Annotated in this window: 190 protein-coding genes, 11 tRNA genes, 3 rRNA genes, 1 other RNA gene, 2 pseudogenes and 1 riboswitch (2 of these 208 running past the window's edge); of the genes and pseudogenes, 148 read left to right on the forward strand and 59 right to left on the reverse strand. The window is 56.2% G+C overall.

Annotated elements, in window-relative coordinates:
• From xylH to BY447_RS10695, 3 genes are all read left to right on the forward strand, one after another.
• Nucleotides 1-546, forward strand: the 3' end of a protein-coding gene (gene xylH / locus BY447_RS10685; protein WP_110331107.1) for a xylose ABC transporter permease XylH. Its footprint begins 639 nt before the window's first position; 546 of the gene's 1,185 nt are visible here — the last part of the coding sequence; the start codon falls outside the window, past its left edge; it ends in the stop codon at nucleotides 544-546.
• A gap of 93 nt (nucleotides 547-639) precedes the next feature.
• Nucleotides 640-1,818, forward strand: a complete 1,179-nt coding sequence (gene xylR, locus BY447_RS10690; RefSeq protein ID WP_033784354.1) for a D-xylose utilization transcriptional activator XylR — start codon at nucleotides 640-642, stop codon at nucleotides 1,816-1,818.
• Between the two features lie 506 nt (nucleotides 1,819-2,324).
• Nucleotides 2,325-3,776, forward strand: coding sequence for a sugar porter family MFS transporter (locus BY447_RS10695; RefSeq protein ID WP_110331108.1), 1,452 nt, complete (start codon nucleotides 2,325-2,327; stop codon nucleotides 3,774-3,776).
• A 27-nt stretch (nucleotides 3,777-3,803) separates the two neighbouring features.
• Here BY447_RS10695 and BY447_RS10700 read toward each other — a convergent pair whose 3' ends face one another.
• The 5 genes from BY447_RS10700 to BY447_RS10720 form a co-directional block, all read right to left on the reverse strand.
• Nucleotides 3,804-4,937 (reverse strand): ROK family transcriptional regulator, encoded by a 1,134-nt coding sequence (locus BY447_RS10700; RefSeq protein WP_013359577.1) that lies wholly within the window; start codon nucleotides 4,935-4,937, stop codon nucleotides 3,804-3,806.
• 202 nt (nucleotides 4,938-5,139) lie between these two features.
• Nucleotides 5,140-5,880, reverse strand: a complete 741-nt coding sequence (gene dnaC / locus BY447_RS10705; protein ID WP_033734618.1) for a DNA replication protein DnaC — start codon at nucleotides 5,878-5,880, stop codon at nucleotides 5,140-5,142.
• Nucleotides 5,880-6,416: a primosomal protein DnaT gene (gene dnaT, locus BY447_RS10710; RefSeq protein ID WP_013359579.1), complete on the reverse strand. Its 537-nt coding sequence runs from the start codon at nucleotides 6,414-6,416 to the stop codon at nucleotides 5,880-5,882. The genes dnaC and dnaT overlap by 1 nt, the downstream gene beginning before the upstream one ends.
• Before the next feature lie 110 nt (nucleotides 6,417-6,526).
• Nucleotides 6,527-7,207: a hypothetical protein gene (locus BY447_RS10715; RefSeq protein ID WP_110331109.1), complete on the reverse strand. Its 681-nt coding sequence runs from the start codon at nucleotides 7,205-7,207 to the stop codon at nucleotides 6,527-6,529.
• 74 nt (nucleotides 7,208-7,281) lie between these two features.
• A complete protein-coding gene (locus tag BY447_RS10720) occupies nucleotides 7,282-7,905 on the reverse strand; it encodes an autotransporter (protein ID WP_323859487.1) in 624 nt (207 codons plus the stop codon).
• Between the two features lie 212 nt (nucleotides 7,906-8,117).
• On the opposite strand from BY447_RS10720, the gene BY447_RS10725 reads away from it, so the two are divergent.
• The 9 genes from BY447_RS10725 (at nucleotide 8,118) to BY447_RS10765 (ending at nucleotide 17,282) form a co-directional block, all read left to right on the forward strand.
• Nucleotides 8,118-8,684, forward strand: a complete 567-nt coding sequence (locus BY447_RS10725; protein WP_033784358.1) for a DNA-3-methyladenine glycosylase I — start codon at nucleotides 8,118-8,120, stop codon at nucleotides 8,682-8,684.
• A 110-nt stretch (nucleotides 8,685-8,794) separates the two neighbouring features.
• Nucleotides 8,795-9,457, forward strand: coding sequence for an OmpA family lipoprotein (locus BY447_RS10730; RefSeq protein WP_013359583.1), 663 nt, complete (start codon nucleotides 8,795-8,797; stop codon nucleotides 9,455-9,457).
• Between the two features lie 134 nt (nucleotides 9,458-9,591).
• Entirely contained in the window at nucleotides 9,592-10,575 is a 984-nt protein-coding gene (locus BY447_RS10735; protein WP_110331111.1) for a LacI family DNA-binding transcriptional regulator, read from the forward strand.
• Between the two features lie 65 nt (nucleotides 10,576-10,640).
• Nucleotides 10,641-11,666, forward strand: a complete 1,026-nt coding sequence (locus BY447_RS10740) for a LacI family DNA-binding transcriptional regulator (protein ID WP_110331112.1) — start codon at nucleotides 10,641-10,643, stop codon at nucleotides 11,664-11,666.
• A 139-nt stretch (nucleotides 11,667-11,805) separates the two neighbouring features.
• Nucleotides 11,806-12,555, forward strand: coding sequence for a sugar phosphate isomerase/epimerase family protein (locus BY447_RS10745; protein WP_110331113.1), 750 nt, complete (start codon nucleotides 11,806-11,808; stop codon nucleotides 12,553-12,555).
• A gap of 9 nt (nucleotides 12,556-12,564) precedes the next feature.
• Nucleotides 12,565-13,530: a sugar kinase gene (locus BY447_RS10750; protein ID WP_013359587.1), complete on the forward strand. Its 966-nt coding sequence runs from the start codon at nucleotides 12,565-12,567 to the stop codon at nucleotides 13,528-13,530.
• A gap of 32 nt (nucleotides 13,531-13,562) precedes the next feature.
• Complete coding sequence (locus BY447_RS10755; RefSeq protein ID WP_013359588.1) at nucleotides 13,563-14,843, forward strand: MFS transporter; 1,281 nt, start codon at nucleotides 13,563-13,565, stop codon at nucleotides 14,841-14,843.
• Nucleotides 14,844-14,975: 132 nt separating this feature from the next.
• Complete coding sequence (gene ghrB, locus BY447_RS10760; RefSeq protein WP_095706443.1) at nucleotides 14,976-15,950, forward strand: glyoxylate/hydroxypyruvate reductase GhrB; 975 nt, start codon at nucleotides 14,976-14,978, stop codon at nucleotides 15,948-15,950.
• An 81-nt stretch (nucleotides 15,951-16,031) separates the two neighbouring features.
• Nucleotides 16,032-17,282, forward strand: coding sequence for a valine--pyruvate transaminase (locus tag BY447_RS10765; RefSeq protein ID WP_110331114.1), 1,251 nt, complete (start codon nucleotides 16,032-16,034; stop codon nucleotides 17,280-17,282).
• On the opposite strand, the gene BY447_RS10770 is transcribed toward BY447_RS10765, so the two are convergent.
• On the reverse strand, nucleotides 17,279-18,739 hold the full coding sequence (locus tag BY447_RS10770) for a PLP-dependent aminotransferase family protein (RefSeq protein ID WP_110331115.1): 1,461 nt from the start codon (nucleotides 18,737-18,739) through the stop codon (nucleotides 17,279-17,281). The genes BY447_RS10765 and BY447_RS10770 overlap by 4 nt on opposite strands.
• Nucleotides 18,740-18,907: 168 nt before the next feature.
• On the opposite strand from BY447_RS10770, the gene BY447_RS10775 reads away from it, so the two are divergent.
• Genes BY447_RS10775 through BY447_RS10800 form a run of 6 tightly spaced genes read left to right on the forward strand, consistent with a single transcriptional unit; the run spans nucleotide 18,908 to nucleotide 24,642 of the window.
• On the forward strand, nucleotides 18,908-20,374 hold the full coding sequence (locus BY447_RS10775) for a hypothetical protein (RefSeq protein ID WP_110331116.1): 1,467 nt from the start codon (nucleotides 18,908-18,910) through the stop codon (nucleotides 20,372-20,374).
• A 17-nt stretch (nucleotides 20,375-20,391) separates the two neighbouring features.
• The gene (locus tag BY447_RS10780) at nucleotides 20,392-21,666 is read left to right on the forward strand and encodes an ATP-grasp domain-containing protein (RefSeq protein ID WP_110331117.1); all 1,275 of its coding nucleotides are present in this window, start codon (nucleotides 20,392-20,394) and stop codon (nucleotides 21,664-21,666) included.
• Nucleotides 21,654-22,361: a class II glutamine amidotransferase gene (locus BY447_RS10785; RefSeq protein WP_110331118.1), complete on the forward strand. Its 708-nt coding sequence runs from the start codon at nucleotides 21,654-21,656 to the stop codon at nucleotides 22,359-22,361. Before BY447_RS10780 ends, BY447_RS10785 begins: the two co-directional genes overlap by 13 nt.
• Nucleotides 22,362-22,366: 5 nt before the next feature.
• Complete coding sequence (locus BY447_RS10790; protein WP_033784369.1) at nucleotides 22,367-23,167, forward strand: hypothetical protein; 801 nt, start codon at nucleotides 22,367-22,369, stop codon at nucleotides 23,165-23,167.
• Between the two features lie 41 nt (nucleotides 23,168-23,208).
• Entirely contained in the window at nucleotides 23,209-23,709 is a 501-nt protein-coding gene (locus BY447_RS10795; protein ID WP_033784370.1) for a YbaK/EbsC family protein, read from the forward strand.
• A 21-nt stretch (nucleotides 23,710-23,730) separates the two neighbouring features.
• Nucleotides 23,731-24,642, forward strand: a complete 912-nt coding sequence (locus tag BY447_RS10800; RefSeq protein ID WP_110331119.1) for an EamA family transporter — start codon at nucleotides 23,731-23,733, stop codon at nucleotides 24,640-24,642.
• Nucleotides 24,643-24,901: 259 nt separating this feature from the next.
• Here the strand turns inward: BY447_RS10800 and ibpA are convergent, their stop codons facing one another.
• The gene (ibpA, locus tag BY447_RS10805; RefSeq protein WP_010258920.1) at nucleotides 24,902-25,318 is read right to left on the reverse strand and encodes a small heat shock chaperone IbpA; all 417 of its coding nucleotides are present in this window, start codon (nucleotides 25,316-25,318) and stop codon (nucleotides 24,902-24,904) included.
• Nucleotides 25,319-25,608: 290 nt separating this feature from the next.
• On the opposite strand from ibpA, the gene BY447_RS10810 reads away from it, so the two are divergent.
• Complete coding sequence (locus BY447_RS10810; protein ID WP_323859503.1) at nucleotides 25,609-25,977, forward strand: YceK/YidQ family lipoprotein; 369 nt, start codon at nucleotides 25,609-25,611, stop codon at nucleotides 25,975-25,977.
• Here BY447_RS10810 and BY447_RS10815 read toward each other — a convergent pair.
• The 7 genes from BY447_RS10815 to dnaA form a co-directional block, all read right to left on the reverse strand.
• On the reverse strand, nucleotides 25,952-27,211 hold the full coding sequence (locus BY447_RS10815; RefSeq protein ID WP_061063644.1) for a DUF3748 domain-containing protein: 1,260 nt from the start codon (nucleotides 27,209-27,211) through the stop codon (nucleotides 25,952-25,954). The genes BY447_RS10810 and BY447_RS10815 overlap by 26 nt on opposite strands.
• 116 nt (nucleotides 27,212-27,327) lie before the next feature.
• Nucleotides 27,328-28,137, reverse strand: coding sequence for a sugar-phosphatase (gene yidA / locus BY447_RS10820; RefSeq protein WP_033784374.1), 810 nt, complete (start codon nucleotides 28,135-28,137; stop codon nucleotides 27,328-27,330).
• A 99-nt stretch (nucleotides 28,138-28,236) separates the two neighbouring features.
• Complete coding sequence (locus BY447_RS10825) at nucleotides 28,237-28,716, reverse strand: YhcH/YjgK/YiaL family protein (protein WP_110331121.1); 480 nt, start codon at nucleotides 28,714-28,716, stop codon at nucleotides 28,237-28,239.
• 191 nt (nucleotides 28,717-28,907) lie between these two features.
• Complete coding sequence (gene gyrB / locus BY447_RS10830) at nucleotides 28,908-31,316, reverse strand: DNA topoisomerase (ATP-hydrolyzing) subunit B (RefSeq protein ID WP_013359602.1); 2,409 nt, start codon at nucleotides 31,314-31,316, stop codon at nucleotides 28,908-28,910.
• An 18-nt stretch (nucleotides 31,317-31,334) separates the two neighbouring features.
• Entirely contained in the window at nucleotides 31,335-32,420 is a 1,086-nt protein-coding gene (gene recF / locus BY447_RS10835; RefSeq protein WP_013359603.1) for a DNA replication/repair protein RecF, read from the reverse strand.
• A 235-nt stretch (nucleotides 32,421-32,655) separates the two neighbouring features.
• On the reverse strand, nucleotides 32,656-33,756 hold the full coding sequence (gene dnaN / locus BY447_RS10840; protein ID WP_033734661.1) for a DNA polymerase III subunit beta: 1,101 nt from the start codon (nucleotides 33,754-33,756) through the stop codon (nucleotides 32,656-32,658).
• Between the two features lie 4 nt (nucleotides 33,757-33,760).
• Entirely contained in the window at nucleotides 33,761-35,176 is a 1,416-nt protein-coding gene (gene dnaA / locus BY447_RS10845) for a chromosomal replication initiator protein DnaA (RefSeq protein WP_013359605.1), read from the reverse strand.
• Between the two features lie 597 nt (nucleotides 35,177-35,773).
• Between dnaA and rpmH the strand changes: the two genes are divergently transcribed.
• The 7 genes from rpmH (at nucleotide 35,774) to BY447_RS10880 (ending at nucleotide 41,399) form a co-directional block, all read left to right on the forward strand.
• Complete coding sequence (gene rpmH / locus BY447_RS10850) at nucleotides 35,774-35,914, forward strand: 50S ribosomal protein L34 (RefSeq protein WP_003849659.1); 141 nt, start codon at nucleotides 35,774-35,776, stop codon at nucleotides 35,912-35,914.
• 14 nt (nucleotides 35,915-35,928) lie between these two features.
• Nucleotides 35,929-36,288 (forward strand): ribonuclease P protein component, encoded by a 360-nt coding sequence (gene rnpA / locus BY447_RS10855; protein WP_008926396.1) that lies wholly within the window; start codon nucleotides 35,929-35,931, stop codon nucleotides 36,286-36,288.
• Entirely contained in the window at nucleotides 36,252-36,509 is a 258-nt protein-coding gene (gene yidD / locus BY447_RS10860; RefSeq protein WP_008926397.1) for a membrane protein insertion efficiency factor YidD, read from the forward strand. The genes rnpA and yidD overlap by 37 nt, the downstream gene beginning before the upstream one ends.
• A gap of 2 nt (nucleotides 36,510-36,511) precedes the next feature.
• Nucleotides 36,512-38,158 carry a membrane protein insertase YidC gene (gene yidC / locus BY447_RS10865; protein WP_013359606.1) on the forward strand — a complete coding sequence of 549 codons (1,647 nt, stop codon included), beginning with the start codon at nucleotides 36,512-36,514 and terminating at the stop codon, nucleotides 38,156-38,158.
• A gap of 92 nt (nucleotides 38,159-38,250) precedes the next feature.
• The gene (mnmE, locus tag BY447_RS10870) at nucleotides 38,251-39,615 is read left to right on the forward strand and encodes a tRNA uridine-5-carboxymethylaminomethyl(34) synthesis GTPase MnmE (RefSeq protein WP_107319193.1); all 1,365 of its coding nucleotides are present in this window, start codon (nucleotides 38,251-38,253) and stop codon (nucleotides 39,613-39,615) included.
• Between the two features lie 264 nt (nucleotides 39,616-39,879).
• On the forward strand, nucleotides 39,880-40,470 hold the full coding sequence (locus BY447_RS10875) for a malonic semialdehyde reductase (protein WP_033784376.1): 591 nt from the start codon (nucleotides 39,880-39,882) through the stop codon (nucleotides 40,468-40,470).
• A 179-nt stretch (nucleotides 40,471-40,649) separates the two neighbouring features.
• Nucleotides 40,650-41,399: a 4'-phosphopantetheinyl transferase family protein gene (locus tag BY447_RS10880; protein WP_013359609.1), complete on the forward strand. Its 750-nt coding sequence runs from the start codon at nucleotides 40,650-40,652 to the stop codon at nucleotides 41,397-41,399.
• A 36-nt stretch (nucleotides 41,400-41,435) separates the two neighbouring features.
• Here the strand turns inward: BY447_RS10880 and BY447_RS10885 are convergent, their stop codons facing one another.
• Nucleotides 41,436-42,749 carry an NCS2 family permease gene (locus BY447_RS10885; protein WP_110331122.1) on the reverse strand — a complete coding sequence of 438 codons (1,314 nt, stop codon included), beginning with the start codon at nucleotides 42,747-42,749 and terminating at the stop codon, nucleotides 41,436-41,438.
• A 152-nt stretch (nucleotides 42,750-42,901) separates the two neighbouring features.
• Between BY447_RS10885 and yieH the strand changes: the two genes are divergently transcribed.
• Both yieH and BY447_RS10895 read left to right on the forward strand, forming a co-directional pair.
• Nucleotides 42,902-43,561: a 6-phosphogluconate phosphatase gene (gene yieH / locus BY447_RS10890; RefSeq protein WP_110331123.1), complete on the forward strand. Its 660-nt coding sequence runs from the start codon at nucleotides 42,902-42,904 to the stop codon at nucleotides 43,559-43,561.
• A gap of 9 nt (nucleotides 43,562-43,570) precedes the next feature.
• Nucleotides 43,571-44,503, forward strand: a complete 933-nt coding sequence (locus BY447_RS10895; protein ID WP_033784377.1) for a GlxA family transcriptional regulator — start codon at nucleotides 43,571-43,573, stop codon at nucleotides 44,501-44,503.
• Here BY447_RS10895 and BY447_RS10900 read toward each other — a convergent pair.
• Nucleotides 44,488-45,483, reverse strand: coding sequence for an acyltransferase (locus BY447_RS10900; RefSeq protein WP_110331124.1), 996 nt, complete (start codon nucleotides 45,481-45,483; stop codon nucleotides 44,488-44,490). The genes BY447_RS10895 and BY447_RS10900 overlap by 16 nt on opposite strands.
• 220 nt (nucleotides 45,484-45,703) lie before the next feature.
• Here BY447_RS10900 and glyQ point away from each other — a divergent pair, with 220 nt between their 5' ends.
• The 5 genes and pseudogenes from glyQ (at nucleotide 45,704) to BY447_RS10925 (ending at nucleotide 50,024) form a co-directional block, all read left to right on the forward strand.
• Complete coding sequence (gene glyQ / locus BY447_RS10905) at nucleotides 45,704-46,615, forward strand: glycine--tRNA ligase subunit alpha (RefSeq protein WP_003849680.1); 912 nt, start codon at nucleotides 45,704-45,706, stop codon at nucleotides 46,613-46,615.
• Nucleotides 46,616-46,624: 9 nt separating this feature from the next.
• Entirely contained in the window at nucleotides 46,625-48,694 is a 2,070-nt protein-coding gene (glyS, locus tag BY447_RS10910; protein WP_033784380.1) for a glycine--tRNA ligase subunit beta, read from the forward strand.
• A 399-nt stretch (nucleotides 48,695-49,093) separates the two neighbouring features.
• Nucleotides 49,094-49,372 carry a type II toxin-antitoxin system ParD family antitoxin gene (locus BY447_RS10915; RefSeq protein ID WP_033784381.1) on the forward strand — a complete coding sequence of 93 codons (279 nt, stop codon included), beginning with the start codon at nucleotides 49,094-49,096 and terminating at the stop codon, nucleotides 49,370-49,372.
• On the forward strand, nucleotides 49,372-49,686 hold the full coding sequence (locus tag BY447_RS10920; protein WP_110331125.1) for a type II toxin-antitoxin system RelE/ParE family toxin: 315 nt from the start codon (nucleotides 49,372-49,374) through the stop codon (nucleotides 49,684-49,686). Before BY447_RS10915 ends, BY447_RS10920 begins: the two co-directional genes overlap by 1 nt.
• 70 nt (nucleotides 49,687-49,756) lie before the next feature.
• Nucleotides 49,757-50,024 (forward strand): annotated as a pseudogene (locus tag BY447_RS10925) (YrhB domain-containing protein).
• A gap of 47 nt (nucleotides 50,025-50,071) precedes the next feature.
• Here the strand turns inward: BY447_RS10925 and BY447_RS10930 are convergent.
• On the reverse strand, nucleotides 50,072-50,284 hold the full coding sequence (locus tag BY447_RS10930; RefSeq protein ID WP_110331126.1) for a SymE family type I addiction module toxin: 213 nt from the start codon (nucleotides 50,282-50,284) through the stop codon (nucleotides 50,072-50,074).
• A gap of 368 nt (nucleotides 50,285-50,652) precedes the next feature.
• On the opposite strand from BY447_RS10930, the gene BY447_RS10935 reads away from it, so the two are divergent.
• Together BY447_RS10935 and BY447_RS10940 are read left to right on the forward strand one after the other, a co-directional pair.
• Entirely contained in the window at nucleotides 50,653-50,937 is a 285-nt protein-coding gene (locus BY447_RS10935; protein WP_033784384.1) for a damage-inducible protein J, read from the forward strand.
• Nucleotides 50,934-51,233 (forward strand): type II toxin-antitoxin system RelE/ParE family toxin, encoded by a 300-nt coding sequence (locus BY447_RS10940; RefSeq protein ID WP_110331127.1) that lies wholly within the window; start codon nucleotides 50,934-50,936, stop codon nucleotides 51,231-51,233. Before BY447_RS10935 ends, BY447_RS10940 begins: the two co-directional genes overlap by 4 nt.
• 105 nt (nucleotides 51,234-51,338) lie before the next feature.
• Here the strand turns inward: BY447_RS10940 and BY447_RS10945 are convergent, their stop codons facing one another.
• Genes BY447_RS10945 through fdnG form a run of 5 tightly spaced genes read right to left on the reverse strand, consistent with a single transcriptional unit; the run spans nucleotide 51,339 to nucleotide 57,498 of the window.
• Nucleotides 51,339-51,950 carry a glutathione S-transferase gene (locus tag BY447_RS10945; protein ID WP_110331128.1) on the reverse strand — a complete coding sequence of 204 codons (612 nt, stop codon included), beginning with the start codon at nucleotides 51,948-51,950 and terminating at the stop codon, nucleotides 51,339-51,341.
• Between the two features lie 21 nt (nucleotides 51,951-51,971).
• Nucleotides 51,972-52,895, reverse strand: coding sequence for a formate dehydrogenase accessory protein FdhE (fdhE, locus tag BY447_RS10950; RefSeq protein WP_110331129.1), 924 nt, complete (start codon nucleotides 52,893-52,895; stop codon nucleotides 51,972-51,974).
• Nucleotides 52,895-53,536: a formate dehydrogenase cytochrome b556 subunit gene (gene fdoI, locus BY447_RS10955; protein ID WP_013359617.1), complete on the reverse strand. Its 642-nt coding sequence runs from the start codon at nucleotides 53,534-53,536 to the stop codon at nucleotides 52,895-52,897. The genes fdhE and fdoI overlap by 1 nt, the downstream gene beginning before the upstream one ends.
• A complete protein-coding gene (fdxH, locus tag BY447_RS10960; protein ID WP_110331130.1) occupies nucleotides 53,536-54,435 on the reverse strand; it encodes a formate dehydrogenase subunit beta in 900 nt (299 codons plus the stop codon). The genes fdoI and fdxH overlap by 1 nt, the downstream gene beginning before the upstream one ends.
• Nucleotides 54,436-54,447: 12 nt before the next feature.
• A complete protein-coding gene (fdnG, locus tag BY447_RS10965; RefSeq protein WP_110331131.1) occupies nucleotides 54,448-57,498 on the reverse strand; it encodes a formate dehydrogenase-N subunit alpha in 3,051 nt (1,016 codons plus the stop codon).
• Between the two features lie 395 nt (nucleotides 57,499-57,893).
• Between fdnG and fdhD the strand changes: the two genes are divergently transcribed.
• Nucleotides 57,894-58,718 (forward strand): formate dehydrogenase accessory sulfurtransferase FdhD, encoded by an 825-nt coding sequence (gene fdhD, locus BY447_RS10970; protein WP_107319201.1) that lies wholly within the window; start codon nucleotides 57,894-57,896, stop codon nucleotides 58,716-58,718.
• Here fdhD and BY447_RS10975 read toward each other — a convergent pair.
• Nucleotides 58,715-59,491 (reverse strand): DeoR/GlpR family DNA-binding transcription regulator, encoded by a 777-nt coding sequence (locus BY447_RS10975; RefSeq protein ID WP_110331132.1) that lies wholly within the window; start codon nucleotides 59,489-59,491, stop codon nucleotides 58,715-58,717. The genes fdhD and BY447_RS10975 overlap by 4 nt on opposite strands.
• Before the next feature lie 206 nt (nucleotides 59,492-59,697).
• On the opposite strand from BY447_RS10975, the gene BY447_RS10980 reads away from it, so the two are divergent.
• The 3 genes from BY447_RS10980 to BY447_RS10990 all read left to right on the forward strand — a co-directional run bounded on the left by BY447_RS10980 (nucleotide 59,698) and on the right by BY447_RS10990 (nucleotide 63,109).
• On the forward strand, nucleotides 59,698-61,038 hold the full coding sequence (locus BY447_RS10980) for an aspartate aminotransferase family protein (protein ID WP_110331133.1): 1,341 nt from the start codon (nucleotides 59,698-59,700) through the stop codon (nucleotides 61,036-61,038).
• 282 nt (nucleotides 61,039-61,320) lie between these two features.
• Nucleotides 61,321-61,938, forward strand: a complete 618-nt coding sequence (gene sodA / locus BY447_RS10985) for a superoxide dismutase [Mn] (protein ID WP_013359624.1) — start codon at nucleotides 61,321-61,323, stop codon at nucleotides 61,936-61,938.
• Between the two features lie 202 nt (nucleotides 61,939-62,140).
• The gene (locus BY447_RS10990; RefSeq protein WP_013359625.1) at nucleotides 62,141-63,109 is read left to right on the forward strand and encodes a VirK/YbjX family protein; all 969 of its coding nucleotides are present in this window, start codon (nucleotides 62,141-62,143) and stop codon (nucleotides 63,107-63,109) included.
• An 8-nt stretch (nucleotides 63,110-63,117) separates the two neighbouring features.
• Here BY447_RS10990 and BY447_RS10995 read toward each other — a convergent pair whose 3' ends face one another.
• The 6 genes from BY447_RS10995 to BY447_RS11020 all read right to left on the reverse strand — a co-directional run bounded on the left by BY447_RS10995 (nucleotide 63,118) and on the right by BY447_RS11020 (nucleotide 70,356).
• Nucleotides 63,118-63,480 carry a YibL family ribosome-associated protein gene (locus BY447_RS10995; protein WP_013359626.1) on the reverse strand — a complete coding sequence of 121 codons (363 nt, stop codon included), beginning with the start codon at nucleotides 63,478-63,480 and terminating at the stop codon, nucleotides 63,118-63,120.
• A 103-nt stretch (nucleotides 63,481-63,583) separates the two neighbouring features.
• The gene (mtlR, locus tag BY447_RS11000; RefSeq protein WP_013359627.1) at nucleotides 63,584-64,177 is read right to left on the reverse strand and encodes a mannitol operon repressor MtlR; all 594 of its coding nucleotides are present in this window, start codon (nucleotides 64,175-64,177) and stop codon (nucleotides 63,584-63,586) included.
• Nucleotides 64,178-64,193: 16 nt separating this feature from the next.
• Entirely contained in the window at nucleotides 64,194-65,342 is a 1,149-nt protein-coding gene (gene mtlD / locus BY447_RS11005; protein WP_095706425.1) for a mannitol-1-phosphate 5-dehydrogenase, read from the reverse strand.
• A 96-nt stretch (nucleotides 65,343-65,438) separates the two neighbouring features.
• Nucleotides 65,439-67,373 carry a PTS mannitol transporter subunit IICBA gene (locus BY447_RS11010; RefSeq protein WP_033734707.1) on the reverse strand — a complete coding sequence of 645 codons (1,935 nt, stop codon included), beginning with the start codon at nucleotides 67,371-67,373 and terminating at the stop codon, nucleotides 65,439-65,441.
• A gap of 433 nt (nucleotides 67,374-67,806) precedes the next feature.
• On the reverse strand, nucleotides 67,807-68,523 hold the full coding sequence (locus BY447_RS11015) for a DUF3053 domain-containing protein (RefSeq protein ID WP_013359631.1): 717 nt from the start codon (nucleotides 68,521-68,523) through the stop codon (nucleotides 67,807-67,809).
• A gap of 234 nt (nucleotides 68,524-68,757) precedes the next feature.
• Entirely contained in the window at nucleotides 68,758-70,356 is a 1,599-nt protein-coding gene (locus tag BY447_RS11020) for a gamma-glutamyltransferase family protein (protein ID WP_110331134.1), read from the reverse strand.
• Between the two features lie 733 nt (nucleotides 70,357-71,089).
• Between BY447_RS11020 and BY447_RS11025 the strand changes: the two genes are divergently transcribed.
• Nucleotides 71,090-71,386: an HTH-type transcriptional regulator gene (locus tag BY447_RS11025; RefSeq protein WP_010257438.1), complete on the forward strand. Its 297-nt coding sequence runs from the start codon at nucleotides 71,090-71,092 to the stop codon at nucleotides 71,384-71,386.
• A 39-nt stretch (nucleotides 71,387-71,425) separates the two neighbouring features.
• Here the strand turns inward: BY447_RS11025 and BY447_RS11030 are convergent, their stop codons facing one another.
• A complete protein-coding gene (locus BY447_RS11030; RefSeq protein WP_110331135.1) occupies nucleotides 71,426-72,022 on the reverse strand; it encodes an HD domain-containing protein in 597 nt (198 codons plus the stop codon).
• Between the two features lie 63 nt (nucleotides 72,023-72,085).
• On the opposite strand from BY447_RS11030, the gene BY447_RS11035 reads away from it, so the two are divergent.
• The 16 genes from BY447_RS11035 to BY447_RS11110 all read left to right on the forward strand — a co-directional run bounded on the left by BY447_RS11035 (nucleotide 72,086) and on the right by BY447_RS11110 (nucleotide 94,527).
• Entirely contained in the window at nucleotides 72,086-72,550 is a 465-nt protein-coding gene (locus tag BY447_RS11035) for a MarR family winged helix-turn-helix transcriptional regulator (RefSeq protein ID WP_110331136.1), read from the forward strand.
• Nucleotides 72,551-72,645: 95 nt separating this feature from the next.
• Nucleotides 72,646-73,074, forward strand: coding sequence for an organic hydroperoxide resistance protein (locus BY447_RS11040; protein WP_013359635.1), 429 nt, complete (start codon nucleotides 72,646-72,648; stop codon nucleotides 73,072-73,074).
• A 316-nt stretch (nucleotides 73,075-73,390) separates the two neighbouring features.
• Nucleotides 73,391-75,082 carry a kdo(2)-lipid A phosphoethanolamine 7''-transferase gene (gene eptB, locus BY447_RS11045; RefSeq protein WP_013359636.1) on the forward strand — a complete coding sequence of 564 codons (1,692 nt, stop codon included), beginning with the start codon at nucleotides 73,391-73,393 and terminating at the stop codon, nucleotides 75,080-75,082.
• Between the two features lie 125 nt (nucleotides 75,083-75,207).
• Nucleotides 75,208-75,284, forward strand: a tRNA-Pro gene (locus tag BY447_RS11050).
• Between the two features lie 926 nt (nucleotides 75,285-76,210).
• Nucleotides 76,211-77,821, forward strand: a complete 1,611-nt coding sequence (gene dppA, locus BY447_RS11055; protein WP_013359637.1) for a dipeptide ABC transporter periplasmic-binding protein DppA — start codon at nucleotides 76,211-76,213, stop codon at nucleotides 77,819-77,821.
• Between the two features lie 171 nt (nucleotides 77,822-77,992).
• A complete protein-coding gene (gene dppB, locus BY447_RS11060; RefSeq protein ID WP_013359638.1) occupies nucleotides 77,993-79,012 on the forward strand; it encodes a dipeptide ABC transporter permease DppB in 1,020 nt (339 codons plus the stop codon).
• A 9-nt stretch (nucleotides 79,013-79,021) separates the two neighbouring features.
• Nucleotides 79,022-79,924 (forward strand): dipeptide ABC transporter permease DppC, encoded by a 903-nt coding sequence (gene dppC, locus BY447_RS11065; protein WP_013359639.1) that lies wholly within the window; start codon nucleotides 79,022-79,024, stop codon nucleotides 79,922-79,924.
• A 12-nt stretch (nucleotides 79,925-79,936) separates the two neighbouring features.
• A complete protein-coding gene (gene dppD / locus BY447_RS11070; protein ID WP_033784396.1) occupies nucleotides 79,937-80,923 on the forward strand; it encodes a dipeptide ABC transporter ATP-binding protein in 987 nt (328 codons plus the stop codon).
• Nucleotides 80,913-81,935 (forward strand): dipeptide ABC transporter ATP-binding subunit DppF, encoded by a 1,023-nt coding sequence (gene dppF, locus BY447_RS11075; protein WP_013359641.1) that lies wholly within the window; start codon nucleotides 80,913-80,915, stop codon nucleotides 81,933-81,935. The genes dppD and dppF overlap by 11 nt, the downstream gene beginning before the upstream one ends.
• Before the next feature lie 690 nt (nucleotides 81,936-82,625).
• Nucleotides 82,626-83,225 carry a cellulose biosynthesis protein BcsO gene (gene bcsO / locus BY447_RS11080; protein ID WP_110331137.1) on the forward strand — a complete coding sequence of 200 codons (600 nt, stop codon included), beginning with the start codon at nucleotides 82,626-82,628 and terminating at the stop codon, nucleotides 83,223-83,225.
• Entirely contained in the window at nucleotides 83,216-84,019 is an 804-nt protein-coding gene (bcsQ, locus tag BY447_RS11085) for a cellulose biosynthesis protein BcsQ (RefSeq protein ID WP_033734778.1), read from the forward strand. The genes bcsO and bcsQ (BY447_RS11085) overlap by 10 nt, the downstream gene beginning before the upstream one ends.
• Nucleotides 84,020-84,067: 48 nt before the next feature.
• Nucleotides 84,068-86,179: a UDP-forming cellulose synthase catalytic subunit gene (bcsA, locus tag BY447_RS11090; RefSeq protein ID WP_013359644.1), complete on the forward strand. Its 2,112-nt coding sequence runs from the start codon at nucleotides 84,068-84,070 to the stop codon at nucleotides 86,177-86,179.
• Entirely contained in the window at nucleotides 86,176-89,241 is a 3,066-nt protein-coding gene (gene bcsB, locus BY447_RS11095) for a cellulose biosynthesis cyclic di-GMP-binding regulatory protein BcsB (protein WP_110331138.1), read from the forward strand. Before bcsA (BY447_RS11090) ends, bcsB (BY447_RS11095) begins: the two co-directional genes overlap by 4 nt.
• Before the next feature lie 11 nt (nucleotides 89,242-89,252).
• A complete protein-coding gene (locus tag BY447_RS11100; RefSeq protein ID WP_110331139.1) occupies nucleotides 89,253-93,068 on the forward strand; it encodes a cellulose biosynthesis protein BcsC in 3,816 nt (1,271 codons plus the stop codon).
• On the forward strand, nucleotides 93,068-93,511 hold the full coding sequence (bcsD, locus tag BY447_RS11105; RefSeq protein WP_013359647.1) for a cellulose biosynthesis protein BcsD: 444 nt from the start codon (nucleotides 93,068-93,070) through the stop codon (nucleotides 93,509-93,511). The genes BY447_RS11100 and bcsD overlap by 1 nt, the downstream gene beginning before the upstream one ends.
• 8 nt (nucleotides 93,512-93,519) lie before the next feature.
• Complete coding sequence (locus BY447_RS11110; RefSeq protein ID WP_013359648.1) at nucleotides 93,520-94,527, forward strand: glycosyl hydrolase family 8; 1,008 nt, start codon at nucleotides 93,520-93,522, stop codon at nucleotides 94,525-94,527.
• Between the two features lie 103 nt (nucleotides 94,528-94,630).
• Here BY447_RS11110 and bcsG read toward each other — a convergent pair whose 3' ends face one another.
• Genes bcsG through bcsE form a run of 3 tightly spaced genes read right to left on the reverse strand, consistent with a single transcriptional unit; the run spans nucleotide 94,631 to nucleotide 98,017 of the window.
• A complete protein-coding gene (bcsG, locus tag BY447_RS11115) occupies nucleotides 94,631-96,295 on the reverse strand; it encodes a cellulose biosynthesis protein BcsG (RefSeq protein WP_110331140.1) in 1,665 nt (554 codons plus the stop codon).
• Nucleotides 96,285-96,482: a cellulose biosynthesis protein BcsF gene (gene bcsF / locus BY447_RS11120; RefSeq protein WP_013359650.1), complete on the reverse strand. Its 198-nt coding sequence runs from the start codon at nucleotides 96,480-96,482 to the stop codon at nucleotides 96,285-96,287. The genes bcsG and bcsF overlap by 11 nt, the downstream gene beginning before the upstream one ends.
• Nucleotides 96,479-98,017 carry a cellulose biosynthesis protein BcsE gene (gene bcsE / locus BY447_RS11125; protein ID WP_110331141.1) on the reverse strand — a complete coding sequence of 513 codons (1,539 nt, stop codon included), beginning with the start codon at nucleotides 98,015-98,017 and terminating at the stop codon, nucleotides 96,479-96,481. The genes bcsF and bcsE overlap by 4 nt, the downstream gene beginning before the upstream one ends.
• Before the next feature lie 203 nt (nucleotides 98,018-98,220).
• Between bcsE and bcsR the strand changes: the two genes are divergently transcribed.
• The 8 genes from bcsR to BY447_RS11170 all read left to right on the forward strand — a co-directional run bounded on the left by bcsR (nucleotide 98,221) and on the right by BY447_RS11170 (nucleotide 112,881).
• Entirely contained in the window at nucleotides 98,221-98,418 is a 198-nt protein-coding gene (gene bcsR, locus BY447_RS11130) for a cellulose biosynthesis protein BcsR (protein WP_033734787.1), read from the forward strand.
• Nucleotides 98,418-99,149, forward strand: a complete 732-nt coding sequence (bcsQ, locus tag BY447_RS11135) for a cellulose biosynthesis protein BcsQ (protein WP_110331142.1) — start codon at nucleotides 98,418-98,420, stop codon at nucleotides 99,147-99,149. The genes bcsR and bcsQ (BY447_RS11135) overlap by 1 nt, the downstream gene beginning before the upstream one ends.
• Nucleotides 99,146-101,746: a UDP-forming cellulose synthase catalytic subunit gene (gene bcsA, locus BY447_RS11140; protein ID WP_110331143.1), complete on the forward strand. Its 2,601-nt coding sequence runs from the start codon at nucleotides 99,146-99,148 to the stop codon at nucleotides 101,744-101,746. The genes bcsQ (BY447_RS11135) and bcsA (BY447_RS11140) overlap by 4 nt, the downstream gene beginning before the upstream one ends.
• A 9-nt stretch (nucleotides 101,747-101,755) precedes the next feature.
• Nucleotides 101,756-104,044, forward strand: a complete 2,289-nt coding sequence (bcsB, locus tag BY447_RS11145; protein ID WP_110331144.1) for a cellulose biosynthesis cyclic di-GMP-binding regulatory protein BcsB — start codon at nucleotides 101,756-101,758, stop codon at nucleotides 104,042-104,044.
• Nucleotides 104,037-107,504 carry a cellulose synthase complex outer membrane protein BcsC gene (gene bcsC, locus BY447_RS11150; RefSeq protein WP_110331145.1) on the forward strand — a complete coding sequence of 1,156 codons (3,468 nt, stop codon included), beginning with the start codon at nucleotides 104,037-104,039 and terminating at the stop codon, nucleotides 107,502-107,504. The genes bcsB (BY447_RS11145) and bcsC overlap by 8 nt, the downstream gene beginning before the upstream one ends.
• A 118-nt stretch (nucleotides 107,505-107,622) precedes the next feature.
• Entirely contained in the window at nucleotides 107,623-109,629 is a 2,007-nt protein-coding gene (gene hmsP, locus BY447_RS11155; RefSeq protein WP_110331146.1) for a biofilm formation regulator HmsP, read from the forward strand.
• 225 nt (nucleotides 109,630-109,854) lie between these two features.
• Nucleotides 109,855-111,144, forward strand: coding sequence for a dicarboxylate/amino acid:cation symporter (locus tag BY447_RS11160; RefSeq protein ID WP_110331147.1), 1,290 nt, complete (start codon nucleotides 109,855-109,857; stop codon nucleotides 111,142-111,144).
• Nucleotides 111,145-111,390: 246 nt separating this feature from the next.
• Nucleotides 111,391-112,881: a M16 family metallopeptidase gene (locus BY447_RS11170; protein ID WP_033734794.1), complete on the forward strand. Its 1,491-nt coding sequence runs from the start codon at nucleotides 111,391-111,393 to the stop codon at nucleotides 112,879-112,881.
• Between the two features lie 2 nt (nucleotides 112,882-112,883).
• On the opposite strand, the gene BY447_RS11175 is transcribed toward BY447_RS11170, so the two are convergent.
• The gene (locus tag BY447_RS11175) at nucleotides 112,884-113,756 is read right to left on the reverse strand and encodes an alpha/beta hydrolase (RefSeq protein ID WP_013359660.1); all 873 of its coding nucleotides are present in this window, start codon (nucleotides 113,754-113,756) and stop codon (nucleotides 112,884-112,886) included.
• A gap of 492 nt (nucleotides 113,757-114,248) precedes the next feature.
• Between BY447_RS11175 and BY447_RS11180 the strand changes: the two are divergent.
• Nucleotides 114,249-115,775: pseudogene (locus BY447_RS11180) on the forward strand (ABC transporter transmembrane domain-containing protein).
• Between the two features lie 97 nt (nucleotides 115,776-115,872).
• Here the strand turns inward: BY447_RS11180 and BY447_RS11185 are convergent.
• Nucleotides 115,873-116,805 (reverse strand): sugar kinase, encoded by a 933-nt coding sequence (locus tag BY447_RS11185; RefSeq protein ID WP_110331148.1) that lies wholly within the window; start codon nucleotides 116,803-116,805, stop codon nucleotides 115,873-115,875.
• Nucleotides 116,806-117,086: 281 nt separating this feature from the next.
• On the opposite strand from BY447_RS11185, the gene pdeH reads away from it, so the two are divergent.
• Both pdeH and BY447_RS11195 read left to right on the forward strand, forming a co-directional pair.
• Nucleotides 117,087-117,860, forward strand: coding sequence for a cyclic-guanylate-specific phosphodiesterase (gene pdeH / locus BY447_RS11190; RefSeq protein ID WP_013359664.1), 774 nt, complete (start codon nucleotides 117,087-117,089; stop codon nucleotides 117,858-117,860).
• A 63-nt stretch (nucleotides 117,861-117,923) separates the two neighbouring features.
• Entirely contained in the window at nucleotides 117,924-119,984 is a 2,061-nt protein-coding gene (locus tag BY447_RS11195; protein ID WP_110331149.1) for an AsmA family protein, read from the forward strand.
• Here BY447_RS11195 and ppiC read toward each other — a convergent pair whose 3' ends face one another.
• Complete coding sequence (gene ppiC / locus BY447_RS11200; protein WP_008926423.1) at nucleotides 119,985-120,266, reverse strand: peptidylprolyl isomerase PpiC; 282 nt, start codon at nucleotides 120,264-120,266, stop codon at nucleotides 119,985-119,987.
• 75 nt (nucleotides 120,267-120,341) lie between these two features.
• Here ppiC and rep point away from each other — a divergent pair, with 75 nt between their 5' ends.
• Entirely contained in the window at nucleotides 120,342-122,363 is a 2,022-nt protein-coding gene (gene rep / locus BY447_RS11205; RefSeq protein ID WP_033784412.1) for a DNA helicase Rep, read from the forward strand.
• Nucleotides 122,364-122,432: 69 nt separating this feature from the next.
• Here the strand turns inward: rep and gppA are convergent, their stop codons facing one another.
• Nucleotides 122,433-123,917, reverse strand: coding sequence for a guanosine-5'-triphosphate,3'-diphosphate diphosphatase (gene gppA, locus BY447_RS11210; protein WP_013359669.1), 1,485 nt, complete (start codon nucleotides 123,915-123,917; stop codon nucleotides 122,433-122,435).
• A 6-nt stretch (nucleotides 123,918-123,923) separates the two neighbouring features.
• Entirely contained in the window at nucleotides 123,924-125,216 is a 1,293-nt protein-coding gene (rhlB, locus tag BY447_RS11215; RefSeq protein WP_013359670.1) for an ATP-dependent RNA helicase RhlB, read from the reverse strand.
• Nucleotides 125,217-125,332: 116 nt separating this feature from the next.
• On the opposite strand from rhlB, the gene trxA reads away from it, so the two are divergent.
• The 19 genes from trxA (at nucleotide 125,333) to BY447_RS11310 (ending at nucleotide 141,073) form a co-directional block, all read left to right on the forward strand.
• Nucleotides 125,333-125,665 carry a thioredoxin TrxA gene (trxA, locus tag BY447_RS11220; RefSeq protein WP_003851963.1) on the forward strand — a complete coding sequence of 111 codons (333 nt, stop codon included), beginning with the start codon at nucleotides 125,333-125,335 and terminating at the stop codon, nucleotides 125,663-125,665.
• A 352-nt stretch (nucleotides 125,666-126,017) separates the two neighbouring features.
• Nucleotides 126,018-127,277 carry a transcription termination factor Rho gene (gene rho / locus BY447_RS11225; protein ID WP_003851960.1) on the forward strand — a complete coding sequence of 420 codons (1,260 nt, stop codon included), beginning with the start codon at nucleotides 126,018-126,020 and terminating at the stop codon, nucleotides 127,275-127,277.
• Between the two features lie 280 nt (nucleotides 127,278-127,557).
• Entirely contained in the window at nucleotides 127,558-128,637 is a 1,080-nt protein-coding gene (gene wecA, locus BY447_RS11230) for a UDP-N-acetylglucosamine--undecaprenyl-phosphate N-acetylglucosaminephosphotransferase (RefSeq protein ID WP_033784413.1), read from the forward strand.
• A 5-nt stretch (nucleotides 128,638-128,642) separates the two neighbouring features.
• Nucleotides 128,643-129,716, forward strand: a complete 1,074-nt coding sequence (wzzE, locus tag BY447_RS11235; RefSeq protein WP_323859504.1) for an ECA polysaccharide chain length modulation protein — start codon at nucleotides 128,643-128,645, stop codon at nucleotides 129,714-129,716.
• A 10-nt stretch (nucleotides 129,717-129,726) separates the two neighbouring features.
• Complete coding sequence (gene wecB / locus BY447_RS11240; protein WP_041457283.1) at nucleotides 129,727-130,857, forward strand: non-hydrolyzing UDP-N-acetylglucosamine 2-epimerase; 1,131 nt, start codon at nucleotides 129,727-129,729, stop codon at nucleotides 130,855-130,857.
• A complete protein-coding gene (gene wecC, locus BY447_RS11245; RefSeq protein ID WP_095706406.1) occupies nucleotides 130,854-132,113 on the forward strand; it encodes a UDP-N-acetyl-D-mannosamine dehydrogenase in 1,260 nt (419 codons plus the stop codon). The genes wecB and wecC overlap by 4 nt, the downstream gene beginning before the upstream one ends.
• The gene (rffG, locus tag BY447_RS11250) at nucleotides 132,110-133,180 is read left to right on the forward strand and encodes a dTDP-glucose 4,6-dehydratase (RefSeq protein WP_110331150.1); all 1,071 of its coding nucleotides are present in this window, start codon (nucleotides 132,110-132,112) and stop codon (nucleotides 133,178-133,180) included. The genes wecC and rffG overlap by 4 nt, the downstream gene beginning before the upstream one ends.
• A gap of 19 nt (nucleotides 133,181-133,199) precedes the next feature.
• Nucleotides 133,200-134,081 carry a glucose-1-phosphate thymidylyltransferase RfbA gene (gene rfbA / locus BY447_RS11255; RefSeq protein ID WP_008926428.1) on the forward strand — a complete coding sequence of 294 codons (882 nt, stop codon included), beginning with the start codon at nucleotides 133,200-133,202 and terminating at the stop codon, nucleotides 134,079-134,081.
• On the forward strand, nucleotides 134,059-134,766 hold the full coding sequence (gene rffC / locus BY447_RS11260; RefSeq protein WP_095706405.1) for a dTDP-4-amino-4,6-dideoxy-D-galactose acyltransferase: 708 nt from the start codon (nucleotides 134,059-134,061) through the stop codon (nucleotides 134,764-134,766). The genes rfbA and rffC overlap by 23 nt, the downstream gene beginning before the upstream one ends.
• The gene (rffA, locus tag BY447_RS11265; RefSeq protein WP_110331151.1) at nucleotides 134,753-135,883 is read left to right on the forward strand and encodes a dTDP-4-amino-4,6-dideoxygalactose transaminase; all 1,131 of its coding nucleotides are present in this window, start codon (nucleotides 134,753-134,755) and stop codon (nucleotides 135,881-135,883) included. The genes rffC and rffA overlap by 14 nt, the downstream gene beginning before the upstream one ends.
• Nucleotides 135,883-137,133 carry a lipid III flippase WzxE gene (gene wzxE / locus BY447_RS11270; RefSeq protein ID WP_033784418.1) on the forward strand — a complete coding sequence of 417 codons (1,251 nt, stop codon included), beginning with the start codon at nucleotides 135,883-135,885 and terminating at the stop codon, nucleotides 137,131-137,133. Before rffA ends, wzxE begins: the two co-directional genes overlap by 1 nt.
• Complete coding sequence (locus BY447_RS11275; protein ID WP_110331152.1) at nucleotides 137,130-138,197, forward strand: TDP-N-acetylfucosamine:lipid II N-acetylfucosaminyltransferase; 1,068 nt, start codon at nucleotides 137,130-137,132, stop codon at nucleotides 138,195-138,197. The genes wzxE and BY447_RS11275 overlap by 4 nt, the downstream gene beginning before the upstream one ends.
• Nucleotides 138,194-139,537 (forward strand): ECA oligosaccharide polymerase, encoded by a 1,344-nt coding sequence (gene wzyE / locus BY447_RS11280; RefSeq protein ID WP_110331153.1) that lies wholly within the window; start codon nucleotides 138,194-138,196, stop codon nucleotides 139,535-139,537. Before BY447_RS11275 ends, wzyE begins: the two co-directional genes overlap by 4 nt.
• A gap of 25 nt (nucleotides 139,538-139,562) precedes the next feature.
• The gene (gene wecG / locus BY447_RS11285) at nucleotides 139,563-140,303 is read left to right on the forward strand and encodes a lipopolysaccharide N-acetylmannosaminouronosyltransferase (RefSeq protein WP_110331154.1); all 741 of its coding nucleotides are present in this window, start codon (nucleotides 139,563-139,565) and stop codon (nucleotides 140,301-140,303) included.
• A 158-nt stretch (nucleotides 140,304-140,461) separates the two neighbouring features.
• Nucleotides 140,462-140,538: transfer RNA gene (locus tag BY447_RS11290), tRNA-Arg, on the forward strand.
• A gap of 98 nt (nucleotides 140,539-140,636) precedes the next feature.
• A tRNA-His gene (locus BY447_RS11295) sits at nucleotides 140,637-140,712 on the forward strand.
• Nucleotides 140,713-140,728: 16 nt separating this feature from the next.
• Nucleotides 140,729-140,815: transfer RNA gene (locus BY447_RS11300), tRNA-Leu, on the forward strand.
• Between the two features lie 20 nt (nucleotides 140,816-140,835).
• A tRNA-Pro gene (locus BY447_RS11305) sits at nucleotides 140,836-140,912 on the forward strand.
• 31 nt (nucleotides 140,913-140,943) lie between these two features.
• Nucleotides 140,944-141,073, forward strand: a non-coding RNA gene (locus BY447_RS11310) — RtT sRNA.
• Nucleotides 141,074-141,936: 863 nt separating this feature from the next.
• Here BY447_RS11310 and hemY read toward each other — a convergent pair.
• Genes hemY through hemC form a run of 4 tightly spaced genes read right to left on the reverse strand, consistent with a single transcriptional unit; the run spans nucleotide 141,937 to nucleotide 145,961 of the window.
• Complete coding sequence (gene hemY / locus BY447_RS11315) at nucleotides 141,937-143,133, reverse strand: protoheme IX biogenesis protein HemY (protein WP_110331155.1); 1,197 nt, start codon at nucleotides 143,131-143,133, stop codon at nucleotides 141,937-141,939.
• A gap of 2 nt (nucleotides 143,134-143,135) precedes the next feature.
• Entirely contained in the window at nucleotides 143,136-144,269 is a 1,134-nt protein-coding gene (hemX, locus tag BY447_RS11320; RefSeq protein WP_013359682.1) for a uroporphyrinogen-III C-methyltransferase, read from the reverse strand.
• 25 nt (nucleotides 144,270-144,294) lie between these two features.
• Nucleotides 144,295-145,023 carry a uroporphyrinogen-III synthase gene (gene hemD / locus BY447_RS11325; protein WP_110331156.1) on the reverse strand — a complete coding sequence of 243 codons (729 nt, stop codon included), beginning with the start codon at nucleotides 145,021-145,023 and terminating at the stop codon, nucleotides 144,295-144,297.
• Nucleotides 145,020-145,961: a hydroxymethylbilane synthase gene (hemC, locus tag BY447_RS11330; protein WP_110331932.1), complete on the reverse strand. Its 942-nt coding sequence runs from the start codon at nucleotides 145,959-145,961 to the stop codon at nucleotides 145,020-145,022. Before hemC ends, hemD begins: the two co-directional genes overlap by 4 nt.
• A gap of 318 nt (nucleotides 145,962-146,279) precedes the next feature.
• On the opposite strand from hemC, the gene BY447_RS11335 reads away from it, so the two are divergent.
• The 9 genes from BY447_RS11335 to BY447_RS11375 all read left to right on the forward strand — a co-directional run bounded on the left by BY447_RS11335 (nucleotide 146,280) and on the right by BY447_RS11375 (nucleotide 157,077).
• Nucleotides 146,280-148,838, forward strand: a complete 2,559-nt coding sequence (locus BY447_RS11335) for a class I adenylate cyclase (RefSeq protein ID WP_041457156.1) — start codon at nucleotides 146,280-146,282, stop codon at nucleotides 148,836-148,838.
• A 147-nt stretch (nucleotides 148,839-148,985) separates the two neighbouring features.
• Nucleotides 148,986-149,186, forward strand: a complete 201-nt coding sequence (lptM, locus tag BY447_RS11340; protein ID WP_013359686.1) for an LPS translocon maturation chaperone LptM — start codon at nucleotides 148,986-148,988, stop codon at nucleotides 149,184-149,186.
• 28 nt (nucleotides 149,187-149,214) lie between these two features.
• A complete protein-coding gene (dapF, locus tag BY447_RS11345; protein WP_033734938.1) occupies nucleotides 149,215-150,039 on the forward strand; it encodes a diaminopimelate epimerase in 825 nt (274 codons plus the stop codon).
• The gene (locus BY447_RS11350) at nucleotides 150,036-150,740 is read left to right on the forward strand and encodes a DUF484 domain-containing protein (protein ID WP_013359688.1); all 705 of its coding nucleotides are present in this window, start codon (nucleotides 150,036-150,038) and stop codon (nucleotides 150,738-150,740) included. Before dapF ends, BY447_RS11350 begins: the two co-directional genes overlap by 4 nt.
• Nucleotides 150,737-151,642 carry a tyrosine recombinase XerC gene (xerC, locus tag BY447_RS11355; RefSeq protein ID WP_033784424.1) on the forward strand — a complete coding sequence of 302 codons (906 nt, stop codon included), beginning with the start codon at nucleotides 150,737-150,739 and terminating at the stop codon, nucleotides 151,640-151,642. The genes BY447_RS11350 and xerC overlap by 4 nt, the downstream gene beginning before the upstream one ends.
• The gene (yigB, locus tag BY447_RS11360; RefSeq protein WP_110331157.1) at nucleotides 151,639-152,355 is read left to right on the forward strand and encodes a 5-amino-6-(5-phospho-D-ribitylamino)uracil phosphatase YigB; all 717 of its coding nucleotides are present in this window, start codon (nucleotides 151,639-151,641) and stop codon (nucleotides 152,353-152,355) included. The genes xerC and yigB overlap by 4 nt, the downstream gene beginning before the upstream one ends.
• Nucleotides 152,356-152,508: 153 nt before the next feature.
• On the forward strand, nucleotides 152,509-154,671 hold the full coding sequence (uvrD, locus tag BY447_RS11365) for a DNA helicase II (RefSeq protein WP_033734817.1): 2,163 nt from the start codon (nucleotides 152,509-152,511) through the stop codon (nucleotides 154,669-154,671).
• A gap of 302 nt (nucleotides 154,672-154,973) precedes the next feature.
• Nucleotides 154,974-155,927 (forward strand): magnesium/cobalt transporter CorA, encoded by a 954-nt coding sequence (gene corA, locus BY447_RS11370; protein ID WP_013359692.1) that lies wholly within the window; start codon nucleotides 154,974-154,976, stop codon nucleotides 155,925-155,927.
• Nucleotides 155,928-156,024: 97 nt separating this feature from the next.
• Nucleotides 156,025-157,077 carry an AbrB family transcriptional regulator gene (locus BY447_RS11375; RefSeq protein WP_110331158.1) on the forward strand — a complete coding sequence of 351 codons (1,053 nt, stop codon included), beginning with the start codon at nucleotides 156,025-156,027 and terminating at the stop codon, nucleotides 157,075-157,077.
• Here the strand turns inward: BY447_RS11375 and rarD are convergent.
• Complete coding sequence (gene rarD, locus BY447_RS11380) at nucleotides 157,048-157,947, reverse strand: EamA family transporter RarD (RefSeq protein WP_110331159.1); 900 nt, start codon at nucleotides 157,945-157,947, stop codon at nucleotides 157,048-157,050. The two genes, BY447_RS11375 and rarD, sit on opposite strands and share 30 nt — an antisense overlap.
• A 23-nt stretch (nucleotides 157,948-157,970) precedes the next feature.
• The gene (locus BY447_RS11385; protein ID WP_033734820.1) at nucleotides 157,971-158,441 is read right to left on the reverse strand and encodes a thioesterase family protein; all 471 of its coding nucleotides are present in this window, start codon (nucleotides 158,439-158,441) and stop codon (nucleotides 157,971-157,973) included.
• 194 nt (nucleotides 158,442-158,635) lie between these two features.
• Here BY447_RS11385 and pldA point away from each other — a divergent pair, with 194 nt between their 5' ends.
• The 4 genes from pldA (at nucleotide 158,636) to BY447_RS11405 (ending at nucleotide 163,025) form a co-directional block, all read left to right on the forward strand.
• Complete coding sequence (pldA, locus tag BY447_RS11390) at nucleotides 158,636-159,514, forward strand: phospholipase A (protein WP_110331160.1); 879 nt, start codon at nucleotides 158,636-158,638, stop codon at nucleotides 159,512-159,514.
• Nucleotides 159,515-159,538: 24 nt separating this feature from the next.
• Nucleotides 159,539-161,368, forward strand: a complete 1,830-nt coding sequence (gene recQ, locus BY447_RS11395) for an ATP-dependent DNA helicase RecQ (RefSeq protein ID WP_013359697.1) — start codon at nucleotides 159,539-159,541, stop codon at nucleotides 161,366-161,368.
• Nucleotides 161,369-161,380: 12 nt separating this feature from the next.
• The gene (gene rhtC / locus BY447_RS11400) at nucleotides 161,381-162,004 is read left to right on the forward strand and encodes a threonine export protein RhtC (protein ID WP_110331161.1); all 624 of its coding nucleotides are present in this window, start codon (nucleotides 161,381-161,383) and stop codon (nucleotides 162,002-162,004) included.
• 211 nt (nucleotides 162,005-162,215) lie between these two features.
• On the forward strand, nucleotides 162,216-163,025 hold the full coding sequence (locus tag BY447_RS11405; protein ID WP_110331162.1) for a DUF1460 domain-containing protein: 810 nt from the start codon (nucleotides 162,216-162,218) through the stop codon (nucleotides 163,023-163,025).
• 45 nt (nucleotides 163,026-163,070) lie between these two features.
• Here BY447_RS11405 and rhtB read toward each other — a convergent pair whose 3' ends face one another.
• Nucleotides 163,071-163,694, reverse strand: a complete 624-nt coding sequence (gene rhtB, locus BY447_RS11410) for a homoserine/homoserine lactone efflux protein (RefSeq protein WP_010257290.1) — start codon at nucleotides 163,692-163,694, stop codon at nucleotides 163,071-163,073.
• Between the two features lie 112 nt (nucleotides 163,695-163,806).
• Here rhtB and pldB point away from each other — a divergent pair, with 112 nt between their 5' ends.
• Entirely contained in the window at nucleotides 163,807-164,799 is a 993-nt protein-coding gene (gene pldB / locus BY447_RS11415; RefSeq protein ID WP_033784430.1) for a lysophospholipase L2, read from the forward strand.
• Nucleotides 164,800-164,851: 52 nt separating this feature from the next.
• Nucleotides 164,852-165,652: a sugar/pyridoxal phosphate phosphatase YigL gene (gene yigL, locus BY447_RS11420; protein ID WP_033784698.1), complete on the forward strand. Its 801-nt coding sequence runs from the start codon at nucleotides 164,852-164,854 to the stop codon at nucleotides 165,650-165,652.
• A 46-nt stretch (nucleotides 165,653-165,698) separates the two neighbouring features.
• Here yigL and glpT read toward each other — a convergent pair whose 3' ends face one another.
• Nucleotides 165,699-167,039, reverse strand: coding sequence for a glycerol-3-phosphate transporter (gene glpT / locus BY447_RS11425; RefSeq protein ID WP_110331163.1), 1,341 nt, complete (start codon nucleotides 167,037-167,039; stop codon nucleotides 165,699-165,701).
• 374 nt (nucleotides 167,040-167,413) lie between these two features.
• On the opposite strand from glpT, the gene BY447_RS11430 reads away from it, so the two are divergent.
• Nucleotides 167,414-168,277 carry a carboxylate/amino acid/amine transporter gene (locus BY447_RS11430; RefSeq protein WP_107320144.1) on the forward strand — a complete coding sequence of 288 codons (864 nt, stop codon included), beginning with the start codon at nucleotides 167,414-167,416 and terminating at the stop codon, nucleotides 168,275-168,277.
• Between the two features lie 219 nt (nucleotides 168,278-168,496).
• Here the strand turns inward: BY447_RS11430 and BY447_RS11435 are convergent, their stop codons facing one another.
• Nucleotides 168,497-168,976, reverse strand: coding sequence for a DUF1456 family protein (locus BY447_RS11435; RefSeq protein ID WP_013359705.1), 480 nt, complete (start codon nucleotides 168,974-168,976; stop codon nucleotides 168,497-168,499).
• 83 nt (nucleotides 168,977-169,059) lie between these two features.
• On the reverse strand, nucleotides 169,060-169,986 hold the full coding sequence (metR, locus tag BY447_RS11440) for an HTH-type transcriptional regulator MetR (protein WP_013359706.1): 927 nt from the start codon (nucleotides 169,984-169,986) through the stop codon (nucleotides 169,060-169,062).
• Nucleotides 169,987-170,130: 144 nt separating this feature from the next.
• Here metR and metE point away from each other — a divergent pair, with 144 nt between their 5' ends.
• Entirely contained in the window at nucleotides 170,131-172,401 is a 2,271-nt protein-coding gene (gene metE / locus BY447_RS11445) for a 5-methyltetrahydropteroyltriglutamate--homocysteine S-methyltransferase (protein ID WP_110331164.1), read from the forward strand.
• Between the two features lie 50 nt (nucleotides 172,402-172,451).
• On the opposite strand, the gene BY447_RS11450 is transcribed toward metE, so the two are convergent.
• Nucleotides 172,452-173,285: a dienelactone hydrolase family protein gene (locus BY447_RS11450; RefSeq protein WP_013359708.1), complete on the reverse strand. Its 834-nt coding sequence runs from the start codon at nucleotides 173,283-173,285 to the stop codon at nucleotides 172,452-172,454.
• A 304-nt stretch (nucleotides 173,286-173,589) separates the two neighbouring features.
• On the opposite strand from BY447_RS11450, the gene udp reads away from it, so the two are divergent.
• The 10 genes from udp to tatD all read left to right on the forward strand — a co-directional run bounded on the left by udp (nucleotide 173,590) and on the right by tatD (nucleotide 183,080).
• Nucleotides 173,590-174,351: a uridine phosphorylase gene (gene udp, locus BY447_RS11455; protein ID WP_033734831.1), complete on the forward strand. Its 762-nt coding sequence runs from the start codon at nucleotides 173,590-173,592 to the stop codon at nucleotides 174,349-174,351.
• Between the two features lie 92 nt (nucleotides 174,352-174,443).
• Entirely contained in the window at nucleotides 174,444-175,712 is a 1,269-nt protein-coding gene (locus tag BY447_RS11460; RefSeq protein WP_110331165.1) for a tetratricopeptide repeat protein, read from the forward strand.
• A gap of 85 nt (nucleotides 175,713-175,797) precedes the next feature.
• Nucleotides 175,798-177,297: a DNA recombination protein RmuC gene (gene rmuC, locus BY447_RS11465; protein WP_110331166.1), complete on the forward strand. Its 1,500-nt coding sequence runs from the start codon at nucleotides 175,798-175,800 to the stop codon at nucleotides 177,295-177,297.
• A 75-nt stretch (nucleotides 177,298-177,372) separates the two neighbouring features.
• Nucleotides 177,373-178,131, forward strand: coding sequence for a bifunctional demethylmenaquinone methyltransferase/2-methoxy-6-polyprenyl-1,4-benzoquinol methylase UbiE (ubiE, locus tag BY447_RS11470; protein WP_008926452.1), 759 nt, complete (start codon nucleotides 177,373-177,375; stop codon nucleotides 178,129-178,131).
• Nucleotides 178,132-178,142: 11 nt separating this feature from the next.
• On the forward strand, nucleotides 178,143-178,748 hold the full coding sequence (gene ubiJ / locus BY447_RS11475) for a ubiquinone biosynthesis protein UbiJ (RefSeq protein WP_013359712.1): 606 nt from the start codon (nucleotides 178,143-178,145) through the stop codon (nucleotides 178,746-178,748).
• Nucleotides 178,745-180,382, forward strand: a complete 1,638-nt coding sequence (gene ubiB / locus BY447_RS11480) for a ubiquinone biosynthesis regulatory protein kinase UbiB (protein ID WP_033734835.1) — start codon at nucleotides 178,745-178,747, stop codon at nucleotides 180,380-180,382. Before ubiJ ends, ubiB begins: the two co-directional genes overlap by 4 nt.
• A 109-nt stretch (nucleotides 180,383-180,491) precedes the next feature.
• On the forward strand, nucleotides 180,492-180,746 hold the full coding sequence (gene tatA, locus BY447_RS11485; protein ID WP_009088506.1) for a Sec-independent protein translocase subunit TatA: 255 nt from the start codon (nucleotides 180,492-180,494) through the stop codon (nucleotides 180,744-180,746).
• A 3-nt stretch (nucleotides 180,747-180,749) separates the two neighbouring features.
• A complete protein-coding gene (gene tatB / locus BY447_RS11490; RefSeq protein WP_110331167.1) occupies nucleotides 180,750-181,451 on the forward strand; it encodes a Sec-independent protein translocase protein TatB in 702 nt (233 codons plus the stop codon).
• Entirely contained in the window at nucleotides 181,451-182,209 is a 759-nt protein-coding gene (tatC, locus tag BY447_RS11495; RefSeq protein WP_013359715.1) for a Sec-independent protein translocase subunit TatC, read from the forward strand. Before tatB ends, tatC begins: the two co-directional genes overlap by 1 nt.
• Before the next feature lie 88 nt (nucleotides 182,210-182,297).
• Nucleotides 182,298-183,080, forward strand: a complete 783-nt coding sequence (gene tatD / locus BY447_RS11500) for a 3'-5' ssDNA/RNA exonuclease TatD (RefSeq protein WP_110331168.1) — start codon at nucleotides 182,298-182,300, stop codon at nucleotides 183,078-183,080.
• Here tatD and rfaH read toward each other — a convergent pair.
• The gene (gene rfaH, locus BY447_RS11505) at nucleotides 183,077-183,565 is read right to left on the reverse strand and encodes a transcription/translation regulatory transformer protein RfaH (protein ID WP_033734838.1); all 489 of its coding nucleotides are present in this window, start codon (nucleotides 183,563-183,565) and stop codon (nucleotides 183,077-183,079) included. The two genes, tatD and rfaH, sit on opposite strands and share 4 nt — an antisense overlap.
• A 206-nt stretch (nucleotides 183,566-183,771) precedes the next feature.
• On the opposite strand from rfaH, the gene pepE reads away from it, so the two are divergent.
• The 3 genes from pepE to fre all read left to right on the forward strand — a co-directional run bounded on the left by pepE (nucleotide 183,772) and on the right by fre (nucleotide 186,805).
• Nucleotides 183,772-184,497, forward strand: a complete 726-nt coding sequence (gene pepE / locus BY447_RS11510; protein WP_110331169.1) for a dipeptidase PepE — start codon at nucleotides 183,772-183,774, stop codon at nucleotides 184,495-184,497.
• Between the two features lie 80 nt (nucleotides 184,498-184,577).
• Nucleotides 184,578-186,062, forward strand: a complete 1,485-nt coding sequence (gene ubiD, locus BY447_RS11515; protein ID WP_110331170.1) for a 4-hydroxy-3-polyprenylbenzoate decarboxylase — start codon at nucleotides 184,578-184,580, stop codon at nucleotides 186,060-186,062.
• A 41-nt stretch (nucleotides 186,063-186,103) separates the two neighbouring features.
• On the forward strand, nucleotides 186,104-186,805 hold the full coding sequence (fre, locus tag BY447_RS11520; RefSeq protein WP_008926461.1) for an NAD(P)H-flavin reductase: 702 nt from the start codon (nucleotides 186,104-186,106) through the stop codon (nucleotides 186,803-186,805).
• A gap of 70 nt (nucleotides 186,806-186,875) precedes the next feature.
• Here the strand turns inward: fre and fadA are convergent, their stop codons facing one another.
• Both fadA and fadB read right to left on the reverse strand, forming a co-directional pair.
• On the reverse strand, nucleotides 186,876-188,039 hold the full coding sequence (gene fadA / locus BY447_RS11525; RefSeq protein ID WP_013359720.1) for an acetyl-CoA C-acyltransferase FadA: 1,164 nt from the start codon (nucleotides 188,037-188,039) through the stop codon (nucleotides 186,876-186,878).
• A 10-nt stretch (nucleotides 188,040-188,049) separates the two neighbouring features.
• On the reverse strand, nucleotides 188,050-190,233 hold the full coding sequence (fadB, locus tag BY447_RS11530; protein ID WP_095706387.1) for a fatty acid oxidation complex subunit alpha FadB: 2,184 nt from the start codon (nucleotides 190,231-190,233) through the stop codon (nucleotides 188,050-188,052).
• Nucleotides 190,234-190,420: 187 nt separating this feature from the next.
• Here fadB and pepQ point away from each other — a divergent pair, with 187 nt between their 5' ends.
• From pepQ to birA, 11 genes are all read left to right on the forward strand, one after another.
• On the forward strand, nucleotides 190,421-191,752 hold the full coding sequence (pepQ, locus tag BY447_RS11535) for a Xaa-Pro dipeptidase (RefSeq protein WP_033784442.1): 1,332 nt from the start codon (nucleotides 190,421-190,423) through the stop codon (nucleotides 191,750-191,752).
• Nucleotides 191,752-192,369, forward strand: coding sequence for an IMPACT family protein (locus BY447_RS11540; RefSeq protein ID WP_110331171.1), 618 nt, complete (start codon nucleotides 191,752-191,754; stop codon nucleotides 192,367-192,369). Before pepQ ends, BY447_RS11540 begins: the two co-directional genes overlap by 1 nt.
• Before the next feature lie 32 nt (nucleotides 192,370-192,401).
• Nucleotides 192,402-193,853 carry a Trk system potassium transporter TrkH gene (trkH, locus tag BY447_RS11545; protein ID WP_013359724.1) on the forward strand — a complete coding sequence of 484 codons (1,452 nt, stop codon included), beginning with the start codon at nucleotides 192,402-192,404 and terminating at the stop codon, nucleotides 193,851-193,853.
• 17 nt (nucleotides 193,854-193,870) lie between these two features.
• Nucleotides 193,871-194,404, forward strand: coding sequence for a menaquinone-dependent protoporphyrinogen IX dehydrogenase (gene hemG, locus BY447_RS11550; RefSeq protein WP_110331172.1), 534 nt, complete (start codon nucleotides 193,871-193,873; stop codon nucleotides 194,402-194,404).
• 410 nt (nucleotides 194,405-194,814) lie between these two features.
• Nucleotides 194,815-196,356 (forward strand): 16S ribosomal RNA (locus BY447_RS11555).
• A 73-nt stretch (nucleotides 196,357-196,429) separates the two neighbouring features.
• Nucleotides 196,430-196,506, forward strand: a tRNA-Ile gene (locus BY447_RS11560).
• A gap of 141 nt (nucleotides 196,507-196,647) precedes the next feature.
• Nucleotides 196,648-196,723: transfer RNA gene (locus tag BY447_RS11565), tRNA-Ala, on the forward strand.
• Between the two features lie 207 nt (nucleotides 196,724-196,930).
• Nucleotides 196,931-199,840 (forward strand): 23S ribosomal RNA (locus BY447_RS11570).
• A gap of 213 nt (nucleotides 199,841-200,053) precedes the next feature.
• Nucleotides 200,054-200,169 (forward strand): 5S ribosomal RNA (rrf, locus tag BY447_RS11575).
• The 16S, 23S and 5S rRNA genes sit together here with 2 tRNA genes alongside, the layout of an rRNA operon.
• A gap of 150 nt (nucleotides 200,170-200,319) precedes the next feature.
• Nucleotides 200,320-201,357, forward strand: a complete 1,038-nt coding sequence (murB, locus tag BY447_RS11580; RefSeq protein WP_110331173.1) for a UDP-N-acetylmuramate dehydrogenase — start codon at nucleotides 200,320-200,322, stop codon at nucleotides 201,355-201,357.
• Complete coding sequence (gene birA / locus BY447_RS11585) at nucleotides 201,354-202,313, forward strand: bifunctional biotin--[acetyl-CoA-carboxylase] ligase/biotin operon repressor BirA (RefSeq protein WP_033784444.1); 960 nt, start codon at nucleotides 201,354-201,356, stop codon at nucleotides 202,311-202,313. Before murB ends, birA begins: the two co-directional genes overlap by 4 nt.
• Before the next feature lie 42 nt (nucleotides 202,314-202,355).
• On the opposite strand, the gene coaA is transcribed toward birA, so the two are convergent.
• Nucleotides 202,356-203,303, reverse strand: coding sequence for a type I pantothenate kinase (gene coaA, locus BY447_RS11590; RefSeq protein ID WP_033784445.1), 948 nt, complete (start codon nucleotides 203,301-203,303; stop codon nucleotides 202,356-202,358).
• A 768-nt stretch (nucleotides 203,304-204,071) separates the two neighbouring features.
• Between coaA and BY447_RS11600 the strand changes: the two genes are divergently transcribed.
• The 13 genes from BY447_RS11600 to rpoC all read left to right on the forward strand — a co-directional run bounded on the left by BY447_RS11600 (nucleotide 204,072) and on the right by rpoC (nucleotide 218,327).
• Nucleotides 204,072-204,147, forward strand: a tRNA-Thr gene (locus BY447_RS11600).
• Nucleotides 204,148-204,155: 8 nt separating this feature from the next.
• A tRNA-Tyr gene (locus BY447_RS11605) sits at nucleotides 204,156-204,240 on the forward strand.
• A gap of 190 nt (nucleotides 204,241-204,430) precedes the next feature.
• Nucleotides 204,431-204,505 (forward strand) — tRNA-Gly (locus tag BY447_RS11610).
• Nucleotides 204,506-204,510: 5 nt separating this feature from the next.
• Nucleotides 204,511-204,586, forward strand: a tRNA-Thr gene (locus BY447_RS11615).
• 108 nt (nucleotides 204,587-204,694) lie between these two features.
• Entirely contained in the window at nucleotides 204,695-205,879 is a 1,185-nt protein-coding gene (gene tuf / locus BY447_RS11620; RefSeq protein ID WP_013359730.1) for an elongation factor Tu, read from the forward strand.
• 231 nt (nucleotides 205,880-206,110) lie between these two features.
• Nucleotides 206,111-206,494 carry a preprotein translocase subunit SecE gene (secE, locus tag BY447_RS11625; protein ID WP_013359731.1) on the forward strand — a complete coding sequence of 128 codons (384 nt, stop codon included), beginning with the start codon at nucleotides 206,111-206,113 and terminating at the stop codon, nucleotides 206,492-206,494.
• Between the two features lies 1 nt (nucleotide 206,495).
• Nucleotides 206,496-207,041 carry a transcription termination/antitermination protein NusG gene (gene nusG, locus BY447_RS11630; protein ID WP_013359732.1) on the forward strand — a complete coding sequence of 182 codons (546 nt, stop codon included), beginning with the start codon at nucleotides 206,496-206,498 and terminating at the stop codon, nucleotides 207,039-207,041.
• A 147-nt stretch (nucleotides 207,042-207,188) separates the two neighbouring features.
• Nucleotides 207,189-207,617, forward strand: coding sequence for a 50S ribosomal protein L11 (gene rplK / locus BY447_RS11635; protein WP_006121495.1), 429 nt, complete (start codon nucleotides 207,189-207,191; stop codon nucleotides 207,615-207,617).
• A gap of 3 nt (nucleotides 207,618-207,620) precedes the next feature.
• Nucleotides 207,621-208,325: a 50S ribosomal protein L1 gene (gene rplA / locus BY447_RS11640; RefSeq protein ID WP_110331174.1), complete on the forward strand. Its 705-nt coding sequence runs from the start codon at nucleotides 207,621-207,623 to the stop codon at nucleotides 208,323-208,325.
• A 365-nt stretch (nucleotides 208,326-208,690) separates the two neighbouring features.
• Nucleotides 208,691-209,188 carry a 50S ribosomal protein L10 gene (gene rplJ, locus BY447_RS11645; protein WP_003848098.1) on the forward strand — a complete coding sequence of 166 codons (498 nt, stop codon included), beginning with the start codon at nucleotides 208,691-208,693 and terminating at the stop codon, nucleotides 209,186-209,188.
• Nucleotides 209,189-209,253: 65 nt separating this feature from the next.
• Complete coding sequence (gene rplL, locus BY447_RS11650; RefSeq protein ID WP_009092660.1) at nucleotides 209,254-209,616, forward strand: 50S ribosomal protein L7/L12; 363 nt, start codon at nucleotides 209,254-209,256, stop codon at nucleotides 209,614-209,616.
• 329 nt (nucleotides 209,617-209,945) lie between these two features.
• On the forward strand, nucleotides 209,946-213,974 hold the full coding sequence (gene rpoB, locus BY447_RS11655) for a DNA-directed RNA polymerase subunit beta (protein WP_013359733.1): 4,029 nt from the start codon (nucleotides 209,946-209,948) through the stop codon (nucleotides 213,972-213,974).
• Between the two features lie 129 nt (nucleotides 213,975-214,103).
• Nucleotides 214,104-218,327 (forward strand): DNA-directed RNA polymerase subunit beta', encoded by a 4,224-nt coding sequence (rpoC, locus tag BY447_RS11660; protein ID WP_013359734.1) that lies wholly within the window; start codon nucleotides 214,104-214,106, stop codon nucleotides 218,325-218,327.
• A 55-nt stretch (nucleotides 218,328-218,382) separates the two neighbouring features.
• Here the strand turns inward: rpoC and BY447_RS11665 are convergent, their stop codons facing one another.
• The gene (locus BY447_RS11665) at nucleotides 218,383-218,565 is read right to left on the reverse strand and encodes a DUF1127 domain-containing protein (RefSeq protein WP_110331175.1); all 183 of its coding nucleotides are present in this window, start codon (nucleotides 218,563-218,565) and stop codon (nucleotides 218,383-218,385) included.
• A gap of 174 nt (nucleotides 218,566-218,739) precedes the next feature.
• On the opposite strand from BY447_RS11665, the gene BY447_RS11670 reads away from it, so the two are divergent.
• Entirely contained in the window at nucleotides 218,740-220,194 is a 1,455-nt protein-coding gene (locus BY447_RS11670) for a PLP-dependent aminotransferase family protein (protein ID WP_110331176.1), read from the forward strand.
• A 193-nt stretch (nucleotides 220,195-220,387) separates the two neighbouring features.
• On the opposite strand, the gene thiE is transcribed toward BY447_RS11670, so the two are convergent.
• From thiE to BY447_RS11685, 3 genes are all read right to left on the reverse strand, one after another.
• The gene (gene thiE / locus BY447_RS11675) at nucleotides 220,388-221,014 is read right to left on the reverse strand and encodes a thiamine phosphate synthase (RefSeq protein WP_110331177.1); all 627 of its coding nucleotides are present in this window, start codon (nucleotides 221,012-221,014) and stop codon (nucleotides 220,388-220,390) included.
• A gap of 2 nt (nucleotides 221,015-221,016) precedes the next feature.
• Nucleotides 221,017-222,939, reverse strand: a complete 1,923-nt coding sequence (gene thiC, locus BY447_RS11680; protein WP_110331178.1) for a phosphomethylpyrimidine synthase ThiC — start codon at nucleotides 222,937-222,939, stop codon at nucleotides 221,017-221,019.
• Nucleotides 222,940-223,026: 87 nt separating this feature from the next.
• Nucleotides 223,027-223,127, reverse strand: a riboswitch (TPP riboswitch).
• A 152-nt stretch (nucleotides 223,128-223,279) separates the two neighbouring features.
• Complete coding sequence (locus BY447_RS11685) at nucleotides 223,280-223,786, reverse strand: Rsd/AlgQ family anti-sigma factor (protein WP_013359740.1); 507 nt, start codon at nucleotides 223,784-223,786, stop codon at nucleotides 223,280-223,282.
• An 89-nt stretch (nucleotides 223,787-223,875) separates the two neighbouring features.
• Between BY447_RS11685 and nudC the strand changes: the two genes are divergently transcribed.
• The 6 genes from nudC to BY447_RS11715 all read left to right on the forward strand — a co-directional run bounded on the left by nudC (nucleotide 223,876) and on the right by BY447_RS11715 (nucleotide 228,274).
• Nucleotides 223,876-224,646, forward strand: a complete 771-nt coding sequence (nudC, locus tag BY447_RS11690; RefSeq protein WP_110331179.1) for an NAD(+) diphosphatase — start codon at nucleotides 223,876-223,878, stop codon at nucleotides 224,644-224,646.
• A 40-nt stretch (nucleotides 224,647-224,686) separates the two neighbouring features.
• Nucleotides 224,687-225,754 carry a uroporphyrinogen decarboxylase gene (hemE, locus tag BY447_RS11695; RefSeq protein ID WP_013359742.1) on the forward strand — a complete coding sequence of 356 codons (1,068 nt, stop codon included), beginning with the start codon at nucleotides 224,687-224,689 and terminating at the stop codon, nucleotides 225,752-225,754.
• A gap of 2 nt (nucleotides 225,755-225,756) precedes the next feature.
• The gene (gene nfi / locus BY447_RS11700) at nucleotides 225,757-226,425 is read left to right on the forward strand and encodes a deoxyribonuclease V (RefSeq protein WP_013359743.1); all 669 of its coding nucleotides are present in this window, start codon (nucleotides 225,757-225,759) and stop codon (nucleotides 226,423-226,425) included.
• A gap of 63 nt (nucleotides 226,426-226,488) precedes the next feature.
• Nucleotides 226,489-227,079: a YjaG family protein gene (locus BY447_RS11705; protein WP_013359744.1), complete on the forward strand. Its 591-nt coding sequence runs from the start codon at nucleotides 226,489-226,491 to the stop codon at nucleotides 227,077-227,079.
• Nucleotides 227,080-227,267: 188 nt separating this feature from the next.
• A complete protein-coding gene (gene hupA / locus BY447_RS11710) occupies nucleotides 227,268-227,540 on the forward strand; it encodes a nucleoid-associated protein HU-alpha (RefSeq protein ID WP_003850136.1) in 273 nt (90 codons plus the stop codon).
• Nucleotides 227,541-227,611: 71 nt separating this feature from the next.
• Complete coding sequence (locus BY447_RS11715; protein ID WP_033784449.1) at nucleotides 227,612-228,274, forward strand: DUF1481 domain-containing protein; 663 nt, start codon at nucleotides 227,612-227,614, stop codon at nucleotides 228,272-228,274.
• Nucleotides 228,275-228,306: 32 nt separating this feature from the next.
• Here BY447_RS11715 and purD read toward each other — a convergent pair whose 3' ends face one another.
• Both purD and purH read right to left on the reverse strand, forming a co-directional pair.
• Nucleotides 228,307-229,587, reverse strand: a complete 1,281-nt coding sequence (purD, locus tag BY447_RS11720; protein WP_110331180.1) for a phosphoribosylamine--glycine ligase — start codon at nucleotides 229,585-229,587, stop codon at nucleotides 228,307-228,309.
• Nucleotides 229,588-229,606: 19 nt separating this feature from the next.
• On the reverse strand, nucleotides 229,607-230,686 hold the 3' portion of the coding sequence (gene purH / locus BY447_RS11725; RefSeq protein WP_110331181.1) for a bifunctional phosphoribosylaminoimidazolecarboxamide formyltransferase/IMP cyclohydrolase. Its footprint extends 510 nt past the window's final position; the window shows 1,080 of its 1,590 coding nt (coding positions 511-1,590); the start codon falls outside the window, past its right edge; its stop codon occupies nucleotides 229,607-229,609.

Genomic DNA, 230,686 nt, shown 5'->3' on the forward strand with positions numbered 1-230,686 from the left:
GCCGCCAGCGGCACGGTGGGGCGTCAGGCTATCACCGCCATCTTAGTGCTCGGTGCCATCTGGTTGCTCAACGATTATCGTGGCGTGCCGACGCCGGTGTTACTGCTGGCAGTACTGCTGCTGGCGGGCATGTTTATGGCCACCCGCACCGCTTTTGGCCGTCGTATCTATGCCATCGGCGGCAACATTGATGCTGCCCGGCTATCTGGCATTAACGTAGCGCGCACCAAACTGGCGGTGTTTGCCATCAACGGTGTGATGGTGGCGATTGCCGGGCTGATCCTGAGTTCAAGGCTGGGCGCAGGTTCGCCGTCGGCAGGTAACATCGCAGAACTCGACGCGATTGCTGCTTGCGTCATCGGTGGCACCAGCCTGGCAGGCGGTGTGGGGTCGGTGGCGGGCGCGGTAATGGGGGCCTTTATCATGGCCTCGCTGGATAACGGCATGAGCATGATGGATGTGCCGACTTTCTGGCAGTACATCGTCAAAGGCGCGATTCTGCTGCTGGCGGTGTGGATGGATACCGCAACGCGGCGTCGGGTGTAATCGCGCGGGCGATCACATTGTGGCGCAAACAATTTTTTTGCCCCTTTCAGCCGTGTTATGCAATGCGCTGAGGATTTAAGGGAACGCGCCACCATGCATGATAAACGCTATCGCATTACGCTGCTGTTTAACGCCAATAAAGTGTATGACCGCCAGGTTGTTGAGGGCGTCGGAGAGTATCTGCAGGCGTCGCAGACTGACTGGGATATCTTCATCGAGGAAGATTTCCGCTGTCGCATCGACAATATCCGGGAGTGGCTGGGCGATGGGGTGATCGCCGATTACGACGATCGCTCCATCGAATCCCTGCTGTCGAATGTCTCTGTGCCGATTGTCGGCGTTGGCGGCTCTTACCATCGTCAGGAAGATTATCCCCCGGTGCATTACATCGCTACGGACAATGCCGCGCTGGTGGAGAAAGCCTTTCTGCATCTGAAAGAGAAGGGCATTAACCGTTTTGCCTTTTATGGTTTACCGGCCTCCAGCGGCAAGCGCTGGGCACAGGAGCGGGAACAGGCGTTCCGCCAGCTGGTGGGGCGTGAGCGCTATCAGGGCGTGGTTTATCAGGGCATGGAAACCGCACCGGAAAACTGGCAGCACGCCCAGAACCGGCTCGCCGACTGGCTGCAGACGCTGCCGCCGCAAACCGGCATTATCGCCGTCACCGACTCACGGGCACGGCACCTGCTGCAGGCGTGCGAACATCTGAAAATACCGGTGCCGGAGAAGCTTACGGTGATCGGGATTGATAATGAGGAGCTGACCCGCTATCTGTCACGCGTGGCACTCTCGTCCGTAGCACAGGGCTCGCGACAGATGGGCTACCAGGCGGCCAAATTGCTGCATCGGCTGCTGGATAAGCAGCCTCTGCCGCTTCAGCGCATTCTGGTGCCGCCGGTGAAAGTGATCGCCCGGCGCTCAACTGATTTCCGCTCGCTGCGCGATCCGGCGGTGATTCAGGCGATGCACTATATCCGCTTCAACGCCTGTAAAGGGATTAAAGTGGAGCAGGTGCTGGATGCGGTAGGACTGTCGCGCTCTAACCTGGAAAAGCGCTTCCGGGATGAGACCGGCGACACTATCCATGCGATGATCCACCGCGAAAAGCTGGAAAAAGCCCGCGAACTGCTGGCTTCCTCGTCGCTCAACATCAACGAAATCTCACAGATGTGCGGCTACCCTTCGCTGCAATACTTTTACTCAGTTTTTCGCAAAAGCTACGACACCACGCCGAAAGAGTATCGCCAGCATTTTGGCGAAAACCTGCTTTAACGACAGACTGGCGTAAAGAACGCCAGTGTTTTCATATAATGACCAGGATGAAAATTATATTTCATCCTGATGCCTCGCTGTCAGTCCAGGGGCTATTTTCGCAGGCTTAATCTGCCAGCCGGAACGGCCCGGCTTCATTGAATTTAAAGCTTAAAAATCAGTGCTTAAGGATGAATGCTGGCGTAGTGTTTTATCAGCCCCAGACAGGCCACTTCAGACGATATTTCGTCTTTCATCAGATGTTTACCCTTGATGGGAAAACATCACTGCCCGGATTTCTCTCTTATGTCATTGATTTATATAAGCTTTATTAAGGATTACCACTCAACAAGTTTATAATTTTTTCCAACCTGCCTCACACTTCCGAAAGAATTAATCCAAATTTCTCCATTTAGAAAATATATTTCACGGGTATCTGATCGCTGCAATTCCTGAACCCCTGACAATCACGCCTCCTCTTTCTGAACCGATACGGTTCAGGCAGTAGAGAAAAGGAGCCTGTAAAAATGGAAACCCGGCAAAAACGTTACAACATGAAATATGTCATGCTCTGTTGCACCGTCGCCGCTTTTGGTGGCCTGCTGATGGGCTATGACTCGTCAATTATCTCTGGCGCTATCGAGCCGCTTAGTGACTATTTCCAGCTCACCCCGGCAGAAACCGGCTGGGCAGTGTCTAACATCCTGCTTGGCAGTCTGGTGGGCTGCTTTATTGCGCCAAAGCTGAGCGATAAATTTGGCCGCAAAAAGTCGCTCGCTATCACGGCGCTACTGTTTACTGCCTCGGTGGTGGGGACTGCCATCGCCCATAACTTCTTCACCTTTGTCGCCTTTCGTATTCTTGGCGGATTAGCCATCGGGCTGGCCTCGGTGATTTCGCCAATCTATCTGGCGGAGCTTTCACCGTCGAAGTATCGTGGCCGCACCAGCGCGCTCTATGCGGTCTGCTGTGTCGGTGGGCAATCGGTGGTACTGCTCACCAACTACTTCATTAATAAATCGATGCTGCCGGAGGTGATGGTCGATACAGGCTGGCGCTATATCCTGGCAACCGCGCTGGTGCCCTGTGCGCTGTTTATCTTTTTCATTGCTTTTATACCGGAATCACCGCGCTGGAACGTTCTGAAAGGCAAAGACAAAGAGGCGCTGGATACGCTGAGCAAAATCTCTGACCCGGTCCATGCCCGCACCGTTTTCAATGAAATTAAACACTCATTCTCTGATGAGGCGGCGACCCGCCATAAATCCCGATTCCGCCTGAACAAAACCACGGTGCCGTTGCTCATCATTGGTATTGGCCTGGCTGTCGGCAACCAGATTAGCGGCATCAATGTGATTCAGTATTTCGGACCAACGTTGCTGAAAAATGTGTCCGGCAGCACGGATTCGGCGCTGCTCCAGACCTTCTGGCTGTCTGTATGTCAGTTTGTGGGAGTGCTGATGGGTATGGCGCTGATTGATAAAGTCGGACGTCGTAAGCTGTTACTGCTGGGGGCGATTACCTCTGCCGTTTTCCTTGCCTACACCTTTATCGCTTTCTATTACCGTTTGCCCGGCTTGCTGGCGGTGGTGGGACTGTTTGCCTATATGGTTTTCTTTGGCATGACCTGGGGACAGATTGTCTGGACCGTACTGGGCGAGCTGTTTCCGACAGAAATCCGCTCAATCTGTGTCGGCATCTCTATTTGCGCCATGTCGATGGCCAATTTTGTCATCAGCACCACATTCCCGATTCTGAACAGTAGTGCTTTTCTGCTTGAGATTTTCCACGGTGGCTTCCCGCTGTTACTGTTTGCGCTTTTTTCACTGGCTATGTATTTCTTCACTTTCCGCTATCTGCCGGAAACGGCTGGGATGCCGCTGGAAAAAATTCACGCGCGCGTGCTGGAGAAGTTTAATATTGACCCGCGTGAGGCGGGCGAACGGACAGATGCTCTGGTCAGCGAGACGCGATCGTAAAGAAGAGGGCAGTCTGTGGGGGCACGCTCACCCCACACGCTGCTCACTCTGTTCCAGCACCGCCAGTGCCAGCCCGTTTGCCGGGTCAATCCGGTTTTCCGGGAAGTGCAGCTGAGTGTGCGCGGCGGTAAAGGCCAGCGCGTTGCCGTGTGCGGTATCGCGCACCGCCTTGCAGAAGCGCTCACTGGCGTTCCACGGACAATCAATGATGATGGTAGCGGGATTGAGCAGCAGCATAATCTGACTCAGCGCCGCACCCAGATAGCCACCCGCCTGCGCCATCACCTCATCCACCACGCGCGGGGCGCTGTCACGGTTCTGCCAACTCAGGCCAGGCTGACGCTGCGCCAGCTGCTGATTCACTGCAGGCTTGCTGACCAGCGCTTCCAGACACCCCCGGCGGCCGCAGCTGCAACGTGGCCCTTCTGGCTGGACAACCAGATGTCCTGCTTCGCCCGCCGTCCAGCTATGCCCGGTAAATACCTGACCCTGTTGTACCAGTGCGCCGCCAATCCCCTCGGAAATACGCAGATAAAAATGACCGCTCTCCGGCGATAATCCACTTTGCTCGACAGCCAGTAGCGCAGCGGCTTTGACATTATTCATAATGCGGATAGGCAGACGCACGTGCTTGCGCAGCGTGGTCAGCAGGTCAACATCCTGCCATTCCAGCGGCAATGAGATATGCATCCAGCCGCGCCGGGGATCGACGATGCCGGGGAAGCCGAGGCCAATACCGAGCAAGTCGGGATAGCGTTCTGTCAGTTCCCGGCACAGCATAGCCAGTTCAGCCAGCAGGCGGGTCGGGTGACTGGTATCGGTGCGCAGCGTCGCTTCAGCCAGCACCTGTGAAAAGTAGTCGCAGACCCGCCAGTGGATCACGTTGCGTTCTACCATGACGCCTGCGCTCTTAAGCTTTTCCGGTCTCAGGGTGATACCGATTTTAGGCCGTCCGGCAGCCGCGACGCTGACCGGCCCCAGTTCCTCTATCAGACCCTGCTCCAGCAGGTCATCAATGATTAATGAGACCGTGTTTTTGCTGAGGGTCAGCGCCTCCGCCAGATCCTGACGCGACGTCACGCGCAGCTTACGCAGCTGAGCCATCACCCGTTTCTGGTTATTCAGTCGCAGTAGTGCGGGGCCTTTGCCGTTCGTTTTCATCACGGATTCACCCAACAAAGGAGTAAGAATTGAGTGTATCAGCCCTGGCGCATTCTTCGCCCTACACTTTGTGGGCTGTTTCACACAACCCGAACGCCTGTGGCTGAGATCGTGACGGCGATCAGATCGCCAGCTTAAGCCTGGCTTTTCTGCTGTACCGGCGGCCTCATTAGCGCAATGACCCGGCGTAGCCGGGTCATTGTTAATACTCGTCGCCGCGCACCCGACTGCGATAACTCTCCCAGTCGAAACGTACCCACAGGCTGTTGCCCAGCCGCATACGGTCCATGACGCGCTCGCCCAGCAGCGCATTCATGCCCGCATGATCGAGGTTGGATAACATGCCGGTCGGGCGTTTCGATGAAGAGCGGCGATCGACAATCTGATTGATAATCACTTTTTCGTAGCGTGACTCACTCTGCATACCGATCTCATCAATCACCAGCAGATCGACACTGCTGAGATCCTGAATCAGTCGCTCTTCGGTAATGCCGCTGCTGCCGCTGAAGGTCCCCTTCATGCTCGACATCAGATCGGCGACCGTCACGATCAGCACGCTTTTACCGCGCAGGATCAGGTCATTGCCAATCGCCGCGGCCAGATGGTTTTTACCGGTGCCAGGACGCCCGGAAAAGACAAAGCTGGCGATGCTGCCATCAAACTCAGCGGCGTACTGACGCGCCAGCTCCAGCGCTTTGCGCTGTCCCTCGTTCTCTACCCGGTAATTATCAAATGAGCAGTTCATGTGCAGCTCGCGAATACCGGAACGGCCCATCACGCGCTGCATTTTCATTGCGCGATTCTCACGCACAATCGCCTCCGATCGCAGACGACCCTGTTCCTGATTCCACGCCAGCAGCTCTTCACCATTGGCAAATTTGGGACGGGTGCCCGCAGGCATCATTCTTTTCAGACGGTTAAAGAGATCATCTGGCGTTTTCATCATTCACCTCGGAAACCATCGGGAATGGTACGGTCAGGATCAGGCAACTGCGTGATATCACGCTTCGGCTGCCCGCCATTTGCTGCGCGGTTCATCTGAATGCTGCGCGCCAGCTTCTGTTGCCACTGCACATGATGGAACATCCGGCTTTCCGCCTGCCAGTAGGCCACAAAGGCCGCCAGCTCGCCGGGCGTCACCGGTTCACTCAGCGCCACGCCCCAGATGGCGGCCTGACGCGTAAAGTCGGCATCCGGCTGCCAGCCCGGATACATGGCGAACTTGCCTGCCGGCGTATGAATCGCGGCGGGCGCATCGTCATAGAGGCTGTCATCCAGCACCACATCATTTGGCTGCCGGGCGGCGGCTTCCAGCGCCAGCAGCTCAGCCAGACGCGCCGGTGTGATGGCATACATCACCGGCGCATAGTTGTCTAACACCGCCAGCGTGCCCTTTTCCGCCTGCTGCAGGGCAGTCAGCGGATCCTGTCGGAAGGCATCCAGGCCAATGAGCGTTGAAGTTAAGATTTTAGCTGACATGAAAAGACCTGAGGTTAACGAACACCTTGCGCCGGGAACCTGTCGTCGACGCAGAAGTGTTTATTGTACCTGTTTTGAGGGTGCGGATCGCTTAAAAAGCAACACCGCAGTCAGTGCGACGTGGCCGGAGAAGAGGCGTGGCGGGCCGATGCAGATTCAGTGGCGCACACGCTGATGGCAGCGGCGGCCGGGCGGGTCTGCCATAAATAGCGAACCGAGGCGAGCCAGCAGAGGCTGTATCCCAGAAGCTCGGTGCCCTCTTCGGCCATGTTTTTCACCACGCGGTTGTAATCACCGAGCATCAGATGCTGCCACAGCGCGTGAATACCAAACAGACGTGAAAAAACCAGCACTACTAAAAAGCCGGACGCCATCACCGGCCAGCTGCGGTGCAGCAGCAGGTTAGCCAGCGCATGCAGGGTTTTCTTTGGCGTGCGCAGTGCAACGGCCAGCGAACCCGCCGTGACCGCCAGGGCAAACCAGACCCAGCTGCCGTGCTGAATGACATCAAACACGAAGTCGAGTTCGCGGATCAGCATGCAGCTGTAAAAGCCGGCGACCAGGGTCAGCGCTCCACGCTGGGCGGGACGGCGGCGGGCCGCAATGAAAAACAGCGCGGCGATCGTCGCCAGCATGATTTCCTGGGTAGTTTCAGTAAAAGAGGTTTCGTGCAGTGCGTCGTTCATCCAGGCCACATCAATGTAGACGGGGACGATAGTCAGGGCGAGAACCAGGGCGGCCATCAGGAAGACCGCGATTTCACGGCCAATAATTGTCAAATCGTTGCGCATTTTGTTACCAGTATAATGATTAGCGGACTCATTATATTTTAAACGCCCGATTCCCTTTCTCTTTTCATGCCCCGCTAGAAGCTGGCGCTGAAGCCAAAGCTATAAAGTTGCTGCTCGTCGTTATTCAGCGCTTCGCTTTGTGAAAATGACGCGAAAGCCGCCAGATTATCGTTCAGTGGCATTTGTGCGCCGATGCTTAAATCGATACCGTCGGACTGGTCCGAGCCATTCGTTGCCTCGCGCCGTGGACTCTGCGGCGTATCCGCCATCAGATAGTGGTAACTCAGCTGCGCCCAGGGCGATATCCATCCCTGCTGTGAATCGATGCGCCAGCCAACGCTGGCGCTTTGTTCACGGCTCTGCTGATCGCTGTAGTCACATTGCAGACAGTTCATCTGCTGGGGATCGACCGCATACTGCGCCACGGGTCCGGTGGTCAATGACGGCGCAATGGGCATATCAACGCCCGCCCGATAGCGTTTACCCAGCGGCGTGGTGCCTACGCTACCGGTTTCACTGTGCAGGGCGATGGGGGAAGCAGTGGGAGAATTAATTGCAGCTTCAAACAGGGCGCGGCTCTCATCGCTGAACGCAAGTGGCGTCAGGGCGATCTTCTCCGCCAGAATTGTGTCGTAGTCGGGCAGAAAGTCAGGATGCTGAGGCGCAGAGAAACCACCGCGGGCAAAAGTCGGTTGCATGAACATTAACAGCCCTACAGCACAGCAGGTCCGCAGACCTTTCCAACCGCTTCTCGGCAACATCGCTTCTCCAGGCAAGGCTGAAGTTATGGCGTCTTAATGAATTTTTCGGCCCGTCTCTGTTATTTAACCGGTGATCGTTTAACTATCAACCGATTAATTCTAAGATCAAGCGGACCGCTAAAATATTCTCGTTATAAAGGAACAAAACGATGCAACGATGTGGCTGGGTAACGCAGGATCCGCTCTATCTGGCGTATCACGACAGGGAATGGGGTGTGGCGCAGAGAGAGACGCGTGCACTGTTCGAGATGCTCTGTCTGGAAGGACAGCAGGCGGGATTATCCTGGATCACCGTGCTGAAAAAACGTGAAAACTATCGGGCGGCGTTTCACCAGTTTGATCCTCAGGCTATTGCGCAGATGGACGCTGCCGACATTGACGATCTTATGCTCAACAGCGGCATTATCCGCCACCCTGGCAAAATCACCGCCATTATCGCTAACGCCCGCGCTTTTCTTGAGATGGAAGCGAAAGGCGAGGATTTCAGCGACTTCGTCTGGCAGTTTGTCGATAACGTGCAAATTGTCCACCATTATCCTGATTACAGCCAGGCACCCACCACGTCAGAGCAGGCTATTGCGCTGTCGAAGGCGCTGAAGCTGCGTGGTTTCAAATTCATCGGCCCTACAATTTGCTACTCCTTTATGCAGGCCTGTGGGCTGATAAACGATCATCAGAGCAACTGTTTTTGCCATCCTGACAATCAAAAGGCGTGATTCCCGGTAAATCAGGATTTTTCCGTACTACATTCCCGGTCACCAGACGGCATAATCGTGCCACTTATGGGAAAGGTTTTCCCCTGTGTGTCGAATGTAAGGGAACAAAAATGCAGAAGAAATTAATCGCCATCACCTTGTTATTAAGCGGCAGTCTGGCCCTGCCAGGTTGTACGACCAATCCCTACACCGGCGAATCTCAGGCGGGTAAGTCAGGCGTGGGCGCGGGCCTTGGCGCATTAGTCGGTGCCGGTGTCGGCGTGCTCTCTTCATCGAAGAAAGATCGTCGTAAAGGTGCGCTGATTGGGGCCGCAGGTGGCGCGGCGCTGGGTGGTGGCGTGGGTTACTATATGGACGTGCAGGAAGCGAAACTGCGTGACAAGATGCGCGGGACCGGCGTCAGCGTAACCCGCAACGGCGATAACATCGTCCTGAATATGCCAAACAATGTCACCTTCGACTCCAGCAGCAGCAATCTGAAACCTGCCGGCGCCAACACCCTGACCGGTGTTTCAATGGTGCTGAAAGAGTATCCGAAAACCGCGGTAAACGTCGTGGGTTACACCGACAGTACCGGCAGCCGTGCGCTGAACATGCGTCTGTCACAGCAGCGTGCTGAAAGTGTTGCCAGTGCGTTGATCGTGCAGGGTGTTGCCAGCGATCGCCTGCGTACGCAGGGTGCAGGCCCGGATAATCCGGTTGCCACCAACAGCACCGAAGCAGGCAAAGCACAAAACCGTCGTGTTGAGATCACGCTCAGCCCGCTGGGATAATCGCGGTCGCCCCCGAACAGGGGCGTACCTTTTCTGTAAAGCATCACGTTAAAAGCACCAGTAATGTTTCTGCGGATAGAGCCAGCAAAGGCCTTATGGTAGTCTGATCAAAAATTGATCAGTGGACTTGCCCCATGTCTCTTAAAGCCATCGCTGCAGTTTTAGGTCTTTCCGTTACGACTGTCAGCCGCGCCCTTAATGGTTATCAGGATGTCGCTCAGGAGACGCGTAAACGCATCGAAGAGGAAGCGCAGCGGCGCGGCTACCGGCCTAATGCGGCGGCCCGACGGCTGAAAACCGGCCGTGCAAACGCGGTGGGATTTGTCTGCCCAATCAGTGCATCCCCTCTATGTGGCAGCGACTTCAGCGACATGCTGCTGGCACTGGATCATCATCTTGCCCGTCATGAAATTAACCTGCTGTTGCTGGCGGATAAACAGCAGCAGAGCCATTCAACCCTGACGCGCCTGCTGCGCAGTGGGGCCGTCGATGCCCTGATCGTCGGCCATACCACGCCAGAAGACAGCCGACTGAATGCGCTGATGCAGACCAGTTTTCGCTTTCTGGCGCTGGGCCGCAGCGATCTGCCAGCCGCATACGCCTGGTTTGATGTTGATCACCTTGCCGGTTCACAACTGGCGGTGGGCTGGTCGCTGGCGCAGGGGCGGCAGCGGATAGCCTGGCTCGGCAGCAATGAAAACAGCACGCGGGTACGTGACCGGCGTCAGGGTTATCTGACGGCGCTGGGTGACGTTGCGCCTTACGCGATGGCGGCGGTCGCACCGTCGCGCCGTGCCGGCTATCACCAGACGCGTGAGTGGCTGGCAGAGGAATCCACGCCGGAAGTGATTATCACCGACTGCGCTGCGCTGGCTGAAGGGGCAGCTCTGGCGCTGCAGCAGGCCGGTCGGGCAGCGGGCGAGGACGCCATTCTGCTCGCAGGCTGGGAAGGATTACCGCGTGATGCGATTCTCGATCATCCCATTGCTGCGATTCGCCAGGCAACGCCGCATCAGGCCGGCGAACAGGTGGCTGATATGGTTATCAGGCTGATCAATGGCGCGCCGCCGGAAACGTTACAGACCCTGTGGCAACCCTGGCTGCAATTACCGGCCTAGCACTTTTTGCGCCGGGCTTCGCTTGTGCTAGTCTCTGCCGGGTTTCTTATTTCGCAGGATATCTCATGAAAATCAGGCCGCCTCGCGCCACCATCAGCGATGTTGCTCACGCGGCACGAACCGGTAAAACCAGCGTTTCACGCTATCTCAATGGCGAGCTGCATCTGCTCTCTGCCGACTTAAAAGCGCGGATTGAACAGGCTATTGCGGATCTCAACTACCGCCCGAGTCAGATGGCGCGCGGCCTGAAGCGCGGACGTACCCGCCTGATTGGGCTGATTATCGCCGACATTACCAATCCCTATTCCGTCGATGTGATGAGCGGCATTGAAGCTGCCTGCCGGGAGCAGGGTTTCACGCTGCTGATGTGTAACACCAACAACGAAGTGGATCTGGAGCAGCACTATCTGCAACTGCTGAGCAGTTATCAGGTTGAGGGCATCGTGGTTAACGCGGTCGGCATGCGTGAAGAGGTACTCAGCCATCTGCAACAATCCCTGCTGCCGATGGTGCTAATCGACCGCAAAATCCCCGACTTTCCCTGCGATGTGGTGGGCCTGAACAATGCCGAAGCGGCCGAGACGGCCACACGCCATCTGGTCGACAATGGCTATGACGCGCTGCTGTTTCTCAGCGAGCCATTGGGCAGCGTGAATACGCGACGCGAGCGTCTGAAGGCTTTCCGCCAGCTGCTGGCGGCGCATCCGCAGGTTGAGCATGAAAATGCGGAAGTGCCGTTGCACCAGCCCGCCGCACTGGACCAGGCGCTGCTGGCCTTCCAGCAGCGTCACACCGGTAAACGCTGCGCGGTGATGGTGGCCAACGGCGCGCTGACGCTGCAGGTGGCGCGATCGCTGCAACGACTTAACCTGCACTGGGGCCGTGATATCGGCCTGCTCGGTTTCGACGAACTGGAGTGGGCGGCGCTGGCGGGTGTCGGCATTACCACGCTGAAACAGCCGACCTGGCAGATTGGCTACAGCGCGCTGGAGCGATTGATTGCGCGCATCGAGGGCAGTGAACTGCCTGTTGCTGAGCAGGTCTTCTCGGGTGAACTGATCGTTCGTGGCTCCAGCCAGCCTCTGGGCTGAATTTCAGATTTAACCTTCCGTTTACATGCTCGCTTCGTGAGCACGATCATAATTTCACAGTTTGCTGCTTTGCTTTGGAACCGGTTCCATTTAGGGTTTTTCTATTCGTTATGGGCAGACCTCTGCCATGGAGTAGAACATGAAACCTGACATTATCGTGGTGACCGCCGCTTATGGCCACGCGCAGATCGCCGCACTCGGCGGTCAGGCTGCGTTGCTGCCAGTAATCCAGCAGGCGGGCGCTGACGGGGTCGAAATCCGCCGCGAACTGCTTGATGATGCGGCGCTGGCCGATCTGCCGACGCTGGCCAGGGCGATAGCGCAGCATCAGCTGCATGCCAGCTATTCCGTGCCGGATACGCTGTTTTGTGACGGCGGCGAAATCAATCCACGCATAACCCACTACGTTGAAGAGGCACGCCAGCTAAACGCGCAGCGGCTGAAAGTGGCGCTGGGAGACTTTACCGGTGCGCTGCCTCGCGAAACGTTGCAGGCGCTGCTGGCGGATCTGGCGTTTCAGCTGACCGTGGAAAATGACCAGACCGAACATGGCAGACTGGCTCCGTCCGTCGCGTTTTTCACGGCGGTGCGCGAAGCCGAACTGCCGATCAGCATGACCTTTGACATGGGTAACTGGTGCTGGACAGGCGAAGATGCCGATCAGGCAGCAGAGCAGCTGGCCGCGCAGGTGGGCTATGTGCATGTCAAAGCCGCCGTACCGCATCAGGATAGCTTCCGGGCGATTGCGCTGGATGAGGCTGATGACCACTGGCGCACGCTGCTGCAAAAGCTGCCCGCCCGCGCACCGCGCGGTATTGAATTTCCGCTGGAAGGCGACGATCTGACTGCGGTGACACGTCACTACGTGTCGCTGCTGCGTAACGTGTAAGGAGTGAAGATGACGACGCATCACACTATGCATCACAACGGTCCGCTTGATGTTGTCACCATCGGTGAAGCGATGGCGATGTTCATCGCCCGTGAAACCGGCGACCTGGCCGCAGCAGAGACCTTTGTTAAACGTGCCGCGGGCGCGGAACTCAATGTAGCGACCGGCCTGGCACGTCTTGGCCTGAAAGTGGGCTGGGTCAGCCGTGTCGGCGATGACGCTTTTGGCCGGTTTATCTGCCAGCAGCTGGAAAAAGAGGGTATCGATCACGCCTGTGTGACGGTCGATAAGCGCTATCCCACCGGTTTTCAGCTGAAATCCAAAGTCGATGATGGCTCTGACCCGCTGGTCGAGTATTTCCGTAAGGGCTCGGCGGCCAGCCATCTCTCGGTCGATGATTTTGACGCGGACTATTTCGGCTCGGCGCGCCATCTGCACCTCAGCGGTGTGGCGGCGGCGCTGTCAGAAAGCTCATTAGAACTGCTGAAGCACACCGCCAAAGAGATGCGCGCACGCGGCAAAACTATCTCGTTTGACCCGAACCTGCGACCGGTGCTGTGGCGCAGCGAAGAGGAGATGCGTAAGCAGCTCAATCTGCTGGCGGAGTATGCCGACTGGGTACTGCCGGGCGAAAAAGAGGGTCTGATTCTGACCGGTTATCGTCAGCCGGAAGCGATCGCGGATTTCTATCTCGACAGAGGTGTGAAAGCCGTCGTGATTAAAACCGGTTGTGACGGTGCATGGTATAAAACCGCGCAGGGCGAACAGGGCCAGGTTGAGGCGATCAAGGTCGATAACGTGGTGGATACCGTGGGTGCTGGTGACGGCTTTGCCGTTGGCGTGATCAGCGCGTTGCTGGAAGGTCAGTCGCTGCCGCAGGCGATTCGGCGCGGTAACAAGATTGGTTCGATGGCAATTCAGGTCATTGGTGACAGCGAAGGTCTGCCGACGCGTCAGCAACTGGGCGACGTGTAGTTCGCGCCCCTCTACAGTCACAGGAGTTCCCGATGAAAAAGCAGACAATCGCGCCAAAACGCTGGTGGTTCATCATGCCCATCGTGTTTATCACCTACAGCCTGGCGTATCTCGATCGTGCAAATTTTAGCTTCGCTTCTGCTGCCGGGATTAATGACGATCTCGGCATCACCAAAGGCATGTCTTCGCTGCTGGGTGCGCTGTTCTTCCTGGGTTACTTCTTCTTTCAGATTCCGGGTGCGATTTACGCCGAACGCCGCAGCGTCAAGAAACTGATTTTCGTCTGTCTGATCCTGTGGGGCGGCTGTGCCTCGCTGACCGGCGTGGTCAGCAACATTCCGATGCTGGCCGCGATTCGCTTTGTTCTGGGCGTCGTGGAAGCCGCCGTGATGCCCGCGATGCTGATCTATATCAGCAACTGGTTCACTAAATCGGAACGTTCGCGCGCCAACACCTTCCTGATTCTGGGTAATCCGGTCACGGTGCTGTGGATGTCTGTGGTGTCGGGCTATCTGATTGAATCCTTTGGCTGGCGTGAGATGTTTATCTTCGAAGGGATTCCGGCGGTGGTGTGGGCGATTGCCTGGTGGTTCCTGGTGCAGGATAAACCGGCACAGGCGCGCTGGATGAGTGATGCCGAGAAAGCGGCATTGCAGGCTGAACTGCAGAAAGAGCAGGAAAACATCAAAGCGGTGCGTAACTACGGCGAAGCGTTCCGTAACCGCAACGTCATCCTTCTCTGCCTGCAGTACTTTGCCTGGAGCATCGGCGTGTATGGCTTTGTGCTGTGGCTGCCGTCGATTCTGCGCAACGGTACGCAGATGGGCATGGTAGAAGCGGGCTGGCTCTCTGCCGTCCCTTATCTGGCAGCGACCATTGCGATGGTGGTGGTCTCCTGGGCGTCGGACAAAACCCAGAATCGTAAGCTGTTCGTCTGGCCGCTGCTGCTGATTGGCGCGCTGGCGTTCCTCGGCTCGTATCTGGTGGGATCGAACAATTTCTGGATGTCCTACACCCTGTTAGTGATTGCCGGAGCCGCGATGTATGCCCCTTACGGACCGTTCTTCGCCATTATTCCTGAGATGCTGCCCCGTAATGTCGCCGGTGGCGCAATGGCGCTGATCAACAGCATGGGCGCGCTGGGGTCGTTCATCGGTTCATGGATTGTCGGCTATCTTAATGGTGCTACCGGCAGCCCGTCGGCGTCTTACATCTTTATGGGATCGGCCCTGCTGGTTTCGGTGTGGCTGACGCTGATTGTGAAACCGGCGCAGAATAAAGCCCCGCCGCTGCAGGGTGCGAAACCGGCCTGAAAGCGTAAACGCTAGAGAGTGCTGATTCATAAGCGCCTAGGCTTAGTCAGCACATTAAAAGCGTAATCGTTAATCTCTGTTTCTCCGGGCGGCCTGCAAGCCGCCCGCTACTTATTGAACGGGAGCCACCGAATGAAACCCGCTGTAATTCTTTATAAAAAACTGCCTGACGATCTCTACGCACGCCTGGCTGAACAGTGTGACGTGACGGAAATCAGCGATCTGTCGCCGGAAAGCCAGCAGCAGCACGCTGCGGTGTTTCAGCAGGCAGAAGGGCTGCTGGGATCGGGCGGTAAAGTGAATGGCGAGCTGCTGGCGAAAATGCCCAATCTGCGCGTCTGCTCCAGCGTCTCTGTGGGCTATGACAATTTCGATGTTGATGCACTCAATCAGCGTCACGTGGTGCTGATGCACACGCCGACCGTGCTGACCGAAACCGTGGCGGACACCATGATGGCGCTGGTGCTGAGCACGGCGCGCCGCGTGCCGGAACTGGATGCCTGGGTGAAAGCGGGCAACTGGCAGAAGAGCATTGGTCCGGCGCAGTTTGGCATCGACGTGCACCATAAAACGCTGGGTATCCTTGGCATGGGACGCATCGGCATGGCGCTGGCGCAGCGCGCCCACTTTGGCTTCGGCATGAAAATCCTCTACAACGCCCGCCGCGAACATGAAGAGGCGCAGTCGCGCTTTAGCGCGCAGCGCTGTGAACTGGAGGCGCTGCTGAAGCAGAGTGATTTCGTCTGCATCAGCCTGCCGCTGACGGAAGAGACGCACCATCTGATCGGTGCTGCCGAACTGGAACTCATGAAGCCGGATGCAGTGCTGATCAACGCCGGTCGCGGGCCGGTGGTGGATGAGCAGGCGCTGATCGCCGCGTTGCAGGCGGGCAAACTGCACGCTGCCGGGCTGGATGTGTTTGAGCAGGAGCCGGTCTCAGCCGACTCTCCGCTGCTGTCGCTGCCTAATGTTGTGACGCTGCCGCACATCGGTTCCGCCACGCATGAAACCCGTTACGGCATGATGCAGGATGCGGTAGAGAATCTCATCGCCGCGCTCGGCGGAAACGTTGAGAAAAACTGCGTGAACCCGCAGGCGCTGAAGTAATCCCCACGCCTTCCCATTGCGCCCGCCGATGGCGGGCGTTATGGTGGACCCCCGATTCGCTATTACAAATATTTAACCGCTATGTCCTTTTCTCAGTTCGGCGACAAATTTACCCAACATTCCGGCATCTCACGTCTGATGGAAGATATGGGCGCAGGCCTGCGTACGCCCGGCACCATCATGCTGGGTGGCGGCAATCCGGCGCAAATTCCGGCCATGAACGACTATTTTCAGCAACTGCTGCAGCAGATGCATGAGGAGGGCAAACTCAGCGAGGCGCTGTGCAATTATGACGGTCCGCGTGGCAAAGCGACGCTGCTGGAATCGCTGGCCGGACTGCTGAGTGAACAGCTTGGCTGGCCGATTACCGCAGAGAACATCGCGCTGACCAACGGCAGCCAGAGCGCCTTCTTCTATCTGTTTAACCTGTACGCCGGTCGCCGGGCCGATGGCAGCAAAAAGCGGGTGCTTTTCCCGCTGGCGCCTGAGTATCTTGGCTATGCGGATGCCGGTCTGGAAGACGATCTGTTTGTGTCGGCGAAGCCGAACATTGAGCTGCTGCCGGAAGGGCAGTTTAAATATCATGTCGATTTCGAGCATCTGCCGATGAACGATGATGTCGGGTTAATCTGTGTTTCGCGCCCGACCAACCCCACCGGCAATGTGATCACCGATGATGAGCTGATGCAGCTCGATGCGCTGGCACAGCAGCATGACATACCACTGCTGATCGACAATGCCTATGGCGTGCCGTTCCCCGGCATCATCTTCAGCGAGGTGCGCCCGCTATGGAATCCCAACATCATTCTCTGCATGAGCCTGTCGAAGCTCGGCCTGCCGGGTGCGCGTTGCGGTATTATTATCGCGGATGAGAAGACCATTACTGCGCTGAGCAATATGAACGGGATTATCAGCCTGGCGCCAGGCAGTATCGGTCCGGCCATCGCCAATGAGATGATTCGTCGTGGCGATCTGTTGCGGCTCTCCGAAGAGGTGATTAAGCCGTTCTATCAGCAGAAGGTGCAGCAGACCATCGCGATCCTGCGGCGCTATCTGCCGGAAGATCGCTGCCTGATCCACAAGCCGGAAGGGGCGATTTTCCTCTGGCTCTGGTTCCGCGATCTGCCGATCACCACCGAACTGCTTTATCAGCGGCTTAAAGCGCGCGGCGTACTGATGGTGCCAGGCCACTTCTTCTTCCCGGGACTGGAACAGGCGTGGCCGCATACTCATCAATGTATGCGGATGAACTACGTGCCGGATGCAGAGAACATCGAGCGGGCGGTGCAGATTCTGGCGGAAGAGGTTGAGATCGCCTGGCGCGACAGTTAATCCTGCTGTCCCTGTGAATCGGTTAACGACAGCTGGCACCACTGTGCCAGCTGCTGAATCGCCTGTTCCACTTCCGCATTCCAGCCGAAACCGGCATTCAGCCGGAAACAGTGATCGTAGCGCTGATCGGTAGCAAAGATGTGGCCGGGCGCAATCCCGATGCCCGCATTGCGCGCTTTCAGAAACAGCTCGCGCACGTTCAGTGCCCCTCGTGGCATTTCCACCCACAGCACATAGCCTCCTTCCGGATCGGACACCCGGGTTCCCGCCGGAAATTCCCGCAGTACCGACTGCCGCATTTCCCGGATTTGCCTAGCCAGCTCGCGCCGTAGCTTACGCAGATGCGCATCATAGCCACCGCTGCGCAGCAGCTCCGCTACCGCCGCCTGCGACAGCACAGAGGTGCCCATGGTGGAGGTATATTTCAGCGAGGCGATTTTGCGCATGTAGTTAACGCTGTGCACCCAGCCAATACGAATGCCCGGTGCCACGGTTTTAGAAAAACCGCTGCAGAGAATGGCGTTGGGGCTGAAGGCACGCATCGGGAAGGGGCGACGCTCACCAAAGGCGGTATCGCCAAAAATATCATCCTCAATGATCACTACATCATTCTCATCCGCCTGCCGCGCGATATAGGCTTTATGCTCGTTGGGAATACTCTTGCCCAGCGGATTATTGACGTTGCACAGGGTGAGAAAGACCCGCACCGCTTTACGCTGAAACAGGCCGGTCAGCTTCGCCACATTCACATACCCTTCCGGTCCGGCTTCCACTTCAATCACCCGCAGATTCAGGTTATGCAGCATCTGCAGCAGCACGAAATAGCAGGGTGACTCTACGGCGACCACATCGCCCGGCTGGGTGGTGGCGCGCAGCGACAGTGAGATCGCCTCGATGCAGCCGTTGGTGATCAGAATATCGTCGGCGCTGATATTGCAGCCATAATCGACCGCACGGCGGGCAATCTCGGTTTTCAGCGGCGCATAGCCAGTGCCCTTGACCGTATTGCCGAGCAGGGCCGGTTTGCTGTAGCCCATCTGGCGCATCAGCAGGCCGATGCGTTTGACCGGATAAAGCGCGCTGTCGCCGTTAGCCAGATCGAGGCGCACCCGGCAGTCTGAACCGAGCATCGCCAGATGCAGTTCGGTCTGTTCATCCAGCGGTGCGATGGCGTGTGGCTGTTCGCTGATGGCGGGCAACTGACGTGAAGAGGGCCGCTGCGGGGCGACAAAAAAGCCCGATTTAGGCCGGGCGACGGCGTAGCGCTCATCTTCCAGCGTGCGCAATGTTTTCAGGGCGGTGGTGAGGCTGACATTGTACTGCGTCGCCAGCGTGCGTACCGACGGCAGACGGCTGTCGGGAGCCAGCGAACCGGCATGAATGGCCTGCTTGATCTGTTCTGCTATCTGGCGGTAACGACTGCTCTGACTCTCCTGTTCCCCGATAACATCGGCCATCTGTTCCACCCCATATCGCGCTGATCTGTGCATATTCAACAGAGTACATTCAAAGTACTTTAGGCTGCATCTCTTAATTATTCATGATGCTGAACGGCACGGCGACCCCGCCAGCCACCGGGCTTCAGGCCATAAAGCGATTCTGTTCACCTGAGGGAAATGCGAGAAATGAATAATCTGCCCGCCATGATGAAGGAGATTGAAGCGTATCTGTCGCCCGCGATCATGGAGTCGGCTCAGCGCTGCTCCGCCCGCCTGCTGGTGGCGTTACCGGATAAGCTGCAACTGGAGAACAACCGTGTGCTGCTCGCCTATGGCGGCGGAAAAGACAGCAGCTACATGGTGGCGTATGTGCGATACATTCAGGGCCTGATCTGGCAGCAGCAGGGCAGCACTTTTTCTCTTCGGGTCAGCACCAACCGCCATGCGGCAATGAATCAGAGCGTGATGGAGAATATCCATCGCGTGTATCAGGCGCTGGCGATGCATGACGATGAACGGGTGGAATGTCTGGTGGTGGATGGCCTGCTGATCCGGCCGTTTGCCCGCGACCTGCCGATGCCGGAGAGCGTGCGGCAGCAGAACCGCCATGATGTGCTGATGAATGGCCACCGCTTTAGCGCCGACGGGCGCTCGACCTTCTGCAATGCCTGTAATCTCAGCATGGTGAACTCCTTTGGCCTGGCGGCAGACTACAACGGCGGCGTGGATTTGATTGTTACCGGCGACTCGCCGCAGGAGCAGGCCGCCTATGTTGCCTGGGCGCGGCACCTTTCACGGCTGTTTGATGCGCCGGTAGCGGACAAAGACCGGGGCTTCAGCGGCTTTCTCCAGACGCTGGACGGCGTGGCTGAACGCTACTTCTCTGACGTTTACGGTGCCGATCAACTGACACCCGCACACCGCATTACCCACCAGCTGGCGCGCGATCCGCTGTTTTTCAACATCTATCAGGACACCGCCTATGAAGCGGGCGCGCACTGGGCACTGCTCAGCGAATTTATGCGTTTCCGTTTTGATGAGCTGATGTTCAGCTTTTCTGAGTCCGACTGCGGTAATCCGACACTGATGGCCCATCTGCGCGGACTGCGGGCAGAAACGCTGCTGCAGCGTAACTATGCCGAAGGGATCCGCGAATATGTGCGCTTTGCGCTGGGGCTGATGGTGAAGAAAGATTTTCCGCCACAGCTGATTGATGAGATGGCGGCACGTTATCAGGATGACGACGCCATCTACCTGCAGCGGCAGCGCGCGGCGGACTTTGCCCTGCAGGCGTTTGACCTTAACGACGACCAGCTGATCTGCATGATCTACTCACCCTTCCTGGCACAGGGAGAACAGCTCGGACAGTGGCTGACGCAGCAGCAGATTGCGCTGGATGAAACAGCCATTCGCGACCTGCTTGAGCAGCGTAGCGAGGATCTCACGCTGGCAGAGCAGCTAACACAGCTCTCTGGCCTGACGCTGACGCAGATGCGGCACTGCTGGCAGAGCAGACCGGTCAGTTCGCTGCTGGAGGGCAAAAGCCGCGATCCGCTGTCGCGCGTCCTGCGTTTTGATCCCCATAAAGCGGTGATTCAGGTCAATAACGGTGTGCTCAACGACATCGTGACAGAAATCATTTCCGGGCGTTAACCCGGTAAGGCAAGGCGATGAAAAAGATTTTTCTGCAAATTGGCGCCACCCGTGATGGCCAGAACCCCTACTGCGAGGTGGCAAAGCGCGATGGCTATTTCACCGTGCTGGCGGAAATGGGCGATTTTGTCGATTACCAGTCGTTAAGTCTGGCGCTGCCGTTTGATCTGATCATCCGCCTCGACCGTCCTGAGAATCCGTGGGAGGTCATGCAGGCCTATCTCCATGCCGGTTTGCTGGCGCATCCGCTGGTAGTGCTGGCGGGTTTTGAAGCCTACAACGCCAGCGCCGGACGGCTGCGCGAGATGCTGGCCGGGCCTGACGCGCCCGCCGCCTTTATTCCGCTGGATAAATATGCGCAGCGCATGGCGCTGAAAAAAGCCTGGCCGCGCTTTCCGCAGCCGGAGTTCCGCTTTTTTGCCTCGCCGCTCAGCATTCTGGATGCGGAACAGGCGCTGATCTATCCCTGTGTCGTGAAGCCGGTGGATGGCGGCGGCGGGCTGGGCATCTGGCTGATTGAGCGCGCCGATCAGCTGCACAGCGTAGTAACACAGCTGGTACAGACCATGAACTACGGCGGGCGCGGCTTCAGCGGCTTTATTGTGGAAAGTGCGCTGATCGGCGAGGAGTTTTCGTTGCAGGGCGTGGTGCATCAGGGGCATCCCCTGGCGCTGACCTGTTGCCAGAAGGTCATTGAGCAGCACCGGGATAGCGAAGGCTGCGTCAGCTTTTATGAGTCGGGGCATGTGGCGATGGCAGCAGCAGCCCTGCCAGCGTCGTTCAGCAGTCTGATGACCTTCTGCTGCGAAACCTTTGGCTATCGTCAGGGCGCGTTTCACATCGATTTCATCGTGGTGAATGGCGTGCCGCATTTCCTGGAGATGGGATTCCGGCTCTCCGGCATGGGCGTGGCGACGCTGGTGCAGGCGACGACGGGCATCAACTGGGCGGAAGTCACCTTCCGGCTGGAAGCGGGCGGTGCACTGCCTGTCTTTACCTTCACCCCACCCGGTGCGGTCGGCCAGCTGCGGTTACGGCAACCGGCGCAGCTTCAGGCGGCTGAACGCTGGATTGATCAGCATCAGCAGGGTGCGCTGTTGCCACCACTCAGATTGCCGGCATTACAGGTTTCACCCCGATCCTCACTCTATGCCGATCTGACCCGACACGCGGGCATTCTGGCAACGTTCAGCCTGACGGCCGCTACGCGCGAACCCATTATGACCACCTTTCAGCAGGTGATTGCCGCGCAATCCGTTACAGCCGGGAGAGACAAAGTATGTGCAGGATGATTCTGGCGCATGGTCAGTTCGACAGCGCACAGATTTTAGAGGCGGCGCGCGCCATGAGCTGCGGTGAAGGCGCTGAACACGATGGCCCGATCAAATCGCATCCCAACGGCTGGGGCTGTCTGTGGCTGGAAGAGGGCGAGATTCGAACCCTGCACGGCACCGGCCCGTTCGCCGACGCCCTGCCGGGCATTGATGTGGATCGCCTGCGCAGCCGCTTTCTGGCGGTGCATGTGCGTCACGCCACGCTGAGTAAAAATCAGGGGATCGAATTTTCGCATCCGCTGTGGCGCAACAGCGCCGGACATCAGTGGTACATGATGCATAACGGCTTTCTGCCGACGATTTACCGCCAGCTTGGCCTGGCGGAATCCCGCTTCGATTCCGAAGAGTATCTGCGCTACCTGGTGGATCAGACCACACCCGCCGATTTCACCCGCGACTATCTGCGCGCAAAGATGGCGCAGGTTGAGCCAGGCGGTAGCGCAGGTAATGCCATTTTTGTCACCCGCGACAAAGCCTGGGCGTGGCAGTGGCATCCGCACGATACGCTTTTCCCTGACTACTTTACGATGCATTTTCGGCAACAGGACGGTTGCACGCTGATCGCCTCTGAACCCGTAACAATACCAGGCAGCGCCGGCAGCTGGCGGCGAATGAACAATCATGAACTCTATGAAATACCGTTTAGGGAGTGATAAACATGGCTATTTTCAATCAGTTCCGCGTGATTAATCCCAACATGTTTGTGGAATCGACCTGGCTGGATGACATCGTCACTGCACGGGTGCCGCTGCTGGTGCTGCGTAATTTCCTGACGCCAGAGGTGCGGGAAACGGTGGTGGCTGACCTGCAGCGCTGCCGGGAAAAGATCCGTGTCTCTCACTATCCCAATGGCGCGCTGACCACGCTTGGTCCCTATCTGGCGCGCCATACGGCGGCACCCGATAACTATTTTACCGAGCTGCGTGATATCCAGCCGGCGTTGCCGCCCTCGCTGAATTCACTGCGCGAACTGATTTACGGCTGGGTGCAGCATGCGCTGCGGCTGGAAAGTTTAAACATCGCCCATGAACCGGGTCGTGGCGACTACGCCGGTTCTATCGTGCGCTTTCATGCCGATGGCGTCGCGAACCCGCTGCATAACGACAATATCGTGCGCGACGCCGCAAAGACCTCGCTGGTGGTGACGCAAATCCTGCATCAGCTCAGCTGCGTGGTCTGCCTGCAGGAGTGCAACGCAGGTGGCGCGCTACGTATCTACAACAAAAAGTGGATGCCGGAGGATGAGCAGTTCAAAACCGCCGGTGAGCTGGGCTATCGCAGTGGTGTGATTGAAAACAGCGAGATCTGCGAATTTTCACCACGCAGTGGTGATATCTATCTGTTTAATCCTGCTTTTTATCACGAGATCGACCGGGTTGAAGGTGATACCCGCATCACCATGGGGTTCTTTTTCGGGCTGACAGATAAAAAGATGAAACACGCTATCGCCTGGAGCTAAGCCGGGTTGTGCAGGAATTTTTGCCAGAAGAGGAGAAGGGAATGACGACGTTTGAAAAAATTACTGCGCTGCTGGATCAGCATCAGGCCAGCTACCGCGTGGTGGAGCATGAGGCAGTCGGGCAGACCGATCAGATCAGCCAGATCCGCGGCAACGCGCTGGGCCAGGCGGCCAAAGCGATGGTACTGGAGGTCACTATGCCGGACGGTGCGCCATCGCGTCAGCTGCTGGCGATTGTGCCGGGTGACTGCCGGATCAATTTCAAAAGCGCGGCGCGCGCCATTGGCGGCAAAAAGTCCTCGTTCGCCGCGCCAGAGCTGGCGCAGGCACTGACCGACTGTGTGATGGGGGCTGTGCCGCCGTTTAGTTTTGATGACCGGCTGGCGCTGAGGGTCGATACCCGGCTGCAGCAGGTCGGCACATTATGGTTTAACGCGGGCGAGCTGGAGAAGTCGATCGCGCTGGCTGCAGATGACTATTTTCGCATCGTGGGTGCAGGCTGTTGTGCTGATATCGCCTCCCCGATTGCGATCACCGCCTGACGGCGGCTCAAGGAGTTTCAGATGTCGGTAAAAGATATGCTGTTAGCGCTGTGCGTGGTGGTAGCGTGGGGCGTGAATTTTGTGGTGATTAAGCTCGGGTTGCAGGGCATGCCGCCTTTTTTGCTGGCCGGACTGCGTTTCGCCCTGGTCGCCTTTCCCGCTATTTTCTTTGTGCGTCGCCCGCCGATCCCGCTGCGCTGGCTGGTGGTTTACGGCATGACCATCAGTTTTGGTCAGTTTGCGTTTCTGTTTCTGGCGATCAAGCTCGGCATGCCAGCCGGTCTGGCGTCGCTGGTGCTGCAGGCGCAGGCGTTCTTTACCCTGTTGCTGGGTGCGCTGCTGCTGGCAGAGAAGCTGCGCTGGAATCATATCGTCGGGATTATCATCGCCACGCTGGGGATGTTTATGCTGGCGACGGCGGGGATGGAAGGGCAGACCAGCGCCGGGATTACGCTGACCACCATGATGCTGACGCTGTCGGCGGCGCTGTCATGGGGGCTGGGAAATATCACCAATAAGATTATTATGCGGAACCGCAGTGTGCCGATTATGTCGCTGGTGGTCTGGAGTGCGCTGGTGCCGGTCATTCCCTTCTTTGCCTGTTCGCTGCTGTTTGAGGGGCAGCCCGCCATCGTTAATAGCCTGCTGCACATCGGCCTGCAGACCGTGCTGGCGCTGTTCTACCTGGCGTTTGTCGCCACCATTGTCGGTTACGCTATCTGGGGGAATTTACTGAGTCGCTATGAAACCTGGCGCGTCGCGCCGCTGTCGCTGCTGGTGCCGGTGGTAGGGATCATTACCGCCGCGCTGGTGCTGGATGAGCACCTCTCTGGTCAGCAGATGCTGGGGGCGGGGGTGATTATTCTGGGGCTGCTGGTGAATGTGTTTGGTGGCGTGCTGGGTCAGCGTCTGGCGATGCGAACGCAGCTTTAAAGATAGCCATAAGAGCAAAAAAAACGCCGCATGCGCGGCGTTGAGATTGTTGAAAAAGTCTGCCCTGGCTCGCTGTAAGATCCAGCCAGCGAAGGGAACAAAGTCAGATTGGAAAGTCGCAAAAACCGCCATCCCTGGCGCGGGACGCTTTTCTCCTCTGACCTTATTCCCTGCGCTTTTAGCGAATGCGTTGCTGCCAGGTTCACCCAGCTTTGGCTTTGTCAGCAGTCTGACGCCGCTAACGCGGCGTTTGTCAGGATTACTTCAGAATCTCAATACGGCGTGGTTTCGCCTCTTCCGGCACCAGACGTTCAAGGTCGATGCTCAGCAGACCATTTTCGAGACGAGCATCGCGCACCACAATGTGGTCGGCGAGCTGGAATTTACGCTCGAAGTTGCGCTCGGCGATACCCTGATACAGGTATTTACGCTCGGTCTGCTCTTCAGGATGGGCACCCCGCACGATCAGCACGTTATCGTGCGCCGTGATATCCAGTTCGCTCTGAGCAAAACCGGCCACCGCAATCGTAATGCGATAGTGATTTTCATCGACCAGTTCAACGTTATAGGGAGGATAGCCGCCATTGCTCTGATTCTGATTCGATTCGAGCAGGTTAAACAGGCGATCAAAACCGATGGCAGAGCGATAAAGCGGGGTGAGATCAAAATTACGCATATTAAGACTCCTGAAATTCAGCAAGTTTTGGCAACCTTCCACTATTGGACAGGCTGGATACGGCACCTCACTGTCCCTTGCGGCAACGGTGCGTGTGTCCGTAAACTAAAAATGGGTGTCACAGGAGAATTTTCAAGAGGGCGAAATGCAATTTTTTTCGCCAAATTGCGGAAATGACATACACTCAGGACTACTTTTGCCAGACCCGGACGGACTTCGCCCCAGAGTGTTGACGTTGTCTGGCAAGCCAACTCAGCCAGGCTTATGCCATGACTGAAGGGATGATGATGATGAAATTGATGAAGACCTTACCTCTGGCTGGAATGGTGTGCTGCGCAATGGCGACAACCGGCTGTTCCAGCGTGATGTCTCACACCGGCGCGAGTCAGGGTTACTATCCCGGCACCCGTGCCAGCGCTGACATGCTGACGGATGGTGATACCAGCTGGGCGCTGAAGCCGCTGGCGTTAATCGATCTTCCTTTCTCTGCCATGCTGGATACGCTGCTGCTGCCGTGGGACTACTACCGTAGCGACAAAGACAAATCTCTCGACTCCCCACGTGAACGTATCCTGCAGAGCGAAAGGCTGGCGCATACCCAGGAAAGCCTTGCGCAGGCGCAGCCTATGCCACCTATGCGGTCACAGCCGCAACCGTAAAGAGCTGCCGCCAGCCATTCACCTCACGCATAAAAGCAATTTGTGACCCGTCCGGTGACCAGACTACCGCGTCACCTGACGGTGCTTCTTCCGTTCTGCGTGTCAGACGCTGACACGTGCCGCTCTCAACCTCACATCGCATCACGCTGTTATCGCAGATAAAGGCAATTGACTGGCCGTCAGGATGCCAGCTAAAAGCGGACTGAATGCTGTGGCTGAGTTCGGTGATCTGACGCGGTTCGCCGCCGTTGGGAGAGACCGTCCAGAGCTGGATCACCGCGCCGGCATCCGCCATCAGAAACGCGATCTGGCTGCCATCGGGCGCAGTACGCAGCCAATGGCGCGGTTGTAGCGCCACGCCACGGCTGTGCGTCAGGCGACGCTGCTGCACACCAGCCGGTGGCGCAGGTAACTGCTGGCTGCTGCCCTCCAGCGGCCTCTCTCCGGCGCGGGCGTAATCCTCCAGCGCGTCCGGCAGATCAACAATAAAAATTTCAGGCCGTTTCTCGCCCTGTGCCGTCAGCGTGTCGCCAATAAAAGCGATGGCCCAGCGCTGCCAGCTGCCGTCCGGTTTCTGATAGCCACGCTCACCGACCCAGCACTCCTCATAAGCACGATTAATCTGGTCACTGCCTGGCTGCGGTTCCGCGCGGGTCTGGCTCACCAGCAGGCAGAAATAGCTGCCGTCATACTCGCGCGGATGCTGTTTAACCGGCGTCACCGCGTGCAGCGGCACCGCGATACCGACGTTGCGCAGATCGAGACGGCTATCCAGCTCATGCATCACGTGATCATTGTAGGTAAAGCTCAGGCGTGAACCGTCGGGGCTGAAGACATGCACATGCGAGCCGCCGCGTAGCGCGCCAGGAGTAAAGGGCGGTGTAATATCGCAGGCATCCAGATTCACTGCCGCGCCGTTCTCAACAATCACACCGCGCCGGTGGTGGAAGTCATACTGCCAGCTGGCATCGGGATGTTCCGGGCCATGAATGCAGACGTAGCGCGGGGGCAGATCGGGGCTGACCGTCACGACGCCGACATGCGCTCCGTCCCGGGCCTGATAGAGCACCTCAACGTCACCGGTCATCACATTGACCCGCTCAATGGTCTGGCTGGTAAAGGACGCACCCGATGGACGGACGTCAAACGCCAGCCACTGGCTGTCGGCTGTCCAGACATTGATATTGGTGAGCTGATGCTGACGGGTAGCAAAGGTGATCTGTTTTTCTGACATGATGAAACCCACGGAGAAAGCGTTGTCCGACAAATTACGCGATTCCGTTTTGCGGTGCAGCTTTTTTGGCGGGGTAAGGGGGCCGGGCCGCTGCGGCCCGGCAGAGAACAGGGCCGTTACAGCACTAACTCTTCAATGGCATGAGCGACGCCATCTTCCATATTGGTTTTAGTGATAAATTGCGCGATTTTCTTAACAGAATCAATGGCATTACCCATGGCGACACCCGTGCCAGCATATTCAATCATCGCCAGGTCATTCTCCTGATCGCCAATCGCCATCACTTCTTCCTGCTTCAGGCCGAGCTTCTCCGCCAGCATTCTGACGCCCTGGCCTTTGTTCACCCGGCGATCGAGGATTTCGAGGTAATACGGCGCACTTTTCAGGATGGTGTAAGTCTGCTGAGCATGCTCGGGCAGGCGGGCAATCGCCGCGTCGAGCAGGGCGGGCCGATCGATCATCATCAGTTTCGGGAAGCGCATAGCGCGATCCATCTCTTCCACCGCGCGATAGCGCACCGGAATGCCGGTCAGGCTCGCTTCATGGATGGTGTATTCACTGATGTCTTTGTTCGGCGTGTAGAGATGAGATTTGTCGAACGCCTGGAAATGGACGCCAAGCTCACGTGCCAGATTCTCAATGTAGAGGTAATCGTCAAAGGTCAGCGTCACTTCTGCCACACACTCACCATCTGCCGCCTGATGAACCAGCGCACCGTTGTTGCTGATCGCGTACTGGCCGGGCGCCTGCATATCCAGCTCCATCAGATAGCGCTGGATACCTACAAACGGCCGACCCGTGGTCAGCACAATCGACACGCCCTGCTTACGGGCACGATCGAGGGCGGATTTCACCCCCGGCGTGATCTCATGTTGCGGATTGAGCAGGGTGCCATCCATGTCGATAGCGATCAATTTAATAGCCATAGAGTCCTCGTAGCGTCTGGGTTTTGTTCAATGCTAGCGCGATTCAGCGCACATTGACTAGTTTCCTGGCAGGCGGGAATGGCCAGGAAACCGCCAGGGTCAGGCGGTAAAGAGATCGCGGTGGATTTTAATCACGGCTTTTCGGATAGTTGCGGGTTCGCCTGGCGCGCAGCAGGGGCGATGAATATCGTGCGGGAAAAACAGCGCGAACATGTCGGGCAGCAGCGTAATCACTGACTCATTTAATATCTTCTGATAAAAAACGACGTCACGCTCCTGGGCGAAATCTTCGGTGATGTGCTGATCGGGATGGGCGCGGGCCACACCAATATTCTCGGTGCCTGCCAGCAGATACTGAATATCGATGTAGTTAAAGTGGGACTCTGCACGACGCGCGCTGGCGGGTTCGGTCATCATCTCCTGCACCAGACAGAACATTTTGTTGTCAGGCAAAATCTCATATTTGCCGGTGTCCAGCTGGCTGAAATCGGTTCCCGCAATCCAGCTTATCGCCTGATCGATGACCGGATGAAAGGCGTGACGTTCTCTGTTCCAGTCGTGACGATCGCAAACAATCATGGTGTAACTCCCTGTAAAAATGAGTGCGCCCGAATAGCGCAAAGAGAGGCAAGAGTAAGGGAGCTGACCGGGTTAAAACGTGATCGGGGTCGCAGCATGCGGGCAGCAGGACCCGCCTCGCCGGGTTTTCGCCCATACGGCACAAAAAAAAGGCCATCACCTGAGTGATGGCCTGTTATGTCCGCTATCTGTTAAATATCGATATTGGCCGCTTTCAGCGCATTCTCTTCGATGAAGGCACGGCGCGGCTCGACCGCATCGCCCATCAGGGTCGTGAACAGCTGGTCAGCACCGATCGCATCTTTAATAGTGACGCGCAGCATACGACGGCTGTCTGGATCCATGGTGGTTTCCCACAGCTGATCCGGGTTCATCTCGCCCAGACCTTTATAGCGCTGGACCGACAGGCCACGACGCGACTCTTTCACCAGCCACTCAATCGCCTGTTCGAAGCTTGCCACCGGCTGACGACGCTCACCACGTTCAATGTAAGCATCTTCTTCCAGCAGACCACGCAGTTTGCCACCCAGAGCACAGATTTTGCGGTACTCAGGTCCCTGAACAAACTCAGCTTCCAGCGGATAGTCGGTATCCACACCGTGGGTACGGACGCGCAGCACCGGCTCGAACAGGTTCAGTTCGCGGTTTTCACGCACCTGTGCCAGATAAGTACTGCCGTGCGCTTCACGCTCCGTCAGATAGCTCACCAGGCCGTTCAGCCAGGTAGTAACCTCTGCTTCGTTGCTCAGGTCGCTCAGCGTGTCGTGATAAATCATCGCACGCAGCATGGCCATCGGATAACGGCGTTCCATACGCTTGATCATCTTCTGGGTGCTGTTGAAGTCAGAGACCAGCGTCTCCAGCGGCTCACCGCCCAGCGCAGGCGCGCTGGCATTGGTGTGCAGCGTTGCACCATCAAGGGCGATAGCGATCTGGTATTGGTCCATCGCCTCGTCATCTTTGATGTACTGCTCCTGCTTGCCTTTCTTCACTTTGTAGAGCGGCGGCTGGGCGATATAGACGTGGCCGCGCTCAATGATTTCAGGCATCTGACGATAGAAGAAGGTCAGCAGCAGGGTTCGGATGTGTGAACCATCGACATCGGCATCGGTCATGATGATGATGCTGTGATAGCGCAGCTTGTCCGGGTTGTACTCATCGCGACCAATACCGCAACCCAGTGCGGTGATCAGCGTGGCCACTTCCTGCGAGGCGAGCATCTTGTCGAAACGCGCTTTCTCAACGTTAAGGATCTTACCTTTCAGTGGCAGAATCGCCTGGTTTTTACGGTTACGGCCCTGTTTGGCCGAGCCGCCTGCGGAGTCACCCTCCACCAGGTAGATTTCAGAGAGCGCCGGGTCACGCTCCTGACAATCCGCCAGCTTACCTGGCAGACCAGCCAGATCCAGCGCGCCTTTACGGCGGGTCATTTCACGGGCGCGGCGTGCTGCTTCACGGGCACGTGCGGCATCGATAATTTTGCCCACGACGATTTTGGCGTCTGACGGGTTTTCCAGCAGGTATTCTGCCAGCAGTTCATTCATCTGCTGCTCAACCGCCGATTTCACCTCTGACGAGACCAGTTTGTCTTTGGTCTGTGAGGAGAATTTTGGATCCGGCACTTTTACCGAAACCACGGCGATCAGGCCTTCACGCGCATCATCACCGGTGGCGCTGACTTTGGCTTTCTTGCTGTAACCCTCTTTATCCATGTAGGCATTCAGGGTACGCGTCATCGCTGCGCGGAAACCGGCAAGGTGCGTACCGCCATCGCGCTGCGGGATGTTGTTGGTAAAGCAGTAAATATTTTCCTGGAAGCCGTCGTTCCACTGCAGCGCCACTTCCACGCCAATGCCATCTTTCTCGGTAGAGAAATAGAACACGGTAGGGTGAATCGGCGTTTTGTTTTTGTTGAGGTACTCAACAAACGCCTTGATACCGCCTTCGTAATGGAAGTGGTCGGTTTTGCCATCACGCTTGTCTTCCAGGCGAATCGACACGCCCGAGTTCAGGAACGACAGTTCGCGCAGGCGTTTTGCCAGAATCTCATACTCGAAATCGCGCACGTTGGTAAAGGTTTCATAGCTTGGCCAGAAACGCACGCGGGTACCGGTGATGTCGGTATCACCAGTGACCGCCAGCGGTGCCTCAGGTACGCCGTGGACGTAAATCTGCTGATGGACTTTGCCTTCGCGACGAATGGTCAGCTCCAGCTTCTGCGACAGGGCATTAACGACAGAGACGCCCACGCCGTGCAGGCCGCCGGAGACTTTATAGGAGTTATCGTCGAACTTACCGCCCGCATGCAGCACGGTCATGATCACTTCAGCGGCGGAAACGCCCTCTTCTTCGTGAATACCGGTTGGAATACCGCGTCCATCATCCTGCACCGAGACGGAGTTATCCGCATGGATAGTGACTACGATGTCACTACAGTGACCAGCGAGCGCTTCGTCGATTGCGTTATCCACGACCTCGAATACCATGTGATGCAGACCGGTACCGTCATCGGTATCGCCGATATACATGCCCGGGCGTTTGCGTACCGCATCAAGTCCTTTCAGGACTTTAATACTTGAGGAGTCATAAGAATTCGACATCAACGTTTCTCGCTCATTTTAATCTTCAGGTTGAACCGCTATTTTACCCTGTTCCACGCGGAACATCTTGCCCTTTTCGTCGGTCATGTCGATTACATGTCCGGCAGAAATGGCGCTGACAAACACCTGAGCCTGAGTGGCTTTTAACCGGTCCGCCAGCAGGCGCCGACGGCTCTCATCCAGCTCAGAAGCAAAGTCATCAATGAGGTAAATACAGCGGCGTCCGCTCTGGCTTGTCAGGAACTCGCCCTGTGCCAGACGCAATGCACACATCAGCAGTTTCAACTGCCCGCGTGAGAGTAAATCTTCGACCGGCGTCCCTTCAGCGCGAATACGAAAATCGGCTTTATGGGGACCGCTGGCGGTATAGGTCAGTGCGCGATCGCGCTCAAAATTACGTTCCAGCAGTTCGGCGTAGTCGCTCTCTTTGTCCCAGCCACGCTGGAAGGAAAAGCGCAGCTCAAACTCCGGCAGAAACTGGGCACAGGTGGCAGTGATCTCCGCCGAAATCGCCGCACTGTATTCCGCCCGCCACTGGCTGATCTGTTCCGCCAGCGGAACCAGCTCCTGATCCCAGGGACGAATCTGGCTGTAACGTGAAACCTGGCGCAGCGCCGCATTTCGCTGCTTAAGCAGGCGGCGCATATTGTTCCAGGCGTTAAAGAAGCCGGGCGTGTTATGGAAACAGCCCCAGTCCACATAGGCTCTGCGGTATTTGGGGCCGCCATTCAACAAACTAAAGCCTTCCGGCGTAATTAACTGCATCGGCAGCAGCTGCGCCAGCTCCGCGACCTTGTGTCCATCGCTGCCATCAATGCGCACTTTGCTGTCACCGGCCCGGTTTTTGGTCAGCCCGACGGAGATTTCCCGCTCTTTGCTTTCCAGTCGTCCGTGCAGTACGAACGCTGCCTCGTCGTGACGGATTACGCGGCCCGCCTGCAGGCTACGAAACGAGCGGCCATGCCCCAGCGTATGGATCGCCTCTAAAACGCTGGTTTTCCCGCTGCCGTTGACGCCCACCAGGAAATTAAAGCCGGGTGCCAGCTGCAGGTCAGCCTGCTCGATATTACGAAAATCTTTGATAAGAAGGCGGGTTAAAGCCATGAATCAATCCAGCGTGAAGGGCAATAGTCGGGATGAATGGGTTTGCCTTATAACACAATTCAGTGCGTTGACGGCGAAGCAGGTTTGCCCGATATCGCCATCACCAGGCCGTCGGCGTCGACGCCAGTCTGCTTCAGGCTAGCGCGCAGACCCTGGGAGCATACTGAAGTATGTGACCAGGGGCGAGCACTGCCCGGAATCAGAATGGCAAGTAAGCCAGGCCGATATGTAACACCTACAAGCGCATGGGCATCACGACGTAGGCCGCTGCGGGACTTGCTACATCTTCAATCTGCACGCTCGACACCGAATCCGTCAGCAGCAGGCGGACGTTTTCGCACTTCAGCGCGTTCAGCACATCCAGCACGTAACTGACGTTGAAGCCAATCTCCAGCTCGGTGCCGTTATAGCTGACATCCAGCATCTCTTCCGCTTCTTCCTGTTCAGGGTTATTAGCGGTGATCTTCAGCTGATTTTCAGTGATATAGAGGCGAACGCCGCGGAACTTCTCATTCGAGAGGATCGCCGCACGGGCAAACGCCTGTTTGAGCAGATCGCAGCCTGCTTCCAGCGCTTTGTCGGGATTCTTCGGCAGTACGCGGCGATAATCGGGGAAACGACCATCAACCAGCTTAGAGGTGAAGATATAGTCACCGACGTGCGCCCGGATGTTGCTGCCGCCAATCTGAACCTGCAGCGGATTCTCGCCGCCATCCAGCAGACGCAGCAGCTCAATCACGCCTTTACGTGGCACAATTACCGAATGACTCGGCAGCGCCTGACCAATCGGCATAGAGCAAACGGCCAGACGGTGACCATCAGTGGCCACGGTGCGCAGCTCTTCCCCTTCGGTTTCAAACATCATGCCGTTGAGGTAGTAACGCACATCCTGATGCGCCATCGAGAACTGAGTTGCTTCGATCAACCGTTTCAGCGTTGCCTGCGGCAGGGTGAATTCAACTTCACTCTGCCAGTCGTCCAGATTCGGGAAGTCACTGGCGGGCAGGGTCGACAGCGAAAAACGGCTGCGGCCAGAGCGAACCAGCATGCGATCGCCTTCCAGCGCCAGCGTAATTTCTGCGCCATCCGGCAATCCGCGACAGATATCGAGGAATTTGCGCGCTGGCACGGTGGTGGAGCCAGGCTCATGTGCCTGCGTCAGCGCCACGCGCGCGACCATCTCCATTTCCAGATCGGTACCGGTCAGTAACAGCGACCCTTCCGTTACCTGCAGCAGCAGGTTTCCAAGGATCGGCAGTGTCGGACGACCGCCCAGCGGGCCACTTACTTGCTGCAGCGGCTTCAGCAGCTGCTCACGTTCAACAATAAATTTCATAGCGTCAGGAAGATAATGTTCTGATGAGATTAGAGAAATCTTCTTTGATATCGTGGCTCTCTTCACGCAGCTGCTCAATCTTGCGGCAGGCATGAAGCACCGTTGTGTGGTCGCGACCCCCAAAAGCATCGCCAATTTCTGGCAGGCTGTGGTTCGTCAACTCTTTTGCCATCGCCATCGCCATCTGGCGCGGACGCGCTACCGAGCGCGAACGACGCTTGGAGAGCAGATCCGCCACCTTAATCTTGTAGTACTCAGCCACGGTCTTCTGAATATTATCGATGGTGACCAGCTTTTCCTGCAGCGCCAGCAGATCGCGCAGCGCTTCGCGCACGAAGTCGATGGTTATCGCCCGGCCGGTAAAGTTGGCATTGGCGATCACGCGATTCAGCGCGCCTTCCAGTTCACGCACGTTAGAGCGTAAACGCTTGGCAATAAAGAAGGCGACTTCACCCGGCAGACGGATGTCGTTCTCATCTGCTTTTTTCATCAGGATTGCCACGCGCGTTTCCAGCTCAGGCGGCTCGATCGCCACCGTTAAACCCCAGCCGAAACGTGACTTAAGACGATCCTCCACCCCATTGATCTCTTTTGGATAGCGATCCGAGGTGAGGATGATCTGCTGATTGCCTTCTAATAAGGCATTAAAAGTGTGGAAGAACTCTTCCTGCGACCGCTCTTTATTCGCAAAGAACTGAATGTCATCGATCAGCAGCGCATCGACAGAACGGTAATAGCGTTTGAACTCTTCAATCGCGTTGTTCTGCAGCGCTTTAACCATATCCTGCACAAAGCGCTCGGAGTGCATGTAAACCACTTTTGCATTGGGTTTACGGGCAATGATGCCGTTGCCTACCGCGTGCAGCAGGTGCGTTTTGCCGAGACCGGTGCCGCCATACAGAAACAGCGGGTTGTAAGCGCCGCCTGGATTATCCGCCACCTGACGTGCCGCCGCGCGCGCCAGCTGGTTGGATTTACCCTCGACAAAGTTATCGAAGTTATGACGGTTATTCACATTCGAGCGATAGGTGACGTCGGCTGGTGCCGGGACATTATCCCAGCTGGGACGCAGGATCTGCGTTGGGGCCGGACGGATGTGACTCTGCACGGGCATGACGGGCGCGCTGACGCTGGCCATCACCGGCTGGCTGACCGCTGCCGCTGGCTGCTGAACCGGGCGCGTACCCACTTCAAAACGCAGCGCAGGCACGTTCGGACCACAGAATTCATTCAGCAGTGCATTGATACTGTTAAGGTATTTGTCCCGGACCCAGTCGAGTACGAAGCGATTTGGAGCATACAAGGCAAGCGTATTGTCGTTTAACTCAGCCTGCAGTGGACGGATCCACATGCTGAATTCGGTGGCAGGAAGCTCATCCTGCAAACGGGCAAGACACTGTTGCCAAAGCGTAAGTGACACGGCGGACTCCACTCGTACAAATTCGAAAAGAATAGTAGGCGTTACTCTAAGAAACGTTCATTTTTGACACAGACGCTAAGAAAGCGCCTGCGACCGCTATCAGCGGTTTCCCGTCCTGCAATCACCGGAGGATCGTCAGCGGAAGGGCGGATCATAGCGCAAAGCGAGACAGAGATCTTCCCTTTCTACACAGTTTTGATCCTTTTTATCCACAGGCCGGAGACGCGCAAAGAAGTTTACGCCAGTTGCAGGAAAAACCAGCAGGGATCTGGCGCAATGCGCTAAATTTTCGGGCGACATCTCATTTTATCCCCAGGATCCGGCAAGCCGATCGCAATAAGATCCCGTACGATCCTTGCGCTTTGGAACGGAGCCCGTATAATCCTTCACCCGACATTATGCTGTAAGGCGCAACGTCGGGTCTCAGCGGGCTGTATGCGGGTTTTCAGGCACGACAACACGCGAAGTAAATTGACTCGGGACTGTACAATTATTACAATCCCGCCTCTTTATTAAAGACACATTGAGGCGTAGGTCGATTTACTGGCCCGAAACGCGTCATCCAGTGAAAATTTTCAAGTTTAGGTAGAAACCGCCATGAAACGCACTTTTCAACCGTCCGTACTGAAGCGCAACCGTTCACACGGTTTCCGTGCTCGTATGGCAACAAAAAATGGTCGTCAGGTTCTGGCACGTCGTCGTGCTAAAGGCCGTTCTCGTCTGACCGTTTCTAAGTAATAAAGCAAGCCCTGATGGGTAAGCTCGCATTTCCCAGGGAGTTACGTTTGTTAACTCCCACTCATTTCACTTTCGTCTTCCAGCAGCCACAACGGGCTGGCACGCCGCAAATTACTATTCTCGGCCGCCTTAACGCGCTGGGGCATCCCCGCATCGGTCTCACCGTCGCTAAAAAACATGTGAAACGCGCTCATGAACGCAACCGGATCAAGCGATTGACCCGCGAAAGCTTTCGTCTGCGTCAACATGAACTGCCGTCGATGGACTTCGTGGTGGTCGCGAAGAAGGGGGTTGCCGATCTGGATAACCGTATGCTGGCGGAAGCGTTGGAGAAACTATGGCGTCGTCACTGTCGCCTGGCGCGCGGCTCCTGATCGTCCTGATACGCGTCTATCAACGCGGTATCAGTCCATTACTGGGACCACACTGTCGGTTTCACCCGACCTGCTCTCATTACGGAATTGAGGCGTTACGCAGGTTCGGCCTGATAAAAGGCAGTTGGTTGACATTAAAACGCGTATTAAAATGCCACCCTTTGAACCCGGGTGGTGACGATCCTGTGCCGCCAAAAACCTTTGATACCAGAGAACATTAACGATGGATTCGCAACGCAATCTCTTTCTCATCGCTTTTCTGTTCGTGACCTTTATGATCTGGCAAGCCTGGCAGACGGACCACGCTCCGCAGCCACAGCAGACGCAGACCACACAGGGCACCAACAGCGTAGCGGGTGATACCGCCAGTCAGGGTGTACCGGCCAGCGGTCAGGGCCAGACGATCACCGTTAAGACTGATGTCCTGTCATTGAATATCAACACCCGCGGCGGTGATGTTGAACAGGCACAGCTGCTGACTTTCCCGGACAAACTGGGTTCAGACCAGCCGTTCCAGCTGCTTGAAACAACGCCAGCGTTCCTTTATCAGGCTCAGAGTGGTTTAACCGGTCGTAATGGTCCGGATAACCCGAACAACGGCGCGCGTCCGCTGTTCACCACTGCGCAGGATCACTTCGAGATGGCTGATGGCCAGTCCGAACTGCGTGTGCCGATGACCTATACCGCTGAAAATGGCGTGGTTTACACCAAAACCTTCATCTTCAAGCGTGGCGAATATGCCGTTAATGTCGATTATCATGTCAACAACACCACTCAGCAGCCGCTGGAAGTGTCACTGTTTGGCCAGCTGAAGCAGACGATTGATCTGCCTAAGCATCGCGATACCGGCAGCAACAACTTTGCTCTGCACACCTTCCGTGGCGCGGCCTACTCCACCAGCGAGTCGAAATATGAGAAGTATAAATTCGACACCATCGCGGACAACGAGAACCTGAACGCAACCACCAGCAATGGCTGGGTGGCGATGCTGCAGCAGTACTTTGCGACTGCATGGGTTCCGCGTACTGAAGGCACCAACACCCTTTACACCAGCAACCTGGGTAACGGCGTGGCAGCGATTGGCTATAAATCTGCACCGGTCACCATCGCTGCAGGCGCTCAGCAGAATCTGGGTGCAACGCTGTGGGTCGGCCCGGAAATTCAGGACAAGATGGCCGCGATTGCGCCGCACCTTGATCTGACCGTGGATTACGGCTGGTTGTGGTTTATCTCTCAGCCGCTGTTCAAGCTGTTGAAATTTATCCACAGCTTCATCGGTAACTGGGGCTTCTCCATTATCGTGATCACCTTCATCGTGCGCGGCATCATGTACCCGCTGACCAAAGCGCAGTACACCTCGATGGCTAAGATGCGCATGCTGCAGCCGAAGATTCAGGCGATGCGTGAGCGTCTGGGTGATGACAAGCAGAAGCAGAGCCAGGAAATGATGGCGCTGTATAAAGCAGAGAAAGTGAATCCGCTGGGTGGCTGTCTGCCGCTGGTGATTCAGATGCCAATCTTCCTGGCGCTCTACTATATGCTGTCAGGCTCAGTTGAACTGCGTCATGCGCCATTCATTCTGTGGATCCATGACCTGTCAGCGCAGGACCCATACTACATCCTGCCGATTCTGATGGGCATCACCATGTTCTTCATTCAGAAGATGTCACCGACCACCGTGACCGATCCGATGCAGCAGAAGATCATGACTTACATGCCGGTGATCTTCACCGTGTTCTTCCTGTGGTTCCCGTCAGGTCTGGTGCTGTACTACATCGTCAGCAACCTGGTAACCATTCTCCAGCAGCAGCTGATTTATCGCGGCCTGGAAAAACGTGGTCTGCATAGCCGCGACAAGAAGAAAGCGTAAGCGATCCAGCGCGGGAGCCATCCCGCTCTAAAATAGTCTATTCTCAGGCGGTCAAAGCGACCGCCTGTGTTTTTTGTAGCGAGAGAAAATTTATGAGCCACAGCGATACCATTGTTGCCCAGGCAACACCGCCCGGACGCGGCGGCGTCGGCATTCTGCGCGTCTCCGGTGCCCAGGCGGCAGAGGTCGCCCGCCAGCTGCTGGGTAAACTGCCTAAGCCGCGATACGCCGATTATCTGCCGTTCACTGACAGCGACGGCAGCGTGCTGGATCAGGGCATTGCGCTGTGGTTTCCTGGCCCCAATTCCTTTACCGGCGAAGATGTGCTGGAGCTGCAGGGCCACGGCGGCCCGGTAATTCTCGATCTGCTGCTGAAGCGCATCGTGGCGCTGCCGGGCGTGCGTATCGCTCAGCCGGGTGAGTTCTCTGAGCGTGCGTTTCTGAACGACAAGCTCGATCTGGCGCAGGCCGAAGCGATTGCCGACCTGATCGATGCCAGCTCTGAGCAGGCGGCGCGTTCGGCCGTGAACTCGCTGCAGGGCGCGTTCTCCACCCGCGTCAATCATCTTGTGGAAGCGCTCACTCACCTGCGCATCTATGTCGAAGCGGCTATCGACTTCCCGGATGAAGAGATCGATTTCCTCTCTGACGGCCGAATTGAAGCACAGCTGAATACGGTGATCGGGGACCTGGATGCGGTCCGTGCCGAAGCGCGTCAGGGTAGCCTGCTGCGTGAAGGAATGAAGGTGGTGATTGCGGGCCGGCCTAATGCGGGCAAATCGAGCCTGCTGAATGCGCTGGCAGGCCGTGACGCCGCTATCGTTACGGACATTGCGGGCACCACCCGTGATGTACTGCGTGAACATATTCATATAGATGGCATGCCGCTGCATATTATCGATACCGCCGGTCTGCGAGAGGCCAGCGACGAAGTCGAACGCATCGGCATTGAGCGCGCCTGGCAGGAGATTGAACAGGCTGACCGCGTGCTGTTTATGGTAGATGGCACCACCACCGATGCCACCGAAGCGGCGGCTATCTGGCCCGATTTTGTCTCCCGTCTGCCGCCGGAGCTGCCAATTACCGTGGTGCGCAACAAGGCGGATGTCACCGGTGAAGCGCTGGGCCTGACAGAAGTAAACGGTCACTCACTGATTCGCCTGTCAGCACGCACCAGCGAGGGCGTCGATGCGCTGCGGGATCATCTGAAGCAGAGCATGGGCTTCGCGGGCAACATGGAAGGTGGCTTCCTGGCGCGTCGTCGCCATCTGCAGGCGCTGGAGCTGGCGGCCACACACTTACAGCAGGGGAAAGCGCAACTGCTCGGTGCCCAGGCCGGTGAGTTACTGGCGGAGGAGCTCCGTGTTGCTCAGCAGGCGTTAAGCGAGATCACCGGTGAATTCACCTCTGACGATCTGCTGGGCCGTATCTTCTCCAGCTTCTGTATTGGTAAATAGCTTTCCGGGCCTGGCGGCATCGCGCTGTCAGGCCTGATTTCCTGTCTCACTGCCTCCCCTGTTATTCCCGCCTCTGCGTTGATTCTTGCTGATATGTTATTTTGCGGCGGCACCGCGTTGTCGTATAACGGTAGATGCGCCGATCTGACGTGCGGCTATGATCGCGGTGAGTGAACCCCGCTTCATCCCGCCGTGTCGGGCCGCACGCAAACCCACTACGTGAACACCGTCAGGCGAAATTTTTGCCTGAAAAAGGAGAGTTGCATGAGTACACCGCTCGACACTGCCGCACTGGATACGCTGTTTAATGACGCCCGCACCCACAGTTACTGGCAGGATAAGCCGGTCGATAACGCCCTGCTGGAACAGCTCTATACGTTAACGGCGCTGGGGCCGACCTCGGCGAACTGCTTGCCTGCGCGTTTTGTTTTCGTCACCTCAGCGGAAGGCAAAGAGAAGCTGAAACCGGCCCTCTCGTCCGGCAATCTGGACAAAACCATGAGCGCGCCGGTTACGGTGATCGTGGCCTGGGACCGTGAGTTCTATGAGCAGCTGCCTGCGCTGTTCCCGCATGCAGATGCGCGCAGCTGGTTTACCGGCAGCCCGGAAGCAGCGAAAGAGACGGCTTTCCGTAACAGCAGCCTGCAGGCGGGTTACCTGATCCTGGCAGCCCGTTCGCTGGGTCTGGATGCCGGTCCGATGTCCGGTTTCGATCCGGCCAAAGTCAATGATGCCTTTTTCCCCGACGGCCAGTATCAGGTTAACCTGCTGATTAACCTCGGTTACGGTGAGGCATCAAAACTGCATCCGCGCCTGCCGCGTCTGAGCTTTGAGCAGGCAAGCCGCTTCGCCTGATGCGGCCCGCGTCGCGATTCGGTTCGCGGCGCGTAACTCTGGTCCATTCCCGCCAGCCTGTGCTGCCTGATCATCCTATTCTGAATTTAACCCAATCTGTGCTGTTGCTGAGTGCAATAAGGTAGGAAAATTCCTACAATGTTTCTGATGATTATCTGACCATTTTCACGGAGCGACAGATGGCTGGTCATTTTGTACGCTGGACGGGCGATCCCGGCTTCCCGGCTAAAGAGATGTGCATTCCCCAGGCGATTACCGACACGGCACAGCAGTTCGCTGACAAACGCCGTGGACGTTTCCTTGCCGCGCGAACCCTGCTGGCACAGCTGATGCTGCGCGTTTATGGTATTCAAGAGCTGCCACGCCTGATTATCCAGAGCAACGGACGTCCCGTGTTTGCTGACAGCGATCTGCCCGATTTCAGCATTGCCTATGCGGGCAATACGGTGGGTGTACTGCTGGCTGAAGAGGGTGGACGTGCCGGTCTGGATATGGAGATTGTGCATGCGCGGAGCCGTCAGACGCAGGCGCAGCTGATTCAGGGATTAACGTCGGGCGAAATCGCCTGGATTAATGCCCAGCAGGATGCCATGGAAGCGGTGACGCAGATCTGGACGTTACGCCAGAGCATTCTCAAGCTGACGGGAGAAGGCGATCGGGGACTGGATTCGCTGCGCCTGCTGCCGGGTGCCGGTCGGCTGCGATCGTCACTCTATCCCGACATTCAGGTGGTGTGTGATGCGGAACCCATGCTGGTCTGGTCGTGTGCGCTGTCGTCTGCGACGCAGCGGCTGTACCTGTGGGAGATGGATAACGACTTTGAATGGCGTGCATTACGTGAAATTGAGATGGGTAAGCCCAACATCGGGCCTCATGCCCTGCGGCTGACCAGTCTGCCCAGCGAGCGCAATCTGCATCCTGAAATGTAAAAAGCCGCAACCGGTGGGTTGCGGCTCTGACTGCGCTTAGTGCGCGTCGATAAAGACAATCTTCAGCACAAACAGCAGCGCAACAATCACCACGCAGGGGCTGATCTCACGCCAGCGGCCGGTACCCAGCTTCATGACACAGTAAGCAATGAACCCCAGCGCAATCCCTTCGGTGATGGAAAAGCTGAAGGGCATCATGGCGGCGGTCACAAACGCCGGAACCGCTTCGGTCAGATCGTCCCAGCGCACGCGCGACAGGCTGGCGGTCATTAACACGCCCACATAAATCAGCGCACCCGCGGCAGCGTAGGAGGGCACCATCGCGGCCAGCGGTGACAGGAAGGTCACCAGCAGGAACAGCAGGCCGGTCACCACAGCCATCAGGCCGGTACGGCCACCAATCGCCACGCCCGAAGTGCTCTCGATATAGGCGGTCACCGATGAGGTGCCCGCCAGCGCGCCACTCACCGAACTGATGCTGTCGACATAAAGCGCCTGCTGCATCCGCGGGAAGGTGCCGGTTTCATCGGTCAGTCCCGCTTTGTCGGTGACGCCGATCAGCGTGCCGGACGAATCGAACAGGTTGACCAGCATAAACGAGAAAATCACGCCTGCCATGCCAATGTTAAACGCGCCTTTGATATCAACCTGACCCACTACCGACGTAATCGACGGCGGCGCTGATAACAGGCCAACAAACTTCACGTCGCCCAGCATCCAGCCAATACCGGTGGTGATCACCATTGAGATCAGCACCGCCGCGTGGATATTACGTGATGCCAGAATGGCGATAATAAAGAAGCCCAGCGCACCCAGCAGCACGCTGTGCGAGGTCAGGTTGCCTACCGCCACCAGGGTATCGGGATTCGGCACGATAATACCGGCGTTCTTCAGCCCCATCATGGCGATAAACAGACCGATACCGGCGGTAATGCCAACGCGCAGGCTCAGCGGGATATTGGCAATCATCCAGTAGCGAACCCGCAGCAGCGTCAGGATCAGCAGGCCGACCGCGCCCCAGAAGATCGCGCCCATACCGACCTGCCACGAATAGCCCATCGCCCCGACCACCACAAAAGCGAAGAAGGCGTTCAGGCCCATTGCGGGGGCCAGCGCCACCGGCAGATTGGCAAACAGCCCCATCAGAATGCTGCCGAAGGCGGCAATCAGACAGGTGGTCACAAATACCGCCTGGGTATCCATGCCGGCGACGCCGAGGATCTGCGGGTTGACGAAGACGATATAGACCATCGTCAGAAAGGTGGTGATACCCGCGATCACTTCGGTGCGCACCGTGGTGCCATGTTCCTGCAGCCTGAAGATGCGCTGCAAAACGCCTTGCTTGCTCATGCCATCCATCCAGAAGAAAAAATCATCGGCGCGTATCCTGGCGATTTTACCGGGGCAATACAATGATTTTTCGCAACCGATTGCCAGTCTCGCAATCTGCGCTGAGTGCGGTAGAGTGTGGAGCACCCCCCTGAATCGAAGGATAGAGTCTGATGTCAGTTGAATGCGTCTTTTTTGATTGCGATGGCACGCTGGTGGACAGTGAGTTGCTCTGCACCCAGGCCTACGCCAACACCTTTGCCCGTTATGGTCTCGAGCTGTCGCTGCAGCAGATGTTTGAAAAGTATAAGGGCGTCAAACTCTACGACATCATTCGTGACGTGGGTGATGCACATCAGGTGACGTTGCCGATGGAAGAGGTGGAAACCGCCTATCGCGCGGAAGTCGCGCGACTGTTTGATCAGCAACTGCAGCCGATCTCAGGCGCAAAAGCGCTGGTTGAGCAGATCAAAGTGCCGATGTGCGTGGTCTCAAACGGGACGGTAAAAAAGATGCAGCACTCGCTGGGCTTAACCGGCATGCTGCCGCTGTTTGAGGAGCACCTTTATAGCGGCTATGACATTCTGCACTGGAAGCCCGATCCGGAACTGATGTATCACGCGGCGGAACAGATGCAGGTGCCGATTGAGCGCTGCATTCTGGTGGATGACTCCGAAGCGGGTGCCCGCGCCGGTATCGCCGCCGGCATTCCGGTCTACTACTACTGCGCTGACCCGCACAACCCTGAACTGGATCATCCGCTGGTGACGCGCTTCGACGACATGGCGCAGCTGCCTGCGTTGTGGCGTGCCCGCGGCTGGGATCTGGTGTAGCGAGCCAGCATGACGCATACCGTCTGGTTTTTAACTCTGCCCGGTGTCATGGCGCTGGATCTGACCGGCCCTGCCGAGACGCTGAGGCTGGCGGGCGATCGCTTTACGCTGCGCTACATTGGCCCGCAGCCGGAGGTGGTCTGCTCCACCGGCATGACCATTGGCGGCATCAAACCTTTACCGGAACAGTTGCCCGCCGGGAGCCTGCTGGTGGTGCCGGGCGTCTTTGACTCGCAGATCTGTTATTCCACTCAGCAAGCCGCAGAAGCACGCGACTGGCTGATGCGCCAGCACGCCGCGTTGCGCGCGCAGACCTTTATGCTGGTCTGCGTCTGCTCGGGGGCACTGCTGGCGGCGCAGGCAGGCATGCTGGATGACGTGCCCTGCACCACCCATCATGATGTGATCGCCCGCCTGAAAGCAGCCGCCCCGCGCGCACGGGTGCAGGAGAATCGGGTGTTTGTCGGGCATGAGAATATCTGGACCAGCGCGGGCATCACGGCGGGCATCGATCTGGCGCTGCATCTGGTGAAGCAGCTCTGCGATACGCCGACTGCGCTGGCGGTGGCGCGGGAAATGGTGGTCTGGTTCCGCCGCGCCGGGGACGATCCGCAGCTTTCACCCTGGCTGCGTTACCGCAATCATATGCATCCGGCCATTCATCGGGCACAGGATCTGATGATTGCCCATCCTGAACATGGCTGGACGCTGACCGAGCTGGCAGGGCGCACCCACGTCAGCAGCCGCCATCTGGCGCGGCTGTTTCGTCAGCATCTGGGGATCAGCGTGCGGGAATACCATGAGCAGCTGCGGGTTGGCGTGGCGCGCCAGCGTCAGCAGCAGGGGGAATCGGCCGAAAAAGCGGCGCTGGCGGCGGGATTTTCATCGGCGCGCCAGCTGCGACGCGCCCGCCAGCGGGAAACCGATCAACTGACGAAGTGACGGGTATCGACACGTTTCAGCGCCATCCCCAGCAGCAGACTGCCGCCCAGCGTCAGCCCGAACACCCAGGGCAGATCGAGCCACGGCCGCGACATATCATCGTAGTGATGCGTACGCAGATAGTGAATAAACAGCGCGTGAAAGCCGTAGATCGGCAGTGAATAGCGTGCAATCACCGTAAAACCGGGCAGCGTGCGCTGATTCAGGCTGTTTTTAAACACGATCAGCAGGCTGATGGCCGCGATAAACACCAGCGGTCCGCAGTAGAGATACCAGGTATCGTTAAACGCGCCATTGACGATCAGCGCCTTTTTCGTCCCCAGCGTAATGCCAATTACGCAGGCGATAAACAGCCCGGCCGCCAGCGGCGTCAGGCCGCGGCGGCTGGTCTCCATGCTGCCGATAGCCCGTCCCAGCAGCGCATAGAGCAGGTAGTAGATGCTGTCGCCGCTGACATAGAGATTCACCGGCAGAAAATGAAACGGGCCCAGCGACTGGCTGACCGTATTGGGGTTAGCGAGCACCGCCAGCACCAGCACCAGCATCGCCACGTAGCGCGCCTGCACGGTTTTCACCTGAATCAGCGGCGACATCAGATAGATGCCAATCAACGCAAAGAAGAACCAGAGGTGATAAAACACCGGCTTCTGCAGCATCTTCAGGATCGAACGTCCTTCGCTGATCGGCGTCAGCCAGGTGATATAGGCCAGCGAGACCGCGCTGTAAAATAGCAGGCAGAGCACCAGCCGGAGCATATGGCGCGGCTGGGCGCTACGTTCGCCGAAGAACAGATAGCCGGAGATCATAAAGAACAGCGGAACACAGACACGTGATGCGGAGTTCAGCAGATTCGCCACATCCCAGGTGGTACCCGTTACCGCCATCGGTCCGGTGATATACCAGGTAGTAGTGTGAATCACGATCACCATCAGGCAGGCAACCGCGCGTAAATTGTCGATCCAGTAAATCTTTTGCGGCATGGCGTCCTCTTGCGCATAGCTCCGTGCGCAAAAGGGTAGTCAAATGCGACCAGAGCAACAACTGCCGCCAGCAGGATTCAGAGCCATCTGTATGCCGGCCCCCGAAATTACCGTGAAAACGCGCTGGAACCGTCCGGGATTTACGGCTGCACATCGCGCGGTCAAAGGGTATACTGTCGGCCTCTTTTTTTAATCTAACCGAAGCGCGTGCACACTTAACATGCAAAAGTTTGATACCAAAACCTTTCAGGGGCTGATCCTGACCTTGCAGGATTACTGGGCGCGTCAGGGCTGCACCATTGTCCAACCGCTGGACATGGAAGTGGGCGCTGGCACTTCACACCCGATGACCTGCCTGCGTGCACTCGGCCCGGAGCCGATCGCTGCCGCTTACGTGCAGCCATCACGCCGTCCTACCGATGGCCGCTACGGTGAAAACCCGAACCGTCTTCAACACTATTACCAGTTCCAGGTAATCATCAAACCGTCACCGGACAACATTCAGGAGCTCTACCTTGGCTCGCTGAAAGAGCTGGGTATGGATCCGACGGTGCATGACATTCGCTTCGTAGAAGATAACTGGGAAAACCCGACGCTGGGTGCCTGGGGACTCGGATGGGAAGTGTGGCTCAACGGCATGGAAGTAACGCAGTTCACCTACTTCCAGCAGGTTGGCGGCCTGGAGTGTAAGCCGGTAACGGGTGAGATCACCTACGGTCTGGAGCGTCTGGCGATGTACATTCAGGGCGTCGACAGCGTTTACGATCTGGTCTGGAGCGATGGCCCGCTGGGCAAAACTACCTACGGCGACGTGTTCCATCAGAACGAAGTGGAGCAATCCACCTATAACTTCGAATACGCCGACGTCGATTTCCTCTTTACCTGCTTCGAGCAGTACGAGAAAGAGGCGCAGCATCTGCTGGCGCTGGAAAAACCGCTGCCACTGCCCGCCTACGAACGCATTCTGAAAGCGGCACACAGCTTCAACCTGCTGGATGCCCGCAAAGCGATCTCGGTAACAGAGCGTCAGCGCTATATTCTGCGCATTCGTACCCTGACCAAAGCCGTGGCTGAAGCTTACTACGCCTCTCGCGAGGCAATGGGCTTCCCGATGTGCAATAACAAAAAGTAAGAGGCAGCCATGACTGAACAAACTTTCCTGGTGGAGATCGGCACCGAAGAGCTGCCACCAAAAGCCCTGCGCAGCCTGGCAGAAGCCTTTGCCGCGCAGGTTACCGCTGAACTTGATGCCGCCAACCTGAGCCACGGCGAGGTCAGCTGGTTTGCTGCGCCGCGTCGTCTGGCGCTGAAAGTCGCAAACCTGAGCGCCTCACAACCCGATCGGGAAGTGGAGAAGCGCGGTCCGGCGGTCGCTGCGGCGTTTGACGCTGACGGCAACGCCACCAAAGCCGCAGAAGGCTGGGCGCGGGGCAACGGCATTACGGTCGATCAGGCTGAACGCCTCGCCACCGATAAAGGCGAATGGCTGGTTTATCGCGCCCAGGTCAAAGGCGAAGCGGCTCAGGCACTACTGCCGGCGATGATTGCGACCGCACTCAGCAAGCTGCCCGTGCCAAAACTGATGCGCTGGGGCGACAGCGATGTGCAATTCGTCCGTCCGGTTCACACCGTGACGATGCTGCTGGGCGATGAGCTGATTCCTGGCACCATTCTGGGCATTAAGTCAGATCGCGTTATTCGTGGTCACCGCTTTATGGGTGAAAGCGAAATCACGCTCGACAACGCCGATCAGTACCCGGATGTGCTGGAAAAACGCGGCCAGGTCATTGCCGACTATCAGGTCCGCAAAGCGATGATTAAAGCTGATGCCGAAGCGGCCGCACGTCGCTTAGGCGGTAACGCCGATATCAGCGACAGCCTGCTGGAAGAGGTGACGTCGCTGGTGGAGTGGCCGGTCGTCCTGACCGCGACCTTTGAAGAGAAATTCCTCAAGGTGCCTGCGGAAGCGCTGGTCTACACCATGAAAGGCGATCAGAAATATTTCCCGGTTTACGACAATGACGGCAACCTGATGCCGAACTTCATTTTCGTCACCAACATCGAATCCAGCGATCCGCGCCAGATTATCTCCGGCAACGAGAAAGTGGTACGTCCACGCCTGGCCGATGCGGAGTTCTTCTTTAACACCGACCGCAAAAAACGTCTGGAAGATAATCTGCCGCGTCTGGAGACGGTGCTGTTCCAGAAAGAGCTGGGCACGCTGCGCGATAAAACCGATCGCATTCAGACCCTGGCGGGCTGGATTGCCGGTGAAATTGGCGCCGATGTGAATCACGCTACCCGCGCGGGCCTGCTGTCGAAGTGTGACCTGATGACCAACATGGTCTTCGAGTTCACCGACACCCAGGGCGTGATGGGCATGCACTATGCGCGTCACGACGGCGAAGCCGAAGATGTGGCGGTTGCGCTGAACGAGCAGTATCAGCCGCGCTTTGCCGGTGACGATCTGCCATCCAGTCCGGTTGCCTGTGCGCTGGCGATTGCCGATAAAATGGATACGCTGGCCGGTATTTTCGGCATTGGTCAGCATCCGAAAGGCGACAAAGATCCGTTCGCACTGCGTCGTGCGGCGCTGGGCGTGCTGCGTATCATCGTTGAGAAGAACCTGCCGCTCGACCTGCAAACGTTGACCGAAGAAGCGGTACGTCTGTATGGCAGCAAGCTGAGCAACGCTCGCGTGGTGGATGATGTGATCGACTTTATGCTGGGTCGCTTCCGCACCTGGTATCAGGAAGAGGGTCACAGCATCGATACGCTGCAGGCAGTTCTGGCGCGTCGTCCGACCCGTCCGGCTGACTTTGATGCACGTATGAAAGCAGTGTCGCACTTCCGTACGCTGGAAGCCGCTGCAGCGCTGGCAGCGGCGAACAAGCGCGTCTCTAACATACTGGCAAAGTCGACCGAAACGCTGAATGAAAGCGTGCAGGCATCGCTGCTGAAAGAGAACGAAGAGATCCAGCTGGCGACCTTTGTCACCGCACTGAGCAGCAAGCTGCAACCTTACTTTGCTGAAGGCCGCTATCAGGATGCGCTGGTCGAACTGGCCCAGCTGCGTACCGCGGTAGACAACTTCTTCGACAAAGTGATGGTGAACGCCGACGATCAGGCAGTGCGGGTCAATCGCCTGACGCTGCTGTCAAAACTGCGTGAGCTGTTCCTGCAGGTCGCGGATATCTCGCTGCTGCAGTAATCCTCTGAGCGTAGTGCGAAAAAGGGACGAGCAATCGTCCCTTTTTTTATGGGATTTTTCAGGCCGGGAGGGCCTCCCGATAGCGTGTTTACTCAAAGCACCTGTCTTAATGCTCAGCTCTGGCTGACGACTGCAGATGAAGTGGATTGCCTGCGTTTCAGTTGTGCTGAAGATCCCTGAATTCCTCTCTAATCTGTATGGTTTTACCCTATCCGGTAATGACCGTGGCTGAACCGCTGGTAAGATTTGCTATTGCAATGATAAAAACCAGGGATATCCGCAACCACTTCTGTAAGTACCCAATTCTCAGGAGAGAGTGACGCCGCAGAGTGTGAAACTGACAGTTGCCAGAAAGGTCAGTATGATTAAATCCTATCAGGCAAAGGAAAGAGGTTATCCATGAGAACAACACAGCAGATGAGTATCACACTGCCAAATGAAATGGCAGCGCAGGTAAAGGCACGTGTTGCCAGCGGCGAATATGCGTCGGAGAGCGAAGTCATCCGTGAAGGTCTGCGTGCGCTTATGGCCAGGGATCATGCCGTGGAGCAATGGCTGAATGAAAAGGTAGTGCCTGCCTGGGAAGCGCTTCAACGTGGTGAAACAGAAAGCCTGAGCGCTAACGACCTCAGAAACAGGCTTAAAGCAGAACACAGGAAGGTGACCGGGGAGGAGTGATGGTTTACAGGGTGGCCTTTGCACCGGAAGCGCAGGAACAACTGGCAGAGCTTTACCGTTATATCTTGCAAGAGGCAACACCCTATACCGCTCTGAACTTTACAGAAAACATCATCAGTTATTGTGAGTCTCTTTCACAGTTTCCACAGAGAGGAAACTGTCGTGATGATCTTCTGCCAGGACTGAGAATCACAAATTACCGCAGGCGGACAATAATCGCCTTCATGCTCTCTGATAAAGAAGTAACAGTATTAGGCATATGGCATGGCGGCCAGGAGTATGAAAATGACCTGTCCGGAGACGAAACTGCCTGAAATGTCAGAGCAGCCAGTCGGGGCGATCGAGTTCTATCATTAGATCGTTCCAATTATTGAGGGCAAATCAATGGTCAATTTTGGAGAGGCTATAGAAAAAGCGACAGAATATCTAAAAAATACAGATATTCCTGTTGTTATTACCCTTCAGGGACGTTTTTCTGAAGGATGGTTTTTTGTTTTTGAATCTCGAGAATATCTTGAAACGGGGGAGTTTACTGCTCAACTCGCCATTTATGGTTGATAAGGATACAGGTGAAATACATGAATTTGGAACGGCGTATCCTATTGAAAAATACTTACAGGATTATGAAGAAAAGAAAAATAATCTAAGTTAAACGAATCCCGACCTTATTGTCGGGATTTTGCATTATAAGTCAGTCTCTTACCCTTTATTAGTCGGGCTGATAATCAGCTGACCCTGTTCGGCAATGATGCTGACCGGCTGGCCTTTAATAAATCCCCACTGTTCCAGCCATCGTCCTTTAATGGTCAGTTGCGGCAAGGGGTTCGGTCTGCCGCCGTTAGGGCGGTAACCAACGATGCTTTTGCGTGTTTGGGGTATAGCGGGTTCTGACGTAGAATCTTTTCCAGCCATAATTAACTCCTACCTAGTTAGTTGTGGTCAGCGGGCTGCTGGTGTTCCACCACCTTCAGCCCGCGCTAATAATCTCTCGTTACGCGCTTCCTTTCCTGTTTTCTCCTGTTCAAATATACATCGTCCGCTTTGTAAACTCGCTGAAAGCTAAGTAATAGATTGCGAGGCGTCTCTGAAAAACAGATTGTTTTTCCGTTTACCATTTCGTTTGCATCCTCTTCCCAATATGCTCTTCAGCATCCGTAATCGGCTATTTAGTTCTATTAGCGTGGCGATTTCCGGCATCGCATAAGAGTGAAATGGAGATGACAGAGAAAGGGATGACAGGCATGATGACACCACAAACGACACCACGCGAGAGTCAGGCTATGAGCACTATCCATTTCAGAATTGATGACGACGTTAAACGACTTGCCATGCAGGCAGCCGAGCGCCAGAAGAAGACGCTGACTGAAGTTATGCGTCAGCGAGCGGAAGAGCTGGCTGCTGAAGAGCGGCACTATCAGGACAGTAAACATGATGCATGGCTGGAAGAGCAGATAGCGGCTGCATTCAGTCGTTATGATGCCGGTGAAAGTGAATTCATCAGTAACGATGAAATGGATACCCGCATGGAAGAGCTTAAAGCGCAGGCCGCGCAGGGAAAATTGTGATAGCAGCCGTTCAATGGGAAAAACAGGCGCAGGCGGACAGGGAAACAATATTTCGTTATCTGTATCGTGAGGCTGGCCTGCAGGTAGCCAGTGCAACAGACGATAAGTTTACCCGGTTGGCCAGTCTGCTTAGCGAAAACCCGCGGGCTGGCACTAAAGTCGGAACAGAAAAACAGCTTAAACTGGTGGTGCCACGCTTACCGTTCATCATCATCTATGTAGCTGAAACAGATGCGGTTCGCATCCTGCGTATACTGCATACATCCCGAAAAATATCGGGCCGCTATCAAAGATAGTCAGCCACTTCAGCCTGCATCAGATTGTCTGGATCATGAGCTACGGCAGAGAGAGCGGTGCGCTGAGGAGGCCGATGAAATCATCAGCCCCAGCCACCGCACCCATCACGCCGCAGGCGGCGTCGTCCGCGCAAAGCTCTCGCGCTCAAACAGCGTTTCCGCCAGCTTCACCAGCGCCGGTCGTTCGACACACCAGTTGGGTACCACGCGGCGGAAATTGAGGTAGCCGATCATGCAGCCGGTGGCGATATCCGCCAGATTGAGCTGGCCGTTGTTAAGCCATTTGCCCTCTGCGGCCACGGCTTCCAGCATATCGAGACTGCGCTGAATTTTTTCACGATTACGCAACAGCACCTCTTCCGACTGCAAATCTCCCGGACGCATCTGCTCACGCACGATCACCAGTGCGGCATCACAAACGCCATCCGCCAGCTTCTCCAGCTGACGAATGTTAAGTGACTCAAGCGGATCGGCAGGCAGCAGAGCGGGCTCTGCGCCGCGCAGTTCCAGAAATTCGGCGATGATGCTGGAGTCGAACCAGATTTGCTTATCGTCAGCGACCAGCGCCGGGACTTTGCCCAGCGGATTGTAGTGCGGCACGTGGCTGTCATCGCTGTAAGGCGATGCGTTAACGAATTCAAACGTAATGCCTTTTTCCAGCATGATAATCGAAATCTTACGCACAAACGGGCTGGTATAGCTGCCAATCAGTTTCATCGGGTTCTCCGGATTCAGTGACTATTCGCCAGGAAACATAAAGGGATTGAGACTGCTGCGTGCGAAGCCTTCCTGCTCCATTTTTGCATCGAGTATCAGCGACGCCAGGTCATCGGCCACCGGTTCAATAGCCGGATCTTTCTCCTGATAGAGCATCTTCAGGTAGGTGCCGCAGTCGCCGCAGCTCTCTGCCTTCACCGCCGCATGCTCGCTGTCGAGCGACCAGTAATGCAGATCGCGGGACTGTTCGCACTGGGTACATTTGCTGCGCACCACGTGCCATTCACTTTCGCACAGATTGCAGTGCAGATAGCGCGCACCTTCATGACTGCCCATATGCACTACGCTGGCGACCGGCATGCTGGCGCAGACCGGACAGAACTGGCGCTGATCGCCCATCTCCGCGCGTGCTTTGCCCGGGATCAGGGCCGCCATCTGCGCCCAGTAGAGCGAAAGCGCCGCCCAGATAAAGGGGGCTTTATCGCTGCTGACTTGGGCATATTCGCCGGTAAACAGCGCGCTGGCCAGGGTTTCCAGCTCGGTGGCTGACGCCTTCTCCAGATTCTCCAGCACTGCCAGTGCCTGACCGCTCATCTCCGGCTTCAGCTCGGCAATCAGCGAGTGCAACAGCCGTTGCCAGTGTGCATCGCGCGGCAGGGTATGGATGTTCAGCGGCGGCTTGCCCTCGCTGGCGCTCTGCGTCAGTCGGGCATGCAGGTCGATGTGCAGCGGATGGTCATACAGCACAATCTCCTGTGCTTCAGCGATCACCGCCGCAAAGCGCAGATAGTCGCCGAGTGGATTTTTCGCCGCCAGGTCGCGCAGTCGCGCGCCACGACGGCTGTATAAATTTTTCAGCCGTGGAAAAAGTAACGGCGGAATCATCTCCGCCGTTGTCTTTTCGCCGTTCTCCAGCTGGTCCTGCGGGATTATGCGAATACTCATCAGGGGCGTTTTTCCTGTTTTATTGGCGGATTACGCTGCTCACGGTACCATCGAGGATGATGCTGTCTGGCCCATTCGGCGCTGACCCAGCCTTCCACCATCGCGGTCAGTGTGCCTTTGACCCACAATGCAGCATAAATATGCACCATAATGACGATGATCAGCGCCACCGCCGACACCGAATGCACAACCAGCGCCAGACGAATCAGCGGAATGACAAAGGCATCAGCAAAGTATGGTCGCCAGATCACAATGCCGCTGGCAAGCAGCAATACTAAGCTGATGATAGCAGCCCAGAACACACACTTCTGACCAAAGTTATATTTACCGGTATCACCGACCTCTTCGTTCAGCGCAATCCGGTGAATATTTCTGGCCCAGTAAAGGTCATCGCGATTAATCAGGTTGTGTTTCCAGTAACGTAAAAACATCAGCATAAAAGCGACAAACATCACCACGCCGACAAAAGGATGCAGAATACGCGCCAGTTGTGGCGTGCCAAAGATCTGCATCAGCCAGTTAAACGACGGAAAGAAAAACCCTAATCCGCTTAACGCGGCCATGACAAAGCAAATCGCGACGATCCAGTGATTGATGCGTTCAGGTGCGCGATAGCGCACCAGATGATCGGGTTTCTTCATTATTGATGCTCCTCAGGCTGATCGTCGTTTTCGTCGTGCTCTTCAGTGACGCGATTCGGGCCAACGCCAACATAGTGGAAGATTGAGGCGGCAAACGTCGCGGCAAAACTGACCGCTGCCAGCGGTTTCCAGATCCCCTTCCAGAAGGTCACGGTCGGGCTGATGCCCGGATTCGCAGGCAGGCCGTGATAGAGCTGAGGCTTGTCCGCATGATGCAGCACATACATCACGTGGGTGCCGCCCACGCCTTCCGGGTTGTAGAGGCCAGCCTGCGCAAACCCGCGTGACTTCAGCTCCGCCACACGTTCCTCCGCCAGCGTCAGCATGTCGCTTTTGCTGCCGAAATGAATGGCACCGGTCGGGCAGGTCTTCACACAGGCGGGTTCCTGACCGACGCTGACGCGATCCACGCACAGGGTGCATTTGTAGGCGCGGTTATCCTCTTTATTCAGCCGTGGCACGTTGAACGGGCATCCCGCGATGCAGTAGCCGCAGCCGATGCACTGCTCCGACTGAAAATCGACGATGCCGTTGGCATACTGAATGATGGCGCCTGCCGACGGGCAGGCTTTCAGGCAGCCTGGATCGGCGCAGTGCATGCAGCCATCTTTGCGAATCAGCCAGGCCAGCTTGCCGTTCTCTTCGACTTCGGAAAAGCGCATCACCGTCCAGGATTTGGCGGTCAGGTCGGTGGGATTGTCATAAACCCCGATGTTGTGGCCGACCTCATCGCGGATGTCGTTCCACTCAGAGCAGGCGACCTGGCAGCCTTTGCAGCCGATACAGGTGGTGACATCGATAAGTTTCGCCACTTCGCGCTGGTGATCGCGCGCCTGCGGCGGTGGGGTAAAGCCATTGGTCGCAGAGCGACGGATAATATCTTGTGATTGATAAGCCATAGTCATCTGCCGTTACGCTTTTTCAACTTTCACTAAAAATCCCTTGTACTCCGGGGTCTGCGAGTTGGCGTCGCCAACCGAAGGCGTCAGCGTATTGGCGAGGAAACCTTTACGCGTGGTGCCTTCAAAGCCCCAGTGACAGGGAATGCCCACGGTATCAACCGGCCTGCCGTCAATCATCAGACGCTGCAGACGACGTGTGACCACTGCTTTGGCTTTGATATAGCCTCGACGTGACGTGACTTTGACGCTGTCTCCGGCCTGAATGCCTTTCTCCTCTGCCAGCTCAGTGCCGATCTCGACAAACTGCTCCGGCTGCGCGATTGCATTCAGCAGGGCATGTTTGGTCCAGTGACGGAACAGCTCGGTGATGGAGTAGGTGGTGGCGACGCAGGGATAGTCGGCGGCCTCACCCAGCTGCGCGGCGTCGCTACTGAACAGACGGACCACCGGACTGTGACGCTGCTGCGGATGCAGGGGATTGTCGGCGAGCGGACTTTCCATCGGTTCGTAATGCTCAGGGAACGGGCCGTCGGCCATTTTATCGAGTGCAAACAGGTGGCCTAGACCATCGGGCTGCATGATAAACGGACCGGCCTGCTTCTGCGGCGACAGCGTCACCGGGTAATCCGGTACGTCGATGCCGTGCCAGCGTGTGCCATTCCATTCAATCAGGCGGCGCTGCGGATCCCAGGCTTTACCCTGTGCATCCGCGGAGGCACGGTTATAAAGAATGCGGCGGTTAGCGGGCCAGGCCCAGGCCCAGCCTGAGACGGCCCCCAGTCCCGACGGATCGGCGTTGTCGCGTCGTGCCATCTGGTTGCCTTCCGGCGTCCAGCTGCCGCTGTAGATCCAGCAGGAGCTGGCGGTGGTGCCATCGTTACGCAGCTCAGAGAAGCCGTTGAGCTGCTGACCTTTTTTCAGCAGCAGTTTGCCGCTGGCGTCATAAATGTCGGCCAGCGCCTGCCCGTTGTTCTCCTTCGCCACCTCTTCCGGCTCAGGATTGAACGGGTCGTGGTAGTCCCAGCGCATCGCCATCAGCGGCTCAGGGGCTGCACCGCCTTCAAGGCGGTAGAGCGCGCGCAGACGCATAAACAGGTTGCCGAGGATTTTACCGTCGTGCAGCGCTTCAGCAGGTGGCTCGGCGGCTGCCCAGTGCCACTGCAGCCAGCGCGACGAGTTCGCCACCGATCCCGACTCTTCCGCGAAGCAGGAGGAGGGCAGGCGGAACACTTCGGTCTGAATGGCCGACGGATCGACGTCGTTGAACGCGTCATGATGCTGCCAGAAGCTGGCGGTTTCGGTACGCAGCGGATCGATCACCACCATATATTTGAGGCGGGAAAGGGCCCGCACCGCTTTGTTTTTGTCCGGGAAGGCGGCCAGCAGGTTGAAGCCCTGGATCAGGCAGCCGTTCAGCGCACCCTGCTCCATCATCTCCGCCTGCGCCATGCAGTCATAGGCCTTGTCCCACTTCGGCAGCCAGTCGTAGCCCCACTGATTCTCCGCCGTGGCGTTATCACCATAGAAACTCTTCATCAGGCTGACGAAAAACTTGTCGGTGTTCTGCCAGTAGTTGACCTGGTCCGGCAGCGCCGCCACCGGCGTGGCCTGTTGCAGGTAAGTCGCCAGCGTGGTCATCTTCTCGGACGGCAGCGGCAGATAGCCCGGCAGGCTCTGCGCCAGCAGCCCGAGGTCGGTGTAACCCTGTACGTTGGAGTGACCGCGCAGCGCATTGATACCGCCACCCGGCATACCGATGTTGCCCAGCAGCAGCTGGATCATCGCCGCCGTGCGGATAATCTGCGAACCGTTGGTGTGGTGGGTCCAGCCCAGCGCATAGAGGATAGTTGCGGTGCGATTGGGCACGCAGGTGGAGGCGAGTTGCTCGCACACCGTAATAAAGGCGTCCTGCGAAGTGCCGCACATCCGCGTCACCATTTCCGGGGTGTAACGGCTGGCGTGGGTTTTCAGCAGGTTCAGTACACAGCGTGGATGGCTGAAGCTCTCATCGCGTCGCGCATGGCCGTTTTCATCCAGCTCATAGTGCCAGCTCTGGCGATCGTACTGACGGGTTTCCGCATCGTAGCCGCTGAACAAACCGTCGCTGAAGCTGAAGCCTCCGCTGACAATCAGCGCTGCGTTGGTAAAGGCGCGAACATACTCCTGCTGAATCTGATTGTGCTGCAGCAGATAGTTGATCACCCCCATCAGGAACACCACGTCGCTGCCTGCTCGCAGGGGTGCATAGAAGTCGGCGACCGCTGCAGATCGGTTAAAGCGCGGATCGACCACGATAACCTGTGCATTATTATGGATCTTGGCTTCAATCACCCATTTAAAGCCAACCGGATGCGCCTCGGCGGGGTTGCCGCCCATGATCATCACCACGTTGGCGTTTTTGATGTCATTCCAGTTGTTGGTCATCGCACCGCGACCAAAGCTCGGGGCCAGCGCCGCTACGGTCGGGCCGTGACACAGGCGCGCCTGGTTTTCCAGCGCCAGAATACCCAGCGCGCGGGCAAATTTCTGATCGAGCAGGCCGGTCTCATTACTGGCGGCAGAAGAGCATAGCATCGACGTGGTCGGCCAGCGGTTTACCGTCACGCCAGCGGCGTTTGTGGTCTGGAAATGAGCATCGCGATCCTGCTTCATCAGACGGGCAATGCGGTCAAACGCCTCATCCCAGCTGATGCGCTGCCATTTATCGGAACCCGGAGCGCGGTATTCCGGGTATTTCAGACGTTGTTCGCTGTGAATAAAGTCGAGCACGCCTGCGCCTTTCGGGCAGAGCGATCCGCGACTGACCGGATGGTCAGGATCGCCTTCGATATGGTAAATCGAGGCACGGACATTTTTTGCGCCATCGCCCAGGCTGTAAATCAGCATGCCGCAACCGACTGAACAGTAGGTGCAGTTATTGCGTGTTTCTCTGGCACGAATGAGTTTGAATTCTCTGACGCTGGCTAACGCTGTGGTGGGGGCAAAACCGAGTAATGCCGCGCTGGTGCCTGCCAGCCCGCCAGCACAGATTTTGAAAAAACTCCGTCTGTTAATCTGCATTTTATCGTTCTTCTTTATTGGCTCCATTGCGAAGCCTTGCAAAATAGCAGTCCTGGTTGACTGTAAGTTGACCAGGGTCAACACGTTAGTCATTAGTAATTCTTTTTCTCAATTTTGTTAAAAATCCTCGGTGGTGTATTTGTGCTGCAAGCAGATTTTCAGACGGCGCAGATAATTACTGTTGTTTTATGCTTACTGATGTTAACGCGTAAAAGAGAACTATTCGCATTGTGTCCGCCAGCAGGCGCGGCTACGCCTTTTGGGGGAGAAAACCGCATGAATTGCCCCGCTGTTTATTTGCGCTGAATGGGGCTAAAAGGCAGAATCAGAGCGCGTCAGTGCTCTGCCGACTCGGGCACTGAATTACATAATTTATTAACAACAGGTCATACTTTTTGAAAGCTATCCAGCCTGACTCAGGCGAAGATTTAACAATTCAGGCCGGCGTCAGCAGGACGCAGGTGTGGCAGCGTAAAGACCTGACTGATGCGCAGGATGACTGGCTGGCGGATGAAGTGCCGGTGGCGCTGGTCTATAACGGCATCTCGCACGTGGTGATGATGACTACGCCCAAAGATCTGGAGGCGTTTGCGCTGGGCTTCTCGCTGTCAGAGGGCATTATCGACGCGCCGGGCGACATTTTCGGCATGGACATCGTGCCGGGCTGTGACGGCATTGAGGTTCAGATTGAGCTTTCCAGCCGCCGTTTTATGGCGCTGAAAGCGCAGCGTCGCGCGCTGGCAGGCCGGACCGGCTGCGGTGTGTGTGGCGTTGAACAGCTGGATCAGATTGGCAAGCCGCTCTCTCCGCTGCCGTTTACCCAGACCTTCGCGCTGGAGCAACTGGATCGGGCGCTGGGCCAGCTGAAAGATTATCAGCCGGTCGGACAGAAAACCGGCTGCACCCACGCGGCCGCGTGGATTCAGCCCGATGGCCAGCTGGCCGGTGGGTGTGAAGATGTGGGTCGCCATGTGGCGCTGGATAAGCTGCTGGGGTATCGCAGCCAGTCAGAGTGGGGACCGGGCGCGGTGCTGGTTTCCAGCCGCGCCAGCTATGAAATGGTGCAGAAGTCCGCCATGTGCGGCGTCGAGATCCTGTTCGCGGTTTCAGCCGCGACCCGCCTGGCGGTTGAGGTGGCTGAGCGCTGCAATCTGACGCTGGTCGGCTTCAGTAAACCTGGCCGCGCCACGGTCTACAGCCATCCTCAGCGACTGCGTTAAACCACCATCACTTCTGGGAGCGTCTGCTGCAATGCTTCAAGGGCGGCACCGTTGTCGCCGCCGCTGTCGGTAATCAGCAGAGAGATTGTCTGCGGCGGCGCGTAAACCGTGCGGCTGACCACGCCCAGTTTGGTGTGATCGGCCAGCAGATAGCAGGCTGCAGATTGCTGCACCATCGCTCTGGCAATGGCCGCTTCGTGCGGATGAAAACTGCTGGCACCCCGATTTGCCTCAATGCCGACCGGCGACAGCAGCGCGACGTCGGCGCGATAGCGGACGATCTCGCCTACGGTGATTTCGCCGCGCGTCTGGTGCGCACCCGCTGACATCATCCCGCCCAGCAAAATAATCTGGTTATTCAGCGGCCGATCTTCTTCTCCGGCGCTCAGCGCCAGCGCGGCCTGCAGGCTATTGGTGACTATCGTCAGGCCGGAAAGGGCGTGCAGCTCCTCTGCCAGCAGGGTAGTAGTGCTGCCCGCATCCAGAAACAGCGTCTGTCCCGGCTGCAGCAACTGTGCAGCGGCGCGGGCGATGGCGCGCTTCTCGCGGGTCTGCTTACTGCGGCGTTGTGTCAGCGGCGGTTCAGCCGCCGTTTCAATCGCCACTAATCCGCCGTGAACGCGACGCGCCAGACCCAATGCTTCCAGCTCAATGATATCGCGGCGCGCGGTTTCGCGAGACACTCCCAGCTCCCTGATGATGCGTTCGGTACTGACCTGATTAAGCCGGGTCAGTAAGGCACGGATGCGATGAAGGCGCGTTTCCTGCAGCATAGAGATTTCCTTATAAAGCGCGAAGAGCACGGATGATACGCCACTGACGCGAAAGATGCCGTCTGAATCAGAGGGAAGCTTAGCGCGGGGATCGGCCAGCGTCATGTGTATTTTATTGTATTTGTGTATTTGGTTGCATTTTAGATTCAGGCAGGCATGATACAGGGGTCAGCTCTTCCTCCTTCATCCTTGTCACGGGAGTCATTATGGCCACGCGTTCCACCATTATGGATACCAACAGTTTCCGCGCCGAACATGCTGATGCGCTCGACAGCGAAACGCGCAAACTGACCGATAAACGCAGCAAAGTGCTTGGCGAATCCTATCGCCTGTTCTATCGCAAACCGGTTCATCTGGTGCGGGGTGAAGGGCAATATCTGTGGGACGCGGCGGGCGATAAATATCTCGACGTCTACAACAACGTGGCGAGCATCGGCCATTGCCATCCGGCCGTGATTGAGGCGGTGACGCAGCAGATGAAAATGCTGAACACCCACACCCGTTACCTGCACGAAAATATTCTGGATTACAGCGAAGCGCTGCTGGCGACCACGCCTGCGGCGATCGATCGCGCGATGTACATGTGCACCGGGTCGGAAGCCAATGACCTGGCGATCCGCGTGGCGCGCGCTTTCAGCGGCGGTACCGGAATTATCGTCAGTAAAGAGGCCTATCATGGCACCAGTGAGCTGACCTCCGGCGCTTCTCCGGCGCTGGGTAGTGGACAGCCGCTGGCACCTACCACGCGGCTGGTGATGCCACCGGATGCGTATCGTGTGGATGCGCCGGACCTGGGTGACTGGTTCGCTGACCAGATTCAGCAGCAGATTGATGATATGGCGGCGAACGGCATTAAATTTGCCGGTTTCCTGGCGGACTCGATCTTCTCTTCGGACGGGGTGCTGCCGAATCCGCGCGGCTTCCTGAAAAAGGCGGTCGATGTGGTGCATGCCAACGGCGGCATCTTTATTGCTGATGAAGTCCAGCCTGGCTTTGGCCGGACCGGCGATGCGTTCTGGGGCTTTGGCCGCCATGATGTGGTGCCTGATGTGATTACCACCGGCAAGCCGATGGGTAATGGCATTCCGGTATCCGGGCTGCTGGCAAAAAGCGACGTGCTGGCCGCCTTCAGTGACTCGATTCCCTACTTCAATACCTTTGGTGGTAATCCGGTGGCGATGGCGGCGGCGCAGGCGGTGCTGAACGTGATCACCGAAGAGGGATTACAGGAACACAGCCGCGTGGTTGGCGCGAAGCTGCTGGCGGAGTTGCAGACCCTGATGGATCGCTATGAGTGCGTGGGCGACGTGCGCGGTGCCGGACTGTTTATCGGCTTCGAACTGGTCACCGATCGTCACAGCAAAACGCCAGACAAAACGCTGGCGCTGAACCTGATCGAGAAGCTGCGTGAACATCGTGTGCTGACCTCGGTCGCTGGCCCGTATGGGAATGTACTGAAACTGCGTCCGCCATTGGCTTTCCAGGAAAGCGACATCGACTGGCTGGTTGGTGCACTCGACAACTCACTGCGCGAGCTGGGTCAGTAAGGCACAGGGCAGGGCAGACGCGGCATCCGGGCAGGCAGCGTGCTTGCTGCTGCCCTGGCTTAAGTGCGCCGCGTGCGCTGTCGGATAAGTCAGAAAAGACTGAGTCAGCAGCAGCACACTGAAAAAACAATGGGTTGCTTTTGCCGGGTTTCGCAAATCCTTATGGTTAATAGGGCATTGATTACCCTTTTACGCTACATGAATTTAACTATAATGATTCGACTGCTTACGCGGCACGTCCCGAATTCGTCGTGCTGCTCACACTAAATGGAGAGGAAGAACATGAGTTATTCACTGCCATCCCTGCCTTACGCATACGACGCACTGGAACCGCATTTCGACAAGCAGACGATGGAGATCCATCACACTAAACACCACCAGACCTACGTGAACAACGCGAACGCAGCGCTGGAAGGTACTGAATTTGCTAATCTGCCGGTAGACGAGCTGATCACCAAACTGGATCAGCTGCCAGCAGACAAAAAAGGCCCACTGCGTAACAATGCTGGCGGCCACGCTAACCACAGCCTGTTCTGGAAAGGCCTGAAAACCGGCACCACGCTGCAGGGCGACCTGAAAGCGGCTATCGAGAAAGATTTCGGTAGCGTGGAAAAATTCCAGGAAGAGTTTGAGAAAGCTGCCGCCACCCGTTTCGGTTCTGGCTGGGCATGGCTGGTTAAGAAAGGCGACAAACTGGCTGTGGTTTCAACCGCAAACCAGGACAACCCACTGATGGGTGAAGCGGTTGCCGGCGTTTCTGGCTTCCCGATCATCGGTCTGGATGTGTGGGAACACGCTTACTATCTGAAATATCAGAACAAGCGCCCTGACTACATCAAAGCGTTCTGGAACGTGGTTAACTGGGACGAAGCGGCAGCCCGCTTCGCATCTGCTAAATAAGTTAACCAAACGTAAACGTAATGAAGATAAAACCGGTGAAATCTATTTCGCCGGTTTTTTTTGTCCTTATTTTGTGCATTGCCAAAATGGAATGAAAATCGTCAATTATCGGTTTTAATGTTATTCCACATTAACTTTCTGTTGATATTGACTATGTTATGTTCAGTGACATTCCTGCTTAACTCACTGTGTGTCGCTGACTATGTCAATTATAACTACTCACGAAAATACGACCGAATCCTCTGCTTCACTTTTTTTCCAGTTAATCAGTGGCAAATACATTCCGGATAAACTCTGGAACAGTAAACGTTTTCGTCTGAAATTTGTGTTAAGAACCTTAATATCGCCGCTGACCACGCTGCATTATCTGGATGCACTGTCGCATCTGCCGCAACTCCCGTTGCTGATGAGCACTCAGGGATTGCTGCCAGCCAAGCTGCACCGGCCCTATCTGCGTTCAGGCATGAGCATTGCTGCGCGTGCGCAGGCGATTCTCGACCACTACACGCTGATGAACAATCTCGACAATCCTGTGCTGCGTCAGCTGCTGCAGAGCGCTTCAGAAAATCCGCTGGCCGCGCTGACCGGAAAAAATGGCGAAGCTTTTTTACTCTCCTGCAGTTCCGGTTATTTTGATCGTGAAGGGGAAGTGACGCTGGTATTGCGTTATAACGACGAAATTATTGCTTCACTCTCATTTTCGATTCTTAACGAGAATAACCAGCGCACCTTATTAATTGGCGGATTACAGGGGCCGCGGAAACATATTAATAATGAGATGATCCGCGAGGCGACCAAAGCGGCTCACGGTCTCTTCCCGAAACGCCTGTTAATGGAAGCGGTATTTATTGTGGCGAAGCAGTGCGGCGTGGAAAGTATTCAGGCAGTAGGCGATGAGACCCATGTATTTCGCAGCCTGCGTTATCGCCACAGCAAAGGGGATAAATTCTTTGCCAGCTACAGTGAATTCTGGCTGTCGCTGAGTGGTGAAGCGCGCAGGGATGGGATGTTTACGCTGCCGCTGAGCCTGCCGCGTAAAACGCTGGAGGAGATTGCCAGTAAGAAGCGGGCAGAGTATCGCCGCCGTTATGAACTGCTGGATGCGCTGGCGGAGCAGGTTTATGCCGCCGCCGGCGAACGCAAAGCCGATGTCGATCAGGCTGCTGCCTGATCGACCCGTCAGAATGCGGTTTTAGCGAAGCCCGTCATCGCTTTAAGACCCATCTCACGTCCCAGCGCGGTCATTGGATGCACCACCACCAGGCCGCGCACGCTTTTCTTCAGCGCACCCAGATTTGCCTGCTCTTTTTTAGTAATTTCGCGGCTGAAGCCCATCTTCTGCAGCTTCTGCGCTTCGGCACTCAGTTTTTCAACCCGCTGACCGCGCAGACGCTCGATCTCAATGACCAGCGCTTCTTTCTCTTTCAGCAACGCGCCCAGTTTCTCGACATCACCTGATTCCAGTAACTGCGGCTCTTTGCGGTTCAGTGCGTCCAGCTTATCGCTGAGAAGTTTAATTTCGTTCTTTTCTTGCTCTTTCATGACAGCAACTCGTTGAGGAAAACAGGCCAAGGATACACCAAATCTGACGTATATTCCCGGCCAGGTTAAGACGAAAAAGGCGTCGTGATGACGCCTGACAGGATTAGCTACCGGACTTTTTAAACGCCTGCTTCATACTGATGCGGGCGATCAGCTCGGTGAGCGACAGGACCATGGTGGATCGCACCATCTGCAGATAGCGCTGCTGCTGCATGCTGCGCAGCTCAGCATCGTCGGTGTGAAACACCGGCGCAGGTGGCCAGGCGGTGACGCAGTGCAGCTCACCAAACGGGCCCAGGATCTCATCGTCGGTAAAACGATAATCGCCGCTGTCGTGATTCAGCTCTTCGCGCAGCGCCAGCAGCAGTTCACCATCTTCATATTCGTGGCGACTGATGACGCCAAGTCCGTAAATCAGCTTCAGGCGAACCGAGAGTTCGCCCAAAGGACCATCGCCCAGCAGCAGCGGTTCTACCGCATATTTCACCGCATAGTCATCTTTACGAAACACCTGCAGCACCAGCAGATTGACGGCCTCAGCCAATAGCTCAACGGCGGCGATCAGAAAGCTTCTCACCGAACGACCGGCGTTCAGGCGCTCAAGCACCCGGTTCTCAAAAGCCTGCTTCTCTTCCATTATTGCCTGCATGGGTTCAATACCGCCGTCGGGCGCAGGTGAACTGCGCCCGGCTTGCATCACTAACACGCGCGCATTATGCCATAGCGTGCCAGGCGCTCACCACAGAAGCCACCACTTCGCTGTCAGCATCCAGCCCTGAAATCTCAGCCAGGGTCGCCTGTGGGCCTTTTTCAGCCAGCAGTGTAGCCAGCTCCTGCGCCTGGGGGTCCTGATCGCTGCGATAGTGCATTGCGGCGGCAATGCCCTGCACCAGGCTGGCGTGCGGCAAACCATACTCCAGCGTGCCCAGCGTCGGCTTGATCAGGCGATCGCCCGCGCTGAGTTTACGCAGCGGCTGACGGCCCACGCGCTCCACATCATCTTTCAGATACGGATTTTCAAAACGACCCAGAATCTTCCGGATGTAGGCCGCATGCTTCTCCGCGTCAAAACCGTAACGCTTGATCAGCACCGCGCCGCTCTCTTCCATTGCGCCTTTCACCACGGCCCGGATTTTTTCGTCGAGGATGGCGTCGCGAATGGTCTGGTGACCGGCCAGCTGGCCGAGGTAGGCGGTAATGGCGTGACCGGTGTTCAGGGTAAAGAGTTTACGCTCAACAAAGGCCATCAGATTATCAGTCAGCTCCATGCCCGGAATGGTCGGCAGGTCGCCTTTAAACTGAGTTTTATCGACGATCCATTCGCTGAAGGTCTCAACGGTCACTTCCAGCGGATCGGTGCTGCCTGCTTCAGACGGGGGCACGATGCGATCGACAGCGGAATCCACAAAGCCGACATGCTGCTCCAGCCAGGCGTGATACTGCTCCGGCAAGGCTTTCAGCACGTGCTGTTTCAGCTGGCTGGTGCCGCGCACCATATTTTCACAGGCGATGATATTTAACGGACGGGTGTTGCCGTTGTCGCTGCGTTTTGCCAGCCCTTTAGCCACACTGCCGGCAATACGCTCCAGAATCTGCGGACCCACGGCGGTGGTGACCAGATCGACTTCAGACACCAGGGTGATGATCTCATCGCTGGTGCTGTTGACCGCACTGACGCCTTTAACGGTTTCCACTTTGGCCTGCTCGCCAACCACATGAACGGGATACTCATGACGCGCGTTCAGTGCATCCAGCACCGTCTGATTCACATCAGCAAAAACCAGTTCGATACCTGCATCAGCCAGTAATTTGCCGATAAAGCCGCGACCAATGTTTCCTGCTCCGAAATGTAACGCTTTCATAATTTTTGACCCATATCAAATGACGATGGGGCGGGCAAACCCGCCCCAGGAAATCGGGACGGGCATGACCGCCCCAGGGAAAATAATTGCTATAAATTACGCGATTACAGGCTTACCTGACAGCAAATCCAGCACTTCCTGGACGCTGGTGGTATTCGCCAGCTTCTCAATCACGCTGTCATCATCCAGCGCGTTGGTCAGGCTGGTGATCACCTGGATGTGCTCGTTGTTGCGGGCCGCAATACCAATCACCAGGCGTGCCACATCGTCCGGCTCTTCGCCAAACAGAACGCCTGCCGGATACTGACAGAACACCACGCCGGTTTTCAGCACGCGATCTTTTGCTTCAACCGTGCCGTGTGGCACTGCGATCGACTCACCGAGGTAGGTCGGCGTCAGTTTTTCACGCGCCAGCATCGCATCAATATATTCAGGTTCAACGTAACCACCTTTGACCAGCTGTTCGCCGGCAAAGCGAATCGCCTGCTCTTTGTTGCTGGCGGTCAGACCGAGGAAGACATTATCCGCGCCCAGTTTAAACAGGTGCGCATTGCCTTCATCGTAGCTGTCTGAGAGCGCGGTATTCACCGTCTCACGATGTACGTCGCTGCGGTTCGCCGCCACCAGACGCTCGGTCAGGGTGCTGTAGAGCGCGCTGTCGAGGAAGTTATTCAGCGAGATATGCTGGGCATGTGGCGCCTGGCGAATCGCGCGTTCAGTCAGGTCACGATGCGTAATCACCAGATCGACATCACCCGGCAGGGCGTTGATGGCGGTGTTGGTTACCGACACATTGCTCAGACCGGCGTCCTGCACTTTCTTGCGCAGCACGCCTGCACCCATGGCGCTGGAACCCATACCGGCGTCACAGGCCACGATGATTTTACGCACGTGATGCAGCTCGACGCTCATGGCATCGCTGGCGACGGCGCCGCCTGCTGTGCTCTGGCCTTTAGACTGCGCTTTCATCTCATGCATGCGCTGGGTCGCGGCTTCAATATCGTCATCTTCTTTGACTTTGCTGGTTTTCAGCAGGATAGCGGAAACTACGAAGGAGACGGCGAAGGCTGCAGCGATAGCGGCGATGTTGGCGAAGTAGGCACCTTTTGGCGTCATTGCCAGCACGGCCAGGATAGAACCTGGTGAGGCAGGAGAGACCAGGCCACCGTTCAGCACGGTCAGCGTGAAGACGCCGGTCATACCGCCCAGGATAACCGCCAGCAGCAGGCGAGGGGCCATCAGCACATACGGGAAGTAGATCTCATGGATGCCGCCGAGGAAGTGGATTATTGCCGCACCACCTGCAGACTGTTTAGCACTGCCACGGCCAAAGAACATGTAGGCCATCAGTACGCCCATACCCGGACCCGGGTTGGCTTCGATCAGGAAGAAGATCGACTTACCCGCTTCGCTCGCCTGCTGGATGCCCAGCGGTGAGAAAATACCGTGGTTAATGGCGTTGTTCAGGAACAGGATTTTCGCCGGTTCCACGAAGATGGAAGTCAGTGGCAGCAGGTTGTTCTGCACCATCAGATTCACGCCCGCGGCGAGAATGTGTGACAGACCTTCAACCAGCGGACCGATTGCCAGGAACGCCAGCAGTGCCAGAATCATCCCGATAATACCGGCCGAGAAGTTGTTAACCAGCATCTCGAAGCCGCTTTTGATTTTGCCGTCAATCGCCCGGTCAAACGACTTAATTGCCCAGCCGCCCAGCGGACCGGCAATCATCGCACCGAGGAACATCGGCATATCTGCACCGACAATCACACCCATGGTCGTAATCGCGCCAACCACGCCGCCGCGATCGCCACCCACCAGACGCCCACCGGTAAAACCGATCAGCAGAGGCAGCAGGTAGGTGATCATCGGGCCAACCAGTTTGGCCAGCGTTTCGTTAGGGATCCAGCCAGTTGGAATAAACAGTGCGGTGATGATACCCCAGGCGATAAACGCCCCGATGTTCGGCATCACCATATTACTCAGAAAGCGACCAAAGCTCTGTACTTTGACCTTCACTGATGAGGACATAAACCCACCCCTTATTGAGACGCGCTGCAATAGGAGAGCGCGCTTGTTTTTGTTTAGCCACCCCGACGCGAAGCCGGTGGTATTACTGTATGCACGCGGACTCTATCACGCGAATTTGACGCTGCGTAGCGCATGGAGCAAGTGTGATCTGTGTCACTGATTCAGGGTGGTGGCAGGGGTGATTTGCGTGACTTCGATCACATTTTTACCGATGTTAAGGCTTGTTTTGTCTGGATTCTGACCGGGCTGGCAGGTTATCTGTGAGATGAATCACACTTAGCGGCAGGGTATTTGTTATATAAATGTGACTTAGATCACAAACTATTTTTGGTCGAAAATGCGCCAGATCACACTTCATTATCCAGGTGACAGGAAGAGAGATGAAAAGGGGAATGAGCCGGGCAGACGAATAACGCCTGCCCGTTAAACGGTTTTACTGCAGACCACCCTGGACGGCAGCCTGTGCCTGAGGAAGTGCCTGCGAATTGGCTGATAAAGTGCTCATCAGCGCGTTATATTGTGAAGCCTGATCCTGCGTCGGGAACTGCACGCCACCATCATTGAAGCTGACACGGTTTCCCTGCGTTTGCAGGAAATCGCCGGCCTGTACGGCACCCTGACTCAGCGCCTGGAGTTTTGGCAGCAGCGGAATAAGCTGATTGGCAGGCACCGTCACCACTTTGTTGTAGGCGGTGTCATAGACTTTTTTCAGGTCATCCGGCTGCTTCAGGGCCGCTTTGCTGCTGTCCGCCTGCATTTTTGCGCTTTCAATCTGCTGGGTAACGATCACCAGTGCGCTGTTCGCCTGACGCAGGGAATCACGACGGCTAAGATAATCCTGCGGAACGCGAATGGCCGAAAGCTCATCCACCACCGGACGCATACCCTGCTCAACGGCCTTGTTCGCCTGCTGTGAGAAGCCATACATGATGGCGTAATCGCTGGCGAAGTTGCCAAAGCTCTGCTTCTGATTCTCGCTGAGGCTGGGCAGATGCTCGCCGCTGCGCATAACGGTGTTCTGGAGGAAATCGATAAATGCTTTGCGCTGCTCGCCTTCTTTATCACCGCACGCGGTGAGTTGCAGCACAATCAGCGCGCCAGCGAGCATCATGCCGCCGCGTGCCATAAGGCGTGTAAGTCCTGAAGCCATGGGTTCAACTCCTGTCGGTGATACTGTCGGATGTCCAGGTAAGAATGGCCTAAAGAATAGAACAAACCCGCATCACGGCACAATGTGAAACCACCTGTGAAACAGACGCTTTCTGAAACGCCGGTTAAAGAACGGGATTGTCTGCGTGTCAGGGCAAGCTGCTTTGCCTGCCATTGCGGGCAAAGCGTGTAGCTGAAAGGCACGCTTAGCGACATGACGCGCGCTGGCGCGGCCTTAAAACACTACCGCCTGACCATCTTTGCGACTCTCGCTGGCTGCGATATAGAAGCCCTGCGGATCGCGTACGATTACCTGTGCGCCACCAAAGTTGTAGTTACTCAGAGGGTCTTCCAGCACCACATTGTGCCCCATACGGCGCAGCGTGCTCAGGGTATTGCGATCGAGAGTGGATTCAAACACCACCTCACGTCCCTGTACCACGCGCCAGCGCGGCGCATCAATCGCGGCCTGCGGATTCTGCCGGTGCAGCATAATCCGCAGCGCTAGCTGAACGTGTCCCTGCGCCTGCATCGGGCCGCCCATCACGCCAAACGCCATCAGCGGCTGGCCCTGCAGATCCAGCGCAAAGGCCGGAATGATGGTATGGAAAGGCCGCTTACCGCCCGCCACAACGTTGGGATGCTCCGGGTCGAGTGAAAAGCCTGCGCCACGGTTCTGCAGGCTGATGCCGGTATCGGGTACGACCACGCCAGAGCCAAAGCCCATGTAATTGGACTGGATGAAAGAGACCATCATGCCGCTGGCATCCGCTGCCGCGACATACACCGTGCCGCTTTGCTGCGGTGATCCAAAGCGGAAATCTCCTGCTTTATCAGGGTCGATTAATGCTGCCCGCTGGCGGATGTACTCTTTGCTCAGGAGTAATTCAGCCGGAAATTCGAGGTGATCCTCGTCAGTGACATAACGGTCCAGATCAACCAGCGCCAGTTTCATCGCCTCAATAGAAAGATGCAGCCACTGCGGTGAATCGGGTGCATAGCGATTGATCTCCCACGCTTCCAGAATGCCGAGCGCAATTAAGGTCGCGATCCCCTGACCATTCGGCGGCAGCTCCTGCACCGATCCGCCGGCAAACGGATGCGACAGCAGGTTAACCCAGTCAGCACGATGGTTTTTTAAATCCTCCAGCGTCAGCGCCGCGTCATGTTCGCGGGCGAAGGCCGCCATTTTCTGCGCCAGTGCGCCGCGATAAAAACTTTCACCCTCAGTCTCAGCAATCTCCTGCAGGGTGCGGGCCTGCGCCGGGTTGCGGAACAGCTCACCCGTACGCGGTGGACGGCCCTGCGGCGCAAAGCAGCTGCTGAAGCCAGGCTGATCGCGCAGCTTGTCATAGCCACGCTGCCACAGCTGACCAATCAGCGGAGAGACCGGAAAGCCGTCGCGCGCATAGTCAATTGCCGGTTGCGCCAGGGTGGTCAGCGGTAAGGTGCCGAAGCGCTGCGCCAGCGTCACCCACGCCGAGACGGCGCCCGGCACAGTGACAGACTCCCAGCCGGTTTCAGGCATCGCGCTCAGAGCGGCAAAGCGTTCGGGACGCCAGGCGGCGGGCGCCCGACCTGAAGCATTTAAGCCATGCAGTTCGCTGCCGTCCCAGACAATCGCAAACGCATCACTGCCGATGCCGTTTCCGGTCGGCTCCAGCACGGTTAAGGCGATGGCGGTGGCGATAGCCGCATCCACGGCGTTCCCACCTTGTTGCAGCATCCGTAAACCCGCCTGTGCCGCCAGCGGTTGCGAGGTTGCGACGGCATTGCGGCCCATCATCGGCACGCGATGAGAGGGATAGCCGACGTTAAAATCTGTTTCACACATCGCTTTTCCTTAAAGAGGTCAGGAGTGAATTTTCCCGTCATCAGCACGTGATTCCACAGCTGCACGTTTAGCGCGCAAAGGGCTCGTTTTTAGCCGCCAGCTGCACCGTTATGAGGCACCAGCCGTTTCGTTAGGATGACTGTTGATTCATCTGAAGATACAGGGGCGTTAAGAGTAAAAGATTTCTCCGCATTGCACTGTGAGCCGCCGCGCGCCAGGGTTCAGGCGCTAACCAGGACTATTCTTAAATTAATCAGAACCGTGAATATAAGTGTTCAGGAATTAAACCATTGGCGTATATTTTGCAATCACAAGGTGAAGAGGTGTAGTGCTTCACAGAAATGAGAATATGCCTGAGAAAAGCTTGATGGCATCCACATAAATCGCAAACACCATTTGATTTTTTTGCGCACTATGCCAGCACAAAAATCAACTGCCTCAGCAGGTTAGAGGTGCTGGAACGTTTCCGGCAAACCATAGTGAAAAAAATAATTATAAATTGCGCGGCAAATAGTCAGGTCTCTATCCATACTTAGTCTCCCGGCATTTGTTGCATTGACCTGACATCATTTAAGCAGTGCACCGCAGGCTGTGTCCCGTAATGGTTTTTCTCATAACAAAAACAAACCCTTGCGGGATCCAGCCTGAAACAGGCCCGGTTTCAGAGTCCTGACTTCAGGCTCGTACCTCTCTACTTTCACGTGCTTCATAGTGAGTTTTTAAGGAGTTCTCTATGGAATTAAAAGACCCGATGTTTGAATTGCTCAGCAGCCTTGAGCAGATTGTTTTGACACGTGATGATCGCGCCGCCGAGTTACTTATTCAGCGTCAGCAACCCGCCCAGCCAGAGCCGCAGCGTCTGCGTGAAATGACCGGCATGCAGGTTGATGAATTTGCAAAAGTGATGGGCGTGAGCGTCTCTTCCGTGAAAAGCTGGGAAGCGCGGCGTACCCGTCCTTCCGCGACGGCGCAGAAATTAATGAAGTTATTGCATGCCAATCCCTATCTGGGACGGCAGTTGCTTGAATAATCAGGCATCACGAGAAGAACCCGCCGCTGGCGGGTTTTTTTATGCGCGCATTTCGCTGTATTTAGCGGCCTGTTTCACAAACCAGCTCTCTGGCACGTTGTAGGGAGGCTCCCGCAGTTGGGCAAGGCCGCTTTCAATGATCGTTGACGCCTGTTGCCATAACTGCGCATCACCCTCCTTCAGCAGCGCAATCTGTATCTGTTTTTCCACCAGATAGACCCGCGCAAAGTCAGGATCAAAACGCACAATCGCGCGGGTATTGTCGATGATGTCAGCCAGTTTGATCGTCTGCGCCTCAGGACTGGCGCTGGCCGTATGGCGAAAGTGCGCCAGTTTACGGGCCGCCCGATTTTTTGCCGCTGTGGGTGTGCTGTCGGTCAGCATCTCCACCAGGCTGGCCACGTGCGCACCAAACCGGGCTTCGATATCCCCCAGCGTGGCAGAGGTATCTTCTACGGTGTCGTGCAGCCAGCCGGCGGCTAACATGGCATCGTCATGAGTGACGCTGCGCACCAGCTCCACTACCGCAGCCGGATGAACAATGTAAGGCTCATCGGTATATTTGCGGCGCTGACCGGCACCGGCATGTGCCTCAGTGGCGAAACGACGCGCCTGTTCTTCCAGTGAATCCTGCATGCTATTTCTCCTGACAAAAAAGTTTGCTTGCAATTATCTAGCGCGCTATCTATATTAATCATCATGAACTGTGATCAAGATGACAAAAAAGTGAAAACGATGCCACTGTTGGTCGATCAGCAACTCTGTTTTGCGCTTTATTCTGCCAATCTGGCGATGAATAAAGTCTATCGACAGTTGCTGAGCCAGCTCGACATTACCTATCCGCAGTATCTGGTGATGCTGGTGTTGTGGCAGAAAGATGATGTCACGGTGTCAGAGATTGGCGAGCAGCTTTTTTTAGACTCGGCAACATTAACGCCACTGCTGAAGCGGCTGGAAAGCGCAGGTCTGATTAACCGACAGCGCACCCGGCAGGATGAACGCCAGGTTGCGGTAACGCTAACAGAGGCTGGCCGCGCGCTGTGCGTTAAGGCTGAAGCGATTCCTGAAGCGGTTAAATGTGCCACAGCCTGTGAGGATGATGCCCTGCTGGCGCTGAAATTACAGCTCGATGGGTTGCGTGATAACCTGAATCAATCACGATAAATATTGCCGACGGATGCGCTGCATCCGTTGAACCTCACCGCCTGATTACGGTTAAATAAGTAGCAGGCGATTAAATAGCGTAACGGAGAAATGTCATGTCTTTAGAACAAGTGGTTTACCGCGCCAAAGCCAAAGCAACCGGTGGTCGCGATGGTCGTGCAACCTCTTCTGACGGTGTACTGGACGTTAAACTGGGCGTGCCAAAAGAGATGGGCGGTGCAGGCGGCGAAGTGACTAACCCTGAGCAGCTGTTTGCTGCAGGCTACTCTGCCTGCTTCCTGGGTGCGATGAAGTTTGTTGCTGGCCGCGACAAAATCGCGATGCCAAAAGATGCGTGGATTGAAGGTGAAGTCGGTATCGGTCCTATCCCTGATGGCTTTGGTATCGAAGCGACCCTGAATATTCATCTGCCAGAGATGGATGAAGCAGAAGCGCAGAAGCTGGTTGATGCGGCGCATATCGTTTGTCCTTACTCAAACGCTACCCGCAACAACATCGACGTTACGCTGAACATCATTCGCTAAGCGTGCCGCGGGCCTGAACCATCAGGCCCGCATTTTTCATTCATCACATCCTCTCTCCTGCTGTTTTCTGCGTCAGCCAGCCAACAGTCACTCTCCGCCATGTACAAAAAATGTGCTAATCCGGTCGACAACGATTATTTTCTGGTCTATCAACCGCGGCCATGTTTTACTGAGCCACCTCGCGTTATAGCCAGTAAATCCGTTCAGAATTTTCCTTCATCTTGTCCGGTCCGCTTATTCAGCGAACTCTGCCGCGTTTCGGCAGTCACATAAAAGATTTGGTCAGGCGCTTCACACCGGAGAAACTCCTTTTTTCATGAATTATATTAAAACCCTGACTCAGCAGAAGTTATCGCTACTGCTGGCGCTCTACCTCGGTATCTTACTGAACTTACCGATTTTCTATCGTCGTTTTGACGGTTTTCTCAGGCAATCCACGGTAACGAACTGGCTCACTGCCGTCACCGAGGTCGTGGCCATTGTGCTGCTGACGTTCTTTCTGATGCGTCTGCTGTCGCTGGGCGGAAAGTGGTTTTATCGCGTGCTGGCCACGATGATTGTTCTGATCTCTGTTGCCGCCGCCTATTACATGGCGTTTTTTAACGTTGTAATTGGCTACGGCATTGTGGCGTCGGTGATGACGACCGATACCGATCTTTCTAAAGAAGTGGTTGGCTACCATTTCATCCTGTGGATGGTTCTGGTCAGCGCGCTGCCGCTGCTGATGATCTGGCGCAACAGGCTGAGCATGACACTGAATGAACAGCTGCGTACGCCAGGGCAGCGCCTGAAACCGACCCTGATTATGCTGCTCTGCGTAGCCCTGGTCTGGCTGCCGATCCGTTATTTCGACAAGCTGCAGAAGCATAATGAAGAGATCACTAACATCGATCTGCCGAGCTACGGCGGTGTGGTCGCCCACTCGTATCTTCCTTCCAACTGGCTGGCGGCTGTGGGACTGTTTGCCTGGACCCGCGTGGATGAGTCGCTAAATAGCGAGGAGCTGCTGGATCCGGCGAAGAAGTTTACCTACGTTGCGCCTGCCGGTCTGGACGATACCTATGTGGTGTTTGTGATTGGCGAAACCACCCGCTGGGATCACATGGGAATGCTGGGTTATGAGCGCGACACGACGCCTAAGCTGTCGAAAGAGAAGAACCTGGTCGCGTTCCGCGGCGAGTCCTGTGATACCGCGACGAAGCTGTCGCTGCGCTGCATGTTCGTACGCGAAGGCGGTACCATGGATAACCCTGGCCGCACGCTGAAAGAGCAGAATGTGTTTGCGGTGATGAAAGAGCTGGGCTTCACCTCTGAGCTGTTTGCGATGCAGAGTGAAGTCTGGTTCTACGACAACGTCAATGCCAACAACTTTGCTTTCCGTGAGCAGATTGGTTCAGAGAAGCGCAATCAGGGCAAGGCGGTCGATGACATGCTGCTGGTGCCGGAGATGAAAGCGTCACTGGATCGTTTTCCGAAAGGTAAGCATCTGGTGGTGCTGCATACCAAAGGTTCGCACTATCTTTATTCACAGCGTTATCCGCGTAGCTTCGCGAAGTATCAGCCGGAGTGTATGGGCGTCGATGAGACCTGCAGCAAAGCGCAGTTGATTAACGCTTATGACAACTCGGTGCTGTATGTCGATAGCATGCTGGATAGCGTGCTGGATCAGCTGCGTGATAAGAAGGCGATCGTCTTCTATGCTGCTGATCACGGTGAGTCGATCAGCGAAAATATGCACCTGCACGGTACGCCGCGTGAGATGGCACCGCCGGAGCAGTTCCGTGTGCCGATGATGGTCTGGGCGTCAGATAAGTATCTGGAAGATAGTCAGAACCGCAGCAACTTCGAGCGCCTGCAGGCGCAACAACGTGTGGGCCGCACGCATCGTCACGTTGAGTTGTTCGATACCATCCTGGGCTGTCTGGGCTACACCTCGCCAGATGGCGGCATTAACCCGGCCAACAACTGGTGTCAGGCACCGGCTAAAGGTCAGGCTAAAGCGCTGTAATAGTGAGCGAAAAGGGCAGGGTAGGTGGTTAATTTCCGGTAACCGCGTGCTTTCCAGGCGATTGGCGGCAAAAGCATAAAAAGCGGTTGACGCTGATCGTGGGTAGCAGTAACATGCGCCCCCATCGGCGAGTAGCGCAGCTTGGTAGCGCAACTGGTTTGGGACCAGTGGGTCGGAGGTTCGAATCCTCTCTCGCCGACCATATTTAAGAAAACCTGTCTGAAAAGACAGGTTTTTTTTCGTCTGTAGAAAAGTGATTTGCAGGCAAAGAATTAGCGCTGTGCGGGCTTCAGGCGGCTGACAGGTTTAAACCCGAGTGAATCTGACCGCAGCACATGAACACAAGGCAGAGGGAACACAGGCAGAGGAGGAAAGCGTCCCACGCCAGGGACGGCGTGGGACGAGCGTCCAGGGATGGTTTAAGCGCCTTTCCGATCTGCCCGTGTTCCCGAAGCAGATCTCGATCTTAACGCCACTCCCGCTTACCACATTTTGTTTTGTTGCCCGCCTCGCTGCCTTCCAGAAAGTTCCAGTAAACTCCATCCGCCGCGCATTTCGCTTACCCGCCGTTATTGTTACCCCTTTCCCGCTGTCAGGCCTTGCCCTGTAAGAGTTACGATCATAATTCGCGACACATTCTTCTTATGACCGAAAGCGGCAACATGCTGATTTCTTATGCTTCTTTCCCAGCATATTCCGCTGGTTGAACGTCATAACGCACGGTGAATCGTTCAGTTATTCAACATTTGCCGGTAAAATTTTTAAGTTTTTTAGCGGTGAGAATCACTAGCGATAGAGCCGCTATCCAGCACAATGCACGGAATTCAGGCCAGCTACGCTGTGCATTGTATGGCTTTCAGACAGAAACGGTTTTTATTACCGTTGCATGCTATTCCTCACACTCTGTGTAAATAAGTAACCGTTGTATTGACGTTCTTTGCAACTGTTGACAAATTGATGCGTCAATAAACGCGCAGTTACGGAATTTTCTGAATGCACAATCTGCGTCAGAAAAAACATAAAAAACGCAGCGCGCGTTAACCACCTGTTCGGTGGTACGCCTGAACCGCATAAAAAAATCAGAGGTCGGGCAATACACACAACATCACATCACAATGGAGCAAAAGCATGATCAACTCCCTGGCTAAATCCGGGATGCTGAAGGTCGGTCTGAGCCTGATTGCTATGACTGTCGCCGCCGGTGTTCAGGCAAAAACCCTCGTTTACTGTTCTGAAGGTTCTCCGGAAGGCTTTAACCCGCAGTTGTTCACCTCGGGTACCACCTACGATGCCAGCTCACGTCAGATCTACAATCGACTGGTTGAGTTCACTATCGGCACCACCGAACTGCACGCTGCGCTGGCAGAGAAGTGGGATGTCAGTGAAGACGGTAAAACCTACACCTTCCACCTGCGTAAAGGTGTGAAGTGGCAGACCACCAAAGATTTCAAACCGACGCGCGACTTCAATGCGGATGATGTGGTGTTCACCTTTGAGCGCCAGCTGGATAAAAACAACGCCTACCACGGCGTCTCCGGCGGCAGCTACGAATATTTCGAAGGCATGGACATGCCGAAGCTGATCAGCAAAATCGAAAAAGTGGACGAGAATACCGTTCGCTTCGTGCTGACCCGCCCTGAGTCACCGTTCCTTGCTGACCTCGGCATGGACTTCGCCTCGATTCTGTCGAAAGAGTACGCAGACAACATGCTGAAAGCGGGCACCCCGCAAAACGTCGACCTGAACCCGGTCGGTACCGGTCCGTTCCAGCTGCTGCAGTACCAGAAAGATTCGCGCATCCTTTACAAAGCTAACCCGGATTACTGGGGCACCAAGCCAAAAATCGATCGCTTAGTCTTCTCCATTACCCCGGATGCGTCGGTGCGCTACGCCAAGCTGCAGAAGGGCGAATGTCAGGTCATGCCATATCCGAACCCGGCTGACATTGCGCGTATGAAGCAGGACAAAAACATCAACCTGTATGAGCAGGCTGGCCTGAACGTCGGCTATCTGTCGTACAACGTTGAGAAAAAACCGCTGGATAACCTGAAAGTGCGTCAGGCACTGACCATGGCGGTCAACAAAAAAGCGATTATCGACGCCGTTTATCAGGGTGCAGGCCAGCCGGCTAAAAACCTGATCCCACCAACGATGTGGGGCTATAACGACGACGTAAAAGACTACGCCTACGATCCTGAGAAAGCCAAAGCGCTGCTGAAAGAAGCGGGCATGGCAGACGGTTTCTCCATCGACCTGTGGGCAATGCCGGTTCAGCGTCCGTACAACCCGAACGCTCGCCGCATGGCTGAGATGATTCAGAGCGACTGGGCGAAAATTGGCGTCAAAGCCAAAATCGTCACCTACGAGTGGGGCGAATACCTGAAGCGCGCCAAAGCGGGTGAGCACCAGACCGTCATGATGGGCTGGACTGGCGACAATGGGGATCCGGATAACTTCCTGGCCACCCTGTTCAGCTGCTCAGCGGCGAAAGATGGCTCTAACTACTCGCGCTGGTGTGATAAATCCTTCGAGGATCAGATTCAGCCCGCTCGCGCCACCGCCGATCAGGCGAAGCGTATCGAGTACTACAAGCAGGCTCAGGTTGTGATGCATGACCAGGCACCGGCGCTGATGATCGCGCACTCAACGGTATACGAACCGGTCAGCAAAAAAGTCTCCGGTTACAAAGTCGATCCGCTGGGCGGACACTACTTTGCTCAGGTAGACATTAAAGAATAATTGTCGCCTTTTCCGGGGCGGCTACGCGTCGCCCCGGCTTTATCTCCCTGTTTTACTGGAAACGGTAGAGGCGCAGCCTGTCTGCGTCGCGGTCGGGCCTACCCGATCGTCAGATGTAAGCAATAACAACCCTCGCGGCGACGGTCGCGCGGACAAGAGAGAACCCGGATTATGCTGCAGTTCATACTCCGACGTCTGGGCCTTGTCATCCCAACGTTTATCGGTATTACATTACTCACCTTCGCGTTTGTTCACATGATCCCGGGCGATCCGGTGCTGATCATGGCTGGCGAGCGCGGTATTTCTCCTGAACGTCATGCACAGTTAATGGCGCTGTTAGGTCTGGATCAGCCGCTGTGGAAACAGTACCTGAACTACATTAACGGTGTATTACATGGCGACCTGGGCATTTCACTGAAGAGCCGCATCCCTGTCTGGGATGAGTTTGTTCCGCGCTTCAAAGCGACGCTGGAACTTGGCATCTGCGCCATGATATTTGCCGTGGCCATTGGTATCCCGGTTGGGGTGCTGGCGGCGGTAAAACGCGGTTCAATTTTCGATCACACCGCTGTGGGCATCTCACTGACCGGCTACTCCATGCCAATCTTCTGGTGGGGCATCATGCTGATCATGCTGGTCTCGGTGCAGCTCAACCTGACACCGGTTTCCGGGCGGGTCGGTGATACCGTCTTCCTGGATGACAGCATGCCGCTGACCGGCTTTATGCTGATTGACACCTTCTTCTGGGGTGAGCCGGGCGACTTCCACGATGCGGTAATGCACATGATTCTGCCCGCCATCGTGCTCGGCACCATTCCGCTGGCGGTCATTGTACGAATGACGCGTTCGGCAATGCTCGAAGTACTGGGTGAAGATTACATCCGTACGGCGCGCGCCAAAGGCCTGACGCGGATGCGCGTAATCGTGGTGCATGCACTGCGTAACGCCATGCTGCCGGTGGTGACGGTCATCGGCCTGCAGGTCGGCACGTTGCTGGCCGGGGCGATTCTGACCGAAACCATCTTCTCGTGGCCGGGTCTGGGGCGCTGGCTGATTGAAGCGTTGCAGCGCCGTGACTATCCGGTGGTGCAGGGCGGTGTGCTGCTGACCGCGGTACTGATTATTGTGGTCAACCTGCTGGTTGATCTGCTGTATGGCGTGGTTAACCCGCGCATACGTCACAAGAAATAAGGGGGCATCATGTCTGTTGTTGATCCCGGCAGCGTTACCGTTGCACCCAAGCCGATGACCCCATTCCAGGAATTCTGGCACTACTTTAAACGTAACAAAGGCGCCGTCGTGGGCCTGGTCTACATCATCATTGTATTGCTGTGTGCCATTTTTGCCGATGTGCTGGCCCCGCATGCGCCTGCTGAGCAGTTCCGCGATGCGCTGCTGCATCCGCCGGTCTGGCAGGAGGGCGGTAACTGGAGCTACATTCTGGGCACCGACGACGTGGGCCGCGATGTGCTGTCGCGTCTGATGTACGGTGCGCGCCTGTCGCTGCTGGTCGGCTGTCTGGTGGTGGTGCTGTCGCTGATTTTCGGCGTGATCTTCGGCCTGCTGGCCGGTTATCTCGGCGGCGTGGTCGATGCCATCATCATGCGCGTGGTCGATATCATGCTGGCATTGCCAAGCCTGCTGCTGGCGCTGGTGCTGGTCGCCATCTTTGGCCCCTCGATCGTTAACGCCTCTATCGCGCTGACCTTTGTGGCGCTGCCGCACTATATCCGTCTGACCCGCGCGGCGGTGCTGGTGGAAGTGAACCGCGACTATGTGACCGCCTCCGGCGTGGCCGGTGCCGGTATGCTGCGCCAGATGTTTGTGAATATTCTGCCTAACTGCCTTGCACCACTGATCGTGCAGGCTTCATTAGGTTTCTCCAACGCCATTCTCGATATGGCGGCGTTGGGCTTTCTCGGTATGGGTGCGCAACCGCCAACGCCGGAGTGGGGCACCATGCTCTCCGACGTTCTGCAGTATGCGCAAAGTGCCTGGTGGGTCGTGACCTTCCCTGGATTGGTCATTCTGCTTACCGTGCTGGCATTTAACCTGATGGGCGACGGTTTGCGTGATGCCCTCGACCCGAAACTCAAGCAGTAAAGAGGCACCGAGATGGCGTTATTAAATGTAGACAAACTATCGGTGCATTTCGGCGACGATAAAGCACCGTTCCGTGCGGTTGACCGCATCAGTTATCAGGTTGAGCAGGGCCAGGTCGTCGGTATCGTGGGCGAGTCCGGCTCCGGCAAATCGGTCAGTTCACTGGCGATCATGGGACTGATCGACTTCCCTGGCAAAGTGATGGCGGAGAAGCTGGAGTTCAACCAGCGCGATCTGAAACGCATCTCTGAACGCGAGCGCCGCCAGCTGGTGGGCGCTGAAGTGGCGATGATTTTTCAGGACCCGATGACCAGCCTGAATCCCTGCTACACCGTGGGCTTCCAGATTATGGAAGCGATCAAGGTGCATCAGGGCGGCAACAAACGCACCCGGCGTCAGCGGGCAATCGACCTGCTGAATCAGGTCGGCATTCCCGATCCGGCGTCACGGCTTGATGTCTATCCGCACCAGCTGTCGGGCGGTATGAGCCAGCGTGTGATGATTGCCATGGCGATCGCCTGCCGGCCTAAGCTGCTGATCGCCGATGAGCCGACGACGGCGCTCGACGTGACTATTCAGGCGCAAATCATCGAACTGCTGCTGGATCTGCAGCGGCAGGAGAACATGGCGCTGATCCTGATTACGCACGATCTGGCGTTAGTGGCAGAAGCGGCGCACCACATTATCGTGATGTATGCCGGACAGGTTGTGGAGAGCGGGAAAGCGACCGATATCTTCAAAGCGCCGCGCCATCCTTATACCCAGGCGCTGCTGCGCGCGCTGCCGGAGTTTGCGGCTGATAAAGCGCGTCTGGCGTCACTGCCTGGCGTAGTGCCGGGCAAATATGACCGCCCGGCTGGCTGTCTGCTTAACCCACGCTGCCCCTATGCGACTGACCTTTGTCGCCAGGAAGAACCGGAACTGCGCACCATTCCAGGACGTCAGTCCAAGTGTCACTATCCTCTGGATGATGCCGGGAGACCCACTTATGAGTCATGAAACCACGAAAGATCAGTTCCTGCTGCAGGCGATTGATCTGAAAAAACACTACCCGGTGAAGAAGGGGCTGTTTGGTCAGGAGCGTCTGGTCAAAGCGCTGGATGGCGTCTCTTTTAATCTGGAGCGCGGCAAAACGCTGGCGGTCGTCGGCGAGTCAGGCTGTGGTAAATCCACGCTGGGCCGGTTGCTGACGATGATTGAAACCCCGACAGAAGGGCAGCTTTACTGGCACGGTCAGGATCTGCTGAAGCACGATCCCCAGGCGCAGAAGCTGCGTCGTCAGAAAATCCAGATCGTATTCCAGAATCCGTATGGCTCACTCAATCCGCGTAAAAAAGTAAGCCAGATTCTGGAGGAGCCACTGGTCATCAATACCCAGCTGACCAAAGCGGAACGCCGCGAGAAGACGCTGGAGATGATGGCGAAAGTGGGCCTGAAAACCGAACATTACGATCGCTACCCGCACATGTTCTCAGGCGGTCAGCGTCAGCGTATCGCCATCGCGCGTGGGCTGATGCTCGATCCGGACGTGCTGATTGCCGATGAGCCGGTTTCGGCGCTCGATGTTTCGGTGCGTGCTCAGGTGCTGAACCTGATGATGGATCTGCAGCAGGATATGGGTCTCTCCTACGTCTTTATCTCGCACGATTTGTCGGTAGTAGAGCACATTGCCGATGAGGTGATGGTGATGTATCTCGGCCGTTGCGTCGAGAAGGGCAGTAAAGAGGCGATTTTTGCCAACCCGCGCCATCCTTATACCCAGGCTTTGCTGTCAGCGACGCCGCGTCTGAATCCGGACGACCGTCGTGAGCGTATTAAGCTGACCGGCGAGCTGCCCAGCCCGCTTAATCCGCCGCCAGGCTGTGCTTTCAATGCGCGCTGCCACCGACGTTTTGGCACCTGTGTGCAGTTACAGCCGAAGCTGAAAAACTACGGTGGCCAGGAGATTGCCTGCTTCGCGGTCGATCAGGATGAGAACCAGCCGGTGGGTGTGGCAGAAAAGGTCAGCTGAGGATTGGCGGCTCAGGCCGTTGATTCAGTGATAGCTCAGGGAGCATACGCCCTTCGCAAAGACGCAAAACGCCTCCGTAGCCCGCGTTGCTTTGCTCCAGGCGTATGCTTCCCTCTCCTGAAGAGGGTTAACCATCTGTGCTTCTGATTGGGTAGTGCCATACTCCCTGCGTCCTCACTTCTCTTCTCAGCCAAAGGCGCCTTTCTGGCGCTTTTTTTTATCTCAATTCCGCTGTAAACCGCACCGCTGGCGGACCAGCCATCACGTTTCGGTTATTTCCCGTCTTTTTCCGTTATCAGATTTAACCTGTTTTTCTGCTGGTGATATTCGCAGCGAAAAAAGATAAACACTCTCCATCCCTTATGACAGCGATCAGGCTTTTTTGCGCCTGCGGCAGCCCGATTGCGGCTTAACATTGCGCTTATCGTGTCCCGCCTGGTTGTGCCAGTGGTCGTCAGAGCGGCTAAGTCTTAAAAATTATTGAAACATCGCAGATTAATTTAACTTAAACATCACTTATTAATTATAGGGGATAATCATCTTATATTGGCTTTATTCCGCTGTAAGTGAATCTTTATGATTAAACTATTTTATTGAATCTGCTTTATTTGTAATCAGGTTTTTCTGACTGACATTAAAGTGATGTGTTATATTCCAGGAAAATTCCTCCCTTGTTGCAGGCCACGGCCAATGAAGAATAATTACGATGATTTGCAGCGTTTTAAAGAGAAAACGCAAACGCTCGACATCGACTTTAAAGATATGTCTGGCCAGGCGCAGGAAGCGGCGGAACACAGTAAATGGGCTTTGATTCGCCAGCTGGCGAAAGAGGACCATCAGACCTCACTGGGTGGCGGTCAGCGAATCGACCTGCCGCAGCCTCAGCCGCTGCGCGGGGATGAATTCACCGCGCCACCGCCTGAGGTACAGGCAAGGCCCGCCACACTCAGTGCGCAACCGACGACATCAGCCCGCAGCTCAATTCTCGATAGTCTGTCAGGTAGCAGCCTGCCCGCAGCACGCACGGCTGAACGTGACCCTTCATCACTGTTTCCGCCACCGCCGCCGCCGCAAAAACGGGTTGCGGCTGAGCCTGTTGCTGTATCACATCCTGAGCCCGTCCGGCCCGCCATGGCGGCGAATTTAAAGCCCGCCCTCACGCCTGTCACACCCCATTCTGAACCGGAACGGTTTAGTGCCTTGTTCCGCTCGCGTGACAGCGAACCGTCGAATCTGCCGAAAGAAACTTTACTCAAACCGTTACTGGAGAAGATTGCGCTATGCCGTTAGTTTGTGTGTGCTCGCCGAAGGGAGGCGTGGGGAAAACCACGCTTGCGGCGAATCTGGCCTGGAGTCTGGCGCGTTCCGGTAGCAAAGTTCTGGCTATTGATTTTGATGTGCAGAATGCACTGCGTCTTCACTTTGGCGTGCCGCTGCATGATGGTCGCGGATTTGTGGCGCGCTCAGAAGAGCAGGCGGACTGGAGCCAGTCGATCCTCACCACTGGCGGCAATATCTTTGTCCTGCCTTATGGCGATGTCACCGAGCCACAGCGCGAACGGTTCGAAGAGAACCTGATGAAAGATCCCCACTTTATTAAGCGTGGTCTTGATACGGTACTTAATTATCCCGGTCTGGTCATTGTCGCTGATTTTCCGCCTGGTCCGGGCCCGGCCCTTAAAGCAATGACGGCGCTGGCCGATATGCATTTAGTGGTGATGTTAGCGGATACCGCTTCTGTGTCGTTATTACCGCAGATTGAAGAGAACCGGATGACCGGGAAACCGCTCAATAATAAGCAGGGACACTATTTTATTCTGAACCAGTGCGATAATCGCCGGAATATTAATCGCGATGTCACTGCATTTATGCAGCAGCGTCTGGGCGATAATTTACTGGGCGTGGTTCACCGTGATGAAAGTGTGGGTGAAGCCAATGCTTCCCAGCAGTCCGTATATGATTTCAGTCCTGCCTCAGCAGCGGCATTTGATATTGAACTGATCGCCAAACGGGTCAGCAGCATTCTGAATATCACCGTGGGAAATGGCGAAGTTCAGGCTTCCATCCGCACAAATCATTTTTAGTCGTCTACTGCAGGCGACTGACTTACACAGCTCTTCTCAGGGTGAATCATGAGTAAAATCGGGTTTTACCTGCTGCTGCTGGTGCTTGCACCCGTTGCCGCGGTGATCATCATTACGCCAATGGACAGCCAGAAACAGTATATTTTTGGTCTGATCAGCATCGGCATGATGTTTTTATTGGGTTTCAGCAAGAGCCGCAAAATAACCGTGGTGATGGTGATTCTCTCTGCCCTGATGTCCAGCCGTTATATCTGGTGGCGCACCACTGAGACGCTGCACTTTAATTCCGAAGTCGAGGCGATATTAGGGATTGGCTTATATCTGGCGGAGCTTTACGTCTGGCTGATCTTAATTCTCGGCTTCCTGCAAACCACCTGGCCATTAAAGCGCACCATTGAGCCGTTGCCGGACGATACTCGTCTGTGGCCGACGGTCGATATTTATGTGCCGTCTTACAATGAAAGCCTGGATGTGGTGCGCGATACCGTGCTGGCGGCGCAGTGTATCGACTACCCGCGTGACAAACTCAAAATCTATCTGCTGGATGATGGCAAACGCAGCGAATTTGCCCGCTTTGCGGCGGATGTCGGGGTCGGGTATATCACCCGAGACGACAACAAACATGCCAAAGCCGGGAACCTCAACCATGCGATGAAAATCACCAAAGGTGAGCTGATTTGCATCTTCGACTGTGACCACGTGGCGACCCGCACCTTCCTGCAGGCGACGGTGGGACCGTTTCTGAAAGATCCGAAGCTGGCGCTGTTGCAGACGCCGCACTACTTCTATTCGCCCGATCCCTTTGAGCGTAACCTGCGCGCTGCGCGCAGCATTCCCAACGAAGGCGCACTGTTTTATGGTCCGGTGCAGCAGGGTAACGATAACTGGAACGCCACCTTCTTCTGCGGCTCCTGTGCGGTAATCCGTCGTTCGGCGCTGGAAGAGATTGGCGGCTTTGCCGTTGAAACGGTCACTGAAGATGCACACACCGCCCTGAAAATGCAGCGCCTGGGCTGGGGCTCAGCGTTCCTGTCGATCCCGCTGGCAGCCGGTCTGGCGACCGAACGTCTGGGTCTGCACATCATCCAGCGAACCCGCTGGGCGCGCGGCATGACGCAGATTTTCCGCGTCGATAACCCGCTGTTTGGCCGTGGCCTGAAGTGGCAGCAGCGTCTTTGCTACCTCAACGCCATGCTGCACTTCCAGTTTGGTCTGCCACGCGTCGCCTTCCTGACCGCGCCGCTGGCTTACCTGCTGTTTAACCTGAATATTATCCACTCGTCGGCGTCGCTGATTTTTGCCTATGTGCTGCCGCACCTGGTGATGTCGCTTTACGTTAACTCGCGCATGAATGGCCGCTTCCGTTACACCTTCTGGGGTGAGATTTATGAGACGGTGATGTGCTTCCATCTGGTGATCCCGACCATCCTGACGCTGCTGTCGCCGAAACATGGCAAGTTTAACGTGACCGATAAAGGCGGCGTGCTGGATCAGGGCTTCTTCGATTTCCACATCGTGCGTCCGCACGTCATTGTGGCGCTGCTGCTGGGCATCGGGATTGTCGCGGGCGTGGTACGTGCGGTGATGCATGACTATTTTGGCGTCGACCCTTACGTTATTGCGCTTAACGTCGGCTGGGCGATTTTCAGCCTGATCATTCTGATGGCGGCGATTGCCGTAGCGCGCGAAACCAAACAGGTGCGTAAAACCATCCGCGTTGACGTACAAATCCCGGCGATTATTCACTACGCCAGCGGCATTTCATCACGCACCCTGACCAGCAACCTGTCGATGGGCGGTGCACAACTTGATGCGCCGGATGGCCGTCATGAAACGGATGAAATTGAAGAGATTGATCTGTTGCTGAAATCCGGCGCGATCACCATCCCGGTGAGTAAGATTTCCGGCGATGACGAGAGCATCCGCCTGCGCTTTGAGGCGATGCCGCTGGCGCGCCGTCGCGAACTGGTGCGTGTGGTGCTGGCGCGTGCGGATGCCTGGATCCAGCCGGAGTATAAGCAGGACAACCCGCTGATTTCGCTGGGCACCATTATCCGCACCGTATTTGAGCTGTTCTGGCTGACCTGGAAAGGTCGCCACGATAAACGTAAAAAAGTCGACCCGGTTGCCGCGGCGGCGAAAGAGGATGGCGCGGCATGAAGATCCTGACGCACACGTTGCTGGCCAGTTCACTGACCGCCGCGTTATGGCTGACGCCCGCTGGCGCGGAAACGCCGACAGCGATTGATAACAGCAGTGCCGCGCCGGTAAACAGCGCGGCACCGATGCCACCTGAGGCTGCTGCAACCCGCCAGTCAGCGGGTGCCGCCGTCAGTGCGCCGGTAAACAGCGCGGCTCCGGCGTCGTCTGAGGCCGCTGGATCCTCACAATCTGCTAATGCCGCCGTCAGTGCGCCGGTAAACAGCGCGGCTCCGGCATCGTCTGATGCCGCTGGAACCTCACAACCTGCTAATGCCGCCGTCAGTGCGCCGGTAAACAGTGCGGCTCCGGCATCGTATGAGGCCGCTGCAACCACACAGTCAGCCAATGCCACTGTCAGTGTGCCAGCGGAAAACCAGGCGCCGGCCAGCGGTGCGGCTCCGGCGACGCCGCCTGCAATGCCTGTTAATAATGCTGCCACACCGGATGCCGGTTCAGCGCAGGTGACGGCCCCGGTGAGTGTTGGCGGGTCAGCAACGCCGTCAGTGCCATCCGCGGCCCAGCCCGCAGAATCTGTACCGGCCTCTGCGTCACCGAGTGCAGTACCGGATGCCACGCCGCCGTCAACCAACTCTTCTTACGCACCAGCGGGTGAGGCAACATCAGCGCCTCAGGCGTCAGCGAATGGCGAGGCTTCTTCCGCCGCGCCAGCCACCGCACCGGTGACGAGCAGCGGCGCAGTGACGCAGGACAGCAGCGCGCTCTCCGCGGTGCCGCTGCCGCAGGGGCTGAGCAGTGCCGATCCCGCGCTGGAGGCGGCCGCCAGTGCGCTGCCCTACGCGCCAGGCCAGACGACTGCGCCGGTTGCAGAACCGCAGATGCCGATCACGGCGGCTATCAATCAGCCGATCAGCAGCGTCATCTCCGTAGCACAGATGGGCCAGTCGCGCGGTATCACGCTGACCGGCGGCCAGTTACAGTCGGGCATCACCTTTACCCTGCCCGGCGATGAAGTGATTACCAATGCGCGACTGAATCTGACGCTGCGCGTCTCAGCCGCGCTGGCAGCTCGCAATACCTCGCTGCAGCTGATGCTGAATGGTCAGCCGCTCGGTACGCTGCCGCTGGGTGCCACGGACAGCGACGTCAGTGATTATGAGCTGGATATTCCGGCGGCGATGGTGGTGTCGAACAACAACCTCAGTTTTAAAATCAACGATGCGGACAAGCTGCTGTGTGAGAAGGAGAGCGCGCAGCAGTATCAGGTCACCATTCTGCCGAATACCGCGCTGCACCTTGAAGGGCAGAAGCTCAATATCGGCACCCGTCTGCGCAACTTCCCGCGTCCGTTCCTGGATCCACAGCGGATGACGGCGTCCACCATCACGATGGGCTTTGCCAGTAACGTGTCACCTGATGCGGTCAGCGCGGCGGCACTGGTCGCTTCCTGGCTTGGCATTCAGAGTGATTATCGCGGCATCCGGTTCCCGGTGGTGCGTGGCGAACTGCCGGAAAACAACGGCATCCTGTTTGGTCATCCTGGCGATCGAATCGGCATTCTGACGTTCCCGGCCAGTCATGGCCCGATGCTGCAGGTGGTGGATAACCCCAGTAACCCGGTTTACAAATTGCTGCTGGTCAGTGGTAACAATGACGATCAGCTGCGTCAGGCGGCGAACCGTCTGACAACCCAGCCCTTTACCACCGATGAGAGCCAGCTGCAGGTTCCTGTACAGACCATTGGCAACCGCAAACCTTACGATGCGCCACGCTGGATTAACACTGACCGCCCGGTCCGCCTGAGCGAACTGCTGCGTAAAGACCAGAGTCTGACCAGCAGCGGCATCTGGCATGATGCGCTGCGGGTGAACTTCCGCGCCGCGCCTGATCTGTTCCTGTGGGATGGCGACACGGTGCCGGTTAATCTGCACTATCGTTTCCCGTCCGAAAGCTGGATTGATGAGGACAACTCGTTCCTTAACGTCATGCTCAACGGCACTTTCCTGCGTAACCTGACGGTCAACAAAGTTGGCCTGCTGGAGAACGCCTGGCATCGTTTAGGCGGTGATGCACGTCAGGAACAGTATCAGCTGAATCTCGAGCCCTATCTGATCTATGGCGATAACCAGCTGGCGCTCTACTTCAATATCAAACCGCGCGCCGATGCGCCCTGCGGCGTGCTCCTGAACAACAATATCAAGAGCCGGATTGAAGAGGACTCGTGGATCGATCTGAGCCATACCCGCCACTTCAGTATGTTGCCGAACCTCTCATACTTTGTCGGTGCCTCGTTCCCGTTCTCGCGGCTGGCTGACTTTGGCCAGACCACGCTGCTGCTGCCGGAAACGCCCAGCAATGCCGAGCTGTCGACACTGCTGGATCTGGCGGCGCGGGCCGGAACCGCGACCGGCGTGGCGCTGACGCAGAATCAGGTGCTGTTTGGTCTGCCCACTGGCGGCACCCATCTGGCGCGCATCCAGCAGAGCGATCTGCTGGCGGTCAGCACCACCGGCAACAGCGCCTTCAATCAGGCGATGCTGGCGGCGTCACCCTATGACGCCACCAGTAGCACTTTTGGGGTGAAAGAGCCCGACGCGCTGGAAAAATTACGCGGCTGGCTGACCGGCGACTGGAGTCGTCAGCAGCTGGATGCGGATCGTTACTTCTCTTCCAACGAAGCGTGGCGGGGCTTTCTCAGCTACCGGTCGCCGTGGAATCGCGATCGGCTGGTGGTGATGACGTTGGCAACCAGCGACGATCAGCTGCTGCGACTGCACAACGATTTAAGTTCGGCGCAGATTAACGCCGCAGTGCGCGGCGACACCGCGATTATCACCGATGAAAACGGCATTCGTAGTTTCCGCGTCGGTGCACAGTTCCCCAGCGGCGAGATGCCCTGGTACATGATGGTGGTGTGGTATGCCAACCAGCACTCGGTGCTGCTGGCGGTGGCGGCGATGCTGCTCTCTGCGCTGGTGGGCAGTGCGGCCTGGGTGATGCTGAAGCGTCATGCCTGGCGGCGTCTGAATCCAAAGCAGAGCCATGATTCCGGCAGGAAGTAAGGACAACAATAATGAAAAAAAATCTGTTAAGTGCCGGTATCTGCCATGCTTTGCTGCTGGGCAGCGCGCTGGCCCTGTCACCACCGCTGCTGGCGGCGGAAAGCGCCAATCCGGCGTTGCAGGCCCTGTTCGATCAGGCTTCCTACTGGCATCAGAAAGCGCATGACGACCTGGCGAAAGCCTCGCTGCAAAAGGTGCTGATGGTTGAACCCGGCAATACCCAGGCGCTTTATCTGCTGGCCCTCTATTCACAGCAGGGTGGCGACACGGCTGCCGCAATGGAGTATCGCGCCCGTCTCAGCCAGGTCTCCCCCAGCGATCCGCACCTGAGCGAGCTGGATAATGCGCGCCAGATGCAGACCATTCCGCAGGCGCAGCTTTCGCTGGCGCGTCAGCAGGCGCGCAGCGGCAACATTCCGGCGGCGTTACAGACCTGGCGCAACACCTTCAGCGGTAATGAGCCGCCACCGAGCGTCGCGGCAGAATATTATCTTACGATGGCGGGTGACCGTACGCTGCTGCCGCAGGCGGTTGAGGCGCTGCGGCAGTTTGCGGCTCAGCATCCGCAGGACACCGGCGCACGGCTGGCGCTGGGTAAGGCGCTGACTTATCAGGAACCGACCCGTCGCGAAGGCATTGAGGTGCTGAGTTCGCTGGCGAGTGGTAATCAGGATGCCGATCGTTCACTGCGCCAGGCGCTGCTGTGGCTCGGTCCGCAGCCGTCAGACGCGGCCCTCTATCAGACCTGGCAGCAGCGTCATCCGCAGGACTCCGCCGTCATCGACTACTACCGTAAAAATGTCGGTGGCGCAGAAAAAGGAGCCGGATTCAGTGCGCTGAACAGCGGTGACGTCGGCGGAGCACAGACCAGCTTTGAAAAAGTGCTGGGAGCCAATCCCCAGGATGCCGATGCGCTAGCGGGCATGGGCTATGTGGCCCAGCGAGCCGGACGTTATCAGGAAGCGGCTGATTATCTGCAACGCTCTGCTCAGCAGGGCGGCGATCAGGGTTCCTCACGCCAGCAGCAGGCCGACGATGCCCGCTTTTATGCGCAGCTGGCCAGCGCGCAGCAGGCGCTGAAAAACGGCGACAGCGCGCAGGCGCTGACCTTAAGCGAACCGCTGGTCCAGGCTGACGGTGAAAAAGGGCTGGCCGCCAGGCTGTTCCGCGCCGACGTGTTGCGCCGCACCAATCAGCCTGAGCAGGCGGAGCAGATCTATCGCACCATTCTGCAAAGTGATGCGGATAACCGCAGCGCCAAAGAAGGGCTGTTCTACGTTCTGCGTCAGCAGAATCGCAGTGCCGAAGCCAGTACGCTGCTGGGGGCACTGCCCGACAGCGTGCGTCAGAGCGTCACGCCACGGGCCAATGAAGCGGATGCGCTGCGTCAGCAGGCGAAGCGTCAGCTGGCGGCCGGTAACAACGCCGCTGCTATCGCGACGCTGCAGCAGGGTATTCAGCGCTATCCCTCTGATGGCTGGCTGCGGCTCGATTTAGCCCGGCTCTATCGTCAGCAGGGCGATACGCTGCTGGCGGCCAACGTGATGCAGCCGGTGATGCGCAACGGGGCCAGCACCAGCGAACTCTATGCCGGTGCGCTGAACGCCAGCGAAAGCGGTGGCTGGCAGCAGGCCAGCGCGTTGCTGGCGCGCATTCCTGCCAATGCGCAGACGGCGGCGATGCGTGAACTGGCGCAGCGGGTGAATTTCAATCTGCAGATGAGCACCGCCGATCAGTACCTGGCGCAGGGCGCGACGGCCGCCGCCGCCAATACCCTGAAAGCGCTCACGGTCACGCCGCCCGCTAATCCGGTGGATGCCGGAAACCTGGCGCAGAAGCTGGCAAAGGCGGGCGATCTCAGCAGCGCGGTGTCGGTGGTGCGGACGAACCTGCAGCGTGGCGTGCAGGGCAATGCGGGCGATTATGCCGCGCAGATGGCGGTGCTGAATCAGGCGGGCCTCGGCAGTGAGGCGCAGCGCTTCCTCAGCAACCCGGAGCTGCAGGCGCGCAGTACCCCGACCCAGCTCGCCGGTATCCGCAACGGTTATCTGATTAACGAAGTGGATCGCCTGCGGCAGCAGCGTCAGTACGCGGTGGCTTATGACAAGCTGATTGGCGCGCTGCAGCAGGATCCGCAGAACCGCGATCTGATGTTCGCGATGGCCCGTCTCTATCAGGACGGCAAGATGAACCGGGATGCGGGCGTAGTCTATGACTACCTGATGACCCAGGATACGCCGACCCAGGATGCGCGCGTCGGGGCCATCAACGTCGCGCTGGCGCAGAACAATGTGCCGCGTGCTAACGCGCTGAGCCGCGGCCTTAACACCACCACGCAGACGCCGGATCGTCTGCTGTTGCTGGCACGTGTCGCCGAAGCCAATGGCAACCATTCACAGGCGATGGCGTATCTGCGTTCGGCACGCGGGCAACTGACTGGCCTGCAGGGCGCGCAGTCTGGCAGTGTGCCGACCGTGGGCGGCCTGGCGCTGGCGGACAATCCGTTTATCAACCGCACCACCTCGCCAGTGGGACGCTCACCGTCCAGCTACGGCACCGTGCTGCCGTGGCAGGCCGCACCGGCGGGCCAGACTGCTGGCGTGACATCACAGGGCGAACCGGCTGCGGGCAGCACAACGGTTTCTCAGCAGTCACAGGTTCTGCATGACGTTAACACCATGATGGATTCGCTACAGGAGAAAACGGCTACCTGGAGTCAGGGCATGGTGCAGGTGCGCGGGCGCGACGGCGAGTCGGGCCTGAGCAAACTGACGGAAGCCAAAGCGCCGCTGACCTTCTCTACCGTGCCGTTTGAAACGGCGCGCCTCGACTTTACCGCCACGCCGGTCTCACTCACGGCAGGCAGTGGCGCCGCCGATGCCTGGCGTCGTTTCGGCACCAATGCGCTGAGCCAGGGCCGCGTTGTGGCCGCAGGCGGCGCGACGGTGAATGACCTGCCCACCGCGACCACCGATTCGCAGACCGCTTCTGGCGTCGAGTTGAATCTGGCGCTGAAGGGCGACAGCTATAAAGTAGATATCGGCAGTACGCCGCTGGGCCAGGATCTCAGTACGCTGGTCGGGGGTGTGCAGTGGTCACCGAAACTCACCGACTTCCTGACGCTGATCCTGACCGGTGAGCGTCGCGCGATTACCGACAGCCTGCTCTCTTACGTCGGCGCAGAAGATAAAGCCAGCGGCAAACGCTGGGGACGTGTCACGAAGAACGGCGCGAACGCCCTGTTAAGCTACGATAATGGCGATGCGGGCTTCTACGCTGGCGGCGGCGCGTACAGCTATCTTGGTGAAAATGTCGCCAGCAATAACAATCTGCAGGCGACCGCCGGGGCGTATGTTCGTCCGTTCCACAGTGACGACCGCGAGCTGAAAGTGGGCATGAGTCTGGCGTGGATGGACTTCTCAAAAAACCTCAGCTACTTCAGCTACGGGCAGGGCGGTTACTTCAGCCCGCAGAACTACGCGTCGGTCTCGTTCCCGATAGAGTTCTCACGCAAGTTTGACGATCTCAAAGTGAATATTGGCGGGGCAGCCGGTTATCAGACCTACAGTCAGGATAAGAGCGCGTACTTCCCGGCGGATGCCAGCCTGCAGTCAGAGCTGGAATCCCTTGCTGCCAGCGGCAGCGTGAAAGACGCGTACTACTCTGGCGGCAGTAAAAACGGCATCGGCTATAACCTGCATGCCGGGGCGGACTACAAACTCAATAAAGATGTGACGATTGGCGGCCAACTGGGTTATGACACCTTTGGTGACTACAACGAAAGCAGCGCCAGGCTCTATGTCCGTTACCTGTTCGGAGAGAAGTAATGAGTGAGCATTCGGGGGTATCACATCCTTATCAGCCGGGCTGGTTTGACCTGGTCAGCGTGCTGATTGACGGGATGATCGCCAACGCCGGTCAGCAGGAGGCGGAAGCCTTTCTCTACAGGATGGGTGAATCGCTGGCGACCCGCTATCCTTTGCCAGAGTCGCGCACCGTGCAGGATCTGGAGCGCGAGGCCAACCTGCAACTGGCGCGGTTTAACTGGGGCTTTGTGCAGCTTCAGCCGGAAGAGAAGGCGCTGCTGATTGCGTATCACGCCTTACCGGCAGGCGACAATCGCCATTCTCCGGCTGACTGGCAGGCGGCGTTTGGTGCGGTCATTGCCGGGCTTTTTTCAGGCTGGTTGCAGGGCCAGGGCGGCAGCAGAATGGTGCCGGTGACGCTTGAACTCAACGATGGCAGCACGCTGCACTATCGATATCAATAGGATCAGAAATGAAACGTAAGCCATTCTGGATGGGCTGGATCTGCACTGTTTTACTGCTGGCCTGCAGCGCGCAGGCCAATGCCAGCGGCTGGGATACCTTTAAAAGTCGTTTTCTGACCGCCGAAGGGCGGATCACGGATACCGCCAATAACAATGTCAGTCACACCGAAGGTCAGGGGTATGGCATGTTGCTGGCGGTGGCCAACAACGATCGCGCCACCTTTGATCGGCTGTGGCAGTGGACACGCACTCAACTGCGTAATCCGCAGACCGATCTCTTCTACTGGCGCTATGTGCCAGGCAGTGACAACCCGGTTGCTGACAAAAATAACGCCTCGGATGGCGATGTGCTGCTGGCATGGGCGCTACAGCGCGCCGCACAGAAATGGCAGGTGGAGAGCTATCAGCAGGAGTCAGACCGCATTCAGCGCGCGATCATCAAGCTGGATGTCACGAGCTTCGGCGGCCATACCGTCCTGCTGCCGGGTGCGCAGGGCTTCAATAAAACCAGCTATGTGGTGCTGAATCCTTCGTACTTCCTGTTTCAGGCGTGGCGGGAGTTTGGCGAGCGCAGTCATCTGCAGGTCTGGGATAAGCTGATTAACGATGGTTTTGATCTGCTGGGTAAGCTGAGTTTTGGCAAAACCGGCCTGCCGCTGGACTGGGTCGCGCTGAATGCGGATGGGTCGGTTGCGCCGGCTGTCGGCTATTCAAACCGCTTCAGCTACGACGCGATTCGCGTGCCGCTGAACATCTGGTGGTACGATCCGCACAGTCTGGCGCTGGTGCCGTTTCAGCGCGTCTGGCAGGGTTACAGCCGCATGCTGACCCCTGCCTGGTTCGATGTGCTGGCGAATGCACCCGCTCCTTACCACCTTGAGGGCGGTCTGCTGGCGGTGCGTGACCTGACGCTGAATGAGACCGGCTATCTGAGCGATAAGCTGGCTGCCGATCAGAACTACTTCTCTGCCAGCCTGCAGCTGCTGACCTGGCAGGCGTTTCAGGAGAAGCGCTGATCAATCGCAGAACGGCGGCGCTGGCCGCCGTTCTGGAGCTGATAACCCGGTGTGTCAGGCGCTGAGTCGCGCCTGACACACCGGGTTATCCGGCAATAATGCGTTACTGCGGATAGGGCACCCAGTCGCCGCCGTTGAGCCTGATCCAGGGCTTGCCCTGATACATCATCACCACCGCCCCGTCGTTTTCCGACACCACCGGCGTCTGCGGCAGCTTGTCGGTCAATACCGACATATTCACATTCGGCGCATTAAATACCTGTCCATCCACCACCCGCGACACAATTTCTGAGATCGCCAGCAGGCTGGTCGGTGCATCAATATTGAGAGGCTGACCCTGATGCGGGGCTTTCATGCCGACAAACTTAATCCCCACCGGCACATGCGTAATGGCAGGGCTGGGAATATCCCGCAGGCCTGACATCTGCATCTTATCGCCTTCAAGTGCGGCACCATGCTCCGGCACCACCAGCACCATCACCCGGCGGCCCGACTTCTCCAGCTGGGTGAGGAAGGCATCGATTTGATCAAACAGCAGCTGAGCGCGCGGCTTCCACGGGGCAGTCTGGGTGCTGCCCAGTTCACGGGTGCCGTCGTGCAGCGGGATCAGGTTGTAGAAGGTGGCGCTGCGTGCATCGCTGCTCTTGCTGCGATCGTCAAGCCAGCGCTGCATCAGCTGCGCATCGTTAAGCACCGGCGAGCCGTCGAATGAGGTCAGTTCCGGGGCAATGCCTGCCTGCGACATCAGCGGTGCCTGAATATCGCCGCCCTCGCGCAGTTCCTTGAGATAGTTACCGAACACGCCGGTGTGATCCATCATCAGCTGCTCTTTAAAGCCCAGCTTCGCCAGATTATCGAACAGATAACAGCGAGAATCGGTGGGTTTGTAGAGTTCGCTGTGCGAGGTCTGACCGCAGCTGGCACGCAGCAGACGGATCCCCGCCGGTCCGCTGTAACTGGTGGCGGAGTTATAGTTGGTCAGCATGATATCGAAATGCTGCCACAGCGGATGATTACGCAGCTGGGAGGCATCCATGTCGGACCAGGCGAGTGAACAGATGTTGATCACCAGGATGTCGAACGGCTGCGAATCGGCCGGCAGGCTGTCAGGGAAATGGGTGACGCGCTTGCGCTCACTCTCATAAAAACGGCTGAGCCAGGCGGTCAGGCTGGCGCTGGTGGGCGCGGCTGACTGATCGAGCCCATCCGGCACGGCCGCCGCCTGGCTGGCAGCAGCCGGTGTCTGATTCAGCACCACCTGCGGGGTTGTCGCGCGGGTCGGCAGCAGCGACATCGCCGGACCCGCAATGGTCAGCACGTTGAGCCAGATCAGCATCAGTGAAACCAGCACGGTGATGCGAATCCACTGCGAAATAAACAGATAGAGCACCAGCAGAACAAACAGGGCACCCACCATTTGCCAGTTGATAAAACGGTCAGCCAGATCGAGCAGGTAAGCACCCGAAAAGCCCGCCAGCTGATCGCCCTGGCTGAGAATGCTGCTGAGTCCCGGCAGCCAGGTATCATGCCAGAACAGCGCGAAGCCAACAGGGATCGAGACCCAGTGGCGCAGGCGATGCAGGCGAACCGACGGCAGCGGGAAGAGCAGCCAGGCGAGAAACACCAGATTGCTCAAAGCATGAAAGTTGAGGTAGCCGTACCACAGCAGGGCAAATTTGACTAAAAAGTAGAAGTTCCAGCCGCCCAGTCCGCGCCAGCAGGACCACAAACGGGAAGAGTGGGCCGCAGCGGGTTGATCATTTTTCATTAATTTTTGCATCCGTTTTTGGAGATTGACGCTGCCAGTGACCTTCAGACTTCAGCGCGCGAGCAGGCAACAGCCGATTCAGCAGGCCGTTCCAGCGACGCGGCAGCCATTGATGCCAGACCGGCTTTAAAATCAGCAAGATAACAACGATCAGCAGCGCAATCTGTACCCAATCCATCAGGTTCATCGGGATTCATTCTCCGGCAGTAAAGCGATGGGCAGGGGGGCTGAGCGCTCCTGCGTTTCGTGCCGGCTCTCAACGACGGCACGTGTTGTCTCTGATACCGGCGTCAAATCCTGAATTGCCATGGGCGTCAGTTTCTTAATATTGCTGACTTCCGCAAGAATCTGATTATCCTCGAACCAGACCATTCGGTTTGCAAACAGCTCGTCGTGAGGCAGTGAAAATATATATTTCAATGCTTTATCAAGATCGTTATAGCGGCAGGAGGAGAGAAACAGAATGACGCGATCTTCCAGTACCGTGACCAGATCGCCAAAGCGGCGCGGCTTACAAAGTGTCAGGATCTGCTGCGGTTTAAGCTGTGGCACCGGCCGCAACGCCACCAGCAGGCCCTTATCATTTTCCGGCAGCAAAGTATTACTGATCAACTGGCTGACCGACTGGCAGAAGGCGTCAAGCCGCAGGTAGCCTTTTTCATGCAGAGGCTGCAACGACGCGGTTAACGCCTCAAGACTGGCGGGAACGCGACGGTTAAACACCTGTCCCTGAACGCCTTCCAGCGTGGTCAGAAACCGCGACATGGGCGCGTTGGTCGGCACAATAACGTTTACCCCACAGGCCAGCAGCAGACGCTCGTCGCTGTAACGCAGGCTGGCACCCATCTCGCGCACCACAATTTTCAGGCCGTTGCCGCGTCCGCGTCGCAGGCTGTGTACAAACTTCGCCAGTTCGTTGATCAGGTCGCTTCGGGTCAGGCTGAAAATAACCGTTGCGGCATTGGCCTGTTGAGCCCGTAACCAGACCTGCTCATTATCATCGAAGAGTTGCCACTGGCGTGAAAGTGGCGGTGCACCCTCAAGCACGATTTTGTCAGCAAGATAATGCTGCTCGTCATTAAGGCTCAGCGGTTCCTGGTTTTCATTTAACGTAAAGAAACGATCTTCTTCACAGCCCAGGCGTATTGCACGATCGGCCAGCAGGCGTTCTGCGGCATACCACCAGTTAATTCGATACTGCCAGCTATCCTGCTGAAAGCCCAAATGCGCCACGCCATCCAGCTGACGAAAATAACGATGAAGATTATTACTCAGGTTTATTATGGTGGAACCGGACGTCACGATTAACAGCGTGAGTTTTCTTTTATGCAGCGTGTGGCGCATACCCTTTATCCACCGCGTTAATTCGGCGTCATCGAGCTTATCCCATTGCGCTGCGCTGCTGTTAAATATCACCAGGCCGTTTTTACTGCCGAGCGTGCGCAGAAAATCACTTTCCAGCTGCAGCAGACTCCGCTTGTTTTTGGAAAGAGAAAACAGCGGGATACGGTCAGGACCGCCGACCGGGTCGGGCGTCAGTAAATCACGCGGCGGCTGATCAGCGCTGATCAGCGTGACGGCCTGCTGATGTGAAATCACCTGTCGAATAAACGTGCGGGCGTCATCCTGACGTGCACAAGTGACCCAATAACAGCCAGGGGTTTGCAATGCCGTTAATTCAGGCTGAACATGCAACAGCCCTAGCGAAAAAGAATTTTTCATATTGAATTCGTTATTTTTCCAGTCCAGGCTAGCTTATTATAGACAGGCCTGGATGTAACCTGAGAAATTTGAACATTGCTAATGACAGGCTGACTCACAATGTTCTGCAAATGCCGCGTTTCAGGAAATTTTTTTTCAATTCCCTTTTTTACGCGCAGACGGTCATTCTGAGTCTGACATTGTTTTATTTTTGGCGAAAAGTAATGAAAAACCAAAATCTTTATACCCCTGTCGCCACTGCGGGCGATCGTCAGGATGATATTAGCGCTTTGCGTGACGCCTTTTCTTTGCACTCTTTTCGCTATGTCGACATTGCACGTGAAGAGCGCCTGAAAGAGATTGTGTCGCGCTGGCCGCTGTTAGCGGAAACGCTCCCCAGCCAGCCTGAGCAATCTGACTGATGCCGCTGATAGCGCTTCAGGGCGTGCGGGGCGGCGTTGGCACAACCTCTCTTTGTGCCGGACTCGGCTGGGCGCTCGCCACCCTCGGCGAGCGGGTCTTGCTGATCGACGGCTCGCCGATCAGTCAGCTCGGCGTGCATTTTAATCTGCCCCCTCAGCAGGAGAGTGGCTGGATGCAGTCGCTGTGCGATGACGGGGAGTGGCAGCATGCCGCGCTTCGCTATCCCAATGGACCTGATTTGCTTCCACATGGTGTGCTTTCTCATCAGCATGCGTTGACTATTGCCCACCAGAATGAAGCGGTGGCCGCGCCGCTGCTCCAGGCATTGCCGGACCTGCAGGCGCGCTATCAGTGGATTATTTTCGATCTGCCCGCCGATCCCCTGCCGTGGCACGAAACACTCTATCCGGCACTGGACGGTATACTGTGCGTCACTCAGCCAGATGCGAATTGTCATTTACGTCTGAGTCAGCGCCATTTTCCGGCACGTACCCGCTTTATCATCAATCAGTTCAATGCCAACAGCCGTCTGCAGCAGGACCTCCATCAGCTCTGGATGGCTTCGCTGACAGAGCTGATACCGCTGCTGATCCACCGCGATGAGGCGCTGGCTGAATCGCTGATGATGAAGCAGCCAGTTGGTGAATATCGGCCACATGCGTTAGTCAGCGAAGAGATCATCACGCTGGCAAACTGGCTGCTGCTCAACCTGAATGGGGTGAGGTCGTGAACCCGTTGCGCTGGCTGTTGACTGCTCCCGCCTGGCAATCACTGCACAGCGGCTATACCACCGCGCGAGGCAATGGCGCTTCCCGCTTTGCCAGTGCACTCCACCTGTTCTGGTCTGTTCTGGGGCTGATGCTGCTCCGTTTCGAAAGCCCGGCCTGGCAGCGTGTTATTCAGCAGCGCCGCCGCCTTTATCCGCACATTTCTCCGGAGCGTCCGCGTCCGCTGGATATTTTGCGTTATCTGATTCAGACACTCTGGCTGATTGTGATCCGGCTACCGGGTGCCGGCGGGCGCGACAGCGTTAATCGCCTGAGCGTGCTGACTGGCTGGCGGCACCACGGTTATCGCTGGCTGGATAATCTTGTCGCCCGCTCGCAAACCCACAGCATTGATACGCGTCTTGAACAGCGGCTGAAGCGTCTGTCACCGCTGATGCGACGCAGCCTTTTCGTCGTCGTTGCCCTCTTTGCCTCACTGCTGGCACTGCTCTGTATCAGCCAGCCCTTTGGTCTGATGACCCAGTTTATTTTTGTCGTACTGCTCTGGGGTCTGGCGATGCTGGTACGGCGCATACCGGGGCGTTTCCCCACGATGATGCTCATCGTGCTGTCGCTGACTGTGTCGTGCCGCTACCTCTGGTGGCGCTATACCTCGACGCTGAACTGGGACGATCCGCTGAGCCTGATCTTTGGTCTGCTACTGATTGCAGCAGAGACCTACGCCTGGGTGGTGCTGGTGCTGGGCTATTTCCAGACGCTCTGGCCGCTTAATCGCCAGCCGGTTTCTATGCCGGCGGATCGTTCGCAGTGGCCATCGGTGGACCTGCTGGTGCCGACCTATAACGAACCGCTCAGCGTTGTCAGACCGACGCTCTATGCTGCGCTGGGCATCGACTGGCCGAAAGACCGCCTGACTATCTATCTGCTCGACGACGGCAACCGGCCAGAATTTCGCGACTTTGCTGCCAGCGTGGGTATCAACTATGTCGTGCGTCCCTCTAACGAACATGCCAAGGCGGGCAACATCAACCACGCGCTGAAAAAGTACTGCCGCAGCGACTTCGTCTCGATCTTTGACTGCGACCATGTGCCGACACGCTCATTTTTACAGATGGCCATGGGCTGGTTTATCAAGGATCCCCGGCTGGCGATGCTGCAGACGCCACATCACTTCTTTTCACCCGATCCGTTTGAGCGCAATCTCGGGCGGTTTCGCCGTACGCCTAATGAGGGGTCGCTGTTTTACGGGCTGGTGCAGGACGGTAATGATACCTGGGACGCCACCTTCTTCTGCGGCTCCTGCGCCATTCTGCGTCGCACCGCGCTGGAAGAGATTGGCGGTATTGCCGTCGAAACCGTCACTGAAGATGCCCATACCTCGCTGCGTCTGCACCGGCGTGGCTACACCTCGGCCTACATCCGCATTCCTCAGGCGGCAGGACTGGCAACCGAAAGCCTGTCAGCGCATATCGGACAGCGTATCCGCTGGGCACGCGGCATGGTGCAGATTTTCCGCCTGGACAACCCACTGTTTGGTAAAGGGTTGAAGTGGGTGCAGCGGCTCTGTTATGCCAACGCCATGCTGCACTTCCTGTCCGGCATTCCAAGGCTGGTCTTCCTGCTGGCACCGCTGGCATTTTTACTCTGCCACGCCTACATCATCTACGCGCCTGCGCTGGCAATCGCGATTTATGTTTTACCTCACATGCTGCATACCAGCCTCACCAACTCGCGTATCCAGGGGCGCTGGCGTCACTCTTTCTGGAGCGAAGTCTACGAGACGGTGCTGGCCTGGTATATCGCCCGCCCGACCACCGTGGCGTTGTTCAATCCCCATAAAGGCAAGTTTAACGTTACCGCCAAAGGCGGACTGGTTGAGGAGCAGCATCTGGACTGGGTGATCACCAAGCCCTATATGCTGCTGGTGCTGCTCAATCTGGCGGGTGTGCTGATGGCGTTCTGGCGCATACAGCATGGCCCGGCAAACGAGATACTGACGGTATGCGTAAGCCTGATTTGGGTGATTTACAACATGATTATTCTCGGTGGCGCGGTGGCGGTGTCGGTTGAAGCTCGACAGATCCGCGAGGCGCATCGGGTAGAGATTGCTATGCCCGCAGCCATCGCACGTGAAGATGGTCATATGCTGCCCTGTACGCTGCGTGACTACTCTGACGGCGGTGTAGGGCTGGAGATGCGCGAACCGGATGCGCTGCGGGAGAATGAAAAAGTCTGGCTGCTGCTGCGTCGTGGACAGCAGGAGTTCAGCTTTCCGTGCCAGGTTCAGCGCGTCTTTGGCCGTCGGGCGGGTGTCCGTCTGCATCAGCTGACCACCCAGCAACATATTGATTTTATCCAGTGCACCTTCGCCCGTGCTGATACCTGGGCGCTGTGGCAGGACGGTTTTCCGGAGGATAAGCCAGTGCAGAGTCTGGCCGACATCATGATCCTCGGCTTTAAAGGTTATCTGCGCCTGGCGGAATATGGCCCGCCGCAGTTACGTCGGTTGTTTAACCTGCTTACCGCTGGGGTAAGCTGGCTGGCTTCGCTGTTGCCGCAAGGCATCGGACGCGTGCCCGCTTCAAAAAATCTGCATTGAGTTGATGATATGACGACAACAGGAATAAACAGGTGGGTCGCGGCACTGCTGCTGGGCTCGGCAACGCTGAGCAGTGCCGTGGCGCAGGAGAGTGCACCGGTCATGGCTACCGGAGAAACGGCGGTGCAATCGTTGCCGCAGCAGCCTGCCGCGCCGCTGCGTAGCAGTCAGCTGAGCTTTGCTAAGCTGGCGCCGCCGCCGGGCAGCATGACGCTGAGCGGAACGCGCCCCAGCGGGCAGATCGAGTTCGGGGTGCGCAGTGATGAGGTGGTGACACGTGCGCTGCTTAATCTCAGCTACCGGCCGTCGCCTGCGCTGCTGCCCACGCTGTCGCAGCTGAAAGTCTATCTCAATGATGAGCTGGTGAGCCTGATCACCCTGACGCCGGAACAGCCTGGCAAACAGAATCAGATGCAGTTGGCGATCGATCCCCGTTTTATCACCGACTTTAACCGCGTGCGCTTTGAGCTGGTCGGTCACTACGCCAACATCTGTGAAAATCCGGCTAACAGCACCATCTGGCTCGATATCGGCAAAGAGAGCGGTCTGGATCTGACGCTACAAAAGCTGCCGCTGAAAAATGACCTGTCTCATTTCCCGGAGCCCTTTCTTGATACGCGCGACACGCGACCGCTGACTCTGCCGATGGTGTTTGCTGCCCGGCCAGACGTTAACCAGCAGCGTGCCGCCGCGATCCTGGCCTCATGGTTCGGCAGCAAAGCCGCCTGGCGCGGACAGCATTTTCCGGTGCTCTACAATCAGCTGCCGCAACAGCAGCATGCGGTGGTGTTTGCCACCAACGATGCACGCCCGGATTTCCTGAAAAATTTGCCGCCGGTGATGAAGCCGACCGTGGCGATGGTAAGCCAGCCTGACAGTCCTTATGAAAAAATGCTGCTAATCCTGGGACGCAACGACGACGATCTGCTGACGGCGGTGCAGGGGATTGCGCAGGGTGAGCTGCTGTTACGCGGTGACAGCGCGACCGTCGACCGTGTCACACTACTGGCACCGCGTCAGCCCTATGATGCGCCAAACTGGGTGCGGACCGATCGCCGCACCACATTTGCTGAGCTGACGCAGTATGAAAACCAGTTACAGTCCGACGGTCTGCAGCCCAACCCGATCAGCCTGACGCTGAACCTGCCGCCCGATCTCTTCCTGGTACGGGCGCGCGGTATCGATATGGATCTGAGCTATCGCTATACCTCGCCTGTCCACCCGGATGGCTCACGGCTGGCCGTTAACCTGAATAATCAGTTTATTCAGGACTACCCGCTGGTGCCGAAAAACACTGCCGGGCAGCAACTGCTGCATATTCCGTTGATTCAGGGAATGATGGACAAGAATCATGAGCTGCTGATCCCGGCGCTGCGGCTGGGCGTGGTAAACCAGCTGCGCTTTGATTTTGACTATGCCAACACTTTTATGGGTGGCACCGCCGACGGGCGTTGTGAAACGGTGACGCCGGTAGGACACCATGTTGTGGTGGACGACAGTTCCAGCATCGACTTCTCTGGTTATCGCCACTACATCGAAATGCCCTCATTGCAGAGCTGGGCGAATGCGGGCTTCCCGTTCAGTCGCTACGCCGATCTGGCCCAGACGCTGGTGCTGGTCCAGCCCAATCCCGATGCACAGCAGGTCAGTACGCTGCTGAATGCGCTGGGCAATATGGGCGCGCAGACCGGCTATCCGGCGCTGCGCGTGCAGCTTACCGATGACTGGGGTACGGCGAAAAAGCAGGATGCGGATCTGCTGATGATCGGCGATATCCCCAAAGATCTTCAGGATGACCGCCGGATCACGGCGCTGGTTGATGCCACCGCCAGCTGGCTGAAAACCCCGGCGCGCAGGATTTCTCAGCCTGTTCAGCCACTGAGCGAGGCTGAAAGAGCAGCGGAAAGCACTACGGCTATTGGGTCACGCGGCCCGCTGGCGACCGTGATCGGTTTCCAGTCGCCGTTTTACGATCAGCGCAGTGTGGTGGCGCTGCTCGCCGATGGCAGTCCGCGCAGCTGGCAGTTGCTTGATGAGGCGCTGGCTGACAGCGGCAAACGCCAGGCGATTTCAGGCTCCACGGCGATTATCCGTGAGTCGGGCGTCAACAGCCTGCGCGTTGGAGAGACCTACTTTGTCGGCCATCTGCCGTGGTGGGAGCGTCTCTGGTCGCTGCTCTCTTCACATCCCTTCTGGCTAGCACTCTGTGCGCTCTTTGTGGTGGTGCTGTTCGCGCTGATGACATGGCGTCTGATGCGAATTATTACCCGTCGTCGTTTACTGGATGAAGATGAATAACGCTCAGTTATTGCGAACAGGCATGCTGCTCGGCGCACTAAGTGCGCTGCCGGGCATGGCCGTCGCCGCTGACGGATCGGAAGTCTCGCCGGTCGACTGGCTGCTGACCCAGGTCCGTACCGGCGAGTCGACCAACAAATACGATCTGGTACAGCAGTCGCTCTATCGGCTGGAGAAAATCGATCCTGATAATCCCCAGGTGCTGGCGGCACGTCTGCGGCTGGCACTGCACCAGGGCGATATCGCCAGCGCGCAGTTGCTGCTGGATCAACTGAAAAAGGTTGCACCTGATTCGGCAGAGACGCGCGAATCAGCTGTCGGCCTGGCGCTGACCTCATCCGATGGACGGCAGCAACTGCAGCAGGCGCGTCTGCTTGCCACCTCGGGGCGACTGACCGAGGCGAAAAGCGCTTATGATGCGCTGTTTAACGGCATCTTCCCCGATCCCAATACCGCCCTGGAGTACTGGCGGCTGCTGGCGCGCCTTCCCGGCCAGGAGGGTGTGGCTTATCAGCAGCTTCAGGCACTGGAACAGCGCTATCCGGGCAATATCGGGGTTGAGCTACAAATTGCACGCATGGCGTTTAATCAGCAGCAGCCAGAAAAGGCGATAGCGCAGCTGAAAAAGCTGGCAAACAGCAACGGCGGGCGTGCCGCTGCCGCCGACCTCTGGCTGCAGCAGATCACCAGTCAGCCGATCAGCGACAGCAGCGTGGCGCAGCTTAAAGCCTATCTGACCGTGTTCACTGAGGGCGATGCGTACCAACAGGGCGCAGAGGCGCTCGCGAAGCAGCAGACGACACTGGCCGATCCCGCTTATCGGGAAAGGATGCGGGCGCTGGCGCTGGTCGACGCAGGCGATGTGAATAACGCGATGACGACCCTTAACCGGGCGCTGAAAGCGAATCCCGATGATGCCGAATTAATGGGCGCGATGGGACAGACCCAGGCCCGCGCGGGCCATCGTGAGACTGCGATTCTGTGGCTGGAACGCGCCATCAAAGCGGGCCAGCAGAGCACGCTAATCGGCAAATGGCAGTCACTGTTGCAGAGCAATCGCTACTGGCTGGCGATTGAGCAGGGCGATAAAGCGCTGGCACAGCACGATATTGATGCTGCCGAAAAGCACTATCGCGCGGCGCAAACGTATGACAGCAGCGACAGCTATGCCCTGATTGGCCTGGGCGATGTGGCGATGGCCCGCAAAGAGACGGCGGCGGCTGAACAGTTCTGGCAGCGCGCGCGACGGCTGGATGGCACTAATATCACCGCGGTGCGTCGGCTGGCGGGACTTTATCAGACGGTGTCGCCCGCCCGCGAGATGGAATTCATCAATACCTTACCTGCTGCACAGCAGCGCGCACTGGCCGACACGATCCGGACGCTGCGCAGCGACAGCCTGCGCGCGGAAGCGGATGCCCTGGCGCAGCAGGCGCGCTGGTCGCAGGCCGCAGAGAAATATCGTCAGGCGCGCGAGCTGTCACCGGATGACGTCTGGCTCAGTTACCGGCTGGCAGGCGCACTGCGTAACAGCGGAGCCGGACAGCAGGCGGATGCGGTAATGCGCGCACTGCCGCAGCAGCACCCTCAGGACGCCACCGCGCTTTATGCGACCGCACTCTGGTTCTCAGGCAATGATAACAACAGCGAGGCGATGGCCACGCTGCATCGGCTGCCCGACGCGCAGTGGAGCAGCGATATGCGCGAGCTGGCTGACCGCCTGAAGCAGGATCAGATCTTTGCCCAGGCTGAGGCGCTGCGTGCCGCCGGGCAGGAGCAGGCAGCGGTGACGCTGCTTGAGCAGCAGCCGGTTTCTAGCCGGCGCGACCTGATGCTGGCCGACTGGGCGCTGGAACGCGGTGAAGCGCCGCAGGCGCTGGCGGAATATCAGCAGGTGCTGTCGCGCCAGCCGGATAACGGCGATGCGGCGCTGGGGCGAATCGAAGCGCTGGTTGCCCTGCAGCGCAACAGCGAAGCCCGCCAGGCCCTGGCGCAACAGCCGCCCGTACAGGCGAGTGTCAATGCGGATCGCCGTGTTGCGCTGGCGTGGCAGGTGGTGGGTGAAACCACGCGGGCTGCTGCGCAGTTTACCGATCTGAAACAGCGCGCCGCCGCGCTGCCGCCTTCGCAGGATAAGGCGCTGGTGTTTCGTGATGCGGCACGGCTGGAGGGCGCACAGCAGCAGCCTGAACAGGCACTGGCAGACTATCGTCAGGCGATGACGGCCAGCGGTATCGATAGCAGTGGCAATATCAGCCGCGCAACCCGCAACGATCCCCAGGATGACTGGCTGAAGCGCAGCCTGCGCAGCGACACGGCCGATCTTTATCGTCAGCAGCAGACCACGCTGACGGTGCAGCAGGACTATTCACGCAACAGCGGCACCGGCGGCATCTCTGATTTTACGGCGCACACCACCATGCTGCAGGCGGAACATCCGTTTGCTGATGGCCGGGGCTTTGTCCGTCTTGATCGGGTGGATGTCTCCGCAGGCACCTTTACCACCCAAAACGGCAACATCGACGCTCTGTTTGGCAGCTGTGACGATGCGAATTCAGGCGGCTGCAGTCGTCAGACCCGCCAGCGCGATGAGGGTACGGCGCTGGCCGCTGGCTGGCATAACGCGTCCTGGTCGGCTGACCTCGGTACTACGCCGCTGGGTTTTGAAGTCACGAACTGGACCGGCGGGCTGAGCTGGAAAACCGATGTGAAACAGCTCGGCGTCACACTCACTGCCTCACGCAGGCCGATAGCCAGTTCGCTGCTCTCCTATGCCGGGACGCGCGATCCCGCCGCCAATGGTGGCAAAAGCTGGGGTGGCGTGGTGGCCACGGGCGGCAGCATCGGGCTGAGTTACGATCAGGGCGGGGCGCATGGCGTCTGGGGCGACATCAGTGCGCATCAGATCACCGGTAAAAATGTTGCCGATAACAGCCGCGAGCGGCTGATGGGCGGCTATTACTACAAGCTCATCAACAGCGACAATCGCCGTGCGACCGTCGGGCTGAACAGCATGATCTGGCACTATCAGAAGGATCTCAGCGATTACACCTTCGGCCAGGGCGGTTACTATAGTCCGCAGCAGTATCTCTCTTTTTCCGTGCCGGTGACCTGGCGGCAGCGGACAGAGAACTGGTCGTTTGATCTGGGCGGCTCCGTCTCCTGGTCCCATTCGAAAACCAGTGCGCAGCAGCGCTATCCTGTTAATCCGGGTTATATCCTGGCCAGTAATCCGTCTTCTGCCAGCAGTTCCGGCGGCGGTACGGGCTATACGCTGCAGGCAGTGATTGAGCGACGGCTGACGTCGAACTGGTTTATTGGTGCGGGTGTCGATATTCAGCAGGCGAAGGATTACACCCCGAGTCATGGTCTGCTCTATGTGCGCTATGCTGCCGGCGGCTGGGAAGGCGATCTCGATATGCCGCCACAGCCGCTGATCCCTTACGCAGATTTTAAATAACACGGAACGGGAAAAAGCAGGACTTTTCAGACGGTAAAAAAGTCAGTTTATGGGATATACTGGCGGGCATTGTCCTGTCTGCTATCTGGGCTTTTTTCATCGTCGGGAGAGAATTTTTTTGCGCGTAAGCCGGTCACTTACGATAAAGCAGATGGCGACAGTTTCGCTGGTTGCGGTTATCACCATCAGTATCTTTATCGTCATCCAACTGTTTCATTTTGTGCAGCAGCGCAGGATTGACTACGCCCAGCAGATGGAGAATATCGCACACACCGTCCGGCAGCCGCTGTCGGAAGCGGTGCTGCGTGCCGATATTTCTCAGGCCGAACGCATTCTTCATTCACTGAAGCCAGCCGGTATTTTATCGCGCGCCGATGTAGTGCTGCCGAATGCGTTCCAGGCCCTGCACGCCGACTTTGAGACGGAAAAACCGGTGCCGCTTCTGGTGGCCCGCCTGTTTGAGCTGCCGGTGCAGATTACCCTGCCGCTCTATTCGGTGGAAAATACCGGGATGCCGAAGCCGCTGGCCTATCTGGTGTTGCAGGCTAACTCGACGCGCGTCTACCAGTTTATCCTCACTACGCTCTCGACCATGATCATCACCTACCTGCTGCTGGCGCTGATCCTCTCCGTGGCGATCAGCTGGTGCATCAACCGGCTGGTGGTGCATCCGCTGCGCAATCTCTCACGGGAATTGCAGGAGCTGCCACCGCAGTCGATTCTGACGCATAAACTGACCCTGCCGCAGAGCCACCGCGATGACGAAATCGGCATGCTGATCCGCAGCTACAACCGCAATCAGCAGGTGCTGGAGTCGATTCATGACGAGATGAGTCGGCTGACTACCCATTTTGCCGTCACCGATCTGCCTAACCGTACGCTGTTTCTGGCGCTGGTCGAGCAGTTCATGTGCAACCCTGAACAGCCACTGGGTCTGATGGTGATCCGCATTGAAACGCTGCAGGAAGCTAACGGCGTACTGAGCGATGAGCAGCGCGATACGCTGATGCTGACGCTGGTGGAGAAGATCCGGCATACGCTGGATGACCATACCCTGCTGGCACAGACCGGTGTCAGCGACTTCGTGCTGTTAATGAAGCGCGCCAGTAATCCGTTCCGTGCGCTGCGCCTGGCGCGCAACCTGATGATTCGCCTGAATCAGCCGGTCAACCTGCATCAGCTGCAGCTGCGTCCTAACGTCAGTATCGGTCTGGCGCTGCGCGACGATCGGCCGCTGAGCGCGAATGAGCTGCTTGATCGCGCGACCTCGGCGATGATGTCGGCCCGTCATCAGGGCAAAAATCAGATCCTGTTCTTTGACGCCGCGCTGACCGAGCGTGCCCAGAAGCGTCTGACGCAGGAGCATGACATTCTGCAGGGGCTGCACGATGAGCAGTTCGCCCTTTACCTGCAACCTCAGGTGGATATGCGCACCGGCACGTTAACCGGCGCAGAAGCGCTGCTGCGTATGCGCCAGCCAGATGGCAGTTACGGTCTGACCGAAGAGTTTATTGCCAGTGCCGAAGAGATTGGCGTGATTAGCGCGATTGGCCGCTGGGTGTTTGAAGAGGCGTGCCGCATTCTGGCTGGCTGGCAGCGACAGGGCATTATGCTGCCGCTGAGTGTGAATATTTCCGCGGTGCAACTGCGGGATACCGGCGTAGTTTCTCATCTGCAATCTTTGCTGGCGCGCCACCGCATCGCACCAGGCACCCTGGTGCTGGAAGTGACAGAGACGGCTCAGCTTGACGATGCGGAACAGGCGATATCGATGCTGCGACTGTTGCAGCAGACCGGCGTGGCGGTGGCGCTGGATGATTTCGGCATGGGCTATTCCAACCTGAACTATCTCCATCAGCTCAAAGCGTTGCCGGTTAACAAACTGAAGATGGATCGCAGCTTTGTGGCGGCACTGCCGCATGACGACACCATGGTCCGCATCGTGGCGGCCATCGCCGAGATTATCCATCTGGAGGTAATTGCTGAAGGCGTGGAAACGGCAGAGCAGCGCGACTGGCTGCTGGCACGCGGTATCGCTATTGGTCAGGGCTATTTCTATGCGGAAGCGCTGCCGGTGAGCCGATTCAACCAGACGTGGATCGAAAACTCCTCACTGCCGCAATAATTGCCTGATTCATTGATTTTACGAGAATTTTAGTTACAAAACCCCTTGCTGAAGCGTTTCAGTTCAGAATTACGATCCCAGGGTTTCCTGGGCGTTTGTCACCCTGTATTAATCACGTAAACAGAGTGTTATTTTCGGGTTACTGTCAGGCGCCACCTCTGTTGCCCGCCAGTCACAATAACGAATCCGACAACATCACCTCACGGCGTTAGTGGACACCTGTTTATGAAAACCTCACTTTTTAAAAGCCTTTACTTCCAGGTGCTGATGGCGATTGGCATCGGCGTTTTGTTAGGCCATTTTTACCCGGAGTTAGGGACTCAGATGAAGCCGCTGGGAGATGGCTTTGTTAAATTAATCAAGATGATTATCGCCCCGGTGATTTTCTGTACCGTGGTGACCGGCATCGCTGGCATGGAAAGTATGAAAGCGGTAGGGCGGACCGGCGCAGTAGCCCTGCTCTATTTTGAAATTGTCAGTACCATCGCGCTGATTATCGGCCTGATCGTGGTGAACGTCGTGCAGCCAGGTGCCGGGATGAACGTTGATCCTGCCACGCTGGACGCCAAAGCCGTGGCGATGTACGCCCAGCAGGCAGAACAGCAGGGCATCGTTCCTTTCCTGCTGGATATTATTCCTAACAGCGTGATTGGCGCCTTTGCCAGCGGCAACATTCTGCAGGTATTGCTGTTCGCCATTCTGTTTGGTTTTGCCCTGCATCGCCTGGGTAACACCGGCACGCTGATTTTCAACGTGATTGAAAATTTCTCAAAAGTGATTTTCGGCATTATTAACATGATCATGCGTCTGGCACCGATAGGAGCATTTGGCGCAATGGCGTTTACTATCGGTAAGTATGGCGTGGGATCACTGGTGCAGCTCGGCCAGCTGATTATCTGCTTCTACATCACCTGCGTGCTGTTTGTGGTGATCGTGCTGGGGCTGATTGCGCGTCTGTTTGCCGGATTCAGCATCTTTAAGTTCATTGCCTACATCAAAGAAGAGCTGCTGATTGTGCTGGGAACCTCCTCTTCCGAGTCTGCGCTGCCGCGTATGCTGGATAAGATGGAGAAACTGGGCTGTAAGAAATCAGTGGTCGGGCTGGTGATCCCCACCGGTTACTCCTTTAACCTCGACGGCACCTCGATTTACCTGACCATGGCGGCGGTATTTATCGCTCAGGCGACCAATGCGCACATGGATATCTTCCATCAGATTACGCTGCTGGTGGTGCTGCTGCTCTCCTCGAAAGGCGCAGCGGGGGTAACCGGAAGCGGATTTATCGTACTGGCGGCGACGCTCTCTGCGGTAGGACATCTGCCGGTGGCGGGTCTGGCGCTGATACTCGGTATTGACCGCTTTATGTCCGAAGCCCGTGCGCTGACTAACCTGATCGGTAACGGTGTGGCGACCGTGGTGGTCGCGAAGTGGGTCGATCAGCTGGATCATAAACAGCTGACCGACACGCTGGCAGGCCGTAATAAGGAGAATAAAGCGTCTGAATCTTCAGTTTAATCATTGAATTTCACTTAAATCCCCACAAATGCCCGCTGTCGCTTGCCCTGACAGCGGGCATTTGCATAATGAACCCCACTTGTTTTTTTTGACGTTTTTCACTTCGTTGCGCGACATCCTGAGCTTCCTGTGGTCAAACACTCTGTTGTTGGATAACAGCGCGATTCGGCGCCAGCCGATTCGTTAATAACAGCGGCAATATGCGCCAGTGATAACGATATTTGAATTATTTGAGTAGGGGTTCACATGCAGGGCACCAGAATTCGGCTTTTGGTTGGTGGATTAGTGCTGGCAGGCAGCTTTGGTCTCCAGGCAGAAACGCTGCAACCGGATCCGGCCTGGCAGGAAGGCAAGCTGGATAATGGATTTAACTGGCAGTTACTGGCCACACCGCAGCGCCCCAGTGACCGCATTGAACTGCGGCTGGTGGTGAACACCGGTTCGCTGGTGGAAAGTGCGCAACAGACCGGCTTCAGCCATCTGCTGTCGCGTCTGGCGATGGTGCATAACACGGCGCTCGATACGCAGCAGCAGCGCGCGCTATGGCAACAGGCGATGGATCCTCAGCATCCGCTGCCGCCCGTCATCGCCTCCTATGATTCCACCCAATATAATCTGAGTCTGCCGAATAACCGCCCCGAGCTGCTGAAAGAAGCGCTGAACTGGCTGGCAGCCACGGCAGGCAATATGGCGATCACTGAAGAGGTGGTTAACACCGCGCTGGCCGCTTCCGATCCGGTGGCGACCTGGCCGAAAGATCCGCAGGATGTCTGGTGGCGCTACCGCCTGAAAGGCTCCGCGCTGCTGGCGCACGATCCCGCTGCACAGCCCCGTGCGCCGGTTGATTTAACCCAGCTCAGCGATTTTTATCATCAGTGGTACACCCCGGACGCGATGACGCTCTACGTGGTAGGCAACGTCGACAGCCGTAACCTCTCTGAACAGATCAACAAAACCTTCTCGGCGTTAACCGGCAAACGCGAAACCCCTGCGCCACTGCCCACCCTGTCGCCGCTGCCGCACGAGCCGGTGAATCTGGTCAGCAGCAACATGACCCAGGATCGCCTCTCACTGGTGTGGGATACGCCGTGGCAGCCGATCCGTGACTCTCAGAATCTGCAGCGTTACTGGCAGGGCGATCTGGCCCGTGAAGCGCTGTTCTGGCATGTGCAGCGTGCACTCAGCGACAGCAAGGCACAGGGCATCCAGGTCGGGTTTGACTGCCGTGTGCTTTACCAGCGTGCGCAGTGTTCCATCAACCTGGATGGGCGCAATGAAAATCTGGCGCAGAATATGAATCTGGTGGCCCGTGAGCTGGCAAACGTGCGTGATAAAGGTTTACCGCAGGAGGAGTTTGATGCGCTGATGGCGCAGAAGCTGCTGGAGCTGAACAAGCTGTTTACCACGTATGCCCGCACCGACACCGATGTGCTGATGAGTCAGCGCCTGCGCTCGCAGCAGAACGCCGTGGTTGATATCGCGCCTGAGCAGTATCAGAAGCTGCGTCAGACTTTCCTGGCCGGCCTGACCCGTGAACAGCTGAACCAGGAGCTGCGCCAGCAGCTGACGCAGGAGCTGATGATGGTTCTGATTCAGCCGGAAGGCGAAGCAGAAACCAACGTGAAGAGCCTGCAAAACAGCTGGGACAAAGTGATGTCACCATCAGCGGCACCGGCGACCAGCAATGAAGCCAGTCCGCCGGATAGCAACGTCAAAGACGTTCCGCCCGCCGCGTAACGTCAGGTTTTTGCCCTGAGCCACTCGGTCACTAACATCGGCCAGCTGGCGAGGGGCAAATCTGCCACGCCACGGATACCAAATCCGTGCCCGCCTTTCTGATAGAAATGCACTTCTGCCGGGACCTTATGCTCACGCAGCGCGCCGAAAAACGCCATGCTGTGATTCACGGAGACATCATCATCGTCGGCGGCGTGGATTAACAGCGTCGGCGGCACCAGCGGATGAACACGGGTTTCCATTGAGTAGGCTTCAATCGTTTTCTGATCCGGCCACGCACCCAGCAGGCGGGTTCTGGCACCTTCGTGGGCGATGCCGTCACGCATGCTGATCAGGGGATAGACCAGCACCATCGCATCCGGACGCGGCGAGAAGTTTTCAGCGCCATCCTGCACCGGATAGAGTTTCTCTGCGAAACGCGTGCCCAGACTGGCCGCTACGTGGCCACCTGCCGAAAAGCCCATCATCACAATGTATTTACCGTTCAGGCCGCGCTGTGCCCGATCGCGCAGGACGCGAACCGCGCGCTGTGCATCGGCCAGCGGCGCATCGGGGCCTTCGTGATGTCCGTCGTAGGGCAGGCGATAGGTCATGACCGCCAGGGTATAGCCCATGGAGGTAAAGAAGGTCGCCAGCGCGCTGCCTTCACGATCGATCATTACACGCTGATAGCCACCGCCCGGTGCAACCAGCAGGGTAATGCCGTTGGATTCGACCGGATGCCAGATCGCCATCTCCGGGCAACGCACGCCGGTCGCGGCGCGATCGTAAGGCTCATACTCTTTTGCCATATCGACAATCTGCGGTTCGGCGCGGGAGTCGCTGGCGCCTGGCGCATCACCGTGTGGCCAGATATTAATAATTTCTGTGTGCATAAATAGATCCTGATGCGGGGAATATTTTAATTGTTTTGTTCGCGGCCGGAGAGAACAGCGTCCTGCTGTCTTTTGATTAAAAGATGGTCTTTTTTCAGGCGGTCGTCCATCCCAAAAGGGCGAATCTGACCAGATTCGGACTATGCCTGGAGTGAGAACTGTCTGCGTAAATGATTAATTTTAATCAATAAATTATAAGAGGGATTAACGGGGATTGCCGCAGGGTGTCTGTTATTAATCACTAATTTTCAGCTTAAGGTAAATGGCTGGCACGGGCCGCTTTGTTAGCCGCAATTTACCAGATATCGCGCTGTTTGCTGTTAAGACGACATAATGCTTTTAATGACAGAGTGATCTCCGCCTCGATGCTGAGATTAATGTGCCAGTCTCATTTGGGAATGGTCAGCATCATTTACCACGAGGCAGTTTCCTGTTGGTTGATGCGGTTTAACATAACATCATCCGTCTGTTCACAACGGTAAGATGCATGCCATGTTTGATACCGATCTCTCCACCAGACAAACCTTTGGTCGCCTGTGGCCGACATCAGGCTGGGACTGCTGGTTGCGGGTGTTGCCCTGATCGTCAATGCTGCTATAGACCCGTTTATGCTGACGTTACTGAAGACGCTGCTGGACGATGTGATTGGCAAAAATAACCACGGCATTCTGGCCTGGATGCCGCTGGTGATTATCGGGCTGATCCTGATCGGCGGTGTCAGCGGTTATATCTCCAGTTACTGCATCTCCTGGGTGTCAGGCAAAGTGGTCATGACCCTGCGGCGTCGGCTGTTCAGTCACATGATGGGCATGCCGGTGTCGTTCTTTGATCAGCAATCCACCGGCACGCTGCTCTCCCGTATCAGCTACGACTGCGAACAGGTCGCGTCTTCCTCGTCCGGGTCGCTGGTCACGGTAGTACGTGAAGGGGCCTCGATTCCTGGCCTGTTTATCATGATGTTCTACTACAGCTGGCAGCTTTCACTGATCCTGCTGGTGCTGGCTCCCATTGTGTCGCTGGCGATCCGCATCGTCTCCCGGCGCTTCCGCCGCATCAGCAAAAATATGCAGAACACCATGGGGCAGGTGACCTCTCATGCAGAGCAGATGCTGAAAGGCCATAAAGAGGTGCTGATGTTCGGCGGTCAGCAGGTTGAGACCGACCGCTTCGGCCAGGTCAGCAACAAAATGCGTCACCAGGGAATGAAAATGGTCTCGGCGACCTCGCTCTCCGATCCGATTATTCAGCTGCTCGCCTCCTCGGCACTCGCCTTTGTGCTCTATGGAGTTTCGCGATGTCACCTTTACCTATCCGGGATCGGAAACGCCTGCGCTGCAGCATATCAATCTGACGATTCCCGCCGGTAAAACCGTGGCGCTGGTTGGCCGTTCCGGTTCGGGTAAATCGACTCTCGCCAGCCTGCTGACGCGCTTTTACGACATCGACAGCGGCGAAATTTTGCTGGATGGGCATGATCTGCGTGATTATTCACTGGCCTCGCTGCGCGAGCAGATGGCGCTGGTTTCTCAGCATGTTCACCTGTTCAACGACACGGTCGCCAACAACATTGCCTATGCCCGCACCGATGTCTTCAGCCGCGAGGAAATTGAAAAGGCGGCAGAGATGGCTCATGCCATGGAATTCATTAATAAAATGGATAACGGACTGGATACGGTGATTGGGGAAAATGGGGTGCTGCTGTCGGGTGGACAGCGCCAGCGCATCGCGATTGCCCGCGCCCTGTTGCGCGACAGCCCGATTCTGATCCTCGACGAAGCGACCTCGGCCCTGGACACCGAGTCTGAACGCGCGATTCAGTCTGCGCTGGAAACACTACAGCAGAACCGGACCACGCTGATCATCGCTCACCGGCTCTCAACCATTGAAAAAGCAGACGCAATTCTTCTGATTGAAGAGGGGAGAACCGTGGAGCGCGGCTCGCATCAGCAGCTGCTGCAACAGAACGGCGCGTATGCGCGGCTCTATCAGATGCAGTTCAGTCAGCCGCTTTGTGCGTAAGAGGCATGAATGCCCAAAGCTAAAAAATGCGCCCAGGGGCTCATTTTTTGTCATCTACATTCGCAGATCGATCTTTACGACGCTAACTGCTTCAGTATCAGTCAGGCATTGCCGCTGCCGGAATAATCGCGCCGCGATGCTGAATCACGGTGCTGGCGGTCAGGTGTCCGCGCTGCGCGGCAGCCTCTGCAGACGCGCCAGTCAGACGGCGCGCCAGATATCCGGCACTGAATGAATCGCCAGCGGCTGTCGTATCGATCACTTCCTCTTTCGCCAGATGTACCGCAGGCACCTCGATCAGCGGCGCATCGCCGATAGCGACCAGACAGGAGTCTGCACCCCGCTTAATGACGATTTCGCTGGCACCGGCCTGACGGGTACGCGCAATAACGTCATCGAGTGGCTGCTCGCCCCACAGCAGATGTTCATCATCCAGCGTCAGGAAAGCGATATCGGTACAGTTCAGCATGGCGCGATACGCAGCCTGCGCGCTGGCGCGATCGGCCCATAAACGCGGGCGGTAGTTGTTATCAAAAATCACCCTGCCGCCATTCGCCCGGCAGCGGGCCAGCAATGCCATCAGCTTCTCACGGCTTGCCGGCGGCAGAATCGCCAGACTGATGCCGCTAAGGTAGAGATAATCGTAGTGCGACAGCTGTTCGGCTATCTCTGCGGATTGCGGGCTGTCGAGCCAGTAACGCGCGGCAGCATCACTGCGCCAGTACCAGAAGGTACGCTCGCCATCGGCATCGGTTTCAATCACATACAGGCCCGGCATCTTATTATCGAGGCGCTGAATCAGGTCCGTATTCACCTTTTCCTGCTGCCAGGCGGCGATCATCTGATCGCTGAACGAATCCGTGCCCAGCGCGGTAACATAATCGACCCGTAACTGCTGCTCATCAACCTGGCGGGCAAGATAAACGGCCGTGTTAAGGGTATCGCCGCCAAAGCCCCGCTTAATGTTCTCACCCTTTTCGGACAGCTCAATCATGCATTCGCCGATGATGGCGATTTTCTTCTGCGTCATGGTTTAAGACCTGTAGTGAAATATCGCCTTAGTCTCGCGTCTGGTATGGCAGACGTCAATGGTTTTAAAACGGTGTTTTAATTTAACTTAAGGCGCTAAAAGGCCCCGATCCGGGCGATAAGAGCGGCTAATTTCGGCCTGTTTTACCGATTATGCTAACGAATCGGCTGGTAAACTTCCCGTTTTCATACGGCCGCTCCATTCATCTCATTATCACAGGCATTTACGATAATCACTTCAGTCTCCCGTTTTGGAGACGTGTTACCAACCAGGAAAATAGCATGGTGATGGAGAATATTAGCCAATGGCTGCCGTCTTCAACCGACCTTAATCTCCACACGGAAACGCCGCTCTTCTGGCAACAATGTCATCGACGCTATCGGTTTCAGCCGATCTATCGGGTAACCGGTCGGTTACTCGCCATTGAACTGCTGACCGCCGTTTATCATCCCATGGCGCCGGAACGGAATCTCTCGCCTGAAGCCTGGTTTGCCGGACTCGACATCGCTCAGCGCCTGAACGTCGTGTATGAGCAGCTTGAACTTCTCGCCGAATGGACTGCATTTTTTGAACGCAATGATGTGGTCGCCTCGGTCAACATAGACGGCCCCTCACTGCTCGCCATTCAGCATCGACCTGCTATTCGCCAGCTTATCGCCCGGTTGCCCTGGATACGCTTTGAACTCACCGAGCATCAGGTGCTGCCGCAGGAGGAGAAAGTAGCGAAAATTCCTGAGCTGGGGGCGCTGTGGCTGGATGATTTCGGTTCGGGTATGGCCAATTTCTCGGCGCTGACCCAACTCAACTATGATTACATCAAGCTCTCGCGCGACCTGTTTGTTTTGCTGGGCACCACCGATGAAGGACGCAGCCTGTTTTCGATGCTGCTGGCGCTGATCAATCGCTATTGCAACGGCGTCATTGTTGAAGGCGTTGAGACGGAAGCACAGTGGCAGCAGGTTAAAGTGTCCCCCGCTATCGCGGCCCAGGGCTACTACTTTTCGCGGCCTGTCCCATTTTCTGAACTGAATCATCTCACTATCCAGCTTCCCTGATGCCGTTGCTCGCCGTCTCGACTATCTTTAACGCAGACCGTGAATGTGCAAGGAGAAAGCGTAATGTCGCGTACCGGGAAAATAGTCAGCTGGGTAGCAGGAATTCTGGTGTTATTAATCGTGGTGATCATCGTCGTCATCGCCACCTTTGACTGGAATCGCCTGAAGCCCACCATCAATCAGAAAGTCTCTGCCGAATTAAACCGTCCCTTTGCGATACGGGGAGATTTGGGTATCGACTGGGCAAGAAATCGCGACGAGGCAGGCTGGCGGCGCTGGGTTCCGTGGCCGCAGGTGCACGCGGAAGATATCATGCTGGGCAATCCGCCAGACATTCCTGACGTCACCATGGTGCATCTGCAACGTGTGGATGCCACGCTGTCACCGCTGTCGCTGCTGCATAAAGAACTGTTCATCCCGTGGATTAAGCTGCAGCGGCCTGATGCCCGGCTGATCCAGACCGCAGATAAAAAGAACAACTGGACTTTTACCCTCGCCAATAGTGACAAAGACGAGAAGAGTGCCGCGCCGTCTGCGTGGTCCTTCCGTCTGGATAATATTCTGTTTGATCAGGGACAAATCCGTTATCGCGATGCCGTTAACCGTGCAGATGTCACGGTGCAGGTTAATCCGCTGGGTAAACCAGTGCCTTACGCGCAGATTGCCGGCGGCAACGATCAGCACAAGGGCGCGGGCGATTTTGTCTTTGGCTGGAAAGCCAGTGGCACCTATAACAACGAGAATCTCAGTGGCGACGGCAAAATCGGCGGCATGCTGTCGCTGCGCAGCCAGAACACTCCGTTCCCGATTCAGGCCGATGTGCGCAACGGCTCCACGCGCGTGCAGGTGACGGGCGGGTTGCAGGATCCGATGAACCTCGGCGGGCTTAACGTGCGGCTGCGCTTCGCAGGCGATACGCTGGCGAATCTCTATGGCCTGACCGGTGTCCTGTTGCCTGACACACCCCCTTATGAAACTGATGGCCATCTGATTGCGAAATTCAATGGCGAAAAAGGTGCGGTCTACCGCTATGAGAAATTCAACGGACACATTGGCGACAGCGATATTCATGGCTCGCTGATTTACACGCAGGGCAAACCCCGTCCGACGCTGACCGGCGAACTGACCTCGGAGCAGCTGCGTATGGCCGATCTGGGGCCGCTGATTGGCGTGGACTCCGGCAAAGGCAGTGAAAAAACCGCGCAGGCCAAAGCCCGTCGTGGTGAGAAATCGAATCAGCCTGCCGACCGCGTGCTGCCGCACGATAAATTTGAGACTAAAAACTGGGACGTGATGGATGCCGATGTGAAGTTCAGCGGCAAACGAATCGAACACAGTAATTCCCTGCCGTTAAGCGATCTCTATACCCACTTACAGCTGAAAAGCGGCGATCTGCTGCTGGATCCGCTGCGCTTTGGTGTGGCAGGCGGCAGTCTCAACAGTACCATCCGGCTGGAGGGCGATCGATCGCCGATGCGTGGCCGGGTTGACCTTCATGTCCGTAAGCTGCAGCTGCGTCAGCTCTTCCCGACGGTGGACGCAATGAAGAACAGCCGTGGTCAGCTCAATGGCGATGCCAGCTTTACCGGCACCGGTAACTCAGTGGCCGATCTGCTGGCGACCAGCAACGGTCAGCTTAAGCTGCTGATGAATGATGGACTGATCAGCCGCAGCCTGATGGAGATTGCCGGACTCAACGTCGGTAACTACGTGGTGGGCAAGCTGTTTGGCGATGACCAGGTGCGTATCAACTGTGCTGCGACCGATCTCAGACTGCAGAACGGTGTGGCGACGCCTAACCTGTTTGTGTTTGATACCGAGAACGCGATTATCAATGTGTCAGGTAATGCGAACTTCGCCAGTGAGCGGCTGGATCTGTCGGTGAATCCGGAGAGCAAGGGCATCCGCATCGTGACGCTGCGCTCCCCGCTCTACGTGCGCGGCACCTTTAAAAATCCGGATGCAGGCGTGAAAGCGGGGCCACTGCTGGCCCGCGGTGCCGCTGCCGTGGCTCTGGGTGCGGTCGTCGGTCCGGCAGCGGCCCTGCTGGCCATGATCTCGCCAAGTGATAACGAAGACAATCAGTGCAGCACCGTCCTGCAGCAGATGAAACAGAAGAAGTAACTAGTTGCGGTAGAGCACTTTGATAATGTGATAACCAAAGCCGGTCTTTACCGGCCCGTAAGGCGTCAGCAGCGGGCAGGTAAAGACCGCTTTATCAAAGGCCGGCACCATCTGTCCCTGCCGGAACTCGCCCAGATCGCCCCCCTTACGGCCGGAAGGACAGGTTGAGTGCTTCTTTGCCAGCTCCTGAAAATTGCCGCCTTTCGCCAGTTTCGCCAGAATCTCTTTTGCCAGCGCTTCCTCTTTGACCAGGATGTGTAAAGCCGCCGCGGTTTTCGCCATGTTGGTATCTCGGTTGTGTATAATTGCCGCCCAGTATAAACCCCTTTCTTTTGATTCAATCAGGCGATTTCTTTTATGCGTTTAAACCCCAGCCAACAACGTGCCGTCGAATTTGTTACCGGTCCCTGTCTGGTGCTGGCGGGCGCGGGATCGGGTAAAACCCGCGTGATTACCAACAAAATCGCCCATCTGATTCGTGAATGTGGCTATCAGGCGCGCCACATCGCCGCGGTAACGTTTACCAATAAAGCTTCGCGCGAAATGAAAGAGCGTGTGGCGCAGACGCTGGGCCGCAAAGAGGCGCGCGGCCTGCTGATCTCAACCTTCCATACGCTGGGACTGGAGATCATCAAACGCGAAACGGCGGCGCTGGGCATGAAGTCGAACTTCTCGCTGTTCGACGATCAGGATCAGCTTGCCCTGCTGAAAGAACTGACCAAAGAGTGGCTGGAAGAGGATAAGACGCTGTTGCAGCAGCTTATCTCCACCATCTCGAACTGGAAAAACGATCTGATCGATCCGCAGGGCGCTGCTGCGCAGGCGAAATCACAGCAGGATAATATCTTTGCCCACTGCTATGCCCTCTATAGTCAGCATCTCAAGGCGTGCAACGTGCTGGACTTTGATGACCTGATCCTGCTGCCGACGCTGCTGCTGCAGCGTAATCAGGAAGTGCGTGAGCGCTGGCAGCAGCGTATCCGCTATCTGCTGGTGGATGAGTATCAGGACACCAACACCAGCCAGTATGAGCTGGTTAAGCTGCTGGTTGGCACACGCGCGCGCTTCACGGTCGTCGGCGACGATGACCAGTCGATTTACTCCTGGCGCGGCGCACGGCCGCAGAATCTGGTGCTGCTGAATCAGGATTTCCCGGCGCTGGAGGTGGTGAAGCTGGAGCAGAACTACCGCTCTTCGCAGCGCATCCTGAAGGCGGCCAATATCCTGATTGCCAATAATCCGCACGTCTTTGAGAAGCGGCTCTTTTCGGAGCTGGGGCAGGGCAGCGAGCTGAAAGTGCTGACCGCCAACAGCGAAGAGCATGAGGCGGAGCGGGTCACCGGCGAACTGATCGCGCATCACTTTATTAACCGCACGCAGTACAAAGATTACGCGATTCTGTATCGCGGCAACCATCAGTCACGGACCTTTGAAAAGTTTCTGATGCAGAACCGCATCCCCTATCGCATCTCTGGCGGCACCTCCTTCTTCTCCCGGCCGGAGATTAAAGATCTGCTCGCCTATCTGCGTGTGCTGACCAATCCTGAGGATGACAGCGCGTTTCTGCGCATCGTTAATACGCCGCGCCGCGAGATTGGCCCGGCCACGCTGCAGAAGCTCGGTGAATGGGCCAACCTGCGCAGCAAGAGTCTGTTTAACGCCAGTTTTGATGTCGGTCTGGGGCAGACGCTGAGCGGCCGTGGTCTGGAGCATCTGCAGCGCTTCACCCACTGGCTGAATGAGATTATCCAGCTGAGCGAACGAGAGCCGGTGAATGCCGTCCGCGATTTGATTCGCGGCATCGACTACGAAAGCTGGCTGTTCGAAACCTCGGGCAGCCCGAAAGCCGCCGAGATGCGGATGAAAAACGTCAACACGCTGTTTCAGTGGATGACTGAAATGCTGGAAGGCAGCGATATTGATGAGCCGATGACGCTGGCGCAGGTGGTGACGCGCTTTACCCTGCGCGACATGATGGAGCGCGGTGAAAGCGATGAAGAGCTGGATCAGGTGCAACTGATGACGCTGCACGCCTCTAAAGGTCTGGAGTTCCCCTATGTGTTCCTGGTGGGCATGGAAGAGGGACTGCTGCCGCATCAGAGCAGCATCGATGAGAACAACATCGAAGAGGAGCGTCGCCTGGCTTACGTGGGGATCACGCGGGCGCAGAAAGAACTGACTTTTACCCTGTGTCGCGAACGCCGGCAGTATGGCGAGTTAATCCGGCCAGAACCGAGTCGTTTCCTGCTGGAGCTGCCGCAGGACGATCTGCAATGGGAGACCGAGCGCAAAGTGGTCAGTGCGGAAGAGCGGATGAAAACCGGGCAGAGTCGGGTCGCCGGATTGAGAGCGATGCTGGATAAGGCGAAGAAGAGTTAAACCTCGCAGGAGGCGAAGAAGAGTTAAACCTCGCAGGAGGCGAAGAAAATTCGCCTCACGTGGGTGCTATTACGACAGGGTTAACAACCAGTGGACGTAAGACTGATAGTGGCTTTCCTGCTCCAGCAGTTCGCTGCGCAGCGGATGCGCCTCCAGCCAGCCTGCGGGCAGGGTCAGATGCAGGGCATCATCGTCTGCCAGTAGCCGCACTGCAGGCAGGGTGTCATCGCGACGGCGGGTGGAGAAAATAATCGCCAGCCGCAGCAGACGGCACATCCGTTCCGCCAGACGCGGCGGCAGCGCGTTTTGCTGAGTCAGCAATGCCAGATCGATGCTGCCGCTCTGATTTTGCAGTAAACAGGCCAGCAGCTTCTTCTGCGCCGGTGTGAAGCCAGGCAGATCGAGGTGACGCACCAGATACGCCGCGTGCTGTGGCGCATGACGGAAGTCGACGCTCAGGCCAATTTCGTGGATCGCGCAGGCGCTGAGCAGCAGCTCACGACAGCGCTGATCCAGCTTCCACGGCGTGGAAACCTGACGGAAAAAACTCTCAGCCAGCTGACGCACGCGGTCTGCCTGTTCGACATCAATGCTGAAACGGCGCTGGACGTTGTGCAGCGTACGGGTACGGATATCGCGGTCAATCGGCAGATGAAGCATGCCGTAAACCAGTCCTTCCCGCAGTGCACCACCAGCCAGCGTCATGCTATCAATGCTGAGCGTCTGGAAGATAGCGATCAGGATCGACAGGCCGCTGGGGAACACCAGTGCCCGTTCCAGCGTCAGTCCTTCAATTTCCAGCTCTTCCAGTTTGCCGCACTGAATGGCGCGCTGCTTCAGCTGCTGCAGTTTATTCAGCGTGATGCGCTCATCCATACCCTGCGCCACCATGATCTCCTGCAGCGCCTGAACCGTGCCGGATGCACCGACACAGGCCTGCCAGCCCTGCGCACGCAGCTGCGCGGCAATCGGCTGGATCATCTCACGGGCCGCCTGCTCAGCCTGGTCGAAGTTCTCTTTTGCCAGATGACGATCGCTGAAGAAGCGCTCCAGCCACGTCACACAGCCCATCGACAGGCTGAACAAGACGGATGCGTGTGAGCCGTCGCCGGTAGCCAGTTCGGTACTGCCGCCGCCGATATCGACCACTAAGCGCTTGTCGGAACCGCCGGTAGTGTGGGCCACGCCCTGATAAATCAGGCGCGCCTCTTCTTCACCGCTGATGACGTTAATGGTACAGCCGAGAATCTGCTGGGCGGTGTCGAGGAAGGTCTGCGCATTGGCAGCCAGACGCAGCGTGGCGGTCGCCACCACGCGAATCTGATCGGGGGGAATATCCTGCAGTTGTTCAGAGAAGAGTCTGAGGCATTGCCAGCCACGCGACATCGCGTCGGCTGACAACAGGTTATTTTTATCCAGACCGGCAGCAAGGCGAACCTTGCGCTTAATTTTTGCGACGGTCTGAATACTGCCAGAAACTTCGCGCACCACCAACATATGAAAGCTGTTAGACCCTAAATCGATCGCTGCATAAAGTGACGACGCGCTGAGCATGGTGGCCTAACCTGAACGTTTGCGGTTGTTGTTGCGTGGAGCTCCGCGACGATTGGCGTTATTCCCTCCGCGACGCTGGCCATTGCCGGTACGGCTGCGTTGCAGACGTTTAGGCGGCGGTAAATCGGTTAACAACGCCTCGCTGCTGTACTTGCTGACCGGAATGCTGTGGCCAATGTACTCTTCAATTGAAGGCAGGTTCAGCGCGTACTCTTCACAGGCCAGGCTGATCGAGTGTCCGCTGGCGCCGGCACGACCGGTACGGCCAATACGGTGAACGTAATCTTCACAGTCATCTGGCAGATCGTAGTTAAAGACGTGCGTCACAGCCGGAATGTGCAGGCCGCGAGCGGCTACATCGGTGGCGACCAGAATATCCACATCACCTTTGGTGAAATCATCCAGAATGCGCAGGCGCTTTTTCTGCGCCACGTCGCCGGTCAGCAGACCAACGCGGTGTCCATCGGCAGCCAGATGGCCCCAGATATCTTCACAGCGGTGCTTGGTGTTGGCGAATACAATGGCGCGATCGGGCCACTCTTCTTCCAGCAGGGTCTGCAGCAGGCGCATTTTCTCTTCGTTAGATGGATAGAAAAGCTCTTCCTGAATGCGATGGCCGGTTTTTTGTTCCGGTTCCACTTCGACATATTCAGCGCTGTTCATGTGCTCAAACGCCAGTTCGCGGACGCGGTAAGAGAGCGTCGCCGAGAACAGCATGCTCAGACGCTGCGTAGCAGGCGGCATGCGACGGAACAGCCAGCGGATATCTTTAATAAAGCCGAGATCGAACATGCGATCGGCTTCGTCCAGCACCATGACCTGAATGGCACCGAGATTGACATGATTCTGCTTCGCGTAATCGATCAGGCGGCCGGTGGTTGCCACCAGAATATCAACGCCCTGTTCCAGCACTTTCAGCTGTTTATCATAACCGTCTCCGCCATAGGCGAGACCCAGTTTCAGGCCGGTTGAGGCGGTAAGGGGTTCGGCATCCGCATGAATCTGCACAGCAAGTTCACGCGTCGGCGCAAGAATTAAAGCCCGTGGCTGGTTAACCTGACGACCTTCCGCCGCAGGATGAGAGAGAAGATGATGAAACGTTGACGTCAGAAACGCCATCGTTTTGCCGGTACCGGTTTGCGCCTGGCCTGCAACATCACGCCCTGAAAGCGTAAAAGGCAGAGCTAACGCCTGAATCGGCGTGCAGTATTGAAAGCCTTTACTATCAAGGGCTTCCACCACTTTTGGGTGCAGGGCGAAGTCGGAAAACTTCTGTTCAGTTAAGTGTGTTTTGCTCATAGTGTGGTAGAATATCAGCTTACTATCGCTTTACGAAAGCGTATCCGATGAAATAAAGTCAACCAACATTGGTATATATTACGCCAATTCGCCAGGCATAATCTTTGGAGTAAAACATGAGCAGCGATAAAATCGTTCATCTGACTGATGACAGTTTCGACACCGACGTGCTGAAAGCCGACGGCGTTACACTGGTAGATTTCTGGGCTGAATGGTGTGGTCCTTGCAAAATGATCGCGCCCATCCTTGATGAAGTTGCAGAAGAGTATGATGGCAAGCTGACCATCGCTAAGCTGAATATTGATGATAACCCAGGCACGGCACCGAAATACGGCATTCGTGGTATCCCGACGCTGCTGCTGTTTAAAAATGGCGAAGTCGCCGCGACCAAAGTGGGCGCGCTGTCTAAAGGCCAGCTGAAAGAGTTCCTGAACGCCAACCTGGCGTAATTCAGGGCTGAACGTCTGGCAGTGGTGAATTTATCTCCTGCTGCTGGACGTTCGCTTTCGGGCGTGCTAAGTTACCAATACTGCATTACGAACTTACCTTGTAGTTTGCATCTAAAAGTTTTCCCTTGTTGAACCCTGTCGCCCTGTACCTTATAAAGATAGAACGGTTCAGCAATCTTACGGTTAGCTCCAACTCTGGCATCACATTCGGACATCTGCCTGCATACCGATCGCCATTTCATACGATGATCGTCGGGAAGAGCCGAAAAGAGCCATTAACGGCATGGATTAATTGCCATACCACTCACGACAAACATTCCGAGTATTACCCCGAGTTTAAGAACCCATCACTATGAATCTTACCGAATTAAAGAATACGCCGGTTGCTGAGCTGATTACTCTCGGCGAAAATATGGGGCTGGAAAATCAGGCTCGCATGCGCAAGCAGGACATTATCTTTTCCATCCTGAAGCAGCACGCGAAAAGCGGCGAAGACATCTTTGGTGATGGCGTGCTGGAGATTCTTCAGGATGGATTTGGATTTCTCCGTTCCGGAGACAGCTCCTACCTCGCCGGCCCTGATGATATCTACGTTTCCCCCAGCCAAATCCGCCGCTTTAACCTCCGCACTGGTGACACCATCTCTGGCAAAATCCGTCCACCAAAAGAAGGTGAACGTTATTTTGCGCTGCTGAAAGTTAACGAAGTTAACTACGACAAGCCGGAAAACGCGCGTAATAAGATTCTGTTCGAAAACCTCACGCCGCTGCACGCAAATAAACGTCTGCGTATGGAACGGGGTAATGGCTCAACGGAAGATTTAACCGCTCGCGTACTCGATCTGGCATCACCGATCGGTCGTGGCCAGCGTGGTCTGATCGTGGCACCGCCGAAAGCCGGTAAAACCATGCTGCTGCAGAACATCGCGCAGAGTCTGGCGTACAACTACCCGGATTGCGTGCTGATGGTGCTGCTGATTGACGAGCGTCCGGAAGAAGTGACCGAGATGCAGCGTCTGGTGAAAGGCGAAGTTATCGCCTCAACCTTCGATGAGCCTGCTTCGCGCCACGTTCAGGTTGCTGAAATGGTGATCGAGAAGGCCAAGCGTCTGGTTGAGCATAAAAAAGATGTCATCATCCTGCTCGACTCCATCACACGTCTGGCGCGTGCCTACAACACCGTGGTGCCTGCTTCAGGTAAAGTCCTGACCGGTGGTGTGGATGCCAACGCCTTGCATCGTCCAAAGCGTTTCTTTGGTGCTGCACGTAACGTGGAAGAGGGCGGAAGCCTGACCATCATCGCGACCGCGCTGGTCGATACCGGTTCGAAGATGGACGAAGTGATTTACGAAGAGTTTAAAGGTACCGGTAACATGGAACTGCATCTCGCCCGTAAAATTGCTGAAAAACGCGTCTTCCCGGCGATTGATTACAACCGTTCTGGTACGCGTAAAGAAGAGCTGCTCACCTCTCAGGAAGAGCTGCAGAAGATGTGGATCCTGCGTAAGATTATTCACCCAATGGGCGAAATCGACGCAATGGAATTCCTCATCAACAAGCTGGCGATGACCAAAACCAATGATGAATTCTTCGATATGATGAAGCGTTCATAATCCGATACTGCCAGGCCGGACCACAGATTCGGCTTTTTTAGTTCAAATGCGCAGAAAATCGACCTTACGCCACGTCTCAACGTGGCGTTTTTCATTTGTGAGCTATAGGATTGAACACTGGCAGGAGCATTTATAATGACTGTGGTAGTGATGGCGAATTTATGACCGTTCGTCTGTCTCTTTATGCAGAATTCGGAATCCGACACAGCACCAGGTGCGCTTTTTCGCGTATTGTGGTGCGGGATGTTAGCTGAGAGCGTTTAACGTGAATTTACTCACTATGAGTACTGAGCTTGGTTTAATTTTTCTCTTTTCCCTGGCTTTCCTCTTTTTTGCTCGAAAAGCAGCTAAAAAAATTGGTTTAGTTGACAAGCCTAACTCACGTAAACGTCATCATGGCGCGATTCCGTTGGTGGGCGGCATTTCCGTGTTCGCAGGTATCTGCTTTACGTTTGCCATCACCAACTACTATCTGCCACACGCACTGCTCTATCTGGGCTGCGCCGGAGTTCTGGTGCTGGTTGGCGCACTGGATGACCGATTCGATATCAGCGTCAAAATTCGCGCAGTCGTACAGGCCATCGTCGCGCTGGTGATGATGTTTGGCGCAAAGCTCTATCTGCTCAGCCTGGGCTTTATCGTCGGTCCTTTCGAGCTTATCGTGGGACCCTTCGGCTATGTGCTGACGCTGTTTGCCGTCTGGGCTGCGATCAACGCCTTTAATATGGTAGACGGGATCGATGGTCTGCTGGGCGGACTCTCCTCGGTCACCTTTGCCGCGATGGGCATCATCCTCTACTTCGACGGCCAGACCAGCCTTGCGATGTGGTGCTTTGCGATGATTGCTGCCACGCTGCCCTATATTCTGCTTAACCTCGGCTTCCTGGGGCGTCGCTTCAAAGTCTTTATGGGCGATGCCGGCAGCACCATGATCGGCTTCACCATTATCTGGATTCTGCTGGAAACGACGCAGGGCCTGAGCCATCCCATTACACCCGTTACCGCACTCTGGCTGATCGCCATTCCGCTGATGGATATGGTGGCGATTATGTATCGTCGTCTGCGCAAAGGCATGAGCCCGTTCTCGGCCGATCGTCAGCACATCCACCATCTGATTATGCGTGCCGGTTTTACCTCGCGTCAGGCCTTTGTCCTGATTACCGTTGCGGCGGCCATCCTCGCTGGTATCGGTGTACTGGGTGAATATCTGGCGTTCATTCCGGAGTGGGTGATGCTGCTGCTGTTCCTGGGCGCTTTTATGGTTTATGGCTACTGCCTGAAGCATGCGTGGCGCGTGGCGCGACGCGTCCGGCGTATCAAGCGTCGTCTGAGCCATCATCGCGAAGCAAAAAATAAATGAACCCGATGCTGAAAAAGGATACCTCTGCCATGCCTGCTGACGTTGTGGACAACGAACTGGATATTCGCGGCCTGAGCTGCCGTTTATGGCGTGGCAAACGCTGGATTGTCGGGCTGGCGCTGCTGTTTGCTCTGATCGCCTGGCTGGCGACGCTGCTATTGAAACAGGTCTGGAGCACCACGGCGATCACCGATCGCCCGACGGTGAACATGCTGGGCTCTTACTATGCGCAGCAGCAGTTCCTGACCAATCTGGATGTGCGCAACAATGCCCTGACGCTGGCTGCACCGTCACCGACGGTGATGGATCAGGTTTATCAGGAGTTCACCATGCAGCTTGCCTCCTGGGATACGCGTCGGGAGTTCTGGCAGCAAACGGATTACTACAAGAACCGTAAAACCGGCAATGCGCATAACGATGCCGCGCTGCTCGACGATTTGATCGGCAACATCCTGTTCACGCCCGCAGACGCAGCACATAACCTGCCCGATAACGTCAAACTTAAAGCGGAAACAGCAGGCGACGCTAACAATCTGCTGCGGCAGTACATCGCTTACGCCAGTGAGCGCGCCGCGCGTCATCTGAATGATGAGTTAAAAGGGGCCTGGCGGGCGCGTACCGATCAGTTGCAGGCGCAGGTAAAACGTCAGGAAGATGTGGCTAATGCGGTATTCCAGCGCCAGCAGCATCGGCTGGAGCAGGCGCTGAAGATTGCCAGCCAGCAGGGCATCAACGAGAAACAGACGCGCGAAGCGGGTGAGAACCTGGCAGACAGCGACCTGTTCCTGCTGGGCCAGCCCGTTCTGCAGGGACAGCTGGATACCCTGCGCGCCACCGGTCCGGAATTTGATATCAGCTATGATCAGAACAGAGCAATGCTGACCACGCTGCAGACCGGGCCAAAACTGAACAGCCAGTTCCAGACCTACCGTTATCTGCGTACGCCGGAAGAGCCGGTATCACGTGACAGTCCGCGACGTCTGTTCATGATGATTATGTGGGGTGCCGTTGGGGCATTAACAGGCGCGGGAGTGGCGCTGGCACGTCGTCCGCGTCTGATGTCAGACGCGCATGATTGAGAGAAACAGTGTGAAAGTTCTGACCGTATTTGGTACTCGTCCGGAAGCGATTAAAATGGCGCCGCTGGTGCAGGCGCTGTCGCAGGATCCCGCTTTTGAATCGCGACTGTGCGTGACCGCTCAGCATCGCGAAATGCTCGATCAGGTGCTGCGTCTGTTCAAGCTGGAGCCGGACTATGATCTCAATATTATGCGTCCTGAACAGGGGCTGACCGAGATCACCTGCCGCATTTTAGAGGGCATGAAAACCGTCCTGCTCGACTTCAGACCGGATATCGTGCTGGTGCATGGTGATACCACCACGACGCTGGCGGCGAGTCTGGCGGCTTTTTATCAGCAAATCCCCGTCGGGCATGTGGAGGCAGGTCTGCGTACCGGCGATCTCGCCTCGCCGTGGCCGGAAGAGGGTAACCGTAAGCTCACTGGCCATCTTGCCCGCCTGCACTTCACGCCTACCACCCGCTCGCGTCAGAACCTGTTGCAGGAGAATCTGCCCGATGCGCGCATCGTCGTCACCGGTAATACGGTCATTGATGCACTGCTGTGGGTTCGCGATCGGGTGCTGGACGACAGTAATCTGAACGCACAACTGGCGGCGCGCTATCCGTTTCTCGACCCGGACAAGAAACTGGTACTGGTTACCGGCCACCGGCGTGAAAGCTTTGGCGGCGGTTTTGAACGTATTTGCAGCGCGCTGGCGCAGATTGCCCGCCAGCATCCCGAGGCGCAGATTGTCTATCCGGTACATCTCAATCCCAATGTCAGCGAGCCGGTTAACCGGATACTCAGCGGCATTGAGAATATCATTCTGATTGAACCGCAGGAGTACCTGCCTTTTGTCTGGCTGATGAACCGCGCCTGGCTGATCCTTACCGATTCCGGCGGCATCCAGGAGGAAGCGCCTTCACTGGGCAAGCCGGTGCTGGTGATGCGCGACACCACCGAGCGTCCTGAAGCCGTCGATGCCGGAACCGTCAGACTGGTGGGAACCGATATCGCCAGAATCGTAGCCAGCGTCAGCGAATTGCTGAGTGACGACGCTGCCTGGCAGGCGATGAGCCATGCCCATAATCCGTATGGCGATGGCAAAGCCTGTGGTCGTATTTTACAAGCCTTAAAAGATAACCGAGCCGAATTATGAGTTTTGAAACCATCTCCGTGATTGGACTGGGATACATTGGGCTGCCGACGGCAGCCGTTTTTGCCTCAAAGGGAAAAAAAGTGGTGGGCGTGGATATCAACGCGCGCGCCGTAGAAACCATCAATCGTGGCGCGATCCACATTGTGGAACCCGATTTAGATCAGGTGGTGCATGCGGCCGTGACGCGTGGCGACCTGCGCGCCACCACGCAGCCTGAAGCCGCTGACGCTTTTTTGATCGCCGTACCGACGCCATTCAAAGATGATCATCAGCCCGACCTGCGCTTTGTGAAAGCCGCGGCGGAGTCGATCGCGCCGGTTCTTAAAAAGGGCGATCTGGTGATTCTGGAATCGACCTCGCCGGTGGGCAGCACTGAACAGATGGCCGACTGGCTGGCTGCGGCGCGTCCCGACCTGCGTTTTCCGCAGCACGCTGAGACGCCCGATATTTTTGTCGCCTACTGCCCGGAGCGCGTGCTGCCCGGCCAGGTGATGGTTGAGCTGATTAACAATGACCGGGTGATTGGCGGCATGACGCCTGCCTGTTCCGCCCGCGCCAGCGAGCTTTATCGGCTGTTTTTAAAAGGCGAATGCGTTGAAACCAACGCCCGTACAGCCGAGATGTGCAAGCTGACCGAAAACAGCTTCCGTGACGTGAATATCGCCTTTGCCAATGAGCTGTCGCTGATTTGTGCCGACCAGGGAATTAACGTCTGGGAGCTGATTGCGCTGGCGAATCGCCATCCGCGCGTCAACATTCTGCAGCCGGGTCCGGGCGTTGGGGGGCACTGTATCGCCGTCGATCCCTGGTTTATCGTGGCGCAGAATCCCGAATTAGCTCGCCTGATCCGCACCGCGCGCGAGGTGAATGACGCCAAGCCACAGTGGGTGCTGGACCAGGTGAAAACCGCGCTGGCGGACTGCCTGACCCAGACCGGCAAGCGCGCCAGCGATATCACCATCGCCTGCTTTGGCCTGGCCTTTAAACCCAATATCGACGACCTGCGCGAAAGCCCGGCGGTGGGCGTGGCCCAGAAGATTGCCGAATGGCACAGCGGCACCACCTGGGTGGTTGAACCGCACATTGAGCAGCTTGCTGACTCGCTGGCTGACAAAGCAGAGCTGGTCTCCTGCGAGCAGGCGCTGGCACAGGCCGATATTCTGGTGATGCTGGTCGATCACCGCGCCTTCCGCGCCATTGATGCCGCCGACGTTCAGCAGAACTGGATTGTCGACACCAAAGGTGTCTGGCGATGAAGCGCTTTCTGATTACGGGCGGTGCCGGTTTTATCGGCTCGGCTCTGGTGCGCTTTCTGATCGCAGAAACCAGACATCAGGTGGTGGTGGTCGATAAACTCAGCTATGCCGGAAATCTGGCGTCACTCGCCAGCGTGGCCGATTCGCCCCGCTTCTGTTTTGAGCAGGTCGACATCTGTGATCGTGCGGCGCTTGATCAGGTTTTTGCCCGTCATCAGCCAGACTGCGTGATGCATCTTGCGGCTGAAAGTCATGTTGATCGCTCGATTGATGGACCGGTGGCCTTTATTGAGACCAATATTGTCGGGACTTATCAGTTGCTGGAAGCCGCGCGTTTTTACTGGCAAAACCTGGATGTCGCGCGCAAGACGGCTTTTCTGTTTCACCATATCTCGACCGATGAAGTGTTTGGCGATCTGCATGACAGCCAGGCTTACTTCACCGAAACCACCCCTTATGCGCCAAGCAGTCCTTACGCCGCCTCTAAGGCCAGCAGCGACCATTTAGTACGGGCCTGGCTGCGAACCTACGGTCTGCCCACGCTGGTTACCAACTGCTCGAACAACTACGGTCCCTGCCATTTCCCGGAGAAGCTGATCCCGCTGACCATCATCAATGCGCTGGCTGGTAAAGCCTTGCCGGTTTACGGCAACGGCCAGCAGATTCGTGACTGGCTTTACGTTGAAGATCACGCTCGCGCACTCTATCAGGTGGTCAGTCAGGGCAAGCCAGGCGAGACCTATAATATTGGCGGCCATAACGAGCGCCGCAATATTGAGGTAGTCGAAACCATCTGCAGCCTGCTTGAAGAGCTGGCCGCAGAACAGAAACCTGCCGGGCTGGCGCATTATCGCGACCTGATTACCTATGTCACTGACCGGCCCGGTCACGATCAGCGCTACGCCATCGATGCCAGTAAAATTGCGCATGAACTTGGCTGGGTGCCGCAGGAAACCTTTGAAAGCGGCATGCGTAAAACCGTGGCATGGTATCTGGCTAATCCCGCCTGGTGGCAGGCCATTCTGGATGGTCGCTATCAGGGCGAACGCCTCGGCTTATCGCAATAAACCCGCGTAAGGAGCAGTGATGAAAGGCATCATTTTAGCGGGAGGCTCGGGCACGCGGTTACACCCGATAACCCGGGCAGTATCAAAGCAACTTCTGCCGGTCTACGACAAACCGATGATCTACTATCCGCTTTCCGTGCTGATGCTGGCGGGGATTCGCGACATTCTGTTGATCACCACGCCGGAAGATCGGGCACAGTTTGAACGCCTGCTGGGTGATGGCAGTGAATTTGGGATACGCCTGAGCTATGCGGTGCAGCCCAGTCCTGATGGGCTGGCGCAGGCCTTTATCATTGGCGAATCTTTTATCGGCGATGACAATTGCTGCCTGGTGCTGGGTGACAATCTCTATTTCGGTCAGGGCTTCAGTCCCAAGCTGCGGAAAGTCGTCGAACAGAATCGTGGCGCAACGGTGTTCGGCTATCAGGTTATGGACCCGGAGCGTTTCGGTGTGGTGGAGTTTGACGATAACTTCAAAGCGATATCGATTGAAGAGAAGCCCCAGCAGCCCAAATCGCGCTGGGCGGTCACCGGACTCTATTTCTATGACAACCAGGTTATCGAATTCGCAAAACAGGTTAAGCCCTCTTCGCGGGGCGAGCTGGAAATTACCGCCATTAACCAGATGTATCTGGAGCGCGGTGAGCTGACGGTCGAACTGCTGGGACGCGGCTTTGCCTGGCTTGATACTGGCACCCACGACAGCCTGGTGGAAGCCAGCATGTTTGTGCAGACGGTGGAAAAACGTCAGGGCTTTAAAATTGCCTGCCTGGAAGAGATCGCCTGGCGTAACAGCTGGCTCAGTGATGACCAGCTGCGTGCTGCCGGTGAAGCGCTGACAAAAACCGGCTACGGCCAATACCTGCTGGATTTATTACATGCCCGTCCACGTCAGTATTAATCCCCTTAGCTGGGAAAGTGCATTCTTCGGTGTTGAGACCGTGCGGCTGGAGCCGGAAGGTGACATTCCGCTGGAGCAGGCGCTGCGTCATCCCTGTGCGCTGATGCAGATGAAAGTTGCGGCCAGCGAGACGGCGCTGATTGATACACTGCAGCAGCATCAGTTTCAGCTGGCAGAAGGCGAGGCGGACCTGGCGCTGGCGGTTAACGAGACGGAACGGCAGGCGGGGATTCGCATTGCGCGCGAAGCACAAATTCCGCAGCTGCGTGATGCAGCGTCACAGCTCTTCAGCCAGAGTCGTTTTCGCGCGCCCTGGTATGCACCAGACGCCAGCGGCCGTTTTTATGCGCAGTGGATTGAGAATGCGGTGCGCGGAACGTTTGACGATCAATGCCTGGTGGCCAGTGATGCCACCGGCCAGCTGCAGGGTTTTGTGTCGCTGCGCGCAGTGGACGGCGATGCCCGCATTGGCCTGCTGGGCGTGCTGCCTGACGCGCAGGGCCAGGGGCTGGGTCAGCGACTGCTGCTGGCAGCGGCGGACTGGGCGCGGGTAAGACAGCTGGCTCAGCTTCGGGTGGCTACCCAGCTCAGTAATCTCACGGCGATGCGCCTCTATTTACGCAGCGGTGCCCGGCTCGACAGCACCGCCTACTGGTTCTACAGGAAAGGTCATGATTCCATTTAATGCGCCCCCGATTGTGGGCACAGAAATTGAGTATATGCAGTCGGCAATGAACAGCGGCAAGCTGTGCGGTGACGGCGGATTTACCCGTCGCTGTCAGCAGTGGATGGAGCAGCGTTTTGGCAGCAAAAAAGTGCTGCTGACGCCCTCCTGCACCGCTTCGCTGGAGATGGCGGCGCTGTTAATCGATCTGCAGCCCGGCGATGAGGTGATCATGCCGAGCTACACCTTTGTCTCAACCGCCAACGCCTTTGTGCTGCGCGGCGCGCGCATCGTGTTTGTCGATGTGCGCCCGGATACCATGAACATTGACGAAACGCTGATCGAAGCGGCCATCACTAAAAAAACCCGCGCCATTGTGCCGGTCCATTACGCAGGCGTGGCCTGTGAAATGGATACCATTATGGCGCTGGCGGCAAAACATAAGCTGTTTGTGATTGAAGATGCGGCGCAGGGCGTGATGTCACGCTACAAAGGTCGCGCGCTGGGCACCATCGGTCATATTGGCTGCTTCAGTTTCCACGAAACCAAGAACTACACCGCCGGTGGCGAAGGTGGCGCGACATTGATCAACGACGCCAGCCTGGTCGAGCGCGCCGAGATCGTGCGGGAAAAAGGCACCAACCGCAGCCAGTTCTTCCGGGGTCAGGTCGATAAATATACCTGGCGTGACATGGGATCGAGCTACCTGATGGCCGATCTGCAGGCCGCCTATCTCTGGGCGCAACTGGAAGCCGCTGAGCGCATCAACCAGCAGCGGTTACGCATCTGGCAGCGTTATTATGACGCACTCCAGCCGCTGGCGGCTCAGGGACGCATCAGCCTGCCGGTGATCCCCGAAAGCTGTGAACACAATGCGCACATGTTCTACATCAAACTGCGCGATCAGGACGATCGCCAGGCGCTGATCAACTGGATGAAAGAAGCCGAGATACTGACGGTGTTCCACTATATTCCGCTGCACAGTTCACCTGCCGGTGAGCGTTTCTCGCAATTTGTCGGCGACGACCGCTTTACCACGCTGGAAAGTGAACGCCTGCTGCGCCTGCCGCTGTTTTATAACCTGTCGGATAATAATCAGAGCACGGTTATCAGCTCACTGCTGAGCTTCTTTTCCTGATGTCATTAGCCAGAGCCTCAGTATGGACCGCATCGTCCACGCTGATAAAAATTGTGTCTGGTTTGCTGGTGGTCAAACTGCTGGCGGTCAGCTTCGGCCCCGAAGGTGTCGGCCAGGCGGGTAACTTCCGTCAGTTGATCACCGTACTGGGTGTGCTGGCGGGCGCAGGCATCTTCAACGGCGTCACCACCTATGTGGCGCAGTATCAGCAGCAGCCCGGACAACTCCGGGCGATGGTGGGCACGGCATCGGCTATGGTGCTGGGCTTTTCCGGCGTACTGGCGCTGCTGTTTCTGCTGGCGGCGGCACCCATCAGCACCGCGCTGTTTGGTCACGACCGCTATCAGGGCGTCATCCGCGTCGTCGCTTTTCTTCAGCTCGGCATCGCCTGGGCCAACTTTACCCTGGCGCTTCTGAAGGGGTATCGCGACGCGCGAGGTAATGCGCTGGCGCTGATTCTCGGCAGTCTGACTGGCGTGGCAGGCTATCTGCTCTGCTGGTGGCTGGGCGGCTATCAGGGCGCATTGATCGGCCTGGCGCTGGTGCCGGCTTTGTTGCTGCTGCCTGCGCTACTGATGCTGAAACGCCGCGCGCCGCTGCCGCTAAGCTGGCTGCGGCCACAGTGGCACCCTGAGCTGGCGCGTAATCTGGCAAAATATACCCTGATGGCGCTAATCACGGCCGTGACCCTGCCGGTTGCCTGGGTAATGATGCGTAACCTGCTGGCAGAGCAGGAGGGCTGGGCGCAGGTCGGATTGTGGCAGGGCGTCACCAGCATTTCCGATGCCTACCTGCAGTTTATCACCGCAACGTTTAGCGTCTGGCTGCTGCCGACGCTGGCGCGGCTCGACAACAAACGCGACATCGCGCGTGAGATTGGCCGTGCATTGCGCTTTGTCCTGCCCGCCGTGGCGGTTGCCAGCTTTGGCGTCTGGGTACTGCGCGATTTCGCCATCAGCCTGCTGTTCTCTGAGGCTTTTCGCGGAATGCGCGATCTCTTTGTCTGGCAGCTGTGCGGCGATGTTTTTAAAGTCGGAGCTTATGTTTTCGGATATCTGGTTATCGCCAAAGCCTCGCTGCGCTTTTATGTTCTGACTGAGATCAGCCAGTTTCTGTTGCTGACCCTGTTCTCACGCTGGCTGATCCCGTTACATGGCGCGACGGGTGCGGCGCAGGCCTATATGTTTACCTATATGGCTTACTTTGCCCTGTGTTGTGGCGCTTTCATTGTTTACTGCCGGAAAAAATGACTTTAATTCACGTTTTGGGATCGGATATTCCCCACCACAACCTTACGGTGCTGCGCTTTTTCAACGACGTACTCAGCGTTGAGCAGCCTGTGGCTTCGCCACGCCATTTTATGGTGGTGACGCAGCAGCCGGAGAGCCTGGCTCCGTTCAGTGCGTTACAGATCGAGTGTTTCGCCAGCAAGAAAGCGCTGGCGCAGGCGGTACTGCAGCGAGCCAGGAATCGGCAGCAGCGTTTTTTCTGTCACGGTCAGTTTAACCCGTGGATCTGGCTGGCATTACTTAGCGGTAAACTGCGCCGTTCACAGCTGTTCTGGCATGTCTGGGGCGCCGATCTCTATGAAGATTCGCGCAGCCTGAAGTTCCGCCTGTTCTATCTGGTGCGCCGGATAGCACAGGGACGGGTTGCGCAGGTTTTTGCGACCCGTGGTGACCTGCATCACTATCAGCAGCGCCATCGCCATGTGCCCGGTTCACTGCTCTATTTCCCGACCAGAATGCCAGATGCTGCCGTTGAGTCGGCGCCGTCAGAGCCGTTTACGCTGCTGCTGGGCAATTCGGGCGATCCGAGTAATCGGCACATCGAAGGCTTAAAGGCGATTCACGCACAGTTTGGCGAGCAGGTGCGCATCGAAGTCCCATTAGGTTATCCGCCAGGCAATGAGGCATATATCAGCCAGGTTCAGGCCGCAGCAGAGACGCTGTTCCCGAACGGGCAGGTTCATCTGCTGCGTGAAAATCTGGCGTTTGATGATTATTTAGTCCTGCTGGCGCGCTGCCATGTCGGTTATTTTATGTTTGAACGCCAGCAGGGGGTGGGAACACTCTGCCTGCTGATCCAGGCCAGCGTGCCGTTTGTTCTGACCCGCAAAAATCCATTCTGGCGTGATGTGGCAGAGCAGCAGCTTCCGGTACTGTTCAGCGAAGATACGCTGTCGCCTGCAGTCATCGCCGAGGCACGCCGGCAGCTGATGCGCTGTGATAAACAGGCTACCGCCTTCTTTGCGCCCGGTTATCTGGCAGGCTGGCGTACAGCGTTACAGCTTAGCGAAGGGGAGTTGTCATGAGTCTTATGCAGTTTGGCGGCCTGCTGGTGGTCTATCTGCTGTCGCTGGTGTTTATTCTGACCCTGACCTGGCGGGAGTTTAAGCGCGTTCGTTTTAACTTCCATCTGTTCTTTACGCTGCTGTTTCTGCTGACCTTTTACTTCGGCTTCCCGCTGACCTCCGTGCTGGTGTTTCGTTTTAATGTGGACGTAATGCCGGTTGAGAATCTGCTGGAGGCGCTACTGTCGGCCACGGCGTTTTACGCCATTTATTACGTCAGCTATAAAGTGCGGCTGAAACCGGCGGGTGCGCCGCCGGCGAAGCCCTGGCTGCAGATGAACCGGGTTGAAACCCACCTGACCTGTGTGATTCTGGCGCTGGTCGCGCTGGGTACCGTGACGGTGTTCTTCATTCACAACGGTTTTCTGCTGTTCCGCCTGACCGCCTATAACCAGATTTTCTCCAGCGAAGTATCGGGCGTAGCGCTTAAGCGCTTCTTCTATTTCTTTATTCCGGCGATGCTGATCCCCTACTTTTTACGCCCGACGCGCCGTAACTGGCTGCTGTTCCTGGTGGTGACCGTGGCCTTTGGTTTACTGACTTACGCACTGGTGGGCGGAACCCGCGCCAATATCATTATTGCGTTTGCCCTGTTCCTGTTTATCGGGATTACCCGTGGCTGGATCACCCTGTGGATGCTGGCAACGGCGGGTGTGATGGCGATTGGGGGGATGTTCTGGCTGGCACTGCGCCGCTATAACCTCGACGTGATGGGCGATGAAGCGTTCTATACCTTCCTGTATCTGACGCGTGATACCTTCTCGCCGTGGGAGAATCTCGCCAGGTTGCTGGATAACTACGACAAAATTGAGTTTCAGGGGCTGGCACCTCTGTGGCGTGATTTCTACGTGTTTATTCCGACCTGGCTCTGGCCGGATCGACCGCTGGCGGTGTTGAACAGTGCCAACTACTTCACATGGGAAGTGCTGAATAACCATTCGGGCCTGGCGATTTCACCCACGCTGATCGGGTCGCTGGTGGTGATGGGCGGCGTCTGGGCCATTCCAGTTGGTGCTGTTGCGGTAGGAATGATTATTAAAGCCTTTGATGCGATCTATCAGCGTGGCTGCCTTGAGACGAACCGCTATACCGGTGCCATCCTGCAAAGCTTCTGTTTTGGCGCAGTGTTTAACATGATCGTACTGGCCCGCGAAGGTCTTGATGCGTTCGGCTCACGAGTAGTGTTTTTCTGCCTTATTTTTGCTGCCTGTCTGGGCATGGCTAAATTACTTTTCTGGTTACTGGATCGCGCAGGTTTGATTCGCGACCGCAGCAGGCGGGTGTTGCACAGCCCGCTCTGATTAACCTCTGGGATTGACGGAAGATATGACAACGTTAACTGAGACGCCGCAGTACCGTATTCGCGGCGTTGATTTGTATGGCTTCGAAAATATACCGTCGGCAGTGAATTTTCTGATGCCGCCGCAGAGCGTCCGCAGCGGTATTTTAGTGGCCATCAATGCGGAGAAGATCCTGACCGCTGAGCGGGATGAAGGATTGCGCGCGCTGTTAGCGCAGGCGGAATATGCGTATGCCGATGGCATCAGCATCGTGCGCTCGATTCGTAAAAAGTATCCGCAGGCGTCAGTGCAGCGCATTGCGGGTGCTGATTTATGGGAAGCGCTGATGGAACGCGCCGGGCGTGAAGGGACGCCGGTGTTTCTTATCGGCGGTCGCCAGCAGGTGCTGGATGAAACCTGCGATAAGCTACGTCGTCAGTGGAATGTAAATATTGTCGGTGCCCAGGATGGCTATTTTGCGCCAGCCGAGCAGGATGCGCTGTTTGCCCGGATTGCGGCCAGCGGTGCGAAGCTGGTGACCGTCGCGCTGGGCTCGCCACGTCAGGAGCTGCTGATGCTGGCGTGCCGTGCGTACTGGCCGGATGCCCTCTATATGGGCGTGGGCGGAACCTACGATGTTTTCACCGGCCATGTGAAGCGCGCGCCCAAAATCTGGCAGCGGCTGGGGCTGGAGTGGCTCTATCGTCTGATTCGGCAGCCGAGCCGCCTGCGCAGGCAATTAAAACTGCTTAAATATTTGCGCTATCACTGGCGCGGCGATCTCTGATATTGCTGATAAATGCCGCATTTTCAGGCATTACGAGAGTGGAAATGTACTATTTGTCGACGAAATGCACAAAGCGTAATCAAACGCGTCTTTTTATTTAAAAAGCACTAGACACGATGGGCGCTTATCTCTAGTATGCACATCCGCAACGGCGCTACGCGCCCGTAGCTCAGCTGGATAGAGCGCTGCCCTCCGGAGGCAGAGGTCTCAGGTTCGAATCCTGTCGGGCGCGCCATATCGTTTGTGCGCATGAGCTTCGGTGGTTGATTTACCGCGGTTGGCAGTAAAGATTTAAATGCTGCAGGTTTTAAACCTGTAACATTAAGAATAGTGGTGGCTATAGCTCAGTTGGTAGAGCCCTGGATTGTGATTCCAGTTGTCGTGGGTTCGAGTCCCATTAGCCACCCCAGATTTTGCTGGGAAACGCGAAGGTGGCGGAATTGGTAGACGCGCTAGCTTCAGGTGTTAGTGTCCTAACGGACGTGAGGGTTCAAGTCCCTCTCTTCGCACCAGGCAAAACAGTTAAAAAAATCGGCGAGTAGCGCAGCTTGGTAGCGCAACTGGTTTGGGACCAGTGGGTCGGAGGTTCGAATCCTCTCTCGCCGACCATTTTTAGAAACCTGTCTGAAAAGACAGGTTTTTTTTCGTCTGTAGAAAGAGGATGAGAACCGACAGAGGAGGTTTGAGTCGAGCGTAGCGAGACAACGTTGCTTCAGCAACGGCCCGCAGGGCGCTGCTCGCAGAGCAGTGTAATCCTCTCTCGCCGACCATTTTTAGAAACCTGTCTGAAAAGACAGGTTTTTTTTCGTCTGTAGAAAAGTGGGTGAGGACCTTTGCAGAGGGTTTAGGCAGGTACGGCGAGATAAGTTTGCTGTAAATCTGAGCCTGCGAAGGGAACACGGTCAGATCGGAAAGTCGCTTGAGCCATCCATGGCCGCTCGGCCCACGCGATTACGCACCTCATCCTTGAGGTGCGCCCGTATCCGGGCCAACGCTTGGCGTTGTTCAAAAACGCTCCCGGCGTTTTTTTCCGGGCGGTGGGACGCTTTCCTCCTCTGCCCGTGTTCCCTGCGCGTTGAGCTTCTTCATTGCTGCGGAATCACTCTGCCTTGATTTGGCCAATAGTCTAAGCAACGTCGTGAATCGCAGACAAATAAACCATTGTTATTGTTGAAATCACCGTAAGAATTACCTTGCTTTCTCCATCCAGAGACAGAGAAAATGCCAGCTGTCGCCTGATACCGACACTTCATGCCATATCCCGCTATGACCAGACTTATCGATCTGTTTAAGGCATTGATTTATAGTTATTTTAAAAATAAACCTTAACCTGGCACGGCTTGTGCAATACTTCTGCTGTAGATGCTCATTCCACCTCTTATGTTTGCTGATGCTACATAAACCTGGGAATGATGCAGAGCCAATTTTAGGTACCTGTTGTCTGCCTGCCTGTATCGCGAAAGCCTTACAGGGTTAACAGACACCACGTTGAGTCAGGTACCTCCCGGTTGTCTTACCGACCTGATCTTACACCTGCCAATGGCAGGTGTTTTTTTGCGTGTAAGAATAGGGCGGCAGATTGCGGGCACAAAAAAGCCGGGCAAGCCCGGCTTTAACCTGTATGACAACCGCATCAGACGTTGGGGTTATTCTTCAGCGTCAGCAGCAATCCTTCACGGCGCATCTTCGCGGCCTCTTCCGGACGATGCAGACGATCATAAACATCCGCCAGCCACGCATAATCGAACGCATCCGGACGCTGTGCCAGCGCCTGCTGCAGCGCATCGGCTGCCTGCTGCCATTCACCATGACGCATCAGCAACTGTCCCAGCGTACTGTGCAGCAACGGCGTTGCGCCATGCTGTTTGATCTGCTGGCGTAATGCTTTCTCCAGCGCTTCCGGATTACCGCTTTTGATGCGCGGCATCAGAAGCACCAGACGATCGTCATAATGACGCTTGAGGCCTTCCAGCACGATCGACTGTGCAGTGTCGTGATCGTTGCATTCAATCAGATGATCCGCCATTGCCACCTGCAGGGTCGTATCCTGACGGGTTTTGCGGCTCAGCGTGCTCCACCAGCGCTTCAGGCCATCACTGCCCTGATCGGCCATTGCCTGATTCATCAGACCCAGCCAGGCCTGCTGCTGTAACGCTTCACGATGCAGCTCATCACCGACCTGCGCCTTCTGCATAGCAGGCAGAATATCCAGCAATGCACTCCAGGCACCCGTACGGACGTACGCCTGTTCGGCCAGGCGCAGCACTTCAGGGTGACGCGGCGCCACTTCCAGCAGACGGTCAATGCTGTGCCGCGCCGCATGATCTTCGTTACGGGCCAGCTGAATACGAGCGCGGGCAATTTCAACCGGAATGGTATTGCTTTCGGACAGCTCAGCAGCACGTTCAAGGTGCTGATTAGCACGGATCTCATCGCCACGCTGCTGGGCGGCTTCCGCGGCCAGCAGGTAGTTCGCTACCGGTACATCGGCGTGATCGGCATCTTTAGACAGCAGTTTCTCCACCTGACGGTGATCGCCTTCTGCCAGCTTCATCAGCGCAGACTGAGTATGACGCTGGGCGCGACGGCGTTTACGGCCGGTAAACCAGCCGCGGGTACGCGCCCCGGTGTGCAGCACGCGGCGCAGCAGCCATTCCACCGCCAGAATCACCAGCAGGCTGATGATAAGGATAATCACCAGGCCGGTGACGCTGGTTTCGATATTCCAGTTATCAGTCTGAATCAGCACGTAGCCCTGATGACCGGCAATCATCGGTCCCAGCACCACGCCTGCAATCAGCAGGATAAAGAGGATAAATACCTTAAGCATGCTTAGCCTCCCTGCTGATTAGCAGCGGCAGACGGTTGCGCCAACAGGTTCCGCACGCGCGTCTGCATCAGCTGTTCCAGCAACGGCTGACTTTCCAGGTTATCCGGCAGATCCATGTTGATGTTCTGCTGGCTTAGCTCATCCAGCTGGGCAAGGAAGGCTTTGGTAGCGGCATCATTGGTGTCGTACCAGGCGCGAACCCAGGCGGACACGGTGTCGATAGATTGTTTATAAATCTCATCCTGATGACGCGGTACGGCCTGCGCAGCGATCAGCAGACGCGAGCGGATATTCTCACGCAGGTAAACATCCTGATTCGGAGCCAGCAGCGGCTGTGCGGTGTTATCGCGGCGGCGGATGGTAATAAAGTCATCCATAAAGTTATGCCAGCTTTTCACCAGATTCTGACGCCATTCGCGCACTGAACCTGAGAGTTCGCCGCCATCGCTGTCCATCGGCGCATCATCGCTGTCGTTGTCGGCCAGACGCAGATTATCAACGTTATTCGACAGCTGATTCAGTTTGAGGATCACGCCGTCGTAGTCGACCTGCGTAACGGAAGAGAGGTTGCTGATATCCTGGGTCAGCGCACGACGCACATTCATTACGCTGGGATCGTTCATGTCAGCCAGGCTGGCATCGGCGCTTTTCAGCAGTGCAGCGGCGGTAGTGACATCCTGATCGCTCCAGAGTTTGCGGCCAGCCAGTTTCACCAGATAGTCCGCCTGTGCCAGCAGCCAGCTGCGCACGTCGTTGCCAGAAATTACAGCCACTTTTTCACGCAGCGTTTCCAGCTCTTTTGCTGACGCGGTCTGCTGCTGCTGTGCCGTCTGCAGGGCAGTTTCAGCGCCACTCAGTTGCTGTGTCAGCTGCTGTTTATCGCTGCTGGCCTGCTGCTGCAACGCGCTTAACTGATCGCTCAGCTTCTGATTGGTTTGTGCCTGTAAATCAGCCTGATGTTTCCCGTTAAGGTATAAACCCGCACCTATCGCCAGCGCGATGACAATCGCAACTGCACCCAACACCATGCCACCATTTTTCGCATTACGCGGTGGTGTGCTGTTGCTGGAAGGAGAGCGGTCGACCGCTGGGGTGGTTTCTTCAACCATGGCGGAGGAGTCTTTTTGTTCCGTCATATGTGGCACATCCCATTGTTAAAGTTCAGCGTAACGTGCGCAGCAGCGCATCGTTATCGGCACCATCGGCTACCTGAATATCCTGCCAACCCAATCCTGCGGCCAGGGTAGCCAAACGTTCACTGACGACTATCAGTCGGCAGTTGAGCAGCCATTCCTCGCGATCAACCGCGGGGAATAGCGAAAAAAGCTGTTGTAACATTTCACCGCTGGTCACCACCAGCACAGAGACGCCGCGATCGCGCCAGCGGCGGCCTTCAACCGGCCCGTCATAATGCTTCTGGCAGCGCTGGTAGCAGGCAGCAAACGTTACCTCAGCACCTCGCCGGGTTAATGTCTCCGCCAGCAATTCGCGTCCAGGATCGCCACGCAGAATCAGCGCACGTTTACCGGCAACCTGCTGAAGCGTGTTTATCCTGATCAATTCCTCACTGGTTTCATGTGCATGAGGCCAGGTCACCTGCTGTCCGCTGACGGTGTGAAACGCCAGCGCGGTGCTGCGACCAATTGCATAATAGTCCAGCTCAGTGGGCCATGCTTTGATCGCGTGCTGAGCGTAGTGAATAACCTGCTGAGAAAGAATAAAGACGAGGTCGCCAGCACGAAGTCCGGCGAGCTTGTGAGGCAGGGAATCGAGGTCAGCGCCCGGTGCAAATTCGATTAGCGGCAGGCTCCACGCCTGTTTGCCAAGGGCATGCAGGCGTGACACCAGCTCTGCCGCTGCGGGTTCCGGGCGCGTCACCAGGATGGTCATGCCGGCGGCTGCCCCTGGTAGACCTCTTTCAGGATTTCACGCGCGCCGCCGTTCAGCAGCTCATCGGCCAGTGAAATGCCCATCTGTTCAGCCTGCGCGCGGGGGCCACGACGTTCTCCGCTGACCATCACCCGGCCATCGGGCGCGCCGACCATGCCGCGCAGCCAGAGCTCATCGCCTTCCAGCACCGCGAAGCTGCCGATGGGCACCTGACAGCCCCCCTCTAAGCGCGTATTCATGGCACGTTCTGCTCTGACACAGACTTCGGTGTCATCGTGATTCAGCGCCTGTAACAGGCTGATTAAGGTGGTGTCGTCCAGACGGCATTCAATGCCGACCGCACCCTGGCCCACGGCAGGCAGGGAAACGTCGGCAGGCAATGCCTGGCGAATGCGATCTTCCAGCCCCAGACGCTTCAGCCCGGCGACGGCAAGAATGATCGCGTCATACTCGCCGGCATCAAGTTTGCCGAGGCGGGTGCCGACGTTGCCACGCAGCGAGCGGATCACCAGATCCGGACGGCGCGCGCTAATCTGGCACTGACGACGCAGACTGGAGGTGCCGACAACGGCGCCCTGTGGCAGCGCATCAATGGAGTCATAATGATGAGAAACAAACGCATCGCGCGGATCGTCGCGCTCGCAGATGGTCACCAGGCCCAGACCTTCAGGGAAACTGACCGGCACATCTTTCATAGAGTGCACTGCCATATCGGCACGGCCATCCTGCATTGCCAGCTCAAGCTCTTTGACAAACAGCCCTTTGCCACCGACTTTTGCCAGCGGCGTATCAAGAATGATGTCACCTTTGGTGACCATAGGCACCAGCTCAACGCGCAGTCCCGGATGGGCACTCATGAGTCGTTGCTGTACATAATGTGCCTGCCATAATGCGAGCGGGCTTTGTCTTGTAGCAATTCTGAAAATTTTGTCTAACATGCTGTTAACCATTTTTATCGTTCACTGAATATCCTATCATCTCTGGGTGAATACTGTCAGTTTCAACGGATTGAAAACGGCCTGTGTGCGGTTTCAGGCCCGGTTTATCAAGCCATAGCGTGGCAACCCGTGCCGAAAAGGCGGGAAGCTGGTAAGAACGTGCTAAACTGTTAAGTAGCGCAACTTTCTTTACGGTCAATCTGCCGAGTGATAGATTGATCACGTTTCCAGCAATTATCTGCCCACTTTTTTACTTTTAATAAGCGGCAGAGCGTGGAAACAGGGTGCTTAAACACTGGGACAATCAGGCGAAACGTCTTGTACCTCTACATTGAGACACTGAAACAGAGACTGGATGCAATCAACCAGCTGCGCGTTGATCGTGCGCTGGCTGCCATGGGACCCGCTTTTCAGCGCGTCTACAGTCTGCTGCCAACCTTATTACATTATCAACATCCGCAGATGCCGGGTTACCTTGAAGGTAGCGTTCCACATGGCATCAGCTTCTTCACGCCTGATGAAAATCAACGCCAGCTGCTGGCCGACCTCACCGGCGACAGCGATCTGCGCCATGCCGATGCGCCGAAAGGTGAAATGCCGATCACCGCTATCTACTCTATGGGCAGCACCTCGTCTGTCGGCCAGAACAGCATCTCCGATCTTGATATCTGGGTCTGCCATCAATCCTGGCTCGATAATGAAGAGCGCCTGAATCTGCAGCGCAAATGCACGCTGTTGCAGAAGTGGTGCGTCTCAATGGGCGTGGAAGTCAGTTTCTTCCTGATTGACGAGAACCGCTTCCGTCACAACGAAAGCGGCAGCCTGGGCGGTGAAGATTGCGGTTCAACCCAGCACATTTTACTGCTGGATGAGTTTTACCGTACCGCGGTTCGTATGGCGGGCAAACGCATCCTGTGGAATATGGTGCCGGGCGAAGAAGAGCATCATTACGACGACTACGTGATGTCGCTGTATGCCAAAGGCGTGCTGACACCCAATGAGTGGCTTGACCTGGGCGGCCTGGGCACGCTGTCGGCGGAAGAGTATTTCGGTGCCAGCCTGTGGCAGCTCTATAAAAGTATCGACTCGCCTTATAAAGCCGTACTGAAAACGCTGCTGCTGGAAGCTTACAGCTGGGAATACCCGAACACGCAGCTGCTGGCGATGGATATCAAACAGCGCCTGCACGACGGCGAAATCATCTGCTTCGGACTTGATCCTTACTGCATGATGCTGGAGCGCGTTACGCACTACCTGACCAGCGTTGACGATCAGCCGCGCCTTGACCTGGTGCGTCGCTGCTTCTATCTCAAAGTGTGTGAAAAGCTCAGCACCGACGATCATCAGCAACGCACCGGCTGGCGTCGCGAGATCTTATCGCAGCTGGTGAAAGAGTGGGGCTGGAACGAAGAGAAGATCGCCATTCTGGACAACCGTGCCGGGTGGAAAATCGAGCGGGTGCGCGAAGCCCATAACGAATTGCTGGATGCGATGATGCAGAGTTATCGCAACCTGATCCGCTTTGCCCGTCGCAATAACTTAAGCGTCAGCGCCAGCCCGCAGGATATCGGTGTATTGACCCGTAAACTGTATGCCGCGTTTGAAGCGCTGCCGGGCAAAGTGACGCTGGTGAATCCACAGATTTCGCCCGATCTTTCTGAACCGAATCTGACCTTTATTCATGTGCCGCCTGGCCGCGCTAACCGTTCCGGCTGGTATCTCTATAACCAGGCACCAGACATGGATTCGATCATCAGCCATCAGCCGCTGGAATATAACCGCTACCTGAACAAGCTGGTGGCGTGGGCCTGGTTTAATGGTCTGCTGACCCGCAAAACCCGGCTGCATATTAAAGGCAATGAGACCTGCGATCTGGCGCGTCTTCAGGAACTGGTCAACGATGTTTCCAGCCATTTCCCGCTGCGTCTCCCTTCGCCGACGCCAAAAGCGCTCTACAGCCCGTGCGAAATCCGGCACCTCGCGATTATCGTTAACCTTGAGCACGATCCGACGGCGGCCTTCCGCAATCAGGTGGTGCACTTCGACTTCCGCAAACTGGATGTCTTTAGTTTTGGTCAGCAGCAGCAGTGCCTGATTGGCAGCATCGATCTGCTCTATCGCAACTCCTGGAATGAAGTGCGTACGCTGCACTTCAGCGGCGAACAGGCGATGATCGAAGGGCTGAAAACTATTCTCGGCAAGATGCATCAGGATGCCGCACCGCCGGATACGGTAGAAGTGTTCTGCTACAGCCAGCATCTGCGCGGGCTGATTCGCACGCGCGTCCAGCAGCTGGTCTCTGAATGCATTGAGCTGCGCCTCTCCAGCACGCGTCAGGAGCCGGGCCGCTTTAAAGCGCTGCGCATGGCGGGTGAGACCTGGGGTCTGTTCTTTGAACGCATGAGCGTCTCGGTGCAGAAGCTGGAAAACGCGGTAGAATTTTATGGCGCGATCTCCAATAACAAGCTGCATGGGTTGTCGATCAAAGTCGAAACGAATCAGACGCCGCTGCCACCGGTAGTGAACGGCTATGCCAGCGAAGGCATCATTCAGTTCTTCTTTGAAAACACCACGGATGAGCGCGGCTTCAACATCTATATCCTCGATGAGAGCAATCGGGTTGAGGTTTATCATCACTGTGAAGGCAGCAAAGAGGAGCTGGTGCGCGACGTCAGCCGCTTCTACTCCTCGTCACACGATCGCTTTACCTATGGCTCAAGCTTTATCAACTTCAACCTGCCGCAGTTCTACCAGATTGTGAACACCGGTGAGCGATTCCAGGTGATCCCGTTCCGGAGTCAGACGCTGACGCAGCTCTGTACAACGCAGCCTGACAACGACAACAGCGACTATCAACCGCGCTATCAGGTGCATTGATGCTGACGGGCTGCCTGCGCTCTGCAGGTGGCCGCTATCTTCCTGGCCTGTCACCCGGTTCACGCTATTTGCGGGGATTTCCTGTTGCTTTTCCACCTTCAACTGCGATGATAAGCATCCAGGTAAAGGACATTAAGAGCATAAAGAATGAAGAAAGTAATAAGCCTGTTGGCCATGACACTGGCAGTAATCAGCCTTGCAGGTTGTGGTCTGAAAGGACCGCTCTACTTCCCGCCGAAGGACCAGCCGAAGAAACAACAAGCCCCAACCGAACGCCAGAAAGCGGATGCCACTAAAGCCGATGTCGGCGGGCTGGTGACCGGCAATTCAGGCGTAAAAGCGAACTAATCTGATGGCTTATCCGGCGGAGCAAAAAATGCAGTTCTCCAAAATGCACGGTCTCGGCAACGATTTTATGGTTGTGGATGCGGTGACACAAAACGTCTTCTTTTCGCCGGAACTGATCCGCCGGCTGGCCGATCGTCATCTGGGGATCGGTTTCGATCAGCTGCTGATTGTTGAACCGCCTTACGATCCCGATCTCGATTTTCACTATCGCATTTTCAACGCTGACGGCAGTGAAGTGGCCCAGTGCGGTAACGGTGCGCGCTGTTTTGCCCGCTTTGTTCAGCTGAAAGGGCTGACCAACAAAAGCGATATCCGGGTCAGTACCCAGAATGGCCGCATGGTCCTCACCGTGACGCCTGATGACCACGTGCGCGTGAACATGGGTGAGCCCAACTTTGAGCCTCAGCAGGTGCCGTTCCGCGCTAACAAAGCTGAAAATCTCTATCTGCTGCGCGTGGCCGAACAGACGGTGATGCTGGGTGCGGTGTCGATGGGAAATCCTCACTGCGTCATCCAGGTTGAAAGTGTTAAAACCGCGCAGGTTGAACTGCTTGGCCCGATTCTGGAGAGCCACGAGCGCTTCCCGGATCGCGTCAATGTCGGTTTTATGGAGATCATTAATCCCGAACATATCCGGCTGCGCGTCTACGAACGCGGAGCGGGTGAAACGCAGGCGTGCGGCAGCGGCGCCTGTGCTGCCGTTGCATGTGGCATTCAGCAGGGCATTCTGGCACCGAAAGTGCGTGTCGATCTGCCTGGCGGGACGCTGCATATCTCCTGGAAAGGCGCCGGTCAGCCGCTCTATATGACCGGGCCTGCGACACACGTCTACGATGGGTTTATTCATCTATGAAAAATATCGAAGAGCAGGCTGACAGTTCGGTTCTGCTGGACGATCAGGCCGTCAGTGATTATCTGCGGCAGAATCCCGATTTCTTCATCCGTAATGCCCGTGAAGTTGAACAGATGGCGGTGCCGCATCCGGTGCGCGGCAGTGTGTCCCTGGTCGAGTGGCATATGGCGCGGCAACGCAACCACATTCAGCGGCTGGAAGAAGAGATCACACTGCTGATGGAGCAGGCCAGCGCGAACCATGAGCTGTTTGACCGTTTGCTGTCGCTGGAAAGTCATCTGGCCGCGGCTGATTCGCTGCAGGATATGCTCAACCGTCTGCATCGCTGGGCGCGTGAGCTGGGCCTGGCGGGTGCCAATGTGCGGCTGTTCAGCGACAAATGGCTGCTGGGTGCCCCCTCCGATTTCTTCCAGCTGAGCCTGTCGCGTCAGGCGTTTGAGCCGCTGCGTATTCAGCGTTTCGGCAACCAGCACCACTATCTCGGTAATATCAATGGGCCGGAACTGCTGCTGCTGCTGCCACAGGCCAAAGCAATTGGTTCGGTTGCGATGTCGCTGATGGGCGAAGAGGGCGATCTCGGCGTGCTGGTGTTCAGCAGTCGTGACAGCCAGCACTATCAGTCGGGCATGGGGACGTTGCTGTTGCAGCATCTTTCACAGATGATGCCTGGCCTGCTTTCCCGCTGGGTTGAGCGCGCATGAGCAGCGCGCTGCAGGAGGCCGTCGACGGATTTCTGCGCTACCTGAAAGTGGAGCGCCAGCTGAGTCCGTTAACCCAGAGCAGCTATGCGCGCCAGCTTGCCGCGCTGGTGGCAATTGCGGATGAGATGAAGCTCGGCAGCTGGGCACAGCTGGAACCGGCGCAGGTGCGTAGCATGGCGGCGCGCAGCCGTCGCGCCGGACTCTCAGCCAGCAGCCTCGCGCTGCGCCTCTCCGCCCTGCGCAGTTTTCTCGACTGGCAGGTAAGCCAGGGTTTGCTCTCCGCTAATCCGGCCAAAGGGGTGATGACGCCGCGTAAAGCGCGCCATCTGCCTAAGAATATCGATGTGGATGAAGTGAATCAGCTGCTGGAGATCGACCTTAACGATCCGCTGGCGGTGCGCGATCGCGCGATGCTGGAAGTGATGTATGGCGGCGGGCTGCGTCTCTCCGAGCTGGTGAATATGGATTGCCGCCACGTCGACCTCGATTCCGGCGAAGTGTGGGTCGTGGGCAAGGGCAGCAAAGAGCGCCGGGTGCCGATTGGCCGCACGGCGGTCACCTGGATCCAGCACTGGCTGCCGCTGCGTGAAACCTTCGGCGGCCAGGATGATGCGCTGTTCCTGTCGACGCGCGGCAACCGCATCTCGCCCCGTAACGTGCAGAAACGCTTTGCCGAATGGGGCGTCAGACAGGGTGTGGCGAGCCATATCCATCCGCATAAGCTGCGGCACTCTTTTGCCACGCATCTGCTGGAATCCAGCGGCGACCTGCGCGCCGTACAGGAGTTGCTGGGGCATGCGAACCTCTCGACGACCCAGATCTATACCCATCTCGACTTCCAGCATCTGGCTTCGGTGTATGACGCTGCGCATCCCCGCGCCAAACGAGGAAAGAACGAATGAAGTTTTATCGTCCGCTATCGGCCATTAAAGCCATGACCTTCGACCTTGATGACACGCTCTACGATAACTACCCGGTGATCCGTCGCACCACGCTGGAGTCTCACGCCGCTTTGCAGGCTTTTCATCCGGCGCTGCGTGACTTCACGCCGCAGAATTATCAGCAGTTGCGCGATGAATTGCTGCAGCGTGAGCCAGAAATCTATCATGACGTTTCAGAGTGGCGACGCCGTTCGGTAGAGCTGGCGATGCTCAATATCGGCCTCTCTGCTGCGGAAGCGACCGCGGGCGCGGCAGGGGTCATGGCGGTGTTCCATCAGTGGCGGAGTCAGGTCGAGATGCCGGATGAGACGCATCAGACGCTGAAGGCGCTGGCGGAAAAAATCCCGCTGGTGGCAGTCACCAACGGCAACGCCAGCCCGGAAAAAATGGGCATCGCTGAATACTTTCAGTTCACGCTGCGGGCCGGACCTGACGGGCGCGCCAAGCCGTGGCAGGATATGTATCAGCTTGCCGCGCAACGCCTTGATATCGCGCCACAACACATTCTGCATGTGGGCGACGACCTGACTACCGATGTCGCCGGCTCACTGCGCTGCGGCATGCAGGCCTGCTGGATTAACCTGCGACAGGGTAACCTGATGCATATCCCGGATGCGCGCCTGTTGCCGCATGTCGAAATTTCGCGGTTGGCATCACTCACCTCACTGCTATAATGGCTGTAAATTTATCCAGTCGTCTCCTCTTCTCTGCTTTGCCGCCGTCCCTTATCCGGCATCTGTGTCGCCGCCTGACTGGCCGTGACACTGCCTTGCGGCAGGCGGAATAAACAACGCGGCGACGGCGTTTTTCTCTGGTAAACGGTGCTTATGGACGTTTCTGAACTGCTCGACGGTTTGAATGACAATCAGCGCGCGGCCGTTGCGGCTCCGCGCAGTAACCTGCTGGTGCTGGCAGGTGCGGGCAGTGGTAAAACGCGGGTGCTGGTGCATCGCATTGCGTGGCTGATGTCAGTAGAGAACTGCTCACCCTATTCGATTATGGCGGTGACCTTTACCAATAAAGCAGCCGCGGAGATGCGTCACCGTATCGAGCATCTGATCGGCACCAGCCAGGGCGGGATGTGGATCGGGACTTTCCACGGTCTGGCGCACCGTTTACTGCGCGCCCACCATCTTGACGCCGGTCTGCCGCAGGATTTTCAGATCCTCGACAGCGAAGACCAGCTGCGTCTGCTCAAGCGCCTGATTAAATCAATGAACCTTGATGACAAGCAGTGGCCTGCGCGTCAGGGCATGTGGTACATCAACGGCAAAAAAGATGAAGGCCTGCGGCCAAAGCACATTGAAAGCTATGGCAATCCGATTGAGCAGACCTGGCTGCGCATCTATCAGGCCTATCAGGAAGCCTGCGATCGCGCCGGTTTAGTCGACTTCGCCGAGCTGCTGCTGCGCGCCCATGAACTCTGGCTCAACAAGCCGCATATCCTCAATCACTACCGCGAACGCTTTACCAACGTGCTGGTGGATGAGTTTCAGGATACCAACAACATTCAGTACGCCTGGATTCGGATGCTGGCGGGCGACAGCGGCCGGGTGATCATCGTGGGCGATGATGACCAGTCGATCTACGGCTGGCGCGGCGCACAGGTCGAGAATATTCAGCGCTTCCTGCAGGATTTCCCTGGTGCAGAAACGATCCGTCTGGAGCAGAACTACCGCTCAACCAATAACATTCTGAAAGCGGCTAACGCCCTGATCGCCAATAACAATGGCCGTCTGGGTAAAGAGCTCTGGACCGAAGGCAGCGATGGCGAACCGATCTCTATCTACTGCGCCTTTAATGAGCTGGATGAAGCGCGCTTCGTGGTCAACCGCATCAAGGTCTGGATGGAGAACGGCGGTGCGCTCAACGACTGCGCCATTCTCTATCGCAGCAACGCCCAGTCGCGCGTGCTGGAAGAGGCGCTGCTGCAGAGCAGTATGCCGTACCGTATTTATGGCGGCATGCGCTTCTTCGAACGTCAGGAGATCAAAGATGCGCTCTCCTATCTGCGTCTGATGGCGAACCGCAATGACGACGCCGCCTTTGAGCGCGTAGTGAATACCCCGACGCGCGGCGTGGGCGATCGCACGCTCGACGTGGTGCGTCAGACGGCGCGTGAACGTCAGATGACGCTGTGGCAGGCCACGCGCGAACTGCTGCAAAGTCGCGCACTGGCTGGCCGCGCCGCGTCTGCGCTGCAACGCTTCTGTGAGCTGGTCGATTCACTGGCTACCGAAACCGCCGAATTACCGCTGCATGTTCAGACCGACCGGGTTATCAAAGACTCCGGCCTGTGGCTGATGTATGAGCAGGAAAAAGGCGAAAAGGGTCAGGCGCGTATCGAAAACCTTGAGGAGCTGGTGACGGCAACGCGTCAGTTCAGCTATCAGGATGAAGATGAAGATCTGATGCCGCTGCAGGCCTTCTTATCCCATGCGGCGCTGGAAGCGGGCGAAGGTCAGGCAGACAAATGGCAGGATGCGGTTCAGCTGATGACGCTGCACTCGGCCAAAGGGCTGGAGTTCAGTCAGGTCTTTATCGTCGGTATGGAAGAGGGGATGTTTCCGAGCCAGATGTCGCTGGATGAAGGTGGACGGCTGGAAGAGGAGCGTCGTCTGGCGTACGTCGGTGTGACCCGCGCGATGCTCAAGCTGACGCTGACCTACGCTGAAACCCGCCGACTCTATGGTAAGGAAGTGTATCACCGGCCTTCCCGTTTTATCGGCGAACTGCCCGAGACCTGCATTGAAGAAGTGCGTCTGCGCGCCAGCGTCAGCCGTCCGGTCAACCATCAGCGGATGGGTGCGCCGGTGACCAAAAATGACAGTGGATTCGCGCTGGGCCAGCGTGTTCATCACGCAAAATTTGGCGAAGGCACCATCATTAATCTGGAAGGCAGCGGTGAGCACAGCCGCCTGCAGGTGGCGTTTCAGGGGCAGGGAATCAAGTGGCTGGTGGCGGCTTACGCGAAGCTGGAAACGCTTTAGCGCGCGGTTGACGGCTTTTTCGTCTCAGCGTAACATGCGCCCACTATTATCATAAGAGGACAATGCCTTGGACACGCCCAGTCGATGCTGGCTCAATGACCTGGATATCAGGCATTACATCTAAGGCTACCTCTTTACGCGGGTAGCCTTAGCGGTTATCAGCGACCTCCCTTTTTGATTCCGTCGCGCGAGTCAGCACTGATTTATCTTTGAAACTCTGTTTCCGTGTTCAGGCTGCCAGTTCCTTTTAAAGGAACGGCGGACCGCTTTGTCCCATTTAGTCTGCAATGGGGAGTATTGCTATGCTGAGCGCATTTAAACTGGATCACAGCCGCCTGACGCGACTGGAGCTGGAAGACGAAAACGACAAACTGACCACCTCCGTCTGGGTCGATCTGATCGAGCCGGAAGAGGGCGAACGTGACCGGGTGCAAACGGAGCTGGGCCAGAGCCTGGCAACACGGCCAGAGCTGGAAGATATCGAGGCCTCGGCACGCTTCTTCGAAGATGAAGATGGTCTGCATATCCACTCCTTCTTCTTCTATGAAGATGCTGACGATCACGCCGGTAACTCCACCGTGGCATTCACCATTCGTGAAGGCCGCCTCTACACGCTGCGTGAACGTGAGCTGCCCGCTTTCCGCCTCTATCGCATGCGTGCCCGTAACCAGACCCTGATCGACGGCAACGCCTTTGAGCTGCTGCTGGACCTGTTTGAAACCAAAATCGAACAGCTGGCGGATGAAATCGAGAACATCTACAGCGCGCTGGAGAAACTCAGCCGGGTGATCATGGAAGGTCAGCAGGGCGAAGAGTACGATCAGGCGCTGTCACGCTTAGCGGAACTGGAAGATATCGGCTGGAAGGTGCGTCTCTGCCTGATGGATACTCAGCGCGCCCTGAACTTCCTGGTGCGTAAAGCGCGCTTACCGGGTAATCAGCTGGAGCAGGCGCGGGAAATTCTGCGCGATATCGAATCGCTGCTGCCACATAACGAATCGCTGTTCCAGAAGGTCAACTTCCTGATGCAGGCGGCGATGGGCTTTATCAATATCGAACAGAACCGCATCATCAAGATCTTCTCGGTGGTCTCGGTAGTGTTTCTGCCGCCGACGCTGGTCGCTTCCAGCTACGGGATGAACTTCGAGTTTATGCCGGAACTGAAGTGGAGCTTCGGTTATCCCGCGGCTATCGGCCTGATGATTCTGGCCGGACTGGCGCCGTATCTCTACTTCAAACGTAAAAACTGGCTTTAGAAAAGCAACGGGCCATCTGAGATGGCCCGTTCTGCTGGCTCCCGTCCCGATTTCTGCGTACTCTGACCCTCCTGTTTTTACAAAAAATTAACTTCTTATGGACGCTTTTTCGTTACGCACGCAGTGGACGCTGCTGCTGCTGATTTCCGTATTGCTAGGTGCGGTGCTGCACTATTTTCACGTGCCTGCCGCGCTGCTACTGGGACCGATGATAGTGGGTGTGGTGATGGGCCTGTCGGGTGCCACACTGCGGATTGATAAACGATTCTTCCTGCTTGCCCAGGCGGTGCTGGGTTGCATGATTGCCCAGAGCCTCTCGCCTTCGATTCTGACACCGCTGATTCAGGACTGGCCGATCGTGCTGGCGGTGCTGCTGCTGACGCTGGCGGCCAGCGGCCTGTCCGGTTTTCTGCTGGTGCGCTTCAGTCATCTGCCTGGCCCGACCGGCGCATGGGGCTCGTCACCGGGCGGTGCTTCGGCAATGGTAGCGATGGCGGGGGACTTCGGCGCTGATGTGCGGCTGGTGGCGTTTATGCAGTATCTGCGGGTGCTGTTTGTCGCCTCGGCCGCCGCGCTGGTCGCGCGTATCGGGCTGGGCGATGAAGCGCACAGCATCTCGCTGCTCTGGTTTCCCGCGCTGAATTATGGCTTTGCCATTACGCTGGTGGTGATGCTGACGGGCGCGTGGCTGGGCACACGACTGCGCATTCCCTCTGGCGCATTACTGCTGCCCGCGCTGGCGGGTGCGGTACTGAACAGCAGCGAAATCGCAGTGCTACAGGTGCCGGAATGGCTGCTGGCCGTAGCCTATGCGCTGATTGGCTGGAGCGTGGGTTTACGTTTTACCCACCCGATTTTTCTGCTGGCACTGCGCACGCTGCCGCAGATGCTGGCGTCAATCTTCGGGCTGATGCTGTTATGTGGCGGGCTGGCGTGGATACTGACGCGCATGCTGGATATCGATCTGATGACGGCCTATCTCGCCACCAGTCCTGGCGGGCTGGACACGGTGGCGATTATTGCTGCGGGAACCCAAGTCAACATGGCATTTGTGATGGCGATGCAGACGTTGCGTCTCTTTACCATCCTGCTGACCGGCCCGGCTTTAGCGCGCTTTATTTCACGCTATGCACGCGCGGGAACGGAATGAAAATGCCACCGCATCGCAGACAAACACCAGCAGCGCCAGCCAGATAAAGCCAAAGGTCACCATCTTGTCTGGCGTGATAGTTTCACCGTAAAACACCACTGCCAGCACAAACATCAGCGTCGGGCCGAGGTACTGAAAGAAACCGACCGTTGAGAGGCGCAGCCGGCTGCAGGCCGCCGCAAACAGCATCAGTGGAATGGTGGTCACAATACCTGCTGCAATCAGCTTCAGGTTGAGACTCAGCGGGTTCGCCGATAAATGGCTGGTGGCGCTGTCGGCAAAGCCGAACAGGTAAATCGCCGCCAGCGGAAACAGCCACAGAGTTTCAATCAGCATGCCGCTCTGTGCATCGACCTGGATCTTTTTGCGCATCAGACCATAAACGGCAAAGCTCAGGGCCAGGCCGAGTGCGATAACCGGCAACGATCCAAACTGCCACAGCTGTACCAGCACGCCGACGGTTGCCAGCAGCACGGCCAGCCACTGCAGACGGCGAAAACGTTCGCGCAGAAACAGCATGCCGAACACCACGTTGATCAGCGGGTTAATAAAGTAACCCAGGCTGGCTTCCAGCATATGCTGATTGTTGACCGCCCAGATAAACAGCAGCCAGTTGCCGCCAATCGTCAGTGCCGTGATCGCCAGCAGCAGCACTTTTTTAGGCTGGCGCAATACGCTGCGAACGCCGGGCCAGCTGCGGCTCAGGGTAATCAGCAACAGCATAAAGAGTGCCGACCAGATCACCCGGTGCGTCATGATTTCTGTAGCGGGAACCTGTTTGACCAGCTTGAAATAGGCGGGTGCAATGCCCCAGATAAAGTAGGCGCCCAGTGCAAAGCCAACGCCCTGGCGGGTTTGTTGCGTATCCATATGCGATCCATTCAGTGGCGTGGTTAGCCGATAAGATAGGTGGCAGTAGCCGTGGCGATGTAATCACCCTGTTGATTGTGCAGCTCCACGCGCGCCACGGCGACTTTGTTACCGGCCCGCAGCAGGCTGCTGGTGGCGGTGAAGCGCTCGCCGCGTCCGGGACGCAGATAGTCAACGCGCATATCGATGGTACCCATGCGTGACAGACGCTGGCGCAGATCCGCTTCGCTGATGCTCTCCTGACGGGTTAACGCATTGCTGACACAGACCATGCCCGCAGCCACATCCAGTACCGATGCGATAACACCACCGTGCAGAATCTGCTGCGCCTGATTGCCCACCAGCATGGATTTATTATTGAAGCTGATTTCAGCGTAGTCTGCGTCAAGACGCATCAGCTCCAGGCCTAACGCCTGATTAAACGGCATGTGATAAACAAAAATTTCGCCGACCAACTGGCGAGCGTCCTGCGGTGTCAGCACGGGTGATGACATGATGATGTGTCCTGAAAAAATCGGGCCAGAGGGGCGCGGAACATGAATGAGTTGTGTATTCTATGCCGCCTGCGAGGGTGTTTCCAGTTTAAGAAATCAGCACTCATGCTCACTGCCATTTGCGTGTAGAATGGCCTGCTTTTTACAACACCCTTTCAGTTATTCTGATACGCAGCTGCTCACCGGAGAATTTTATGCGTAAGCATCGCGCCTTGCTGGCGGCAATGTTGATATTTCCTGCGCTGGCGCAGGCGGATGAAGCCCGGATTAAAGAGGTTCATGACGCGCCACAGGTTCAGGGCAGCATTATTGCTAACCTGCTGGAGAAGCATGATAACCCGTTTGTTCTCTATCCTTACGAGAACAACTATCTGCTCTACACCTATACCAGCGACCTCAATAAAGAGGCGATCTCCTCTTATAACTGGGGTGAAAACGCCCGCAAAGATGAAGTGAAATTCCAGCTCAGTCTGGCATTTCCGTTATGGCGCGGTATTCTGGGCGACAACTCGGTGCTGGCAGCCTCTTATACCCAGCGTTCCTGGTGGCAGCTGTCGAATAGTGCTGAGTCATCACCTTTCCGTGAGACCAACTATGAGCCGCAGATTTTTCTCGGCTGGGCGACCGACTACTCGCTGGGTGGCTGGACGCTGCGTGATGTCGAACTGGGTCTGAATCACCAATCTAACGGACGAAGTGACCCGACCTCACGCAGCTGGAACCGTGTCTATGCGCGTCTGATGGCGGAGAACGGTAACTTCCTGGCGGAAATCAAACCCTGGTATCGTATCCCTGAAGGGGCGAGCAGCGATGATAATCCCGACATCACTAAATATATGGGTTACTACCGCACCCGGCTGGGCTATAAGCTCGGCGACAGTATCTTCAGCGTAGAGGGCAACTATAACTGGAACAGCGGTTATGGCGGCGCGACAATGGGCTGGAGCTACCCTATCAGCGAGCACGTCCGCTTCTATACTCAGGTGTTTAGCGGCTACGGTGAATCACTGATCGATTACAACCATCGCCAGACGCGTCTGGGTGTGGGTGTAACGCTTAACGACTTGTTCTAATCCCTAACGTAAGACAGGAATCGCGTGGCAACCTCGGCAGTTCTTAATCAGGAAGCGCTGGCGCAGCAGGTATTGCAGGATACCTTCGGCTACCAGCAGTTTCGTCCCGGTCAGCAGACGATCATTAATGAGGCGTTGAGCGGACGCGACTGTCTGGTGGTGATGCCCACCGGCGGCGGTAAATCGCTCTGTTATCAGATCCCGGCGCTGGTGCGCGAAGGGCTGACACTGGTGGTGTCACCGCTGATCTCACTGATGAAAGATCAGGTCGATCAGCTGCTGGCGAACGGCGTGGCGGCAGCCTATCTCAATTCCACCATGACGCGCGATCAGCAGCAGACGGTGATGGCTGACTGCCGTACCGGCCGGGTTAAGCTGCTCTACATCGCCCCAGAACGCCTGATGATGGATAACTTCCTGGAAAGTCTGGCGCACTGGCAACCGGCGATGCTGGCGGTAGATGAGGCGCACTGTATTTCACAGTGGGGCCACGATTTCCGTCCGGAATATGGTGCACTCGGGAAGATGCGTCAGCGCTTCCCGGAATTACCGGTCATGGCATTGACGGCGACTGCGGACGAAACCACCCGCAACGACATCGTTAACCTGCTGCACATGCAGGATCCGCTGATTCAGATCAGCAGCTTTGACCGTCCCAATATTCGCTACACGCTGGTGGAAAAATTCAAACCCACCGATCAGCTGCTGCGCTACGTTCAGGATCAGCGCGGCAAATGCGGCATTATCTACTGCAACAGCCGGGCGAAGGTGGAAGACACCGCCGCGCGACTGCAAAGCCGTGGATTCAGCGTCGGGGCGTATCATGCCGGCATCGACAGCGAACAGCGTGCCCGCGTGCAGGAAGCGTTCCAGCGTGACGATCTGCAAATCGTAGTGGCGACCGTGGCTTTTGGCATGGGTATCAACAAGCCCAACGTCCGTTTTGTGGTCCACTTCGATATTCCGCGCAACATCGAGTCCTACTATCAGGAAACCGGACGAGCCGGTCGTGATGGTCTGCCCGCCGAAGCGATGATGCTCTACGATCCAGCCGATATGGCCTGGCTGCGTAAATGCCTGGAAGAGAAAGTGCCGGGGCCCTTGCAGGATATTGAGCGCCACAAGCTCAACGCCATGGGCGCGTTTGCTGAAGCACAGACCTGCCGCCGCCTGGTGCTGCTGAATTATTTTGGCGAGGGTCGCCAGCAGCCGTGCGACAACTGCGATATCTGCCTTGATCCGCCGAAACGGTATGACGGTCTGGTTGAAGCGCAAAAAGCGCTCTCCGGCATCTATCGCGTCGGCCAGCGGTTCGGCATGGGCTATATCGTTGAGGTCCTGCGCGGGTCCAACAACCAGCGCATCCGTGAACAGGGTCATGACAAACTGCCGGTTTATGGACTGGGCAAAGATCAGAGCCACGAACACTGGGTCAGCGTGTTACGTCAGTTAATCCATCTGGGGCTGGTGACGCAGAACATTGCTATGCACTCGGCATTACAACTCACCGAAGCAGCGCGGCCGGTGCTGCGCGGTGAAGTGCCACTGATGCTGGCGGTGCCGCGTTTAATCACCGCGAAAACAAAGAGCAGCGGTCCGGCGAAGTTTCACGGTGGTAACTACGATCGCAAACTGTTCGCTAAGCTGCGTAAGCTGCGAAAAGCGATCGCCGACGAAGAGAATATTCCGCCTTACGTGGTGTTCAATGACGCCACGCTGATAGAGATGGCAGAACAGATGCCGGTCAGCGCGTCCGAGATGCTTAGCGTCAACGGCGTGGGGCACCGCAAACTGGAGCGCTTTGGCAAACCCTTCCTGGTGATGATCAAAGAGCATCTTGATGATGAAGAGTAAAGGACACTAATCATGCTGATGTTATTCGCAACCGTGGCGCTGGTACATCTGGTGGCGCTGATGAGCCCCGGCCCTGATTTCTTTTTCGTATCGCAAACCGCCGCCAGCCGCTCGCGTAAAGAGGCGATGATGGGGGTACTGGGTATTACGCTGGGTATCGTTGTCTGGGCGGGCGTGGCGCTGATGGGCCTGCATCTGATCCTGGAAAAAATGGCGTGGCTGCATCAGATTATTATGGTCGGCGGTGGCCTCTATCTGCTCTGGATGGGCTGGCAGCTGATGCGCTCGGCGCGTCAGCGTCATAAGCAGCCGCAGCAGGATGAGCCGGTCGTAGAGTTGCCGAAACGCGGCATGAGCTTTCTCAAGGGCCTGCTGACCAACCTGTCGAATCCTAAAGCGATTATTTACTTCGGCAGCGTATTCTCGCTGTTCGTCGGTGACGATGTCGGTTCAGCAGAGCGCTGGGGTCTGTTCCTGCTGATTGTTGGTGAAACCTTTGCGTGGTTTACGCTGGTGGCGGCTATCTTTGCGCTGCCGCGGATCCGCGCGAAGTATCAGCGGCTGGCGAAGTGGGTAGATGGTATGGCTGGCGTTCTGTTCGCCGGTTTTGGTATCCACCTGATTATTTCGCGTTAAGCCCTAATGCCGGAGAGCGTGCTGCGCATCCGGCAGTCATTTCACCTCCTGTTGCCTCTTTCTGAACTTCACCTGGGTGACGGCTATCACAATCCAGGCCTGCTGACGTCTTTCTGCTGTCATCGCTGACAAAAAGTCACCCTTCGTTAATTAATGAAACCATCACCTCCGGTATGGTCGTATCGACGGACTCTTTTTCATGGAGAGGATGATGCGAGTAAAACCCCTTTTACTATTGTTTATCGCGGCCTGTATCAGCGCCTGCGCTTCCCCTGATGCTGCCCAAAATCGCGTCTCTGAAACGGCAGAAGGGGATAGCGTGTCGGCTATCCTGTCGCAGGCACGCCCGGCGTCAGAGCAGCCGCAGGGCGAAAGGATCAGCCAAATCTCTGCCGCGTTTCTCGGTACGCCTTATCAGGCGCATACGTTAACTGGTTCGATCAATACGCCGGAAGCGCTGGTGATCACTTTCAACGGAGTGGATTGTTTCACGCTGCTTGATTATGTCCAGGCGCTGAGCCGAAGCCATAACCGCGCCAGCTTTGAGGCTAGCCTGATTCGGACCCGCTACGCTGGCGGTGAGGTCAGCTTTCTGAAGCGCCGCCACTTCTTTTCCGACTGGTTCGCTGAGAACCCGCGCAATGCCGATGATGTCACCGGCACCCTCAGCCCGGATGCGGTGACGGTAGTGAAGCAGCTCAATCATCAGGCTCGTGGAAAAGAACAGGTGCCCGGTCTGGGTATCATTCCTCGCCGCATCACCTACATTCCGGCCCGGGCGATCACACCAAAGGTGCTGGCGCAGATCCAGACTGGCGATTACATCGGGGTTTACACCCCCGCGCAGGGGCTGGATGTCACGCATGCCGGAATTGCCGTCCGGCATGATGGCCGGTTGTGGTTCAGGAACGCCTCATCACTGGCCGTTAATCGCAGGGTTGTCGATACGCCGTTCAGGAAATATATGCGGTCGAAGCCTGGCATGATTGTGTTGCGTGCGGTGCCACTGACTGCACCGTAGCAGCGGTAAGGAAGAAATTGCGCGCCGGATTCGGCGCGTCAGGTCTTAAGCGATTTTTCTGGCGCTGGCCAGCAGTGCGCCCACCGCCATAAACAGCCCACCGAAAATACGGTTCATCAACTTCATCTGTTTTGGCCCTTTAATCCAGCCAGCAATGCGCGTTGCCAGCGTGGCGTAGCCAATCATCACGATGATATCGACCACCACGGTGGTCACGCCCAGCACCAGATACTGCATAAACAGCGGCTGATGCGGCTGGATAAACTGCGGGAACAGCGCCGCCAGAAAAACGATACTTTTCGGGTTGGTGAGATTAACCAGCACGGCACGTTTGAACAGGCGACGACGCGGCATCGCTCTGGCGACCGCATCCAGATCGATGCCGCCTGCTGAGCGCCACTGCTGAATACCCAGCCAGACCAGATAGGCTGCACCGGCCCATTTCAGAATTTCAAACGCCAGCAGCGACTGCGAAAACAGCGCGCCCAGACCGATACCGACCAGCACGATGTGCAACGCCAGGCCGACCTGCAGACCAGAGATAGAGGCCACCGTGCCGCGATAACCGTGGCTGATCCCGGTACTCATAGTATTGATTGCGCCGGAACCGGGCGACAGGCTGAGAATTGTGGTGGTAAGCAGGTAGGTCAGCCACCATTCGATGGTCATGGGTCAGGCTCTCTTTAGTCGCGGATTTGTGACACAATACGCCAGAAATAAGCGCGGCGCTACGGCCTGCGCAGGGCGTTCAGGACTCTGTATCCGGTCATCAGGAGGGCGAATGAATCAACACAAAGCCAGCTGGCTGCGACGGGAAAAAGCCTTTGCTGCCTTCGCCACCGGGCCGCTGCTCGATTTCTGGCACCGTCGGGAGGAGCTTGAGTTTACCGGCGTCGGCAATCTGACGCTGCGTTATGTTCGCTTCACATCGCCGCAACACAAGCGTGTGATCCTGATTGTGCCGGGACGCATCGAGAGTTACATAAAATATCCTGAGCTGGCGTACGATCTGTTTCACTGCGGATTTGATGTGGTGATCCTGGACCATCGCGGTCAGGGGCGTTCCGATCGCCTGCTGGAAGATTCACACCGCGGTCACGTGGCAGAATTCACGCATTACGTTGACGATCTTGAAACGCTCTATCTGAAAGAGATCGTCAGCGGCCATTACCAGCAGCGCTATGCGCTGGCTCACTCAATGGGTGGCGCAATCTTAACGCTGTTTCTGGCGCGTCAGCCGCAGGCGTTTCATGCAGTCGCGCTGGTGGCACCGATGTTTGGCATCGCCTTACCGTTGCCCTCTTTTCTGGCTCATCGTATCCTGGACTGGGCGGAGAAACGTCCAGCCTTACGCGATGGCTATGCGCTCGGCACCGGACGCTGGCGCGCGCATCCGTTTGGCATTAACCGGCTGACCCATAGCGCCGAGCGTTACCGGCGTAACCTGCGTTTTTATGCGGACGATCCGGCGATTCGTGTGGGCGGACCGACCTACCATTGGGTACGCGAAGGCATCCATGCGGGGCGCAACATCATCAGTCAGGTGGATAAGATCACTACGCCGCTGCTGCTGTTACAGGCTAGCGACGATCGGGTGGTCGACAATCGTTCGCAGGACCTGTTTTGTGCCGCGATGGCGGCGGCGGGTCATCCGTGTGAAGGTAATCAGCCACGGGTGATCGATGGCGCGCGTCACGAGATCCTGTTTGAAAAAGATGAGATGCGTGCCGAAGCACTCAATGCAGTGGTCGACTTTTTTTCATCGCACCACTGACGTTATTTATCCGACCGGTAAAAACCGGCAGAACCAGATACCCGAGGTTTTCATGTATCACATCGTTGCATCCGATCTGGATGGCACGCTGCTTTCTCCCGAACATCGCCTGACCCCTTTTGCACGTGAAACGCTGCAGCAGCTGGTCGCTAAGGATATTCACTTTGTCTTCGCCACCGGCCGTCATCATATTGATGTCGGACAGATGCGCGACAGCCTGGCGATTCCGGCTTATATGATCACCTCGAACGGCGCGCGCGTGCACAACGCAGAGGGCGAGCTGGTGTTCAGTCATAATCTGGATGAGGATATCGCCAGCGACCTGTTTGGCCTGCAGTATCATCACAGCGATATTCTGACGCACGTTTACCGCGACGATGAGTGGTTTGTCAGCCGTTCAAGCCCGGCTGAGCAGGACTATTTCCGCGAGTCAGTGTTCAACTATCAGGTCTATGAGCCGGGCCTGCTGCCAACCAGCAACATCAGCAAGGTCTTTTTTACCTGCGAAAACCCTGAGCATCTGATCCCAATGGAGCAGGCGATTGAAGCGCGCTGGGGCGATCGGGTTAACGTCAGTTTCTCGCTGCCAACCTGCCTGGAAGTCATGGCGGGCGGCGTGTCGAAAGGACATGCGCTGGAAGCGGTCGCGAAAACGCTGGGTCACTCGCTGGAGAGCTGCATTGCCTTTGGCGACGGTATGAATGATGTGGAGATGCTGAGCATGGCGGGCAAGGGCTATATCATGCAGAACGCCCATCAGCGCTTAAAAGATACGCTGCCGGAGCTGGATGTGATTGGTTCGAATGCCGATGATGCGGTGCCGCAGACGCTGCGCACGCTCTATCTTGCTTAAACAGCCTGCGTTAAAAGGGCCGGATAAACGGCCCTTTTTATTGCCGTCAGGCCAGGGTCTTTTTGTGTTTGTGTTCGCTGACCATGGTCAGTAACAGCAGAATAACCGCCAGCACACAGCCCGCAATCATCACCATAAAGCCGCCGTCCCAGCCGAAGTAATCGACGGTGTAACCGACAATGGCGCTGGCCGCGACCGAGCCACCCAGGTAACCGAACAGGCCGGTAAAGCCCGCCGCCGTCCCAGCTGCTTTTTTCGGTGCCAGCTCCAGCGCATGCAGACCAATCAGCATCACCGGACCGTAGATCAGGAAGCCAATCACGATCATGCAGGCCATGTCGACGCCAGGATTGCCCGCCGGGTTGAGCCAGTAAATCACGGTCGCAATGGTCACCAGCGTCATAAAGAATACGCCGGTCGCACCGCGATTACCCCGGAACACTTTGTCCGACATCCAGCCACACAGCAGCGTTCCCGGAATCCCCGCGTATTCATAGAGGAAGTAGGCCCACGACGATTTATCCAGCGTGAAGTGTTTGACTTCGCGCAGATAGGTTGGTGACCAGTCGAGGATGCCGTAGCGCAGCAGATAGACAAAGACGTTGGCCAGCGCGATGTACCATAGCAGCTTGTTCGGCAGCACATACTTCATGAAGATCTGTTTTGCCGTCAGCTCCTCTTCGTGGCTGGCATCATAGTCGGGCGGGTAGTCGTTTTTGTACTCTTCAATCGGCGGCAGGCCACAGGATTGCGGCGTGTCACGCATCAGTGCAAAGGCAATAATCGCAATGGCAATGGCACCAAACGCGGGCATATAGAGTGCCGATTTCCAGTCGTTGAACCACGCCATGCCGAGCAGGAAGAGCAGTGGCGGAATACCACCGCCCACGTTATGCGCACAGTTCCAGACCGAAACGATCCTGCCGCGCTCCTTCTGCGACCACCAGTGAACCATGGTGCGCCCACAGGGTGGCCAGCCCATGCCCTGGAACCAGCCGCAGATAAACAGCAGTACGAACATCACCATGATGCTGGAGGTCGCCCAGGGGACGAATCCCATGATAAGCATCACTGCTGCGGCCAGAATCAGGCCAGCCGGTAAGAAGACGCGCGGGTTTGATCGGTCAGAGACCGAGCCCATGATGAATTTTGAAAAGCCGTAGGCAATGGAGATGCCGGACAGGGCAAACCCGAGATCGCCACGTGAAAAACCCTGCTCGACCAGATAGGGCATGGCGAGTGCGAAGTTTTTTCTGACCAGGTAGTAGGCAGCATAACCAAAGAAGATCCCGATGAAAATTTGCCAGCGCAGACGACGGTAGAGCGGATCAACGTGATCCGCCGCCACCTGCGGCTGACGTTGTGCAGGTTTAAAAATACTCAGCATCAGTGAGGCCCTCCAGGGCACATTATGGTTTTTCATTCCCGGCAGGCTGGAGCAGGAAAGTGCAGAACAAAATGGATGCAGAATGTTCCATTTCGCGCAAAGAATAGTGTTAGTTGCGCAACGTTACTGTGATGAATGACACATTTGTTACAGTTTTATTACAGCAAGGGGCGGAAGTGATCACCGGATGGATCATTTCGCGCATTTTATCTGGCTGAAAACCTATTCTGTCGATTGATGTGTCAGGAAGTGTAAGCAGGCTATCCGGTCGGCTGTTTAATCGCCTGGATTATAATCAGATGTCAACCAGATTTCACAGCCTGACGGCGGCACATTGTTTACACTGTCGGCCTGTTAATTTCGGGGTCGTTGCCGTGTTTTTATTGATTATTACCACCATTCTGTGGGCCTTTTCGTTCAGCCTGATTGGCGAATACCTCGCCGGGCAGGTGGATAGCTGGTTCTCTGTGCTGATGCGGCTGGCGCTGGCTGCGCTGGTATTTTTGCCTTTCCTGCGCTGGCGGGGTTATCGCCCTTCGACGCTACTGCTGTATATGCTGGTAGGAATGCTGCAGCTGGGCGTGATGTATCTGCTGAGCTTCGAAGCCTATCTCTACCTTAGCGTGTCAGAATTCCTGCTGTTTACGGTGATGACGCCGCTCTATGTGACGCTGATTTACGATCTGATCAGCCGTCGTCCGCTGCGCATCGGCTACATCTTCAGTGCGTTACTGGCGGTAGCGGGCGCGGCCATTATTCGCTATGACAAAGTCAGCGATCATTTCTGGTTTGGTCTGCTGTTAGTACAGCTGGCTAACATCTGCTTTGCGGCAGGCATGGTGGGCTATAAGCGTCTGCAGGAGACCCGCCCAATGCCGCAGCATACGGCCTTCTCCTGGTTCTATCTGGGGGCGGTGTTGATTGCCGTCATCGCCTGGTGCGCCTGGGGCAACCCACAGAAGTTACCGACCACCTCATTGCAGTGGGGCATTCTGGTCTGGCTGGGCGTTGCGGCTTCCGGTCTCGGCTATTTTATGTGGAACTACGGTGCGACGCAGGTCGATGCCGGTACGCTGGGCATAATGAATAACATGCACGTCCCTGCCGGGCTGCTGGTGAATCTGGCTATCTGGCAGCAGAAACCGCACTGGCCGAGCTTTATTGCGGGCGCGCTGGTGATCATCGCCTCGCTGTGGGTGCATAAGCGCTGGGTGGTGGGGCGCGGTGACCGGTCATAAGGTGAAAGGGGTGCGCTGCCACAGACCATAAACAGGCTTTGAAAAGTGGCTGTTGAATGGGTGCCGCCTCCCGGGCTGGGGCGTCCGATCGCGAAGGAATCTCACCTCCCTGTCGATCGGCCGGGCCAGGGATGGCGAGGCCGTACTGTATGGATGCAGGCTTTCTTTGCGATCAGATGCGCCACCTCTGACCACGCAGGGGTCAGAAGCGATCAGAAATTAAGCTGGCTTCTCACTCTTAGGGCGCTGAATCATCGCCAGACCTTTCAGGAAGTTGCGCAGAATCTGATCGCCGCACTCGCGATAGTTTTTATGATCGGGCTTGCGGAAAATCGCGCCGACTTCCGCCTGCGAAACGGTAAAGTTCACGCGTTTGAGCACGTCAGGGATATCGGTGGTTTTTAAATCGAAAGCGATACGCAGTTTTTTCATGAAGATGTTGTTAGTCATTTTGCGTTCAATCGACGGTGCGGGCGCATCTTCACTCTTGCCGCGACGGTAAAAGATCAGGCCATTCAGGAAATAACCCATCAGCACATCGGGGCAGGGACGGAACGCCGCATCGTCATCTTTTTTCAGCCACGCCTGAATATCTGTCTGCGGCACGTCACATTCTGCCAGCGCAAAAATCTCCACCATTTTGGCATCGCTCAGGTTGAGCATGTAGCGCACGCTGCGCAGAATATCGTTGTTAGTCATGGTGAGATCTTCTCATGGTCAGTCAACAGGCTGCGCATTATAGGGGATTTTGCCCGCGTTCGCGCAGGTTTGTGCTGGCCGGATTACCGTTGCAACACCGTACCGGGCAGCGCGGCATCGCGCACAAATGGCAGATGCTCACAGGCGTGCTGACGGGCAAAACGGATAAACGCCTCCAGCACCGGCTGACGCTGCTCACCTTCACGTACGGCGGCATAAAGGCGGCTCCACAGACCCTCACCCAGCGTGCGCGTGACGACCAGACCCTGCTTCTCAAAACTCTCCACCACCCAGTGCGGCAGTGCGGCAATCCCCATCCGTGCCGACACCATCTGAATCATCAGCAGGGTGTTATCCACACTTTTCAGGGCCGGACTGACGCCAGCGGGCTGCAGGAAGTGACGCCAGATATCCAGACGCTGACGCTGCACCGGATAGATCATCAGCACTTCATCGGCTAAATCTTCCGGCGAAATCTGCTCAACCTGCGCCAGCGGATGATCCGTCGCCAGCACCAGCCGCACTTCATAATCAAACATCGGCGAGTAGAACAGGCCCGAGCGCGCCAGAATGTCGGAGGTCAGCACCACATCCAGCTCACCCTGTTGCAGAGCGGGCTGGGGATCAAAGGTCACACCCGATTTAAAATCCATCACCACCTGCGGCCAGCTCTGCCGGAATTTATCCAGCGCGGGCGTCAGCCACTGAATGCAGCTGTGACACTCAATCGCTACCCGCAGCGTGGTCTGATGCGGCTCATGGCAGGCCTGCAACGCCTGCTGAATCTGCGGCAGCACCTGTTCCGCCAGCTGCAGCAGAATATCGCCCTGCGGCGTAAAACGCAGTGGCTGACTTTTACGCACGAACAGGCGGAATCCCAGCCGCTGCTCCAGATCGCTGAACTGGTGAGACAACGCCGACTGCGTCTGATGAAGCTGGGCCGCCGCCGCTGCCAGCGATCCGGTATTGCGCAGAGCCTGAAGCGTCCGCAGGTGCTTGAGTTCGATCATGAGAGTCCTTCACATCGAAAATGAACATATTGCGCTTGAGCAACATACAGTACCCGCAGAGTATAGCAGTGTAAACATCTGGACGGCTAAACATCTTTGGCTGCCCATTTAAGCCAAAGTGAAAGATTATCTGGAGAACAGCATATGACTATCCTGAACCATACTCTCGGCTTTCCCCGTATTGGCCTGCGCCGTGAACTGAAAAAAGCCCTGGAGAGTTACTGGGCGGGCGACAGCACGCAGCAGGCGTTACTGGCAACGGGCCGCGAGCTGCGTGCCCGACACTGGCAACAACAGAAAGAGGCGGGTGTCGATCTGCTGCCGGTCGGCGATTTCGCCTGGTATGATCATGTGCTGACCACCAGCCTGCTGCTGGGTAACGTGCCCGCGCGTCATCAGAACAAAGAAGGGACCGTTGATCTCGACACGTTGTTTCGTCTGGGGCGCGGTCGTGCGCCGACTGGCGAGCCTGCGGCGGCGGCAGAAATGACGAAATGGTTTAACACCAACTATCACTACATGGTACCGGAATTTACTCAGGACCAGACCTTTAAACTGACCTGGACTCAGCTACTGGATGAAGTGGATGAGGCGCTGGCGCTGGGCCACAACATCAAACCGGTGCTGCTGGGACCGGTGACGTATCTGTGGCTGGGTAAAGTTAAAGGTGAGCCGTTTGAACGTCTGTCGCTGCTGGAAAGGATTCTGCCAGTCTACCAGCAGGTGCTGGCAGAACTGGCGAAGCGCGGCATCGAATGGGTTCAGATCGATGAACCCGCCCTGGCGCTGGAGCTGCCGCAGACGTGGCGCGATGCGTTTAAACCGGCGTATGACGCCCTGCAGGGGCACAGTAAGCTGCTGCTGACCACCTATTTTGACAGCATCGGCCAGAACCTTGATGTCATTCGTAAGCTGCCGGTACAGGGCCTGCATGTCGATCTGGTCCATGGCCACGATGATATTGAGCAATTGAATCAGCAACTGCCCGCCAGCTGGCTGCTGTCGCTGGGCGTGATTAACGGTCGTAACGTCTGGCGAGCCGATCTGAGCCGCTGGTTCAGCCGTCTGCAACCGCTGATCACTCAGCGTGAACAGGTATGGATTGGCTCTTCCTGTTCTCTGCTGCACAGTCCGATCGATCTGAGTGTGGAGACCCGGCTGGATGATGAGGTCAAAAGCTGGTTCGCCTTTGCGCTGCAGAAATGTGCTGAGCTTTCACTGCTGAGTCAGGCACTGAATAACAATGATGCGACGCTGCTGGACGCCTGGAGCGCACCGGTACGTGCCCGTGCTCACTCCCGCCGCGTGCATAATGCGGCGGTCGGACAGCGGCTGCAGGCCATTACGCCGCAGCACAGTGAGCGCCAGAACGCCTACCCGGTGCGGGCAGCGCTGCAGCGTCAGCGTTTCAATCTGCCCGCGTGGCCCACTACCACCATCGGCTCATTTCCGCAGACCACTGAAATTCGCGGCCTGCGCCTCGACTTTAAACAGGGCCGTCTCGACAGCAATCATTACCGCACCGGCATCGCGGAGCACATCAGACAGGCGATTACCGAACAGGAGCTACTGGGACTGGATGTGCTGGTGCACGGTGAAGCGGAACGTAACGACATGGTTGAGTACTTCGGCGAGTATCTGGAGGGATTTGTCTTTACCCAGAATGGCTGGGTGCAGAGCTACGGTTCCCGCTGTGTGAAACCGCCTGTGATCATCGGCGATGTCAGTCGTCCAGAGGCGATTACCGTTGAGTGGGCGAAGTATGCGCAGTCGCTGACCGACAAGCCGGTAAAAGGAATGCTGACCGGCCCGGTGACGATTCTGTGCTGGTCATTCCCGCGTGAAGATGTATCACGGGAAACCATCGCGAAGCAGATTGCCCTAGCGCTGCGTGATGAGGTGGAAGATCTGGAGAAAGCAGGCATTGGTATTATTCAGATCGATGAACCTGCCCTGCGTGAAGGTCTGCCACTGCATCAGTCTGAGTGGGCGGACTATCTGAACTGGGCGGTGGAGGCGTTCCGGCTGAATGCGGCGGTAGCGCGGGATGAAACCCAGATTCATACGCATATGTGTTACTGCGAGTTTAACGACATCATGGACGCCATCGCGGCGCTGGATGCGGATGTGATCACGATTGAAACCTCACGGTCTGACATGGACTTACTGCAGTCGTTCGAACACTTCGACTACCCGAATGAAATCGGCCCCGGCGTCTATGACATTCACTCGCCTAATGTTCCCAGCGTGGCGTGGATAGAGGCACTGTTGCTGAAGGCGGCGAAACGGATTCCGGAAGCGCGGTTGTGGGTGAACCCGGACTGCGGTCTGAAAACGCGTGGCTGGACGGAAACACGTCAGGCGCTGGCGAATATGGTGACGGCGGCAAAGAAACTGCGTGGTGAGACGGCGTAGGAAAGGGACCGGGTGGCAAAAACAGGGGCGCAGAAGCGCCCCTTGTTCATTTATTTTGCTGCCACGCCATACTGCCTGAACCAGGCCAGCATCCGCTGCCAGCCATCATTGGCTGATTCAGCATGGTAGCTCGGGCGGTAGTCAGCATTAAACGCATGTCCCGCCTCGGGATAGACGATGATCTCGGCGGTCGCATTGGCGGCATGCAGCGCCTGACGCATCTGCTCGACGCTCTCCAATGGAATACCGTCATCCTGACCACCATACAAACCTAACACCGGCGCACTCAAATCGACCGCAACATCAATTGGATGCTTCTGTTGCTTCAGCGTGCGTTCGCCGATTAATCGTCCATACCAGGCAACCGCGGCGCGTAGCTGTGGGTTATGCGCGGCGTAGAGCCAGGTAATGCGGCCACCCCAGCAAAAACCGGTGATGCCCATGCGACGGATATCACCGCCGTTACGTGCTGCCCAGTTAGCGGCATGATCGAGATCGGCCAGCACCTGCGTATCCGGCACTTTGCTGACCAGTTCGCTGAACAGGGTCGGGATATCGTTATACTCAGTCGGGTCGCCTTCGCGGAAATAGAGCTCAGGCGCAATCGCCAGATAGCCTTCCAGTGCCAGACGACGGCAGATGTCCCGGATGTGTTCATGGACGCCAAAGATCTCCTGCACTACCAGCACCACAGGCAATGGGCCTTCCGCTGAGTGCGGTTTTGCAAAAAACGCTGGCATGTTTTCGCCCTGGCTGGGCACTGAGGTTTCACCTGAGTGAATTGCCGGGCTTTCGGTAATAATGGTGGTAGAGGCGGTGGGCTGCACGGCAGGGGCAAAGCCGCCCGTCGCCGGTTTTTGTGCCATAGTGTCACTGGGTTTCATTATTCTCTCCGTGCAAGCATTTGCGCAATCACGTAACTATAGCCTGGCCGTAAAGCGTCTGCGTCCAGGTGTCGGGTAACAGAATCAGCAGCGAATAAAATCATCCACCTCTTTAACACTGCGCCGACCCTGACACAGCCTCGCTAAGGGCTATCCGGAAGAATAAGACGTAATTGTGTGATTAAGATCACATTTTATCTTTCGGGAAATGTAACTTTCATTTTCTTAAGTGAATGTTGTCACATATTTATCGAGCGTGCTGGCGTAGAGTACCGCGCTACCTTCCCTTAACAGGAGTCTGAAAATGACACAGTCTGACGTTTTCCATCTTGGCCTGACAAAAGCCGATCTGCAGGGCGCGACCCTGGCGATTGTGCCTGGCGACCCGGAGCGTGTGAAGAAAATTGCCGGACTGATGGAAGATGCCACGCATCTCGCCTCACACCGTGAATTTACCTCCTGGCTGGCAAAACTTGATGGTAAGCCGGTCGTGGTCTGCTCAACGGGCATCGGCGGTCCTTCTACATCGATTGCGGTCGAAGAGCTGGCGCAGCTTGGCGTGCGTACCTTCCTGCGTGTCGGTACCACAGGTGCTATCCAGCCACATATCAACGTCGGCGATGTGCTGGTGACCACCGCGTCCGTTCGCCTGGACGGAGCAAGCCTGCATTTTGCCCCGATGGAATTCCCGGCTGTCGCTGACTTCGCCTGCACCACCGCGCTGGTTGCCGCCGCTGAAGCTTGTGGCGCGAAAACCCACATTGGCATCACCGCCTCTTCTGACACCTTCTATCCGGGCCAGGAGCGCTACGACACCGTTTCAGGCCGCGTCGTCAGTCGCTTCAAAGGATCGATGAAAGAGTGGCAGGAGATGGGCGTGCTTAACTATGAGATGGAATCTGCAACGCTGTTAACCATGTGCGCCAGCCAGGGTCTGCGAGCCGGCATGGTAGCTGGCGTGATTGTGAACCGCACTCAGAAAGAGATTCCGGATGCGGTTACCATGAAGCAGACTGAAAGTGACGCAGTGAAGATTGTGGTCGAAGCGGCGCGTCGTTTATTATAACGCCTGCGTCTGGCAGCAGGTTTTTTGTCCAGACTCAAAACCTGTTGCCGGTAGTTAACGGCGCGTAACATCAGTGAAATCTGAGAGTTTTTATGCGCAATACGATTCCTGTCCGACGTCCTGTCCCTGGTGCTAATCCTGCGGCAATCAATGCCCGGCTGGAACGCAGTGCCGAACGTTTTCGCGCTGCCATGCAGGAGGGTGACCACGCGCTGGCTGCCCGGTGCTGCGAAGAAGTCTTGCGCTCAATGCCCAATCAGATGCAGGTGCTGAGCGACTACGCGCTCTGCCTGCTGCGTCTGGGTCAGTACAATAAATCGTACAAAATCTACCAGAAAATTTATCAGTCACCGCCCGCCGTGCAGGCCACGGCCTCTGAAACCTGGCTGGATGGCTTAACCGAAGTGTGCGGCTGGCTGGGCAAAAAGGAAGAGGTGGCACGTTTCGGTCTGGCGTCGCTGATGCGCTCTGATGCGCGTTTCAGTCAGGGACAGCGTGCCGCGTTTCCTGCTCCGCAACCTGAGCCTGTCGATCTCAGCCAGCCACATCAGAATGTCATCGCCTTCTGCCTGTATGGCGATCAGCCACGCTATTGCGAAACGCTGATTAAAAACGTTGAGGTGGCGCCTGAGTTCTATCCCGGCTGGGTTTGCCGCATCTACCTTGACGACAGCGTGCCGCAGCATGTCTGGCAGCGCCTGAACCAGCCACACGTCCAGCTGGTCGATATGTCTCACGAGAAAACGCTGTTTCCGACCCTGTGGCGTTTTCTGGTGCTCGACGATCCGACGGTGAAGCGCTTTATCGTGCGCGATGCCGACTCGCTGCTTTCGGAGCGCGAAGCGGCCGCGGTTAACGCCTGGCTGGCGTCGCCTTACTGGTTCCACCATATGCGCGACTACTTCTCTCATACCGAACTGCTGCTGGCGGGAATGTGGGGCGGCTGTCACGGCGTCTTTCACAACGTGGAACAGGCGATGCGCGATTTCATTGCCCGGTATCAGGGCAGCCAGCGCTTCACCGATCAATATTTCCTCAAAGTGGCGTTATGGCCGACAGTGCGTGAAAGCCTTCTGAGCCATGATGAGCTGTTCAGTTTTCATCAGGCCCGGCCGTGGCCTGATCATGCGCCCGTGCGCTGGCAGACGCCGCATTTCCACGTTGGCAGCAATGCCGGTTTTGCCAGTATGACCGGTAAATCCAGCGCCCCTGAGGGCAGCAGACAGCGCGTTGCGATCACCTCCGGCGAGACAACCTGGCATTATCTGGCGCAGGTCAAAAACGGCGAGTGGCTATTACCGATGCCATTCTTCCTGATTGATGAGTGGCAGGCTGGAAAGCTGACGGTAGCGGCCCTGTAAGGCGCTGAATGCCGGTAAATTTATCTGGACATTCATACAGTGCGACTCTACCTTTTTCCTCAGCAGCCTGAGTCGCGGGGAAATCATGGATCAGCACATCATTATCAGCGCCTGTCTGGCGCTGGCCGGGTTGGGGATTGGCTGGATGCTGGCACAGTTACGTGCCGGCCATCAGGTCGCCAGTTTTCAGACCGAGCGCCGTCTGCAGGAAGAGGCGCAACAGCGCCAGCAGCAGCAAATCGAACAGCTTCAGCAGCAGACGCAGCAGCGTGAGCATGAGCTGCGTCAGCTTCATGGCGCGCTGAGCGGGGCGAATGAGCGCCTGCAACAGCTCGATTACTGGCGCAATGAAAGCGAACAGCTTAATCGTGAACTGCGTAATCAGCTGGAGGTGAACAGCGCGCAGGAAGCAGAGCTGCGCGAAGTGACCATCCGCCTTGAAGAGACCCGTTTTGCCGCTGAAGAGAAACAGCGCCTGCTGACCAACAGTGAACAACGCCTGAGCGCCCAGTTTGAAAACCTCGCCAACCGTATTTTCGAAAACAGTGGCCGTCGCGTCGATGAACAGAACCGCCAGAGTCTGGACGGGCTGATTGGCCCGCTGCGTGAACAGCTGGATGGTTTCCGCCGTCAGGTGCATGAAAGCTTTGGCGCAGAGGCACGTGAACGGCACACACTGACTCATGAAATCCGGCAGTTACAGCAGCTGAATGCGCAGATGGCGCAGGAGGCGCTTAACCTGACCAAAGCGCTCAAGGGCGACAATAAAATCCAGGGTAACTGGGGTGAAGTGGTGCTGAGCCGGGTACTGGAAGCCTCCGGGCTGCGTGAAGGCTACGAATATGAAACTCAGGTCAGCATCCAGTCAGAACAGCACGGCAGGATGCAGCCGGATGTCATTGTGCGTCTGCCGCAGGGCAAAGATGTGGTGGTGGACGCCAAAATGACGCTGGTGGCCTATGAGCGCTACTTCAATGCGGATGATGAGATCGAACGTGAGCAGGCGATCCAGGAACATGTCAGCGCGATGCGAGCGCACATTCGCCTGCTGGGACGAAAAGATTATCAACAATTGCCCGGTTTACGGTCGCTGGATTATGTGTTGATGTTCATTCCGGTCGAGCCGGCTTTTTTGCTGGCGATTGACCGTCAGCCTGAGCTGATTGGCGAGGCGCTGCAGCAGAACATTATGCTGGTCAGTCCCACCACGCTGCTGGTGGCGCTGCGTACCATTAACAATCTCTGGCGCTATGAGCATCAGAGCCGCAATGCGCAGCGTATTGCTGACCGGGCCACGCGCCTCTATGACAAGATGCGACTGTTTGTCGATGACATGAGCGGCATTGGTCACAGCCTGGATAAGGCGCAGAACAGCTATCGCGAGGCGATGAAAAAGCTGGCAGAAGGGCGCGGCAACCTGATTGCGCAGACGGAAGGATTTCGTGCGCTGGGCGTGGAGATCAAACGACCCATCAATCCCCAACTGGCCGAGCGGGCCATGCCGGAAAACCGGGCCGCTGACGACGCAGATGACGATAGGGATGCGGATGAAAGTGAGAGTCGTGTGAGACGCCTCCACGAATAGTATGGGCGCAGCGTGCCTGACTTCCGTGACTCTGATACACTTCGGGAAGTATTGTTTGTGGAGCAGGTAAAACCGATGGCAGATGAATCACAGCAGGAAACTACCCATTTTGGCTTTCAGACGGTCGCCAAAAGCGAAAAAGCTGACAAAGTCGCGGATGTGTTTCACTCCGTAGCAGCAAAATATGACCTGATGAACGATTTGATGTCGTTTGGCGTCCATCGTATCTGGAAGCGTTTTACCATTGACAGCAGCGGCGTACGTCGCGGTCAGCGCGTGTTAGATCTGGCGGGTGGTACCGGCGATCTCACCGCAAAATTCTCTCGCCTGGTGGGCGAAACCGGTCAGGTTGTCCTGGCGGATATCAATAGCTCCATGCTGAAGATGGGCCGCGAAAAACTGCGCAATCAGGGCGTGGTGGGCAACGTAAGTTACGTCCAGGCCAACGCAGAAGCGCTGCCTTTCCCCGATAACTATTTCGACTGCATCACCATCTCTTTTGGTCTGCGCAACGTCACGGAAAAAGAGAAGGCGCTGGCCTCCATGTTCCGTGTCCTTAAGCCGGGCGGACGCCTGCTGGTGCTGGAGTTCTCTAAGCCTGTTCTGGATCCGCTGAGCAAAGCGTATGACGCTTACTCGTTCCACATTCTGCCGCGCATCGGACAGCTGGTAGCGCAGGATGCAGAGAGCTATCGCTATCTGGCCGAATCAATCCGCATGCATCCCGATCAGGAGACCCTGAAAGCGATGATGAACGATGTCGGTTTTGAAAATACCACTTACTCCAATATGACCGGCGGCATTGTTGCGCTGCATCGCGGATTTAAGTTCTGAGTGAGATGGTAATGAACCTGACTCCCTTGATTACCGCAGGTCTGGAAACGGCGCTGAACCGTATCCTCTATCGCGATCGTGGCCTGAAAGCGGCGCGGCAACGCCTGAATGGCAAAGTGCTGACGCTGCGCCTGAGTGAGTTTTCGCATCCGCTGGTGCTGGTTTTCAGTGAGCAGCAGCTCGACGTATTAGCGGACTGGCAGGATCGCAGTGACTGCACGGTGATCACCTCGCTGAAAACGCTGCCTAAGCTGCGCGATCGCCAGCAGCTGACGCCGCTGATCCGCAGCGGTGAGCTGCAGGTTGAAGGTGACCTGCAGGTGGTGCAGCAGTTCTCCGCGCTGATGGATCTGGCTGAGCTGGATCCGGCCGAATATCTGGCTCCCTGGGTCGGCGATATCGCCGCTCAGGGCATCAGTCAGCGCTCACAACAGGCATTCCGCTTTTTCAAAGGTGAAGTGCAGCGTCGCCAGGATTATCTCGGACAGGCCATTACCGAAGAGTGGCGTGTTGCGCCTGGCTCGCTGGAGTTAGCCTGGTTTTCTGAGGAGGTCGACGCGATGGAACGTTCGCTTGAGGCGCTTGATGCGCGTCTGGCGCAGCTGGAGGCAAAATGAGTTTTGGAGAGATCCGCCGTTTATATCTGATCATGAAGGTCTTTCTGACCTATGGCCTTGATGAACTGATCCCTCAGACACGCCTCACTTTCCTGTTTCGTCTGTGGCGTCGCTCTGTTTTCTGGATCCCGAATCTGTATAAGCATGAACCGATTGGCGCACGCATGCGCATGGCGATGGAGCAACTTGGGCCGGTCTGGATCAAGTTTGGCCAGATGCTGTCGACGCGTCGCGATCTTTTCCCGCCGCTGATCGCCGATCAACTGGCAATCCTGCAGGACCGCGTTGCGCCGTTCGATGGCGTCAAAGCCAAAGCGCAGATTGAAGCCTCAATGGGCGCACCGATTGAAACCTGGTTTGATGATTTTGATATCAAGCCCCTGGCGTCGGCATCCATTGCGCAGGTACACACCGCCACGCTGAAATCGACCGGTAAGAAAGTGGTCATCAAAGTCATTCGCCCTGATATTTTGCCGGTTATCCGGGCGGACATGAAGCTTATCTATCGCCTGGCTCGCTGGGTTCCGCGTCTGCTGCCGGATGGCCGTCGTCTGCGTCCGGTCGAGGTGGTGCGCGATTATGAGAAAACCCTGCTTGATGAACTGAATCTGTTACGCGAAGCCGCCAACGCCATTCAGCTGCGCCGGAACTTTGAAGATAGCCGCATGCTCTATGTGCCGGAAGTCTATTCAGATTACTGCAGCGAAACCATGATGGTGATGGAGCGCATCTACGGCATTCCGATTTCAGACGTAGCGACGCTGGAGCGTCATGGTGTGAACATGAAGCTGCTGGCAGAGCGTGGCGTGCAGGTCTTCTTCACCCAGGTTTTCCGCGACAGCTTCTTCCATGCGGATATGCATCCGGGCAACATTTTTGTCAGCTATGAGCATCCGGAAGACCCGCAATATATCGGCATCGACTGCGGTATCGTGGGTTCGCTGAACAAAGAAGATAAGCGTTATCTGGCAGAAAACTTCATCGCCTTCTTCAACCGTGATTACCGTAAGGTCGCGGAGCTGCACGTTGACTCAGGCTGGGTGCCGCCCGATACCAACGTTGAAGATTTCGAGTTTGCGATCCGTACGGTCTGTGAGCCGATTTTCGAAAAACCGCTGGCTGAGATCTCCTTCGGCCATGTGCTGCTGAATCTGTTTAACACCGCACGCCGCTTCAATATGGAAGTGCAGCCGCAACTGGTATTACTGCAAAAAACGCTGCTCTATGTGGAAGGGATTGGCCGTCAGCTCTATCCGCAGCTCGACCTGTGGAAGACGGCTAAGCCGTTCCTGGAAGACTGGATTAAGGATCAGGTCGGTTTGCCCGCTATTATTCGTGCGGTCAAAGAGAAAGCGCCATTCTGGGCTGAAAAGTTACCTGAGTTGCCAGAACTCTTTTACGACAGCATGCGCCAGCACAAACTCTTACGGCACAGCGTCGATAAGTTAGTGGGCGACATGAACGCGCAACGCGTCCGTCACCATCAGGCGCGATACCTGTTTGGCGTCGGTGCAACGTTGCTGTTAAGTGGAACGGCGGTGCTGCTCACCCGCCCGGATTGGGACTTCTTCCCGGCGGTATTGATGGCTGCGGGAATCGTCTCCTGGTTAATCGGCTGGCGTAAGACAAACTGATTGTCACGTCTGTTTAAAAAAAGGTAATGTCGCTGGCTAAAGCCCGGTTAAAAAGGGCACTCTGTCCTGCATTACCTTATCGTTTTCACAGAATATTAGAGGCTATCTCATGGGCGGTATCAGTATCTGGCAATTGTTAATCATTGCCGTGATTGTTGTTCTTCTGTTCGGTACCAACAAATTACGTAATCTGGGTTCAGATTTAGGTTCTTCGATTCGTGGCTTCAAAAAAGCCATGAGTGACGAGGATGACAAAAAGGATCAGCCGAAAGAGCAGGACGCTGACTTCGCGGCCAAAACACTGGCGGACAAACAGCAAACGTCGGCTAACAAAGAAGAAGCCAAGAACGACAAGCAGGTGTAAACCGTGTTCGATATTGGTTTTAGTGAACTGGTATTGGTGTTCGTTATCGGGCTGATTGTTCTCGGCCCGCAACGTTTACCGGTTGCGGTGAAAACCGTGGTCGGCTGGATCAGGGCGATTCGCTCGCTGGCAGCCAATGTACAACATGAACTGGCGCAGGAGCTCAAGCTGCAGGAATTGCAGGAGAGCCTGAAAAAGGTGGAAGAAGCGGGCCGCGGTACGCTCTCCCCTGAGCTGAAAGAGTCGATGGAAGAGCTGCGTAAAACCGCGGATTCAATGAAACGCTCGGTCAGTCAGAGTATCGACATTGAAAAAGAGGAAGATGAGGCGAACACCATTCATTCGGCTCAGCACAGGCATGTACCTCAGGCGGCTTCTGAGACGGTGCAGGCATCTGAACCTGGCCCGGTTGAACTTTCGGCAACGCCGGCTAGCGCAGAACATCAGGCCAGTGCCCCGGCACAGGCTCCCGCTGCGGTTTCAGATTCAGGTCCGGCCGTGCAACCTTCTGCGGCACCTGCCGCAGTCGCCACGGCTCCGGCACAGGCTCCATCCGCGGTTTCATCCGCTCCGGCTGTGCAATCCTCTGCCGTACCTGCCGCTGTGGCCAGCGCTCCGGCACAGGCACCTGCAGGTGATGTTGCCAGACCGGCAGATTCTGCGCGTAATCCCGCAGCCTCCCCTTCTGCAAGTGATGAACGATAATGGCCGTTGAAGATACCCAACCGCTCATCAGTCATCTGATTGAGCTGCGTAAGCGACTACTGAATTGCATTCTCGCTGTATTAGCGATCTTCCTGGTGCTGGTTTACTTCGCCAATGACATCTATCAGCTGGTCGCGGCACCGTTGATCAGCCAGATGCCGGTTGGATCGAGCATGATCGCGACCGATGTGGCCTCACCGTTTTTCACCCCGATTAAGCTGACCATTATTGTGTCAGTGTTTCTTGCGGTGCCGGTGATCCTCTATCAGGTCTGGGCCTTTGTCGCTCCGGCGCTCTACCGGCATGAGCGTAAGCTGGTTATGCCGCTGCTCTTTTCCAGCACCTTCCTGTTTTATTTCGGCGTGGCCTTTGCCTATTTCGTGGTCTTCCCACTGGCATTTGGTTTTTTCACCAAGACCGCACCGATTGGCGTCACCGTCGCAACGGATATCTCTAAGTACCTCGATTTTGTCATGACGCTGTTTATGGCATTTGGCGTGGCGTTCGAAGTACCGGTGGCGATTGTGTTGCTGTGCTGGACCGGGATCACTAGTCCGGAAGAGTTGAAGAAGAAGCGTCCCTATATTCTGGTGGGTGCCTTCGTGGTCGGGATGTTGCTCACACCGCCGGATGTTTTTTCCCAAACTTTGCTCGCTATTCCGATGTACTGCCTGTTTGAAGTCGGCGTATTCTTTTCCCGGTACTACGTGGGTAAAGGCCGACGCTTACAGGATGAGGAAGAGAACACCGACGCCTGATGCTGACAGCCTTACCCGCACTGGCGGGAAGCGTTCACTCCAAACCGCCCTGATGGGCGGTTTTTGTTTATAAACAGTGGGAAATATTATGTTTGATATCGGTGTAAACCTGACCAGCACGCAATTCGCCTCCGACCGGCAAAAGGTGGTTAAACGCGCGCGTGATGCGGGCATCACCGGCATGCTTATTACCGGCACTAACGCGCTGGAGAGCCAGCAGGCTCAGCGACTGGCTGAAGCTCAATCCGGCTTCTGCTGGTCTACTGCGGGCGTTCATCCTCACCATGCCAGCGAATGGTCCACGGAAATCGCCAGCACTCTGCGTCGCCTGGCTGAAAAACCGGAAGTGGTGGCCATCGGTGAGTGCGGGCTCGATTTCAACCGCAACCTGTCGGCGCATGAGCAGCAGGAGTATGCGTTTGACGCGCAGCTGGCGCTGGCGGCCGAACTCAACATGCCGGTGTTTCTGCACTGCCGTGAAGCCCATGCCCGTTTCGCCGCGGTACTTGAACCCTGGCTGCCGAAACTGGCTGGTGCGGTGATCCACTGCTTTACCGGCACGCGTGATGAGCTGGAGGCCTGTCTGGCGATGGGACTATCGGTGGGGATTACCGGCTGGGTTTGCGATGAGCGTCGTGGGCTGGAGCTGCGCGAGCTGCTGCCGCTGATTCCGGCTGACCGGCTGCTGCTGGAAACGGATGCGCCTTATCTGCTGCCGCGCGACATGCGTCCGCGCCCGACCTCACGCCGGAACGAACCCTGCTTTTTACCGCATATTGTTAATCAGGTGGCGACATGGCGGGGCGAGACTGCTGAGGAACTGGCGACCCGCATCGATCAGAATGCGCGGACGTTATTCAGACTGGCTTAAATTTTACGGAACTGCTTGTTGTCGACGCTGCGCATCACCTGCTTATTCAGCAGATTCAGCAACAGAATCGAGCGCGTTTCACCATCCGGCTCGGCAAAAATGGCGCGCAGCCCTTCAAACGTCCCCTCGGTGATGACGACTTCATCGCCGCTTTGTGGTGTCTCAGGGTCAAGCAGGATTTGCGGAACGTCGGTTTCCAGCGCTTCGATCACCGCCGATGGCACGGTTGCGGGCGTGGTGCCAAAGCGCACGAAGTGACTGACACCGCGTGTGCTGCTAATCGTCGTGGTGTGAATCGCTTCCGGATCGAATTCGATAAACAGGTAATTTGGAAACAGGGGCTCACTCACCGTGGTGCGTTTGCCGCGCACGATTTTTTCCAGAGCGATCATTGGACTGAGGCAATGCACTTCCTGCCGCTCCAGATGCTCCTTCGCGCGCAATAGCTGTCCACGTTTGCAATAGAGTAAGTACCAGGATTCCATAACTGCTCCCATTGAATGGACGCTAAGAATAGCAAACCTGCTGCCAGAGTTATAGCGCAGGGGCAGGGTAAAGCGTCCTGCAGCGAAAATAAACTGAGATTTTTCCTAACATGCCGGATGGCAGTAAAAGCATTGATGGGTAATTGACGTCGGCTATTGCTCTGTATCAGACTCGATGACCATCACATCTGCACAAGGATCCTCTGATGGAACTCTTTCTGTTGAGCAATGGCAAGCTGGCGGATGATGCGCCGCTGCTGGGCTATGCGCAGCCACAGCTGCACGCCATGATCGCCCGACGCGCTATCCGGTCGGCGGTACTGATCCCCTACGCAATTATTCGTGGCGACCAGCAGCAACGTGCTGCCGAGCTCAGTGCTTCTCTCGGAATTCAGGTGAAGCGGGTTCAGGCATTCGCTTCGCCAGTTGACGCGATTGCCCAGGCAGAGCTGATTTTAGTCAGCGGTGGCAACACCTGGTTTCTGAATCAGATGCTGCATGAACAGAGTCTGATCGGAGCGATTCAGCGCGCGGTGCGGGAGCGGCAGGTACCCTATGTCGGCTGGAGCGCAGGCTGCAACGTGGCAACGCCCTCAATCCGTACCACTAACGATATGCCGGTACGCAGCAGCGTGGTGTTACCTGCGCTGGGCCTCTTTCCGGTGCAGATCAATCCCCACTATCTGGATGCCAGCGTCAGCGGCCATATGGGCGAAACCCGTGATGAACGTCTGGCGGAGTTCTGTGCAGTTAACCCTGCTGAGTCGGTCATTGCGCTGCGTGAAGGCAGTTTTCTGCACCTGCATGACAACCAGCTGCGTTATCACAGCGTGCGTAACGAAGATTTTAAACTGTTTCGCCACGGCGAGCCGATTCAGGAGTATCACGATGCCCGTGCGTTACAACCGCTGGTTCCCTTTCAGTGCGTATGAGGCGGCCGTATAAACCTCAGCAACTCCATGTAATCAGACCTATAATGGCCGACTCACTCTGGCCGGAAAGCTAAAGCCGCATGAAATATCACGATTTAAGAGACTTTCTCGCGCTGCTCGAACAGCGCGGTGAGCTAAAGCGCATTACACAGTCGATCGATCCTGAACTGGAAATGACCGAAATTGCCGACCGCACCCTGCGTGCCGGTGGCCCCGCTCTGCTGTTTGAAAACCCGAAAGGGTACGACATGCCGGTGCTGTGCAATCTGTTCGGCACGCCAAAGCGTGTGGCCATGGGCATGGGCCAGGAGGAAGTCAGCGCACTGCGTGAAGTGGGTAAACTGCTGGCCTTCCTGAAAGAGCCGGAGCCGCCAAAAGGCTTCCGCGATCTGTTCGATAAGATGCCGCAGTTTAAGCAGGTCCTGAACATGCCGACCAAACGCCTGCGCAATGCACCCTGTCAGGAAGAGGTATTCAGCGGCGATGAAGTCGATCTGACGCGTATTCCGGTGATGAAGTGCTGGCCTGGTGATGCGGCACCGCTGATTACCTGGGGACTGACCGTCACGCGCGGCCCGCATAAAGAGCGGCAGAATCTTGGCATTTATCGACAGCAGGTGATCGGCAAAAACCGTCTGATTATGCGCTGGCTGTCGCACCGTGGCGGCGCACTCGATTATCTGGAGTGGACGAAAGCGCATCCGGGTGAGCGTTTTCCGGTCTCGGTGGCACTGGGTGCCGATCCCGCCACCATTCTCGGTGCCGTCACGCCGGTGCCTGACACGCTGTCAGAATATGCGTTTGCCGGGTTGCTGCGCGGCAATAAAACCGAAGTGGTGAAGTGCCTGTCGAACGATCTCGAAGTGCCGGCCAGTGCGGAAATCGTACTGGAAGGGTATATCGAAGCGGGCGATGTGGCGCCAGAAGGACCTTACGGCGACCACACCGGCTACTACAATGAAGTAGACAGCTTCCCGGTGTTTACCGTGACACATATTACGCAGCGCCATAAGCCTATCTATCACTCCACCTACACCGGCCGTCCGCCGGATGAACCTGCGGTGTTGGGTGTGGCGCTGAATGAAGTGCTGGTGCCAATCCTGGTGAAGCAGTTCCCGGAGATCGTGGACTTCTATCTGCCGCCTGAAGGTTGCTCATATCGGCTGGCGGTCGTGACGATTAAAAAGCAGTACGCCGGGCATGCCAAACGTGTCATGTTTGGCGTCTGGTCATTTTTACGGCAGTTCATGTACACCAAATTTGTTATTGTGTGTGACGATGATGTTAATGCGCGTGACTGGAACGACGTGATCTGGGCCATTACCACCCGTATGGATCCGGCCCGCGATACGGTATTAGTGGAAAATACCCCGATCGATTATCTCGATTTCGCCTCGCCCGTTTCCGGGCTGGGGTCGAAAATGGGGATGGATGCGACCAATAAGTGGCCAGGTGAAACGCAGCGTGAATGGGGCACACCCATCGTTAAAGATCCGGCGGTCACCGCGCGCATTGATGCTATCTGGGATGAGCTAGGTATTTTTGATCAGCCGCCACAGCGTTGATGGCGAGCACAACCATAAAGACGACCCGACAGAGGGAACGCATGACAACGTTAAGCTGTAAAGTAACTTCGGTTGAGGCGATTACCGACACGGTCTATCGCGTTCGCCTGATCCCTGAAGCGGAATTCAGTTTTCGCGCGGGACAGTATCTGATGGTAGTGATGGATGAGCGCGACAAGCGTCCGTTCTCGCTGGCCTCAACGCCGATGGAAAAAGATATTATCGAGCTGCATATCGGCGCGTCCGATCTGAATCTCTATGCCATGGCCGTAATGGACCGCATCCGTAACGATCGCCAGATCACGGTTGATATGCCGCACGGCGATGCCTGGCTGCGTGAAGAGAGCACTAAACCGCTGATCCTGATTGCAGGCGGCACCGGTTTCTCCTATGCCCGTTCGATTTTGCTCACCGCACTGGCGGAACAGCCAGAGCGCGACATCGCCATTTACTGGGGCGGACGTGAGCTTAAGCATCTGTACGATATGGATGAGCTGGATGCGCTGGCCGTGAAGCACCCGAACCTGAAGGTGATCCCGGTCGTCGAGCAGCCTGAAGCAGGCTGGCAGGGCCGTTCTGGTACGGTACTGACCGCAGTGATGCAGGACTTCAGCACGCTGAGTGAGCATGAGATCTACATCGCCGGACGTTTTGAGATGGCGAAGATTGCCCGCGACCGTTTCTGTGCCGAGCGTGGCGCAGTGGAATCACAGATGTATGGCGATGCGTTTGCCTTTATCTGATTCCTGGTAGCAGACAGAAAAAACCCGCCGATCAACGGCGGGTAAATCTGACAAAGTAAGACTCAACGTATTAAAGACGCTCGAATACGGTTGCGATCCCCTGGCCCAGTCCGATGCACATGGTGGCGAGGCCAAAACGGGCATCGCGTCGTTCCATGATGTTCAGCAGCGTAGTGCTGATGCGCGCACCGGAACAGCCCAGCGGATGACCTAAAGCAATCGCGCCGCCATTCAGATTGACCTTCTCATCCATCAGTTCCAGCAAACCTAAGTCTTTAATACAGGGCAGGGTCTGCGCGGCAAAGGCTTCGTTCAGCTCAAACACGTCGATATCACTGACGCTCAGTCCCGCCCGTTTCAATGCCAGTTTGCTGGCCGGAACCGGTCCGTAGCCCATGATCGACGGATCACAGCCGACCACTGCCATGCTGCGGATACGTGCACGTGGCGTCAGCCCCAGTTCACGGGCGCGTGATTCACTCATAATCAGCATGGCGGCCGCGCCATCGGACAGGGCCGACGACGTACCCGCTGTGACGGTGCCATTCACCGGATCGAAGGCGGGTTTGAGTGCCGCCAGACCTTCGGCGCTGGTCTCCTCGCGGATCACCTCATCGAAATCATAGCGCTTAAGAATGCCGTCGCTGTCGTGACCATAGGTGGCGACAATTTCCGTTGCAAAGTCCCCGCGCTGTGTGGCCTGCCATGCGCGCTGGTGCGAACGCAGGGCGAACGCATCCTGCTGCTCACGGCTGATATGATGCATACGCGCCAGCATCTCGGCGGTTAAGCCCATCATGCCCGCAGCTTTAGCGACGGTGCGGCCCAGGCCGGGATGAAAGTCGACGCCGTGATTCATCGGCACGTGTCCCATATGCTCCACACCGCCAATCAGGCAGCACTGCGCATCGCCGACCATAATGGCGCGGGCCGCATCGTGCAGCGCTTGCATTGACGAACCACACAGCCGGTTAACGGTCGTGGCTGGCACAGAGTGCGGGATTTCGGCCAGCAGCGCGGCGTTACGCGCGATATTAAATCCCTGTTCCAGCGTCTGCTGTACGCAGCCCCAGACGATATCGTCGAGGGATGCCGGGTTTACCGCCGGGTTGCGGCTCAGGATTTCGCGCATCAGGTGCGCGGAGAGATCTTCAGCGCGCACGTTCCGAAAGGCTCCGCCTTTTGAACGTCCCATTGGCGTGCGCACCGCATCAACAATCACCACATTTTCCATCTTCTTGCCCTCAGGCGCTTTTCAGCGCGGCTTCATCAATCGGTTTGGCGGCGGGATACCAGCTTTCATGCTGATGGGCTTTCTGCACCAGCAGCGCAGGCAGGGCATACAGGCCACCAAGCGCGCTGTAGCGCCGGGCCTGATCGACCACATTGCTGTTGCCCAGGGTATCCAGATAGCGGAAAGCACCGCCACGGAACGGCGGGAAGCCGAGACCATAGACCAGTGCCATATCCGCTTCAGCGGGCGAGGCGATAATCTTCTCTTCCAGACAGCGCACCACTTCATTCAGCATCGGCAGCATCATACGGTTCAGGATCTCTTCATCACTGAAGACCCGCGCGGGCTGACAGACCTGTTGCAGCAGCGTATCCACTTCAGCATCCGGCACTTTCTTCAGCTTGCCCTTTTTATCCTCTTCCCAGCGCCAGAAGCCTTTGCCATTTTTCTGACCAAAACGACCGGCATCAAACAGCAGGTCTATCGCATCGCGATAGTCGTGCTTCATGCGATCCGGAAAACCATCCGCCATAACGCTTTGCGCGTGGTGTGCGGTATCAATGCCCACTACATCCAGCAGCCATGACGGCCCCATCGGCCAGCCGAACTGTTTTTCCATCACTTTATCAATCTGACGGAAATCAGCGCCGTCGCGCAGCAGCAGGCTGAAAGCGGCGAAGTAGGGGAACAGCACCCGGTTCACAAAGAAGCCGGGGCAGTCATTCACCACGATAGGCGTTTTGCCCATTTTGCTGGCCCATGCCACTACTTTACTCAGTGTCGCTTCACTGGTTTTCTCGCCACGAACCACTTCGACCAGCGGCATACGCGGCACCGGATTGAAGAAGTGCATGCCACAGAAGTTTTCCGGGCGCTGCAGCGCCTGCGCCAGCTGGCTGATAGGAATGGTTGAGGTATTGGAGGCCAGAATCGCATCCTGACGCAGATGCTGTTCGGTTTCCGCCAGCACTTTGGCCTTGATCAGCGGGTTCTCGACCACGGCTTCCACCACCACATCGGCCTGGTCAAAACCGGCGTAATCCAGGGTGGGCTGAATAGTGGCGATCACACTGGCGAGTTTACTGCCGTCGATTTTGCCGCGCTCCAGCAGCTTATTGAGCAGCTTGCTGGCTTCATTCATCCCCAGCGTTAACGCCTGCGGATTAATGTCTTTCATTCTGACCGGCACGCCTTTCCAGGCAGACTGGTAGCTGATGCCGCCACCCATAATGCCCGCGCCCAGTACCGCTGCCTGAGCCGGAGCGCCGCTTTCGCTGCCGCGTTTTTTCGCCAGGCTTTTAACGTACTGGTCGTTGAGGAAGATGCCGACCAGTGCGCGGGCTTCATCAGACTGCGCCAGCGGCACAAACGCTGCCGTTTCAAGTTTCAGCGCATCATCACGACCCAGGCTGGCCGCCGCTTCAATCGTTTTTACGGCCATCAGCGGAGCGGGATAGTGTTTACCTGCGGTCTGCAGCACCATCGCTTTCGCAATCGTGAAGCTCATCGCCGCTTCAATCGGGCTTAGTTTCAGCGGTGCCAGTTTCGGTGCCCGGCGTGCGCGCCAGCTGTCATCTGCGGCAGCGGCCTTAAGCATGGTGATCCCCGCCTCGCGCAGTTTCTCACGCGCCACGACCGCATCGACCAGACCGAGTTTCAGGGCGGCATTGCCATCCACATCTTTACCCGCTGCAATAATTTCCAGCGCACTGTCGGCACCCAGCAGGCGCGGCAATCGCACGCTGCCACCAAAGCCGGGCATGATGCCAAGTTTTGTTTCCGGCAGGCCAATACGGGCATCCGCAGTGGCGATACGCAGATCGGTTGCCAGTACGCATTCGCATCCGCCACCCAGCGCATAGCCGTCAATGGCGGCCAGGGTTGGCACCGGTAAATCTTCAAGACGGTTGAAGATGCTGTTGGCGTAGCTCAGCCACTGACTCAGTTTTTCGGTGGGTGCATCAAACAGAGAAAGGAACTCGGTGATATCCGCGCCCACAATAAAAGCAGGTTTAGCGGAGCTCAGCAGCAGGCCGCGCAGTTCTGGCTGCTGTTCCAGCACCGCAATCGCCTCGCCCAGACTGGCGACCGTTTGCGTATCGAGCTTATTGACTGAGCCTGTAGCGTCAAAAACCAGCTCGGCGATGCCATCGTCCAGCCAGTGAAGAGTAAGGTTAGCGCCTTGGTAGAGCATGTGCGTCTCCTGAAACCGCGAAAGGTGATCTGGTCATACCAGATGATCGTGAGTGTGGGAGCGATGTTAATTATTTGCAAACTGCTCTTTGCTTATTTGCTAACAAGATCACAGCTGCGCCGACTTCGGCATCTGCACAAGGGGTATGCTAAACTTGCGGCCATTTCGCGACACTGGAGAGACGTCAATGGATTCACTGAAGACCTTGTATCACGCGCATATCGCCACGTTGCAACAACGGGCGCAGCAGGTGCTGGCACGCAATAAACTGGATGCGATGTTGATCCATTCCGGTGAATTGTTGACGGTGTTTCTGGATGACCACACCTATCCATTTAAGGTGAATCCGCAGTTCAAGGCCTGGGTGCCGGTAACGCAGGTGCCTAACTGCTGGCTGTGGATTGACGGGGTGAACAAACCGAAACTGTGGTTCTACTCTCCGGTGGATTACTGGCACAACGTTGAACCGTTGCCGGATAGCTTCTGGACCGCGGATGTTGAGGTTATCGGCCTGAAAAATGCCGATGAGATTGCGCAACTGCTGCCTGCACAGCGCGATAACGTCGCCTATATCGGCCCGGTTAACGCGCGTGCAGCTCAGCTCGGTATCACTTCCGGCAATATCAATCCGAAAGCGGTGATCGACTTCCTGCATTTCCATCGCAGCATCAAAACAGATTATGAACTTGCCTGCCTGCGCCAGGCACAGAAGCTGGCGGTTGCAGGTCATCGCGCAGCGAAAGAGGCATTCTCTGCAGGCTTAAGCGAGTTCGATATCAACCAGGCCTATCTGACCGCAACCGGGCATCGCGATACTGATGTGCCTTACGGCAATATCATCGCGCTGAATGAACACGCTGCGGTGCTGCACTACACCCGGCTGGATCATCAGCCACCGGCGAAACGCCACAGCTTTTTGATTGATGCCGGTGCTGAGTATCTTGGCTATGCCGCCGATTTAACCCGCAGCTATGCGGCGCAGAGCAGTTCGCTCTATGCCAGAATGGTTGAGGCGATGAATGCGGAAGAGCTGGCGCTGATCGCTACGCTGAAAGCGGGCGTGCGCTACACCGATTATCATCTTCAGATGCACCAGCGTATTGCGAAGATGTTGCTGAAGTTTGAGCTGGTGCAGGGGATTAGCGAAGAAGCGCTGGTGGCTGAAGATCTGACCGGTCCGTTTATGCCACATGGTCTGGGACATCCGCTGGGTCTGCAGGTGCATGACGTGGCTGGCTTTATGCAGGATGATCAGGGCACCCATCTGGCCGCGCCCGCGCAATATCCTTATCTTCGCTGCACCCGCGTGCTGCAACCGGGCATGGTCTTAACCATCGAGCCGGGCTTCTATATTATTGACTCATTACTGGCGCCGCTGCGTGCGGGCCGTTTCAGTCAGCACTTTAACTGGCAGGCTATTGATGCGCTTCGGCCTTATGGCGGGATTCGTATCGAGGACAACGTGGTGATCCATGCGCATCGCGTTGAGAATATGACCCGCGATCTGCATCTGGCCTGATGGACGCTTTTGATATTCCGGCTGTGCCAGTTAGCAGCAGTGAGGAGACGATCAAAAAGAGTCGCTTCATTACGCTATTGGCACACACCGAAGGCGCTGAGGCGGCACGCGCGTTTGTCCAGCAGGTGAAAAGCGAGCATCCCGCTGCCCGGCATCACTGCTGGGCGTGGGTCGCGGGCGCACCGAATGATTCCCAGCAGCTTGGCTTCTCTGATGATGGGGAACCCTCGGGCACGGCCGGCAAACCGATGCTTGCGCAGCTGATGGGCGCAGATATTGGCGAGATTACCGCCGTCGTCGTGCGTTATTACGGCGGCATCATGCTGGGAACCGGCGGCTTAGTAAAAGCCTATGGCGGTGGGGTCCAGCAGGGACTTAAGCTGCTGCCACGGCAGCGCAAAGTACCGATGAAGCTGTTCACCTTGCAATGCGACTATCCACAGCTCAGTGATATTGAACGGCTGGTTCAGCGTTTCGACGGTAGGGTGACCGACAGTCAGTTTCAGGATCGCATTGCATTGACGCTGGCTGTACCTTACGGACAAATCGACGGATTCAAAAAAAATCTGTCAGACTTTAGTCGGGGCGCGTTATCGCTGATCCCGCTCATACCCTGATGTTCATCTCTATTATTTAAAGGAACGGCTGAATGCACTTTCGCGCCATTACCCGCATAGTCGGTCTGCTGGTGATCCTCTTTTCAGTGACGATGATTTTGCCCGGTCTGGTCGCCCTCATTTATCGCGATGGGGCGGGGCGGGCGTTTAGCCAGACCTTTATGATGGCGCTGGTGATTGGCTCGCTGCTGTGGTGGCCGAATCGTAAAAAGAAAACCGAACTCAAACCGCGCGAAGGGTTCCTGATTGTCGTCCTGTTCTGGACGGTGCTGGGTAGCGTAGGGGCCATGCCCTTTATCTTTGCCGAGCAGCCGCATCTTTCGGTGACGGATGCATTCTTTGAATCGTTCTCGGGCCTGACAACAACCGGTGCCACCACGCTGGTGGGGCTGGACTCGTTGCCCAAGGCGATTCTCTTCTATCGGCAGATGCTCCAGTGGCTGGGCGGTATGGGGATTATCGTGTTAGCGGTGGCGATACTGCCGATTCTGGGCGTCGGGGGCATGCAGCTCTATCGCGCTGAAATGCCGGGGCCGTTAAAAGATAACAAGATGCGGCCACGTATCGCCGAGACAGCCAAGACACTCTGGCTGATCTACGTTCTGCTGACGGTGGCCTGTGCACTGGCGCTGTGGCTGGCGGGCATGCCGGCGTTTGATGCTATCGGCCACAGCTTCTCGACCATCGCTATTGGCGGCTTTTCTACCCACGATGCCAGCATCGGCTATTTTCATAGTGGCACCATCAATACCATCGTGGCGGTGTTTCTGCTGATCTCAGGCTGTAACTACGGCCTGCACTTTGCCATGTTAAGCGGACGTAATTTGCGCGTGTACTGGCGCGACCCGGAATTCCGCATGTTCATTGGCGTTCAGCTGACGCTGGTGTTGATCTGCACGCTGGTGCTCTGGTTCCACAATGTCTATGCCAGCGGCTGGCAGACTCTGAATCAGGCCTTCTTTCAGGTCGTTTCCATGGCAACGACGGCGGGATTCACGACCGACAGCATCGCACGCTGGCCATTGTTCCTGCCGGTGCTGCTGTTGTGCTCAGCCTTTATTGGCGGCTGTGCCGGTTCAACCGGCGGTGGCCTGAAGGTGATTCGCATCCTGCTGTTATGCAAGCAGGGTAACCGTGAGCTTAAGCGTCTGGTTCACCCCAATGCGGTCTACACCATTAAGCTGGGTAATCGGGCGCTTCCGGAACGTATCCTTGAAGCCGTCTGGGGATTCTTCTCGGCCTATGCACTGGTGTTCCTGGTCAGCATGCTGGCGATCATCGCCACCGGTGTCGATGACTTCTCGGCTTTTGCTGCGGTTGCCGCGACGCTCAACAACCTCGGGCCGGGCCTGGGGGTAGTGGCTGATAACTTCACTTCAATGAATGACGTGGCGAAATGGATTCTTATTTCTACCATGTTGTTTGGGCGTCTCGAGGTATTTACCTTGCTGGTGCTGTTCACGCCTACTTTCTGGCGCGAATAATTAATAAGGATGCTGACATGAAAGCGCTGATTCTCTATTCCACTCGCGACGGACAAACAAAGAAGATTGCCTCTTCTATTGCTGAGGCGATCCGTCAGCAGCAACCATGTGATGTGCTGGACATCCAGGATGCTACCCTGCCTGACTGGACGCAGTATGATCGCGTGCTGATTGGCGCCTCGATCCGCTACGGCCATTTCCAGCCGGTCGTCGATAAGTTCGTTAAGCAGCACCTCAAGGAATTGCAGCAGCGTACCAGCGGTTTCTTTTCGGTGAACCTGACAGCGCGGAAACCGGAGAAGCGTTCGCCTGAAACTAACGCCTATACGCAAAAGTTTCTGGCTAACTCTCCGTGGCAACCCGATTGCTGTGCCGTGTTCGCGGGCGCACTTTATTATCCGCGCTATCGCTGGTTCGATCGCGCCATGATTCAGCTGATTATGCGTATGACCGGTGGCGAGACAGATTCAACGAAAGAAGTGGAATACACGGACTGGCAGCAGGTTCGCACTTTTGCCAATGATTTTGCACAGTTACCAGGCAAATCGTAGCGAAATAGCGCGATTTGATGAAAATTACTGCGAACGATAATTTTTTCGTAATAAACACTTGTCAGTCCGCGCGAACTCCCTATAATGCGCCTCCATCGACACGGAACACCGGCAACGGGAAACGCGCTGAGAGGCACAGGAGACTGCGCCGCCGGAGAAAAACTTCTGAGAAAGAGGTTGACTCTGCAGGAGGAAAGCGTAATATACGCCACCTCGCGACAGGACGCTAACGCACTGTTCGCACTGCTCTTTAACAATTTATCAGACAATCTGTGTGGGCACTCGCAGGATTGATATCAGCGTCTCCGGACGCAACAAAATATCAAAGCCTCACGAGTGAACACATAATGAAATTCATTATGACGTTTTACAGATGAGCACCGCTTAACTTGTTTAAGCAAATCAAACTTAAATTGAAGAGTTTGATCATGGCTCAGATTGAACGCTGGCGGCAGGCCTAACACATGCAAGTCGGACGGTAGCACAGAGGAGCTTGCTCCTTGGGTGACGAGTGGCGGACGGGTGAGTAATGTCTGGGGATCTGCCCGATAGAGGGGGATAACCACTGGAAACGGTGGCTAATACCGCATAACGTCGCAAGACCAAAGAGGGGGACCTTCGGGCCTCTCACTATCGGATGAACCCAGATGGGATTAGCTAGTAGGCGGGGTAATGGCCCACCTAGGCGACGATCCCTAGCTGGTCTGAGAGGATGACCAGCCACACTGGAACTGAGACACGGTCCAGACTCCTACGGGAGGCAGCAGTGGGGAATATTGCACAATGGGCGCAAGCCTGATGCAGCCATGCCGCGTGTATGAAGAAGGCCTTCGGGTTGTAAAGTACTTTCAGCGGGGAGGAAGGCGATGTGGTTAATAACCGCGTCGATTGACGTTACCCGCAGAAGAAGCACCGGCTAACTCCGTGCCAGCAGCCGCGGTAATACGGAGGGTGCAAGCGTTAATCGGAATTACTGGGCGTAAAGCGCACGCAGGCGGTCTGTTAAGTCAGATGTGAAATCCCCGGGCTTAACCTGGGAACTGCATTTGAAACTGGCAGGCTTGAGTCTTGTAGAGGGGGGTAGAATTCCAGGTGTAGCGGTGAAATGCGTAGAGATCTGGAGGAATACCGGTGGCGAAGGCGGCCCCCTGGACAAAGACTGACGCTCAGGTGCGAAAGCGTGGGGAGCAAACAGGATTAGATACCCTGGTAGTCCACGCCGTAAACGATGTCGACTTGGAGGTTGTTCCCTTGAGGAGTGGCTTCCGGAGCTAACGCGTTAAGTCGACCGCCTGGGGAGTACGGCCGCAAGGTTAAAACTCAAATGAATTGACGGGGGCCCGCACAAGCGGTGGAGCATGTGGTTTAATTCGATGCAACGCGAAGAACCTTACCTACTCTTGACATCCAGAGAACTTAGCAGAGATGCTTTGGTGCCTTCGGGAACTCTGAGACAGGTGCTGCATGGCTGTCGTCAGCTCGTGTTGTGAAATGTTGGGTTAAGTCCCGCAACGAGCGCAACCCTTATCCTTTGTTGCCAGCGATTCGGTCGGGAACTCAAAGGAGACTGCCGGTGATAAACCGGAGGAAGGTGGGGATGACGTCAAGTCATCATGGCCCTTACGAGTAGGGCTACACACGTGCTACAATGGCGCATACAAAGAGAAGCGACCTCGCGAGAGCAAGCGGACCTCACAAAGTGCGTCGTAGTCCGGATCGGAGTCTGCAACTCGACTCCGTGAAGTCGGAATCGCTAGTAATCGTGGATCAGAATGCCACGGTGAATACGTTCCCGGGCCTTGTACACACCGCCCGTCACACCATGGGAGTGGGTTGCAAAAGAAGTAGGTAGCTTAACCTTCGGGAGGGCGCTTACCACTTTGTGATTCATGACTGGGGTGAAGTCGTAACAAGGTAACCGTAGGGGAACCTGCGGTTGGATCACCTCCTTACCTGAAGATACCTTCCCGCGCAGTGTCCACACAGATTGTCTGATAAAAAGTAACGAGCAGAAAAAACCTCTACAGGCTTGTAGCTCAGGTGGTTAGAGCGCACCCCTGATAAGGGTGAGGTCGGTGGTTCAAGTCCACTCAGGCCTACCAGATTTGTCCTCATGCTGCGTTGTGTCGACGGCTCGCATAGTTCACTATGCTTCGCATCGACACGCCCTGCCTGAGAAAAAATCGCATTCTTTACATGAAGAATGTTACTCCTGGTAGTAGTGGTCTCTGCAGTAACTGTATGGGGCTATAGCTCAGCTGGGAGAGCGCCTGCCTTGCACGCAGGAGGTCAGCGGTTCGATCCCGCTTAGCTCCACCATACCGTTTTAACTGTTTTTCTGAATACTTCAGAGCGTACCGGCAACGGTGTGCTGCGAAGTATTATGCTCTTTAACAATCCGGAACAAGCTGAAAATTGAAACGACGTGTCGTTTTCATTCTCCGTAATAAGAATGAAAAATACGATGCGTTCGAGTCTCTCAAATGCTTACAGCTTACAGCGTTGAAAAACGCCTGTGGGTTGTGAGGTTAAGCGACTAAGCGTACACGGTGGATGCCCAGGCAGTCAGAGGCGATGAAGGACGTGCTAATCTGCGTAAAGCGACGGTAAGGTGATATGAACCGCTACAGCCGTCGATGTCCGAATGGGGAAACCCGGTGCACTCTGTGCATCATTGCAGCATGAATACATAGTGCTGCAAGGCGAACCGGGGGAACTGAAACATCTAAGTACCCCGAGGAAAAGAAATCAACCGAGATTCCCCCAGTAGCGGCGAGCGAACGGGGAGCAGCCCAGAGCCTGAATCAGCATGTGTGTTAGTGGAAGCGTCTGGAAAGTCGCAGGGTACAGGGTGATACTCCCGTACACAAAAGCGCATATGCTGTGAGCTCGATGAGTAAGGCGGGACACGTGGTATCCTGTCTGAATATGGGGGGACCATCCTCCAAGGCTAAATACTCCTGACTGACCGATAGTGAACCAGTACCGTGAGGGAAAGGCGAAAAGAACCCCGGCGAGGGGAGTGAAACAGAACCTGAAACCGTGTACGTACAAGCAGTGGGAGCCTTGATTTATCAGGGTGACTGCGTACCTTTTGTATAATGGGTCAGCGACTTATATTCTGTAGCAAGGTTAACCGTATAGGGGAGCCGCAGGGAAACCGAGTCTTAACTGGGCGTTAAGTTGCAGGGTATAGACCCGAAACCCGGTGATCTAGCCATGGGCAGGTTGAAGGTTGGGTAACACTAACTGGAGGACCGAACCGACTAATGTTGAAAAATTAGCGGATGACCTGTGGCTGGGGGTGAAAGGCCAATCAAACCGGGAGATAGCTGGTTCTCCCCGAAAGCTATTTAGGTAGCGCCTCGTGAACTCATCCTCGGGGGTAGAGCACTGTTTCGGCTAGGGGGCCATCCCGGCTTACCAACCCGATGCAAACTGCGAATACCGAGGAATGTTATCACGGGAGACACACGGCGGGTGCTAACGTCCGTCGTGAAGAGGGAAACAACCCAGACCGCCAGCTAAGGTCCCAAAGTCATGGTTAAGTGGGAAACGATGTGGGAAGGCACAGACAGCCAGGATGTTGGCTTAGAAGCAGCCATCATTTAAAGAAAGCGTAATAGCTCACTGGTCGAGTCGGCCTGCGCGGAAGATGTAACGGGGCTAAACCATGCACCGAAGCTGCGGCAGCGACGCTTATGCGTTGTTGGGTAGGGGAGCGTTCTGTAAGCCGTCGAAGGTGTGCTGTGAGGCATGCTGGAGGTATCAGAAGTGCGAATGCTGACATAAGTAACGATAAAGCGGGTGAAAAGCCCGCTCGCCGGAAGACCAAGGGTTCCTGTTCAACGTTAATCGGAGCAGGGTGAGTCGACCCCTAAGGCGAGGCCGAAAGGCGTAGTCGATGGGAAACAGGTTAATATTCCTGTACTCGGTGTTACTGCGAAGGGGGGACGGAGAAGGCTATATCAGCCGGGCGACGGTTGTCCCGGTTTAAGCGTGTAGGCGGAGGGTCCAGGTAAATCCGGTCCCTTATTAACGCTGAGGCGTGACGACGAGGCACTACGGTGCTGAAGTGATAAATGCCCTGCTTCCAGGAAAAGCCTCTAAGCATCAGGTAACACAGAATCGTACCCCAAACCGACACAGGTGGTCAGGTAGAGAATACCAAGGCGCTTGAGAGAACTCGGGTGAAGGAACTAGGCAAAATGGTGCCGTAACTTCGGGAGAAGGCACGCTGGCGCGTAGGTGGAGGGATTTACTCCCCGAGCCGAAGCCAGTCGAAGATACCAGCTGGCTGCAACTGTTTATTAAAAACACAGCACTGTGCAAACACGAAAGTGGACGTATACGGTGTGACGCCTGCCCGGTGCCGGAAGGTTAATTGATGGGGTTATCCGCAAGGAGAAGCTCTTGATCGAAGCCCCGGTAAACGGCGGCCGTAACTATAACGGTCCTAAGGTAGCGAAATTCCTTGTCGGGTAAGTTCCGACCTGCACGAATGGCGTAATGATGGCCAGGCTGTCTCCACCCGAGACTCAGTGAAATTGAACTCGCTGTGAAGATGCAGTGTACCCGCGGCAAGACGGAAAGACCCCGTGAACCTTTACTACAGCTTGACACTGAACATTGAGCCTTGATGTGTAGGATAGGTGGGAGGCTTTGAAGCGCGGACGCCAGTCTGCGTGGAGCCAACCTTGAAATACCACCCTTTAATGTTTGATGTTCTAACGTAGGCCCGTGATCCGGGCTGCGGACAGTGTCTGGTGGGTAGTTTGACTGGGGCGGTCTCCTCCTAAAGAGTAACGGAGGAGCACGAAGGTCAGCTAATCACGGTCGGACATCGTGAGGTTAGTGCAATGGCATAAGCTGGCTTGACTGCGAGAGTGACGGCTCGAGCAGGTGCGAAAGCAGGTCATAGTGATCCGGTGGTTCTGAATGGAAGGGCCATCGCTCAACGGATAAAAGGTACTCCGGGGATAACAGGCTGATACCGCCCAAGAGTTCATATCGACGGCGGTGTTTGGCACCTCGATGTCGGCTCATCACATCCTGGGGCTGAAGTAGGTCCCAAGGGTACGGCTGTTCGCCGTTTAAAGTGGTACGCGAGCTGGGTTTAGAACGTCGTGAGACAGTTCGGTCCCTATCTGCCGTGGGCGCTGGAGAATTGAGGGGGGTTGCTCCTAGTACGAGAGGACCGGAGTGAACGCACCACTGGTGTTCGGGTTGTCATGCCAATGGCATTGCCCGGTAGCTAAGTGCGGAAAAGATAAGTGCTGAAAGCATCTAAGCACGAAACTTGCCCCGAGATGAGTTCTCCCTGACCCCTTGAGGGTCCTGAAGGGACGTTGAAGACTACGACGTTGATAGGCCGGGTGTGTAAGCGCAGCGATGCGTTGAGCTAACCGGTACTAATGACCCGTGAGGCTTAACCTTACAACGCCAGAGGCGTTTTTGAGAGACACGATTTTCAGCTTCGTTACCGGATAATAGTTGTATCCTGCGGACTGAAGTCCGAAGGATTCTGCGCTGAGGCAAGGCGGCAACCGACCGATGTGAAGGAGCATACTGACGTATGTGACTGAGCAGCGCGAGGGCGGCCAACGCAGCATCAGCACAGAAGACACAGGACAGAGCACAAAGAATTTGCCTGGCGGCTGTAGCGCGGTGGTCCCACCTGACCCCATGCCGAACTCAGAAGTGAAACGCCGTAGCGCCGATGGTAGTGTGGGGCCTCCCCATGCGAGAGTAGGGAACTGCCAGGCATCAAATAAGTGAAAAAGCCCCGCACGAAAGTGCGGGGCTTTTTTACGTCTGCAGATCGTGAAAAACCGCACCATAATCTCCGAAAACAGCCTGAGAACCCCTCTCTGATACGGTAAACTACGGCCAGATAACTCAGTAAAGGCCGTCAAATGTCCAGCCAGCATCCCTCCTTAAAAGCCGACAATACGCTTGGGCTTGAAGTACACACACAAAAACGCATCGTCGCAGAGACGCCAGCCGCTATTCTGGCCGCATGGCAGGATAGCCAGCGTAATCAGACACCTTTCCTTGTGCTCGGGGAAGGCAGTAACGTCCTCTTCCTGGAGGATTTTGCCGGTACCGTGGTGCTGAATCGCATTAAAGGCATCAAAATTCAGGATGAATGTGAGTGCTGGAAGTTGCATGTCGGGGCAGGTGAAAACTGGCATCAGCTGGTTAAGAGTACGCTGGAAAAAGGGATCACTGGCCTGGAAAACCTGGCGTTGATCCCTGGAATGACGGGTTCGGCACCGATTCAGAACATTGGTGCCTATGGTGTGGAATTAAAAGATGTCTGCGAATATGTGGATGTACTTAATCTGCACAGTGGTGAGACAGAACGCCTCGATCGTGAAGCCTGTGAGTTTGGCTATCGTGACAGCATTTTTAAACATCGCTACCAGTCAGGCTATGTCATCGTCGCCGTCGGGATGATCCTGCCTAAGCAATGGCAGCCGGTATTAACCTATGGCGATCTGAAAACGCTTAACCCGGTGACAGCTAATGCCTGGGATGTCTATCACGCGGTTTGCCAGATGCGGCAGAGCAAATTACCGGATCCGAAAGTCACCGGTAATGTCGGCAGCTTCTTTAAAAACCCGGTCGTCACTGAGGCGCAGTGTAGCTCCCTGCTGACCCAATTTCCCGCTATGCCACACTATCTGATGCCAGATGGAGAAACCAAGCTGGCCGCAGGGTGGCTTATCGATCAGTGTCAGCTGAAAGGGTATCGCATTGGAGGCGCCGCCGTTCACCAGCAACAGGCTCTGGTGCTGATTAACGCTGACCATGCCACGCCTGAGGATATCGTTGCGCTGGCAAAAACTGTGCGCGCCCGGGTGGGTGAAAAATTTGATGTCTGGCTGGAGCCTGAAGTCCGCTTTATTCAGGCGCAGGGTGAGTGCAATGCTGTCGGGGTGATCGCATGAAAGACCACAGTGTCCCGCTAAAACTGGTCGATATTTTATCTGATGGTGAGTTTCATTCTGGCGAGCAGCTGGGCGACACTCTGGGCATGAGTCGTGCCGCCATCAACAAGCACATCCAGACACTAAAAAGCTGGGGTCTGGACGTCTATACCGTGACAGGGAAAGGCTACAGTCTCTCTGCCCCGATACAGCTGCTGGATGAGCAGGCGATTCTGTCACAGGTGAAGCAGGGCAATGTCTCGATTATCCCGGTGATTGATTCCACAAATCAGTATCTGCTGGAACGCATGCATGACATGCCCTCTGGCACCGCCTGTATCGCTGAATATCAGCAGGCAGGTCGTGGCCGTCGTGGTCGTCAATGGTTCTCTCCTTTTGGTGCCAACCTCTACATGTCCATGTACTGGCGTCTTGAGCAGGGTCCGGCTGCGGCGATGGGTCTTAGCCTGGTCATTGGCATTGTCATGGCTGAAACATTACGTGCACTCGGGGCCGATGATGTCCGGGTAAAGTGGCCCAATGATATTTACCTGAACGATCGGAAACTGGCAGGTATTCTGGTCGAACTGACCGGTAAAACCGGTGATGCTGCGCAGATCGTGATGGGAGCTGGCATCAACCTGGCGATGCGGACAGCGGATGCTTCACAGATTAATCAGGGCTGGATTAACCTGCAGGAGGCCGGAGTAAGCGTGAACCGCAATGAGCTGGCAGCCCGTCTGATCAACAGCCTGCGCGAGGCCCTGCCGCTGTTTGAGCAGGAGGGATTAACTGCCTTCATCTCGCGCTGGGCGGCACTGGACAATTTTATTAACCGGCCCGTTAAGTTGCTCATCGGCGAACGTGAAGTGCATGGTATTGCACGGGGTGTCGACAGCCAGGGTGGTTTATTACTGGAGCAGGATGGTGAAATAAAAGCCTGGGTGGGCGGGGAAATATCACTGCGTCCTGTCTGATCAAAAAAGCCTGCACTAATGCAGGCTTTTTTATGACCGCTGTTATTTACGCAGGCGAACCTTATCGACCGCATGATCACCACTTTTGGTCATGATCAGGCTGGCCCTTTCACGTGTCGGCAGGATATTTTCCTGCAGGTTAAGCCAGTTAATCTCTTTCCATAGATTACCTGCTATCTCAACCGCTTCTGCCTCTGAGAGCTGGGCGTAATGGTGGAAGTAGGAGTCTGGATCGGTAAAGGCACCCTGACGGAATTTCAGGAATCGATTGATATACCAGCTTTGCAGAAGGTCTTCCTCTGCATCTACATAGATAGAGAAGTCAACGAAGTCCGAAACAAAGACATGATGAGGGTCATGGGGATAGTCCATGCCGCTCTGTAATACGTTCAGACCTTCCAGAATAAGAATATCTGGCTGCTGTATCACTTTATCGCCATCAGGGATGACATCATAAATCAGGTGCGAATAGACCGGGGCGGTCACCTGACTGGCGCCGGATTTTAAATCGGAGACGAAATTGACCAGCCGGTGCATATCATAAGATTGCGGGAAGCCTTTTTTCTTCATTAAGCCACGCTCTTTCAGCACGGCATTAGGGTGAAGGAAGCCATCCGTCGTGATCAATTCCACTTTACGATGTTCAGGCCAGCGACTGAGCAACGCCTGCAGTACACGCGCAGTCGTACTTTTACCGACCGCGACGCTCCCCGCAATACTGATGATATAGGGGATTTTCTGGCTATTGGTGCCCAGAAATTGCTCCAGTACCGCCTGCCGACGAACGTTAGAGCTGATATAGAAATTAAGCAGACGCGAAAGTGGCAGATAAATTTCTGCAACTTCCTCCAGCGAAAGATCTTCGTTGATGCCCTTGAGCTGCGCGATCTCTTCCTCTGACAGCGTCATAGGCACAGAATCACGTAATGCAGCCCACTGCTCACGAGTGAACTCCAGATAAGGCGTTGTCAGGGGGGTTGTTTTATCCATAAGCATGCATCTGACCGCAAATTCATTACTATCAACCGCGTATTAGCCGATAAGCAGGACAGCACGGGTGAAGTGAATCACGAATCGCTGGTTTATCAGTGAGAACAATGGGCTGGAGGGTATCACCAGTATGGCTTTTAACAGAAGTAAAAAGATAAACGCGATCGCGCTTTCGTCGGCATACCCGCAAAACGTTGCAGTGCCTTTAATTTTTACTGCTTTATCGTTGTTTATGATATTGCAGGCCGGCACAGGTAATGTGCGACGTTTAATCTGCTTATACGGTCATCGCTGTGCCTGATTGGCCGAACGGCGTAATAAGACGCTTGCAGTGAGGCTGATACATGTCACGCGCAACCTTTCGCAAAAAAACAAACAGTACAAAGACATTTTAAACGCTTCCTTTCAGCGCAAATCGTGATAGTGAGAAAGAATGCGCATGACAATATGCCCCTGCTTTCGATAGAAGTGCGCCGCTCCATGAGAAAAAAGGGTTCAGCCAGGGGCAAAAAAACCTCATTCAGCACCCCGACGTAAAAAAAAGGGTGCCGGCCACTCATTTTATTCGCATAAAAGAGAAGGGCAGAGGGAGTTAAGATGATGGCGCGCTTTAGTCTGATCCTGTGAAAACAGAGCCAGATTGCACAAATAATCTGCATAAAAACGTTAAAATGCGATGATTTGCACAAATAGTAAGCGATAGAAAAAAATATGCGATTTTTTAGTTGCATCCAGGGTCCGACCTTCCTAGAATGCGCTCCACTTGATGCCGGCTTAGCTCAGTTGGTAGAGCAACTGACTTGTAATCAGTAGGTCACCAGTTCGATTCCGGTAGCCGGCACCAATCAAGTAGGTGGGATTCCCGAGCGGCCAAAGGGAGCAGACTGTAAATCTGCCGTCACAGACTTCGAAGGTTCGAATCCTTCTCCCACCACCATCTCAGCCTCGCGGTTGAGTACAGATAAACGGCCTGTTTATCTGTCAGGTGAGTCACTTATCACCCTGAATTCAGACTGAGCGTTAGCGAAGTCAACGTCGGTCAGCTTCGCTGGCAGACAGTAGATAGCAGAGAAGCATTCACTGTTATCTGCAAGCTACAGAAAGAACAGGTAGCCGAGTTCCAGGATGCGGGCATCGTATAATGGCTATTACCTCAGCCTTCCAAGCTGATGATGCGGGTTCGATTCCCGCTGCCCGCTCCAGATGTGCTGATATGGCTCAGTTGGTAGAGCGCACCCTTGGTAAGGGTGAGGTCCCCAGTTCGACTCTGGGTATCAGCACCACTTCCTTTAATCTCCCTCCTGATTTTCTCTGTAACTTCCTTGCAGTCAGGCATTGCCTGGTTAATGTGATGATATCATTGATATATCCGTGTCTTAGAGGGACTAGCGATGGCTAAAGAGCAATTTCAACGTAACAAACTGCACGTAAACGTGGGCACCATCGGTCACGTTGACCACGGTAAAACCACCCTGACTGCAGCTATCACTACCGTACTGGCTAAAACCAACGGCGGCCAGGCTCGTGCGTTCGACCAGATCGACAGCACGCCTGAAGAAAAAGCCCGCGGTATCACCATCAACACCGCTCACGTTGAGTATGAGACTGCTGCACGTCACTACGCTCACGTTGACTGCCCAGGCCACGCCGACTATGTGAAAAACATGATCACCGGTGCTGCGCAGATGGACGGCGCGATCCTGGTTGTTGCTGCGACTGATGGCCCGATGCCACAGACCCGTGAGCACATCCTGCTGGGTCGTCAGGTTGGCGTTCCTTACATCATCGTGTTCCTGAACAAGTGCGACATGGTTGATGATGAAGAGCTGCTGGAACTGGTTGAGATGGAAGTGCGTGACCTGCTGTCACAGTACGACTTCCCAGGCGACGACACTCCAATCGTTCGTGGTTCTGCTCTGAAAGCGCTGGAAGGCGTTCCTGAGTGGGAAGCGAAAATCATCGAACTGGCTGAACACCTGGACAACTACATCCCGGATCCAGTCCGTGCGATCGACATGCCGTTCCTGCTGCCAATCGAAGACGTATTCTCAATCTCTGGCCGTGGTACTGTTGTTACCGGTCGTGTTGAGCGCGGCATCGTTAAAGTCGGCGACGAAGTTGAAATCGTGGGTATCAAAGATACTGCGAAATCAACCTGTACCGGTGTTGAGATGTTCCGTAAGCTGCTGGACCAGGGTCAGGCAGGCGAAAACTGTGGTGTTCTGCTGCGCGGTATCAAGCGTGAAGACATCCAGCGTGGCCAGGTTCTGGCTAAGCCAGGCTCAATCAAGCCACACACCCAGTTCGAGTCAGAAGTTTACGTTCTGTCTAAAGACGAAGGTGGCCGCCATACTCCGTTCTTCAAAGGCTATCGTCCACAGTTCTACTTCCGTACAACTGACGTAACCGGCTCAGTAGAGCTGCCAGAAGGCGTTGAAATGGTCATGCCAGGCGACAACATCAAAATGGTTGTTACCCTGATCCACCCAATCGCAATGGACGAAGGTCTGCGCTTCGCAATCCGCGAAGGTGGCCGTACCGTTGGCGCGGGTGTTGTTGCTAAAGTTATCGCATAATTACCGATAACGTTTGACGCAATGCACACGGAAAGGGCATCATTTGATGCCCTTTTTGCACGCTGTTTCATAGAACCTGGCTCATCAGTGATTTTTTGAATCATAATCATTGCTGAGACAGGCTCTGTTATGCGGCGTTGGATACCGAGTTACGCCCCAAAAGCTCATTCGGTTTGGACGCCTCGCACTGCGGGGCAGAATAGTTTCTGAATTATTGTGGCAGGTTGGTTTATGAGTGCGAATACCGAAGCTCAAGGGAGCGGGCGTGGCCTGGAAGCGGTAAAGTGGGTAGGTGTTGTATTACTGCTGCTTGCAGCGATTGTAGGTAACTACCTCTATCGTGATGTGTCACTGCCACTGCGTGCATTAGCCGTAGTTGTACTGATTGCAGCGGCTGGCGGCATTGCGCTTTTAACGACCAAAGGCAAAGCGACCGTGGCTTTTGCTCGTGAAGCAAGAACAGAAATGCGTAAGGTTATCTGGCCAACCCGCCAGGAAACGCTGCACACCACGTTAATCGTTGCCGCGGTTACTGCCGTGATGTCACTGATTTTGTGGGGGCTGGATGGTATTCTGGTCCGTCTGGTATCGTTTATCACTGGCCTGAGGTTCTGAGATGTCTGAAGCTCCAAAGAAACGCTGGTACGTCGTACAGGCGTTTTCCGGTTTTGAAGGCCGCGTAGCCCAATCGCTGCGCGAGCATATCAAATTGCACAACATGGAAGAGCTGTTTGGTGAAGTCATGGTTCCGACTGAAGAAGTGGTTGAAATCCGTGGTGGCCAGCGTCGTAAGAGCGAGCGCAAGTTTTTCCCGGGATACGTACTGGTTCAGATGGTGATGAATGACGCCAGCTGGCATTTAGTACGCAGCGTCCCGCGCGTGATGGGTTTCATCGGCGGTACCTCTGACCGTCCTGCACCTATCAGTGATAAAGAAGTTGATGCGATCATGAATCGTCTGCAGCAGGTCGGCGACAAGCCTCGTCCTAAAACGCTGTTTGAACCAGGTGAAATGGTTCGTGTTAATGACGGTCCGTTCGCTGACTTTAACGGTGTGGTTGAAGATGTGGATTACGAGAAGAGCCGCCTGACGGTATCCGTTTCCATCTTTGGTCGTGCAACACCGGTTGAGCTCGACTTCGGTCAGGTGGAGAAAGGTTAACCTCTTTCCGCTCACAAATTAGCTGTTGCAGCAGGCGCGAAATTTAACTACAATTTCGCGCCTTTTGTTTTTATGCGCTGGCAACAGCGTATAAATCGTTATCACGGGGAGCCTTTACAGGCGCTATAACCCAATTGAGGAAATATCATGGCTAAGAAAGTCCAAGCCTACGTCAAGCTGCAGGTTGCAGCTGGTATGGCGAACCCAAGTCCACCGGTTGGTCCAGCTCTGGGTCAGCAGGGTGTTAACATCATGGAATTCTGTAAAGCGTTCAACGCTAAGACCGAATCTCTGGAAAAAGGTCTGCCGACTCCTGTTGTTATCACCGTATACAGCGACCGTTCTTTCACCTTCATTACCAAAACGCCTCCGGCTGCCGTACTGCTGAAAAAAGCAGCGGGCATCAAGTCTGGTTCTGGTAAGCCGAACAAAGATAAAGTCGGTAAAGTGACTCGTGCTCAGGTACGTGAAATCGCAGAAACCAAAGCTGCGGACATGACTGGTTCTGACGTTGAAGCGATGACTCGCTCAATCGAAGGTACTGCTCGTTCCATGGGCCTGGTAGTAGAGGACTAAGAAATGGCTAAGCTGACCAAGCGCATGACCGTAATTCGCGACAAAGTTGACGCGACCAAGCAGTATGACATTGCTGAAGCTGTTGCTCTGCTGAAAGAACTGGCAACTGCCAAGTTCGTTGAAAGCGTTGACGTTGCTGTCAACCTCGGCATTGATGCACGTAAATCTGATCAGAACGTTCGCGGCGCGACCGTTCTGCCACACGGTACTGGTCGTTCAGTACGTGTTGCTGTCTTCGCCCAGGGCGCTAACGCTGAAGCTGCTAAAGCAGCTGGCGCAGAGCTGGTAGGCATGGAAGACCTGGCTGATCAGATCAAGAAAGGCGAAATGAATTTTGACGTTGTTATTGCTTCTCCGGATGCAATGCGCGTTGTTGGCCAGCTGGGCCAGATTCTGGGTCCACGTGGCATGATGCCAAACCCGAAAGTCGGTACTGTAACCCCTAACGTTGCTGAAGCGGTTAAGAACGCTAAAGCCGGTCAGGTTCGTTATCGTAACGACAAAAACGGCATCATCCACACTACCATCGGTAAAGTGGACTTTGACGCTGACAAACTGAAAGAAAACCTGGAATCTCTGCTGGTTGCGCTGAAAAAAGCTAAACCATCACAGGCCAAAGGCGTGTATATCAAGAAAGTCAGCCTTTCAACCACCATGGGCGCCGGCGTTGCCGTTGACCAGGCTGGTCTGAACGCAACAGCAAACTAATTGCTGCTTGAAACGGGCGAAAAATTCACCTAGAATCTTACGCCCGTTGTTCTGTTATTAGCAGAACGGGACACCAGAGAGCCAGAACCGACTGTTGCGTTTATCGCCATTCCCTCTGACTCTGCTGCGTCGCACAGAATTTAGGTTGGAGCCAGGCCTTATCCTGGCCTCCGTCCAAGACCGCAGGCGCTGTTTATCTCCGGATATTCCGCTTAATCCCCTGCGTAGACGGTGACAGAACCAAAAGAATTTTTTCTTAGCTGGATTCTGCTCACCGTGTTCGAGCGCTTATTACCCCGCGGGGTGAGTAAGTGAAGTGAGTTCCGGGGAAATCCTTTCCCGGTCAAATCCAGGAGCAAAAGCTAATGGCATTAAATCTTCAAGACAAACAAGCGATTGTTGCTGAAGTCAGCGAAGTAGCCAAAGGTGCGCTTTCAGCGGTTGTTGCGGATTCCCGTGGCGTTACCGTTGATAAAATGACCGAACTGCGTAAAGCAGGCCGTGAAGCTGGCGTTTACATGCGTGTTGTTCGTAACACCCTGCTGCGCCGCGTCGTTGAAGGTACTCAGTTTGAGTGCCTGAAAGACACGTTTGTTGGTCCGACCCTGATTGCATATTCTATGGAACACCCGGGCGCTGCTGCTCGTCTGTTCAAAGATTTCGCGAAAGCGAATGCAAAATTTGAGGTCAAAGCTGCAGCCTTTGAAGGTGAGCTGATCACGGCGGCCAATATTGACCGTCTGGCAACGCTGCCGACCTACGAAGAAGCACTGGCACGTCTGATGTCGACCATGAAAGAAGCCGCTGCCGGCAAACTGGTCCGCACTCTGGCTGCTGTACGCGATGCAAAAGAAGCGGCTTAAGGCCTTATTCTTTTCTTCGTACCTGCTTACGTATAAACTTTTTCTGATTCTTAGGAACAATTGTCATGTCTATCACTAAAGACCAAATTCTGGAAGCTGTTGCAGCGATGTCCGTAATGGAAGTTGTTGAGCTGGTTTCTGCTATGGAAGAAAAATTCGGCGTTTCTGCTGCAGCTGCTGTAGCTGTTGCTGCGGGCCCGGCTGAAGCTGTTGAAGAAAAAACTGAATTCGACGTCGTACTGAAAGCTGTTGGCGCGAACAAAGTAGCAGTCATCAAAGCCGTACGTACTGCAACTGGTCTGGGCCTGAAAGAAGCCAAAGACCTGGTTGAAGCAACTGGCGTAATCAAAGAAGGCATCAGCAAAGATGACGCAGCTGCACTTGAAGCTGCTCTGAAAGAAGCTGGCGCTGAAGTTGAAGTTAAGTAAGACAGCCTTCGGGTTGCAGTCTGAGTAGTTTCAGACTGATGGCTGGTGACTTTTTGGTCACCAGCCTTTTTGCGCTACAGGGTCTCAATGGGGTTTCACACTGTTTGTCCATTGTTACTCTTCAATATCTTTCTCTATCGACGACTTAATATACCGCTTTCCTGTGCGGGTTCCCTGCCTTCACAAAAGCGATGAAATGATTTAAGCGTGATAGAAAGAGGTATTGCACTGCTGCCGCGCAGCCAGTGAATCAAACAAAATCGTGTTGCATGAACTGTCCTGTCAGGACGGACAGCGTGGGTCGACTTGTCAGCTAGCTGAGGAACCCTATGGTTTACTCCTATACCGAGAAAAAACGTATTCGTAAGGATTTTGGTAAACGTCCGCAAGTACTGGACATACCTTATCTCCTTTCCATCCAGCTCGACTCGTTCCAGAAGTTTATCGAGCAAGATCCAGAAGGTCAGTACGGACTGGAAGCTGCATTCCGCTCTGTATTCCCTATTGCGAGCTACAGCGGCAACTCTGAGTTGCAGTATGTCAGCTACCGCCTGGGTGAACCTGTCTTTGACGTGAAAGAGTGTCAGATCCGTGGCGTGACCTATTCGGCACCGCTGCGCGTGAAACTGCGTCTGGTGATCTATGAGCGTGAAGCGCCAGAAGGCACCGTAAAAGACATTAAAGAACAAGAAGTCTACATGGGCGAGATTCCGCTCATGACCGACAACGGTACCTTTGTTATCAATGGTACCGAGCGCGTTATCGTTTCTCAGCTGCACCGTAGTCCCGGCGTGTTCTTTGATAGCGATAAGGGTAAAACCCACTCATCGGGTAAAGTGCTGTACAACGCACGTATCATCCCTTACCGCGGTTCATGGCTCGACTTTGAGTTTGACCCGAAAGATAACCTGTTTGTCCGTATTGACCGTCGTCGTAAGCTGCCGGCCACTATCATCCTGCGCGCGTTACAGTTCACTACACCTCAGATCCTCGATATCTTCTTTGAGAAAGTGGTGTTTGAAATCCGTGACAACAAGCTGCAGATGGAGCTGGTGCCTGAGCGCCTGCGCGGTGAAACCGCTACCTTCGATATCGAAGCGAACGGCACCGTCTACGTCGAAAAAGGTCGCCGCATTACTGCGCGCCATATTCGTCAGCTGGAAAAAGATGGCATTCAGCACATCGAAGTCCCGGTTGAATATATCGCGGGCAAAGTGGTCGCTAAAGATTACATCGATGAGAGCACCGGTGAGCTGATTGTTGCAGCGAACATGGAACTGTCACTGGATCTGCTGGCTAAACTGAGCCAGTCCGGTCACAAGCGCATCGAAACCCTGTTCACCAACGATCTGGACCACGGTCCATATATGTCCGAGACCCTGCGTGTCGACCCAACCAGCGATCGCCTGAGCGCACTGGTTGAGATCTATCGCATGATGCGTCCTGGTGAGCCGCCAACACGCGAAGCTGCAGAGAACCTGTTTGAGAACCTGTTCTTCTCAGAAGATCGTTACGATCTTTCTGCGGTCGGTCGTATGAAGTTCAACCGCTCATTGCTGCGTGATGAAATCGAAGGTTCAGGCATCCTGAGCAAAGATGACATCATCGAAGTGATGAAGAAACTGATCGACATCCGTAACGGTAAAGGCGAAGTGGACGATATCGACCACCTCGGGAACCGTCGTATTCGTTCAGTGGGTGAAATGGCTGAGAACCAGTTCCGTGTTGGTCTGGTCCGTGTTGAGCGTGCGGTTAAAGAGCGTCTGTCTCTGGGCGACCTTGATACGCTGATGCCACAGGACATGATCAACGCGAAGCCGATTTCGGCTGCGGTGAAAGAGTTCTTTGGTTCAAGCCAGCTTTCTCAGTTTATGGATCAGAACAACCCGCTGTCAGAGATTACGCACAAACGTCGTATCTCTGCTCTCGGCCCGGGTGGTTTGACGCGTGAGCGTGCCGGCTTCGAAGTGCGTGACGTACACCCAACGCACTACGGTCGTGTCTGCCCAATCGAAACCCCTGAAGGTCCGAACATCGGTCTGATCAACTCCTTGTCTGTCTATGCACAGACCAATGAGTACGGTTTCCTTGAAACACCTTATCGCCGTGTTATCGACGGTCTGGTTTCTGACGAGATTCACTACCTCTCTGCTATCGAAGAGGGTAACTACGTTATCGCTCAGGCGAACGCCCCTCTGGATGACAACGGCGCGTTTGTTGATGACCTGGTCACCTGCCGTAGCAAAGGCGAATCGAGTCTGTTCAGCCGCGATCAGGTTGACTACATGGACGTTTCCACCCAGCAGGTGGTTTCTGTCGGTGCATCCCTGATCCCGTTCCTGGAACACGATGACGCCAACCGCGCCCTGATGGGTGCGAACATGCAACGTCAGGCCGTTCCGACTCTGCGTGCTGATAAGCCGCTGGTTGGTACCGGTATGGAACGTGCTGTTGCCGTTGACTCCGGTGTAACAGCCGTGGCGAAACGTGGCGGTACCGTACAGTACGTTGACGCATCACGTATCGTTATCAAAGTTAACGAAGACGAAATGCATGCTGGCGAAGCCGGTATCGACATTTACAACCTGACCAAATATACCCGTTCTAACCAGAACACCTGCATCAACCAGATGCCATGTGTTTCTCTGGGTGAGCCGGTTGAGCGCGGCGACGTGCTGGCAGATGGCCCGTCCACCGATCTGGGTGAACTGGCTCTGGGCCAGAACATGCGCGTGGCGTTCATGCCGTGGAACGGCTACAACTTCGAAGACTCCATCCTGGTCTCCGAGCGCGTGGTTCAGGAAGATCGCTTTACGACTATCCACATTCAGGAACTGGCTTGCGTGTCGCGTGACACCAAACTAGGGCCGGAAGAGATCACTGCTGATATCCCGAACGTGGGTGAAGCTGCACTCTCTAAACTGGATGAGTCAGGCATCGTCTACATCGGTGCTGAAGTGACCGGTGGCGACATTCTGGTTGGTAAGGTAACGCCTAAAGGTGAAACCCAGCTGACGCCAGAAGAAAAACTGCTGCGCGCTATCTTCGGTGAAAAAGCCTCTGACGTGAAAGATTCGTCACTGCGCGTGCCGAATGGCGTGTCAGGTACTGTGATCGACGTTCAGGTCTTTACCCGCGATGGCGTGGAAAAAGACAAACGTGCGCTTGAAATCGAAGAGATGCAGCTGAAGCAGGCCAAAAAAGACCTGTCTGAAGAACTGCAGATCCTGGAAGCGGGCCTGTTCAGCCGTATCCAGAACGTACTGATTTCGGGTGGCGTTGAAGCAGACAAACTGGACAAGCTGCCGCGCGAGCGCTGGCTGGAACTGGGTCTGACTGACGAAGCCAAGCAAAACCAGCTGGAGCAGCTGGCAGAGCAGTACGACGAACTGAAGCACGAGTTTGAGAAAAAACTCGAAGGTAAGCGTCGTAAGATCACCCAGGGCGATGATCTGGCACCAGGCGTGCTGAAAATCGTTAAGGTTTATCTGGCTGTTAAGCGTCAGATTCAGCCGGGTGACAAAATGGCAGGCCGTCACGGTAACAAAGGTGTTATCTCCAAGATCAACCCGATCGAAGATATGCCTTACGATGAAAACGGCACGCCGGTTGACATCGTTCTGAACCCGCTGGGCGTACCATCGCGTATGAACATCGGTCAGATTCTGGAAACGCACCTGGGTATGGCAGCGAAAGGTATCGGCGAGAAAATCAACGCCATGCTGAAGAAGCAGGAAGAAGTCGCGAAACTGCGCGAATTCATCCAGCGCGCCTATGACCTGGGTACCGATCTGCGTCAGCGTGTTGATCTGAACACCTTCTCTGATGACGAAGTACTGCGTCTGGCTGAGAACCTGAAGAAAGGTATGCCAATCGCCACGCCGGTGTTTGATGGCGCGAAAGAGAGCGAGATCAAAGAGCTGCTGCAGCTCGGCGGCCTGCCTTCTTCCGGTCAGATTACCCTGTTTGACGGCCGTACCGGTGAGCAGTTCGAACGTCAGGTAACCGTTGGCTACATGTACATGCTGAAACTTAACCACCTGGTTGATGACAAGATGCATGCACGTTCTACCGGTTCCTATAGCCTGGTTACTCAGCAGCCGCTGGGTGGTAAGGCGCAGTTCGGTGGTCAGCGCTTTGGTGAGATGGAAGTATGGGCACTGGAAGCATATGGTGCCGCGTATACCCTGCAGGAAATGCTTACCGTTAAGTCTGATGACGTCAACGGCCGTACCAAGATGTATAAAAACATCGTTGACGGTAACCATCAGATGGAACCGGGCATGCCGGAATCCTTCAACGTACTGTTGAAAGAGATTCGCTCGCTGGGTATCAACATCGAGCTGGAAGACGAGTAACCCCTTTTCAGGCTGCGGCTTGCCGCCGCCTGAAAGCGCAGGGTTTAAAGCGCTCGCAATTGTACTGGTTACGGGGCGTTCAATTTCGGTTGGACGCCCCCTGAGTCTCACTCCGACGGGAGCTAATCCGTGAAAGACTTACTTAAGTTTCTGAAAGCGCAAACTAAGACCGAAGAGTTTGATGCGATCAAAATTGCGCTGGCTTCGCCAGACATGATCCGTTCCTGGTCTTTTGGTGAAGTGAAAAAGCCAGAAACCATTAACTACCGTACTTTTAAGCCAGAGCGCGATGGTCTGTTCTGTGCCCGTATCTTCGGGCCGGTAAAAGACTATGAGTGCCTGTGCGGCAAGTATAAGCGCCTCAAACACCGTGGTGTGATTTGTGAGAAGTGCGGCGTTGAAGTGACCCAGACTAAAGTACGCCGTGAGCGTATGGGCCACATTGAACTGGCGTCGCCGACTGCGCACATCTGGTTCCTGAAGTCACTGCCATCGCGTATCGGCTTACTGCTGGATATGCCACTGCGTGACATCGAGCGCGTGCTCTACTTTGAATCTTACGTGGTAATCGAAGGTGGCATGACCAACCTCGAGAAGCGTCAGATCCTGACTGAAGAGCAGTACCTTGACGCTCTGGAAGAGTTCGGTGACGAGTTCGACGCCAAAATGGGCGCCGAAGCGATCCAGGCCCTGTTGAAAAACATGGATCTGGAGCAGGAGTGCGAGCAGCTGCGTGAAGAGCTGAACGAAACTAACTCCGAAACCAAACGTAAAAAACTGACCAAGCGCATCAAGCTGCTGGAAGCGTTCGTCCAGTCTGGCAACAAGCCAGAGTGGATGATCCTGACCGTGCTGCCTGTTCTGCCACCGGATCTGCGTCCGCTGGTACCGCTGGATGGTGGTCGTTTCGCTACGTCGGATCTGAACGATCTGTATCGTCGCGTGATCAACCGTAACAACCGTCTGAAGCGCCTGCTGGATCTGGCTGCGCCAGACATCATCGTGCGCAACGAAAAGCGTATGTTGCAGGAAGCGGTCGATGCACTGCTGGACAACGGTCGTCGCGGTCGTGCGATCACCGGTTCTAACAAGCGTCCGCTGAAATCGCTGGCTGACATGATCAAAGGTAAGCAGGGTCGTTTCCGTCAGAACCTGCTGGGTAAACGTGTCGACTATTCTGGTCGTTCGGTTATCACCGTTGGTCCATACCTGCGTCTGCATCAGTGCGGTCTGCCGAAGAAAATGGCACTCGAACTGTTCAAACCGTTTATTTACGGCAAGCTGGAACTGCGTGGCCTGGCCACCACCATCAAAGCCGCGAAGAAAATGGTTGAGCGCGAAGAAGCGGTTGTCTGGGATATCCTCGACGAAGTGATCCGTGAGCACCCGGTTCTGCTGAACCGTGCGCCTACGCTGCACCGTCTGGGTATTCAGGCCTTTGAACCGGTTCTGATCGAAGGTAAAGCGATCCAGCTGCACCCGCTGGTTTGTGCGGCTTATAACGCCGACTTCGATGGTGACCAGATGGCTGTTCACGTACCGCTGACGCTGGAAGCCCAGCTGGAAGCGCGTGCGCTGATGATGTCGACCAACAACATCCTGTCACCTGCGAACGGCGAGCCAATCATCGTTCCTTCTCAGGACGTTGTACTGGGTCTGTATTACATGACCCGTGACTGTGTTAACGCCAAAGGCGAAGGCATGGTGCTGACTGGCCCGAAAGAAGCTGAGCGTATTTATCGCGCCGGCCTCGCCTCTCTGCATGCTCGCGTTAAGGTGCGTATCACCGAACACGAGAAGAATGAGCAGGATGAGTGGGTTGCTAAAACCAGCATCATCGATACCACGATTGGCCGTGCCATCCTGTGGATGATCGTGCCAAAAGGTCTGCCTTTCTCCATCGTTAACCAGGCGCTGGGCAAAAAAGCTATCTCCAAAATGCTGAACACCTGTTACCGCATTCTGGGCCTGAAGCCGACCGTTATCTTTGCTGACCAGACCATGTACACCGGTTTCGCTTATGCTGCCCGTTCAGGCGCGTCAGTCGGCATCGACGACATGGTTATTCCAGAGAAGAAAGTGGAAATCATCACTGAAGCGGAAGCGGAAGTGGCTGAGATCCAGGAGCAGTTCCAGTCTGGTCTGGTAACCGCAGGCGAACGTTATAACAAAGTCATCGATATCTGGGCTGCAGCCAACGAACGTGTTGCCAAGGCGATGATGGAAAACCTCTCTACCGAAGTCGTCATTAACCGTGACGGCGAAGAAGAGCGCCAGGTTTCCTTCAACAGCATCTTTATGATGGCTGACTCAGGTGCGCGTGGTTCTGCTGCACAGATTCGTCAGCTGGCCGGTATGCGTGGTCTGATGGCGAAGCCAGATGGCTCCATCATCGAAACACCAATCACGGCGAACTTCCGTGAAGGGTTGAACGTACTCCAGTACTTCATCTCAACCCACGGTGCACGTAAAGGTCTTGCGGATACCGCACTGAAAACAGCGAACTCCGGTTATCTGACGCGTCGTCTGGTTGACGTTGCCCAGGATCTGGTGGTTACCGAAGATGACTGTGGTACACACGAAGGCATCATGATGACGCCTGTCATCGAAGGTGGCGACGTTAAAGAGCCACTGCGTGAACGTGTACTGGGTCGTGTGACTGCTGAAGACGTTCTGAAGCCGGGTACTGCTGATATTCTGGTCCCACGCAACACGCTGCTCGATGAGCACTGGTGTGACGTGCTGGAACTGAACTCAGTCGACAGCCTGAAAGTCCGCTCGGTAGTAGGTTGTGAAACCGACTTTGGTGTGTGTGCGCATTGCTACGGTCGCGACCTGGCACGTGGTCACATCATCAACAAAGGTGAAGCGATCGGTGTTATCGCGGCACAGTCCATCGGTGAGCCAGGTACACAGCTGACGATGCGTACGTTCCACATCGGTGGTGCGGCATCACGTGCGGCTGCTGAATCCAGCATTCAGGTGAAGAACAAAGGTACCATCAAGCTGACCAACGCCAAGTCGGTAACGAACTCGGCAGGCAAGCTGGTGATCACCTCGCGTAACGTTGAACTGAAAATGATCGACGAATTTGGTCGTACCAAAGAGAGCTATAAAGTTCCCTACGGTTCTACCATGGCGAAAGGTGATGGTGAGCAGGTTGCAGCGGGCGAAACCGTCGCAAACTGGGATCCGCATACCATGCCAGTCATCACCGAAGTGGGCGGTTTCATTCGCTTCACGGATATGGTTGATGGCCAGACGATTACCCGTCAGACAGATGACTTAACCGGTCTGTCTTCGCTGGTGGTTCTGGACAGTGCTGAACGTACTGCAGGCGGTAAAGATCTGCGTCCTGCGCTGAAAATTGTTGATGCCAACGGCAACGACGTTCTGATCCCAGGCACCGATATGCCGGCTCAGTACTTCCTGCCAGGTAAAGCGATTGTTCAGCTGGAAGATGGCGTTAAGATCAGTGCTGGTGACACGTTAGCGCGTGTTCCGCAGGAATCTGGCGGTACCAAGGATATTACCGGTGGTCTGCCACGCGTTGCTGACCTGTTCGAAGCGCGTCGTCCGAAAGAGCCAGCTATTCTGGCGGAGATCAGCGGCATCATCTCCTTCGGTAAAGAGACCAAAGGTAAGCGTCGTCTGGTCATTACTCCGCTGGATGGCAGTGAGCCATACGAAGAGATGATTCCGAAATGGCGTCAGCTGAACGTGTTCGAAGGTGAACGTGTTGAGCGCGGTGACGTGGTTTCCGATGGCCCAGAGTCTCCACATGACATCCTGCGCTTGCGTGGCGTGCATGCGGTGACCCGTTACATCACTAACGAAGTGCAGGAAGTTTACCGTCTGCAGGGCGTTAAGATTAACGATAAGCACATCGAAGTCATCGTTCGTCAGATGCTGCGTAAAGCAACCATCGTGAGCGCAGGAAGTGCAGACTTCCTGGAAGGTGAGCAGGCTGAATTCTCTCGCATCAAGATCTCTAACCGTGATCTGGAAGCGAACGGAAAAGTCGGCGCAACCTTCATGCGTGACCTGCTGGGTATTACCAAAGCGTCACTGGCTACCGAATCGTTCATCTCTGCAGCCTCGTTCCAGGAGACCACACGTGTCCTGACCGAAGCAGCAGTAGCAGGCAAGCGTGACGAACTGCGCGGCCTGAAAGAGAACGTGATCGTGGGTCGTCTGATCCCGGCCGGTACCGGTTATGCGTACCATCAGGATCGTATGCGCCGCAAAGCGGCAGGTGAAGTTCCGGTTGCACCGCAGGTGACTGCGGATGAAGCCTCAGCCAGCCTGGCTGAACTGTTGAACGCCGGTCTCGGCGGCAACAAAGACGATTAATCGTCCTTTGCCTGATAAAAACCCTGCCTCGGCAGGGTTTTTTTTTGTCTCAGATTCAGCTATTCCAGTCACTGCGGCTGATACCAATATCTTTCAGCTGACTGTCGCTTAACTTCGACAGGATGAGGCGCGTCTCACGCCGCAGTTGCCAGCGTTTGTAACTGCGCCACAGATAACGAACCAGGTGGTAAGGCGTGCCTGTAAACGGTTTAGCTGCGCGATTCTCGTCATATCCCATGATAGTGCCCTCAGTGAAGTGTCTGAGGACCATTTTCAGTGGATTTCTCTGTATGATACAGACGCAAAAATCACTTTTATTTAACATACAGTTTGCCGTCATGACGATCTGAATGGTAAAAAAGAGACGGAACTGTACTGGTTACGGCTCAGCATCTGAGCCTGTGGAGATACAATGACCCGCTATGAACATCTGGCTACGCTGCTGGCTCAGCGCATCGAACAAGGCTTATATCGCAGCGGTGAGCGCCTGCCTTCAGTACGCAGTCTGAGTACGGAGCATGGCGTCAGTATCAGTACCGTGCAGCAGGCTTATCATCTGCTGGAAGAGAAGCAGATGATTACACCGCAGTCGCGCTCCGGCTATTTTGTGGCGTCACGCAAAGCAACGCCGCCGATCCCTGCGCTGACCCGTCCCGCCCAGCGGCCGGTTGAGGTGACACAGTGGGATGCGGTGCTGGAATTGATTAACGGCCGTCTGGAAGATGATGTGTTGCAGCTGGGCAGTGGCATGCCCGATTTGACCCAGCCGACGCTTAAGCCGCTGTGGAAAGCTTTCAGCCGCCAGGCGCAGAAGCAGGACATGGCGCTGCTGAATTATGACAACCTTTATGGTGTGCTCGCGCTGCGGCAACAGGTTGCACGGCTGGCGATAGACAGCGGCTGTCAGCTCACGGCCGATGACATTGTCATTACGACCGGCTGCCACGAAGCGTTATCGGTCGCCGTACGCGCGGTCTGTGAGCCGGGCGATATCATTGCTGTTGAGTCACCGTCGTTTCACGGCATCATGCAAACCCTGCGCGGCTTTGGCATTCGTGCCATTGAAATCCCGACGGATGCGGTCACCGGCATCAGTCTGGAAGCGCTGGAACTGGCCTTTGATCAATGGCCGATCAAAGCGGTGGTCGTGGTGCCGAACTGCAATAATCCGCTGGGATTTATCATGCCGGAGCCGCGTAAGCGGGCACTACTGGCGCTGGCGCAAAGGTTTGATGCGGCGGTGATTGAAGATGATGTCTATGGTGAGTTAGCCTGGGAATATCCGCGTCCGCCCACCATTAAAGCGCTGGATCTCGATGGCCGGGTGCTGCTGTGCAGCTCCTTTTCCAAAACGCTGGCGCCGGGTCTGCGCGTCGGCTGGGTTGCTCCAGGCCGCTATCGTGACCGCGTGCTGCACATGAAATATATCGTCACCGGCTCCACCGCCACACAGCCTCAGCATGCGGTTTCCGAGTTTATCCGTCAGGGCCATTATCAGCCTCATCTGCGCCGGATGCGGCAACTCTACCACCGCAACTATGAAACCTTTAGCTGCTGGGTACGCCACTATTTTCCCTGCGGCATCTGCGTTTCCCGCCCTCAGGGCGGCTTTCTGATGTGGATAGAACTTCCCGAAGCGTTTGATGCGGTCCGGCTTAACCGGGAACTGCGCGAGTCAAAAATTCAGATTGCTGTAGGCTCACTGTTTTCAGCGTCGGGGAAATATCGTAACTGTCTGCGCTTAAACTACGGGCTGCCGATCAACGAGCAGACTGAACAGGCGCTGGCACTGGTGGGTACGGCCGTCGAACGTGCCATGCTCTCGTGCCAGCATGAGACGCAGACTTCCACCTCGACGCCCGCATAGCGAAAAGAAGAAGCAGGGCCGGCAAGAGGAGGGAACCGGCCCTGGTCAGATAACCTTAACCTGACGGATGCCACGTTAAGGTTTTGGATCACAGCACGCCAGCGGCAACATTCCACTTTGCGCGCTGCTTTCCCGGAAGAACGCTGGCGTTACCGATTTTGCAGCCAATATGCGCGGCAGGTTCCATAAACGCTTAATCGCCTGGTCCTGCCAGCGCCAGAAGCTTGCGCGTTGCGGCACGCCAGTCATCTGCCTGAGTAATCGCACTCACCACCGCAATGCTGCCGACGCCGGTGGCCAGCACCTCAGGTGCCCGTGCAATCGAGATACCGCCAATCGCCACGGTGGGAATATGCGACAGACGTGTCAGGTGTTGATTCAGCTGTGCAATGCCTTGCGGTGCAGAAGGCATCTCTTTGGTCTGCGTCGGGAAAATATGCCCAAGTGCGATGTAAGAGGGCTGGATTGCCAGAGCGCGATCCAGTTCCGCATCGTCGTGGGTAGAGAGTCCCAGTCGTAACCCGGCCTGATGAATGCGGGCAAGATCGGCGACATCCAGATCCTCCTGACCCAGATGTACGCCATAAGCATGATGTTTAATCGCCAGCTGCCAGTAATCATTGATAAACAGACGCGCGTCGTAGCGTTTGCCCAACGCAATTGCCTGAGCAATGGCGGGCTCGGCGGCCTCATCAGGCTGATCTTTGATACGCAGCTGCAGCGTGCGAACGCCCATCTCCAGCAGGCGTTCGAGCCACTCAGGGCTATCAACCACCGGATAAAGTCCCAGGCGCGGGGCGGTAGCGGGAAATGCAGGCATCCTTACTCCTCCTTAATGGCATCGGCAGGGTGATAGAGCTCACTGCCGCGGCTGCGGAAACGATCTGACATCTGCGCCATGCCAACTTCAACCGGCTCGGCACTGGCATCCTGGCGTGCCGCAAACTCGCGCACCTCCTGGGAAATTTTCATTGAGCAGAATTTGGGGCCGCACATTGAGCAGAAATGGGCCACCTTGCCCGATTCCTGCGGCAGGGTTTCATCATGCATCGCCCTTGCCGTATGGGGATCCAGCGCCAGGTTAAACTGATCTTCCCAGCGGAATTCAAAGCGCGCTTTGGACATGGCGTTATCACGGATCTGCGCACCGGGGTGGCCTTTCGCCAGATCGGCAGCATGCGCCGCGATTTTGTAGGTGATCAATCCCTGCTTCACGTCCTCTTTGTTCGGCAGACCCAGATGCTCTTTGGGCGTGACGTAGCAGAGCATGGCGCAACCAAACCAGCCAATCATGGCGGCACCGATACCCGAGGTGAAGTGGTCGTAGCCGGGCGCGATGTCAGTGGTCAGCGGGCCAAGCGTGTAGAAGGGGGCTTCATCGCACAGGTCGAGCTGTTCGGTCATATTACGGCGGATCATATGCATCGGCACATGTCCCGGACCTTCAATCATCACCTGAACGTCATACTCCCAGGCAATACGCGTCAGTTCACCCAGGGTTCGCAGTTCGGCAAACTGCGCCTCATCGTTGGCATCCTGAATCGAACCCGGACGCAGACCATCGCCCAGCGACAGGGAGACATCGTAAGCGGCGCAGATTTCACAGATCTCCCGGAAGTGCTCATACAGGAAGCTCTCCTGATGATGCGACAGGCACCATTTCGCCATGATCGATCCCCCCCGCGACACGATCCCGGTGAGACGTTTCGCCGTCATCGGGACATAACGCAGCAGCACGCCCGCGTGGATAGTGAAGTAATCGACGCCCTGTTCCGCCTGCTCCAGCAGTGTGTCCCGGAATATTTCCCAGTTCAGCGCCTCAGCCACGCCATTCACTTTTTCCAGCGCCTGATAGATCGGCACGCTACCGATGGGCACCGGGCTGTTTCGCAAAATCCATTCTCGCGTTTCATGAATATAGCGACCGGTAGAGAGATCCATCACCGTATCGGCACCCCAGCGGGTCGACCAGACCAGTTTTTCCACTTCTTCCTCGATAGAAGAGGTGACTGCCGAGTTACCGATATTGGCGTTGACCTTAACCAGGAAGTTACGGCCAATGATCATCGGCTCCGATTCCGGGTGATTGATATTGGCAGGGATGATGGCGCGTCCGGCTGCGACCTCCTGACGGACAAACTCGGGGGTAATGTCGGCGGGCAGATGTGCGCCAAAGCTGTGCCCCGGATGCTGTTGCAGCAGTACCTCACTGCGTATTCGCTCACGGCCCATGTTTTCCCGCAGGGCGATGAACTCCATCTCCGGGGTAATCGTGCCCTGACGGGCATAGTGCAGTTGCGTGACACGGCGGCCTGCACGGGCGCGGCGCGGTGTCGGCAGGTGATCGAAGCGCAGATGATCCAGCCCCTCGTCAGCCAGCCGCTGCTGGGTATAGCCCGAGCTGTTCTGTTCGAGAAGCTCACTGTCGTCGCGCTCAGCAATCCAGCGAGCGCGCAGCTTTTCCAGACCACGATGCACATCGATCTGCGCCGCGGGATCACCATAAGCACCCGCCGTGTCATAGACCGGCACCGCTTCATTTTGCTCATAGAGAGGCTGTTCTTTGGTGCCGCCGATGTGGGTCGGGCTTAGGGTGATTTCACGCATCGGCACGCGAATATCTTCCCGGCTGCCGGTAATCCAGATACGACGGGACTGGGGAAAAGCACTGCCGCTTTGCAGGGAATCGATAAATTCCTGCGCCTGGGCACGTTGTTCACGACGGGTCATTTTTGGGTCAGACATAGCAATCTTCCTGTTAAGGGGGAACGATGCTTGTCCGGAGTTCGGAAGGAGTAACCGTATAGACAGCACAGGCATGCTGGCATACAGAGAATTTTTACTCTTGTTCCCTACGCAGGTTCTAACCTGGTCAGGTTCCGCGGATCCCGAATTAACGGTCTCAGCCCAACTGGGCACTCCGACAAGAAGCAGTTTTTACGCAGGTGTCTGATAACAGACCCGGGCGTAAAAACCTTACATTTCAACGCTAAAATAACAAAGGTTCTCTGGAGAGTACTTCTCAGAACCTGTTCAGCATAAAAGGGCTACGGGATAATCTCAAGCCCTTTGCCGTTGTTAACCATCAAGCCGGACGCGCGATATGGCTGTCATTCGCCACTGGCGGCGTAGCAAGCTGGTTATCCCAGGCCAGCTGGATCAGCTTATCTTCCAGCGTAAAGCGTGATTCCAGCACTTCGCCCACTTCGGAGAGTGCCTGCTGGAAGGTCATGCAGTTTTCATCGTCAATCGCCTGCTGGAGGTGACCGTCATACAGCTGCATCAGACGCTCAGTATTCGCTTCCAGCGGAGGGTAGATCTGCGCGGCAGCGATCATCGGGCTGTCGCCACTCATTTCGCTGATTACGCGCTCATAGATACTGAAGTGACCGGCAGAAAGATAGTCGACCAGGCCGTGACAGAAGTTGTCGAGCGCCTGCTCGTCAAGACGCGTCAGCGCCTCTTTTTTAGGTTTAAGACCGACCAGGTGATAATAGGTCACCAGTAGCTGGCGGCGTGCTTCAAGCCACGAATCGACCAGTTCATTACTGCCACCTACGCGTTCAGCCAGGACGTCTAACTGGTTAAGCATATCTAACTCCATGTGAGTTATAGTTGTTTATCTACACACTTAACATCAGGGCTTCAGCGTGCGGGTTGACGCTAAGGATGACGAAATAAATGCAATGCGAAATCTCAAGCGTAGACGCTGGATGGTGGATTGTCAGCCATGAACAGAAACTTTGGTTGCCACAAGGTGATTTACCCCACGGAAACGCCGAAAAATTTGGTCTAACCGGCAGTAAGGCCCGGACCATTGGTGAATGGCAGGGCGAAAAAGTCTGGCTGATTTGTGAGCCGCGTTCTTCCGATATGTTCTCCGTGCGACAGCTGATCGATCAGGATGTGGAGCTGTTTCAGCTGGTGGGTCGCGGTGTACAGCTGGCGGAATTCTACCGTTCTCATCGCTGGTGCGGCTATTGCGGCCATGAGATGCACCACAGCAAACATGAATTTGCCTGTCTCTGCAGCCATTGCCATGAGCGTTACTATCCGCAGATCGCGCCCTGCATCATTGTGGCTATCCGTCGTGGCGATGAAATCCTGCTGGCGAATCATGCTCGCCATCGCAACAAGGTCTACACCGTGCTGGCCGGTTTTGTGGAGGTCGGTGAGACGCTGGAGCAGGCCGTTGCCCGGGAAGTGATGGAAGAGAGCAATATCCGCGTCAAAAACGTCCGTTACGTGACCTCCCAGCCGTGGCCCTTCCCACAATCGCTAATGACCGCTTTTATGGCGGAGTATGACAGTGGCGATCTGCAACACGACGGTAAAGAGCTGCTGGATGCCGCCTGGTTCCGTTTTGATGCGCTGCCTTTGCTGCCACCGCCAGGCACCGTGGCACGCCGCCTGATTGAAGATACCGTCGCCCTGTGCCGCGCCGAAGCGTGAAAGTGCTACACTACACGCCTGTTATTGAGAGAGTGTTGAGATGAGTGAACTGAAGAACGATCGTTATTTGCGTGCCCTGTTACGTCAGCCGGTCGATGTCACGCCGGTATGGATGATGCGACAAGCCGGGCGCTATTTGCCGGAGTACAAAGCGACACGCGCCCAGGCGGGTGATTTTATGTCGCTGTGTAAAAACGCCGAGCTGGCCTGTGAAGTGACCCTGCAGCCGCTGCGCCGTTATCCGCTGGATGCCGCCATCCTCTTCAGTGACATCCTGACCATTCCGGATGCGATGGGACTGGGTCTCTACTTTGAAACCGGCGAAGGCCCGCGTTTCTCTAACCCTGTCACCTGTCGCGCCGACGTTGAGCGTTTGCCGGTGCCCGATCCTGAAATGGAGCTGGGCTATGTGATGAATGCGGTCCGCACCATCCGTAAAAACCTGAATGGCGATCTGCCGCTGATTGGCTTCTCCGGCAGTCCGTGGACGCTGGCCACCTACATGGTGGAAGGCGGCAGCAGCAAGGCGTTTACCAAAATTAAGAAGATGATGTATGCCGATCCGGCGACGCTGCACGCGATGCTGGATAAGCTGGCCGACAGCGTCATCCTCTATCTCAACGCTCAGATCCGCGCCGGTGCGCAGTCCGTCATGGTCTTTGATACCTGGGGCGGCGTGCTGACCGGTCGTGACTATCGCGAATTCTCCCTGCACTACATGCACAAGATTGTCGATGGCCTGCTGCGTGAAAACGACGGCCGCCGCGTGCCGGTGACGCTCTTTACCAAAGGCGGCGGACAGTGGCTGGAAGCGATGGCAGCCACCGGTTGTGATGCGCTGGGTCTCGACTGGACCACCGATATTGATGATGCGCGCCGTCGCGTAGGCGACAAAGTTGCGCTGCAGGGCAACATGGATCCCTCTATGCTCTATGCGGCACCTGAACGTATCGAACAGGAGGTGGCCGGTATTCTGGAGCGTTTTGGCTCAGGCACTGGTCACGTCTTTAATCTGGGGCATGGCATTCATCAGGATGTTCCGCCCGAAAATGCCGGTGTTTTTGTTGACGCTGTGCATCGTTTATCACGTCCCTGGCATCAGGAGTAATCATGGACATTGCCGCACTTCGCGCTGAGCAGTTACAACGCGCCGCTGACGTGGTGCGTGAAGATGACTTTGACGTGCTGCCTCCCCGCTTTATTGGCGGGGCAGACGTTGGATTTGAGCAGGACGGCACCATCACGCGGGCGGCGATGGTGATACTGGAATATCCTTCGTTAACGCTGGTGGAGCATCGCATCGCGCGCGTTGAGACCACCATGCCCTATATTCCGGGCTTTCTCTCCTTCCGTGAATATCCGGCTCTGATGGCTGCCTGGCAGATGCTGGAGCAAAAGCCTGATCTGCTGTTTGTGGATGGGCACGGTATTTCGCATCCAAGACGACTGGGCGTCGCATCGCATTTTGGCCTGCTGGTCGATGTCCCCACGATTGGCGTTGCGAAAAGTCGTCTCTGCGGACGTTTTGACGATCTGGATGCGCAGCCTGGCAGCCGTCAGCCGCTGATCGACAAAGGTGAGCAGATAGGTTGGGTATGGCGCAGCAAGCTGCGTTGTAATCCGCTGTTTGTCGCCACCGGTCATCGTGTCAGCCTGGATACAGCGCTGCAGTGGGTCGAAAACTGTACGCGCGGTTACCGGTTGCCGGAACCCACCCGCTGGGCCGATGCGGTTGCCTCTAACCGAACCGCTTTCCAGCGCTGGCAAAACGCGCTTTAACACTGTTTGTGCTGCGGTTTTGCAGTTACACTGCGGCCAGAGAAACGAATAAGAGCCACCTTTATGTTACAGAACCCCGTTCATCTGCGTCTGGCGAAGCTGGAAAGCTGGCAGCACCTGACTTTTATGGCCTGCCTGTGCGAACGCATGTATCCCAACTATCGCGCATTCTGCGAGCAGACTGAATTTGCCGATCCGGCACTCTATCGCCGGATTCTTGATCTGATCTGGGAAAACCTGACGGTTAAAGATGCGAAGATTAACTTCGACAGCCAGCTGGAAAAACTCGAAGCCGCCATTCCTGATGGCGATGCATTTGAGGTTTACGGCGTTTATCCGGCTATCGATGCCTGTGTGGCATTAAGCGAAGTCGTCCATGCGCAGCTGAGCGGCGAAACGCTTGAGCATGCTATTGAAGTCAGCGAGACCTCAATTACCACTGTCGCTATGCTGGAGATGACCCAGGCTGGACGCGAAATGACCGATGAAGAGCTGCGTGAAAATCCGGCTATCATCGATGAGTGGGACCTCCAGTGGGAGATTTTCCGTCTGCTGGCGGAGTGTGAAGAGCGCGACCTTGAATTGATTAAAGGTCTGCGATCTGACCTGCGTGAAGCGGGAATTAGCAACATCGGTATAAATTTCCAGCAGTAAGGCGATAAAACGTGACTTCAGGCCCGAATTAGCGCGCCTGAAGGCTTCACATTGGCCCCCTGTCTGGTCTACATTTGGGGGGCTGAAAATTGTGGCTATCGGTGCGTGCAGGCAGAAGAGTGCCAGAATATGGCTTTTCCCTCGCACTCGTTGCTTAGCAAGCGATAAATACACTTTAAGGATAACTTATGAACAAGACTCAACTGATTGATGTGATCGCAGAAAAAGCTGACCTGTCTAAAACCCAGGCAAAGGCAGCGCTGGAATCTACTCTGGCTGCGATCACTGAGTCTCTGAAAGATGGTGATGCTGTACAACTGGTTGGTTTTGGTACTTTTAAAGTGAACCACCGCGCTGAGCGTACCGGTCGTAACCCGCAGACTGGCAAAGAGATCAAAATCGCTGCAGCAAACGTACCGGCATTCGTGTCTGGTAAAGCGCTGAAAGACGCCGTTAAGTAAGACGTCGCACTGCGGTTAAGCTTTAAAACAGGGGGCGTTTCGCCCCTTTTGTTTTTAAGAGGCCAGCCATCATGACTTCGCTGTTACCGCGTTTATCTGTTCTGTTTCTCTCTCTGTTTCTTTTCGGCTGTAGCTCGACGCCGGATATTCCTCCCTTTTCTGCCAGTGGCTATCTTGCCGATCGTGGTGTTGTGCGAATCTGGCGCAAAAATAGCGATCATCAGTCGGTTCATATTCGCACCCTCTATACGCCGTTCAGTGGCGGGGAAGGTGAAGTGACTGACTATGTCTGGCTGGAAGAGTCATTGATCAGCATTCAGCGACAGGTGAAGGGCAAGCAACCTGACGATGTGACCCTGCGCTTCGACCAGGCCGGTGGTCTCAACTTTATGCAGCGCCAGCTTGCAGGCCGGCGTGAAGCGGTCAGCCCGGATTCGATTGAACTCTATAAGTTTGATGCTCAGCGCATGCGTAACCTCAGCGATGCGCTGTTAAGCGGTCAGGTGTTTCTGAAACAGGGGCACTGGCTGGGAAATAATGTGCTGGAGAGTTGTGAAGGCCAGCAGGTCAGACCCGCTTTTGATGCTGACGATCTGCAGATGCTGATACAGCAGCAGCGTAGCGCATCGGCACCACTGATGGTGTCATGGCTTGAAGCGCCTGAAGGGATACAGTTGTTGCGGGTCAGCCAGCAGGATGACTGCTCACAGCAGCCGACAGAAGACGATATGTGAATTGAAGAGGGGGCACCCTGTGCCCCCTTTGCTTATTTGCGATTAATAGCGCGATAGCCGATATCGCGGCGACAGAAGCTGCCCTGCCAGGAGATCGGCTTTGTCAGCTCGTAAGCCCGCTTTTGTGCCGCAGCCACATCGTCACCCAGTGCGGTGACGCACAGCACGCGGCCACCGTTCGTCAACACCCGATCCTCTTCCAGACGTGTTCCGGCGTGGAAAACCTTGCCGTCAGCCACTTCTTCCAGTGGCAGCCCATGAATCTGATCGCCCTGAGCATAATCACCCGGATAACCGCCGGCCGCCAGTACCACACCCAGCGCAGGACGGGGATCCCATTGTGACGTTTTCTGATCCAGCTTGCCGTCGCAGGCAGCCAGGCAAAGATCGACCAGATCCGACTGCAGGCGCAGCATGATCGGCTGCGTTTCCGGATCGCCGAAGCGGCAGTTAAATTCGATCACTTTCGGCTGCCCGGTGTGATCGATCATCAGGCCGGCATAGAGAAAACCGGTGTAGATGTTGCCTTCAGCCGCCATGCCACGTACGGTCGGCCAGATGACCTGATCCATCACGCGCTGGTGGATCTCATCGGTGACCACCGGTGCCGGCGAGTAAGCGCCCATGCCACCGGTGTTCGGACCGGTATCGCCATCGCCGACACGTTTATGATCCTGGCTGGTGGCCATAGGCAGCACATTCTCGCCGTCCACCATCACGATGAAGCTGGCTTCTTCGCCATCCAGAAACTCTTCAATCACAATACGGTGTCCGGCATCGCCAAAGGCGTTACCGGCCAGCATATCCTGAACCGCATCTTCAGCTTCCTGCAGCGTCATCGCGACAATGACGCCTTTACCTGCGGCCAGGCCGTCGGCTTTGATAACAATGGGCGCGCCTTTCTCACGCAGATACGCAAGAGCAGGCTCAACGTCGGTAAAGTTCTGATACGCTGCGCTGGGGATCTGATGACGCGCCAGGAAATCTTTGGTAAAGGCTTTAGAGCCTTCCAGCTGTGCCGCGGCCTGCGTCGGACCAAAGATAGCCAGCCCCGCTTCACGGAAGGCATCTACGACGCCGAGCACCAGCGGCGCTTCCGGTCCGACAATCGTCAGATCGATCTTTTCACGCTGAGCAAACTCAAGCAGAGCAGGGATGTCGGTGGCTCCGATTGCGACATTCTGCAGCGCAGGTTCTAATGCCGTGCCCGCATTACCCGGCGCGACAAATACGGTTTCCGCCAGTGGTGACTGGGCCGCTTTCCAGGCCAGAGCATGTTCACGTCCGCCGTTGCCGATTACTAAAATTTTCATCTGTTACTCTCCGAATCGATTAATGGCGGAAGTGACGCATGTCGGTGAAGATCATCGCAATGTCATGCTCATCCGCTGCCGCAATCACTTCTTCATCGCGGATGGAGCCGCCTGGCTGGATAACGCAGCTCACGCCTGCCGCGGCGGCAGCATCAATACCGTCGCGGAACGGGAAGAAGGCATCTGACGCCATGGCTGAGCCTATCACTTCCAGACCTTCATCGGCTGCTTTAATACCTGCAATTTTTGCGGAGTAAACGCGGCTCATCTGACCCGCACCAATGCCGATAGTCATGTTGTCGCGTGCATACACAATGGCATTGGACTTAACGAACTTCGCAACTTTCCAGCAGAACAGTGCATCGCGCAGTTCCTGCCCGGTTGGCTGGCGCTTGCTGACGACACGCAGCTGGCTGGCTTCCACCATGCCAAGATCGCGATCCTGGACCAGCAGGCCGCCGTTGACGCGTTTGAAATCCAGGGCGGCGGTACGGTTCTGCCACTGGCCGCAGATCAGGACACGGACATTCTGCTTCGCAGCGGTAATTTTCAGCGCGGCTTCGGAAACGGCGGGCGCGATGATCACCTCAACAAACTGGCGGCTGATAATGGCCTGCGCCGTTGCTTCATCCAGCTCGCGGTTAAAGGCAATGATGCCGCCAAACGCGGAAGTGGGGTCGGTCTGGTAAGCACGCTCGTAGGCTGCCAGCAGATCGTCACCGGTTGCGACACCACAAGGGTTGGCATGCTTAACGATGACGCACGCGGGTTCACTGAACTCTTTCACACACTCCAGTGCCGCATCTGTGTCAGCAATATTGTTATAGGAGAGCGCTTTGCCCTGAACCTGCTGCGCGGTCGCTACTGAGGCTTCAGTGATATTCTCTTCTATATAGAAGGCAGCATCCTGATGGCTGTTCTCGCCGTAACGCATATCCTGCTTCTTGATGAAGTTCAGATTCAGCGTCCGTGGGAAACGGCCGGCGGGCTGGTTACGTTCACCGTGATAGGCAGGCACCAGGGTACCGAAGTAGTTAGCGATCATGCTGTCATAGGCGGCGGTGTGTTCGAACGCTTTGATTGCCAGATCGAAACGGGT

Origin of the sequence: Pantoea sp. JKS000250 (assembly GCF_003201065.1) — a bacterium.
Classification (GTDB): Bacteria; Pseudomonadota; Gammaproteobacteria; order Enterobacterales; family Enterobacteriaceae; genus Pantoea; species Pantoea vagans.

Coding starts and splice junctions, on each gene's coding strand:
- uvrD (WP_033734817.1), top strand. CDS start 152,509: ATGGACGTTTCTGAACTGCTCGACGGTTTGAATGACAATCAGCGCGCG.
- thiC (WP_110331178.1), bottom strand. CDS start 222,939: ATGTCTGACCCAAAAATGACCCGTCGTGAACAACGTGCCCAGGCGCAG.
- mnmE (WP_107319193.1), top strand. CDS start 38,251: ATGAGCCACAGCGATACCATTGTTGCCCAGGCAACACCGCCCGGACGC.
- rffA (WP_110331151.1), top strand. CDS start 134,753: ATGATTCCATTTAATGCGCCCCCGATTGTGGGCACAGAAATTGAGTAT.
- coaA (WP_033784445.1), bottom strand. CDS start 203,303: ATGGATAAAACAACCCCCCTGACAACGCCTTATCTGGAGTTCACTCGT.
- BY447_RS11705 (WP_013359744.1), top strand. CDS start 226,489: ATGTTACAGAACCCCGTTCATCTGCGTCTGGCGAAGCTGGAAAGCTGG.
- hemG (WP_110331172.1), top strand. CDS start 193,871: ATGAAAGCGCTGATTCTCTATTCCACTCGCGACGGACAAACAAAGAAG.
- dnaC (WP_033734618.1), bottom strand. CDS start 5,880: ATGAAAACGCCAGATGATCTCTTTAACCGTCTGAAAAGAATGATGCCT.
- wecA (WP_033784413.1), top strand. CDS start 127,558: ATGAGTACTGAGCTTGGTTTAATTTTTCTCTTTTCCCTGGCTTTCCTC.
- yigB (WP_110331157.1), top strand. CDS start 151,639: ATGAAGTTTTATCGTCCGCTATCGGCCATTAAAGCCATGACCTTCGAC.
- nusG (WP_013359732.1), top strand. CDS start 206,496: ATGTCTGAAGCTCCAAAGAAACGCTGGTACGTCGTACAGGCGTTTTCC.
- BY447_RS11540 (WP_110331171.1), top strand. CDS start 191,752: ATGGACGCTTTTGATATTCCGGCTGTGCCAGTTAGCAGCAGTGAGGAG.
- metR (WP_013359706.1), bottom strand. CDS start 169,986: ATGATCGAACTCAAGCACCTGCGGACGCTTCAGGCTCTGCGCAATACC.
- bcsG (WP_110331140.1), bottom strand. CDS start 96,295: ATGAAAAATGATCAACCCGCTGCGGCCCACTCTTCCCGTTTGTGGTCC.
- hemC (WP_110331932.1), bottom strand. CDS start 145,961: ATGTTAGACAAAATTTTCAGAATTGCTACAAGACAAAGCCCGCTCGCA.
- BY447_RS10800 (WP_110331119.1), top strand. CDS start 23,731: ATGTCGGTAAAAGATATGCTGTTAGCGCTGTGCGTGGTGGTAGCGTGG.
- wzyE (WP_110331153.1), top strand. CDS start 138,194: ATGAGTCTTATGCAGTTTGGCGGCCTGCTGGTGGTCTATCTGCTGTCG.
- fdoI (WP_013359617.1), bottom strand. CDS start 53,536: ATGAAGAAACCCGATCATCTGGTGCGCTATCGCGCACCTGAACGCATC.
- BY447_RS11035 (WP_110331136.1), top strand. CDS start 72,086: ATGAACTGTGATCAAGATGACAAAAAAGTGAAAACGATGCCACTGTTG.
- fdhE (WP_110331129.1), bottom strand. CDS start 52,895: ATGAGTATTCGCATAATCCCGCAGGACCAGCTGGAGAACGGCGAAAAG.
- BY447_RS11040 (WP_013359635.1), top strand. CDS start 72,646: ATGTCTTTAGAACAAGTGGTTTACCGCGCCAAAGCCAAAGCAACCGGT.
- BY447_RS10920 (WP_110331125.1), top strand. CDS start 49,372: ATGGTTTACAGGGTGGCCTTTGCACCGGAAGCGCAGGAACAACTGGCA.
- ubiE (WP_008926452.1), top strand. CDS start 177,373: ATGGCAGATGAATCACAGCAGGAAACTACCCATTTTGGCTTTCAGACG.
- rffG (WP_110331150.1), top strand. CDS start 132,110: ATGAAGCGCTTTCTGATTACGGGCGGTGCCGGTTTTATCGGCTCGGCT.
- BY447_RS10995 (WP_013359626.1), bottom strand. CDS start 63,480: ATGAAAGAGCAAGAAAAGAACGAAATTAAACTTCTCAGCGATAAGCTG.
- murB (WP_110331173.1), top strand. CDS start 200,320: ATGTCCAGCCAGCATCCCTCCTTAAAAGCCGACAATACGCTTGGGCTT.
- BY447_RS11685 (WP_013359740.1), bottom strand. CDS start 223,786: ATGCTTAACCAGTTAGACGTCCTGGCTGAACGCGTAGGTGGCAGTAAT.
- nfi (WP_013359743.1), top strand. CDS start 225,757: ATGGACATTGCCGCACTTCGCGCTGAGCAGTTACAACGCGCCGCTGAC.
- BY447_RS10815 (WP_061063644.1), bottom strand. CDS start 27,211: ATGTCAGAAAAACAGATCACCTTTGCTACCCGTCAGCATCAGCTCACC.
- BY447_RS10715 (WP_110331109.1), bottom strand. CDS start 7,207: ATGCGCAACGATTTGACAATTATTGGCCGTGAAATCGCGGTCTTCCTG.
- bcsQ (WP_110331142.1), top strand. CDS start 98,418: ATGCCGCTGATAGCGCTTCAGGGCGTGCGGGGCGGCGTTGGCACAACC.
- BY447_RS10785 (WP_110331118.1), top strand. CDS start 21,654: ATGTGCAGGATGATTCTGGCGCATGGTCAGTTCGACAGCGCACAGATT.
- BY447_RS11025 (WP_010257438.1), top strand. CDS start 71,090: ATGGAATTAAAAGACCCGATGTTTGAATTGCTCAGCAGCCTTGAGCAG.
- pldA (WP_110331160.1), top strand. CDS start 158,636: ATGCGTAAGCATCGCGCCTTGCTGGCGGCAATGTTGATATTTCCTGCG.
- BY447_RS11110 (WP_013359648.1), top strand. CDS start 93,520: ATGAAACGTAAGCCATTCTGGATGGGCTGGATCTGCACTGTTTTACTG.
- rarD (WP_110331159.1), bottom strand. CDS start 157,947: ATGGATACGCAACAAACCCGCCAGGGCGTTGGCTTTGCACTGGGCGCC.
- BY447_RS10875 (WP_033784376.1), top strand. CDS start 39,880: ATGAGTACACCGCTCGACACTGCCGCACTGGATACGCTGTTTAATGAC.
- birA (WP_033784444.1), top strand. CDS start 201,354: ATGAAAGACCACAGTGTCCCGCTAAAACTGGTCGATATTTTATCTGAT.
- wecC (WP_095706406.1), top strand. CDS start 130,854: ATGAGTTTTGAAACCATCTCCGTGATTGGACTGGGATACATTGGGCTG.
- BY447_RS10790 (WP_033784369.1), top strand. CDS start 22,367: ATGGCTATTTTCAATCAGTTCCGCGTGATTAATCCCAACATGTTTGTG.
- BY447_RS10810 (WP_323859503.1), top strand. CDS start 25,609: ATGAAATTGATGAAGACCTTACCTCTGGCTGGAATGGTGTGCTGCGCA.
- gppA (WP_013359669.1), bottom strand. CDS start 123,917: ATGCTCAGCGCGTCGTCACTTTATGCAGCGATCGATTTAGGGTCTAAC.
- rpoB (WP_013359733.1), top strand. CDS start 209,946: ATGGTTTACTCCTATACCGAGAAAAAACGTATTCGTAAGGATTTTGGT.
- BY447_RS11175 (WP_013359660.1), bottom strand. CDS start 113,756: ATGCACACAGAAATTATTAATATCTGGCCACACGGTGATGCGCCAGGC.
- purD (WP_110331180.1), bottom strand. CDS start 229,587: ATGAAAATTTTAGTAATCGGCAACGGCGGACGTGAACATGCTCTGGCC.
- dapF (WP_033734938.1), top strand. CDS start 149,215: ATGCAGTTCTCCAAAATGCACGGTCTCGGCAACGATTTTATGGTTGTG.
- wzxE (WP_033784418.1), top strand. CDS start 135,883: ATGTCATTAGCCAGAGCCTCAGTATGGACCGCATCGTCCACGCTGATA.
- rnpA (WP_008926396.1), top strand. CDS start 35,929: ATGGGTAAGCTCGCATTTCCCAGGGAGTTACGTTTGTTAACTCCCACT.
- rpmH (WP_003849659.1), top strand. CDS start 35,774: ATGAAACGCACTTTTCAACCGTCCGTACTGAAGCGCAACCGTTCACAC.
- gyrB (WP_013359602.1), bottom strand. CDS start 31,316: ATGTCGAATTCTTATGACTCCTCAAGTATTAAAGTCCTGAAAGGACTT.
- lptM (WP_013359686.1), top strand. CDS start 148,986: ATGAAGAAAGTAATAAGCCTGTTGGCCATGACACTGGCAGTAATCAGC.
- BY447_RS10735 (WP_110331111.1), top strand. CDS start 9,592: ATGTCTCTTAAAGCCATCGCTGCAGTTTTAGGTCTTTCCGTTACGACT.
- yidA (WP_033784374.1), bottom strand. CDS start 28,137: ATGGCTATTAAATTGATCGCTATCGACATGGATGGCACCCTGCTCAAT.
- fdxH (WP_110331130.1), bottom strand. CDS start 54,435: ATGGCTTATCAATCACAAGATATTATCCGTCGCTCTGCGACCAATGGC.
- bcsF (WP_013359650.1), bottom strand. CDS start 96,482: ATGAACCTGATGGATTGGGTACAGATTGCGCTGCTGATCGTTGTTATC.
- rhtC (WP_110331161.1), top strand. CDS start 161,381: ATGCTGATGTTATTCGCAACCGTGGCGCTGGTACATCTGGTGGCGCTG.
- BY447_RS11030 (WP_110331135.1), bottom strand. CDS start 72,022: ATGCAGGATTCACTGGAAGAACAGGCGCGTCGTTTCGCCACTGAGGCA.
- xylR (WP_033784354.1), top strand. CDS start 640: ATGCATGATAAACGCTATCGCATTACGCTGCTGTTTAACGCCAATAAA.
- BY447_RS10975 (WP_110331132.1), bottom strand. CDS start 59,491: ATGCTGCAGGAAACGCGCCTTCATCGCATCCGTGCCTTACTGACCCGG.
- BY447_RS11670 (WP_110331176.1), top strand. CDS start 218,740: ATGACCCGCTATGAACATCTGGCTACGCTGCTGGCTCAGCGCATCGAA.
- BY447_RS10775 (WP_110331116.1), top strand. CDS start 18,908: ATGAATAATCTGCCCGCCATGATGAAGGAGATTGAAGCGTATCTGTCG.
- BY447_RS10745 (WP_110331113.1), top strand. CDS start 11,806: ATGAAACCTGACATTATCGTGGTGACCGCCGCTTATGGCCACGCGCAG.
- pepQ (WP_033784442.1), top strand. CDS start 190,421: ATGGATTCACTGAAGACCTTGTATCACGCGCATATCGCCACGTTGCAA.
- BY447_RS10900 (WP_110331124.1), bottom strand. CDS start 45,483: ATGCCGCAAAAGATTTACTGGATCGACAATTTACGCGCGGTTGCCTGC.
- rfaH (WP_033734838.1), bottom strand. CDS start 183,565: ATGGAATCCTGGTACTTACTCTATTGCAAACGTGGACAGCTATTGCGC.
- BY447_RS10730 (WP_013359583.1), top strand. CDS start 8,795: ATGCAGAAGAAATTAATCGCCATCACCTTGTTATTAAGCGGCAGTCTG.
- hemY (WP_110331155.1), bottom strand. CDS start 143,133: ATGCTTAAGGTATTTATCCTCTTTATCCTGCTGATTGCAGGCGTGGTG.
- hemX (WP_013359682.1), bottom strand. CDS start 144,269: ATGACGGAACAAAAAGACTCCTCCGCCATGGTTGAAGAAACCACCCCA.
- yidD (WP_008926397.1), top strand. CDS start 36,252: ATGGCGTCGTCACTGTCGCCTGGCGCGCGGCTCCTGATCGTCCTGATA.
- glyQ (WP_003849680.1), top strand. CDS start 45,704: ATGCAAAAGTTTGATACCAAAACCTTTCAGGGGCTGATCCTGACCTTG.
- BY447_RS11010 (WP_033734707.1), bottom strand. CDS start 67,373: ATGTCCTCATCAGTGAAGGTCAAAGTACAGAGCTTTGGTCGCTTTCTG.
- BY447_RS10825 (WP_110331121.1), bottom strand. CDS start 28,716: ATGATTGTTTGCGATCGTCACGACTGGAACAGAGAACGTCACGCCTTT.
- wecG (WP_110331154.1), top strand. CDS start 139,563: ATGACAACGTTAACTGAGACGCCGCAGTACCGTATTCGCGGCGTTGAT.
- BY447_RS11015 (WP_013359631.1), bottom strand. CDS start 68,523: ATGGCTTCAGGACTTACACGCCTTATGGCACGCGGCGGCATGATGCTC.
- BY447_RS11160 (WP_110331147.1), top strand. CDS start 109,855: ATGAAAACCTCACTTTTTAAAAGCCTTTACTTCCAGGTGCTGATGGCG.
- BY447_RS10720 (WP_323859487.1), bottom strand. CDS start 7,905: ATGCAACCGACTTTTGCCCGCGGTGGTTTCTCTGCGCCTCAGCATCCT.
- rfbA (WP_008926428.1), top strand. CDS start 133,200: ATGAAAGGCATCATTTTAGCGGGAGGCTCGGGCACGCGGTTACACCCG.
- BY447_RS10770 (WP_110331115.1), bottom strand. CDS start 18,739: ATGGCCGATGTTATCGGGGAACAGGAGAGTCAGAGCAGTCGTTACCGC.
- BY447_RS10740 (WP_110331112.1), top strand. CDS start 10,641: ATGAAAATCAGGCCGCCTCGCGCCACCATCAGCGATGTTGCTCACGCG.
- BY447_RS11405 (WP_110331162.1), top strand. CDS start 162,216: ATGCGAGTAAAACCCCTTTTACTATTGTTTATCGCGGCCTGTATCAGC.
- udp (WP_033734831.1), top strand. CDS start 173,590: ATGACACAGTCTGACGTTTTCCATCTTGGCCTGACAAAAGCCGATCTG.
- BY447_RS11665 (WP_110331175.1), bottom strand. CDS start 218,565: ATGGGATATGACGAGAATCGCGCAGCTAAACCGTTTACAGGCACGCCT.
- yidC (WP_013359606.1), top strand. CDS start 36,512: ATGGATTCGCAACGCAATCTCTTTCTCATCGCTTTTCTGTTCGTGACC.
- yieH (WP_110331123.1), top strand. CDS start 42,902: ATGTCAGTTGAATGCGTCTTTTTTGATTGCGATGGCACGCTGGTGGAC.
- pdeH (WP_013359664.1), top strand. CDS start 117,087: ATGGTGATGGAGAATATTAGCCAATGGCTGCCGTCTTCAACCGACCTT.
- pepE (WP_110331169.1), top strand. CDS start 183,772: ATGGAACTCTTTCTGTTGAGCAATGGCAAGCTGGCGGATGATGCGCCG.
- BY447_RS11460 (WP_110331165.1), top strand. CDS start 174,444: ATGCGCAATACGATTCCTGTCCGACGTCCTGTCCCTGGTGCTAATCCT.
- BY447_RS10915 (WP_033784381.1), top strand. CDS start 49,094: ATGAGAACAACACAGCAGATGAGTATCACACTGCCAAATGAAATGGCA.
- rplK (WP_006121495.1), top strand. CDS start 207,189: ATGGCTAAGAAAGTCCAAGCCTACGTCAAGCTGCAGGTTGCAGCTGGT.
- fdnG (WP_110331131.1), bottom strand. CDS start 57,498: ATGCAGATTAACAGACGGAGTTTTTTCAAAATCTGTGCTGGCGGGCTG.
- BY447_RS11100 (WP_110331139.1), top strand. CDS start 89,253: ATGAAAAAAAATCTGTTAAGTGCCGGTATCTGCCATGCTTTGCTGCTG.
- BY447_RS10885 (WP_110331122.1), bottom strand. CDS start 42,749: ATGAGCAAGCAAGGCGTTTTGCAGCGCATCTTCAGGCTGCAGGAACAT.
- BY447_RS10935 (WP_033784384.1), top strand. CDS start 50,653: ATGAGCACTATCCATTTCAGAATTGATGACGACGTTAAACGACTTGCC.
- mtlR (WP_013359627.1), bottom strand. CDS start 64,177: ATGCAAGCCGGGCGCAGTTCACCTGCGCCCGACGGCGGTATTGAACCC.
- BY447_RS11435 (WP_013359705.1), bottom strand. CDS start 168,976: ATGACTAACAACGATATTCTGCGCAGCGTGCGCTACATGCTCAACCTG.
- rplL (WP_009092660.1), top strand. CDS start 209,254: ATGTCTATCACTAAAGACCAAATTCTGGAAGCTGTTGCAGCGATGTCC.
- hemD (WP_110331156.1), bottom strand. CDS start 145,023: ATGACCATCCTGGTGACGCGCCCGGAACCCGCAGCGGCAGAGCTGGTG.
- BY447_RS11350 (WP_013359688.1), top strand. CDS start 150,036: ATGAAAAATATCGAAGAGCAGGCTGACAGTTCGGTTCTGCTGGACGAT.
- BY447_RS10795 (WP_033784370.1), top strand. CDS start 23,209: ATGACGACGTTTGAAAAAATTACTGCGCTGCTGGATCAGCATCAGGCC.
- tatD (WP_110331168.1), top strand. CDS start 182,298: ATGTTTGATATCGGTGTAAACCTGACCAGCACGCAATTCGCCTCCGAC.
- dnaT (WP_013359579.1), bottom strand. CDS start 6,416: ATGTCAGCTAAAATCTTAACTTCAACGCTCATTGGCCTGGATGCCTTC.
- bcsQ (WP_033734778.1), top strand. CDS start 83,216: ATGCCGTTAGTTTGTGTGTGCTCGCCGAAGGGAGGCGTGGGGAAAACC.
- nudC (WP_110331179.1), top strand. CDS start 223,876: ATGCAATGCGAAATCTCAAGCGTAGACGCTGGATGGTGGATTGTCAGC.
- rmuC (WP_110331166.1), top strand. CDS start 175,798: ATGGATCAGCACATCATTATCAGCGCCTGTCTGGCGCTGGCCGGGTTG.
- corA (WP_013359692.1), top strand. CDS start 154,974: ATGCTGAGCGCATTTAAACTGGATCACAGCCGCCTGACGCGACTGGAG.
- bcsO (WP_110331137.1), top strand. CDS start 82,626: ATGAAGAATAATTACGATGATTTGCAGCGTTTTAAAGAGAAAACGCAA.
- tuf (WP_013359730.1), top strand. CDS start 204,695: ATGGCTAAAGAGCAATTTCAACGTAACAAACTGCACGTAAACGTGGGC.
- ubiJ (WP_013359712.1), top strand. CDS start 178,143: ATGAACCTGACTCCCTTGATTACCGCAGGTCTGGAAACGGCGCTGAAC.
- rhlB (WP_013359670.1), bottom strand. CDS start 125,216: ATGAGCAAAACACACTTAACTGAACAGAAGTTTTCCGACTTCGCCCTG.
- BY447_RS10700 (WP_013359577.1), bottom strand. CDS start 4,937: ATGAAAACGAACGGCAAAGGCCCCGCACTACTGCGACTGAATAACCAG.
- BY447_RS10895 (WP_033784377.1), top strand. CDS start 43,571: ATGACGCATACCGTCTGGTTTTTAACTCTGCCCGGTGTCATGGCGCTG.
- BY447_RS10990 (WP_013359625.1), top strand. CDS start 62,141: ATGTCAATTATAACTACTCACGAAAATACGACCGAATCCTCTGCTTCA.
- tatC (WP_013359715.1), top strand. CDS start 181,451: ATGGCCGTTGAAGATACCCAACCGCTCATCAGTCATCTGATTGAGCTG.
- recF (WP_013359603.1), bottom strand. CDS start 32,420: ATGGCTTTAACCCGCCTTCTTATCAAAGATTTTCGTAATATCGAGCAG.
- glpT (WP_110331163.1), bottom strand. CDS start 167,039: ATGCTGAGTATTTTTAAACCTGCACAACGTCAGCCGCAGGTGGCGGCG.
- secE (WP_013359731.1), top strand. CDS start 206,111: ATGAGTGCGAATACCGAAGCTCAAGGGAGCGGGCGTGGCCTGGAAGCG.
- bcsE (WP_110331141.1), bottom strand. CDS start 98,017: ATGAAAAATTCTTTTTCGCTAGGGCTGTTGCATGTTCAGCCTGAATTA.
- BY447_RS10945 (WP_110331128.1), bottom strand. CDS start 51,950: ATGAAACTGATTGGCAGCTATACCAGCCCGTTTGTGCGTAAGATTTCG.
- ibpA (WP_010258920.1), bottom strand. CDS start 25,318: ATGCGTAATTTTGATCTCACCCCGCTTTATCGCTCTGCCATCGGTTTT.
- wzzE (WP_323859504.1), top strand. CDS start 128,643: ATGCTGAAAAAGGATACCTCTGCCATGCCTGCTGACGTTGTGGACAAC.
- BY447_RS11385 (WP_033734820.1), bottom strand. CDS start 158,441: ATGTCATCACCCGTGCTGACACCGCAGGACGCTCGCCAGTTGGTCGGC.
- bcsC (WP_110331145.1), top strand. CDS start 104,037: ATGAATAACGCTCAGTTATTGCGAACAGGCATGCTGCTCGGCGCACTA.
- rplJ (WP_003848098.1), top strand. CDS start 208,691: ATGGCATTAAATCTTCAAGACAAACAAGCGATTGTTGCTGAAGTCAGC.
- rplA (WP_110331174.1), top strand. CDS start 207,621: ATGGCTAAGCTGACCAAGCGCATGACCGTAATTCGCGACAAAGTTGAC.
- BY447_RS10780 (WP_110331117.1), top strand. CDS start 20,392: ATGAAAAAGATTTTTCTGCAAATTGGCGCCACCCGTGATGGCCAGAAC.
- BY447_RS11715 (WP_033784449.1), top strand. CDS start 227,612: ATGACTTCGCTGTTACCGCGTTTATCTGTTCTGTTTCTCTCTCTGTTT.
- thiE (WP_110331177.1), bottom strand. CDS start 221,014: ATGCCTGCATTTCCCGCTACCGCCCCGCGCCTGGGACTTTATCCGGTG.
- metE (WP_110331164.1), top strand. CDS start 170,131: ATGACTATCCTGAACCATACTCTCGGCTTTCCCCGTATTGGCCTGCGC.
- BY447_RS10880 (WP_013359609.1), top strand. CDS start 40,650: ATGGCTGGTCATTTTGTACGCTGGACGGGCGATCCCGGCTTCCCGGCT.
- bcsR (WP_033734787.1), top strand. CDS start 98,221: ATGAAAAACCAAAATCTTTATACCCCTGTCGCCACTGCGGGCGATCGT.
- xerC (WP_033784424.1), top strand. CDS start 150,737: ATGAGCAGCGCGCTGCAGGAGGCCGTCGACGGATTTCTGCGCTACCTG.
- fre (WP_008926461.1), top strand. CDS start 186,104: ATGACAACGTTAAGCTGTAAAGTAACTTCGGTTGAGGCGATTACCGAC.
- BY447_RS10750 (WP_013359587.1), top strand. CDS start 12,565: ATGACGACGCATCACACTATGCATCACAACGGTCCGCTTGATGTTGTC.
- tatA (WP_009088506.1), top strand. CDS start 180,492: ATGGGCGGTATCAGTATCTGGCAATTGTTAATCATTGCCGTGATTGTT.
- hupA (WP_003850136.1), top strand. CDS start 227,268: ATGAACAAGACTCAACTGATTGATGTGATCGCAGAAAAAGCTGACCTG.
- pldB (WP_033784430.1), top strand. CDS start 163,807: ATGAATCAACACAAAGCCAGCTGGCTGCGACGGGAAAAAGCCTTTGCT.
- dnaN (WP_033734661.1), bottom strand. CDS start 33,756: ATGAAATTTATTGTTGAACGTGAGCAGCTGCTGAAGCCGCTGCAGCAA.
- BY447_RS10930 (WP_110331126.1), bottom strand. CDS start 50,284: ATGGCTGGAAAAGATTCTACGTCAGAACCCGCTATACCCCAAACACGC.
- hemE (WP_013359742.1), top strand. CDS start 224,687: ATGAGTGAACTGAAGAACGATCGTTATTTGCGTGCCCTGTTACGTCAG.
- bcsD (WP_013359647.1), top strand. CDS start 93,068: ATGAGTGAGCATTCGGGGGTATCACATCCTTATCAGCCGGGCTGGTTT.
- fadB (WP_095706387.1), bottom strand. CDS start 190,233: ATGCTCTACCAAGGCGCTAACCTTACTCTTCACTGGCTGGACGATGGC.
- dppD (WP_033784396.1), top strand. CDS start 79,937: ATGGCGTTATTAAATGTAGACAAACTATCGGTGCATTTCGGCGACGAT.
- rffC (WP_095706405.1), top strand. CDS start 134,059: ATGCCCGTCCACGTCAGTATTAATCCCCTTAGCTGGGAAAGTGCATTC.
- dppF (WP_013359641.1), top strand. CDS start 80,913: ATGAGTCATGAAACCACGAAAGATCAGTTCCTGCTGCAGGCGATTGAT.
- ppiC (WP_008926423.1), bottom strand. CDS start 120,266: ATGGCGAAAACCGCGGCGGCTTTACACATCCTGGTCAAAGAGGAAGCG.
- BY447_RS10755 (WP_013359588.1), top strand. CDS start 13,563: ATGAAAAAGCAGACAATCGCGCCAAAACGCTGGTGGTTCATCATGCCC.
- BY447_RS11375 (WP_110331158.1), top strand. CDS start 156,025: ATGGACGCTTTTTCGTTACGCACGCAGTGGACGCTGCTGCTGCTGATT.
- BY447_RS11185 (WP_110331148.1), bottom strand. CDS start 116,805: ATGACGCAGAAGAAAATCGCCATCATCGGCGAATGCATGATTGAGCTG.
- dppC (WP_013359639.1), top strand. CDS start 79,022: ATGTCTGTTGTTGATCCCGGCAGCGTTACCGTTGCACCCAAGCCGATG.
- BY447_RS11195 (WP_110331149.1), top strand. CDS start 117,924: ATGTCGCGTACCGGGAAAATAGTCAGCTGGGTAGCAGGAATTCTGGTG.
- BY447_RS11275 (WP_110331152.1), top strand. CDS start 137,130: ATGACTTTAATTCACGTTTTGGGATCGGATATTCCCCACCACAACCTT.
- rep (WP_033784412.1), top strand. CDS start 120,342: ATGCGTTTAAACCCCAGCCAACAACGTGCCGTCGAATTTGTTACCGGT.
- eptB (WP_013359636.1), top strand. CDS start 73,391: ATGAATTATATTAAAACCCTGACTCAGCAGAAGTTATCGCTACTGCTG.
- yigL (WP_033784698.1), top strand. CDS start 164,852: ATGTATCACATCGTTGCATCCGATCTGGATGGCACGCTGCTTTCTCCC.
- rho (WP_003851960.1), top strand. CDS start 126,018: ATGAATCTTACCGAATTAAAGAATACGCCGGTTGCTGAGCTGATTACT.
- bcsA (WP_013359644.1), top strand. CDS start 84,068: ATGAGTAAAATCGGGTTTTACCTGCTGCTGCTGGTGCTTGCACCCGTT.
- BY447_RS11020 (WP_110331134.1), bottom strand. CDS start 70,356: ATGTGTGAAACAGATTTTAACGTCGGCTATCCCTCTCATCGCGTGCCG.
- bcsB (WP_110331138.1), top strand. CDS start 86,176: ATGAAGATCCTGACGCACACGTTGCTGGCCAGTTCACTGACCGCCGCG.
- trxA (WP_003851963.1), top strand. CDS start 125,333: ATGAGCAGCGATAAAATCGTTCATCTGACTGATGACAGTTTCGACACC.
- glyS (WP_033784380.1), top strand. CDS start 46,625: ATGACTGAACAAACTTTCCTGGTGGAGATCGGCACCGAAGAGCTGCCA.
- BY447_RS11450 (WP_013359708.1), bottom strand. CDS start 173,285: ATGAAACCCAGTGACACTATGGCACAAAAACCGGCGACGGGCGGCTTT.
- dppB (WP_013359638.1), top strand. CDS start 77,993: ATGCTGCAGTTCATACTCCGACGTCTGGGCCTTGTCATCCCAACGTTT.
- BY447_RS11170 (WP_033734794.1), top strand. CDS start 111,391: ATGCAGGGCACCAGAATTCGGCTTTTGGTTGGTGGATTAGTGCTGGCA.
- BY447_RS10980 (WP_110331133.1), top strand. CDS start 59,698: ATGGCCACGCGTTCCACCATTATGGATACCAACAGTTTCCGCGCCGAA.
- sodA (WP_013359624.1), top strand. CDS start 61,321: ATGAGTTATTCACTGCCATCCCTGCCTTACGCATACGACGCACTGGAA.
- ubiD (WP_110331170.1), top strand. CDS start 184,578: ATGAAATATCACGATTTAAGAGACTTTCTCGCGCTGCTCGAACAGCGC.
- fadA (WP_013359720.1), bottom strand. CDS start 188,039: ATGGAAAATGTGGTGATTGTTGATGCGGTGCGCACGCCAATGGGACGT.
- rhtB (WP_010257290.1), bottom strand. CDS start 163,694: ATGACCATCGAATGGTGGCTGACCTACCTGCTTACCACCACAATTCTC.
- mtlD (WP_095706425.1), bottom strand. CDS start 65,342: ATGAAAGCGTTACATTTCGGAGCAGGAAACATTGGTCGCGGCTTTATC.
- BY447_RS10695 (WP_110331108.1), top strand. CDS start 2,325: ATGGAAACCCGGCAAAAACGTTACAACATGAAATATGTCATGCTCTGT.
- BY447_RS10765 (WP_110331114.1), top strand. CDS start 16,032: ATGTCCTTTTCTCAGTTCGGCGACAAATTTACCCAACATTCCGGCATC.
- ubiB (WP_033734835.1), top strand. CDS start 178,745: ATGAGTTTTGGAGAGATCCGCCGTTTATATCTGATCATGAAGGTCTTT.
- dppA (WP_013359637.1), top strand. CDS start 76,211: ATGATCAACTCCCTGGCTAAATCCGGGATGCTGAAGGTCGGTCTGAGC.
- bcsB (WP_110331144.1), top strand. CDS start 101,756: ATGACGACAACAGGAATAAACAGGTGGGTCGCGGCACTGCTGCTGGGC.
- BY447_RS10725 (WP_033784358.1), top strand. CDS start 8,118: ATGCAACGATGTGGCTGGGTAACGCAGGATCCGCTCTATCTGGCGTAT.
- ghrB (WP_095706443.1), top strand. CDS start 14,976: ATGAAACCCGCTGTAATTCTTTATAAAAAACTGCCTGACGATCTCTAC.
- trkH (WP_013359724.1), top strand. CDS start 192,402: ATGCACTTTCGCGCCATTACCCGCATAGTCGGTCTGCTGGTGATCCTC.